Here is a 230686-nt window from a genome sequence, read left to right as displayed (position 1 = left end):
CGCCAAGCTTTATACTGTCTGGATTTACCTGGCCACTCAGCCAAATGCCGAAAGTGATTCAATACATTGCTGACATCATCCCGTTAACACATTTCCTTCCGGTATTTAGGATTCTGATCATTGAAAACGGCCCTGTACATTTAACGTATCACTATATCATTAATATGCTGATTATAGCTTCAATTTCTTTTATATTGGCATTCATTTTATTGCGGATAAAAGTGAATAAAATTAAGATGATCAATGAAACTGATAAATCCCACAACGTCCAAGATAGTTAAATTGTACTTTTTCCAATCCCCTTTTTTATATTTTCAGCGGCTAATACTCGAATAAGGGCAGCTCAAAATCAAGCTATACTTTGTATTCTTCTCAATCCAAGATCGATGTTGTGCCAGTGCAAGTTTCACTTTCTATGAGAAAAAATCCATTATTGCGTTAGACCATATCATATCCAGGATAAGTACCAATCCAAGTTCCGAATCCTTTTTCAATATTGGTCCATGCCTCCGAACGCGGTTGTGTTTTTTATGAAAGATGTCAGAGGATAAATTGTTTCCAATCTAAGAGATAGACAGTCTTGTCACCGGAAAGAGCTTCTCAAAATCAGTGGACAATATTTATTCGACATGTTCATTTGTGATGGATACACAGATATTCACATCACAATTGCCTAGCGCTATGACAAGGGGTATGTTTCCAAAGCTCTCGCTGATTTACTTTGGGGTAATGGCATTAAAATGGTAGCCAAATCAAAAAAGAAGATGAAAAATGTAAATCTAAGCCAGGATGAAAAATCATGCTTAGAAAAACAGCTATTATCGAGTGTATCAACGATGAATTTAAAAATATCTGCAAACTTCAGCATACCCGTCACCGGTCTGTAGCCAACTTCCTGCTAAATATCCTCGGCACTTTGGCCGCTTATTCATTCTTCCCTAAAAAGCCATCACTCAATATCGCTTTTGAAAATAATGACAATCAATTACTTTTAGCTGCTTAACCCGAACTAACGTTAATTATAAACCTCTTCCCTTTTTAATGCATTTAATTCTTTTTTCCGAGATTATTGTATCTTTATTTTCGTGATCAAACTCATCCCGCCTCAGGCTTTATGTCCGGATTGTCATAAACTATAGGCTCAATTGTATCTAAAACTGACAACAAGGTATCAAAGAATTTCCCGGACACTACTTAAGGAAACAACACAACACATTTGTCTCCTTTTTTTATGCCCATAAATATCTACAGAACAAACAGTTAAACACAGCTTTGTTTTAGTTCGATTTTCTGCAATAAAAAACTATTGTAATTATGTTCGTTTGATTAAAACAATAAAACAAAACCGTAATTACACTTTTTATGGTAAAGAAAGGCCACGCAATTATGAAGCCAACGGGGGCAAAAAATTTGATTATAATGATTTTAGATTGGCAGAGCTATTTTCCTAAGTGTAAGAAGAATATTCCTTGGATCGATCGGCAAATGAAAAATGCTAAAAATAAAATTGTGATTTGTGTGGAAAAGTTAAATTGGCATAGAAGAACAAGATTACACAGCGTTTAAGCAAAAAATAAAAATGGCACCAGAACCCATGAAGTTATAAAAAAAATAGAAATGAGCCTAAAGTGCTGGCTATTTTTTATCTTGATATTGAGTTGGTTAAAAAACACATTCCCAAAAAAAGATGAAGAGATTTAAGGAATGTGTTTTTAATTTCTATATTTGCTTCGTGGTTACAATATCGGGTCGCCGATAGATGCCAAAAGCATTAAATGCCTATTAAAAGAGTTCGATAAATGTAACTCTTGGGCTACCCTAGGGGAAAGCTTCTTTAAACAGAAGTTTTCCCCTTTTTTTATGCTTTGTAATTCCTTGTTAACCAGTAAGATAAAGTCGAGTGGCTCGTTGAAGTAAGCGGTTCGATGTCTGGTTCCGTCAAAACATAGATTTTCAGGATACATCGAACCAATCACCCTCCGTTGCTCGGAAACGTCGTTTTCCCTATAATGTCCACAGATGTCAGCATACTTCTCGATTACGATGTCCAAAAGATTTTCTATAGTCCTTAAACTTTCCGTTTTAGTCGGCATGTCATCCAGTTCCGCTTCCAATTGCTTGAGTTTTTGATTGCATTCAGCTTTGATGGCCTTGAAATCGTCGCTATCAATCTCGTCGTTCATCAGCTTTTTTCTCGCACTAGACAACATCGATTCCTGCAGTTCAATTTGGATGCTTATGGATTTTCGGTCATCCAGTTCGGCGTGTTTTGAACTTGCGTACAAATCGAGGACAACCATTTTAAATAGTTCACCTGCCCTCGGGTCAAGATTGTAGTCCATTAAATGATCTTCAAAATACCGATTGACCTTTTCCGCCTTAAACCTGCTGCCACATTTGCTATTGGAGCAATGATAATAATAGTACCTTTCATTTCTTCCCTTTGATGCACTTCCAGTAAGCATTCTGTGGCATTTTGGACACGATAAAAATCCCCTCAATGGAAACTGGTCGGAAGAAACGGCTTTTGTGGAAACAGGTCTCTTATTGCCGTTGAGTACATCTTGGACTTCATAGAACAGTTTTTCACTAATCAATGGTCGTGCTGTGCCTTTACGAACAACATTTCTTCTTCATCGTTTGGTGGAACGACCACAATTCCGCAATAAACGGGATTGCGCACGATTTTCCAAAAATTGTTCCTTTCACATTTTAAGCCCTTTAGGTTTGCCTGTTTTCTTACCTGCTCGATTGCGAGTATTCCCCTTGCGAGTTCCTCAAATGCCCATACCATAATATCCGCATCAGGGTATTTTGGCGAAATATATTTCTTTCCGTCTGGCCGCACTAGGTTTTGGTAGCCCTTTGGTGCCGCCCCCATCCAGCGCCCCTCTTTTCTCGCCCGTCTCATACCGCTTGATGTATTGAGTGCCCTTCTGCCGTTTTCCGCTTCGGGAATGGAAAGATAAACTGCTAGCATTACCGTACTTTCGGGGATGCTAAAATCAATTGGCTGGTCGATTGCCATTGCCTGAACATTGATGCCCCTTAACACACCTATCATCTGATAGGCATATTCGATATTCCTGCTGAACCTGTCCCATTTGATAAACAGGATGTTTATCGGCGTTTTGTTCTTTCTCTTCTTTACCGTTTCGAGCAGTTTTGTCCACTCTGGACGCTTGAAGTTCTTGGCAGAATAGTCCTCCCTAAAAATGCCCTTTACCTCGATATTGTTCTGCTCACAATGCCTTAGCAGTCTGTCTTCCTGTTCGGGCAAGGAATAGCCCTTTCTTTTCTGTTCGTCCGTACTCACACGGACATATAAATATGCCGCTGTCATCATCTTTATTTTTCCTCAAAGTATCTTTTCAGTGTTGATTTGGCCAAGATGTACAGGAAGTCAAGAATTACCTTTGCTTGCTGTTCGTCTACCTTGATGCCGTTTTTTTCAAGCAGTTTGATTGCCTGTTGTGGCGTTACGTTCCTTTTCTCCAATAACCGTGATTTCATAAATTGCTCCTTTTGGGAGCAATAATGAGACATCGCTCTTACTGATGTTGAACCACGCTGGTATAGACCAACGGTCAATTTCTAATTGACGTTAATCGACCAATGTCAGAAGTGCTTATTTAATCAATAATTTTAGGGTGTACCCTATACATGCAAATGTTTTCTTGATGCAATTTGCATTTAGTCAAATGCTTGATAGATAGTTAATTTAGCTATAAAATTAAATAAAATCAAGCGCGTTAACGATTTTATTTTTCTATATTTTACTGGTCATTAGGTAGATGAAATCTATTTGATTTCAACAAAAGACTACGCTTTATTGGCATCTTTGAAGGCAGATTTGTACGAATCAAATAGAATAAGATCACTTCGTCCCAAGTTACTGTAGAACAGATATTCTGGGACTATATTTGTGAATATTTGCTGATCTTTCCCTGATGTTGTTTTTATTATTTCGTCAAGCTCGTTGTAAACATCCCTCCTGTGATAGAATGACAATAGCTTTGTGTTTGTTTCGGCATGTAGGTTATTGATCTGTGACTGGTCCAAGTTTTGGCCTTTGGATTTGGAAAGAATATTAAAGGTTTCGGAAATTGAGGAAGTCCTGATAATGTGAGAAACAAAGGCGAGCCAGTTTTTATGGATGGGCTTGCTCGCGGCCATCTTTAAGTTATTTAACAGCCTGATGTATAGAATGGCTCCCGTATTAACATTTATTGGCAAATAGGTCGTTGTTACCGATAATGAGAGACAGCCAAAAAAAGCATTGGCAATCGTGTTTATCGTTCCGTATGTCGGAGCAGTATTACATGCGGAAAGGAAAATCAAAGGAGCATGAATTCGATGCCTTGCTATATCCTGTGGTGTCAACCTTTCATTGCCAACTATCAGGTATGAGTTCTTTGTGGCCATATCAACTGACCCGTGGCAATCGAAAATAAGTAGGTCTGGCTTGATCTCATCTACCGCCTTAACGACATCGCTGACGCTCAGGCACACCCTTGTTTGAAATCCTAAATCCTTCGAAAGATTATTTACGACAGGTTGCCAAAATTTGAAAGCGGTTTCTTCGCTTCCGAATATTACCAACGTTTTCTCGAGGATGTTTTCAGGGACCGAATATTGAAACCGTTCATTTTGGGCGAAGATTGCCATTAGCCCATTTAAAGCCGTTTCTGGAAGTCTGCACACATCATGGGTAAAGGAAAGGGGTACACCGGCTACGTCCAGCCATTCTATCGGCAGGTCTGTAATTGCCACAATTTGCCTGTTCTGCTCGATTAGCTTTTCCTTTAATCGGTCTGATATCGTACGAACTGTCAAGGCGTGGCCCAATTTTCTAATCGTTTTATTTATGTTTCTCCTGTTTCTGGGATGGCTAATAATCCCTGTTGCTTCAGTGCGAAAAAAAGATAGATTTCTGTACATTGAACTTCCTTGGTAAGGCAGTCGGACAATCGGAGAGAAATTAAACGAGGAATGTAAAAAGGCAACCGAATCAAGGTAGCTGGATTTCCACTTTGCAAAAGTGCCGAGCAATGGAATCAGTTTCTCATCTGGCATCTTATTTAGGGTGATGTAGTTCTGTGTTTGCTCAAGGCTTAGGACTTTTTTGAATTTATTTACCATTTCGGCCTCTGGTGTTGTAGCATCTCCTGTATTGATCAGGTCTTTTACGTCGGGATTCTGGAAAGGCGCCACAAGTACCAATGGTGAAAAAAATGAGTCAATTTCGTGAACCTGCTTAATTAGCTTTTCGTCATAGCATAACCAGGCGAAGTAGTCAACTTTTTTCATCTGTTCCATGATGACATCCAATCTGGTAAAAGAATCTTTATCCCTTTCAGCTGCCTCAAATTCCGAACGCACAATTCTATCGCTTTCCTCCTGCGAATAAGTTTGTTCCATATCCTCATTCTGGAAATTACCCACGATGGAATTTGTGATGCAATAGTTTGATTGGGCGGGCAAGAATTTAGGGTATTCAAAAAAATCTTTCCCCTGTAGAGAAACATAGGGAGCTATATCCTTCTTGGGGAAGCCCATTGCGGAAAGTATGGCATCGTGATTTCTGAACAGAAGGTCGGTGAATTCTCCCGGAGTATTTACAATATTCCCATTCGGCCATTCAAAAGTGCCCTCGATGTTGAAAAAGTGATAATATCTGAAATCCGAGTGGTTGTTTTTTAAAATCTTCAAAACTTTTGGCAGTTCTGACAACTTGCAATCGACAAATAAGAGCGATACTATTGTCTTTGGCAAATCTTTTAAATAGCTTTCAACGTTCTTAGGGTATATTGTTCCAAACCGATATGGATTATCAACCCCTGTACGTCGGCATAGTTCATAATAGGTTAATGCTTCGCCGACCTGAATGAGGTCTTTTGGGAGATGGCGTATAAAATTGATTATCCCTTGTTCGATTTCCCCTGGAGGGAGAAAAGGTACAAAATATTTGCTTTCGTCTGTCAACAAGAGATATTGTATTTCTGTCAGTTGACTATTTCTTGGTCTGATCATGAGGTCGTTTTAGTCCAAGATATAAATTATCATGTTAAATATCGCTAGGATGGTAGGGGTGTATATATCTTCCGTGATGATTTTTTTCGCGAATGACTTTTTGCCATTGGACACTTTTAATACTGGTAAATTCTATAATTTGCGGTATAAAACTCAAATGTATTTTTATGTACGACTACAACGCGCTTACAAACAATCTGGTGTCCAATGGAACAATTCCCCAAGCTGACATCTACGACTATTCAAACGATGAATTGGCTATAATTTTTGAACGCTATTTTCAATATTGTCAGAAAGCACTTAGTGAAAACAGCCAAGATTATGGAATACAGCCATCTACACTCTATTTCCGAAATGATTTTTCGGTAAATGCTGCCGCTGGAAAAATACAGGACCATTACATTGTCCGTGTTCACATGGGCCTTATTGTAACTTTGTACAATAAGTTTTATGCCGAAAATGATCTCTTTGACCAAGATGAATCAAAAGAAATTTATAAAGTTCTGGCTTCATCATTTGACGTGCCGATCGGTTATGTAATGTTTCAACTGGCTACCTATTTGACATTTTACCATGAACAGGCTCACCTAATACAACGGTCTCCATTGCTAACCTCATTTTTAACGGAATACAATGCGGCTCCAAACCCATCCAATTATTCTAGTCTAAAGCATTCTCTTGAGTTTGACGCAGATTTGCACGCATCGCATTGTTTGATTTTCGTTCTAAAGGCATTCTGGCAAAAACTGCCCAGCCAATATCATACAATTGAATACGCTAGTGAACTGCTAGCTCTTGCACTGGGAAGTGCATTTACGTATATGATGTATCTTGAAGAAGGATATTCAAATATCTACTACAAACAAGGAACCCACCCGCATCCAATAATAAGGATTACATACATGCTTGATGCTATGATGAGAATTGCAGAAATAAATTTTGACGGTATTAAATTGGACACAAACAAAATTCTCAGCCAAGGATTTAAGATCGCTTCGGCCTATTGTGAGATTGGTTTGCAACGTGATATGGTCGAAGCCTATGCCAGCATGCTCTCTTCAGAATATCCAAAAATCGAAAATTTTATCAACACCGTCTTAATACCTGAATCGGATTCCATTCCTTATCTAGTGAAAAATCGATAAAACTCATGAATAACATAGTAAGAGAATATCTCATACAAGCCGCAAGAGCTAAAGAAAAGTTTGTCTTTTATAGTGACGTAGTAAAAGACTGTGAATTGGATTTTGATTTAAGTAATGAATATGGGCAACATCAACTAAGTGTTGTACTGGGAGAAGTTTCTGAGTTTGAAAACAAACACAAAAGGCCACTCTTAAGTGCAATGGCGATTTATAAGGACGAAAAAAAAAATGATCATGGAGACGGTTTCTATAAGCTGGCGCAAAGTCTGGGAAAGGGTAAGATAAAGCAATTACGAGATGAGCTTTATGCGTTTGAAGAAGCTAACGCATGTCGAGAATTTTGGCAAAATGACAAAAACTATCAATTGTATTTCAAAATTGCCGAAACCACAGCCCCTGCAAATGAACCAGAATTCTTCACTTTGGAAGAAATCGATTTTTTTAAAAAGTGGCAGTATAAATCTTATGATCCAAAGCAAAGTGAGCATGTGAATGCAAAGAACAAACTCATGAATACAGTTTGGAACAAAAGCATTTATTTGGGCAAACAGATAGTAGATCGACTTTCTGGCTTTCATTCTGAGGGTAAAAAAATTTGGCACCAAAGAGGATGGACTAAAACTGACGGAATAAATGTCCAAGCGGCAATCTTTAAACCATACACTTGGATTAAGATTTATCGTAATACTGATAAGGGCAAGGATATTTTTTTTACGTTCGGCATTGATGTATATCCTGAGACAAACGCATTCGTTTACAAGATTGACCTCCAAAGGACACGCCATTCCAATTTGGATGATAAACAAATTCGGCTAGCGGATACACTTATACCTCACTCTGCAAAATGGAACACGATACCCTTTGATGAACTTTTGGACAGAGACTGGAAATCGCTCATTGATATGTGTGTTGAATTTATTCGAGAAAACCTAGAAAAATATGACGCCATTACCGATGCTCTTTGGGGTGCAGATATCCCTTCGGAATTATTCAAAAATAAACTGATTTTCCGTGACAAACCGCAATGTGGCAAAACTGAGCTTCCTATACCAAAAAATACTTTTGAACCAATTGAAATCGATTTTATAAAGAAAGCAAAAGAACAGAAGGATTTAGGAGATGCGGGCGAGGAATTAGTAAAAGAATATGAGATTGCCGAGCTTCACTCGAAGGGAAGATATGATCTCGCTAAACTGGTGGAAATTGTGAAAGATGGAATGGGCTATGATGTTATCTCTTTTGATGAATTTGGTGCTGAAAAATACATTGAAGTAAAAACAACGACAGGGAACGAATATTCACCTTTTTATCTTAGTAATAATGAAGTCGAATTTGCAAGATCTCGAATAGGTCTATATCAAATTTACAGGATATACAAGTATGATGCTGAAAGCAATTTCGGTGAGTTCTTTAAGATATCAGGCGAATTGGAGGATCAATTATTATTTAAGCCTGTGAGCTACCAAGTTTTTTTGAAGAAGGAATAATCAGTTCTCCTTCTTCAAAGGCTTTATTTACGAAACTACATATCGAATCTCAAATCAAGCTTTGGTATTTGATAGAGCTTTGACTTTTCAATGGGATTACTGTAGCCCAAAGCCCTGATTTCATTTACCGCATTGCTGTAGGCATCAGCATTTTCATCATCCATACGTGGGTCAGCCAGTATTTCCTCGAACAAATCGTTAATGTCAATAGGATATTCGTGAGCCTTTTTTGAGGTATCATACCATTCATGATGTCCAGCGAATATCAAACGCAATTCATTTTCATGACTAAACTCTGTCCGTTTTATTAATAAAGTTTGGATATTCCCCTTTCCAGAGTTATCTAAAAGAATTGATTTTAAAGTGGATGGGTCTTCAAAAAAAGCTTTGATGTCATTCTCGGGCTCGTAAATAATTCTTCCCAGATAAAATGAAATGATGGCCCATTTAAATTTTGGATCGTAAAAACTATCCCAAAGTTTCCTAATTGTCGTTTTTACCCTAAAACCATCTTTTCCAGGAGAATATATGCGCCACAAGGCATCAGTTTCATTCACAGAAAATGTCCAGCATTGCCCATAGTAATTTTCCCGTATGGTATCAAAACTAACTGTACGACCATCCTTCATACGAGCATCTGATTTAAGTATAAAATTCTCAAACGGATCATCCCACATAGCAGGTTTTACCAACGAATTTTGTTTTTTGGTTAGCGCTTCAATTAGCCATCTTTTGGAATATACCCGGTATATCGGTAGATCCAGATCCGCTTCGCTAATCCTTATTAAATTTCCAGACTTAAAATGTAAGTTTTCTTGCTCTTTGTCTATTGACATCTTATTTTGATTTGATGTTTACTAATATATATAATCTTGTCAATAATATTTTCCATTTATAGATCCAGCTTTCACTTGTTAATATTTGATTATTAGTTAATATGTTGAAAAATTGAATTATAGCTCGAATAATTTTTAGAGAATTCTGTGTTAACTTGCAGAATTAAAATGTGTTTAACCATCTATAAACTTTCTCATTGGCAATACCATTATCAGAATTCGTCAAATTTTACCCACTAAGGGCAAGTAGTTTGGCATGGCTCTTTGGCGCAGGGAGTTCGGTGTCTGCGGGAGTTCCCTCGGCCTACGATCTAACCTGGGATTTCAAAAGAAGAATATATTGTGCCGAACAATCATATCCTTTGCAACTATTTAGTAATCTAACAGACATAGGCATTAGAGAACAAATCCAGAACTATTTTGACACACAGGGAAATTGTCCTGCTTTTGATAGTTCTGAAGAATACTCTTACTATTTTGAACGGGCATTTTCATCGCCCAGAGATCGTAGTGACTATATTGCTAAACAGACTTCCGGTATGCAGCTTACGTACGGACACAAGGTCATGGGCGTATTGATGAAGAATAGCCACCTCAATTTAATATTCACGACAAATTTTGATAAAGCATTTGAGAATATTGCAAGTTCCAATTTTCAAAAACTGGAAAGCTGGTATGCAGCGGACTTAGACAGTGGAGATAACGGGATAAAGTTTTTCCAAACAGGAAAACGCCCACTAATCGTTAAACTACACGGAGACTATTTTTCAGACAAGATCAAAAATACCACAGAGGAACTCCAAAATCAAGACAAGAGATTGAGAGATATTTTATCCATTTCGCTAGATACCAACGGACTTTGCGTAATGGGATATAGTGGTCGTGATAAATCGATAATGGATGTCCTACATGAATCTGTAAAAAAAACCAGTTCGTTCTCAAATGGTCTTTTTTGGTTTATAAGGTCGGGAAGCCAACCACTACCAGAAGTTCAATCTCTGATAGATGAGGCGAAAATGAATGGAAAACAAGCTGAAATCATTGAAATAGAAACTTTTGATACCGCTTGGGCAGATATAATAAAAGGCTTTGACAATATTTCAAATGACGATTTTGATAGCCTTAACAAACATTACCATAGAATAAATAATCAACCACTACCAGATGTAGGCAAGAAATACCCCTTGCTCAGATTAAACGCAATACCTATTTTGGAGTATCCCGCGACAGCAAGATTATACAAGTGTAATGCTGGTAACACTAAGGATGTTAAAGAAAATATCACAAAAAGCGGCTCCAAAATATTAGCAATCAGAAAACAAACTGGCATTGTCGGTTTTGGACCAGATGACGATTTCAAAAACACATTTAAAGATTATGGAGAATATGATACTGGACTTTTCCAAGTGACCGAAAAAGACCTGATGTATGATGACTCTGCAATGAAGGGATTAATCACGACATGTCTGCAGAAGGCTCTTGTAGATGGAAAACCCCTCAGGTCATCAAAGCGTAGGGATCGCCATTTCATATTTCCCGATCCAAAAAAGCTTTCCGACCCCATCTTTAATCCTCTCAAATCGGTATTAACAACTATTTCTGGCATTGTACCAAGGTCAAAATTAACATGGGTTGTAGCACTTGAAATAAATATACAATATGTATTGTCGAAACCTTTATTGGTACTCACTCCAACGGTGATAGCATCCAAGGCATCCGAACGGTCCGAAAGTAAACTGGTTGCCCCATTTGTAAAAGAATTCACAGCAAGATGGTATAACCAAAAATATGACTCTCTCTTAAACAGTTGGCTGGACGTCTTTTTTGGATCAAATAAGGAAATAACGATTACTGCATATCAAAGACCAATTACAGGTATAAATGCTAGATTCACACTTTCACGAAGCACTGCGTTCACTAGAATAAACTAAAATGGAATTCCCAGCATATCAAGTTATACCAGAACCTAAACTTAGCTTTGAAGCTTTGTCAAATACGCAAGACATTCATCCCCTACGAGGCTTGAAATCTTTCAATCCATATTCAAGCAGATTAAATCCAATCAGAAAAATAAGAGTTGCTGCCATATATCCAGAAGGCTCTTATAATATACTTGAAAACCTTGTTCGCGAACTCCATTCCGTACAGGCACCAAAGGAAAGAGCGGCCTATTTGGAAGAATTCACCGGAGTAGAGGCTATATTTAAAACGAAAGTTGAACTGGTCCAAGAAAACCTTTCAATATCTTTAAGGACAGAGAATGTTTTTAAGGAGGGTGTCGAGCCATATATCACATTAAGCGAAGCAATTAGTGCAGCAATAAGAGAAATGGCTAAGCGGATTTTGGACTATGATGTCCTAATGATCTATTTGCCTGAATACTGGTCGGCAGGATTTGATGATTCAAAAACTGGATTTGACTTACATGATTTTATCAAAGCAACGACGGCAATGCAAAATGTAGCAAGTCAGGTTTTAAGAGAAAGTAGTGCAATAAAATACAAGTGTAGATGCAGCGTAATGTGGCGACTATCTATCGCATTGTATGTAAAGGCCGGCGGTATTCCTTGGAAATTATCGTCAATCGACCAAAACTCAGCTTTTATTGGCCTTAGTTATGCAACAAGGCTTAATCCAAACACCAATCAATTTGATTTTACAACATGTTGTAGTCAGGTTTTTGATGCTGATGGAACTGGATTGGAATTTGTAGCCTATGATGCCACTGAAATCGAAACAAGAGTAGGTGAAAATCCTTTCTTATCTAGGGCAGAAATGAGAAAGCTAATGTCAAGGAGCCTAGAGCTTTACCAACGAAAGCATGCGGGTAGAAGGCCAGAAAGATTAATTGTCCACAAGACGACTCATTTTACTAAAAGTGAGATCGATGGAGCTTTCGACGCTATTCCTGGTAATATTAATTTAGAGCTCTTGCAAATAGTTCAGGATACCAATTGGAGGGGAATTCACTACGTTGATAGATCAGGAGTTAAACGGGCCGACAATTTTCCGCTGAATAGAGGCACATACTTTCAGATAGGACCTCAAGAGGTACTGCTATGGACTCAAGGAAACGTTGTACTCAACAGCAAGAACTTTTTCAAGGAGGGCAAAAACATCCCATCACCAATATTGATTAGGCGGTTCGCTGGTGACGGAGGATGGGATAGAAATTGTCAGGCGATACTAGGGCTTACAAAAATGAACTGGAACCATGATGCATTGTATGATCGTTTACCTGTCACATTAGGGTATGCACAATCCTTAGCTACCACCATAAAAAGGATGAACAAGCTGATCAATAAACCATATGAGTTTAGATATTTTATGTAATGGTCTATAATTGTAAAAAATGTGGAAGTGGTAGATTAAAGATAGATCAAACATATCCCTATCATGATATTTACGAATGTCAAGGTTGTAATCATTCCACGCATACACGTATTGAAGATTGTTGTCGTAAACCGTTCCCTATTACGGCCATTATCAGGTATGACCATGATAGGTATGCTTTATATCACCAATGTCTAACTTGTGGCGGTGCCGAAAAAACTAAACCTCTAAAATCGAAAGATTATAGCGAGCGAATAAGAGGTGATTTTAATCAAGATCGATTTGAAGAATGGAAAGCTGAAAAGAGAGAAGAAAGTAATATGATTTATGAAAGTCTCAGGCATGCTAATTACAAAAATACTAACGCTTATAAATACCATGCCTATCTTCAGTCTGATGAGTGGAAAGCAAAAAGAACATTGGTACTAACCCGAGATAATAATCTGTGTCAACTTTGCAAAACTGAACCAGCCTTAGACATACACCATTTAAGATATGATAATCTTTATAACGAACCGCAATGCACACTTTGCCTTGTAATTGGCTATATTATTTTTTTCAATTTCTTCCTGCTCGACCTTTTTATTCTCTAGAAGTTCTGTTAATACCTCTTTTTCCTTTACCGAATCATAAAAGCACACTTCTTTCTTTTCTATATTGAACCGTAACTGGCCTATACTTATAAATTCAGAAACCCATTTTTCCTTAATGATGTCATGCTTTATTGAGAATCTCTTATAATAGCATCTCAGGACAAGCCTGTTTTCAATTCTTGATTTCTCCTGAGCATCGATATCGAACACGTATACATTAAATGAATTGTTGTAATAGACATCCTTTTGCGTAAATTGCTGCAAATGGCTCTCTATCGAAAAGTTTGGAAATATCCAAACTAAATAAACACCTCTATCTCTGTAGAATAACGTTCTGGCGACAATGACGGAAAGAAACGTGGTAGATAATTGGAGTTCAAACGCAATTTTTTTATTTCCTAGCTCAGCCATCACATCGGGCTTCTTCCATTCCTTTGATACAGCAATATCTTTGTAGACTTTTTCCGTCTGAACGGAAATGATATTGTCTTCCATTTCCAGATAATGAGCGATTTTATTTTTTAGCTGCTCGTGTAGGTCACTTTCTTTCTCTCCATTATACTTAATGCACCTGATTTGCTCTTCGGTGAGGTGATGTTTCGTCTTAATGATACAATCATCGCTTCTAAAAGTGTGGGTAAGGTAATAATCTTTCCTGTTGAGATGACCCCTAATTCCTATGGGCTGTTTGCAATATATGCACACATATGTAGCCTTGTCTTGTTGAACTTGTGCTTGGATTCTTGAGCGCAATTGAAATATCTCAGCCTCTCTTTCTAATGAGTTGCGAAATATTTCATTTACGTCCAGTATTTCACCTGTTTCTAGATTAAGTACGGTTTCAATAGTTCTCGTGATTTCCTTATCCATCTAGTTTAATTGCAAAACTGTAAATTACGAAATTTCGCTAAAACAAATTTATGATAATGACGAAGGTATCACTTTCCTAGTTAAAGCTGTCTACGAATTGCTGAGACTTCATTGATCAATCTCACAGCATCGTAAAAATAGCTTTGATCGCCTATGCTAGATTTCTTGATAAGTCGTCGGATGCGACGGTCCTTCAATTCGTTGACGACGGCTGTTGAACCTAATTGCTTTCTGTTTTTTATCAGATAGTAAAGGTTAAATACGATATCAGGAGCTGACAAAGCAATTTTGATACCAGACAGGATGTTGCCAGCTACAGGGATAAACCCTGCTCCATCCAACAGGAAAGAAGTACCATTTGTAGCTACTGTTTTCATACTGTTTTTTCTGTTCCCCCTGAGCACTTGATCTCTTGCAACTTCATCAAAAGCTTTGCTAAGCTGTTCTAGAATAGCAATCGGTTTCTCCATTGATGTAAATGACAAATCTTTCTCAGGTAGGCTTATAAGCTCCAAGGTGTTTTTGATAAGCTGGTCATAACCAAGAACAAATTCTGAAGTCAACAGTCGCTGCTTTATTTGGTGAATATCTGAGTAATGGAGATGGTCGAGCGTTTCGGTACTCACAGGCTTCATTTCCAGCAGGCAGAAAAGCCGCTCAAAAACAAGTTTAAGAAATACCTCCCTCTCAGTCAACATAATATTCTTCCCCGACAGCTTCTGAACGGAATAGTCAAGATACGATGTCACCGGAAGACTACATTCAAGATCTATTGAGTGCGCACCAATCCGATGGTATAGCAAATTGATATAGTTTTTGAATATTGCTTTGTTAAATGGAGACCATTTACTTACTGCTTTTTGGAGAATATAGCGATTTACTCGCTCCGAATCATTTATAGCCAATATCAATAGCTGGATACTTTGTTGATCAATGTTCTTGAAACTGGAGTTTAGGATGCTATTCGGGTTATTTAATGCGATTAGAAGGTTTGTTTTAAAACGATCCATAGTTTCAGTACTTTCCCAGCGTATTGTAGCGGGAATATATTGGTTAAAAAAGCTAATCATTTCCCGTTTTTTTTCGGAATCTATTTTAGTTTTACTTCCGACTTCGTAGTTTGTAAGAAACTCCATAGGATCCGTTACATTGCTTCTTTGAGCAGGTATTACAAGGGATTTCTCAAGAATGAAAGGATTTTTGGAAAGAAAGTCGAACATTTGCGGCGTATAAAGATGAGAGACGGGGCAAACGATATTGCTTTTCGACAATAACAATAATTTGAAAGTGCGTTCAATCTCAGATATATATACTTCTTTATTACGTTTTGAATTTAACAGCAAGTAATCAAAACCAGTGAAATATGCTTTTGAGCCTTGAACATCCGAAATCTGATATACTTTTGGCATGTTGAGAGAAATTAATAGTTGTCTTAATTGTGAATGTGAGCAAGCAAAATTTCCATTAAACTAATGGTTGCTTTTTACCTTACAAAAGGTATGGTCAATCCAATACAAGTTACTAAATTTCTATGGCCTTTCTATTATCAAAAACTTGAAAATGTGTTAGCCATTAAGATATATATGCTTTTTTGCTGTAATACTCTCAAAATCTTGCTAAAACTTATTTAATATATATAAAATCATTGTCGAAATTTCTTAGATTAGACTTAAATAATTAATCATGAAAAAAATTTTCGCTCTTTTAATTGTATTTTGGCCATACATTTGCTGGTCTCAGGTAACCCCGCCTTCTAATGTTTATTTTTCCATAAATGAAGTCAGTGGAAATGGAGATCCCAATACTACAGTGAAAATCGACAGAAATGTTGGGGGTTTGATGGGATTCCCAATCATTAGCATTGCAGTAAACATAAACGGATATTTTAAATATACATTTGAGAGTCCCTTGGCAATCAAGCCCGGATCACCTGCAGTACAACCAAAGATTTCAATTTGGGCAGAGAGTACCACTGGTATAGAATCTGTAAAAGTTGAATATACTGCGCTTGAATCTAGCGAAGCACTGCAGAAAATAATAAACGGGAACTTATTGCTTCCTTCAAATAAGGCTAAAACAGTTATCGTAAATCCTGACATAGATGGTGGGCAGCAACCCAGTACCACATTCAGATATAAAGTAAAAATGTTAAATACGAATTTCACAATCCCTTTGGCGAGATTTAATTTTGTAGGTGATCAATCAGGCTCAAAAAAGGGAGAAATACTATTGTTTAATTCAATTGGTGCAGGAATAGGGGTTAGTTGGGGTGAGATTGAGAAAACTTCGGATGCTAATGGATCTACAATCAACACAGATTTCACAAATACATTTGGGCTGCATCTTGGATTATTATTTTCTTCTGGCAAAGATGGCTCAGAACAAAAAAATATTTTTGCTCCGACATTTGCCGTTAGCGTACTAGACTTCCAATTTGGTTTAGGGTACGAACTTGGTACTACAGCTGCTTTTCAGAAAAAAGCATTTGTAACATTAGCGTATGCTATACCCTTATCAAAATTGATAAAAGGTAAGTACTACATCTTCACTGCTTCTAAAGGTTATAATTCTACGAATCCTCTATCTGGAAAAAGCCCATCTGAATCAAATAGAACCTCAAAAAATATATTCATCAATTAAATGCCTTATTTTATTTATAAGGTAACTAAAAAAGTGGGTGAGGTTATATGCTACTGGCTAAAAGGTTTATTCCAGAGTTAGACCGACAAAGCTAGACAACCTAGGTGTAGGTATTAAATTGTTTTTTAGATAAAAATTATCTACAAGAAAATCAAACATTTAACATATTGAGCGATATCCATCTCTTTACTTTTAGTACAATTACTTATATTTGCACCGTTGGATGACGCCACAAGCGAAAGTTATCGAATTATTTACCTGCTAAACGTCTCAGGTCTTTAATAAATTGGTTCGATATTTTTCCCTTTTGGGCTACGAAAACATCAATCACTAAACAAGGTTGATGTTTTTTTATGCAGAGAGCTATACTTTTCTCTACATTTTGAAATTTTGGTCCATTCGTCTAGGGGTGAGGACGCCAGATTTTCATTCTGGAAACAGGGGTTCGATTCCCCTATGGACTACCAAAATTTAACCAATAACTCTCTGGAATTATTGGTTTTTTCTTTTTATACCGCTACATCTTCTCACTACCCTAACCTAATTTTTATTTTTTTTAAATTTTATAAAACCTTTTTTGGTAAGGCTTGTTACCAATACATAAATCATTAAATAGTTTGTTTGGTTAAGCCCACGGATGGATGTCAGTGGGCTAATTTCTTTTTTGTAGGGTACCAATCACATTTAAACATTTATCCCATTGCTCAAACAATTAACCAATCCAAAGCGTTATAAGCCAGATTTATTTGAAATTTTACACCATTGGCAACAGCATCAAACCACAAGTCTCGCTCTACTTTAAAACTATCCAAGCTGTTATTAGTCTTCGGATTATCACTGTTGCTCGTCACTCAGGGCTACTTCGGCTATCGATTACATCAACTCTCGGAAAGGCAAGAGCAACTTAAGCACGATTATTCGGAGATGAACAACATTATGCTTGGCCTTTTCTCCGTAGATGAGTGGCAGGATCAAATAGCGCTGATCATCAAAAAACAAGTGAAGCGCCTTGACCTTAATCCGCAACAGAAAAAAGAACTACAGAAAGAGATTGAAGCTGTAATTGTAGCACTTATCGATAAGGCTGAGGCCATGGTTACTCAGCCTAAGAAAAAATCGCTACGGGGAAAACTGGTGAAATTTGCCGTGAAAAATTTTGTTAACGTAGACACCATCAAAAAGAAAGTGCCTGGAATTGCAAGAACTATTTTAAAAAAAGTGGACAATCCCAGCACTAAACGCAAGCTAGGCGCAATGGCACTGGAAAAACTTGACGAAGTAGATGAAATAGCTTCCATAGATAGCACACTTACGGCAAATGCGCAAAAAGTAAACACCATTTTTAAACACTACGCTGTAAAAACTCCTGAACAATTTAATGATAAAGTGGATGCTGAGTTATCTCAAATAAAAAAAGAAACTTACACTTATTGTATCGCAATGCTGGCCGGCATCGTGGTTTTCCTCCTGTCGTGGTGGTTTTGTAGAGGTAAAAGACATTTGTATGCGCCGTTATTTATATTATCCCTAGCGTTCGCTTTTATTTTACTAGCAGTTGGCTTAACAGCATCTATGATTGAAGTTGATGCCCGATTAAGCGCTATTAAGTTTGTATTGCTGGGCCAAGATATCGTATTTAAAGATCAAGTATTGTTCTTCCAAAGCAAAAGTATTTTGGATGTAGTGATGATTTTAATTAGTGGCACTGCCATAGATTCGATACTCGTGGGCATACTCATCCTCATCTTCAGTATTTTATTCCCGGTGATGAAACTTAGTTCGACAGGGATTCATTTATTAGGCAGAAAAAAATTAGCAGAAAACAAAGTAATCAAATACTTTGCTTTCCAATCGGGCAAGTGGAGCATGGCCGATGTGATTGTGATTGCCATACTCATGGCCTACATTGGCTTGAATGGTTTATTAGAAACACAACTTGCTAATCTAGATATTCCGGTGGATTCGCTCACGCTTATTTCAACTCACAATACTGCTTTACAACCCGGCTACATCATATTTATTGCCTTTGTCCTTTTTGGACTGATCCTTTCAACCATCCTGAAATTCATCAGTCCACACGACTCACACGAATAAAAAATTAAAACATCATCCTTAAAGCTTAAATCAAAATTGACAAATATGCAGCCCCATCAAAAACAAAAAAAGCACCTTATCCTACAAATTGTTCTAATTGTGGGCCTAACTGCTTTGCTAGCATTGGAAAGTTATTTTGGTTACCAGCTATATGAGCAATCTAAGCAGCAGGAACAAATAAAAGAAGATTACGCCATGATGAACAATATTACGTTCGGTGTATTTTCTTTGGATTTGTGGAGAGATAAAATATCGATTATCGTCACCCAAAAAATCAAGGGCTATAAAGTAAGCAAACAACAAAAAGCAGAAATGCGTGAAGAAGTGGAACAACAGCTTCACGCTATGATTGACGAGGTGGTAAACGAATTTGAAAAACCGCAAAAAGGTTTGGGCAATAAACTGAAAAAGTTTGCCTTCAAGCAGTTTGTAGATCCAAAAGAGCTTCATCAGCAAGTACCTTCTTTTGCCGCAACTATTATGCAGCGTATCAATAGCCCACGTACTATCAAAAAACTGAAAGGCATTGCCACAACGGAATTTAAGGAGCTTGCAGATCAAACTTATGACAGCACGATTAATGCTAAAATAAAAATGACCAGCCATCAGTTTAAGAAGTATTATGTAAGCAGTACGTCAGCATTCAACAAAAACCTCGAAACCAGACTAGAAAATATCCGTAAGGTTACTTATAACTATGCTTACGCAATGCTGGGATGTGTTGCGGCGGCGTTATGCCTATGGCTTCCACTACGTAAAAAAGTATATCTTCATACGCCACTCTTCATCATGTCGCTGCTATTTGCTTTGGCACTTTTAATCGTAGGCGTAACGGTTTCTATTATTGAGGTAGATGCCCGACTCAGTTCATTGGAATTTGTTTTAATGGGCGAAAAAGTTGCATTCCAAAATCAAGTATTATTTTTCCAAAGTAAAAGTATTTTGGGCATAGCCGAAGTTTTAATGCAACAACCTAAACCAGATGCAGTAACCGTTGGTATCCTAATCATCCTATTCGTTATCATACTTCCTATTTTAAGGATAGCCGCCGGAGGGATTCACTTACTTTGTAAACCACCAATTGCTGAGAACAAAGTGACCCGTTATTTAGCGTTTGAGTCGGGAAAATGGGACATGGCCGATGTAATGGTAGTAGGTATTTTGATGACTTACATTGGTTTAAATGGTATTTTGAAAAGTCAACTTACCGATTTAAATATCAAGAGCGAAATGCTCAACACTACCACCATCAACTATACGGCACTGCAACCTGGGTATATCATATTTGTGGGATATGTGGCTTTTGCTATAATACTCTCTATACTGCTAAAAAGAATTTATTGTTATAGACATCCAGAGGAGTTTAAACCGGAGGATTTATCTGCCAAAGCAACAGAAAATGCGTAACTTGCCGATATAAGCCTTTGTCTAAAGGCAGCCAATGATGTTGGCATAGTTATATTGCCGATTTGCCATGAACTTGGCATTCTAAAAAAATGGAACATGAAACATCAACACGAGCAGATACAAGCAGATACAGATTGTTGCAGCACATCGCACCGTAATCCTACCAATGTAAAGCATAACGAGCACCATCATAGCCACGACGACGACGACGGGCACAATCACGATCACGATGCCTCCAATAAGAGTAAGTTTCAACTATTTCTACCTGCAATAGTTTCTTTCTCGCTTTTGGTTGTGGGGCTTTTTTTGGATCACCTCATCCAGCCAAATTGGTTTCAAGGATGGATTCGTTTAGCATTGTATCTTGCGGCCTATCTTCCAGTAGGAATTCCTGTACTTAAAGATGCTTTGTATAGTATCAGCAAGGGAGATGTTTTTTCGGAGTTTTTTTTGATGGGCATTGCTACACTCGGCGCTTTCGCCATTAAAGAATATCCCGAAGGTGTTGCCGTAATGCTATTTTATGCCGTGGGCGAAATTTTCCAAACCTTGGCGGTAACTAAAGCAAAAGGGAACATCAAAGCTTTGCTTGATCAACGACCAGATGAAGTAACTGTATTGGTAAATGACGTACCGCAGTTGGCAAAAGCGAAAACGGTAGCCGTTGGCAGCATCATTCAGTTAAAACCCGGCGAAAAACTAGCTTTAGATGGCGAATTAATTTCGGAAAGCGCAGCTTTTAACACCGCTGCCTTAACCGGCGAAAGTAAACCAGACACCAAGAAAAAAGGGAACTTGGTTTTGGCAGGAATGATTAACCTCAACACGCCTAGTCAACTAAAAGTAACTGCCGCTTATGAAGATAGTAAGCTGAGCAAAATTTTGGAACTGGTACAAAATGCGACTACACAAAAATCTACCACAGAACTTTTTATTAGAAGGTTTGCCAAAGTGTACACGCCAATTGTGGTTTTTTTGGCGCTCGGCATATGTTTGCTTCCCTATTTTTTTGTAGCCAACTATGTTTTTGTAGATTGGCTTTATAAGGCGTTGATTTTCTTAGTGATTTCCTGTCCGTGTGCTTTGGTAATTTCCATCCCCTTGGGTTATTTTGGCGGAATTGGGGCGGCAAGCAGAAATGGCATCCTATTCAAAGGCGGCAATTTCATCGATATTTTAGCCAATATCAAACAAGTGGTAATGGATAAAACTGGCACCCTAACCGCTGGTGTGTTCAAAGTGCAACAGGCTACCATTTTAGATGGGTTTGACAGAAACGAATTATTGAAATGGGTGAACGCCCTAGAAAGCAATAGCACCCATCTAGTAGCTACCGCAATTAGGAATTTTGTTGGCGAGGTTGACCATACCGTAAGTTTACATGAGGTGGAAGAAATAGCTGGACACGGGCTAAAGGCCAGCATCAATGGCAAACTGTTTTTGGTTGGGAATTTTAGGTTGATGGATAAATTTAACATCAGTTATAGCAAAGCGCTGAGCGACGTAATTTATACCGTTATCGCCATTGCTTATGATGGGAAATTTGCTGGTTATTTAACCATTGCCGATAATATTAAACCTGATGCGCCCAGAGCTGTAAAGTTACTTCATCAGATGGGAATCAATATTACAATGCTTAGCGGCGATAAAACTAGCGTGGTAAACGATGTAGCAAAGCAGTTAGGCATCAAGCAAGCTTTTGGCGATTTATTGCCTGAAGATAAAGTAGAGAAGGTCAAGGAATTGCAAAATCATAGAGGCGTTGCGTTTGTTGGTGATGGGGTAAATGATGCACCAGTAGTAGCTTTAAGCGATGTGGGTATTGCAATGGGTGGCCTAGGCAGCGATGCCACAGTGGAAGCCGCTGATGTGGTTATTCAAGATGACATGCCAATTAGAATTCCAATAGCTATTCAGATTAGCAAGCAAACCAAAAGAATTGTATGGCAGAACATCATTTTGGCCTTTGGTGTGAAAGCCGTTGTGCTTGTTTTAGGTGCCGGTGGTTTAGCAACCATGTGGGAAGCTGTTTTTGCAGATGTTGGCGTAGCGCTAGCAGCTATTTTAAATGCCGTTAGGATACAGCGAATGGAATTTTAGCCTAGAGAAACAGCAATCCACCCTTATTTTAAAGCAAAAAATCCCGTCAGTTGCCTAACGGGATTGCCATCTCTTTTAAGATGTTTATTTTGTTTTCAAAGTGCCATCTTCGTTTTTATTCACCACTGGGCGTTTTGGGGCATTAGCCAATTCCCAAGCAGTAAAATAAACCAACTGCGCACGTTTAGCCAACATTGGGAAGTCAATTTTGCTTACCTCATCTCCTGGCTGGTGATAATCCTTGTGTACTCCATTGAAATAGAAGATTACTGGAATACCATGTTTTGCGAAATTGTAGTGGTCAGAACGATAGTAAAAACGGTTAGGATCAGTACGATTGTTGTACTTCTCATCTAAAACGATATTCACATAATCAGCATTTGCTTTTTTACCAATTTTATCCAAATCATCACTTAGCATATTTGATCCAATGATGTAAACGAAATTGTTATCTCCAGGACGGCTATCATCGCCGCGACCAATCATATCAATATTTAAGTTAGTGATGGTATTTGCCAAAGGAAATACCGGATGTTCCGAATACCACTCAGAGCCCCAAAGACCTTTCTCCTCACCACAAACTGTCATGAATAAAATACTACGTTTTGGTCCTTTACCTGCTTTTTTAGCTTTTGAAAAAGCTTCCGCCAACATTAAAACACCAGTAGTTCCTGAACCATCATCATCAGCTCCGTTGTTAACTTTGTCTGTTGCGTTGGCATCTTCAACTAAACCAATGTGATCATAGTGACCAGTTATTACCAAAACTTCATCTTTCAATTTAGGATCGGAACCTTCTAAAAATCCTAAAACATTATCTGCTTTAATATCCTCTTGCACTAACTTACCTGAGAAAGACACTGGAACATTAAGTACCGTAGTAGCAGGTTTTAAAGTTTCGGCGATTTTCTTCTTCACATCCGCCAAGTTAGTATTCGCTGTAGCTAATAGCTGGTTTGCTACTGCCGTACCGATGGTTATAACTGGTAAAGTATTTGTATTTTCATTCGCATCGGTGCGTTTCAAATCAGCACTGCCAGCGGTTAAAAATGCCTTAGTGGCATCGTTTAGGTTGTCAACTCTTTCGTTAATTACCAAAACGCCCGCTGCCTTATTGTCTACCAAATATTTAATTTTAGCTTGTTGGCTACCTACACTGCTTTGTGCCCTACGAGGAGCGCCTGGCTCTGGAGCTTTAGCTGTTGGGTCACCAGTAGCAAAAATCAATACTACTTTACCGGCAACATCAATACCTGCATACTCGTTAAAGTTATCTTTACTTAAACCATAACCTGCGAAAATTACCGAAGATGCTTTAACATCGAATCCTGTTGCTGGCGTAGTTTGCGCCAATACATAGTAGTCTTTAAGGTTCTCTTTAGTTTGCGAACCCACCACTAAAGATAAATCCACCAATTTTTTTGAAGAGATTCCCACCGGTTGTAGGTAAGGATCTTTGCTGCCTTTAACCGGACCAACTAATCCGAAGCTTTTGAACTGTTTTTTGATATAATCTGCTGCCATCCAAGCACCTTTTTTTCCAGTCTCACGACCTTCATACTCATCGGATGCCAGAACAGAAAGATGTTGGTACGCCCTGTCTTTGTTGACAGTTGTACTAAATTTGATGGCATTTTTGTCTTGCGCCATCGCACCAAAACATAGCGCTAAAGCTAGTGAGGTGATTGCAAACTTTTTATTCATTTTTATTAGTTAAGGTTTGTTGGATGATGTCTTTAACAGGAGATTTTATTAACCCTATTGGCATGTCGGCCGCCTTCGAATGGTGTCGCTAGGAAAGTTTCAACCATTTCCTTTGCTAAATCAGCCGATACAAAACGAGCCGGAATGCAAATAACGTTCGCATTATTATGCTGCCTAGAAAGCTTGGCAATTTCGGTTAACCAGCTCACCGCAGCTCTTATGCCTTGATGTTTGTTAGCTGTAATTGCCACACCTTGCGCACTGCCGCAAACCAATACTCCAAAATCAGCTTCACCTTTTTCCACTGAATTAGCTACGGGGTGAGCAAAGTCTGGGTAATCAACCGAATCAAGTGAATGTGTACCAAAATCTACGACTTCGTAGTTAGATAAAAAATCCTTTAAGATTTCCTTGTATTCAAAGCCGGCGTGATCAGCACCTATAGCTATTTTAAGTTGATTTGCTGTTGACATGATTCAAAATTATATAGAATTATAGAGATTATTGCGTAAATATTTTGTTGTTTTAGCAATTCAATCTGTGATTACTTTTTACCATAAAACGCCAATTCCGCTTTTTTCTTCTTCTTTTCGATATTAGCAGAAATCAAAATACTTAATTCATATAACAAGAATAGCGGGAAAGCCACAATAAGCATGGTATACGGATCGGCGGTTGGTGTTACCACAGCTGCAATTACTAAAATTAAAACTGCTGCATACCTACGTGTAGAGCGCATGAATTTTGGTGTCATGATACCCAATTTCGATAAGATGTAGATAATTACAGGCAACTGGAAAATGATGCCCGAACCTAAAGTTAACGTCAGTACGGTAGATAGGTAAGATGAGATAGTAAATGTATTTTCGATGCTGGCATCAACCGTGTAATTGATTAGAAAGTTAATAGACAACGGACAAATAACATAGTAACCGAACAATAAACCTAAAGCAAATAATGCTGATGCAAATGCTACAAAACCACTTGCCGATTTACGTTCGTTTTCCAACAAAGCAGGCTTAATGAAAAGCCAAAGTTCAAAAAGCAGATAAGGTACGCCCAAAATTACACCAGCCATTACGCAGGAATTCATTTGTAAGGTGAACTGCCCCGACATTTCGGTATTAATGATTTTAGCTTTGATACTGGTAATACAAAACTCATTCCCGATAGACGGAAACGCTTCTACCAGTTTACACATCATACGATAGGTCCAAAAATCAGCATTTTTGGGTGCCATAATTACATCATGCCAAATGAAATCGGTGAAGTAAAAAGCTACGCAGACTAAAACAACAATTACTGCTAAAGCTCTTAATAAATGTTTCCGTAATACATCTAAGTGGTCAAAGAAGGACATTTCAGCCTCTAAGCTTTTGCCTTTATTTTTTATTGAATCGATTAAATCTTTTGCCTTATTGTCGCTCATTTTTTTGATTTAAAAACAAAAATACCATTCTATTTGATTAGAATGGTATTTACTATTAATTTCTGATAAAAGATTTACCTACTCCACAAAAAAGCTTTTGCTCAGTGAGCCAATTTTCACTTTAAATTCCCCTGGTTCGATCACCGAACGGCCTTCCAAATTGGTAAAAGCATAATCGGCTTTGCTCAATTTAAAAGTTACCGTTTGCTTTTCGCCTGGCTTTAAATTGATCTTTTCGAAACCACGCAATCTTCTTGAATCTGGCGTCAGTGAAGCGTACAAATCGCTCAAATAAAGCTCCACCACTTCTTTGCCTTCCCTATTTCCTGTGTTGGTGATCTCCACTGATACTGTAATTTCTTGAGTGGCTTTAATTTTTTCAGCGCTAAGTTTAAGGTTATCGTATTTGAAACTAGTGTAGCTTAAACCAAATCCAAATTCATACTGAGGGTTGTACTCCGCATCGTAATTATAAACCCCTTCCATTACCGTTCTATTTTCAGATGGCTTATGGTTATAGCCTACCAACGAGTTAGGGAATTTAGGATAATTGTAAGGCAATTTCCCAGAAGGATTCACATCGCCAAATAAGATATCAGCGAGTGCATCGCCGCCAAAATTACCTGGCAAATACGTTTGCAGTATCCCCGCCATTTTAGGTTCAAATTTACTGATGAGTCTTGGACGACCTTCGTTAAGCACTAAAATAATAGGTTTCCCAGTAGCTGCAAGTTTTAAAGCTAGTTGGGTCTGTAAATCGGACATGTACAAATCGCTCAAATTGCCCGGACTTTCAGTGTAAGAGTTTTCTCCCAAGCAAAGTATAATTGCATCAGCATTTTGAGCAGCTTTTACCGCTTCTTCAGTTCCTTTATCAAACTCTTCGTAGTATTTACCATCCATTTTGTAGCTAACACCATCCACGAAAGTGATATTCTCTTTCCCAGCTTTATTACTCAAGGCCTCTAAAATGGTATTATATTTCGAAGCAAACTCTTCCACTTTTTCGCCTTGCCATGAATAAGTCCAACCGCCATTTAAAGTACGCATTGAATTAGCGTTTGGTCCAGTTACCAATAGTTTAACACCTTTTTTGAATGGCAGAATGTTATCGTTATTTTTCAACAAAGTGATTGACTCCGCTGCACTTTGATAAGCGGCCTGCTCAAATTCCTTGCTACCAAATTTTGGATACTGCTTGCTATCGTAAATCGGTTTTTCAAATAAACCTAGCTGATACTTCAATTTAAGAATGTGCGTCACAGCATCATCAATTCTAGTTTGCTTTACTTTCCCCTCTTTTACCAAAGCAATCAGGTTGTCGCAAAATCTTTCGTAATCATAGGCAATCATCGACATATCAATTCCGGCGTTGATGGCTAACATGATCGCTTCTTTGTGGTCTTTCGCCACACGATCTCTTGTGTAAAGGTTCTCGATATCTCCCCAGTCGGTTACGATTAGTCCTTTGAAACCTAACTCATTCCTTAGTAGTTTGGTAAGCAAATTGTAGTTCGCATGAACTGGCACCCCATTGATAATCCCCGAATTGATCATGATGCTATGTGCGCCAGCTTCAATTGCTGCTTTGAACGGTGGCAAATGCATATCTCTCAACACGTGATCAGGAATGTAGGCTGGTGTACGATCTTTTCCAGAAGAGGCAACTTGGTAACCCAAAAAGTGTTTCAAACAAGACGCCACTTTGTAGGGATCAGCAATGTTGTTGCCCTCCATCCCGTTTACCATTTGCAGGCCAAGCTCTTTGATCAAGTAAGGATCTTCACCAAAAGTTTCCCACTGACGAGGGAAGCGAGGATCAGGAGCCACATCCAATACCGGAGAAAAATTCCAAGGAATACCACTTGCACGAGTTTCGTAGGCAGTGATTTCGGCGCCTTTGTAAACCAAACTACGGTTACGTGTTGCCGCCTGTCCAATTTGCTGTGGGAACATGGTTGCTCCAGCAGTATAAGTTGTACCGTGTACCGCGTCAATTCCGTAAAGCACCGGAATGTTAAGACGACCTTTACCAGTTTCCTGTATTTTGTTGATGAGTTGATGCCAAACCTCAACGGTACGTGCCCTGTTGTTGGCGGTATTTAAGATGGAACCAACTTTGTATTTTACCAAAGCATGTTCCAACTGCTGTTGATTTAAGCTTACGGGCTCGTAGCTACTGAATCGATCTTTTCCATTAGTGACTACGTCAAGCGTAATTTGTGCCATTTGACCTACTTTTTCTTCCAAAGTCATTTTGGCTAGTAAAGCTTTCACCTTTTGGTCAATAGCAGGATCCGTTTTTTGTTGCGCTACCGAAAAAAGCGATAGCGTTAACATTGGTAGGGTTAAAAGAATTTTTCTCATTTTCCTATTCAGTTAATTCAATTAAGGTTTTAGTGTGTGCAGTTTTTGACTAGGCCTTATGTAGGCAAATAAACGAACGGCACCAAGGCCGTCCGTTTTCATTTTAAAGACGGTATGAAGATCTCAAAAAATGCTTTGTATAATTTTATTGGAATACCCGTACGTAATCCACAATGTATTTTTGAGGAAAAACCGTACTTGCATTAGGACTTCCCGGCCAGTTGCCTCCAACAGCGAGGTTAATTAATAAGAAAAATGGCTTCCTAAATTCATCGGTGGCGGCGGAACTAGAATCGAAGCTGTAATATTCTTGGTTGTCGATATACCACTTAAGCGAAGTTTCAGTCCAAACCAACGAAAACACGTGGAATTTGTCATAAAAATCGCCACTTGGCAAAGTATATGATTTCCCGATGTACTTGTGGCCACCGTCTTCATAGTGCACTGTACCATGCACCGTATTATCTTTTCCTGCGCCTCCGCCAACCATCTCCATGATATCAATTTCGCCACATAAAGGCCAGTTAACTGTTGTGATGTTAGCTCCCAAAGCCCAAAAAGCTGGCCAAATACCTTGTCCTTTAGGCAGCTTCGCTCTAAAATCAACACGACCATAAAGGAACGTTTTTTTGTCTTGAGTTTTGATCCGTGATGAGGTGTACTCACGGCCACTGAAGTTCTCTTTTCTAGCAGTAATGGTTAGATAGCCCCCACTTACTTTGGTATTTTCTTCTCTGTAAAACTGAAGTTCGTTATTGCCCCAACCATTAGCGCCGTTACCTTGCTCAAAGGTCCAATATCTGGTATCCAGTGCAGTTCCATTGAATTCATCTTGCCAAACTAAAGTCATTCCAGGATAAGTTTCAGGAGAAATGTAGCCCGTATTATCTATAGTATCGTTTTTATCAACGGTGATTTGCTTGCTCATCGTTATCGACTTGTCACTTGATGAATAGGCCGTCACTTTAACCGTATAAGTACCACCTTCTGCGTAAACAGTTGATGCTTTACCGTCGCTAGAGCGGATGCTTTCGTTACTGCCCTGCCCAAAGGTGAAGAAGTATCGATCGGCGTTATCTGCGGTAGCAACAAAATCAACCCTGCCAGAGCCATCAGTGCTCACGTTTGCGGTAAGTTGTAGATTGCTAGGTTCTACAGCACTAGCCTGTTTTTTACAGCTTAAATTAACTACAATTAGTGTCAGGGCTACTAAATAATTTTTGATCAAGAAGCTACTTTTCATATTGCTGAATTGAATTTAACGATTGTACTATTTTACAAAGAATGGAATGTTTGCCGTAGCAACTTTATTTTTTACATCCTGAACATATATAAATAAACGATAAGCTCCACTTTTAGCCGGAGAAACGATTTTAATTTTTCCCTCTGCCAAATCAGTATGTTGCAGCTTAAGCGTTTCAGGTTTATCTTCATGATCACCACCCTCACCTACTTTTGTAGCCTCTGGTAATAGTTCCCAACGGTATTTTAACGCTGTTCCATTAGGGCTCATCGCCGTCACTTCTGCTTCGTAATTGGTGTTAGGTTTTAAGTAAACGCTTTGTTGTGCCTGCTTCTTATCCAACACAAACCCATAAATATGAGGTGCTTTATGTTTTGGAAAAGCACCTGTCCACAGGTATTGCATGGCGTCAATCACTTCACTTTCTTCGCCTTTGGCAGTAAACAGACCATACCAAGTTGGTGTACGCTCTTGCTTTTGTCCCCACAAAAACACGTATGAGCCTAAACAACTCGCTTTATCACGTTCGATACCATAGTGGTATCTATTTTTATAAACCGCAGCTTTCTCGCTACTCGTTTCTTCTACGGGCGCATTCCAATCGGTTTGCAAGCCTTCCCAATGACCGGTTGGTCCCCATTCTGTAACTAAATATGCTCCATTCCATCCCGTTGCTTTTACTTTCTCCGGCAATGCGGCTAATTCGCCGTAGGTATTAATAGCAAGCAAATCAATAGCCGTTGTTTTTGCCTTGATATGCTCAATTTCTTTTTTGTTGATCCCTGCAAGCACAGTGGTTGCTAAATGGTTAGGATCTAATTCGTGAATCATTTGGGCGATATCATTTACCGCATCCCAAACTTTTGGATTTTTATAAGATAGGTTAAGCTCATTGCCAATGCCCCAACATAGCAACGCAGGATGATCTTTATACTTCAACACTTCCGCTTTTACCCGCTCAAATTGCTTTTTAACCGCTACTGAGTCATCGTAATTGAAGCCGTGTCTTTCAGGGGTAACGGGTAAACCCATCATTACCGTTAAGCCATTTTTTTGTGCAGAATCTAAGACATCTTTTGCACCATTAGTACTCCAGGTACGTACAGAGTTGCCTCCATATTGTGCCACTTTGTAATAGTAGGAAGTACCTCCAGCCCCTTTCACATAGTATGGTTTGCCACCGCGAAGCAGCTCATAGCCAGTTGCTGTTTTTTTAAGTTCTACTTTTATTGCTTGAGTGGGTTCTATTTTATGGCTTGAGGCTTTTATATTTCCACCAAAACCTAAACATAAAAATAAAACACTGTAGATTATTCGTTGCATGCGATCTGTATATGAGCTTAAAAGATCCTCTTCCTCCAAAAAATGGAAGAAGAGGATGAATGATTTGAAATTATGGGTTAGGCGTTAATTTTCTATTTCTCTCCATCTCAATTTGAGGGATTGGAAATAGGTTATAGCTTTCTTTGTATACTCTGTTTTCAAGCAGGGCACGTCTGTTATAAGTTAACGTTCCGTTAGCATTTTTGATGATGTTCATTCTATAGATTGGACCATTGAAGTAAGTCATACCCAACTTCCAACGACGAACATCATAAACGCGGTGCTCCTCAAAACAAAGCTCTACCCTACGTTCGTTACGGATTTTATCTCTTAATGTTGCTTGAGTAAATGTACGAGGTAAAACCGGTTGTCCCGCTCTTAACCTAACAGCATCTAAAGCATCATAAACCGTTCCATCAGGGCCGCTGAATTCATTTCTAGCTTCGGCATAATTTAACAGCACTTCAGCATAACGCATGTAAATCCAGTCGTTATCACCGCCTTGATAAACAGCATCACTTGTTAAATACTTGTCGTCGATAAATTTACGCAAGCCGTAACCGGTTTTGGTTCTATCCCCATTGGTACGCTCAGCTGCATTTCCATCAGGGAAAACCGATAAATCAGCACTTTGGAAAGTTTCAACGGTAAAGCCTTTGAACTGTGATCCGTTGAAAAGCATCGATCTGTCCAACCTGCTGTCTCTGTTAGCGTAAGGATTTTGCTCATCATAACCAGAACCTGGTTGATCAGGCAACAACCCGTTTTTCATTTCATAACTATCCACTAAGTTTTGTGTAGCGTGGAAAGCACCCCAAGCGCCCCAAGGATTTGGACGAATACTCATGTGCAGCATCCAAGCAGTTTGGTGCGTACGACCCGGACGAGCGAATTTCTTAGCGAAAATTACTTCTTTATTTCCATTTTTGGTCATAAACAACTGGTAGTAATCTGGATACAAAGTGTAAGTTGCCGGTGCTAGTGCCATTACTTGTTGCGCAGCTTTTGCAGCATCATCCCAACGACTTAAAGTGTTATTAGGATTGTTCAACGGACTTGCATAAAACAATAACGTACGAGCTTTCAATGCCAATGCGGCACCTTTAGTTGCTCTGCCTAAATCAGCAGCATCTGGATAGCTAGGAGCTAAAACCGCAGCTGCTTCATCACATTCCTTTACAATAAAGGCTACACATTCTGCATAAGTATTTCTAGGCACTTCTAAATCATCATTAACGCCTTGCTCCACCGTAATTAGAGGCACACCACCAAAAGCTTTTATCAATTCGGCATAAGCAAATGCTCTTAAAAACTTCGTTTCAGCTTTTAAACGAGCTTTAAGTGCGGTATTTGTAGTTGGAACCCCATCAATACGAGCAATTAAGGTGTTCGCTTTTCTTATTAAAGCGTAATTAGCAGCCCACATTTGGGTACCTTCAGAAAATTGAGAGTTCAAATCACCTGCCTGCACTTTATTCATTGGCAAATCATTATGGCCTTCAATGTCATCAGTCATCATATCCAATAACGAAAAACCAGATGCCCAACCTTCAGTCCAGCCAAAGTCACGACGCTCAAAACCACTCAACAGCGATCCATAAATATCGTTTACAAACTGATTGGTGAGCGTGATATCCTGAAAAACTGCTACGTCAGATACGAAATCTATCGGCTTAATATCTAGTAGATCTTTTTTACAAGAGAAAGTTGCTGTCGCAAGCATTAGTGCGCCAATCAACCATTTATGTTTTTTATTAATCATTTCTTTTCTATTTAATTGATTAAATCAAATCCTGTTAAAACTGAATGTTTACACCAAAAGTGTAGGTTTTTTGTTGTGGATAATACCTACCGATACCATTGGTGTTTTCAGGGTCGAGGTTAAGTAAATCAGTAATGGTAAATAAGTTTTGGCCTTGAGCGTAAATTCTCAAGTTTTTAGCTCCGATTTTTTCCAACACTTTATTCTTTAAAGTATAAGCAAACTCAACGTTTTTCAAACGGATATAGCTTGAATTTTGTAACCAGAAGCTGCTCACTAGATAGTTATTACCATTGGTATTTAAGGTTAAGCGTGGTAGCGGAGCATCCGGACGAGCAGGAGTCCAACGATCTAACCACTCTGCATTTACTCGGCCACCGTTATGGAAAGCCCATGCTGCATTTTGAGTTAACAATTGCTGCGATTGTGCTGCACCCTGTAACAAGAAATTCAACTCAAACCCTTTGAAGTTAACACCACCATTGATACCATATAGAATTTGTGGCAATGTACCGTTACCTAAATAAGTGATATCAAAATCATCGATCACGCCATCTGGAGTACCATTTGGACCACTGATATCTTGATATTTGATATCGCCGGGGCCAGTAGAATTTAGGAATGCAGTTGGCTTAGGTGAAGCTGCATAATCTGCGGCATCTCTGAAAATTCCAACAGCCTTGTAACCATAGTACCCCCCATTTGGACGACCAGTAATACGCTTCCCTTCTGGGATATTCGAAGCTTCTGCTGCTTCAATAATTTTATTTTTTGCGTAAGTGAAGTTACCGCCAATAAAGTAAGACCAGTTAGTTGATAACTGCTTGTTGTGGTTTAATACCAATTCCAAACCTTTGTTTTCTACAATACCGATGTTTTCGCTAGGTAGCGCTGCACCAAAGCTTAATGGTACCGACAGTGATCTGGTAGCTAAAATATCTTTACGGCGTTCCTTGAATAAAGTGAAATCAACACTTAACTGATTTTTGAACAATTTAGCTTCAACACCCGCATCCATTTTAATGGAAGTTTCCCAAGTTAAGTTTTCGTTAGCAATAGCACCTGGTGTTAAACCTGTATTTGGCACCCCTCCAAATGGGTAAGCATTTGGCACCAAGTTGTAGCGATTGTAGTAACCAAAACGGCTAGGAATACGATCACTACCTAAAGTACCATACGATGCTTTAAGTTTTAAGAAATCTACAAACTTTACGTTTTGCATGAAGCTTTCTCTAGTGATTAACCAACCGGCAGAAAATGCTGGAAAGTAACCTACTCTTTCTTTTGGAGCAAAGTTTTCTGACTCATCTCGTCTTAAACTTGCTTGGAATAGATATTTGCCGTCGAAATCGTAGTTTAAACGGAAGGCCGCACTTCTTAGCGCAGTTTTACTTTCACCATCACTTAAAACTTCATTTAAAGCTGGACCAAAATTCAAGATTTGTAATGCCGAACTTTCGTAGGAGTTTCTGGCACCGTAAATACCAGTACCTTGATTTTCTTTTTGTAATACTAACGCTAATGCAGAAATACCATGTTTACCAAAGCGTCTGTCGTAGTTGATGTGACCTTGCAACTCTAAACCCTGACCTTCGCCATAACCTTTAGATAAAGATGATTTAGATTGTGCGCTAACAGTGTAAGTACCATCAGCATTACGGATGTACAATGGCACCCATTGATTCCAGATTTTGTTATAGTTAAAGTTCCTGTCGAAAGCCAAAACACCTTTAATAGATAAACCCTCAACTCCCGGAATTTGCTGTACTACTTGAAAATTACTTAAGAAGAAATTAGAAGAATTTCTGTTGTAACCACTTTCTTCGCTAATTAAGGCTAGCGGGTTTGGATAAACACCTGGAGCGGCTAATAAACCATTTGAAAACCTTGCCGGGAAAATCGGCGGGTTACGCATGGTGTGCTCAAAAATGTTATCGATACTTGCTGGTGGAGATTGTTTGTTTTCCATCCTGGCAGATAAATCAATAGAAACCTTTGTAGTTGGCGTAGCTTGGATATCAACATTACTTCTCACATTATACCTGCGATAGTTCAACGAGCTATACAAACCATCTTCATCCAAATAGCCAAATGAGGTGAAGTATTTCGTTTTTTCTGTACCTCCAGATAAAGAAAGGTTATGTTGCATTCTTGGTGCAGTGCCACCTAATACTAAATCCATCCAATTGGTATTTGGATTTACATCAGGATCATTTCCGTTTCTAAACGACTCTAGCCTGTCCAAAGAAAACTCAGGTGTAGCGTTAGGGTTATCATTTAGTTTTGCTTCATTATATAAAACGGCATACTCATAAGAACCTAAAGCATCTGGCAATCTAGTTACTTGAGAAAAACCATAGTTAAATGAATAGTTGGCGCTCAACTGGCCAGCTTTACCTCTTTTTGTTGTTACTAAAACAACACCATTTGCACCTTTTACCCCGAAAATTGCAGCAGAAGAAGCATCTTTCAAGATACTCACACTTTCAATTTCGTTAGGATCCATTTGTCCAAAATCGCGGCCTGAACGAACGATTCCATCAATTACAAACAGAGGTTCCATGGTACCGCCACCAAAGGTAGAGTTACCGCGGATGAAGATTTGAGTTCCATCAGCACCCGGTTCGCCTGATGGCTGTTTAGTAATCACACCAGGTGTACGACCAGCTAAAGCGTTACTTAAATCGCCAACTGGTGTTTGCACCAACTGCTTACTGTTAACGGTAGCTACCGAACCAGTTACGTTGCTTCTTTTTTGGCTACCGAAACCTACAATTACCACATCGTTTAGCGAGTTCGCAGCTTCATCAAGCGTTACGTTAAGGGTTTCTGATTTAGTGATTAAAAATTCTTGAGTGGTCATCCCAATAAAAGAGAAAACCAAAGTAGTTCCCGCTTTAGGTACCGTGATAGCATACTTACCATCAGCAGTGGTAGAAACTCCGTTTGTAGTACCCTTAATTATTATGGATACCCCAGGAATTTCTTTTCCCAGTTTATCTTTTACCGTACCTGATACACTAATATTTTGTGCGAAAGCTTCAGGCAAGGCCAAAGAAAAAACCAGCAATACGATCAATAGTCGAAATCTTTTCATATTTATATTTGGCTTTAATTAATAAAAATGCGGCTACTTTTTAACGAATCTCATTTGGTGTACAACCTCATTTGATTTGCCTGAACGTAAAATCATTTCGTTGGCCGAAATAGAAATGATACGATAATTATTTGACGATACATCAGTTACGCCGATAAATCTATCTGGTGGATTGCCTGGAATAGTAATGGTAGCAATACCAGCACCTTGCACTGTAGTACTGAAAGTAAAAGCTACATCGTAAGATCTATCAGTGCCGCAGTTGTAGTTAGGCGCTACGTTACCGCCGTTAAAGGTTTGTCCATTTGCTTTGTAACTTAACTTGAAAGCATTGTTAGCAAAAGAGAAAGTGTAATCATCATCTATCTGACATCCAGCCAATGCACCACCACCGAAATATTCAGCAGGATTGTTTTCTGTACCTACGGTAATTGGCGCAGCGGAATTTGGATCTAATTTCCATGCGTGTGCCGTAAGTAATTGGTAAGTAGCATTGTTGAGCGTCGGCGTAAAATCGTCCTGATCAACAACAATTGGCTGCGTTGCAATATCGTAACCGCCTTCGCCATAAGCATACAACTTAACATTGTAAGTACCTTTTGAAATAAAATAAGCTTCTGTGGAAGCACCTGCTGATTTCGCACCATCGTTCAAACCGAAATCCCATTGGTAGCGGTAAGCGTTTTGAGAAGTGCTCTCTAACAAGTAAGTGTTTACTTTTCCCTGCACTTTGGTTACCTTGAAAGATGCCTTGGCAGGAGTTCCTAGTTTGCCGGCGTAGTCTTCGTCTTTACAGCCCCAGCTGAAAAAACAGAACAGTGCAACCAGCGTCAGACATTGATGTCTTACAAATGACTTCTTATTCATACAATTTAATTTTGGTTAATTGATACCCGAGTTTACTTCCGTTCGTATTATTGCTGACAAACGGTGCATTTTCCGGATATTCGTTTCACAAATATTGGATTAAAATAAAGTCACGGCCAAAAAAAGCACCTGCACAAAACCACAACAAACATTAAAAAAATTAAAGCATATTCTACACAAAATATTGAAAAACAACAGCATAACACCTCACTTAAGGGGTACTACAAAAATCGCTATCAAATAATTACTCAATTATTTTTGCGTGAAGTTTATTAAAAGATAAAATCTGTATAAATTAGTTGTATAAATAGCTCAAGAGTTGGTCAAGCTACGCCGATTATCTGCCGTGTATTTACTATACAGCCCCACGAAATCTAACAAATATTAAACCGATGAAATCATTTTTTGCAGTTATACTTGTTTTGTTACTGGCTGATGCGAAAGCACAGAACCCGATAGGTATTCCGCAAATTAATGTTTACACCAGCTTAGATTATAAAGGGGGTTCGCAAAATTGGGATATAGACCAAGACAAAAATGGGCTAATTTATTTTGCCAATAATGAAGGGCTTTTAGTGTTCGATGGCCGCAATTGGAAGTTGTATGCCCTGCCACACAAAACGGTAGTTAGGTCTATAAAGATTGCGAAGGACGGCAAAATTTACGTAGGTGCTCAAGATGAATTAGGTTACTTTTTTCCAGACAGCAAGGGCAAACTCATCTATCATTCCATTAGAAATTACTTGCCCAAAAGCGAGCGTAATCTATCGGATGTTTGGGACATTTCAGCCATAGGCGATGACATTTTTTTCCGCTCCACTGGTAAAATATTGCGCTGGTATAATGGCAAATTCACTATACATAAACCTAAATGGCTTTGGGAATTTATGGGTGATTGTGATGGAAAAATCTATGCTCAGGACATTGGAAGAGGCCTAATGGCTTTTGAGCAAAACCAATGGAAGTCAATAGCTTCTCCACAGCAACTACAAAACGACTTTGTTACTTCGGTAATTAAGTACAACGCCGATACCACCCTAATTACCACGTTGAGAAATGGTGCTTTGTTGTACAGTAAAGGGCAACTATCGAAATTCAACATCGAAAATGAACAGCAGCTAAAGCAAAGCAAAATGTATAAAGCAGTTGCCATCAACAACAATTGGCTGGCTGTGGCAACATCGTCAAATGGCTGCTACATTTTAGATAAAAATGGAAAACAAATCCAACATTTTTCTTCACAAGAAGGACTTTATAAAGACAACATCCGTAGCATTTTCATGGATAAAAATGGCAACTTTTGGCTTGGATTGGACGATGGAATCAACTTCATTGCTTTTAATAATGCTATTAAATATATCTATCCTGATAAAGAGAAGCAGACGAGCAGTTATGCTGCTTTGATACACCAAAACAAATTGTACGTAGGTAGTTCAAATGGGGTTTATGCTACACAGTTGCAACCAAATATCGCTGATTTAAGCTATACGAAAAACCGCTTTACCGAAGTTTCAAACACAAGCGGGCAGGTTTGGGATCTTTCCATCCAGAACAACAAAGTATTGGTAGCTCACGAAGATGGAGCCATGGTGGTAGACGGGACAAGCGCAAAAAGAATATATAATGCTTTAGGTACCTGGCTATTTATTAAGCCTTTAGCTAAAGATCCAACTATAATTGCTGGTACTTATTTTGGGCTACATCAAATAAATGAGCAAAACGGATTTTTTAGCGATGGAGGAGTTATTGATGGTATTAATGAATCGTTGAGATTTTTGGTGCCCTACAAAAATATGATTTGGGCATCTCACCCATATCGAGGCATTTTCCGCTTAAAACTATCTGCAGATAGACGAAAAATAGAAGAGACGAAGTTTTACACTGAAAAAAATGGACTGCCCTCTATACTTGGTAATGCTGTGGCAAAAATTAGGGGAAAAGTGGTTGTAGCTACAAAAACTGGAATTTTTGAGTACGATGAAAAAAATGATCGCTTTGTGCCATCGCCATTTTTAAAGCCCATCTTAAAAAACAATGTTTATCATTACTTAAAAGAAGATGCAAAAGGTAACATTTGGTTCATCAGCCATAAAAAGGTTGGTTTAGTTGATTTTCATGGAAAACCCAATGGAAATAACTATAATATTGTACATCTTCCCGAACTGAACTCTTTAGTGGTTGCCGGCTTTGAGCACATCAATCCTTACGACAATCAAAACGTATTTATAGGCGCAAAAAAAGGTCTTATCCATATCAATTACAGCGAGTATAGCAAAAATATTAAACCTGTTAATGTTCACTTGTCATTAGTTAAAACAATTAGTGAAAAGCCAAGCGTTATTTTCGGTGGCTATTTTTTAACCGATGGGAAAATATCAGCTAAACAAAATGAAGAAGAGGAAATTAAATTAGCTAAGAAAAATAATTCTCTACACTTTGAGTTCTCTTCGACACTTTATGAGCAACAAAACAACATTGAGTTCAGTTACCAACTGGAAGGTATTGATAAAGACTGGTCTCCATGGACCGCTAAAAATGAAAAAGACTACACCAATTTACCTTACGGAAACTACGTATTTAAAGTAAAAGCTCGTAATAACCTAGGTAGCGAATCGAGCGTAGCAACCTATGCGTTTTATATAAAACCAGCATGGTACGAAACCATTTGGGTGTATTTACTTTATTTAGTAGCCTTGGTTGCACTTATACGAGCTTTGATAGAGCGACAAAAGAAAATCCACAGGAAAGAGCAAGACAACCTTAAGCATTTACACCAGCTGGAAATTGACAGCAACGAGAAACAAATTGTTGAATTACAGAATGAAAAGCTCGAAACAGAGGTAAATTTCAAGAACAAAGAGCTAGCAGCCATGGGTATGAACTTGCTGCAAAAAAACAAGTTGATTTCGAAAATTAAGGATGAAATTGTAAACATTGGCAAAACTGCACCTAGTGACGGCGACTATAACAGTTATATCCGTAAGGTAACGAGGTTGCTCAATGAAGCCGAAAACGGTGATGCTGATTGGGAACAATTTGCCATGCACTTTGATCATGTGCACTCTAATTTCCTCACCAAGCTCAAACAACGTTTTCCTAACTTGGGTGCTAACGATCTTAAGTTATGTGCTTATTTAAAGATGAACCTATCATCCAAAGAAATTGCACAATTAATGGGCATCAGTGCCAGAGCTATTGAAGTAAGCCGGTATAGGTTAAGAAAGAAAATACAAGTGCCTACGGAGCAAAGCTTATTCGACTATTTAATTGAAGCTACTTCTTAGTTAATCTGCACCCAAAGGCAGCGTAAACCAGAAAGTTGCACCTTCTCCTAGGTTACTTTCCACACCAATTTGTCCGCCGTGAGCTCTGATAATCTCTGCACAAATGAACAAGCCTAATCCCAAACCACTGTAGTTGTGTCCAGAGTGATCTGCCCGCCAATACCTTTCAAAAAGATGTGGTTGCTGTTCCAAAGGAATGCCAGGGCCTGTATCTTTCACGCTAATCTTAGCGAAATCACCTTCAATTTCAGCTGAAAGATAAATTTCCCTGCCGCTTGACGCATATTTCACTGCATTATTAACAAAATTGGTGATAACCTGATCTACTCGGTTTTTATCTGCTAAAAGTTGAATATCTTCACCAGTAACTATCAAGTCATGTTTCCCGTCCATTTTCACGTTCGAACAACAATTCTCTAATAATTCGCGTAGCGATATCACACTCTTATCCAAACTCATTTGGCCTTGGGTAAGCCTGTTGATGTTCAGGAGATTGTCGATCATAGCGGTGAAACGCTCCATATTTTGCAGCGAAGTTTCAATTAACTTTTCTGCCATTGGACTAGCCAATTTTTCCTTAATGCGTCCAAGCATTTGCAGCGAAGCCCTTAAGGTAGTTACAGGGGTTTTCAATTCGTGACTGGCAATGCTCAAGAAATCATCTTTACGTTGATCAAATGCTTTTTGCTCGGTGATATTTGCAGTAAGTCCAATTAACTTGCTCGGCGTGCCATCCTCCTTGTAGCGCACATTTCCCGATGTTTCAATCCAGTGCCTTGAACCATCTGGCCATAATATTTGAAATTCAACTTGGTAAGGCTTCCCACTTTGAATAGAATTTTGCATCTGAGTATCTAGCAATTTCCTATCAGCAGGCGGTACCAAACGCAAAAATTCGTCTAAACTTAATTCCTCTGCGTTTTCAAGCGCTAAATCTTTACGGCAATTGGCATTACATCTTACTGTATCTGTGGCCAAATCCAATTCATAAGCGCCCAGCTTACTTACTTCCAAAGCAAAATTAAGTTGTTCAAAGGCTTCTTCAATTTGTTGATTAGCCTTCACTTGATCGGTTACTTCGTTGGCAACAACCAATATAGAATGCGTTTTTCCATCTTGGCCAACCAAAGGCTTGTAGGTAAAATTAAAATACAGTTCTAGCAATTCATCACCATGTTTAAGTACGGCTTTTACCCCTTTACCTAAATGACTTTGCCCCGAAGTAAACACATCATCAAGTAGTGCCAAAAATGGCTGTCCCTTCAACTCTGGAAGTGCTTCAGCTAAAGGCTTGCCAATAACTTCCGACGTTTTTCCCCACAGCCTTAAAATCTCTGGATTTGCCGTGTCAATGATCAAATCTCTACCAGCTAACAAAGCAATTGGTGCTGGTGAATCCTCAAACATGGCAAAAACCTTTTTTAAAGATTGGTTAAGCTCTACGTTTTTATTGGTGAGCAAAGTATTTGCCTCGGTGAGCAACTCTGTTAAAGCCTTAACCTCTTCGTTAGAGGCCTGCAATTCTTCGTTGGTTACCGCAAACTCCTCATTAAGTGCATTTAGCTCTTCGTTGGTAGCCTGATATTCTTCATTGGAAACTTCTAGCGCCTCTACCAGTTCCTGTAACTTTTGTTTGCCTTGTTCAAGCTCTTTCCTGATGTTAACAATGTCGGTAATTTCTACTACCGTTGCCATTACGGCTTCTATTTCTCCGTTTGCATTAAACAAAGGTTCATAAGCAAAGTTGACATAGATTTTTCTAGTAACACCATATATATCACTGATATCAACACCGATTTCAGAAATTTTAATAGGTTCCCCATCGTTAAGTACTTTAGTAAGCATATCGGGAAAAGGTTGACCTATTAATTCTGGAAAAACGTCGAGCAAGCGCATGCCCTCAACCTGCGCTCTGTTTCTTCCCCATATCCTTAACATGTGATTGTTAGGCATTTCAATAATGAAATCTTTGCCCCGCAGCAAAGTTAAGCCAACTGGAGACGACATGATCAGCTGCTTCATGCGATAATCACTTGCAGACAACAATCTATTGGCTTCTTCATACCGCTCATTTGCAATCACTTCTCTGTCGCGGTTCTCCTTAATTTCCTGTTGATGCGCTATTCTCTCGCTAACATCAGTGGCCGTATTTAAAATCCACTGAGTTTGTCCATGTTCATCAAGTATTGCTCTATAAGCGTAGTCGAAATATCGTGTAACTATTCCACCACTTGACGCAAGGTTGGCAGGCGCACTTTGAGCCTCGTAGGTTTTACCAGTTTTCCAAACTTGCTTTAATAAATGTTCAAATGGTTGACCTTCCAATTCAGGTATGGCTTTGGCAATGGGCTGCCCTATCACCTCGGGACCTTTGCCCCAAAAATTCAGCATTGCATCATTAGCAAAGCGGATAATAATATCATCTCCCTGATAAATTGCTGCTGCTTCATTAACATGCATTAGCACATTTAACAGCTCATTAGGCTCTGGCGCACTGATTCGTTTTTCGGTCATCTAAAAGACTTTGACTATCCAAATATACACAAAGAGGCTCTAGATAATTATTTTAATAAGATTTTAAGCTGAAATTCGGCCCAATTTATTTACAAAGTCGAAGATATCGAAGGGTTTAGCAATGAAATCATCTGCAGAACAAAGTGTGCTAATATCTGATAATGCTCTATTGGCAGACATCATCATGATGGGAACTCGACCTATTGCGGGATTTCTTCTAACAATGTTGCATAGTTCAACGCCATTGCCATCTGGCAACATAATATCTAGCACTAAAATATCTATATTTGGGTTGGGTTCGCCAATAGCGTCCAAAAAACTTTGGGCGTTTTCAAATAATCTAACTGAATAGCCCTCTTCGTGCAAAAGCAAACTAATAATTTCTCCAATCCCCAAGTCGTCTTCAACGACCCAAACTGTTTTTTTCATCAAAAATAAGCAATGAATAAGTAATACAAATTACCTCATTTTTTGTTTTTCGCAATATGCCATTATTTTTAAAATCTTAAAAATTTATGTACAAAAAAGGTAGTTTTATTGATATACGTAAAGGATGAAATTATGGCTTTTTAAAACGCCAACTGCCGTCATTTTTTTAATGGCAGAGTATTACTTTTGCAAAATGAATAGAAAAATCGGTCTACTACTGTTCGCTATACTCATTGGATTTATAGCATTAGCTCAACAACAATCTGATGTATTACAAAAGCAACCAAATTTTTTAAGGGCTCGATTAAAACATAATGATCCGCTATTTATCGAAGATGTAAAGGTGCTGAAGCAATTTGTTGAATTTGACAGCATAGATGTCGAAATTTTAAAGCCTCAATTGTTATATACCATCATTAGCGAAACTAAACCAGACACCCTTATTACGTATCATACGCTGATTGCCGCAATCAACTCCTTTAAGCAAGGCATAGGTTACGTAGAATTTAGGAAAGGAATTATACTTTATCGAGAAATGGCAAGTTTAAAAGTAAATCCCAAAAACTGGGAAAAAGACCAATTACTTTTTAGAAAATTGGGTTTCACTGAAGCAGATTTAGAAGATTTTCTTTTATTTATAGCTAAACCTGAAAATGCTAACCTAAATTATAAGCAAGCATATTTAGCCTACATGAAAGAAATTGACAGCCTATAACAAAAAAAGCTATTCATTCCGTAATAAATTGTTTGTAAATCTTCAAATTCTCATCACCGAATCAATAATTATATCAACATTAGGCCGTTAAATTTTAAAGCCCTACCCTATTTGCATATATTTGAAAACTTATGAGCGTTGCCGACGATTTTTTAGTTAAAGCCGATGAAAAGGCTTTTGATATTTCACATCGCAATACCATCAATTACAACATTGGGAAGTATAATGTTGCGGTGAATCGTGGGCTAGCGAAATTTGAAAATTTAGAGGCTTCAAAACGCAAAGCCCATGTGCTTAAATGGCGGGTAATGGAAAATTTGGACAAGCTTTTACCCGAGTTTGAATCTAATTTCCAAAAGCGAGGAGGCAAAGTAATTTGGGCCAATGATGCTGCTGAAGCACAAAAAGAAATCCTACAAATCATACAACGAGTTGGTGGCAAGAGCGTCATCAAATCTAAATCGATGACCACAGAGGAAATTCATTTGAACGAGTTTTTGGATGAACACGGTGTGCAGTCTCTTGAAAGTGATTTAGGAGAATACATTGTACAGTTGCTGGGGCAGGCACCTTATCACATCGTAACTCCTGCCATGCACCTCAGCAAGGAAGATATTGCTAAACTTTTCAACGAAAAATTTGGCACTCCAACTGACGCCACCCCTGAACAGCTTACGCAAAAGGCTAGAGAATTACTAAGAGACAAATACTTAACTGCGGATATTGGGATAACTGGTGGTAATTTTTTAATCGCCGACACTGGTAGCATTGCGTTAACCGAAAACGAAGGAAACGCTAGGTTAACAACTACATTTCCAAAAATACACATTGCCGTTGTAGGCATAGAAAAAATCATTCCTTCCATCGCTGATTTAGATTTATTTTGGCCTTTACTAGCTAGTCACGGCACAGGGCAAAACTTGACGGTTTACAATACGATTTTAAGCGGCCCACGCCAAGCGAATGAAACTGACGGACCGGAGGAAATGTATGTAATCCTGTTGGATAACGGACGTACTAACCTACTTGCTCAAAAAGATCAACGCCAAGCTCTATATTGCATCCGTTGTGGTGCGTGTTTAAATGCCTGTCCCGTTTACAAAAATATTGGAGGGCATACTTATAGCACTACTTATAGTGGGCCAATTGGTTCCATCATAACGCCACATTTTAAAGGCATGAAAGAGTTTAAGCACTTAAGTTACGCTTCTAGCCTATGCGGGAAATGCTCGGAAGTTTGCCCAGTTAAAATTGACATCCATAAGATGCTGCTGCTCAACCGCAGAGACGCTGTAACGGCTAATGAAAACACAGCGACCGAAAATTTAGGATGGAAGCTGTGGAAAAAAGGAATGAAAAAACGTTCATTTATGGATTTTTTTGGTGGTAAAGTGAAAAACTTCGTCCTCAAAACTTTCTTCAAAAAAGGTTGGGGAAAATATCGTAACATGCCCGAAATTGCTTCCAAATCATTTGCTAAACGCTGGGAAGAGCACCAGAACAAAAAAGACTTGGATTAGATTCGGATACCGTTTTACGACGCCACTTCCCGCTCCGATGGTCCAGAGGAGCAGGCTCTACTGACATCAGGTTAAACGCTTTCCATCATTCAAAATCAGGCGCTTTAAAGTCTTGAATAAATTCAATGATACGACTTGGAAAGTTTCACACGTCTATTCGAAATTTCATAACTACAAATTAGTTAAGCTTAAAAAAGCAGCGGTTTTCTTTGACCCTTTCGCGGTTAATTATAAATTCGTAAACTAATAAATATCAGGTATAAAATATTAACTTACCAAATGCAGTTTAACCGCCAACAAAAATCCGATTCAGAGCTATTAGCTATTTACAAGCGTTTACTTTTTCCAAGATTGGTAGAAGAGAAAATGTTGATCCTGCTAAGGCAAGGTCGGATTGGGAAGTGGTTTTCGGGAATTGGACAGGAAGCAATTGCAGTTGGCAGTACCCTAGCCATGCAAAGCGACGAGTACATTTTACCAATGCACAGAAACTTAGGTGTTTTTACCACAAGGGATATCCCGTTAAAGAAATTGATGGCGCAATGGCAAGGAAAAATTACTGGATTTACAAAAGGACGTGATCGTTCGTTTCACTTTGGAACGCAGGACTATAAAATTATCGGAATGATATCACACCTTGGTCCGCAAATGGCTCTTGCTGATGGTATTGCGCTAGCAGATTTGATTGCAGAAAAACAAAAAGCGACACTGGTTTTTACAGGTGAAGGAGCAACCAGCGAAGGGGATTTTCACGAAGCCATTAACGTTGCAGCGGTTTGGAATCTACCTGTCATCTTTTTAATTGAAAACAATGGTTATGGCCTTTCGACACCTACGAATGAACAATATAGATGCAAAAATTTAATTGACAGAGCCATTGGCTATGGCATCGAAGGAGTGCAACTGGATGGCAATAACGTACTGGAAGTTTACGATAAATTAAGCGCCCTAACTAAAGATATTCGCCGTAATCCACGGCCAGTTTTAGTTGAGTGCTTAACGTTTAGAATGCGTGGCCACGAGGAAGCGTCTGGAACTAAATATGTGCCGCCACATTTGTTCGAAGAATGGGCCGCAAAAGATCCATTAAAAAATTTCGAAAGTTTCTTATTACAAGAAGGGATTTTAAGCGAAAGCATTATTGGAGAACTAAAGAATACCTACAAAAAACAAATAGATCAAGAGGTAGAACTGGCTTTTAACGAACCAGAGCCAGCGGCAAATAGTGCCGTTGAACTTAACGATATGTTTTTTCCCTATCACGCTAAGCCGATTGAACCTTCTGAGCAAACTTCGGAAAAGCGCTACATAGATGCCATTAGTGATGGTTTGAAAGAGGGTATGCTGCGCCATCATAACTTGGTATTAATGGGACAAGATATTGCAGAATATGGAGGTGCCTTTAAAATTACGGATGGCTTTGTGGCTAAATTCGGGAAAGCACGTGTACGCAATACACCCATCTGCGAATCTGCTATTGTGGGGGCTGGCTTAGGCCTTTCAATTAATGGTTATAAAGCTGTAGTTGAAATGCAATTCGCGGATTTTGTAAGCGTTGGCTTCAATCAAATCGTTAATAATTTAGCTAAAACCCACTACCGTTGGGGTGAAAAAGCAGATGTAGTGGTTCGCATGCCAACAGGTGCGGGCACAGGTGCAGGCCCTTTCCACTCTCAAAGCAACGAAGCTTGGTTTACTAAAACTCCTGGCCTAAAAATCGTTTATCCAGCTTTCCCTTTTGATGCCAAAGGTTTGCTTTTGGCCGCAATTGATGACCCCAATCCGGTAATTTACTTTGAGCACAAATACCTTTACCGCAGTTTAAGCGGCCAGGTACCAGCAGGTTATTACACTATCGAAATAGGAAAGGCTAATGTTTTAAAACGTGGAAAACACCTCAGCATTATCACTTATGGTTTAGGCGTTCACTGGGCCTTAGAATACCTTAGCCAACGTCCAGAAATTGATGCTACTGTGGTTGACCTGGTAAGCTTGCAACCTTGGGATAAGGAAGCAGTAATGGATGCGGTAAAATATACTGGAAGGGTTCTTATTTTACATGAAGATACGTTAACCAACGGTTTCGGTGCCGAAATAGCTGCTTGGATCGGAGAACACTGTTTCAATTATCTGGATGCTCCTGTAATGCGTTGTGCTAGCTTAGATACTGCAATTCCGATGAGCAAAATTTTAGAGGATGACTTCCTTGCAAAAACTCGGTTATCCGAGGCCATCAATCATTTAATCCAATACTAATTAACTTAAAGTTTCAAGTACTTAGGCGAGCTTGAACTCGCCTATAGTGCCTGCAAGTTTCCTGTAAACTTAGAAACACATACAGTGAAAATTCATTATTTTGTATCGTTGATTTTAGGAATAGCCGATAGCTTTAAATTCCAGTTTATACAGCCAACAAAATATTTACCGTATGTACACGTTAAATATCTACACTAAGTAATGAAATTAAAAAATTAGCTGATGCTACTGGTAATAACAAGAGAGAGCGTTAAACCAGATGATGGGGCTAATTCGAGCGTTTCATTTTTAGATGACGGACGTTTTAATGTGTTGCCATAAAAATATTCATTTAACACATACAAGTGAAAAATGTGACGTTTTTGCACATTTTATCACTTACGGAAGTCGTATCTTTAGTTGATTTTACTTATTAGGTAACGCTTTTATGAATGTTGGTAAAATTTTAAAGTACTTGCGCAAGCAAAAGGGAGTAACTCAGTTCCAAATTTCCAATTTTTTGAATATGGACCGCACTGCCTATTCCAAATTAGAAAGAAATCAAACCATGTTGAAAATAGATACAGCTAAGCTAATTGCGGTTTACTATGGGTTTGAGCTACACTATCTTATCTTGTGCATAGAGTATGAACACTACCTGCACAACCCAACCACTATCAGATTGATTAAGGCGCAAAAATCGAAAGAAGAAAATTTCGGAAAGCAAGTGGCCTATTCGGCATAAACTTCTGCTAAAGGGTTAAATAAGTAAATTTTACCATTATCTAAGCACGTACATCGGTAACGCTTTCTAACTCTCTCCGCCTTCTGAAAACGACGACCGTCCTTTAACATAAAGATAGCCGATGTCGGCAACTGCTCCACATGAATAGTGGCCTCTTTTAAATCGTATTTTTTTAATGCCCTGGCCAAACGCAAATCGGTACAGCTTGATGCGGCAGGATTATTTAAATAAGTAGCTATGCTTTCACTTACGTCAGCAGGAAATACGTTCAAATCAAAAAAAGGCCTCATCATCCTTTTAAAATTCGCTTTCCACTCCGTACCGTGAGGTTTAACTTTATTTTTATGCTCATTCCACGTGAGCAAATGGGCAAACTCATGTACCGTAGTTACCAAAAAAGCGTAAGGATTTAAATCGTTATTAACCGAAATCTTGTGCCCGTCTCCTTTAAATGGATGCCGATAATCTCCCAGCTTTGTAGTTCTGTTCTTTGATATCTTAAATTCACACTGGAAATAATCTATCCATTTTGCAATTACCGGCGCAGCTGGGGCTGGCATGTATTGGGCTAAAACGGAAGCTTTATCAGTTGAAGACATAGCTAAAATTAAGCATTAAGATTTACAATTTGACCACTGGGCCTAACAGGACTATCTATTTTACTTCAAAAGTTGATAGGCAATTAGCGCTGCAACATAAGCCATTGTGGTCATATACACCAACTGAATAACTGGCCATTTCCACGATTTTGTTTCCCTGTAAACAATTGCAACCGTACTCATACATTGCATTGCAAATGCATAAAATAGCATCAACGACATTGCGGTAGCAAAAGTGAAGACAGGCAAGCCAGTTTGCGGATCTTTTGAAGCAGCAATCTTATCTCTTAATCGTAATTCGCCCTGCTCTCCATCGGCACTTTCTACGCTATAAATTGTAGCCATGGTACCAACAAAAGCTTCACGGGCAGCAAAAGAGGTAATTAGTGCGATGCCTATTTTCCAATCGTAACCTAAGGGTTTAATTGCTGGTTCTATAGATTTTCCTAAAATACCAGCGTAAGAATTTTCAAGTTTCTCCGCAGATTTATCCCGCTCTAAGGAAGCCAGCTGTACGCTATCTGTCGACTTCGCTTCAATTTCGGCATACTTCGTTTCTATTGCTTCAAATCGGTCGCTCGGACCATAAGTTGACATTACCCAAAGCACGATAGATATGGCAATAATTACCTTACCTGCCTCGAACACGAAAGTCTTAGACTTTTCGTACATGGTAAGCAATACGTTTTTCCAACGCGGCATGCGGTAAACCGGCAGTTCCATGATGAAGTAAGAACGCTCCTTAGCCTTAATGATAAACTTAAATACCAAGGCTACTAAAATAGCCGCTAAAATACTAATAAGGTACATCGCCATTAAAGCAAGTCCTTGCATATTGAAAATACCCCAAACGTTTTGGTTGGGCACTACCAAGGAAATCAAAAGCGCATACACTGGCAAGCGGGCTGAACAACTTACCAATGGCGTAACCATAATGGTGATGATGCGATCCTTCCAATTTTCAATGTTACGAGCACTCATGATAGAGGGCACCGCACACGCAATACCTCCAATAAGTGGCACCACAGATTTACCACTTAATCCAAAGCGGCGCATGATTTTATCCATTAGGAAAGTTACTCTGGCCATATAACCTGTATCTTCCAAAATGGATATTAGTGCGAAAAGAATGGCAATTTGAGGGATAAATATCACGATGCCACCCAAGCCAGCAACTACTCCGTCCAATAGCAAATCTGTTAGCACACCTGCGGGCAAATATTCGTGTCCCCAAGTGGTAAGCCATGCGAAACCGCCTTCAATTAAATCCATTGGCACTGATGACCAAGAGAAAATGGCGTTAAAAATAAAGAACAGAATAAAAAAGAAGATGATGAAGCCCCAAACTTTATGTGTTAAAATAGAATCTATTTTATCCGTTAGGGCAAATTTCTTTTCCGCTCCCAAATCAACCACTACCTCATTCAAAATTTTACTTAAATGGCGATATCTGGCTACTGTTTCTTCGCCTTGAAGTTTTACACTATCAAAGTCATTAGTAACTTCAATAGTTTCTATGTCCTCTTGCTGCTGTTTAGATAAAAAAGTAAGTGTTTCATGCTGGTGCAATACCTGCAAAGCATAATAATCACTCACATCACCTAGCTTTTCTTTAATGGCATCAACTGCAGCGGGAGCATAATTCCTAGCATTGATGGTTGTATTTTGAGTGGCAATTAGCGTAGTATGTGCCATTGCCTTCTTCAAGGTATCAATTCCTGAAAGCTTTCTGGCTGATATGGTAACTACCTGAACGCCTAAACGCTCTGCCAGCTTATTAACATTTACGCTAATCCCTTCCTTCTTTGCTAAATCGGCCATATTGAGCACCAAAAGCATTGGAATGCCCAAATCAGCTACCTGAGAGAACAGCAATAAATTACGACGTAGATTTGTAGCATCTGCTACTAGAATAATAATATCTGGGTGGCTGGGATTGGTTTTATCAGCAAGCACCTGAAAAACGATACTCTCATCTTTACTTTTTGGGTAAAGACTGTAGGTGCCTGGCAAGTCTATAATTTCGGCACTTACCCCTGAAGATAGCTTGCAAAAACCAGTTTTCTTATCAACGGTAATTCCCGGGAAGTTACCAACTTTTTGATTTAGCCCCGTTAAAAGGTTAAATAATGTAGATTTTCCAGTATTCGGATTCCCGACTAAAGCAACTTTTAAATTTGCCAAAATAACTATTCAATTATGATTACCGCAGCTTCTGCCTTCCGTAAGCAAAGCTGATATCCCGCCACACGTATAGCGATAGGATCGCCAAATGGGGCATATCTTTCTACCTCTACTACTTCGCCTGGCAAGCAGCCCATTTCCATCAATTTTACCGCCATTTGTGCATCAGTAAAAGAAACGATGGTTCCTTTTTGCCCCGGGTTTAACTGCGAAAGTTTTAAATCATCTACTAATTGAGCATTCATATATATCGCCCTTAAATTTGGCGCAAGTTAAGGCTTATTTAAATCAAATCCAAATAAGAAGTAGCTACAATTGTTGAAAAATGATAAAATTCAAAAAAGCGATAAGACGAGAAAAGGGCTGATTTTTCAGTGATACCTATTTTCCATTATTCAGAAAAATAGGCTACTTCAAATCAGCCCTTTTTATATCAAATACCTAGTGCTACATGCCTCCAGGTCGGCCCATTCTGAACCCGCCTTGTTGGCCTTGTCTTCCCTGTGTTTGCATACCTGCAATGGTACTTAACGAGTAGGTGAATGAGAACATAAAGTAACGCCTAAGTACATTAAAGTTTTGATCCGTAATTGCATTAGCATTTGCTGTACGGGTTATACCGATGCTTTCATTAAATAAATCGTACACCGAAAGTTTGAATGTTCCTTTATTTTTAAAGAATTGGCGACTGATATAACCGTTCACTTGAGTGAATGAAGTGTTATAGTCAGCTCCTCTTCCAGTAAATCTCGTATGCGTTACATCCGTTTGCAAGCGGATATTCCCTGGAAATAGATAACTAATATCTATGTTAGGTGCTAAAGTATAAAAATTAGTAGTTTGTCCTATAGTGTAAGTAGCATGATCCCATCGTCCAGAAACGCCAGCAATTAAATCCAATTTATCCATGTTGGACACTAATTTATAGCCGTTTCTAACGCCAATATTTTTACTTACATTTTCGATCCCATCTGACGTGATGTTGGTTCCCTTGCTAGTAGACAAGCCTCCGTCTATTTGTAAATTTAGTTTATTGCCTTTGATGATAGGTAAGCCTAAGCTACCGAAAACATTTGCATTGTAATTGCCGTCTACATTTACAACCTTATTTTCAATTTTACCTATATTTTCACCTGAAGTAATTTCTCGTTGTTGATTACCAAAATCATTAAAAGTTTGGGTAATTACCGCTCCTACAAATAATGTGCGATAGCTAGCAAAATCAAAGTTGTTATAAAATACCCTTAAGTTATTCGAAAACGACGGTTTTAAATCTGGATTACCAAGCGGTACGCTTATGTTATTTGTATTGTCAATAATCGGCTGAATCTGATCAATACTTGGCTGATTGGTACGTCCGTTATAATCTAACCTTAAGCGTTTAGTGTTGCTGAAATTATATCTGAACTGCGCTGTAGGCGTAATGTTAATGAAGTTCTGTTTAAATAAGGCATCAGTAGACAGGTTGTAATTTTTACGATTAGTTAACTGACCAGCTACACCAACATTCCAGTTGTATTTCTTTTCGTTTTTATTCAAACTGAATCCTAAAGCATTGGTCCACGTAGTATTTTCAAAATTATTGCTGAAACGTGTGTTAATCACATCATATTGCTGCGTTAAAACATTAAAATCATACACTCTCCTATCTCTATTATCGTAGATATAGCCATTTTGTAAATTGAACTCCATACTCAACGTTTTCGATAACGGCTCGGTATATACTAAACGGGCAGTATTGTTAAACGAGCTTACGTTATTGTCGTTAAGCTGATTTAAATTTTGGCTTTTAATAACCGCCCCACCTGGAGCTGTTAGCGTTTCTGGATTTTTATTATATGTGTCTGCATCGCTATCATTAATATTTGTAGCAACATTTAACGAAAGCGTACGACCACGACGAAGAAACTTCCTTCTTAATAATAAGTTGTTATTAACTGAAGGTGACGTTGAGCTGCTGATCAAACTTTGAGAACCTACTGCATTACCAGCCAAACCATTTCTAATATAGTTACTCATGCTGTTGCCACTATTATCTGTATAGCTGATGTTTGGCTGAATCCTGATCGATGTAGCGGAATCTAATTTGGTATCAACCATAAAATTTAAACGGTGATTTAAGCGGTCGGTAGTACTTTCCAAATCACTGCTACTATTAACTGTGTTATTGCTAATGAAGTTCTGTGTAACGCTATTATTTGTATTGAACAATGACGTTTTATTGAAGAAGTAACTAGCATTAAACTGTGTGCCATCATCATAAGTATCGGCGAAGTTTACACCAGCTGCATTTGTAGTAGTAATTCCAGCTTGAGGCTGTCCATTATTTCCACCGCCAAACATCATTCCACGGCCACCGCCACCGCCGCCAATACCGCCACCAAAGTTTTGCTTGTTAATGTTATTAAACTGTCCAATTAATGATAACTGCTGCGCCTTGTCAAATCGGTTAACGTTGATATTTACATCGTAACGATCATCAGTACCATAACCTACTGTATTATTACCAATGTAGCCTTTGTTTTTAACGCCATTTTTGGTAACGATATTTAATATTTTTTCGCGGTTACCGTCATCAACGCCTGAGAACTTTGATTGCTCAGACATATCGTCGATGATTTGAATTTTATCTACCATATCCGCTGGTAAATTTCTGGTTGCTAATAAAGGATCGTTACCCATAAAATCCTTGCCATCAACTTTCACTCGTTTGATGGTTTCGCCTTGTGTAGTTACCGTACCATCTTTGGAAACTTCAACGCCCGGAACCTTTTTTAACAGGTCTTCCACTACTGAGTTTTCCTTCACCTTTAATGTTGACGCGTTGATCTCAAGTGTATCTTTCTTAACAACCACAGGTGGTGTTTCGCCTTTAATTTCAACACCTTTAAGCGTAACACCTGTATCTTCCATTAAAAGTTCACCAAAATTGATACTTGGCTTCGCAGCAGTAAGTTCAAAATCTTTATTAATGGTTTTCAAGCCAAGAAATACAACGTATAAGCGATATTTTCCAGCTGCGATATTGGGTATTGAAAAATTGCCGCTGGCGCTAGTGGAAGTTGATCCCACAACTGCAGAGTCAGCCGTTAATCTCTTGATAGCAATGGATGCATAATCAACAGGCTGTTTATCTTTTTGATTAAGTACTTTACCGCTTACAGTGCCCTGCGCCTGCGCAAAAGCGAAGTTGGCCAACCACAGTAAACCAACAAAAATCAATTTTTGTAAATGTTTATTCATTTGTGTTTTTATGTTTTTTGAATTACCTATCAGACTTTTTATAGGCACAAAGGTTTGTTAAGAAATGTTAAAAGTCCAGTAACATTTTAAATACAACTAACTTTATCGTTACAATCAAAATAAATGGGAAAAAAACGAGTGTAAATCTAGCTTCTATTTAACTCATTTATAGCGAGAATGGGGTATTTTTGGACATTTACAGCTAGGTTTAAAGATGCTGCAAGATGACAGGAAAATACTTAGTAAAAAAAATACTACCAATTTAAACCTTAGCTTCTTCATAGTTAGAAAGATGTAACAGCACATAACTAAATACCCCCATAAAGCATCCAATCATATCACAAAAAAAATCCCACCATTCTGCAGATCTATAGGTGAATATTTTCCATTGCACCAATTCTATGCCGCCACCAATCACCGCTGAAATTAAGATGATCTTAAAGATGGTTAATGACCTGAAATGATAGCTGTGTTGGTATTTTATTTTTCCGTAAAATAGTAGGATAGTGAGAACGTAGAAGAAACCTAGATGCGCCAGCTTATCAAAACCTGTGAAGAAAAAATCACTTTTACTTCCAGCGTCAGATAAATCGAGATTACAAAGCACCAAAATAACAATGGTCCACAAGATAGCCCAACGCTGATATTTTAGTGCTTTAATCAATGACATCTTATGCGCCTACAAGAGCTTTGTACTCGTCGGAGCTTAATAAACCTTCTACCTCAGCGGCATCAGTTAATGATACTTTTACCATCCAACCTTCTCCGTAAGGGTCGCTGTTTACTAACTCAGGATTATCGTTCAAAGCTGCATTGAATTCAGTTACGGTACCTGTTACTGGCATAAATAAATCCGAAACAGTTTTAACGGCCTCCACTGTACCAAAAACCTCTTCTTTACTCACTTCTGAGCCAACTGTGTTGATATCAATATAAACGATATCACCTAACTCACGCTGAGCGAAATCGGTAATACCAATAGTAGCTTCATTTCCTGATACTGATACCCATTCGTGGTCTTTAGTGTACTTTAATTCTGATGGAAAGTTCATTTTTATATGATTAAGTTTTGTTATGTCGTTTAAAATTAATAGCGCAAAGTTAATAATTTTTGTGGTGGCTAAAAATGTTTAAACAGCAACAAGGCAATCTTTTAAATACAGCGCTTTAAAAGTTTCAGCAGTATTACTAACAACCTTAATTTAAAGTTGCTCTTAAACTGAATCCGAAGTTACTAAACGAGGTATTAAACGACTGTGAGGTGTACGGCTTCGTAATATTTGAATCGTAAAATAACCTCACGTTGAATCGTTGGTTCAAGATATAATCAACACTAGGGCGCAGGGTAATATTTTTTGCTCCTGATGATACTTCTGCCTCTGTAATATCAGCTCGGTAAATCACCGTTTTATTATCTCTTACCGATACATCCAATTTAAAATCCATGTTGTTATCTAACTTCAGTTGTTTAAATAACCCAAATGGGAATCTAAATTTAGTGGTGCGATAACCTAATCCAAACACGATATTATTTTCAGATAGGTGAGCCAACTGACTGTTAGCCAAACTTAAACCTAACAACCTGGTTTTGTTTACCTCAAAGTTAAGCGTCATGTTGTTTTTCAAACGGGTATCTATACCTACTAATGGCGCAAACTGCTCTGATATACTCACTTGTGCAAACTGGTAAAAAGGTAAAAAGTTACCATATACATCTCGACTGCTTACAGCGCCGTTGGTTTCCGCATATTTCAACAAACTATTAAAACCATTTACACTGTAGGTAGAACGATAGCCATGTCTCAAACTCATTTCTGAAAAACGGTCAGCAATGAAAGCATATTTAGTTAAACCAGAATAAGTAATACGCCAGTTAGGTAGTGGAATTTTAGGTAAGCTGTTTAAACTTACCGAACTGGCATCTTTGCCTGTGTATGCCGATAAAAACGACAATACTACCACATCTTGCGAACTCTTATCATAACCTTGCGCAAAACCATTAATTACACTTGTGGAATTTGGATTTAATGCGCCTAAACGACGAGAAATTACCGAACGGTTAGCCATGAAATCGTTAAATACGCTTGATAAGGTAGTGCCACTTTTATCTTTGAAAGCTGTACCAAGCGAAATAATTGAAACACTATAATCACCTGTAGTATTTGGACTTAAATTGGTAAATCCGCCACTAGGCGAATCGTATTTAAAATTACTAGAATAATTTAAGGTACGGTTTTTAGCGGCCGTTAATGTCACTTTCAAATCCCTTAAAGGTTCGATGGTACTGGTCAGCTGAAAATCTTCACGCAAAGTATTTACGTATAACTGTACTTGGTTAGGATCGGTGGTTATCCAACCATTATTTACGGCCATTAACCGAATATCTCTTTGGCTGCCAAACACAAAGCCTAAACCAGGCGCACCCGTTACATCATCTATCCCGAAAAATTTGGTTTTAGGTAAATAGCCCGGTAAAAAAGTGCCTCGGGTTTGGGTGAATGCCACGTTTACGTTTTTAACACTCGTTAAAAGCCCTACCATAAAGTTAGAGAACTTAAATACGGTATCTCTATTGTTAAGCTTCCTTCTAATCGCTCCAAACTTATTATAAAACGAAATGAAGTTTAGGGTAGGATTTACCTGTACTGTTCTAGAGTTTTGGATGGTATTACCTAAGTTAATAGATGGATCGTTAAGCGTTGATAAAGACTCAGTTTGCCAAGTGAATGTAGTGCCATAAGTGGTAGCTAAACTCACCCATTCTAAACCAGGTATTTTAGCAATTGGCCAATTGTATCGAACATTTAAACTATGATTATAATCGGTATTTCTACCCAAGCTTTTCAAATTACTCCATAAGGTATCACGCTTTAAACCTTCTATTTTACCATCGGGTTCATCAATTATCGAGTAATTTGTCGCATCGAAATCTAAACTTAGCGATTTCGTTAAATCCCATGCAATACCGTATACCCTAGTTACTAAAAAGTTCTTGTTAAAAGTGGTATTAATTGGTATGCTGTTATTAGGATCATTATTTCGCAACGTATTTTCTGCATAAAAGCGGTCAAAGTCAATCCTAAAATTGATAGAATTTGGAAGTAGCGAAAAGTTAAAATCCTTTAAAAGTTTTAAGGTATTTGATTTGATGAGTTTGCTAAATGGCGTGTAACTTTTGGAATTATAAGCGTAGTTATAGGCCAAAGAAGCCTTATAAGTATTTTGAATTGTCGCTTCGTTAATGAAATCACGGTGTGATAGCTTACTTTGAGCATACGAAATATTGAAATTTTCAATATCCCATAGTCTCACTTTGGCATCTTGACTTACCCTATTTTTTCTGACGTTGGTAAAAGCGAGACTACTACGGGTGGTATAATCTTGCGCAAAATTTAATATCGAATCTCTTTGAGCTTTATTGGAAACGTCTAACGCTTTAGAAAGTTCAATATCAGGTGTGCGAGGATCAAATTGAGGCGTAGCCACCTGTTTCGAGTAACCTAAGAACATTGGAATTACAACGCCGCTTTGCTTCGGCAAAAATTTACCTAACTCTACGTTCGAAGATATATCAAATGCAGTATTTTCCGATCTACTGCGTTCATTCACTTTACTATCTATTGATCCAAAGCCAACTGTAGACTTTGCTCCAGAGACATTTACATCGGCGAAATCAGCCAGTTTAAGGCTCACTCTCGCTGTAGCCGCCCAACCTCCACGCTGATCAAATTCAGTTAAACGCAGTTCGTTGAACCAAACCTGAGCATATTTGGCTAAACCATCATCGTTGGGAGATGCATCGGGCCCGGTACGTAGCGGATTTTTAATCCCAAGCATATAAACACGTACCTTGCTCATATCAGGCTGGCCTTTTACTATAATGGTATTTTTGCCGTCGGTATACCTAAATGGCCTATCAACAGGCCAAGGTCCGGCACCAAAACGAGCATTATTACGAGCTACTTTAGCTTTTTGTAGCAGCTCTAATTCAATTATCATTTTATTTTCGTCTGGCCAAATGGCATACGGATCCGAACTATTTGGTCTGGTTACTTTCAATGGCAGATTATATTCGTAATAGTTGTCGTCATTATCTGCGCCTATTCTTAGGAAAGCGCTCAGTTCGTTATCCTCTAAACTGTAACTTTCATCCCCCTCTAAGTGGATGTACATTTCGAGCTTTTTGTATGATCTAAAATCGTTATATGACGTCTTGAATGCAGCTCTACCATAACCATCTCGTAAATCTTTTACAATTAAGGATAGCGACTGTTCATTTTGACGGGTATCACCTCTGTAATTACTAAAGTCTCTCTCACGCTCAATGCCTGGAGGAACAACATATGGGATGGGTGATCTTCTTCCGTTCTCTTCAATGTTAACGGTACCTAATTCCAATATCGAATTGTCAGGCGACGGTGTTAACCCGAGCGCCGGATCTGCAATTACTTTGCCTATTTCGTTTTTTGCATTGTATTGTCTCCACTCCCCTCGTACAAATTGAATTTTAGCGAACCTAAGTACCGTAGTATCAGCAAAATCCGTCATAAACATACGTACGAAACGGATGGACTTGAAATCTTGAATGCCACCTACCGCACTTTCATATTGAGCTATTGGTACGCGAATTTGATACCAAGTAGCATTTTGCGTTTGTCCGTTGGCCAATTTCACAGACGATATTACTTTATCAGTTACAAACCCCTTGCCAACCTGCTGTAAGTCTGCAGGACGGATAGGAATTTTATACTGAAAATATTGGTCGGATTGGGTCATGTTGTTATCTCTGTTCACATCTTCGCCATCTGGCAAGAAAGTAGAAGCAGAGTTTTCCAAGCCTAATTCCTGTTGCGACTGCTGTGAGGTTTTTGAGTTACCCTCCAAGCCATTGAAATTCATGTAACGTTTTAATATACCGGCATTTTCCTGATCCAAAACACCTCCGCGGAAGTAGGCATAATCATCAGAGGCAGGGTCATTGTAAAAGGCTACGGCTACATCTGGATTTAGTTGTGCCCGTATTAAATCAATGTTGGACTTAAAAAAGGGATAATTTCTTTCTTCATCACTTGATAAACCATCTAAACCGACATCTTGTACTCTTCTGGCATTGGGATCATTGTCGAATACCTGAACTACTGGTTGCAGTCTGGCCACCCTTCCCCAAGTTCTCTCCTCATATTTTGTGGGATCTCCATTACCGGGAAGTGCATTCTCAAGTGATTTCCTTCCGTCTTTTAAAATATCTTCGGAAATATTCCCAATGTTGAAATACAAATCGCCGCCTTGCGAACCGGGCTTGTACATAAACGGATCCATTACCCAAAGTTCAATATACTCTATATTTTGCGCCTCAAAATCGTTCACATCCACCCTACGCATAATCCCTCCCCATCTGGAACGTGGGTTTTGCAGTGTCCCGTTTGGATTAAATCCAGTGGTAGTAAAGTTGTAGGGACCACGCAACATTGGATAGTAAGCTAAATCCAAAGTTTGCAATGTAATGGCTTGTCCAGTACTAATCTGTTTGAAAGGGAAAACTTCTGTTTCTAACACTTCCCTCACATAATGATTAGAAAGTTCGTTTTTATCGCTTCGTAAATTAGCAGGCACCTGCCCAGCTCCACCCCTACCGTAAAAAATTGGATCGATATTGTAGAAAGCAAGTTTAGCTCGATTATATCCGTAACGTAAATCTTCATTAAGCTGATATTCGGGGAATAATTGCGGTGTTCCGGAAATTTGCCAAGCTACGGCGGCCTTTAAATCAATCACAGAACGAGCAGCCTCAAAATCGTCCAAGAAACTTGTTCCACCTTTGCTTCCGCCCATGTTCAAAGCTTTTGGAGAACCCGGCACTAATTGTGCAAACTCACCATAAAAGCTCACATTTGATTTTTCCTTCGTGGAAATCAAAGGTAATTTATCTACCATTTTAGTTAAAAACCTCGATGGTGACGTATAGTTCACGTCCATGCCCCAAATTGAGTTGGAAATAGGCTCTTCGCCAAAATTAACTTTAGGAGTAATTGGACGCTCAGTGAGGTTCATGAAAGTACCTCCGATATTCAGTTTGTTATTTACACGATAATCACCTCTAACCCCAAACAAAGAGCGTTGTTGTAAACCAAATAGCTCGTTATTTTCCGTAGAGATGCGGATAGATTGCCCAGTACTTAGCAAAGCCGTATTTAAAATTTTCACACGACCACTCATGTAATCTACCGTATAATCATTTCCTTCCACCAAAGGCATACTTCCCATAAAAACTTTAACAGAACCTTCGGGTACGTTGATGGAATTTAAGCTGAACTCCGATGAAATTTCGGATTGGTATTGGCCTTTGATCAAGTATCTATCCTTACCAGGAAATAGTTGTTGTGCATCTACTTTGGTAGCGCTGTACAACGTCGGAAACGTATACTTATCGATAAGCGTCTGCTCGCTAGTTTGGTCAAACTGCGCTGCTAAATCTTTACCGAATGGTTCTATTACTGGAAAAATAATTCGACCGTTTTGCGGGTCGATAGTGATGTATCCACTATTTGAGTTGGTTAATGAGGTGGCGGAAGCTCCATTACCGAAATTAGGATTATTGGTGGTTCCTACATTATTTTGTGCAGCTGCAAAAGGATTATTCTGAGCTTCAAAATCAAAAACGCCATCTGGCTTACGTTCCTTCTGCGGATTTAAGCGATCTAAACCAACTGCCTGCAACCAGATTTTATTTTTAGTCTTGCTTCCTTCCGTAATTACTGCACGTTCCACGCCCGAAGTTTCATCGAGCCTAAATAAGTTTAACCTAAAGTTTTGACTGCTGATTTGGTAACCACCGATGTTATAGATGTTTTTCATCATCAAGTTCCAAATGGGCAGTTCAGGTTTGGTGGTTTCGTTTTTTAGAAGCTTGGCAAATAGCACATTTGGATTTGCCTGATCGAAGGGAACATCAGTTGCAAATTCACCCACTTGATACTCTACTCCTCGGTACGTATAACGGTAGGCCACCGCCAATAATTCATCTGTGTTAAGCTGAACATTTAAGGAGATGTAGCCCAGTTGCGGATGAATAGTAAACTCTCGGTCAGTTAACTTTCGACCGTATGTAATTTTACCGAAATTATCAGTTGAGCCAGAACTTTGAAAATATTGTAACAGCTCAGGACTATTTGATTGACGGGCTGCTGCTGGGATTTTGCTCAACAAATCGTTAGACTGTGTTGGAAATGTATTATTGTTAAATCCAGAAGGCAAGCTATCTGTACGGGTACGCAAAAAATTATTATTGTAAGGATCATATTCACCCAAATCCATGAAACCAATTACATCCCTTGAATCGGTTGTATTTCCTGTCTTATTCGTTACCCAAACTTCTATCTTTGTTATGTTGATTTCGCTGAGCACAGTTGGTGGCACACGCAATGCTCTATTATATTGATCTCTAAAATACTGCGCTAAAAAATAATGCTTGTTCGCTTCGTAATCACTTCCGCTAACACGAAAATCGCTTTGCTGCGCACCATTGCTAACCTCAATTTGTTTAGATTGCGATTTTTGTTGCGTAAATACCGTGGTTAATCCTAACTTACCAAACTGTAATTGTGTTTTGATACCAAATAACGCTTGCGTTCCGGTAATTAAAGAAGTATTTAACGGCAAACTCACATTACCGGCTTCAATGCGTTTAATGATATCATCAGGGCCGCCCGTATAATCTAACTTAATTTGGTTTTCAAAATCAAACTGAGCCTCGGTGTTGTAGTTCATTTTGATCTTCATTTTTGTACCAATGTTACCCACCACATCCATTTGGATCCGTTGGGTAAAATCAAAATTACTTTGTACCCTTTGACGCTCATTAAATAGCGGATTTTCATTTCGGTTTACCCTACCCAAAAAAGTAAGTTCCGCTTCGCCACTAGGTTGGATATCAATGGTAGTACCGCCAAAAATCTTCTCAAATACCCTACTATTGATTTTAACTTCCGGAATTATGCCAGTTTTACGAATATCATCTATTTCCTGATTTGAAAATAAACGCCAATTTTCCCGTTTAATTTCACTGTTCACCAACCGTAAATACTGTTCAACAGTTAAATACTGCGGCGGGGTGTATAGTTTATCGCCAATGCGTTCGGTAATGATGTAACGGTTGTTAACCGCATCATATTCTACTTCTTTCTTTACGTTTTCGGGCAGCTTAAAAAATGGATTAGCATAAGTGCGTAATCCCATCCACTGCTTTTCTCGTAAATTAAAACTATTTTTAGCTGTATCGGTTTTAAAACGGCCAGTTACTTGCGCAAACAAAGTTTGGCCTATGCACAGGCCTACCAATAAAACAAAATAGGTAAGTTTGTTTTTCAAGTTGGTTTATTTATAAATTCTTCAATGCTTGTTTGATCATCTGCTCCACTGTAAGCTCACCCTCAGCCTTTTTCAGCACATTATCAAGTGCTTTTTCAGCTGCTTGTTTGCTAAAGCCAAGCATAATCAATGCTGATAACGCTTCATCTTTAATTGTATTGTGGATAGGCACGGAAATTAATGACTCAATGCCTTCTTTCTTCAATTTATCTTGAAGTTCGAGCACAATGCGCTGCGCAGATTTGGCACCTATTCCTTTAATTTTTTGGATCAAGGCTACATCGGCGCTTACAATAGCTTGTTGTATTTCGTTTGGTGTTATAGAGGAGAGCATCATACGGCAAGTAGTTGGTCCAATACCCGATACAGATATCAAATGTAGGAACAATCTACGTTCCCCCTCATCGGCAAAGCCATAAAGTGTATGGGCATCTTCTTTTACATGCAGCCAAGTGTAAATCTTGCAGCGCTCGTTGTCGCCTAAAGCTGCATAAGTATTTAGAGAAATATTGATGTGATAGCCCACACCACCTGTTTCAACAACAATGTAGGTTGGCCCTTTAAAAGTAAGTTTCCCGTCAATATACTCGTACATAACGCTAAATTAATAAAACACTAAAGTAATATAAAGAATTAGCTTTTTAATTGCCCATGCTAAAAAACTTTGCTCAAATTTTAATTGGACTATAAATATATGCCGATAGGAGAACTTGCTGCTGCAAAGCCAATAAAAGTTGCGTTCAAAACAAAAGGCAGGATAATCATCCTGCCTTCTAAAATTATCTTAAAAGCTTATTTACTCTTTTTAAACAAGCCTTTCTTCTTACTTCCTGCCGCTTCTTCTTTCGCTTGTACATCAACCACTGCAATAGTTACCATGTTTACAATTTCTCTTACTGAGCTGCCCAATTGTACAATGTGTACCGGCTTTTTCAAGCCTAACAAAATTGGACCAACAGCCTCAGCACCTCCCAGTTCCTGTAAAAGTTTGTAAGCAATATTGCCTGATTCCAAGTTAGGGAAAACCAGTGTATTAGCCGGCGCTTCTGCCAAACTGCTGAATGGGAAATTATCCTTTAGCATGGCGTTATTGATAGCGAAGTTACCTTGCATTTCACCATCTACAATGATGTCTGGATATTTCTCATGCAATATTTTAACTGCCTTGCGTGTTTTTTCTGGAATGATGCCTTCGTTAGAACCAAAGTTGGAATACGATAAAAGCGCAATACGAGGCGTGATGTTAAATTTCCTCACCGATTTCTCCAATAGCAAAGTTAAATCCACTAATTCCTCTGCTGTTGGATCAACATTAACAGTAGTATCGCCAAAAAATACTGGTCCTTTTTCGGTCATCATCATGTACATACCTGCTACACGACCCACACCTTCTTCTGTACCAATAATTTGCAACGCTGGTTTAATGGTTGTTGCGTAGTTTTTAGTCAAACCAGATACCATTGCATCAGCTTCGCCAAACTCTACCATTGAAGAACCAAAATAGTTACGATCACGCATTAATTTTACTGCCTCAGTTAAAGTTACGCCACGTCTCTGTCTTTTTTCATACAAAGATTGAGCATATTTTTTTGTTCTTTCTGGCTCTAATGCTGGATCTATGATTTGCACGCCGTCTAATTCTAGTGCATTCTCTTCGATAATTGTCTCGATACGCTCTTTGTTACCTAATAAGATAGGAATAGCGATATTATCATCTCTAACGATTTGAGCTGCCTTTAAAATTTTATAATTATCAGCCTCTGCGAAAACTACACGCTTAGGATCAGATTTCGCTTTGTTAGTGATGGCACGCATAATGGCGTCATCAGTACCTAAACGCTTTCTCAATTCTTCAGCATAAGCATCCCAATTTGTAATTACTTTACGGGCAACACCACTTTCAATAGCAGCTTTTGCCACAGCCATTGATACATTGGTCATCAACCTAAAATCCATTGGTTTAGGAATGATGTAATCCTTGCCAAATTTCAAGTTTTTTGCATTGTAGGCCATGTTTACCGCTTCCGGAACTGGCTTCTTAGCCAATTCGGCAATTGCTTTAACGGCAGCAATTTTCATTTCTTCGTTGATTGCCGTTGCTCTAACGTCCAAAGCACCTCTAAAAATATAAGGGAAACCTAAAACGTTATTTACTTGGTTAGGATAATCAGAACGGCCAGTAGCCATAATGATATCCTTACGAGAATTAATCGCTAAATCGTACGCAATCTCCGGATTTGGGTTGGCCATTGCCATTACAATGGGGTTTTTCGCCATTGATTTCAGCATATCTACTGATACGCAATCAGCGGAAGAAAGTCCGATAAACACGTCCGAATCTTTCATAGCCTCTTCCAAGGTATTTAAATTACGGGTGGTTGCAAACTCAGCTTTGATAGGATCTAATTTTTCCCTATCAGCACGAATTACACCATTTCTATCGCACATTACAATGTTCTCTTTCTTTGCGCCAATAGCAACATAAAGTCTTGAACATGAGATAGCAGCAGCGCCAGCGCCATTTACTACGATTCTAATTTTATCTAGTTTCTTTTTCTGCAGTTCACAAGCGTTAATTAAAGCCGCAGCAGAAATGATTGCCGTTCCATGCTGATCATCATGCATTACCGGAATGTTCATTTCCTCTTTCAACCTACGCTCAATTTCAAAACACTCAGGTGCTTTAATATCTTCTAAGTTAACGCCACCAAAAGTTGGTTCTAGGGCTTTAACAATCTTTACAAATTCGTCTACGTTTTTAGTGTCCAATTCCAAATCGAACACATCGATGTCGGCAAAAATTTTAAATAATAAACCTTTACCTTCCATTACTGGTTTACCTGCTTCGGCACCAATATCGCCAAGGCCTAACACGGCGGTACCGTTGCTAATTACCGCAACTAAATTACCTTTGGCTGTGTATTTATATACGTCGTCTTTATTTTCTGCAATTTTTAAACAAGGCTCTGCAACGCCGGGCGAATAGGCCAATGTCAAATCGCGTTGAGAGGAGTACGGTTTGGTTGGGATTACTTCAATTTTACCTGGTCTACCCTGCGAGTGATAGTCCAAGGCATCTTGCTTTCTGTTAATCTTGCTCATTTTTATAATTTTTTGTAGCCGCCAAAGTTACAATCTTTTTTCAGGATACGATTTGTTTTTTGTCAATCCTATGTTGAGATTGAGCGTGTTGCCTATGCAATAAATAGTCTGCCGGACCAAGTTTAAGGACCGATAAAGATTTATAAAGTTATACGAATTAAATTTGAAAACGGGTGCGTGAACACGCTAAGTATACTATTGATTAGCTACTACGGTCTATTTGCTTTGTAGAAAGTGTCCACTACCAGCTTACCGCTAACGTATTTTTCTAAAGCAATGAATTCTGTTTTCTTTAGTTTTTTCAAGTTCCACCTTTGTCTTACATAAGCTGAATGATAAGATAAAGGAATTCCGTCGGCATATTGCAGCGTAATTGGCTTCATCTTATGCGTTTTTGATGTAATTGGATTGATCAGTAAAATGCTATCTGCACTGAAGTGTCTGCTTTTGTACTGATAATCTATTTCATTTGGAAACGAGATGACCACTAGTGAATCTGCAGCAGTTGGATTTTTAGATTTAAAATTGAAGTACACGGGTGAGCCCGGAACCAAGCATCCGCATAGCAAAATTGCCATTAGTAAAAAGAACAATACCTTCATCCTATTATCGATTATATTTTAGAAAGTTACATCACCTTCAACACCATTCCTTCAGTAATTTTTGCAGATTTTAAACCGTTAGCTTGTTTCAAACTTGCCACAGTAATGCCATCAAACTTTTCGGCGATGCTTGAAAGTGTATCACCCTGTTTAACTTTATAGTTCACAAAAACGGGCTTGGCCTTTGGTAATATTTTTTGCGGAACCGTATCTGGATAAATTTTAAGCTTTTGCCCTGGAATAATAGTAGCAGCTACTAATTTATTCCACACTTTCAAATCCTGCACTTCTACTTTGTATTGATTGGCAATTGCTGTAAGATTTTGCCCTGGCAACACTTTGTGTATAATCAACTTTGGCTGTGGTAATTCTTTTTTAGGCAATACTTTCTTTCGTAAATCCCGCACATCATCTGTTGACGCCAAAATTATTTCTCTATCTATATCAATGTCGTTATTTAAGATTTCAAATAACTGCGAATAATATTGATAATCAGTTCGTGGAATTACTAGACGCTTTGGCGAAACACTAGTTCCATTGATAATTTTCTTTTTATAACTAGGGTTTAAAGCACATAAAGTTTCTTCCTTGTGATTTATTGCCGTAGCTACATCAGCTAGCGATACAAAGTTACGTACTAAAACTGTATCCGTTTTGAAAGCAAAAGGCGCAGCCTTAGGAGCTATTTGATGAGCATTTGCATATTTCATCACATAAACTGCTGCAATAAACGCAGGCACATAATTGCTAGTTTCTCTCGGTAGAAATCTTCTGATGTCCCAAAAATTGCGTGAACCAGCTTTGTCAATAGCCCTCTGCACATTGCCCTTGCCACAATTATAAGCAGCAATGGCTAGTAGCCAGTCGCCAAGTTCTTCGTAAGCATCTCTAAAATAAGCTGCTGCGGCATAACTAGCCTGAATAGGATCTTTACGTTCATCTACGAAATTATCCATGTTTAGTCCATAAGCTTTAGCGGTACCAAACATGAACTGCCACAAACCCGTTGCGCCAACTCTCGAAACCGCATGTGGATTTAATGATGACTCAACGATAGACAAATACTTGATTTCCGTTGGGATATTGTAACTTTTTAGGGCTTTTTCAAATATGGGGAAGTAGTAGTTGGAGAGCCCTAGCATATCACCGTACATTGCTTTTCGTTTAGTGTAGATATCGATATAGCTCTGTACGTATTCGTTATAATCTAACGGAACGGTTTGTTTGATGGAATCTAAACGTAGTTTATACAACAAACTTTGTCCTAAAAGTAAGGGTTGCTCGATTTGAGGAACAGCTATAGTATCACTTAAAGGAGCATTAGTTAGTCTTTTAAGGATAGTATCATTCTGAATTTTTACGGGAATTTGAGCCGAAGCACTTAAGGCAATAACAAAAGTTAAAATGGTAAGTATCAATTTCCTCATAGGCTATTTTTTGACCACATAGCAACATTTGGTTTGGAATTACCGAGAACACATCCAAAACAGTTTTCAAATGTGAATTTAGCAACCCTATGTGCGTTTGCGTTTATATTCAAGCTTTTTCCAAAAAACTGTGCGACAAAGATAATAATGTTTCTTCATCAAAGTGTTTGGCCATCAATTGGATACTTAACGGTAAACCTTGCTGATTATTGCCCAATGGCAATGCTACCGCCGGAATGCCCGCCAGCGAGGCTAAAACAGTATAAATATCTGCCATATACATCACCAATGGATCCTGTACATTTTCGCCAATTTTAAATGCAGGTGTTGGCGCCACAGGACTTATCAAAACATCACAATCCTGTAATAGCGCAACTACTTTCTCTCTAATTAACCGACGCACTTTTTGTGCTTTCTGATAGTAAGCATCGTAATAACCCGCACTTAACACAAATGTGCCCAGCATAATGCGGCGTTTTACTTCCTCTCCAAATCCTTCAGCCCTTGAGCTTTTATACAGTTGGTTCAAGCTTTGAGCCTGCGTATTACGATATCCATAATGTACACCATCATAACGCGACAAATTAGATGAAGCTTCGGCAGTAGTTAAGATATAGTAAGTTGGGACTAGATAATCCAACAAGTCGAAAGAAACTTCAACTACATCATGTCCGTCTGCTTTGATTTTTTCAATTGCTTTAAGAATTTCGTTTTTGGTCTCCTGATCTAGTGCCTCGCTTTCGACAGTTTCCCTTAACACCGCTATTTTCTTTTTACCTGACGATGTAGTGAGCGATGTTGTATAACTAGGAACCGGAATCGAAGCCACTGTGCTATCATTTTCGTCAGCTCCTGCTAAAACTTCCAGCAATAAGGCAGCATCAGAAACTGAAGAAGTTAAAGTACCAACTTGGTCAAAAGAAGATGCGTAAGCAATAACGCCGTAGCGAGAAATACGGCCATAAGTTGGCTTAAACCCAATATTTCCACAAAATGCTGCGGGCTGGCGTACTGATCCGCCGGTGTCAGTCCCTAGCGCTGCCAAGCACATATCGGCCTGTACGGCTACTGCCGAACCGCCAGATGAACCTCCAGCAACACGTTCTTCATCGGCCGCATTTTTTACAGTTCCAAAATAGGAAGTTTCATTAGATCCTCCCATGGCAAACTCATCGCAGTTTAAGCGGCCAATGATAATGGCATCTTCGGCTAGCAGTCGCTTTACCACGGTTGAAGAGTAAGGAGCAACAAAACTTTCCAACATTTTAGAGGATGCGGTTACGATGTGATCTTGATAACAGATATTATCTTTGATACCAATGACCATTCCCGCAAGCTTACCTGCTTGTCCCCGATCTAGCTTAGCCTGTACAACTTCAGCTTGTTTACGGGCAGAACTAAAAAACACCTCATTGAAAGCATTGAGGTGTTGATGCTTATCTATCTGATCTAAATAGTAAGCCAGTAATTCGTTTAAAGTGAGTTGCTTTTGCGCAAGTTTTCCCTGTATCTCAGTTAACGAGGTATATTTTTTCAAAATTTAGACTTAAAATGTTGCAAAAGACTATTGCGGTCTGTTTGGAGTATCGTTAGTTGAATCAACTCCGTCTTTTCCTTCTTTGAATTCTTTAACACCTTTACCCAATCCTCTCATTAACTCTGGAATTTTCTTACCTCCAAAAAGTAATAAAAGAGCTATAATGATAAGGATGATCTCTGGAGTGCCTAGCGCAGCTAGCATTGTGGTTTGTAACATGGCTTTGTTTTATATGGTCAATTTCTTACTGGGAACTCTTAGGTTCCTTATTTTCTTCTCTACTATCTACGGAGTAAGTGTTAACTTGGTTTTCCTCAGCAGTAGTATTATTGTCTTCGTGGATAGAATGTGACTGATCTAGTGTTGGTTCGCGGTAAGTGTGGTTTTGATCAGCTTTTTTGTCTTCTTCATCCGTATCAAAAGAGTTGATGTTGCGATGTATTTCTCGTTTTACACCTTCCGAGGCATCTTTAAACTCACGGATTCCCTTACCTAAACCTCTTGCTAATTCGGGTAATTTTTTACCTCCAAATAACAAAAGTATGGCGATCATGATGATGATCATCTCGCCTCCCCCCATATTCAAAAACTCTAATAACGGCGTATAATACATTTTAAAACGATTTTATACAAATATAGCTTTTATTTAAGCAAAAACACAGCTTATCGGGCTAGCCAACTTTCTGGATTTTGAGGTACTCCTCCCCTAGAAACTTGAAATTCAAGTTCCGGTACGCCATCGCTTTCTCCAGCAACTCCAATGGTTTGCTTAGTGCTTACATTTTCTCCTTGAGAAACCGAAACGCTTTTTAAATTGGTGTAGATAGTGAAATATTCACCATGTCTGATAATTACCACCCATCTTCCCATGATATTAGTTACTCTAGTTACTTTACCGTTAAAAACCGATCTAACCGAAGCTCCCTCGGAAGTTTGAAAGGTCACGCCGTCATTTTTACCGGATGCTTGATCTACTTTATACGCACCGAACCTTGCGGTAATATAACCAGTTGAAACCGGCGACGGCAGGCTTCCACGATTTGCCTCAAAGGCATCCGAGAGTTTTGCCGCCTCTGGAGTTGACCTTAAAGCCTCGCTATTTGTCTTAGGTTTTGATGCAGCTACCGTTGGAGCTGGCCTATTTTCAGCTTTAGCCTTAGCAGCAGCAATCCTTTCACGCTCTCTTTCCTCCTCTTCAACTTTTTTCTTAGCCGCAGCTATTTCTCTCGCAATAACTGCTCTAATTTCTCTATCAATTGCCGCCTGTTGTTGCTTTTTCTTCTGGATATCTTGTTTGAACTGCTTTTCTTGCTTACTTAGTTTACTAAGCACCGCAGTTTGTTCATTTTTATTTTTATCCAGCTTGGTTTTTTCGTTTACTTCTTCCTTAAGTAAGCTGCCTTTGCTTTTTAAGTTTTTATCGAGAACCACAATTTGGTTGCTTAACTGCTGCTCGGTACCCTGTATATAGGCCGCCTGTTTTTTTCTGTACTGGCCAAACTGCTGAAGATATTTGATACGCTTGTAAGCCTGGTTAAAATCGCTCGCAGCGAAAATGAACATCATTTTATCGTAAGCATTACGGTTACGTTGCGCAAAGCGGATCATGCCAGCATATTCCTTTTTTAAATCGGCTAGCCTACCTTTCAGATTTTGTACTTTGTTTGTATTCTCATGAATTTGCTGATCCAAATTCTTCATTTCTGAATTGATGGTCGCAATTTTTTCCTGCCTCAAGCTAATCTGCGCTCTTATAGCGTTGATTTGACTAAGTGTTAATTTCTTTCCGCTTGTAGTTTTATTAAGATTTCTTTCTGCAAGTTCGATTTCTCGTTGCAAAGCTTCTTTTTTACGCTTTAATTCTTTGCTTGTTTGTGCAAAAGTAGCGGTGCAAAAAAGAATAGCAACAACTAAAAGTAAGGCTGTTTTTAACTTCATTAGCCAAAAGTATAAAAAATTAACGGATTACTTCAAACCCCTTAGGGATAGTAAACGGGAATTCAACACCCACATTTACATCAGTTTTAACAAACTCAACGGCAATGTTTATTTTTTTATTGCTAACCGATGAGTTTATTTTCAAATCCAAGGGGAACAGTCCGTTATTAATTGGCGTATATTTATCGTAATTCACTTTTAATGCCTGTGCCTCTGCTGCATCATTAAGGTTAAGTTCTGACGGCTTCAATAACGTGTTGAACAATACGCTGTAGGCTAAATTTTGTTCGGTACCATTAAGCATCCATACGCCGTTTTCCATCTTTAAAGATGATTTTTCGACCATGAACTCTTTAATGGTATTTCCTGTTAAAATAGATTGTAACCAACCGAAATTAACTTGTTTATTGGTGTAGTCATAAATGTAAGAAAATGGCTTTTTTAACACCGATCGTTGTTGCCTGTTCATTAAAAACAAGCTATCAGGTGTAATGATTCCACGAGCTACTTCAAATGCGCCTCCCAATGCCGTGATATTGAACCAAATTGTCTCGTCCTTTTTCATGCGGACATTTAGCGTTACACCGTTTTCCTGTCCGTCTACATTTAACTGTGCCTTGCCTTTTAATGATAGCGTGTTAAAGGCTAAATCCTTACTTTTTAAACTGGCTAAATTTTCCGACTTCTTATCGGCAACCGGTGCGTTTTCAGCAACCGAAGGTGCCTTTACAATTTCCTTTTTAGGTCTGCAACTGAACAAACTCATCACCGCTACAGCCAATACGATGCTATTTAATATATTTCTTTTCATTGATCTTTCTGTTTAATTTCTCCGATTGATTACCCGACATTTTAGCTTTTTGCCATTGTTCTACTGCTTTTTCTTTTTCTCCTTTCAGAAAAAGGATATCACCATAATGTTCTAGATAAACAGGATTGTTGGCTTCGTTGTTTTGAAGTGCTTTTTGGATGTACGTTAAAGCCTCATCGAGTTTATTTACCTTAGATAGCACGATAGCATAAGTATCTAATATTGATGAGTTTTGCGGCAAAGCCAATGCTGATTTAGCTGCCAATTTCTCTGCTTTTGCTAAATCTTGATTGCGTAGTGCCAAATAGTAAGCATAATTACTCATAGTTTGGTAATTATTTGGCGCTAGGGAAACCGCTTTATCAAAGCTGGCATCGGCTTCTTTCAGCTTACCTTGGTCAATCAGCACTTCTGCCTGTAGTGCTAAAATCATAGCTTTTAAATTCGTATCTTCTGGATCTAGCTGCAAAGCATTTGTTAATTCATAGCTAGCTTCAGCATTTTGATTATTTCGGTGTAAGGCGAAAGCCCTGTAATAATACAGGATTGCCTGATTGGGATAGACGGTGAGCGCCTCTTCACCTGTTTTGATTGCCTCGTCGTAGTTTCCCATTAAAGTTTGCACACCAAGCAATTTTTCCCAAGCAATATACAATTGTTCGGTTATTTTAATGGCTGCCATGTATTGTTCTTTAGCACCTTTTAAATCTCCCTGTTGGTATAAAATATCGCCATAGAGGATTAATACTTTCGAATCCGTTTTATAATCGTTCAATAAAATCGCCCCTAACTCCTTAGCTTGCTTTGCAACATCTGGCTTACCAAACCGTGTTAGCATCTGGCTTAAAATGTTCAATTTGCTGGGCAAAGGCATTTCAGTATTATCAAATGCTATTTTAAGCGCACTAAATGCCTCATCTGGCTTCTTCAATGCATTGTACACATCGGCCAAGGCTAAATTCACCTCATAATTATCTGCATCAATTGCCTTCGCCTTTAATAAAATGTTTAGCGCTTCTTCGTTTTGATTTTTTTCGAGCAGCACACCACTCAACTCTAAGTAGTTTTTAACATCGTTTGGACTATCGGTAATGGCTTTTTGTAATTCGTTGCCGTTGGTATCGCTGGTTTTAAACCTCTTTTTTGCCGCAGCGGAAGCTTTAGAAACTCCAAACTTTTGCTCCAAAAAATCATAGGCTTTCTTAGATTCATCAACTTTACCAGAAATAAAAAGGGCATTTGCACGATCGAAATAAAAACTTTCCGTGTCAGGATCCAGCGCTATGAGCTTGTCAAAAGTTTGCACCAGTGCATCCATATTGCCATTTCGCTTATAAATTTCGCTCAGCAATTTGAGATACCAAATGTTTTGCGGCTTGCCTACTAATGCTTTTTTTATGGACACCTCCGCATCCAATATTTTGTTTTGCCTTAATTGTAAGTTGGCCAGTTCGAAATGTGCGGCATCATTACTGGGATCGATAAGGAGAATTTTGGAAAAACTACTACTGGCGTTAGTGTAATTTTCGTTCATTTTTTCTTTCAAACCCGCAAAAAAAAGCTCCTTAATTGCATTGCTATCTTTTACCGCAACGGGCGATTGCTGTGCTTTACTTGCAGCGCACACCATCAATAGCATCGAAATAAAAAATAGCTTATTCGCTTTTTTCCACCACGAGGACATGAAGAACATAAAACAATTTTCGATTTTCATTTCTTAGCTAAGCTTAATAATAGCTACAAACTTACATTTTCATCTTTCAAGCCAGCTTATTTACCCGTATGACCATAACCACCCTCGCCTCTATCTGTTGCACTAAGCTCATTTGCTTGCTTCCAAGCTACAGTTTCGTGTTTGGCAACTACCATTTGGGCAATACGTTCGCCATCATTAACCACAAAATCAGTATCCGACAAATTAACCAACAATACTTTTAACTCACCCCTATAATCGGCATCAATAGTACCTGGCGAGTTTAATACCGTAACGCCATGTTTGTAAGCCAATCCGCTTCGCGGTCTAATTTGCGCTTCATAGCCAACCGGAAGCTCCATAAACAAACCCGTTGGAATTAGAAAACGCTGTAATGGTTTAATTATGATTTGTTCTGGAATAAAAGCCCTTAAATCCATGCCAGCTGCATGAGCCGTTTCGTAGGCTGGTAAAGCGTGATGGGATTTGTTAATGATTTTGATTTCCATTTTATCGCTTGAATGAGTGAATGAATTAATGATTGAATGACTGAATGACTAAATGAGTAAATTAGTGAATAAATTAACGTTTCAAAACTTTTCTTAATTCGTTTTTTTCAAAGTAAAATACAATTGCTATAAAACCTAATAACAGGGCATTGCCGATATATATATTTCTATTAAACAGGAAAAATGAACAAAACGCAATAACAGTTGAACCGATGAGGTAGGTACAAATCTTCTTTAAATTATAAGGAATTGGATAGTACTTTTGCCCTAAAACATAGGATAATACCATCATTACGGAGTAAGCGATCATACTTACCCAGGCCGAACCCATATAACTGTATTTCGGTATTAAAACAATGTTTAAGACAATGGTTATTATTGCCCCAGTTACCGAAATATATAAACCAAAACGAGTTTGATCTGACAGTCGATACCAAATGGAAAGATTCATGTAAATGCCCAAACAAACGTAACCCAACAGCAAATACGGAACTGCCGGCAAACCAACCCAATACTCTGCAACATGTGCCTTATCTCTACTGATAAAATGCTTTAAAATTTCGATGTTGGCTACTAATGCCACAAATAGAACTGCTAATGCAACCACAAAATACTTAAGAATATTAGCGTAGGTAGTTTTAGCATTTTCTTGCTTGGCATGACTGAAAAAGAAAGGCTCGGCACCTAATCTGAATGCCGTATTGAAGATGCTCATAAAAATAGCGATTTTACAAACCGCACCATAAATACCTACTTGTGTTTCTGTAGCATATTTGTCCAGCAGGATTTTATCCAGGTTCTCGTTAACGATAAACGACAAGTTTGCAACAAGGATAGGCCAGCTGTAGGAAAGCATTTTCATGAACATGTCCTTATCAAACTTCAATTGCAGTTTCAAAAACTCTGGAATGAGCAAGATAAACGTTAATACACTTGCCACTAAATTTGCAATAAATACGTAGCCCACCCATTTTTCTCTGAACCACCCTGAAAAGAAATCTGCCGCAGGCAAATCTTGTTTAATTATTATTGGAATGCCATAAATAAAGAAAAGGCACAAAGCTACATAGGTGAAGATATTTAAAAACTTGATGATGCTGTATTTAAATGGCTTTCCATCTGCACGGAGTTTGGCAAAGGGAATAACACAGATGGCGTCAGAAAAAAGCAACCATATAAAATATTGCACATATCGTCGTTGATCGTTAAAATTCGACGTATCGTTATTGACCAGCCAGCGTGTAATTGGATCGGTGAATACCAAGCCAGTAATTAAAAATAACGTCGAAATAAAAGCGATGACCAAAAAGGAGTTATTATACACCTGCTGCTTTCTGTCTTCAAACTTATTTAGATACCTGAAATAGGTGGTTTCCATGCCAAATGCCAAAACTGCATTGATAATGGATGCCCAACTATACATCTTAGTAAAAACACCATAAACCGCAGCGGCATAAGTACGTGTGAATATTGGTGTTAAAATGAAATTAAGCATTCTAGTTAAGATGGTACTGATACCATACACCATAGTTTGCCCTAAAAATTTCTTTGCTACAGACAAGTTAAATCTCTAATTATTTTGATTTTAGATTTACGATTTCCTAAAATCAATGTTGCTACTTTACACTTTTGAGACTGTAGCTGGCTAAATCGTAATTCGTCAATCTACAGTTTAAATTATATTACCAAAGTAAGTTCTTTTTGATAACGACAAAGTTAGTGTAATTCTGAATTTCTCCTTCTTCCACCAGCACTTGTTCTACATTTGCTTTCTCTGGTCCTTTTTGGCACCACTCTACAAACATATCCAAAGTGATTGGATCTGCCTCTGCTTCGATCAAAACAGAACCATCTTTTTCGTTTTTCACCTTTCCCTTCACGCCCATTTGATCAGCCACAGCTTTTGTGCTTGCTCTAAAAAATACACCCTGTACCTTTCCTATTACTTTAATGTTGATGTGCTTCATTTGATATAGTCCGAAAGTCAACTGACCGAGGTCGAAGATAATTTTGCTTGTGATTAAGCGGTAAAGATAAGACGGAACCGTTTAACAATGCAATAATTTAACAATGTGATTTTGGAAACAATGGTGACGGATTCTTTTAAAACACCTTAGAACATCTTAGATTGAAAATATAGCTATACCCAAGTAATCACATCTTAAGAAATCAGGCATTCTAAGGTGGTAAAACTTAAAACGCCAACGCACTCAACCTTTCCTTCTCCGCTAAAAATGCTGTCCATATTTCTTGAAGGATAATTGCAGCAGGTTTTATTTCACTAAGCATAGCCGATACCTGACCTATTTCTAGCTCCCCTTCTTCCATATTTCCCTCAAACATTCCCAATTTCGCTCGAGCTCTACCCAACAAAGCGGCTAATTCTTCGGTTGATGCGCCGTTTGCTTCGGCTTGTGCAACGGCATCAGCGAATTCATTTTTAAGCAAACGCACTGGCACCAATTTTTTCATCCGTAATTTGGTGTCGCCTTCTGTTGCTGCAATGATCTTCTCCTTGAAATTCTGATGTGCTGATGATTCCTCAGCAACGGCAAATGCAGAACCTATTTGTACCGCATCGGCACCTAAAGCAAAGGCAGCTAGCATGGCTTTACCAGTTGCGATACCGCCAGCAGCAATTACTGGAATGGTTAACGCCTGCTTAATCATCGGAACTAAACACAGGGTAGTGGTTTCCTCCCTACCGTTATGTCCGCCAGCTTCAAAGCCTTCTGCAACTACGGCATCTACACCGGCCTGCTGTGCTTTTAAAGCGAATTTAGTATTGGCAATTACATGCACCACTGTCATTCCGTTTTGCTTTAACAAACTAGTCCACGTTGCTGGATTACCCGCTGAAGTGAATACAATTTTAACATTTTCCTCTACTAGGATTTCCATCACTTGCTCCACATTGGGGTACAGTAATGGTACATTTACCGCAAATGGATTGGACGTAGCCTGCTTGCACTTCCGGATATGTTCACGTAGCACATCAGGATACATAGAGCCAGCGCCAATAATACCTAATCCGCCAGCGTTGGACACTGCCGCCGCTAAACGCCAACCGCTACACCAAACCATACCTGCTTGGATGATGGGGTATTGAATGTGAAATAAAGAAGTGATTCGGTTTTGCATTAAATCAATCGTTTTACGTTTTTTGACTTGATGATATGACCAGCCCCAAGCTCAACCAAGTTAATTCCTGGTGCTTTTCCAGGTTCGAAACTTCCATATTGCTGATCTATCCCTAAAAAACAAGCTCCGTTAATGGTTGCCCATTTTAGTAGCTCGTTAAAAGGAACTCGCTTTTGTTGCTGCAAAGTTTGCATTTCGGCCAATATCGATAACTGATGATTACTTGCCAAGCTATCTGTTCCTAAAGTAACTTTAATTTGTGGATCCAGAAATAACATCACCTCTGGTAAGTTATTTTCGATATATAGATTGGCATTGGGACATAAACACCAGTACAGCTCTTTGTGATGTGCACTGGCGAAATCAATATCGGCTTTGCTAGTAAAAGTATTATGTACCAAAAGCGTTCTATTTTTAGGCAATTGTGGCAAATGGTAATGAATGGCGTTACTCCCGGTTCCGTGTGCATCGGTTTTAGGAACGCCCATTCGTTGATACATAGCTTCAAAATCACCTGTTCCACGCTCAAAAAACTCGTTCTCTGCCAAAGTTTCCTGATTGTGTATGCTTAAAATATCAATAGGCCTAGTCTCTTTTTCAATGTATTTAAACAGCTCTTCAAACACCGAATACGGCGCATGTGGTACAATTGAAGCTTTTAATGGCCAATAACTATCCCGTATGCGAATCGCATCATCCATAATGGGGTGAGAAGGTTTGTTAAAGCCAAATACTTCCACAAAAGTGTGATAATATAAAGAGGAGTGCTGCTTAACTTCCTTTGAGATCAATTGATTTGAAATATCGCCAACAGCAACGATACCATTTTCATACATGGATTTATCCGCCGCTTTCATGGCTTCAATCACAATTTCATCTCTAGCTGTACGCTGAGCAACTATTTCTCTTACAAATGCGGGTAAACCAGTTTGTTCTGGAATTTTTCCGAATAAATGAGAAAGTTCCAAATGGCAATGCGTATTGATGAATCCTGGTACCAGTACGCCTTCAAAACGCTCAACATCGTTAATTTGCTGCTCCGCCGCTTCGCTTTCTGTATATAGTGCTAGGACTTCTCCGTTAGGCGAAACCTGCAATACTCCGTTAGCTATAGGTGCCGAAGTAACTGGAAAAATCCAATCTGCTGATAAATATCTGTGCATATTACAAATTAAGCTTAATGCCATCGAATATTAAAATATAATACTTTTTTGATGCCATTAGCTACAAGTTGTGGAGAAATGCAACACCTAGCAAGCTACTACAAAAATCACAAAAAACTGAAATACAACAACTTAAATTTTGGCACAGGCACTGGCATCATTATGTACTATTAGCTAAGTATAATTCACAAAAATTAAAAACTTAAAAATAGATATTATGAAAAAGTTATTTGTAGCAGCTATCGTAGCATTCGCAGGATTTACAGCAGTTGAAGCACAAGCTTCGGTAAATAAAGTTGAAGTTGTAAGCGTTCAAGACAGTGTGATTAGAACCCCAATTAAAGTAGAAGAATTACCAGAAGCAGTTAGAACTGTGCTTCAAACCGACCCATATAAAGACTGGACACCAACTGCGGCATTTACTGTGAAAGATGGTGACAAATCCTACTTCCAAGTAGATGTTAAAAAAGAAGAGCAAATGGCTTCATTAAAATTTGATGCTGAAGGTAAACCAGTAGAATTAGCTGGCACTTCTGTAGATATGGCTCAAGCTTCACTTAACGAAACCGTTTCGGTACAAGATAGTGTAGTTAGAACTCCAATCGAAGTATCAGCACTACCAGAAGCAATCAAAACAGTACTGTCAACAGATCCGTACAAAGCATGGACACCAACAGCAGCGTTCAGTGTGAAAGATGGCGATAAAAGCTACTTTCAAGTAGACGTTAAAAAAGAAGAAGAAATGGCTTCTTTAAAATTTGACGCTGAAGGTAAACCAGTAGAGTAGTAAAAATTCTATTCATTTAAAACTAAATACGCGAAAGCCAGTTATTAAACTGGCTTTTGTTATTTTTGTATATGGCATCAATTTTAATTATTGAAGACGACAGTACCTTTGCGCAAATTATTGAAGGTTTTTTAACCAAGCATCATTTTGAAGTTACTATTGTTGGTAATGTTGCTAAAGCACTAAAATTAATTGCCCAGCAGGATTTTCAGTTATTGCTTATAGATTACCGACTTCCTGATGGAACTGGCATAGATGTGCTTAACCACCGAAGGGAAACTTCCATAACGGCACCTGCCATCATTATGACCTCATTTAACGATGTGCGTACCGCGGTAAAATCCATTCAATTAGGCGCAAGTGACTACATTACAAAGCCAATTAATCCGGATGAGTTATTGATGGTGGTAAATACTGCACTGCAAAAAAAGAACACTCCAAAAAATACCAGCATCGACAATCGTTTTATTCGGGGAAATAGTCCCGCAGCGCAGCGATTATATCAACACATAGATTTGGTGGCCGCTACTGACATGTCGGTTATTATACAAGGGGAAAGTGGCACAGGAAAAGAATTTGCTGCTAGAACACTGCACCAACAAAGCAAACGAAAAAATCAGCCATTTATAGCCATTGATTGCGGTGCGCTATCTAAAGATTTAGCTGCCAGCGAACTTTTTGGGCACACCAAAGGTGCATTTACCGGAGCGCTGACCGACAAAAAAGGATCATTTGAAGCAGCTAACGGAGGAACCATTTTTTTAGATGAAATTGGTAATCTCAGCTACGAAGTTCAGGTTAAATTGTTGAGGGCTTTGCAGGAAAGAGTAATTCAACCTGTGGGCAGTAATAAACAAATTGCCGTTGATGTGCGAATTATTACGGCAACCAATGATGATTTAGCAAACAGCATGAAGACTGGTGAGTTTAGAGAAGATCTTTACCATAGACTTAACGAGTTTAAAATTCAGCTGCCGCCGTTAAGAGAAAGAGGTGAGGATTTAGAGCTGTTTATCGATTTATTCATTAAATTATCTAACGAAGAACTACATAGGGAAGTGAAAGAAGTTGACCGAGAAACACGCCAATTACTGCTCAAGTACGATTGGCCGGGCAACCTTAGGGAACTTAGAAATGTAATTAAACGAATGGTATTACTTACAGCTGGACAAGTGGCAACTGCCGATAGCTTGCCTGATGAAATGAAGACTGCCGTGACCGCTCCAAGTACATTAGCCAATCCTACCGATATCAAAGCAGTTAACGAAACTAATGAGAAAGCATTGATTACCGAAGCTTTGTTTAAATCGAAATACAACAAATCAAAAGCGGCGAAATTGCTTAATATCGACCGAAAAACTTTATATAGCAAAATGGAACGCTACGGCATTGATTAACTTAATTCCATCCGCAAAGCGATAAATAAAAATCAGCCGGTGAATTTTATTTCAACACTATTATATCACACCGAAGTGTTTTAATGCGTTCCAAATCCCATCGCTGTCAACATCATCAGTAATGTAATTGGCAATGGTCTTAACCTCTGGATTGGCATTTCCCATAGCAACCCCAATTTGAACATGCTTCAGCATTTCGATATCATTACCGCCGTCGCCAAAAGCCATGGTTTCAGTCAAGTTGATTCCAAAATGTTCACAGAAAATATCAATACCAACTTTTTTGCTTTGTCCTTTTGGATTTACATCTGCAAACAAAGGTGTCCATCTTGACGCTACCGAATTAGGCATCACGGCAGCCATGAATGCCTCTTCCTCTTCAGGACCCATAAAAATATTGGTTTGTAAAACTGAAGCAGTATCTACTTTTTCAGCATCAACTGGAGGCGGCACGGGCAAGTTCAGGTGTGCATACATGCCCGCAATTTCAGGCGTAACATCATGTATGGTAATCTCACTTTCCGACATGAAAGAGAAACTCAACGCATTTTGCTTGGCATAATTCAAAATTCCTTCAATATCCTTTGCATCAATACATTGTTTAAACAAAATTTCGCCGTCTTTAGCCACACAATAGCCCCCATTGAAGGTAATAAAACCATCAAAGTTCAAATACTTCACATGATCTATACTATTGATAGATCTTCCAGTAGATAAAATCACTTTAATGCCCTTGGCTTGTAAATCAGCAATGGCTTGCGCTGTAGAGGTAGAAACCTGATGAGTTTTGAAACTTAATAAAGTGCCATCTATATCAAAAAAAACAGCTTTTACGGATGTATGTTTCATAGCACAAAGTTAAGGCTATTAGCTGGTAAGTACTAAAAAGGAATTGACAAATGAGATAGCAATGTGAAATGTCTTGAATTGCTAAGTCAGGCTATCTATATACAAATCAACTTTGTGGATCAACTCGTTTAATTCCTCCAGCTTGACTGAAATGTCAACCTCGATTGCTGTATCTATCAAATCAGCGTTAGCGACATTTTGCTCCAAAACCCGGAATTTCATACCTAGATCCTTCGCTCCAATTTGCGATACCCTTCCAGCCAAACGATGTACCAATAAGCGAACCTCAGACTGATTGGCATCTTTTAAACTTTGTTGCAATAATTGTTCATCTTCCTTGCAATCAGCCTTAAAACTTTGCAGTATTTTTTTCATCAATTGCTGATCTCCCATGGTCATTTGCTGCAAGGGTTTTTCATCAAAAGTCAATGGCTCTTGAACTGTATTAGACAGGGCAAACAAGCTCAGCAGGTCTTCCGCCTTAAACGGCTTAATAATTACTCCTTCAAAACCTTCATCCAGCACAGCCTGTTGCTCATCGGGCAAAACTTGTGCGGTAATTGCATAATACTTGATATGATCCGGCAATTTTTGCTTTAACTGTCGATGTAATTCCAAACCAGTGATTCCTTCCAAACGCATGTCCACGAAAACGTAAGTCAAAGCGTCATCTATAGGCTGCTTCAACACTTCGGCAGCAGTACTAAATACCCTAAAAGGAATTCCATTTACACCAAATATCAGCTCGCACAACTGTAAAATCAACTTATCATCATCAATTACCCAAACCGCTTTAGTTCTATCCAATTGTTGTTTTACATTTAAGGTGTCTTTACTGATTGACACTTTGGCTTTTTTGTAAGGAAGATAAACCATAAACGTGCTGCCACTACCTAATTTACTTTTTACGTTGATTCTTCCGCTTTGCGCATCAACTAACGTTTTAACGATGGCCAAACCTAAGCCGGTACCATTTTGGTTCATCGCTTGTTGAGCAATGTCGCTAGCTTGTTCAAATTCCTTAAAAACTCTTTCTTGGTCGTCTTCAGAAAGTCCTAAACCTGTATCTTCCACAGCGAAATAGCAATGTACGGCATCATCTTTTTGCTTGCAATCCGCCAATAGTTTCACGTAACCATCATTGGTAAATTTAATAGCGTTGCCTATCAAATTATACAGTACTTGCTTCAACCTGAAAGCATCGCCGTTTACCCACTGTTGCTCTTCCAAATTAAAATCGCTCAACAATTGAATATGCTTTTTTTCGGCTAACGGCATCATCGCATCGATCACTTCGTTTAACAGGGTACGCAAGTTGAAATTATCCTGTTTAAAGGTAAATTCTCCAGAAGTAATACGGTTGTAATCGAGCACTTCATTAACAATTTGCAGTAAATGTACCGATGATCGGTGTATGGCATCTACGTGCTGCCGATCAGGCTGTTGCTGTTTAGAAATAAACTCCGCGTAGCCCAAAATTGCCTGCAAGGGTGTCCTTATTTCGTGGCTCATGTTCGAAAGAAAACGTTGTTTAGCCCTAGCGTGATATTCTGCCTCCTCTTTCGCTTTCTCCAATGCCAATCGGTAACGGTTATTTTTACTGATATCGATTAAAATGAGCGAGCCCAAAATCAAGGTTATTACAAAAAATACGATAATGATGATTTTGATTTGCTCCACCCCCTCACTGACCATCACTTTTGCCTGCTCCCCATCTTGATCAACTTGTAACAAAGCCTCATTTTCCACTTCTCGCAATACGTTCAGCATTTGTTTTGTTAAAGCATTGCTCGAACTTGCCAGCTCAGCCTCCCTTTTCAAAAAACGATTACTTTTTTGCTTCTGCTCTAGTTCTATCGTGTTTAACGCTGCTTCAACATTGCGCATCACGCTATCTTCCACAACCGGATTAAGGGTATCCTTTTTAACTTTATATTCTTCGTTAATGATTTTATAAACTTCCGCTTTCTTTTTACCAAACAACCTGCTTAAAAATCCTCTCGAACGTTGTTCTTCTTCCGGCGCTACTGTTGTGGTAGAGGTAGAAGTTTGAGTGGTAAACACGGCACTGTCCGCTTCCCTACTTCTTTGTGCCAGCAAATCATTAAGTTTTTTCACCTCGTCGGAAAACGACTGGGTATTCACCAAATTTTCCTTTACTTCTAGGTACGCTAAGAACTGTCGATCTCTGTCGGCCAATAGTTGTTTCAATCGTCTTAAACGTTTCAACTGATTCTCATCATTATTGTAAAGTCCGCTAAGGGTATCAATTGTTCTCGCTAGTTTTTGAGTAGCAGCAAAAAAGGTAACGTTATTTTTTGGCTCCCTTTGCACTTGATCTAAAGAAGCAATCTGGCTAGAGAGTTTATTTACCAATCTCAGTTTTGCATTGGGAGTAGATATCTTTTCCACCGTGCCTAATATCTCACCAAATACAAATCTACTTACACCCCAAGCCATTAATAGGGCAAACCCCGCGAACAGAAATCCGATCACAACCTTACCTTTGGTAGCGGTAAAAAAGCGTTTTTGAGGTTTGGCTAATGTATTTTTTGACATGACAATGCTGTGCTACAACAAAACACGCACCGAAACGATTTAGTTTGCGTATTTTTTTTGTAGCATTATCGTTCCTTTTATATTTGTTTTATGAATAGAATTGATCGGCTTTTTGGCATTTTAGTGCTCTTACAATCTAAAAAGTATGTCAGCGCTGATCACATTGCAGACAGATTTGAAATTAGCGTAAGAACAGTTTACAGGGATATCAAGGCGCTAGCAGAACAAGGTATACCGCTCAGTTTCGAAGCAAACAAAGGTTATTTTATTGTACAAGGCTATTTTTTACCTCCTGTTTCGTTTAATACGGATGAGGCAAGCGCACTGCTCATGATGGAGCGTTTTATTGAAGGTTTTGCAGATAAATCTATCCGACAACATTATCATACCGCCTTAGATAAAGTTAAAAACGTGCTAAAAAGCAGTCAAAAAGATACTTTGGAAAAGCTGAATGAAAACATCAGGTTGCAACTCCCCAAACGACTGCAAAGCGATGCCGAATATTTATCTGTTTTACAAAATGCTATCGCTGAAAAAGCAGTTATTTCAATTAAATACAAAAATTATAAGGAAGAAATAAGCGAAAGACAACTGGAACCTATTGGGCTGATATTTTACGCATTTTCATGGCACCTAATTGGTTATTGTCACCTACGCGGAGCTTATCGAGATTTTAAGGTGAATAATATATTGCACTTGCAGTGCTTGTCATCACCGTTCACTATTGCCACCCACATCAGCATTAATGAATATATGAAACAACTTCCTGTTGATTATTAAGCTTTAATAATTTTTTGAAACACCTAAGCCACCTAAGCACACTTAAGAAACAGAGGGAAAATCTAAAAACTTACATGTCCTTACGCGTTATAATCATTTTCTGAAAAACCTAAGCACACTAATAGGCAGAGGGAAAATCTAAAAACTTACATATTCTTATATGCCTTATATGGTTAAAAAAATAAAAAAATCATCACCAAAAAACGCACTGCCATAGGGTTGTCATTAGTCCATCCCAACTTTGTTGTATAAACAAATAAAATTATGGACATCATCAAATTACTTCAACACGAATTAACCCAAGAGGCAGTGACAACTCGCAAATTTTTAGCCTTAGTTCCTTTTGACAAACCCGATTACGCACCACATGAAAAAAGCATGAAAATGATGGACTTGGCCACACACATTGCAGATTTAATGAATTGGCCAAAACTGGGCGTCACCACAGATGAATTGGATTTCGCTACTGCTCCATATAACCCCGTTAAGGTTGAAAATAACGACGAGCTTATTGCTGTACTAGACAAAGGCTTGAGCGAAAGCTTAGCAAGTTTATCAGAAGTAGAAGAAGCGTTTCTAGAACAGCCGTGGATTTTGCGCACAGGCGACCACATCCATGCTGAAATGACCAAATACGGTATCATTAGAGTGGCACTAAGTCAAACCATCCATCACAGGGCGCAGCTAGGAGTTTATCTTCGCTTATTAAACATCCCAATTCCAGGATCTTACGGACCAAGCGCCGACGAACAAAAGTTTTAGTCGACAGCCCGCTGCGAAGTAATTTGTTACTTATCTATCCACTTCGTAAGCGGGTTTAATTTAGAATTGGTTAATTTGCAACAATTACCAATTCTCTTTATGGATTTTTCTACACGTTTAAATAAATATATCAGTGAAAGCGGCCTATGCTCAAGGCGAGCTGCCGACAAATACATTGAACTAGGTCAGGTATTTATCAACGGCAAGCGTGCTAAAGTGGGCGACAAAGTAGCTCCAGGCGATGTAGTAAGTGTAAACGGACAGAAAATAGAAGCACGTGAGGGCAATAGCACTGTAATTTTGGCTTACAACAAGCCTATAGGTGTTACCAGCACCACCGAGAGTGGCGTAAAAGACAACATTGTAGACCATGTAAATTACAGCGAACGTGTTTTTCCCATCGGTAGGCTAGATAAAGATTCGCAAGGCCTTATCTTCTTAACCAACAATGGCGATTTGGTGAATAAAATTTTACGAGCCGGAAATAACCATGAGAAAGAATATCTAGTGACTGTAGATAAGCCTGTTACTGACGAATTCATTACAGATATGGGAAAAGGCGTCCCCATTTTAGGTGTAATGACTAAGAAATGTAAAGTTAAAAAAGAAGGCAGTCATGTTTTTAGAATCACCTTGATACAAGGTTTGAACAGACAAATACGCCGCATGTGCGAACATTTTGGCTTTGAGGTAACTAAACTGGAAAGAGTGCGTATCATGCACATCAAGTTAAAAGGCCTTGCCGTAGGCGATTGGCGTGAACTAGAAGACGAGGAGCTCAGCAAACTTTATGAACTGCTTTCAAGCTCAAGCTCTGAAGTAGAATCTTCAAAAACATCCGCCATTAAAGCGGCGAAGGAATTTAGCAAACAAAGGGCGTTTAGTGCAAAAACAAATGCGGATAGAAGGAACAAAAACCATTCTAAAACAGCCGCAAAGCCAAGTTCTAAAAACAACAAAGGGAGTCATAAAGCTGCTCATAAAAATCATAAGCCTAAAGGCAGGGTGAGATAATCAAAACAACTAATTAGAGTACGATTATTGCGTTTTTGTTCAAAAAATCTACTTTTTTCGTTATATTAGCGAGATAAGTAACCGAACAAATCTATGGACGCACTACACAATCTCGAACCCTTACTAAGGGTATTTTGGTATTTGGCCCTACCCGTAAGCCTCATCTTTTTAATTCAAACTGTAATGACCTTTATTGGCAGCGATACTGGCGATGGAGTTCACGCTGATTTTGATGGTGATTTAGACGGAGTTGAGGCACCATTTCAATTATTCACTTTCAGAAACCTAATCAATTTTCTGCTAGGCTTTAGTTGGACGGGCATTTCTTTTTATGGCCTAATTGACAATCGACCAATTTTGGTCATATTATCTGTAGTGGTGGGAGTTTTGTTCATCCTCATCTTCTTTGCAGTAATCAAACAACTACAAAAGTTAGCCGAAGACAATTCATTTAAAATCCAGTCAGTACTGCATAAAACCGGTTCTGTTTACCTCCGCATTCCCGAAAACAGAAGTGGTACTGGAAAAATTCAAGTGAGTGTGAACGGTACTTTCCGCGAAATTGATGCCATCACCAATAATGAGCAAATAGCTAGCGGCTCAACCATAAAAATCATCAAAATTGAAAGTAACAACTTAGTATTAGTAGAAAAATTATAACATGGAAAACCTCTTACAATCGCCTATTACCGTAATTTTAATTGCAGTTATCGTCATTTTTGTGACCATATCTGCTTTGATAGCTCGTTATAAACGCTGTCCATCTGATAAAATTTTAGTAATCTACGGGAAAACTGGTGGCACATCTGCCAAATGTATACACGGCGGCGGTGCTTTTATTTGGCCAGTAATTCAAGATTTTGCTTATCTGGATTTAAAGCCAATCTCTATCGAAGCCAATTTAGTTAACGCATTAAGTAAGCAAAATATTAGGGTTGATGTACCTTGTAGATTTACGATTGCAGTTTCAACCGAACCAGAGAGCATGAATAATGCGGCAGAGCGTTTGCTAGGCTTAAATCCTTCCGATATCCAAGAGCTGTCAAAAGATATTTTGTTTGGTCAGTTGCGTTTGGTGATTGCCACTATGACTATCGAGGAAATCAACTCTGATCGCGATAAATTTTTAGATAACATTTCTAAAAACGTAGATACCGAGTTAAAGAAAATCGGTTTGAAACTGATCAACGTAAACGTAACCGATATCAAGGATGAATCCGGCTATATCGAAGCGCTAGGTAAAGAGGCAGCAGCAAAAGCTATTAACGAAGCCATCATCAGCGTTGCTGAACAAACTAAAATTGGTGAAACTGGTAAGGCCATCGCCGATAGGGAAAAAGATGTGCAGATTGCAGAAACGCAACGTGAGCGTGATGTGAAAATCGCCATTACCCAAAAAGATAGGGAAATTAGCATTGCATCGGCTTTTAAAGATGAAGCTATTGGTAAAGCGGAAGCAGAAAGAGATACCCGTATTAAAACCTCGGAAGCAAATGCAATTGCTGTAAAAGGAGAAAATGAAGCAAAAATCGAGATCGCAAGCTCTGATGCTTTACGTCGCGAGAAAGAAGCAGAAGCTTTAAAAATTGCTGTTGCTGCAGAAAAAGTTCAACAAGCAAAAGCTTTAGAGGCGTCTTATTTAGCCGAGCAGAAAGCAGAGGAAGCTCGTTCTGAAAGAGAAAGAGCAACACAAATCGCAAACATTGTTGTACCTGCAGAAATCGCTAAACAAAGAGCCATTATACAGGCTCAAGCTGATGCGGAAACCATTAGAGAGAACGCAAAAGGTGAAGCCGATGCGATTTATGCCAAAATGGAAGCGGAAGCAAAAGGTTTATTTGAAATTTTGACTAAACAAGCCGAAGGCTATCGTGAAGTTGTTGCCGCTGCTGGTGGCGACCCTACCAAGGCTTTCCAGCTATTGTTAATTGAGAAATTACCTGAGTTGGTTAAAACACAAGTAGAAGCGGTTAAAAACATCAAAATTGATAAAATTACCGTTTGGGATTCGGGTGCTGCTAACGGCGAAAATGGCAACGGATCTACTGCTAATTTTGTATCGGGAATGATGAAAACTGTGCCACCTTTAAATGATCTTTTTAATATGGCGGGTTTAAACTTACCTACTTATTTAAAAGGCGAAGATAAACCTGACGCTCCAACCATAGAAGCTAACGATCAAAACGTGAAAGCTTAAATCGAATTTCATAGTTAAAGTTTCATAGTAGAGGCTTCGGAATTAGGTTTTCGAAGCCTCAATCTTTTTAAGTAACTTTGTAGATTCAATTTTGTTATTCAATATCAAATCTTGAAAATGGAAACACTAGTAATGCACCCTGCCAACAAAGAACAACTAGCCGCCCTTAAAGCGATAGCTAAGGCTTTGAAAATTCCTTTTGAGAAAAAAGAAGATGAAAAATATGATCCTGCCTTCTTAAAGATGATTAAGGATGCTGAGAAAAGAGGGGAATTTAAAGAAGTAGACCCAAATAATGTATGGGAAAGTTTAGGGTTAAAATAGAGAAGTTAGCAGATGAGCATTTCCGAAAACACTTCAAATCGGGCGATACAGCTTCAATTAAGAAAATAAATCAAATAGTTGCCGAACTTTCGGAGCATTCGTACACAGGTACTGGCAAACCAGAACTTCTACGTAACGATCTTTCCGGATATTGGTCAAGAAGAATAAACAAGAAGGATAGATCAATTTATAGAGTTGAGGAGGATATTGTATTTGTCTATATCATCTCTGCAATGGGTCATTATAACGATAAATAATAATGCAAAGTACTAAAAAGATAGACATCCGTTCATTAAGCCTCGAACAGTTGGCCCAACATTTTGCAGCTATGGGCGAACCTGCATTTAGGGCTAAGCAAGTCTATCAGTGGCTTTGGGAAAAATCTGCCCGTAATTTTGACGAGATGAGCAATCTGTCAAAAGACCTTCGTAAAAAATTGACTGAAGGCTATACGATCAATACGGTGGAAATTAGCAATGCGCAATTTAGCAACGACCATACCATTAAAAATGCATTCCGATTGCATGATGGAAACATTGTAGAGGGTGTACTAATTCCAACGGAAGAGCGAATGACTGCTTGTGTAAGTTCGCAAGTGGGCTGCAGTTTAACGTGTAAGTTTTGCGCCACTGGCTACATGGATCGTGTGCGTAATTTAAACGCTGATGAAATTTACGACCAAGTAGTGTTGATTGACCAACAGGCGAAGAAGAATTACAACATTCCGCTAACCAATATCGTGTACATGGGTATGGGCGAGCCGTTGCTTAATTATGCCAACGTACTAAAATCTATTGAACGCATTACGGCTCCAGATGGCTTAAATATGTCGTATAAACGTATCACTGTTTCTACCGCTGGTATAGCGAAGATGATCAAAAAGCTGGGCGATGATGGTGTAAAATTCAACTTAGCACTGTCGCTACATGCAGCTAACGACCAAAAACGTCACGAAATTATGCCAATTACAGAGCATAATTCTTTAAAAGCATTGGCCGAAGCGCTAAAATATTATTTCCAAAAAACGAAAAATCCTGTCACTTACGAGTACATCGTTTTCAATAATTTTAATGACGAAATACAGGATGCCATGGAATTAGCCAAATTCTGTAAGCACGTTCCTTGTAAGGTAAACCTTATTGAGTATAACCCGATCCAATTTGCGGATTTTATTAATGCCGAAGGTGATAAAATTGATGCTTTTGCCAGTTACCTAAAAAAGCAAGGCATTACCACTAATATCCGTCGTAGCCGTGGTAAGGATATCGATGCGGCTTGCGGACAACTAGCGGTGAAAGAAAAGAACTAGTTTATATTCATAGGAATATAAACTATTAGAAACTGCTATTTCTTACTCAAATAATCCGCATAAGCAAGCTTCAAGCCTTCTTCCAGTTCAATCCGATGCTTCCAACCTAAATTATGTAGTTTGGAAACGTCCATCAACTTTCGTGGGGTTCCGTCTGGCTTAGAGGTATCAAATACCAATTGACCTTCAAATCCAACGGTTTTTTTAACGGCTAAAGCTATGTCTTTAATGGTAAGATCTTCGCCCGTACCGATATTGATCAAATTAGGTTCACTATAATTTTCCATCAGATAGTAGCAAGCATCGGCCAAGTCATCGGCATACAAAAACTCACGCATGGGCGATCCAGTCCCCCAAATTACTACCTCCTTGCTACCATTACTTTTTGCTTCATCAAACTTTCTAATTAACGAAGGCAATACATGCGAATTTTCAGGGTGATAATTATCATTTAATCCATACAAATTAGTTGGCATCACCGAAATGAAATTGCATCCGTATTGATCTCTATACGCATCGCACATCTTAATGCCAGCGATTTTGGCAATAGCATAGGGCTCATTAGTTGGTTCCAATAAACCCGTCAATAAATATTCTTCCTTTAAAGGTTGTGGAGCCATTTTAGGATAAATACAGCTTGAGCCTAAAAACATCAATTTTTTAACGCCATTAAGGTATGATTGATGGATCACATTGTTTTGGATAGCTAAATTTTCATACAAAAAATCGGCTCTATAAGTATTGTTAGCTACAATACCGCCCACTTTCGCAGCCGCTAAAAAAACATAATCAGGTTTTTCTGAAGCAAAAAAATCTGCAACCGCTTGTTGATTTCTTAAATCTAGTTCACTAGAAGTTTTGGTAATGATATTTGAGTAACCCTCTTTTTGAAGTTTACGATAAATAGCAGACCCCACCATTCCTCGATGGCCTGCCACAAAAATTTTAGAACTCTTTTCCAACTTTACCTGTTTAAAAGCTTTTTCCTTTACGGATGATTGAATAAGGCTAAGAAGCCATAATTTTAGTAGGTCTACTTACTGCCATTTTTTTTACCGCAGAAATAATTGCCGAAGTATCATAACCGCATAAAGCCCATAGCTCTGGCTGTTCGCCATGTTCTACTACCTCGTCTGGAATACCAAGCCTAATAACATTTGCTTTGTAATTATGGTCGGCCATAAATTCTAGCACCGCACTGCCCATTCCGCCTTGCAAACATCCATCTTCTACTGTAACTACGTTGCTAAAACGTGCAAATACCTCATGCAATAATGCTTCGTCTAGGGGTTTTACAAAACGTAAGTCATAATGCGCTGGAGTAATTCCATCGCTAGTTAGCTCTTTGCAAGCTTCAACGGCAAAGTTCCCTACATGACCTATCGTTAAAATAGCTACATCTTCACCATCGCAAACCTTACGCCCTTTACCTACTTCCAATGTCTTTAATGGTCGCTTCCAATCTGGCAGCACCCCATTTCCACGGGGATATCGAATAGTAAATGGTCCCATATTCTCTTGCTGGGCGGTATACATCATGTTACGAAGTTCCTCTTCATTCATTGGCGATGCCACCACCATGTTTGGAATACAACGCATAAAAGCGAGATCATAAGCTCCGTGGTGTGTGGCGCCATCTGCCCCTGCTAAGCCTGCCCTATCTAAGCAAAAAACTACGTTTAAGTTTTGTATCGCTACGTCATGTATTACCTGATCGTAGGCTCTTTGCATAAAGCTGGAATAAATATTACAAAAAGGAACTAGTCCTTGTGTAGCTAAACCTGCGGAAAATGTAACCGCATGCTGTTCTGCAATCCCTACATCAAACGCTCTCTCAGGCATGGCTTTCATCATGATATTCAATGAGCACCCAGAAGGCATGGCAGGCGTAATTCCTACTATTTTCTTGTTCGCTTCGGCCAGCTCCACCATCGTATGTCCAAATACATCCTGATATTTAGGAGGTTGTGGTTTGTCAATTACTGGTTTTTTAATCTCTCCGGTAATTTTATCGAAAAGACCTGGCGCATGCCACTTAGTTTGATCTTTTTCTGCCAAGGCAAATCCCTTTCCTTTAACTGTTACGCAGTGTAATAGTTTAGGACCAGGAATATCTTTTAAGTCTTTTATAATAGCGGCTAAACGTTTAACATCGTGTCCGTCAACCGGGCCAAAATACCTGAAATTTAAAGCTTCAAACAAATTACTTTGCTTCAAAAGTGTGCCTTTAATGCTCTTTTGAATTTTCTTTACATATTTCTGTGCGTTAGGGCCAAGTTCCGACAGCTTGGTCAACACATTAAACACATCATCCCTAAAACGATTGTATGATTTTGAAGTGGTGATGCTTGTTAAGTATTCCTTTAAAGCACCAACGTTAGGATCGATAGACATGCAATTGTCATTCAAGATCACTAAAACGTTAGATTTTTCGATACCTGCATGATTTAAGCCCTCAAAAGCTAATCCTGCAGTCATGGCTCCGTCACCTATAACAGCTACATGTTGCCGATCTTTTTCGCCTTTGTAGTGGGAAGCTACTGCCATTCCCAGGGCAGCCGAAATAGAAGTGGAAGAGTGACCAACGCCAAAAGTATCATATTCGCTTTCACTAATTTTAGGGAAACCGCTAATGCCATTGATAATCCTGTTCGTATGAAACTGGCCTCTTCTGCCGGTCAAAATTTTGTGCCCGTAAGCTTGGTGTCCTACGTCCCAAATCAATTTATCGTAAGGGGTATTTAGTGCATAATGTAAAGCTACAGTAAGCTCAACCACACCAAGACTAGCACCGAAATGGCCGCCGTTAACACTCACAACATCAATAATATATTGACGTAACTCCTGACAAATTTGCTCCAGCTCCTGCTCACTGTACTTCTTTAAATCAGCTGGGTAATTTATCGTAGATAATAATGGCCCTGTTTTTACTTCCATGTAATGTTATAAAAGCACAAATTACGGCATTTTGTTTAATAATTTTAGTAATAATTATTTCAAATTAACTGCCTTATTTTTTCAATGTTAATGAGAATGACTTAGTTATGCACAACTATTCATTGTAATACCTAATTATTTGAGTATTTTTACCGAAAATACATAATTCCAATAATGAACAGAGATACTTTAGTTTTCGATTTAATTGACAAAGAACTAGACAGACAAGAGCACGGACTGGAGCTTATTGCTTCAGAAAATTTTGTAAGCAAACAGGTAATGGAGGCGGCAGGTTCAGTGCTGACTAACAAATATGCCGAAGGCTTGCCAGGAAAACGTTACTATGGGGGTTGCCAAGTAGTAGATGAGATTGAGAACATCGCTATTGAAAGAGCAAAAAAACTTTTTGGTGCCGCTTGGGTGAACGTACAACCTCACTCTGGTGCACAGGCTAACGCAGCGGTAATGTTGGCTGTTATCCAACCTGGAGATAAAATTTTAGGCTTCGATTTGTCGCATGGTGGGCACTTAACCCACGGTTCTCCGGTAAATTTCTCTGGAAAATTGTATCAACCTTTGTTTTATGGCGTAAAAAAAGAAGATGGGTTAATTGATTACGCTAAATTGGAAGAAGTAGCATTAGCAGAAAAACCAAAATTGATCATTTGCGGGGCATCTGCTTACTCTAGAGAATGGGATTATGCTTTTATTCGTAAGGTAGCTGATCAAATTGGCGCTCTTGTTTTGGCAGATATTTCACATCCAGCTGGCTTTATTGCTAAAGGATTGTTGAACAACCCACTGCCACACTGCCACATAGTTACTACAACTACCCACAAAACGTTGAGAGGTCCACGTGGAGGTATGATTATGATGGGACAGGATTTTGAAAATCCATTTGGTTTAAAAACACCAAAAGGCGAAACAAGAATGATGTCGAACCTTCTAGATATGGCCGTTTTCCCTGGAACCCAAGGTGGCCCTTTAGAGCATATTATTGCTGCTAAAGCAATTGCTTTTGGCGAAGCTTTAACTGATGAATATGGAGATTACATTAAGCAAGTTGGTGCAAATGCGCAAGCAATGGCAAAGGCATTTGTAGCCAAAGGTTATGGCATTATCTCTGGTGGTACAGATAATCACCTGATGTTAATTGATCTTAGGAATAAAAACATCACTGGAAAATTAGCGGAAGAAGCCTTAGGCAAAGCCGATATAACCGTGAATAAAAACATGGTTCCTTTTGACGACAAATCGCCGTTTGTAACTTCTGGGTTCAGAGTTGGAACCGCTGCTATCACTTCAAGAGGTTTTAAAGAAAGTGAAATGGCAGAAATTGTTGATTTAATTGATGAAGTGGTGACGAATCCGGAGAACGATACTGTGCTAAACAATGTAAAAGAAAAAGTTCAATCGCTGGTAAGTCGTTTCCCTCTTTATAAATAGTTATATTAGGTAAAATAAATTACCTTTTAATTACTTTATCATGTTAAATACACCTTCTCTAAGTGCAGAAGCCGAGGAGCAGCGCATTCAGGCGCTCTACTCTTATGATGTACTCGGAGAAGGTTTAAATAATGAGCTGGACAATCTGGTTAAGCTCGCCGCTCAAATTGCGTCTACTAAAAAATCTTACATTTCATTTGTAGACCAAGACTACATCGTCTTCAAAGCTTCTCACGGCTTAATTACCAAGCAACGGATCTTCGCTAGATTGGGTAGCATTTGCCAGTATGCGATGTACAGTAGCGAACTTTATCAGGTGGCTAACATCCGATTAAGCAAGGATTTTGAAGGCAGCCCACTATTGCAAGCTCAAGACAATATCATTTTCTATGCTAGCGTGGCTTTAGTTGATACTGATGGATTTCCGCTCGGTTGTTTATGTGTGGTGGACGATGAGGAAAAACTCTTGAACCCGGCACAGGCCGAAGCACTTCAAACGCTTTCCCAACAGATCATCACCCATCTTTCGCTTAGACGAAAAAACCTTCAATTGGAAGCTCAAACAAAACGCTCTGAAGAGTTCATTAACGTTTTTGATGCATCCCCAGAAATCCACTGTATTTTAAATCGCAACGGCGACATTCTTTTTACGAATCAGGCTGCATATAATATGCTTGGCTACGAGATCACCGAAGTACTGGGCAAAAGCATGTGGAGCTTCTGTTATAGAGAAGATGTTCCTCGAATCATTAAATACATTGAAGATGGCCTTAAGAATGGACAAAAATTATTTTCTCTGGATTTTAGGGTCATAGACAAAAATAAAAATATAAAGTGGCTGAGCTGGAGCATGGCCTCCAAAGGCGATAGATGGTTTAGCCACGGCAGAGATATCACCGAAAAGAAGCGGATAGACACTGAACTACTCCATCTGTCATTGGTGGCTAGCAAGGTAAACAACGGCGTAGTAATTAGCGACGAGCATAACCGCGTAAGTTGGGCTAATGATGCATTTACATCCATAACAGGCTTCACACTAGAAGACATACAAGGGAAGCCTTTAGGAGATTTAATTAGAGGTCCTGAAACAGATTGGTCGGTTATAGAAAATGCCAGAAAATTAATTAAGGATAAAAAATCTTTTACAGTAGATATACTAGCTTATAGAAAAGATAGAAGTAAAATATGGCTATCCATTTATAGCACCATCGTTTTAAGCCCTCAAGGCGGTGTTGAAACCGAAATTGAGATTATTATTGACATCACCGACAAAAAAAATGCAGAGCAGGAACTGGAAGTACTTTCGACGGTAGCTAGCAAAACAAATACAGGTGTTTCCATTTGTAATCAGAATGGGGAAATAACTTGGGTTAATGAGGCACTGGAAAAGCTGATAGGCTATTCTGCAAAGGAACTTTATGGGAAGAAGTTGGGAGACGTACTATCCACCGCTGAAACCGATAGAAAGGTAGTATTAGATGCTAGGAATGCCTCCGAACGAAAAAAGTCTTTCTCTATAGAGGTTTTAGCACAAAAAAAGAACAACAATAAAATTTGGCTTTCTGTTGCTAACACGCCAATACTTAACGATAAAGGAATAGTAGAGCGCTACATTGAATTAATTGCAGATATCACTGAAAGAAAACAGGTAGAAAAGGACATTTTGTTAGCTAAAGAACAAGCATTGCAGCTTAGCGAGGCAAAGGAAATGTTTTTATCGGTAATGAGTCATGAAATAAGGACTCCTCTTAACGCTATCATCGGGATGACTCATCTTTTGCTAGAAAACAATCCTAAACCGTCGCAAATTGATGATTTAAATATACTTAAATTTTCGGGAGAGAATCTGTTAAACATCATTAATGATGTACTGGACTTTACTAAAATAGAAACTGGAAATCTCCACTTGGAATTTTCACCAGTTAACCTTCAAGTTTTATGTAATGATATCATTAGCTCTTTATATGTAAGCGCTAACAAACAGTTTAATCAATTACAATTCAACTTCGATAAAAACATACCCGAACTAATACTAGCAGATAAAACCCGACTATATCAGATTTTGATGAACTTGTTGGGTAATGCGATAAAGTTCACTGATCATGGCTTGGTAGAACTCACAGTTGGTGTTGTGAATGAAACTGCTAATCAAATCAGCGTTAAATTTGAAGTTAAGGATAATGGTATAGGCATTCCTTCGGATAAAAAGGAATATATTTTCGAGACTTTTACCCAGGCCAAATCAGATATTTCTAGAAAATATGGTGGTACTGGCCTGGGCCTAGCCATCACCAAGCGATTGTTAAACCTGCATCAATCAGAAATAATGGTGGAAAGTTCGGAAGGTAAAGGAACTACATTTTCTTTTACCATCAACTTTGAAAAAACTTTCGGAATACAGGAAACCGAGAAAGCCAAAAAAATACTTTTTGAAGGTAAGCGAGTATTGGTGGTTGACGACAATGAAATTAACATCTTGATCGCTAAGCGAATTTTAACTACCTGGGGCCTGCAAATTGATTTTGTATCGGACGGATATAAAGCGATCGAAGCTATCACTACCAAAAAATACGATTTAGTACTAATGGATATACAAATGCCCGGTATTAATGGTTTTGAAACCACTACAATTATTAGAGGGATGGACGATGAATATTACAAAAACTTACCCATCGTAGCACTTACGGCCTCTACCCTTGATAATGAAAAGAGCAAATTTAAAGAAAGTGGCATGAATGATCATGTACTTAAACCGTTTAATCCAAGCGAGATTAAAAAAGTGATCTCCAACTTTCTGGGGTAAAAGTAAAGGGCCGATATTCCGAGTGGAATGATCGACCCTTACCATCTAAATTAACGCTCTCGATATAATAAACGAGAAGCGTATCTAAAAAGTTTTCAGAAATATCAAAAAAATTATCTTTTTTCGTAACACCCTAATTCAGAGGGGAATATTCTTGCTACAGCCCTAATATCTTCCGTTAAATATCTGGTGAAATAGGGATGGCTTGTTAGATTGAGTCCTTTGTTAATCACTGGGCTGCCATCGTTTAACCTGTAGTTACCTTGACGTGGATTTTGAAACAGCGGATCGGTGTTAACGATGTTACCATTTCCACTGAAACTCGCTTGAGCTGTTTTAATCAGGTTATTTTTGATGTCTGTTGTAGTAACTGCATTAGTCTTCTTCTCTATCAAAAGTTCATCTTCCAAACTACCCCAAACGATGCTGTTGGTAAGCGTTACATTTAAGGCATTGTATTGCGTATTGCTTATAAAATCGGACAGAAAAACAGCCGAGGTACGCCTTGCAAAATTGAAGTTGAAAGCAGCAAAAGTGTTTTGGGCAAAATCGTACTTTCCTCCGCCAACGCCATAAATTAAGTATTGTCCGCAATTGTAAAATAAGTTATTGTAGGCTGCTAGATGCGTATGATATCCCAAAAAACCGACTACTTGCATATTTTTAACTATGGTGTTGGCAAGCACTAATTTTGGATTATTATTAGTAGATAATGAGTCGGCGGTGATTCCGGCAATGCCATTTTTAATAGTAGCATGGTTAATTACCGAATTTTTACTAGTGCTATAAAGATGTATACCATTCCATTGACCCGGCTCCTCCTCGTAAATACGTTCGGTTCTATCACTGGCGAATAAAATAGTGTCCGTTTTAGTGCCATTGGCTACAAGCGTTCCCTTAACATTTAGTGTGGATCCGCTGTGAAAAAGGATTTTACTACCAGCAGCTATGGTAAGCGTAGCATTTTCCGCAACCGTTAGGGAGTTATAAACGATATAAGGTAATTTACTATTCCAAGTGGTATTGTTAGTGATGATCGTATTGCGTAAGAAGATGGCGTTTTGTCCATAACATAAAAGTGGCATTTTTTCCCTCTTGCCATTGAAAAACATCAAAATGGAATCTTGTACTACGAAGGGCTGATTTTCTGCAGATGGATTAACATTTACCTTAACCAAAACGTTGATAGAATCTTTACCATTGATTTTGATATTTTTACCATCAACCATTTGCCGGCCATTTACATTAATGCTGAAAGGAGAATTTGCTCCACCGCCTACCTTAATCTCGTCAATATTGATAGCTTTATCATTATAATTGAAGATTTTAAACCTCCTTATAGTGGATCCAGTTGAAGTAAAAACGGTATCAAAAAGCACGCTGTCAGTAGAAAAGCTCAGCTTTGCATTTGGATCAAAAGTAATCTCTTCGTCCTTATTGCAAGCCGCAAAGAACAAGATAATTGAAGTTAATATGACAAGTAAATTTAAACTCTTCATTGTTCAGCGAAGGCTAATGCAGCAATACTTAATTTTCTAATCCCTTGAGCTAACAAAACATTTCCACACGCTTCAAGCGTAGCCCCGGTTGTGATTACATCATCAACCAGCAAAATGTGCTTGCCTGCTAACTCACTTATTTCAGTAACACCAAATACTTCTTGCATGTTTTCATATCTGTGATATCTGGCTTTTTTTGTTTGACTTTCGGTAGCTTTATTTCTATACAAACTTCTGACATCCATTGGCAAATCAAGCTCTTGGGCCAAACCTTTTGCAATATACTCACTTTGGTTGTATCCTCTTAATTTAAGTTTCTTTTGATGCAAAGGAACGGGGATAATCAGATCGATATCTTCATATACTTTATTGGTTTTCAATTTCGTTCCCATTAGTTGCCCCAGCTTAACTCCTACTTCCGTCTGGTTTTTATATTTTAGGCTGTGCATCAGCGTTTGAACTTTAGTACCTTTTTTAAAATACAGCATGGCCGTAGCAGCATATAAAGGCAAGCGTCCCCAAAATTGCTTAGCTACGGGGTTATCTTCGTAGAGATGAAAATCGGTTAGGGGTAAATCGAATAAGCAATGCGAACAGATGTATTGCTCTCCATGATAAAGTAGTTTTCCGCAACCATTGCATAAGGCTGGAAAAAGTAAATTAACTAAATCTTCGGTATAACGTTTTAAGGCAAACATTATACAAGATAAGCAAATTAATTTTTGTAGCGACAAGTCATAGCAAACCTATCAGCTCATCTACTTTTTATAAGCAACGTATGGGTTGTAAAAAGCCCGTTGGCCCTTAAAAATCGTAGTACAGATTTCTGAAACTAGTTCTTAAACCAAATGTCAACATTGCAGTATTGTTTTGAGCTAAGCTATTTTTTTCTTGCCTCAATAAGCCGCCCAACTCTAGTCTTAAATTGTATTTTGGATTAAGAAGGTAAGCAACTTTGCCTTGAAAGATTAACAAATCGGTAGAAATGCCCTGTCCTATGTGGCTACCGTACTCTACACTTTTAGAATTGTAGCTTTTGAAGATATCTTTACCAAAATTAGCTCCAGTAGGATCTAAACCATAATTGGCATACAGTGCTTGTCCTTGAAAATCGAAGCGTTTAAAACTATAATTTAGCAAACCAAGCATTTCTCTAAAATTGGCTCCAAAAGGGTGTGCTAAAGGCTGATTGAAAGCAGCGTAATTAGAAACGCGATCGAAATGTGCATACGTATAAGGACGAGCTGTATTAAACTCGGCCAAATAATTAAGATCTTTCACTTTAAATAAGTTTGAACCTCTTAGGCCAAGCTGCACTGCCCATTTATTTGCCCAATATCCGTTCCCAGCGAAAAATTCCTTTGCAGTAAACTCATCGAACATGAATTGTCCATAAAGCGCAGTACGCTCAAGCAACTCATACTTTACATTAAGGCCAAGTCGCATTTTATCGGGCGAAAAGAATTGCGAACTCTCCACTGGCCTAAGGAAAATAAATGGATGAACATAATTAAAATCAAAACCTCTTTTGCCCTCAGGTTCTGCATCTGCCCATGTTACCGCTTGAAAAAAACCGATAGAAAGCCTATTACTTACATTCCAGTCGAGATAATGCGCCGCCATCCACTTAGCCCTATCGCCCAAGCGCCTATCTATTGTAAGTTTAGGTGCGCCAGGATCCAGCATATAAGCATAAATGGTTTGATATTGGATACTGCCAAGCGTGGCTTTTAACCTAAAAAATGAATAATTAGAAGCTACATCAGACAACAACATGGACCGGTAACCGTCACCTATAAAATTTTTATCGTAGCCTAAAGCTAAATTCAGGTACTTATTGGGTGAGTATGATAACAATGCAGTTGCATAAGACCAATCCTTCGTATCTTTTTCAAGCTTGCCAAAACTTTGCCCAGGCACCACTTGGTTATTTACGATAAAATCATCCACGTATTTTGCAAACCGCCCTTGGTTTTCAAATCCATTTAAGTAAAATGAAAATTTGCTACCAATATTTCCTCCTACTTGAAAACCTCTGGTATTCAACCATGTACTGCGATCTCCTTTAAAATCTCTACCGAACTGTAAATCAGTTAAAAAGTCGACGTACACCTGGTAGTCGTCCGATTTAAATTGCAATAGATGTTCTTGAAATAACTTCCTGTGTACCCAACTACGTTTGTTCAACGTATCCGTGCCAAAGTTCATTAAGGAATCGTAAGCCGACTTCAGTTTATCGTCGTCTGCGTAAAATCCCCTAATTGAAGAGTGAAATTTTGATTTAGTATCATAAACAGACCCGTTCAGCTTCTGATATAACTGATAGTCATGCAAAATGTATTGATTTGCAGTGGACTGCGTTTGCTGGCTATTTGCCTTAAAAACAAAAAAGGCCACGAATATGGCCATAAAAATGTATAATTTCCTCATGTAAAATTAATCATTAATCACACCATCCAGCTCTTCAAACACCGAATTTTTGCTCTTAAATTCTACTACTAACTTCTTCATCGTTAAAACCACCTTCCTATCATCATTTAGATTGGCGTGGCCTATAAGCGTATAAATTTGTGCCTCAATTTCAGAAAAAACATATTCTCTAACCCTACCTATCATAATTTTTTCATGGTGGGTAGGCATTGTATTTTCATTATCATTAAGCAATTCCTCAAAAAGCTTTTCTCCAGGTCGCAAGCCTGAATACTGGATTTTAATATCTTGATTAGGAACTAAACCGGCTAGACGGATCATTTTCTTTGCCAACTCGACAATTTTTACTGATTTACCCATATCAAATACGTAAATCTCCCCTCCTTTGCCCATACAGCCCGCTTCCAATACCAACCTACATGCTTCAGGTATGGTCATAAAGTATCGCGTGATTTCTGGATGTGTTACAGTAACAGGACCACCTTTTTCTATTTGCTGTTTAAACCTCGGAATAACGGAACCGTTAGAACCCAACACATTACCAAATCGTGTTGTAATGAATTTGGTGATAGGTTTTACCTCCAAATCATTGATGTAGCTCAAACCGTTGCTAAAAATAAAATCGCTTTTTGCCAAAGAGTTATTAAGTGACTGCACATAGATCTCGGCAATGCGTTTAGAAGCTCCCATTACATTGGTAGGATTCACCGCCTTATCTGTGGATACCATAACAAACTTTTGCACACCATACTTCACAGACAAATCAGCGATCATTTTAGTCCCGAAAACGTTGTTTTTAATTGCTTCAGAAGGATTATCTTCCATCAACGGCACATGCTTATATGCTGCCGCATGATAAACGTAATGAGGCTTATACATCTCGAAAAGGTGAATCATCCGCTTTTCATCTGTCACATCGCCTATAAAAGCGTGGAAATTATTATTCTTGTGTGTCTCTTCTAGTTCTAGGTAAATATCGTGAAGTGCAGTTTCAGCTTGATCGCAAAGAATGATTAGGCCTACATCGAAATTAAGCAACTGTCTTACAATTTCACTACCGATAGAGCCTGCAGCACCGGTAATTAGTATCCGCTTGTCTTTCAATTGTTTCTGAAGCCCTTTAACATCTATCTCAATAGGCTTTCTGTTTAGCAAATCTTCGATATTAATGTTCTGAATTTGCGCTTTATTAAGCTTTCCTCCTTCCCATGCGTCCGCCGGGGGAATGTTCAATACAGCCACATCATTCTCCAAACAAACATCAACTATTTTATTCTTTTTTTCGGTCGGAATGGTGTAAGATGCAAAAATTACTTCGTCAACTTCATGTTCCTGTATTAGTTCTTCGAGCCGTTGTGCACTAAGAATTTTGATCCCATCAATGGCTTTGCCAACTTTCCTTTCGTCATCATCAACAAAAGCGATGATAGTTTTATTCACCTTACCATCATGATCGAAAGTACGCTTAGTGGCCAAACCTGCCTCTCCAGCACCGTAAACGATTACCTTACGCTTATCTAAATTTAAATTTTTGATATACATGAAGAAGTACTTAATCAGTACTCGATAAGTAATCAGGAGGAGGAATGAAGTAAGTAAATTTACAATTAATACCGATGTGGATATATACGGATGATAGCCTAATGCAGTAATAATGAAATTGATAAAAGAAAAAACTCCATTACTAATAATTACGACAAATAAAATTCTAAAAGTATCCTGGGCACTAGTGTACCGTATAATGCCAGCGTACGTTTTAATGTTAAAAAACACCACAACATTAATAACGGTAGTAATCAATATATTTCTACTAAACTCAACGAAATCTACGTTGGCAAGCACTAAATTAAGCTTTACGGCGTAGGCAATAGTTAAAGATAACAAGCAAATTCCCAGATCTATCAGAAAGATAATCCAGCGGGGTACGATATTGATTTTACCAAACAAAGCGGATAATTTTTTCTAAGGTACAACAATAATTAATTACCATCAACATAACTAACTTGCATTTGGCGTTAAAAGTTTTTTAAATCCTTCTAATTTAAACCGAATAAATAAGTAAAACGCTATGCACAAAGCTAATAAGCAACATGCGCTCAAAATATCAGTAACCGCAATTCTCAATAATAATATATTGATTAGCAATTGTGCCGATATATAAATACAAGATACCAAAATATGAGCGTATCCTAACTGATTAGAAAGATATTGATAAAAATGGCTACGGTGTGCTTCGAAAATATTTTCTCGTCTTATCTTTCTGAAAAGAACTGTAAAAGCGGTGTCGGTGCCATAAACTAGTAATAAGAGGATATACGAAAGATTTTGAGTAGTCAGTATTAACTCTCCAATGAAGAATACAATAATAAACGCGATGCTTACGCTACCTACATCACCAGCAAAACACTTTGCTTTTGTCCGGAAGTTAAAAAAGTTAAACACTAATAAAGCCAGGCCGACAACTAAAAGAAGTTCGCTAGAAGTAAAGCGAGTTACCTTTTCGTTAATGTAATACAACGTAATAATGGTTAATAAGCTATATCCGCCGGTAATGCCATTTATGCCATCCATAAAATTATAAGCGTTGATCGTAGCTATCACAAAAATCAAGGCGGCGAGTATCCAATACCAACTGATGCTGAACAAATCCCATTGAAAGAACAGCAATAATACTGATGTTAAATGTATGCCTAATCTAATTTTGTTATTCAGCGTTAAAATGTCGTCCAAGAAACTGATGGTAGAGATAGCCATTAAGCCAATAACGAAATAAACGTTTTCAAAACCATGTAGTATGGCATAGGCTAAAACTGACAAAGGAAAAATGACACCACCACCACGTATAGTAACCCTTGTGTGCGAACTCCGATGATTTGGTTTATCGATGATATTGAAACGATCTGCTATTTTGAAATAAACCAGCTCCAATACGATAAACAAAATAAAGTAAGAAATCAGTGAAGTATAAGACATGTATTTATAAAGTTTAAACCTGAGCAGCCGAATTAAAAGATTTAGCTGTATTAGTTAAGCCGTCAATAGCTGATAAAGGCAGCGGTACTTTCATTGCATCAACAACCTTTTTGTTGCTTACCTGATAACTTTCGGTAAGTTTTTGCAATCTTTCAGAATTAAGCGGAAGACGAAATAAATCGCCCAACTTGGCCATCGTCCTTACAATCTTTACTGGAATTTTCAAAAGTTTAGCTTTTTTGCTTGAGGCATTTGCCAACAATTCAACAACTTTATTAGTGGATAGCGACTCGTCATCCGCCACATGGAATACGCCTGACGCTATCGGATTATTAATCAACTGCTTTATTACAAAACAGAGATTTTCTACGCTGAGAAATGAACGCTTATTTTCGAAAGCCGCTAATGGATATGGAATTCCTTTTTGAACTACATTATAAAGCAAGTTTAAATTACCCTTATTTCCAGGCCCATGAATCATGCAAGGCCTCAATATGTAATAGCTTTTATCTTCGGGTAGTTTTTGAGCTTGAATATATTCTTCTGCCATCAACTTGGATTTCCCGTAGGCTGTTTGAGGATTGGGGACAGCATCTTCAGTTAATATGCCAACAACGCTATCAGCTACGGCCTTCACAGAACTGATGAATATGAATTTCTTCGCATCAGACTCTAAAAATGCATCATAGAGTTTTTTGGTGAGCTCGTAATTGACCTGATAGTATTCGTCTGTACAAGATGTTTTTTTAAGATCATGGGCTTTGCCTGCCAAATGAACAATGACGTAAGCACCGTTTAAATGCTCTGGCGTAACTCGTTGCAATTGCTTACGATTGATAGCAGCAATATCTGTAGCTTTTAAATACGCTAATAAATTTTGGCCTACAAAACCAGAGGAGCCGGTGACTTTTATACTCATTTGAATTGCGCTAAAGTCTCATCGTTAAAGCGTTTTCTTTCTTTATCGAAAAACCAACCCCATTTATTGAAATAGGTTATCATTGATTGTACAAAGATTTTAAATAGCTTAAAACTCTTATTAGCACCGCCTTCATATCCATGGGTCACCTTAGCTTCTGGAAAATAGACGGTTTTGTATTTTTGATGCATTCTTCTTGATAAATCAAAATCCTCAAAGTACATAAAAAAATTCTCGTCGTACATCCCAACCTCCTTTATTGCTTCAAGGCGTAATACGGTAAAGCAACCGGATAAAATTGGAACGTTATAGATTTGATTTTTAGGTACTGATCTTAATTCATATTTATCGATAAATTGACCGCCGAATGGATCAATTTTTTTAAGTTTTCTCCTAAAGATCCAAAAGGGATGGGGCAACAGTTTTGGCAAATTTTGAGTTGAGCCATCAGTATTTAAAATCTTCGGCATCATCATCCCCACCTCCGGATTAGCCTCCATAAAGTTAATCATTGGGGTAAAAACATCTTCGCTAATCTCAATATCTGGATTAATAATGAAATGATACTTCGCTCCAAGCTCTATTGCTTTTTTTATTGCGATGTTGTGTGCGGCACCGAAGCCTGGGTTGGACGGGTTGTGGATATAAACTACCCTTTCTTTTTCTGAAAAATATCTCAACACATCTGATACAGAGTTATCAATCAAATATAAAACAAACTCTCTATCCAAATTTAAGAAGCTACTGCTTGTTTTTGAAACAAGCTCATCATCATTATTAAATAGAACAATAGAAGCACTAAGATTTCTGTTTAACACTTTATTAAGGCTTTTAATAAATTAATTCTAAAAGAAATTTTTTGAAATACGCTGAATTTACTTTTCCCTATTGCAGATGCAGATGCATTTCCCTGATGTTTACGATGCAAAATTAATGCCTCGTTTACAAATGAAACTTTGAATTTCATTTCTGCGGTTAAGCCGAGATAAGAATCATGCATAGGGAGATAAGAAGGGAAGGGAAGACATTCTTCTAAGAGTTTTTTCGTAAAAGCCATACAACAACCCATATAGCTGTTTTTTATTATATTTTTCAAAATGCCTGGTCTTGATCCATTAAATTGAAAATATGACGGATGCACCAACTCTAGATTCTCATCTACAATCTTGCAATCAGATATAACTAAGTCTGCTCCTTTCTTCATTTCATTTATAAGCGTATATACTTTATGATCTTCCCATATATCATCTTGATCCGACAGGAAAATATAGTTTCCAGTAGCCTGCCTTAATGCATTCTCAAAATTAAATATTGGATTTGCAAATCTTTTTCCAGACGAAATAACAATCCGACTATCATTTAATGACTTAATCATTTCTAATGTATGATCCGTTGAACAATCATCGGATATAATCACTTCATCATCTTTGGATAATTGACTAAGAATAGATTTTAATTGTGGAAGAATATATTTCTCTCCATTATAAGTTGCCATACATACAGAAACCTTATATTCTAACTCTCTCATGTTTTATTAAGGAATACATTACTATTATTACAAGAATTCCGGTGGAACTAATTAATAAGGGATTAGTTCCAGCAATAAACAAATAACTTAGATATGCAACTAATGTGTATTTGTTTTTAGATGTTATCTTTTTATTCAACATCAGGATGATTAACGGATAGACTATCAAAAATAATAGTAATGAGAAAATAGGAATGCCAAATAATCTAATTAAATCAAAATAGGTTAACTCAGATTGACTTAAGTATTGTCCTGCTCCAGAAGAATAGAAAGAGCTACCCAATCCTTGTCCCCAAATAAGATATTGTGGCTTCTCTTCAAATAGTGTAACATATGAACTAAAATGTCCCGCTTTAACTTCAGCAGATTCTTCGCCCGTTGATACTGAGATTTGTAACAATAAGAACACTCCAAAAAATACAGATATTGCTAAAACAGATGACATGAAAATTCTCATCGTTTGAGATTTGATTCTATCATACATATGATATCCTAAAACAATTATAGCAGCAACTACGTTGGCCCTAGTTCCAGAAACAAAAAGGGTAAATGCAAATATCGCCGCTAGAATAAAAAAAAAGATACTTTTTTTGGACGCTAAAAATTTATCCCAATAATAAGAAAGAGGAAAGACGAGTAAAGGGGAAGTCTTATAGTACAACATCATAAACGTCTGTCCAAAATAACTTCTTAGTGAGAACATGGCAACTTTTTTTTCTACTGATAAATAATCGTATATTATAAAATATACTGATTGATCATACAATAATATTAGGTATGTAGGAATAATTATAAGAGGGATCAAAATTGTGACTTTAATCAATATTAAGTCCAATTTAATTTGCTGATCAAATACAATATAAAGTAGGATAATTAAAAAAAAAGATTTTAAAAACCCTGCCGCGATTTCCATGTCAACAAATGTCCCTTGTATTAAACTTACGGAAATACCCCACATGGGAATGGAGATAAAAGTGAAGATTATGAGAACGACATCTCTATTTAAGGATATTGTTTGTGTAAATTTAGTCGATAAAAAAACCAAAAGAATGACCAGAAACAAAGGCGTTTTCAAATGAAAAATTAGATCTGTAGGGTCTACTACTAAAACTAATACCAAAATCGTGATTAGGCCAATTAGAACTTCCCTAAGTTTCATCCTTCTTTTTTACAAATAAAATCGAAAAGAATATTGTATCTCTATATTTTATTGAGAGTTTAAACGCCCTAAGAAATAGCCAAAAAAACTGACAAATTTTACTATACAAACCTTTAGAACATCTATATCCTCCTAACACATAATGTTTAAATCTGAATTTTGCAGAATTTAAATCTGATTTTGTTGCATCCGAAAGTTCATGCTGACAAATAACATCTACTATATAAAACTCATCAATTTTTGTTTTTAACCTATTAACGAAATCAAAATCACTAAAGTATAATTTAATGTTCTCATCGTACCCCCCAATAGCTAAAAAAACGTCCTTTTCTACCAAAATACCACTATTCAAAAGGTTTTTACCACGTAATTTAAAAATTCCTGATCTTACATCATCCCAAATAAATCCTCTATCAAATAAATATTTACATGGTGAATATGGAACACCATTAGAAAGCAATATCGGCGAAAATAGCTTTTGAGCACTAAACTTTCTTGTAGCATCCATATACGTTTTTAATGCATTATTTGGGAATATAGTATCTTGATCGGTCAACAAAAGATATTTTTTATTGAGTAAAGAGGCAAGATTTGCGCCTGCATTGTAAGCTTTACTTACGCCGCCATTTGATATATCAGAAACATAGTGAATATGACTACCTTGTATGTTGATTTGCGGCTGGGGGCTATTATCATACACTAAAACTGCAACTTTGTTTTTCTCTATTTCATCCCTCAACGTTATAAAAGTTTTGGATTTCAGCATCTCTATCTTATATAGAACTAAAACGATTAGCAACTGCTCGTAGATATCATCTTTCATTTAGTAACAATTTAAAAATTAAGCACCTTTTTAATCGTTTCTATATATTGGCTTGCAAATTCTTTCGTCCTTAAATTAAGGTTCTCCCGTAAGCTATCTAAACTTTTCTGCTGAAAATCGGATTTTTTTTCTATTACTCTTACCAAAATATCTGTCAATTCAATTACATTGTCTGGATTAAAATAGATGCCAAACTCAGGTTTTTGTTCTAAATGAACATCAATATTTGATAACGCAATATGTTTACCTATTGTCTTAGCCTCTTCAACTGTTGAGCTCCAGCCTTCAAAATAAGAAGGATTAATAATCAAATCACTCATAACCAATAGATTAGACACATCCTCGTAAGGGATTAGCCCCAAAAACAAAATATTATTATTTAAATGATTTTTTGAAACGAAATTTATTAATTCTTGTATATGATCCCGCTTACTTCTGTAGTCACTCATCAGACCGGAAGTAACTAAAAGGGGGTCATAACCTTTTTGCTTAAGTGACAATACTGCTTCAAAAACTAATTTATGATTTTTATGTGCCCAAAATTGATTAGGTAGATAGAAGAAAGGACGATTTATCTCATATTTTTTAACTAACCTGTCTCTCTCTTCTGTATTCAAAACTATTTTAAGCTCCTTTGAAGGCTGACAAACAAAATGCAAAACCTTTACTTTTTTTGAAAATTTTGCATATCTAGATTCAAAATCTTTTAATGCGCCAAAACTACTCAAAAATATTGCATCTCCTTTTTCGATAATTCTTTGCATCACACGATTCACAGCATTAATTTCCTTTTGAGAATACAACTCAGGAAAATGAAAATGTTGAAAATCCATTATCCAATTAATAGTTTTTACTTTTTTAGACACAAAACTTGAGTGGCTAACTATGTCTATTTTATATTTCTGCATTAACTGATCCAAAAGGATATTAGCCCCGATTAACTTTTCAGAAACTTTGTCTAAATACCATAATGATGATTTTCTTTGTAGAGCTTTCGTCTTTATAATTTTCACAAAAGGAGAAAAGAGGTCTACATATTCTTGTGCTAGATTTGATGGAACAAATAATAAGATTTCCACCTCTTCACTGAAATGACCATTCACTGCATAGAATAAATTTCTAAAATAGTTTATTCCTCCTTTGTAACTAGTTGGATAATTTAGCAGAAATCCTATTCTAATCATTTATATAACTGTTTAAAATATCTAACATACATCTTAATACCTTCACTTAATGAAATTCTTGGCTTCCAGTCATAGTTTTTCGCCTTGCTCATATCCGACCAGAAATAAATAGGGTCTCCTTCTCTAACGCTTCCATCAAATTTTATTTGTACTGAAGATCCATATTCCTTTTTAACCATTTCAAGAATTTCAGCAATTTCTACTCTGATTGCAGTACCTCCATTTATAATATCAAAATTATCTACCTTTACTGCCATTTTATAGATAAGGGAAGCTGCATCTGTAACGTAAATCCAATCCCTTGTTTCTTTTCCAGTACCAAAGAAAATAACTTCTTTTTCTTTCGCAGAAAAAAAAATTTTCTTGCATGCGTCATACAATAACTGCTTTTGTAAACCCTCCCCGTAGATAGAAAAGAACCTAATGACTCCTACCTTCAATCCATAGTTAATTGTGTAAGATTTACATAATTCTTCTGCTATCTTTTTATGAAACCCATATGGTGAAATGGGATCAGCAATTACATCTTCTTTAATGGGCATATCTGGCAAATTTCCCTGAACGGATACACTGGAAGGGTATATAAGCTTACAACCCGGACATCTTAACCGGATATATTCTAAGATTGCTAATGTGCTTTGCACGCTTTTTTGGAAGTCTTCAAATGGATTAATTTTAGAGAATCCAACAGACCCGCTTCCTCCACAATGAACAATTACGTCAAAAATGTGGTTGCTGTTAATTAATGCTTCGAAGGTAATTGTTGATTCTATCCATTCATCGATTCCCCATTTAATAAACTCTTCTTGATACCATCTACCATGGCCTATCCCAATTACGTGACATCCTTGTAATTTAAATTCTCTAGCTGCATAACGTCCTAAAAACCCATACGCACCTGTTATCAAAACTTTCATTAATTATTAATTTAATTTCGTAGATATAAAAATCCTCTTTCTTTTCGACTTAGTACTATTGCAGGTCATACGACACACTATATATGTCCATATTTTGATGACGCGGAGTATAAATTAATTGGCGGTTTTTTTTGCAATTCATTAAGATAACTAAGGTAAATATCTTCGTCATCATATATAGAAGGCTGGAAATTAGCACCTTCTTCCCACGTGTCTTTTTGAAAATTGAAAGTTTTAATAATTTTGGCGGGATTTCCGACCACCATACTGAAAGGCGGAATATCTTTAGTTATTAATGTCTTTGCTCCAATTACACAGCCATGACCAATTGTAACGTTTCCTAATATACAAACATCATGTCCAAGCCAGCAATTTACACCAATCTTAATCGCCTTTTCGAAACTATTACCTGTTAAAGCGTAGGGCAACAGGGGCGTGTTAAAAATATGATCACTACATATAAATGAGCATTTGTTTCCAAAAATGCAATAGTCCCCTATTACGATTGATCTCCCAACTGAAAAAAAATTATCCCGGCCAATGTAAGTATAATATCCCAAGACTAACTGAATATTATTATTTTTGCGGTTGTTGACGGTTAGCAGAGTATTATCTCCTATAACGCAACCGTCATGAATTAGTATGTTATCCAACCCAAAAATTTGTACGTTTGATGATAGGTAAGCTTTTGAAGAAATATTCTTATGTAAAAAATATTTTAGCTTATTTCTCAACCTAAGAAACAACATTTTTAATTTTCTCATCTTCATTTTATGTGTCTTTCCTTATCCAAAGAGGAGATTTTTCATCCCAGTTAAATAATGCGTCGGAGGCTTCATGACACATTTCTTCACTATGGATACTTTCTGCAACTTTATTAGGGAATATGTACCTAAATATCTTTTCATCATTAAGTGACATAACTACGTTAGTCGCAAACAGATATCGTAAGCTAATTACACTTGAAGAAAAAATAGGGTAGATGATCGCTCTTTGAAAAAGTTTTTCCCAAAGCTCAATCGGTAAAAATTTAAACCTTTCGTCATCGACTAATAAAACAATAAAGTTTTTGCTTAATCTCTCTTTCAAAGACTGCATAATAATATTTGAACCTCGGGGATGATTCTTGAGAATAATTGTTTGCCCAGGTTTTGCCGTTTCAAAGATTACTTCCTCATATAAATCTACCTCATTTTTTATCGTACTGAAACCAGAATTATATAAATTACTTAGGAGGTACACATTTGGTTTCGCTTCGCTTGTGTAAAGCAAACTCTCACAAAAGATTTGTAAATCAGTAAATTGATTAGCTAAACGGGAAAATACACTTCTTACGAATTTCATTTCTGGGATAACTATATTTTTACCTTTCAAATATCTTCTATCCCAAATCAATGGAATACTAAGAATAGTCAGGTCAAAATTAAAACGTGAAGGAAATTGTAAATAAATAAGTTGCTTAATTATTGTTTTAGCAATCATCAATGGATTATTAAAGAAAACTGCCATTGTAATCTTCAATTCATCTTGATTACCTATCAATCCAAAGGAATCTCCATACTCAATCTTAACGGAAGATGGATAGGAATTGATAATTAATTGAGTTCCAAAACTTCCGAAGTCTCTCGCTATATATATATTATCAAAATTCGCTTCATCTAATTTTGTGACAAGTTTAGAAATGCATTTGGCATATATATTGGAAGAGATCTTTTTCATTTCTTCCGTACTTATAAAAACAATTTTATGCCACTCTTGTATTGATGCCATACTTAGAATTGAATTTTTAAACAAATCCTCATCTTCTGGCACACTCGTGTCGTAAACCAGCAATACGGCCTCGCTTTTTTCTTTCAGTATTTTTTCTTCATGCCAAAGAAACGCAATGTAAGCGGTTATAAATTGAGCAGTTCCTTGAACGGCAATAAGTGATTTCATGAGTTTTTACGCGGTTTTGTAAAAAAAGCTAGCAGAAAATTAAACTCACTTATTTTTAGACGATAAATCAAAAAAAGAAAAACAAAGCTTATAGCAGATATAATTAGTTTAAGGCATAATGTAAGGAAAGAAGTTGCCTTATGTCCAAAAATCAGTGTGATAACAATTGCAACAATAATAAATAGAAAAAAAGAAAGGAAATCTGATTTTATCACTGAACTTTTAAATTTCATTTTGGATAATACAATCACGTTCATCGAAATATAAGCTATAGAAGAAGCTAAGGCGGCTGCGGATGTTCCATACTGCGGAATAAATAAAAGATTAAATCCTATGCTTATGAAACCTCCAATTACAGTAGATAAACCACTTAGCTTAGTATTTTTTTCAGATATCACAATTGAAATTAAAATAGCATTTTGAGCGGTAGCGATTACGCCAATCACAATTAAGGGAATGAGTATATATCCTTGAATAAAATTTCCTTTAGTCATAACCTGAAGTACATCTTTAGCAAAAATAACCAGCATCAATGCTAGGAAGTACACTACGAACATATAAACTTTATGAATGTTCTCTACGAACTCATTAAAATCTGGGGAATCATATCTCCTGTAAATCTCTGGCTCAAAAGATCGATATCCACTTTGGATGACGATTGTTAAGCTATATGCTAAAGTGTAAGCCACTGAATAAATTCCAATATCTGATAAAGAAACGTATCTCTCAAGAATTATACGATCAGACATATTCATTAACAAATAACCTATAGCACCTGGAATTAAAGGTAAAGAAAAGACTAAACTCTTACGAATAGCTGTGAAATCTATGTTGATTATCGAGTTTTTAAAAATAATATATAGATAAATAAGAACAAAAAATGCATTAACAAAAAGTCTTCCATAAAAATTACCTAATATGCCCAAATCTAGATGTATGATGAAAGCATAAGTGAATGCAAATATTAATATTGCTCTTAAAATACTAATTATTACATATGCTAACGCATTCTCATGAACACGATATACCACCAATGGAACAATAGAAAGTGCTTCGCAGAAATTATTAAGTAGTAAAAGAGAGAAAAAAGGATAAAAAGGAATTTGTAAATGAGTGTACTTGATTATTGTTGGACCAAATAAATACCCTAATATCAGTATGATTACATTAATTGCGAGTATCGTGAAAAAAACACTCCCAATTAGCCTTTTCTGTTCAGCTTCAGTTTTGCATTCAAAAAATTCCCTCAACAAATATGTATTTAATGCCAACGCAGAAAATACAAATAAAAAAAACATCACCGAATTCGTATAACTAATAATTCCATAATCTGCTTCCGATAAATAGGATGTAAATATTGGCAATAAAAGAAAGCTAACCAGTTTAGGGAAAATTTCACCTATAGAATAAATAATGGTGTTTTTTAAAAGGATACTTTTTGACATATTAACTCTGTGAGAGCGTAGATTAAATCAATTAAGTTCAACTAATGAAGGTAAGGAGTGTAAGCAGAATTTTCAATGCTATCGCAATCTTGAAACTACTAGATTCTAAAGATGACTAAAAGCGCTAATGAAACATATTATCCAATTCGACCAAACTTGAATAGAATTCGCTCCACAATTATTCTTACAAAATCAAATTAATGGGATTTGGTGTTTAAGCACCCACTTTCCATCAACTTTAGACCAAAGATGATCTGATCTCCAACTGTCAACTACTTCCCAAAAATATTCTTCGGTAATGTCGCAATACTCTAAAAATGTTTTGAAATATTTTGCTGGGAATTCACCATCAAATTTATTAACCAGTGCCACACCTTCTTCTCTAGTAATATGTCCATCTCTAATTTCGTGTGCAGTATCAGAAGTACATCTACCTAATCCAAATTTAACATAAGCTAAATAATAATGAAATCCATCTATTTGATCATCTAAAGATGCATATTTGGAGTAAGTTCCCTCACTTCTTACCGGATTGGCTTTAAAGCCTGTATTTTCAACGCAATAGTAGTAGTTTTCTTGCGGAACCCATTTCTTATAATAGCCATAAAAATGTATTTCTGCGCCCATTGCATCCAAAGATTCATTGGATGGCGCCATATAAGGAACGAGATCCTTTTCGCTAACGCCATATTTTGTCAAGTCTTCTGGTCCTAAGCCTGAAAAGTAATGCTTCTTATGATCGCTTTTGTAATCTCTTTTAGGATTAAATGCATTTTTCATGTCTCCACCATATTCTACTTCCCCATTTTCTCCATACATAATTAATGGGACTTGATGTTGCACCGCTACTTGAAGCGGAAAATTAGTTTGTCCATAAATAAATGGTTGAAATGGATCGCCCAATATCTCAAATGATAGTTTAGTCAATTTTTTGTGCGTTTGTCCAGCAGGTGTACCCAATACATTTGCTAAATTGCCTTCCCTTATCATGTTATGCAAATTCTGAAAGCCGATATCGGTGTATAGATGCGGTGCCCATGTTACGGTAAGAGGATTCATTCCGTATTTATGTTTAAGCTCGTGCGCTATGTAAGCTGCGTCCTTGCCTCCACTGCATGGTACAATTACATCATATTTACCATCATTTCTTCTAAATTTATCTAAAAGTGTTACCAGTTCGTGCTCTCTCTCCGTCCAATTAATTTTATTTTGCTTAAATTCTGCAAAGTTACAGGCCGAACAAACACCATTTTCATCGAAGCTGATGCGTGGTCTTTGATTTGAAATTGTACATTTTACGCAATACTTTACTTCTGTAGGAAGATTGTAACGCTGTTGGGTATTTTTATGTTCCATATTAATTAAATGCTTAAAAAGTTTTTATAAATAGTCAATCCGGCTTCACCACTTTTTTCCGGGTGAAACTGAAATCCAAAAATGTTATTTTTTTGTACAGAAGAACAGTACTTAAAATCCTGATAATATGTATAAGTGAGTACACTTAATAACTCTGCCGGTTCTGCATAATAGGAATGTACAAAGTACATAAAGTCTGTCTCAGCAACTTCTGATAATGGAGTTTTCTCCCATTCGACGTTACTTTTAAATAGTTTATTCCATCCAATATGGGGTATCTTAAGTTTATTTTGATTGTATTCTTGAGGAAATCTTTTCACGGCTCCCGGGATTATTCCCAAGCCTGCGTGTTCACCAAATTCTTGGCTTTGTTCAAATAAAAGCTGCATACCTAAGCAAACTCCCATGAGTGGTTTTCCTGTATTAGCAAATTCTACTATAGTATTTGTCAAATTCATTTCATTCAGATGGTCCATTGCCACTTTAAAGGCACCAACACCCGGTAAAATAACTGAATCTGAATTAATAATCTCTTCGCGATCTGATGTAATAACAGGGGTACTTCCTACATGCGCACATGCTTGTGCTATGCTATATAAATTGCCTAATCCGTAGTCAATAATAACTGTTTTCTTTTTCATCTTATTCTATCTACAATATATGTCTTTCAAATGAAGGTATTCCTTTAAATCCTTTAAATTAAATGTCGAAAAATTCCCAAATAGTCGTCCACTTTTAAGAAAATCAAAATTTCCTTCTACTTGGTCATTTGTATTTGCTTCTAAATATTTTATGGTATCGTAATGCAAAACAGATGCGATTGCTACGGCATCAACTATTCCATCATCAAGCAATGACTCTACGTCACTTTTTTGACCTGCGCCACCATGAGCAATTACCGGAATAGATACTACTGAAGCAATAGAGCTTATCAAATCAACATTAAAACCTTTTCCGGTTCCTTCATTATCCACAGAAGTTACAACTAATTCTCCACAGCCTAGGTCTTCTACCCTCTTAGCCCATTCTACCACCTCAACTCCAGTATGTTCACGCCCGTTGTCTGTAAAAGCATAATATTTTCCGTCGATATTTTTAATTGCCTCAATAGCTATTACAATAGTTGAAGAACCAAATTCTTCCGATGCCTTCTTAATAAAAGAGGGGTCGTTAATAGCCGCTGTATTAATAGAAACTTTATCTGCTCCTGCTCGAAGCATATTAGTAATGTCACTAAGTGTTCTAATCCCTCCTCCAACAGTAATTGGAATAAAAATACTTTTAGCTGTTTCTGAAACTATTTCTTGAAGACTATTTCTGCCGTAAAGTGATGCAACGACATCCATAAACATTAATTCATCAGCACCTTGTTCATAATAATATTTTGCAAAGTCTGCGGGCTTTCCTAAAACCCTTAATCCTTCTAAATGTATACCTTTTACCAAATTAGGCCCTTTAATATCTAATCTTGGTATTATTCTTACTGTTTTCATATAATTATATAACCTTGTCTAATTATAGTTTCACAAATTGCCCAATCTAATGGTGTATCAATATCAACTGAATAAACATCGGTCATGCAATACTTAACAATTTTATTAAAGCTGTGTATCGATTTTTGTTTTAATGAATCAATATTAATTAAATAAACAGAGCCATTATAGTAAAATACTTTTGGAGCTTGTTGCCTTGTCTGATAATAACCATCTTTTGATTTTTTAAGGAAACCTTCATCAGTTTCTTCAAATAAAGTGAAATAAGGGCTTTGATGAGATTCTGCTACAGATACCACCATATCAATATTAGGATTGTACATTCCTAATATATCTCGTAATTGCTCTTCTTTTCTGAAAGGAGAAGTTGGCTGTAATAAAATTAGGTTATCATAGCTTAACCCTTGCTGTTTGTAATAATCTAGCGCATGCATTAGCACCTCATTCATTCCCGCGTTATCGTCCGACAAATTCTCAGGCCTCTTAAAATGCACTTTCAAGCCGTAACTTTCCACAACTGAAATTATCTCATCATCGTCAGTTGATACGCATATATCAGTATCATTTAATATTTTCCTCGCTACATCAATAGAATAACATATTAAAGGTTTACCATTTAAAGGCTTTATATTTTTGCCTGGCACTCCTTTTGACCCTCCTCGAGCTGGGATTACACAAAGTGTTTTCATCTATGACTTACAGTTTTATATGTTTAATATCCTCTTGCGCTTTTTTAAAATCTTCATGCTTTCCGATATCTAACCAATAGCCATTGATTGGATAAGTAATAAGCTTTAAATTCATTTCTAACACCCTGTCCATCAAATCAGTAATATCGAAAAATGTATCTTTCGGAATCATGTTCAGTAACCGAGTTTTTATAATGTATATCCCGGCATTTGAATAGTAAGTGTATCTGGGCTTTTCTTTTAATGACTTGACATTTGTTCCATCATCTACTTCCAGCACCGCATAGGGGACATCTACATGATAACTTGTTGCTGCTACTGCCATATCTGCGTCAGATTCTTGATAGCTTTTAAAGAAGTCTGCAAAATCAATATTAGTTAGCAAATCGCTGTTCATTACGATAATATCATCATGATTAAAACTCTCTACAAGTAAAATAGAACCGATAGTGCCTAAAGGTTCTGTCTCTCGAACATACTCTATTTGAATCCCTTTAGATTGCCCATTACCAAAATACGACTCAATTTGCTCTCCTAGATAATTGATACTTAATGAAATTTTTTTAATACCATAATTAACCAATCTGTCTATATTGTATTCAACAATAGGCTTTTCTCCAACTTTCAAAAGTGGTTTAGGCGTATTCTCTGTTAACGGTCTTAATCTTTTCCCTTCGCCTCCCGCCATAAGTACAGCATCCGCAGGTATCAGTGTCTTTTGTAAACTAAATACCAATATATCAACTATTACATTTAAGCTGTTTACGATAGGGAGTACTTTAAAATCATTATTTCTATATTCTTCTATCTTTTTTAAATCAACGGCATTCTCTTTTAAACAGGCCGGTGTGGGTTGTACAAAGTCTAATAAATGATTAGAAAAATCAAGACCTTTAATAAAACCCCTTCGTAAATCGCCGTCGGTTAGTGATCCTAGCAGCTTTTTATCTCCATCAGTAACAAATAGGATTGAATCTGGTGCAATTTCATCTAACCTAATTAATGCTTCTCTAACAGATTGGGTATGATCAATGGTATGTCTTGTTACTATTTCTTTCATAATTTATCGTAAAAAGCTTTAGCTTCAAATCTTTGGTTTAGTTTTTCTTTTAATAAGCAATAGATCTTTTCAGCTGTATTTCCACTACCATAAGGGTTTGTTAAAGATACATTCTCTTTTTTATACTGCTTAACTTGATCAAATGCCTGAATTATTGCCGACGAGCTAGATTCGCAATTGACTACACTTGATGCTTGTACCCTACCTTTTTGTCGGTCGCCAATATTAATAGTTTGAATACCTAATGATGGTGCTTCAATTATGCCACTAGAGCTATTGCCAACAATAGCGTCACAACATTTTAGAAGAGAAAGAAATTTAACCGAACCTAACGAAGCAAACGCGATAGCATGATCGGGGTTATTTTTCACGTATTCATCTATCATAAAGTTTATAATTCTTCCATCCGAATCGGCATTAGCTTTAGTAAAAATAAACAGGCTGTCTTTTTGCTGCTTTATAGCCGTCAAAAGTTCTTCAAATTGCTCTTTGGAGCTTTTTTCAGCCAGTGTTTCAGGATGAAATGTAATCTGATAATTATATTTTTTAAAAGTTACTCCCAGATCCCTTTCTAAGTCCTGCTTGCTTAAAACCTGTTGATTAATAATGTTATCTAATCCTATTGCGCCAACATTAAAAACTCTATCGGGATCTTCACCCATTTGTATTACTCTATTTCTATATTCTTCTGTCGAAGTAAAATGCAGCTGGCTTAATTTGGTAATGGCATGTCTGATGGCATCATCATATGCCCCTTCAGTTTTTTCTCCTCCATGTAGATGAATAATGGGAATTTTAAATATACTTGCCGCAGCTGCAACCGCTAACATCTCATATCTGTCACCTAGTATAATAATAGCATTTGGTTTTAACAGCGTGAAAGCATCGGCATAGCCTATCATGCCTAGCCCCATTGACTTTACTATGCCTGGATCAGTATCTGCCGACAATAGCATTTCAATTTTACTATCTATCGTAAAACCATCATCTTCAATATGTTTGTATGTCAATCCAAACTCTGGGGAAAGGTGTGCTCCTGTAGCCAAGATTTGAAGCGTAAAGTCTCTTTCAATTTTTATTTTACTCATTAAAGGTTTCAACAAACCATACTCTGCACGAGTTGCTGTTACAACGCAAATTCTTTTCATTTAAGCTTAATTACGTCGTCTGCCAAAAAATCAAATGAAGACTTTTTACCAATAATTTCATCCCAAAGCATTGGCGATATGCCATCTCCTGGCCTTTTAATTGTAAGATTGTCTTCTGTGAACAGCTCTCCTTTTTTAATGTTTCTACTGGCCACTATACTTTTTCGTGCTATAGCGATATTTTTTATCTCAGATTTACTTGGCTCTTTTATACCAGAACCTGACATCGCAGCTTCTATGTTTCTTATGGCTTTAACCATGGCGGACAACTCTTCAGGTTCTAACGATGCAGCGTGGTCAGGGCCTTGCATTGATTTATCAAGGGTAAAATGTTTCTCTACAATGGTCGCTCCTAAGGCAACTGATGCAATAGGCACCTCAATCCCAAGTGTGTGATCCGAATAGCCGATTTTGGTACCAAAAGCACGCCCAATAGCTAGCATCGCATTTAAGTTCACATCATCCATTGGTGTAGGATATTCGGTATTGCAATGTAAAATGGTTATCTTGTCTTTATCAATTCCATTTTCCGTAAATATGGCTAAAGCGGCTTGTATTTCGGCCATGGTGGCCATACCAGTTGACAAGATAATCTCGTCAAACAACTTAGCTGCTTTCCGCAGGTAAGGTAAGTTTGTAATTTCGCCTGAAGGTACCTTCATCAATTTTAGACCGAGATGCTTTAAGTATTCAAGTGAGCCGAGATCGAATGCTGTAGAAAAAAATTTGATTTTTTTAGTTTCACAATACTTTATAAGTGCTTCATGATCATCAGATGAAAGTTCTAGTTTTTTCAGCATTTGTAGCTGCGTGTCGTTAGCATCTCTTGTATTTTGAACTTGATAATCTGCCTTCTTCGCGGTTTTAGAAACTAGCGCCTCAGCATTGAATGTTTGAAATTTGATGTAATCCACTCCCGCATCAACAGCAGCATCGATTAGTTTCAACGCATTTTCAAATGAACCATTATGATTTACGCCCGCTTCAGCAATTATAATAGTATGTTTTTTCATCCCTTATTTATTAAGCTTTCCAGTAAAAATACCTGCAGTAGTAATATTCCTTATCACAGTTACACCAGCGCCTACCACCACGTTATCCTTAATGGTTATATGATTGGCCACGGCTGCATTACTTCCTATAAAAACGTCATTACCAATATTACAATTTCCATTTAATACCGCAGCTGTAGAAATATGACAGTGGTGGCCAACTATTGTGTCATGCTCTATAAGGGCTTTTGTATTAACTATACAGTTATTCCCTATGGTTGACTCAGAATTTACGATAGCGTGATGCATTATAATCGTACCAGCTCCAATTTTAGCATGTTTTGAAACGTGAGCATTTGGCGATATAACGGTAGCTATCGACAAACTATTGTCTAACAAATTTTTATATATCTTCTTCCTAGTTAAATTACTTTTGATTTGACCAACCGTTATCAAAAAATGGCTTGCTTTAAACTTAAGTAAATCATCGTCTGTACCTATTACTTCATATCCTAGTACATGACTGCCAATCAGTTCTCGTTGATCTAAGATTCCAATAATATTGAATTCATTGGTATGTTCAATTACATCTATACAAGACTTGCAATGCCCGCCTCCGCCAATTAAAACAAGATCCTTCTTCATTGTGTTAAGGGCGGTAACTACTTGGAATATTAATCACTCTATCAGCCAACCAAACACTATTTTTTAGCCCATCGTGTTGGCAGTTTTGAAACATTGGAAGCTTGTTCATTAGCCGCCAAATGGGACGCGACATTACTCCGTTAGCATTGGCGTATGTTAAAAACTCTTCTCTTTCTTCCTTATCTTTCGCCACAATTGCATTTAGCCAGTAGTTAGATGTTGTATGTTCGTTTTCACTGATAAATTGTATGTTATGTGTTGCACAAAAATGCTGATATGCTAAACTTAACTCTCTTTTATTTGAGACGAACATATTTAGCTGCTCCAACTGAGCGCAGGCTAAAGCTGCATTCAAATTAGGCATACGGTAGTTGTAGCCAATAGCATCATGAACAAACTCCCACTTGTGCGGCACTTTTGCCTGTGTGCTTAAGTGTTTCCCTCGTTTCGCCAACTCTTCGCAGTCAGTTACCAACGCCCCGCCACCACCACAGGTTACCGTTTTATTCCCGTTGAAGCTAAATGTGCCTATTTTTCCAAATGTTCCAGTATGCTTGCCCTTATAATAGCTGCCTAAAGACTCGGCAGCGTCTTCAATCAGGAATATATTCCATTCTCTACAAATTGCTAACAATTCGTCCATTTGACAAGGTAGACCGAAAGTATGCATGGGTACGCAAGCAGCAATTTTTTTTCCTGTAGTTTTATTGTAGGTAAACCCATCGGGCTTCATTTCTGCCTGTACTTCCAAAAACTTTTGTAACGCCGTTGGAGACATACCAAGTGTATCTCTATCTACATCAATAAATACTGGATTAGCCCCTATATAGCTTATTGCATTGGCAGTGGCTATAAACGTCAAACTTTGAGAAAGCACTTCATCACCAATCTCAACACCACCAAGTATTAATGCTAAATGTAGAGCATTTGTTCCATTTACGGTAGCAATAGCAAACTTCGCCCCCGTAATACTAGCCATCATTTCCTCAAAACGGTTTACATACTGGCCAATCGATGAAACAAAAGTAGATTCTATTGCATCAGCAACATACTTCTGTTCATTGCCTAAAAAAAAAGGCGCATGTAAGGGTATAAAATCCTGATTAGGAAATTGTTGTTTAATGAATGAGATTAACTCCACATACTTATTGTCCATAATCAAACTACATTTTAGCGTCTAGATACTTACCTGTTTCTTTATGTCCAAAGCTAGGAATCATTTCACGGAATAAATCTACAATTTCTTCTTTTTCCCATTTTCTAGCGTTTTTCATCAGCTCTACACTCTTTTCAAAGTATAGTAGTTTGTCTAGGTCAAAAATAGCCTCATTTTTGATAATCCCTAAATTGGTAAACTTAGCTAAATCTAACGTTTCGCTAGAAGTAAAAAACTCTTCAAAGTCCTTTTCCCCAGTGGTATCACTTTTGGCAAACAGACATGGCCACTTTCCAATTTTAATCATCTCCTCAACTTTTGATCTAGCTTCTTCTTCAGTACTACACAAGTATGAGTCATAGCCAGCTTGCTTCAAATACTTTACAGCGATTTCAGCAAAAGTAATTAGGTGTAATTCCTCACTTAGCTTCGGAAAAAAAATGTCTCTGTTTTCTCCAAAGATGCATGACATTAAACAAAGTTCCCCAGATTCCTTTGGAATGACAAAATAACGCTTGATATCATTTGGAGCGACAATTGGCTGACGCTTTTGCATACGTTGATTAAACCCATGCAATAATGATCCATCTGAAAAAGCGACATTGGCAAACCTAGCAGTAGAAATATTTATTTGCTGCGATTTTCGCATTAAAAACATCTCCATGATTCGTTTTGACGCCCCCATCATATTTACAGGATTTGCTGCTTTATCTGTAGACACACAAAAATATTTTTTTACTCCTTTAACTATAGATTGATTAATGGTTTTTTCTGTATTAAAGATGTTTACATCAATCATACGCATCAAAGTATAAGGGTCTTTCTCAGACCTTACATGCTTAAGTGCTGATAAATTTAACACGTAGTCATACTGTCCATCTGCTTCAATAAAAGCATCATATTCTAAAGATCCGATATCGAGAGCAAAAGTTTGAAAATCACCAGCAATGTACCCAAATGAACTCCTAATATCTCGAACTAATTCAACTAAATTGTTTTCGGAGATATCAACCACATGCAGCTTTCGGGGATTTCGTTTAAAAATTTCTTTAACCGTCGCTTGTCCTATTGAACCTGCACCACCTAAAACTAAAAATCTTGAGCTATTAACAGCTGATGACAATAGCGTTTCGTTCTCCGTTATATCCTGGGCAAATAACTCGCTTGATCTACCAATCAGTTCTAGTGTATCCATTAACTATTCATAATATTTTTGTACAACCGTCTAATTATAAGTGTTAGTAACGTCAACAACCCTGCCACTACCCCACCGACCAAAATCCCCTTAGCTTTTCCGAACCTTTCTTTATTAAGAGGATAAGTTGGTCCATCCACAATTTGAAGCAGTGGTGTTTCTTTCATTAAAGACATTTTAGACATCTCTAAGTTTTGAATTAACGAACTTAAAATAGCCTTATTAGTCTCTGCTGATGCTTGTGCTTTTTGAATCGGAGCTACACGCATTACCTGCCTAGTTGGATTCATATTCGGTGTTGCATCGGAAACTGCGGCAGCATTATAAATCGCACCATTCATCACAGCACGTACCGAGTCCGTTTTACGCTGAAGAATCGCTACGTTAGTCAATGATTTTCCAGTTTTAGTTTGTACATAAAAATCGTTGACGTTTTTTACCAGTTCTTCATTAAATCTCTTAGCAAACATTTCATCTGTAGATTTAACATCTACTTGGATTTTACTTAGTTTTTTATCTGGTCTATCAACAGAAAGATAAAATTTATTGATTGAGTTGACTATGCTGCCTATCACGCTATCACGCAAACGATCTCTTTTAACTAATTCATAATCACCTACATTAAATCTTAAGCTTTTTAACTTTGTATTTTTACTCCAGCCCTCTCTTAAATTATTTATCTCTATATATTTTTCTATCAAAGGCTGCTTACTCGTACTATCAACTGGATTAAATAACGTTTTCTCAATCATTTTTCTAGACTTGTAAAAATCTAGGATATTATCCCCTTGAAACATGTCATTGCCCCCGCTCCCCAAATCAATTCCCATCATTGAGGCAACCCCTGCGTAAGCTCCTAAGCCACCACCTTTATCACCACTTTCCAACACAAATGTTGTCGTAGCGATATAAATAGGCTTTTTCATAAATGAGTAGCCAATTCCAAGTAAAGCTCCAAGAACACCTGCCGCAATAATAATCCACTTCTTACTCCAAAAATAGCACCACCATTCTCTAATCTTTAATATCAATTCTTTTAATGAGATTTCATCATTTGTATCTTTTTTTTCTAGCTCGTTTGTCATTTACTTCAACTAAATAATTTGCGACATAGTTTTGTTTTAAATTTCCGAAACTTTATCTCGTTTTTGATAAATCTTTTCTATAACTTCTACCACTTGAATACCTTCATTCAATGATACATCTTGCTCTTCCGAGCCATTGATTGTTTTTATCACGTTATCAATTACAAGATGGTGGTTCGAAGCGGAACCACTGTAGCTACCGTAATCGTTAAAAAATTCTTCTTTGTTCAGCTTAGGGTTCTCGGTTCCATCAACATGACAATATTCTATGGAGTTCATATATTGTCCTCCTATTTTCACTGTACCTTTTTCAGCAATAACTGTGATACTGCTTTCAAAGTTACTTTGATATACCGACGTTGAGTAGCTAATTGAGCCTGCCCCTTCAGTAGCGAGATCAAATGTAATTATGCCCGAATCTTCAAATTCAGTGATGTGATCATGATTAAAATTGAAAAACTTGGCTTCTATGTTTCTGATATCACCAAATACCCAAAGCAACACATCTATAAAGTGCGAAAATTGGGTAAATAAAGGTCCACCATCCCACTCCAATGTTCCTCTCCAGCCATCCTTTTTGTAATACCGATCATCTCTATTCCAAAAGCAGTTTAGCTGAACCATATAAATCTGCCCTAACTGTTGGTTTGAAATCAACTCTTTTAGCCACTTTATTGCAGATGAGTATCTATTTTGTACCACTGGAAAAACAAGCTTTTTATTTTTTTCAGCTGCGTTCGAAATCATTCTCGCATCTGCTAAATGTATGGCTATCGGCTTTTCTATCACCACATGCATTCCGCTATCCAAACATTCAACAGCCTGACTAGCATGCAATCCATTCGGGGTACAGATATTTACCACATCTGCTGCTATACCTGAGGATATAAAATCAACTAGACTGTTGAAATGTGGAACAGCAAAATTGCCTATTTGCAAGGTTTCGATATTTAAAGAATCTATCGTGGCTACCAATTGCGCATCTGGATGCTTAACAATTAAATCGGCATGTCTTTTACCAATATGTCCACATCCTAAAACTGCAAATTTTACCGTTGCCGACATTACTTCAAGCTTATCAAATTGTTGTCTATAACTTGATACTGTTGCCCACTCTCGGCGCAAGTTGCTATGTTCTCTTTTTTAAAATCGAGCACGCACCCAGCCTTACTTACCCAACCCTTTTGATGGGCAGGATTACCAACCATTAAAGCATATGCCTTCACATTTTTTGTAATCACCGAACCAGCGCCAATCATTGCATAACTTCCAATGGATACACCACAAACAATGGTAGTATTAGCACCAATTGTAGCACCCAGTTTAATTTGTGTTTTTAAAAACTGATCCTTACGTTCTATAAAGCTTCTAGGAGTCTTCACGTTAGTAAACACAACTGATGGCCCAATGAAAACATCATCTTCTATTTCAACACCAGTATAAATAGATACATTGTTTTGAACCTTAACACCGTTTCCTAAAACAACATTATTAGCGACCATTACATTTTGCCCTAAAATACAATTTTTCCCTATCAGTGAGCCGCTCATCACGTGAGAAAAGTGCCAAATTTTTGTACCCTCGCCAATTTTTGCACCTTCGTCAATAACAGCTGTTTCATGAGCGAAGTAATTATCCATTTTGGAGAAACCTTTTAATTTGCTCAATAATGTAATCCTGATGTTCGAAAGTAAGTGATGGAGACACCGGCAAAGCCAAAACTTTATTGCAGAGTTGCTCAGCCACTGGAAAATCACCCGCTTTATAACCAAATGATCCAAAAGCTTCCTGCAAATGGTTAGGTTGTGAATAATAAATCATGGTAGATATCCCTTGATCCATTAGATATTTTTTTAAGTCGTCTCTTTGCTGAAAATCAGATAGCTGAATACAGTATTGATTATAACTGTGCTTAATTCCAGCAGTTTCTTCAGGTAGCAAAATCGTAAGATCACACAGCCCATTAGCGTAACGTTTGGCTAATGTTCTTCTATGTTCTATGTCTTGGTCTAGGGTATTAAGTTGGCATAGTAAAACTGCTGCCTGCAATGTATCCAGCCTCGAATTGACGCCTATATATTTGTGCACATATTTTTGTTGTTGTCCATGATTAGCCAACATTTTAACTTTATGAGCCAGTTTTTCATTGTTGGTGAAAACAGCGCCACCATCACCAAAACAAGCTAAATTTTTAGTTGGAAAAAACGAAGTACAGGCAATGGTACCAAAAGTGCCCAGCTTTTTTTCTCCGTATTCACTACCTAATGACTGAGCTACATCTTCAATTACTGGAATTTGGTGTTGATTTGCAACTCTTATAATATCGTCCATTGACGCTGCACCACCGAAAAGATGTACTACGATGATTGCTTTGGTTTTGGATGTGATTTTTTCTTCAATGCTTTTCGCACAGATGTTGAAGTGATGTGAATCTACATCGGCAAATACAGGTACAAGACCCAAAAAAGCGATTGCCTCCGCAGCAGCAATAAAATTAAAGGCGGGAACAATCACCTCATCATTCCTTTTTAAGTCCATACCCATAAGGGCTAAACAAAGTGCATCAGTTCCATTGGCACAAGGTACAACATGGTCTACGTTTAGGTAATTTGCTAAGCTGTCAGCAAAAAGGCCAACTTCGGGCCCATTGATATATGAACCACTTTCCAAAACCTTTTTAACCGCTTCGTCAATCTGCAACCTATTTGAGATATAATTCGCAGAAGCATCAAAAAATGGAACTTTTATCTTACAATCGGGCATCGATAACATTTCTATCTAAAAATGCTTTAGTATCAAAAACAACGGACGTATTCCCTTTCTTAAGCCGCTGAATATCCAGTTCAGAAAATGATGAATGTGATACGGCTAGTATTATAGCGTCAAATGTTTCATCAATTGATTCTAGTAAGTCGATATTATATTGTTTAGATACTTCTTGCTTACTGGCATAGGGATCGTAGACACCTACATCAATCCCAAACTGCTTTAACTCAGCGTGAATGTCGATCACTCGAGAGTTCCTGATATCCGGGCAATCCTCCTTAAAGGTGATACCAAGTATAAGTGCTTTGGCGCCTTTTACGGCATTTCCTTTATTAATGAGCAACTTGACAACTTTGTTGGCTACAAACATACCCATGTTGTCATTTACTTTCCTACCAGATAAAATAACTTCTGGATGGTAGCCGAGCATTTGTGCTTTATGTGCTAAATAATATGGATCGACTCCGATACAATGCCCCCCAACAAGGCCAGGTTTAAACTTTAAAAAATTCCACTTGGTAGCTGCAGCATCAATTACGTCATTTGTATCGATCCCTATTCTGTCGAAAATAAGCGCTAATTCATTAACAAACGAAATATTAATGTCCCTCTGAGCATTCTCTATTGCTTTTGAAGCCTCTGCAACCTTTATGGATGGCGCTTTATGGGTTCCCGCATTAATTACGCTAGCATACAGCTCATCAACAAAGCATGCCACTTCTGGTGTAGAACCTGATGTTACTTTTTTAATGTTGGTTAGGGTATTTACTTTGTCTCCTGGATTAACCCTTTCAGGAGAGTAACCGCAGAAGAAATCATTATTGTAAACTAAGCCTGAATGTTTTTCAAGCACTGGCACACAATCTTCTTCTGTGCACCCTGGATAGACTGTGGATTCATAAACCACGATATCCCCTTTTTTAAGATATTTACCTACTGTTTTACTGGCTTCGAATAAAAATCCCAAATTAGGTTTTTTAAATTCATCTACCGGTGTTGGCACAGTGACAATAAAAACATTACAAGAGCTCAAAGATGCAGCTTGATGAGTGATTTCCAAGCCTGAGCTACTATTGCTGTCTGAAAACGATTCGGCCAACTCTTGAGCTGTTATTTCGCTAGTGGAATCGAAACCATTTTTCAACTCAGAAATTCGAACAGCATTAGAATCGAATCCTACGACAGCATATTTTTTAGCGAAAGTAACCGCTAGTGGTAGGCCAACATAACCCAGCCCAATAATGCCAATTTTTATATTGATAGATTTTTGCAAACTATCTTAACAAACTAACAACAATTGCAGCTAATGAAGCTATACCTGTTCCAATACCTATCCAAGCTTGCGGGGTGATTTTTTCTCTTTCAGCTTTGACCGGAACTAGTATTTCTGCTCCAGGTTTAACTTTCGGATAGTTATTGAAAAATAAAAACTTTTTAGCGGCTTCTGCAGAGCCATTGGCATACTTGATGTAAGCCCTGTTTTTCCATGCGGTACTTGTAAATCCGCCGGCTCCATTGATGTATTGCTTGAAGCTTTTACCTGGAATGTACAAAATACTATTAGGATTCAATACCTCTCCGGTAACTTTAACTGTCTGCAATTGCTTAGGCACCCTTACAATATCTCCTTCTTCTAAGATCAAATCTTGACGAGATAATGGCTTTTCTAAAATTCTATCTAAATTGATTCCCACTAAATCAGATTGAACCAATTTTTCGTCTACTTTTTTAACGTTTTCAGTCTCTTTACCGCTCTTTTCCTGCACACGCTCCAAGTTCAGAAACTTTTTTTGCTCCTCTTCTTGGTTATTAATAGCATTCTTGTCGTTTGGATTAACTTTTTCGGCACCTGGTCTTTTTAACGAAGCACCCTCGGCATAAGCAAACGGCGTTAGTCCGCCAGCTCGTTTGATCAAATCAGAAATTCGATAATCTTTGCTAGTGATGGTATACGGTCCCGGATATAGTACTTCTCCCTCTATTTTAACTTGTTTCTGAATCGAATATCCTTCTGAATTTCTAACGGTAATGATGTCAAAAGGTTTAATTTCAAATTTATCACCTACTACCTTTAAATTCTCGTCGACATTTAAAATGAATAAATCCGCTGTTTTTGAGGAGATGGAATTGGGATCAGTGTTTTTTATTCTTCTGGAAACTTCAATTCTATTTGGTGTAGCTCCTTCTCTTAATCCGCCAGCCATCTGAATAATGTCTTCCAACTTTAGATTAGTAGCATACTCAAAAGTTCCTGGCGCCCTAACCTCTCCTTGGATAGTAACTGTATATTCTTCACGTAGATCAAATATTGAACTGATGGTCACCTTGTCTTCACGCAAAAGAGGAATATCTGTTTCTTCACCAGATAGAATTTTTGCTACATCGAATGAGATAAAATACTGGGTTTTATCTGGATTTAATCGATTGATGTAACCTCTATTCAAAAATGCATCTTCAGTAATTCCGTCAGCTTTTTTGATTAAACCGCGTAAAGTTAAGCCCTTATCTAGAGCGTACATCCCTGGTCTGAAAACTGCGCCAATAATTTCTACTCTATTTTCAAAACGCTCCAAGATGGCCTCAACAACGAACTTATCTCCATTTTTGGGCTGATAAGTACCATACTGTGAAGAAGGGATATCCCTCATTCTACGTTCCTTACTGGTGTTTTGAAAAGTTTTTATTTTGGCAGTATAAGCTTCCGCTGTAAATCCTTTGGCAAAGTTGATTACATCTTGCAGTGTTTCGTTTGGTTTAACCTCAAAAATTGCAGCATCTTTAACCTCTCCAGAAATTTCAACTCGGGCATTATATGCAGGAATATTTATCACATCCTGATCTTGCAAGCGCACATTTCCTGTCTGTATTCCGCGTAATAGGAAATCGTAAACATCAATAGTTGCAATTACTTTGTTATTTCTGATTACCTGTATATTCCTAAAAGTACCATTTTGAGATGGCCCACCTGAAACGTATAGCGCTCGATACACATTGGCTAACGATGGGAGTGTATAGCTACCAGCTCTTACAACTTGTCCTGTCACCGTTACTTGTATGCTTCTAATGTTTCCTAAGTTAATAGCAACAGACGTACGTCCGGTACGTAAAGCGGGATACGTTTTAGACATTGCTGTTCTAATTTTAGCACTTGCTTGTTCAATGGTTAAACCGCCAACTGAAATTCTACCAACATATTCTAAGTTAATAATACCCTCTGGACTAACTTGCAAATTATAGGTGCGCTCATTGTCACCAGTTAAGTCGATAACCAACCTGTCATCTGGCCCGATGATATAGCTTTTTGGCGTCGCTATCCTTAAGTTAGGCTCAAAAGTGATGGGACCTCCTTTAAACAAATCTGCACCAAATATTTTACTTTGAACCGCTACTTCATCTTCCTTTTTATCGTTAGAAACCGACCCACCATCAGTAGTTTCACTATATTCTCGTCCCGTTCCGGCCGTGGGCTTATCCGAAGTTTGCACGCCAGCACCTTGCTTTTTTAACTTCTCTACCCTAGCTCTAAACTTAGTGATTTCATCCTGTCTTACTCCCCTCGAAATTGCTACCTGCTCTATTTGCGCTTCAGAGGTGTAGCCCATCGATTCTGCCTGCTTAACGAGCTGCAAGATCTGAGCATCGGAAAGTTCATCGACTTTTACATTGGTTCCTACTTGAGCGAAAGTTAAGGTCGCAACTAAGACCAGTACTAAAGTTAAAAATATTTTTTTCATGTGCCGTGGCTGGATATTACTTATCAAACGCTGATTATTCGAAATAATTCAATGTTTCGTAATTCCCTTGTTTTAGATATTCATCTTTCTTCATTAATTTCAAATCGGCCTTCATCATATCCTCAACTAAGGCAGGCAGATCATATTTCGGCTCCCAACCTAATTTAGTTTTAGCCTTTGTAGGGTCACCCAATAATAGATCAACTTCTGTTGGCCGAAAATACTTTGGATCAACCTTCACTACAGTTTCGCCGAGTTTCAACGCATCTAAGCTCAAACCTAATTGGGCTGCTTTATTATTATCGATATCGATAATCACTCCTTTTTCCTGATCATCTTTTCCAGAAAACTCCACAGTAATGCCAAGTTCTGCAAAAGCCATACGCACAAAATCCCTTACCGTTGTAGTTATACCTGTCGCAATTACATAATCCTCAGGTTTTTCTTGCTGAAGGATTAACCACATTGCCTCGATATAATCTTTGGCATGCCCCCAATCACGTTGTGCAGAAAGGTTCCCTAAGTATAAACAGCTCTGTAACCCAAGGCCAATTTTTGATGCAGCTCTTGTAATTTTACGAGTTACAAAGGTTTCTCCCCTCAAAGGGCTCTCGTGATTAAACAAAATACCATTACAAGCGAACATATTATAAGCTTCACGATAATTTTTAGTAATCCAGAAACCGTAAATTTTTGCAACGCCATAGGGCGAACGAGGGTAAAATGGAGAATCTTCGTCGTAAAATCCAGCTGCATTCTTATTCTCGGGCAAACCGCCATACAGCTCTGACGTGGAAGCCTGATAAATTCTTGTTTTCTTTTCTAATCCCAAGATACGGACTGCTTCAAGAATTCTCAAAGTTCCTATTCCGTCAACATTAGCCACGTATTCAGGCGAATCGAATGAAACTTTAACATGTGACATTGCACCTAAGTTATAAATTTCATCAGGTTGTGTTTCCTGTATTATACGAATAAGATTAGTTGAATCTGTTAAATCGCCATAATGCAATTTGAACCTTACATCGTTCTCATGTTGATCTTGGTACAAGTGGTCAATCCTGTCCGTATTGAACAAAGATGTTCTTCTTTTAATCCCATGAACGAAGTAACCTTTCTTCAACAAAAACTCTGTTAAATAGGCACCATCCTGGCCGGTCACTCCCGTAATCAGTGCAACTTTCATTTATATTTTTTGTAAGATTTTATGCGTGCAAACATACACAATTAATTCATTTGTAATAAAAAAGTTGAACAAACAACTACATTCTCAAAAGTAGTATTTTTTCTTTAAAACCTATAAACTAAGGCTTTACAAATGAATATGTCGGTCGCTAATAATTTTAACAACCTAGACTACCGCCAGTGAGCAATAATCAGGCCTTTTTAAATAAAAAATCGCCTTTTTGGGAAAAAAATAGTTAAGCCAGCTTTTGCAAAACTTGTTGCCAGTTGTCAACACGTTCGTAATCAGTAATTAATAAATTATGTGGAGAGGTAAAAAGTAGCGCCCTACCGTCGAAATTTTGAAAATTTTTAATTCGATCATCAATCATGATGTCAACGTCGACTATTTTTTCGCCACAAAATATAATCTGCTTCCAACTAATGAATGGAAAATGCTCCGCTAGCCATTCTAGTTTATCTTCCAATGAATTTTTAAACTCCATAGCAGCAGAAACAATATAAACTTCGTATTTCTGCTGCAAAGCTTTAACTGCATCAACGGCGCCGTCTATTACGGGCAGATCTCTAAAGAAACCTTTTTCATTAATGTAGTTGAACCATTGATCGCTTACTTCTGCAGGGACATTTTGAAAAATCTCAGTACCAGGCGCAATTACCAAATCGAGCGGCACTTGGTGGTCTCGATTATATAAGTGTATAAATTTATGAATTGGATCGGCTAACACCTCATCCATGTCTATCGCTATTCTCATTAATGTAATTATAATGATTTTACATCAAAAAATCGCGATAAATTTCTTCATGCTACTTTATGGTTTAATAGCGCTAAACAAGAATTGCATTAGTTTTTTTGCAGCAACGTTAATTAATAAACCTGATTGAAGTGGAAATACTTTTTGTTGGCTTAATCAGCAGTGCACTCGAGAAATGTCGACGGCGATTGTGGAGCAAGCAAGTCGCAATTATGAATAACGAAACCAACAAAAAGATTGCAACGAAAAGCAGGACATCAATCGCCATAAAATGATAACGTTGATTTTCAAAGATTTATAAGCATTCAATTTTACAATCTTTTTGCTAATTACCAACATATTGCTTACTTTTGCAGCCCCGCAACACGAAGTTCCGGGAACTATGTTGAATACATAAACAAAAAAAAGAATGGCAACTAAAATCAGATTGCAAAGATTCGGTAAAAAAGGAAAACCTTTTTACCACGTGGTAGTAGCGGATTCGCGTGCTCCAAGAGATGGAAAATTCATCGAGCGTTTAGGTTCTTACAACCCTAATACCAACCCGGCAACTATTGAGTTAAACTTCGATAGCGCTGTGAAGTGGGTATTAAGTGGTGCTGAACCAACTGACACTGCTCGTGCTATCCTATCTTACAAAGGTGTACTTTACAAAAAACACTTAGAAGGCGGTATCAGAAAAGGTGCTTTAACTCAAGAACAAGCAGATGCAAAATTTTCAACTTGGTTAGATGCTAAAGCTGGTAAAATTGCTGGTAAAACTGAAGGTTTAGCTAGCAACAAAGCTGAAGCACGTAAAGCAGCCTTAGCAGCAGAAGCTAAGAAAAATGAAGACAGAGCAGCAGCAATTGCAGCTAAAAACGCTCCAGTAGCGGAAGAAGTTGTAGAAGAGGCTACTGAAGAGGCTCCAGCGGTAGAAGCTGAAGCAGCTACTGAAGCTCCAGCTGAGGAAACTCAAGCTGAAGACAAAGCTGAATAGTTTTACTTCACTTCAAAAGAAATAGCGTTTTGATTAAAATCGGAACGCTATTTTTATACCCAGTCACCTGTCATTCCCAAGTACGAGGAATCTGTTTCTATCTTATATTCAAACTTACAGATTCTTCACCAACATTTAGGGCGACATAAAAATAAATACATGACCAAAGAAGAATCATTTTACATCGGCTATATCACCAAGACAAAAGGTTTGAAAGGTGAAGTTCAACTTTTTTTTGAATTCGAGGAATATGAAGATCTTGATCTTGATGTACTATTTTTGGAGCTAAATGGCAAGATGGTGCCGTTTTTTGTGTCAAGTTACAAACTGTACGAAAACAAAACTGGGCTATTTTATTTCGATGATGTAGACCATGTGGACAAAGCTCAACCACTGGTAAAGAAAAAAGCTTATCTACCACTAAGCAAAAAGCCTGAACGTGAAGACGATGAGTTTTATTACACTGATTTAAAAGGCTTTATTGCCGTTGATGAAACGCTTGGTGAGTTGGGGGAGATTATTGAAGTAAATGAATACCCACAACAGTTTGTAGCTACAGTAAGCTATCAAAATAAAGAGATCCTTTTTCCATTAAATGAAGATTTCATTGTGGAAATTGATGATGAGGATCAGATCATCACTTTAGACTTGCCAGAGGGATTGCTGGACATCTATCTTAATCCTTAATTCAGCAAACAAAATACTAGTCTAACGGTTTAACTAGCATGAAATACTTTTGTTGGTTTTGGCTTGGCATAATTGGCATCATAACTATTGGTTGTAACCAAACCAACAAGCAAAGTCAACCTGTAGTTAAAGATACTTTGGCCGTTGATACAAAAATTGACACCACTGCAGCGGAAAAAGAAATATTAACTACCATAGGCACTGAGATTTTAATTGCCTTGAAAGCAAAAGATTACAGGGCATTTGCAGTTTATTTTCATCCCAAAAAAGGAGTAATCTTTTCACCTTATGGATTTATAAACAAATCGAATATCAACCAATTAAGCAAAGCTAACTTCCTAAAAATTATTGAAGAACACGGTTCAGTTAATTGGGGAGAATATGATGGCTCTGGCGATCCGATCAAACTCACAGCTCAGAAGTATTTAGAAAAATTTGTTTATAACGCTGATTATCTGCATGCGCAGCAAACATCTTTTAACCAAATAATAGGCAAGGGAAATGCCAAGAGCAACCTACTGGAAGTTTTCCCAAACTCTCCTTTTTTAGAGTATTATTTCAAAGGCTTTGATGAAAAATATGACGGAATGGACTGGACCAGCCTGCGCTTAGTGTTTGAAAAGTACCAAAATGGTTACTTCTTAATTGCCGTTATCCACGATCAGTGGACTATATAATAAAAAAATAGAGGAGACTGATGCGTGCCTCCTCCTTAAAATTATTTTTTAACTATTTTGAGCGGAATTTCTTCAGCAATTTTTATGGTATAAAATCCTTTTGGCAATTTCCTAACATCAACTACAGCATCAGCTGATTGAAGTTGCCCTCGCATGACTTTCTGTCCAATACTGTTATAAATTACGTATGCCACGCTTTTTGAGGCAAAAGGCAACTGGACTTTAAGTTCTTCTGCAACAGGATTTGGATATATGCTCACACTTGTGCTGGCTAAAGCAAAAGCTACGTTTCTTTCTTTGCTATAATCGAAATCACCGTTAGTATCCACTTGTTGCAATTTATAATAGTTACTACCTACTATCGGCTTTAGGTGTTTATAGCTGTAGCTGTTGTTAACTTTACCTTTCGCACTAACCCTATCTACACTAGTCCAGTCTACACCGTTTGTACTATGCATAATATTAAAATGACTGGTATTAATTTCGTTAGCGGTCTCCCAGCGTAGTTCAACAGCATTATTGGCTTTAGTAGCACTAAATGATATGAAATCCAAAGGTAATACGTTGCTTGGATTGATAGATGACACCGCAAAGGCTCCTTGGCCAGTAACCGATGTTTTATTTGCACGGACACGATAATAGTAAGTTGTGTTGGCTGTTAAGCCTGTGATTTCCTTGCTTAACAAGTTGCCTACATCTAATCCATCGAATCCGCTAACCTTATTATTGAAAAGATTATCGGTTGCTACATCAATTATGTAGCTATTTGTAGTACCAACATTTGAGCTTTGCCAATTGGCGGTGAAAGATGTTGACGAAACATTTGTTGGAGCCTGCAATTGCGGCATTGCCATCGCATAACTTTCAACCCAATTAGGTGTTGCCATTGGCGCCACGGCATCATTTTCCCAAACTCCTATGTTACCATTTAAAAGATTAGATGTGGCATCGGGAAGAATGCCAGTTGCAGCAGTATTAAACTTATAGTAAGCTAACAAGCCTGTGCTTGTAGGCAATACAGTGTTGCCCATGTTTGTTTTAATTTCGGTAGCAGAGCGCTCTACGTTCCATACCCTTACTTCGTCCACTGCGCCAACAAACCCGTCGCTATCCCACGACCAGCCAATTCCAATTTTAAAAGGGGTTCCGGTAGTGCTAGTGTTAACTGTTGAGGTTGATGTGCCTATCGAGTTGCCGTTAACATAAATGGTGACATTACCAGCTGGATTAAATACAGCGGCAATATGATACCAATGTCCACGTTCAAATTTATAAATTAGCCAACTACTTCCGGTACCGTGCACGCCAATACTTCCATAGTCTTTACCAATAGTAATTCCCCAACGGGTTCCCCACCATTGTATCATCGAAAAAATATAAGGATCATCAGTTGGGTTGTTAAAATCTGGCCTAATCCAACCTTCCACTGTACCCGTGGAAAAATCAAATGGCCCGGGCTGACCATTTGCATGTGGGTTATCAATCAGTGCTTGAACGCTCCCCTTACCGGCCACCGCTCCGGTGAAGTAGTAAGCTTGTCCAGGCTCCTGTGCTCCCGCACTATAGCGCACTAGAAATAGGAATGTAAAAAGAATTAATTTGAGTGTAGAGGTGTTATTCATACTTACGCTTATTAAGTTAATATTTGGTTGATTTTCGATTTTAATTAATACCAAAATTTAGCATAGGTAGAGATAGAGCCTGTCGTTTTAGGAGTTGACCACTTCGACAGGCTCCAAAGAAAATAAAGGCGTTAATTCTATTTTAAATTTGAGTTGCTATAATTCAGTTACTGTTAGCACTGCTTTTGTATTTCCTTGCGAGAGATCCACTACAAATCGATAGCTTTTGCCGTCAGTAAAAGTTTTACCGGCTTTTAAACCTAAGTTCCCTGGATCTCGACCGCTAGTTCCGCCACTACCTACAAATACAATATCGCTTGTAGTTGATAGGGTTGTATTGGTAAACTCGCCACCCCAACCTTTTTGGTGGAAAAACTTAAAATTAATGGCATCCTTTTTAATGGTTTTACCTCCCTCTACGGTAATTTGATATCTCTTATTTCCGATTGGGGCTAAACAAAGTGCCTTATCTGTATTCCAACCTACTTCGTTTGCTGCTAAACTTGGCTTACCAATATCAGTACCTATAATCCAAAGGGCACCTGTGCCGTCTGTTTTAAGCGATGCTAAATTGTTGCCGTCCATTGCTTCTACCACGAAATACTTGTTGCTAAAGTTTGCGGTAATCCGGTATTTTCCGCTAGCAGCATTAAAGAAAAACTTGCTTCCACTTTTAGTGAAGAAATCTGGATCTATCCACCATTGGGCTAGGTCCTGAATACCATCAAAGGTAACCTCGCCATCTTTAGCTACAGTAATATCTGCTCTGTAATTATTGTCATCAACACGATTTAACACTGTTCCGTTAATGGCATACGCAATGATAAATGGTGATGCTTGATAGTTCAATGTGTTGAAGGAGATGGTGTAGGTGCCCGACGAGGAATTTGAAAATGGAATTGATGAGGTAGAACCCAATTCCACTGTGTTATTTTGCCAACCAAATTGCATTACATTGCCCTGCGTACCAAACTTTGGAGCTTCGATATAACCTTTAACTTGGTAAGGCAAATTTGCTGTTAGTGCATATTGGTTCCTGCCTACCTTGTTCATTCTGTACGTTTGCGTTTCTGTTACTAACGAAATATATTCGTAATCTGGACGGGCAAGATTAATATCAATTGATTGCTCAGTGGTTTTTTTACTTACGTTTTGTAGTATAAATTTAAGCGTTGCCTTACCATCAGGAACATCTTTGTAAAACGGTACAAATATTTTACCCGAATACTCTCCATTCTGCTTAGTTCTAAGGCTTACTTCCGAAACTTTGGTATCGGTATAATAAAGTTGTGCTTTTAAGTTTGACAGTGCAATGCTTGCATCAGCTGCCTGCACTGTAAAAACCAAACTATCGCCAAAATTGGCTGCCGTTGGGGCATTTTTTAAGCTGATAGTTGGATTGCCCTCAAAGTAGGCATATTCTTTTTCCTCCTTTTTGCATGCTGCAAATAGGAGAAAAACTATCGATAGGCTATAAATAACTTTCTTCATAACTGTTTTTTTATTTGGTCCAACGATATGATACTACAGCTTTGGCTGGAACATTATAGCTGTAATGGTTTTTTCCGTCGCTGATAGTGATATTTCTAGCTTCGCCAGCATCATTTAACAGAACGATAGCAAAAGAGTTATCAGGATTTTGAAACGCTAAATACTGCAAGCCATCAGCTGTATAGCCACTTGCATCAATACGTTTAGCACCAGGTTTTACCACGGCCGACATATGAGCTACCGCATAGAAATGCGAATTGCGTGTAATAGCGCTGTAATTTGATTTCTGAATGTCGACACTTCCATAGCAAGTTTGGCAGCCGCCAGGTCTATTTGGTCCTTTATCGCTATCCAACATCAAATTCCAAACAATAACCGCTTTACTCCAGTTGCGCACTGTGCCTAATGCAATTTCAGACACATCTGCCGTTAACCTATTTGCAAGGTTTCTACCATCATTCCACTCACCAATTGAGGTTTCAGTAAAGATAATTTCCTTATCAGGCCTGCTAGCTCTGATACTAAGTAATTCATCTTTATTTCCTCCATAGTTATGCCAAGCCGATCCTGTGATAAAAGCAGCTGCGGTAGCATCGTTATAAATGTTGATAGGATATTTAGCCTGATCTGTTAAGTTGTCGTAACTATAATTATGATCAAACACATAAATTTTTGTACCTAATCCAGCTTGCTGTAGCTGCGGTCCAAGCGCTTGTTTGATAAATGCCAACTGATCTTGCCAAGGCATATATAAAGATGCCGAATTGCCTTTGTTTAAAGGTTCGTTTTGCGGAGTGATCGCTCCTACAATAACCCCTTCTGCCTTAAAAGCTTGTAGCCATTTTACAAAATACCATGCATAGTCATTATAGTAAGCAGGATTTAATTGCCCGCCAGTCCATGAATTGTACGCCTGTAAATTGGTAAGGTTATTTACTTTCATCCAACGCGGAGGTGTCCATGGCGAGCCTAGTATCTTTAGCTTTGGATTAATTGCTAAAATTTCTTTTAGCACTGGTATAATATATTGCTTCTCTTCGCTCTGAAGACTAAAATTTTCCCTACCTGGGGTATCCCAACAGGTGTATTCTTTTAACGAAAAGTCTGAGCAGCCTATAGCTATCCTCACATAACTCATTCCTGCGCCGCTAGTTTCCGAAAAGGTTTCCGTTAAAAACTTAGTCCTGTTCTCTTGGGTCATTTTTAACAAGTTGTAGCAACTAGATCCTGTAATTGCTACGCCAAAACCATCCATAGTTTGGTACTGTGTTGCTGGATTTACAGTAATGGTATTGGGTGACATGTTGAACTTAGTGCTGAAATCAACATAAGTTTTCTGAAAATCATAAGAGCGGTTGTTTGTAGTTATGTACAGCGCTACGTCGCCACTTTTCTTTACGTCTTCTTCTGTCGAAGGTGTATAGCTATCTTGTCGACAACTAGTTAAAGCAAGGCACGATAGCAAAAAAGTGTATATCATATTTGTTCTATTTACTTTCATTATCTTTTTCGTTTAATAACCTGGATTCTGGATTAGATTAGGATTTTGGTCAATAGCAGATTGCGGAATAGGTAGCCTGTAGGAAGTGGATGTAAAAGGGTAAACTCTTGATTTTCTACCGACATCATTTCCATAAACAGCGTTCATTACCTGTTCAACTTTATTTAAACGCACTAAATCAAACCAACGTTGTCCTTCAAAAGCTAACTCTAAACGTCGTTCCTTGAGTACAGCTTCTTCCATGGCTGTTTGGTTGCTGCGTACATTAAATGGCAAGGCAGCCAGTCCCGCTCTATTTCTAACCTTATCAATAATTTGAGCAGCAGCTTCTAAATTTTTGTTAGGGCCCATTACTAAAGCTTCCGCCTTAAGTAGCAAAATATCTGCATATCTAATTTTAATGATACTATTAAAAGCAGAACGAAATTTATACATGAAAGGGTAGTTGGTTGAAGGATAGTAATTGCTCCAAGTAGTGGTGTAATAAACGATGGACTCGCTATAACGCTTAGTGTCCCCTTCATTTTGGAAAGCCTTAATTAAATCTCTGGAAGGCGTAACCCATTTTGCCCATGTAAAGTTGTTGTTGTAGTTAGACAAGTCTCTGCCGAACATCCAAGTGGCCCAATTACCAGCACCTGGCGAAAATTGCGCTTCCAATATAGATTCCTTAGTGTTACGCAGGGCGATATCGGTATTGCTAGCGTTCATTTTAAATAAATCCGCATAATCAGTTACCAAATCAAATCCGTCAGCTGCTAAAGCGTCGGCATATTGGGCCACCTTAGTATAGTCGCGGATTGGTTTCTCGGCATAAATTTTTGCTAATAAAGCTTTTGCCACCGATTTTGAAAAAACAGTTTTATTGCTCGCTACATTATCAGGCGCATTTTGCAGAGCGAAAAGACAATCTGCTTCTATCTGTCTGTAAGCATCAATTTCAGGGGCTTGCTTAGGAAAATACTGACTGTAAACTTTCTCTACATTTTCAGCGGTGATATCTGGAGCGACGGTATTGATTACTGGAATTGAACCATAGATACGCACCATATCAAAGGTAACTAACGCCCTAAACAGCCTACCCTGCGCCTTAAAATTGTTGATCTCCGATGAATTTAGAGAGTTATCGGCTACGCTATCCACATAAACGATTAACCGGTTGGCACGGCCAATATCTTCTAGGTATCTTCTCCAATCTCTATTTACTACCGAATTTGATCCTTCGATTGAGTTAGTTTCGAATGGCACCACCTCAGCACCAGTGGTACCCGCATAGGCGTTATCAGCGTGTGACTCGGCAATAAGTAGCAAATCCAAATACCAGTGTTCCTGTCTGTCTCGCATTTGCTGGTATAAAAAGGTAAGGTAGTTTTGTACGGTGGCTTTGTCTTTAAATACCACTTCCTTTCCATCGGCGGTACGGCCTTCGGTTACATCAGAATAAGTATCTACCGGATTAGTTACCAGCGAACAGGATGCCACTGTTAACCCAAGCAATGTTGTTAATCCAAATAATATTTTTTGGTTTTTCATCTTTCTAATTATTAAAATTCAAGATTTAATCCTACTACAAATGAACGGCTGTGTGGGTAAGTACCCCAATCTATCCCTTGTACTGCGCCGCTATTACCCCATTGGTTTACCTCCGGATCCATACCGGTATATTTGGTTAGGGTAAATAAATTACTAACCGATAGGTAAGGCTGCAACTTGCCAATACCTATTTTCTTTAATTTATTACTTAGGAAATTATAGCTTAACGATACATTCTTTAATCTTAAATAACTGCCATCCTCAATAAAGTAAGTAGAGTTTTTAATGATGAAGTTTGCTTTTGGCACATCGGTAATTTGACCTGGAACTTGCCATCTGTTTAAAACCTTTGTAGTTTGATTTTTACCATCGTACATACCTTCGGTTTCTATGCGGCTAGCATTGAAAATATCATTACCATAAGTACCTTGGATGAATACACTTAAGCTAAAATTTTTGTAGTTAAAGCTGTTGGTCATCCCGTAGGTAAACTTCGGGTTCGGATCGCCGATATAGGTTTTATCGGATGCTGATGTTTTGCCGTCGCCGTTCAAATCTCTGTAAATCAACTCACCTGTCTCTGGATTTACACCGTCACTAATATAGCCGTAGAAACCACCTAATGGTCTTCCTGGTTCGTTGCGCACTACATCTTCACCCACCACTTCACTGGTAGTGGCAGTAGTATAAATTTTTTGAGTAGCTAATTTGTCCAATCGATTTCTATTGAAAGAGATATTGAATTCTGTATTCCATGTAAGATTGTTACCGGTTAGGTTCTTAGAAGCAATAGCTACTTCAAACCCTTTATTGGTCATCTCTCCTTCATTTCTGGCCATACTAGTAATTGAATTAGCACCTTCAGGAAGTGTAATGTACATTAACATGTTGGTTGTTTTTTTATGATAATAATCAACCGTTAACGATAGCCTATTATTAAACATCGAAGCGTCTAAACCAATATTAGCCTGCGATGTTGTTTCCCAGGTTAAATCTTTGGTACGCAAGTTAGCTGGTGTAATAGAAGGCACGGCCTGTTCTTTTCCTGTTTCGAACCAAGGCTGGCGTATAATGTTGTAGCGTTGCAGGTAGGCATAATCACCGATACCAGATTGGTTACCTGTTTGTCCCCAACCGCCACGAATCTTCAAATCGTCTACATGTCTTTTCAAGCCATCAAAGAAAGGCTCAGAAGAGATACGCCAAGCTGCTGAAACCGAAGGGAAATATCCCCAACGCACATCAGGGTGTAATTTTGAAGAACCATCCGCCCTTAAATTGGCAGTTAGCAAATACTTACTGTCAAAATTATACATCGCCCTAGCGAAATAGGACATGATTACCCAATCAGAACCACCGCTTCCAGTACCATTCCAAGAAATTTTGTTGGCAGCATTTAGCGTTTGTATTTGATCGTTGCGATAGTTAGATCCGTTGATATAACTATTGGTATACTTGGAATCTGTCCAAGAGCTACCAGCCATACCTTCGATACTGTGTTTATTGATTTTCGTGTTATAGGTAAGTACGTTGTCCCAAGTTAATACGGTATTCATATTCCGATTATCGGATCCTTCGCCTCGCTGGTTACGTCCCCATGAAGTGGATATGGGATCTAAAAAGGTGGTGCTAATTGCATTTCTGCGATCTAACGTGAACATCGATTTGAAGTTCAAACTAGGTAAAAACGTTACTAAAGCACTTCCTGATGCCAATAACCTATTTTCTCGCCCTACATTATTTTTGCTACGAGCCATATTTTCCAATGGATTGGTGATATTACTGATACCATAAAAGTTATTGTAATACTGATTTTCATTGAAAGGGTCCCATATTGGTGCATAAGTTGGCGTATTTACCGTAGAAAGTACCACACCACCCCGATTAGCACCTGTTCCTGTTATAATCCCGTTGCTTGCATAATCTGCATAGTTGAGGTTGGCGTTTAATTTAAGCCACTTACGTATTTGGTTATCTACGTTTGCTCTAAAATTATAGCGCTTGAAAAAGGCTGCGTCTAATGTTCCTTTTTCTTTCATGTAACCTCCGGAAATAAAGTATTTCAATTTCTCGGTGCCATCAGTTATAGATAGCTGATAGCTTTCTATTCTTCCAGTTCTAAAGGCCTCGTTAAACCAATCCGTTTGGTCTTTCAATCCCACTGGCAAACTGATCATGCCTATCTCGTTTTGTAGGTCGCGGTACTGCGCTGTGTTCAACACTTTGAAGGCATTATCTACTACATTGTGTGTAATTTGTGTGTTAAGGCTGATTTTAGCCTGACCAGTGTTACCTGCTTTGGTGGTAATTAATACTACGCCATTAGCTGCTCTTGAGCCGTAAATTGCTGCCGAAGAAGCGTCTTTTAAAATCTGTAAGCTAGCAATGTCATTAGGCGATAGAAATCTGATATTATCCACAGGCACCCCATCTACTACATACAAAGGGTCATTACTTCCGTTGTAAGACGTTGTTCCACGCACCCTGATGGCCATTTCGGCTCCTGGTGCTCCGTTAGGTTGCACTACAGCAACACCCGCTGCCCTGCCTTGGATGGCTTGGGCTACATTAACAATAGGGCGCTTGTCTAAATCTTCCGTTGATACTGTAGAAATAGCTGTGGTTACATCCTTACGTTTAACCGACCCGTAACCGATTACAACCACACTGTTTAATTGACTAACAACAGGCTCCAATGTTACTTCCATTTGATCTGTTGCCGCAACTTCTTTGGTGTTGTAGCCTATTAGCTTTACCAACAAAGTCGCATTTTTTGCCGCTGCGATGGTAAATTCACCTTGAGCATTGGTAGAAGTTCCTCCTGTACTCCCCTTCACACTAACAAAAACACCAACAAGAGTTTCTTTTGTTTGTGCATCAACAACACGACCGCGAATCTGTGCTGTTTGTTGCGCAGATAAGGTAGTAGAAATTGTGATACAAAGGAATAAAACCAGGTAATGTAAAAGTACTTTACGTTTCATTTCGAAAACTGATTTTTTGATTTGGTTTATAAATGGTTCATTAGCAAAACACCCAAATAAGGCGGGTGGCTATTGCTTTGTACAAACATCGAAAAAGCAGCTTACAAATAAGCTCAAATCAGACAACGATGTAATAAAAAGTACTTGAATTAAAATCTCAAAATACTGAAAATGAGATATTTAAATACAAAAGAAACGTAAAAAAAGTACTAGAAAATTGACTTTACAACTACTAATTTTCAGTAAAACATCTAATTTAAAAAGTCATTTTGGGGATTCGGAAGAAATTAAAAAGGCTACCTTTCTAATACTGCGATTTGTTTAACCATATCTTCAAAATCAGCACGAGATACCGCAGCTTTGTTACGCACTTTTGTTCTATAGTTATACACAGTACGAAGCGAATAGCGTAAAAAGCTAGCAATTTTAATGCTGTCGTCTATACCCAATCGTATCAAGGCAAATATGCGCAGTTCTGTATTTAGCAGCTCTCCTTTTTTAGGCAGTATTTTTTCCTCATCCTTAAGGAGAGCATTAAACTCCTCTACAAAGGAAGGATATAAATTCAAAAATATCTGATCAAAATTATAGTACAATTCTTCGACCTCCTTTTCAACCATCTGAGTTGATTTCAATTGTTCAATCAAAGACTTGGTTTGATTGGTAGTTGCCTTTTTCAAGAGGTGTTTTCTAATACTGTCCATCTTTTCAATGTACGATGAACACATGTCAAAAAACTGTGCAATGTATTCTTCCTTAATGTGATTGGCCTCAGAAAGTTGCGTATTAGTTTCGCTTACCTGCGTATTGAGTTCTTGTAGCTGTATGTTTGTTCTAGACAACTCACTTTTGATTCTATTCAGCCTTTTCACCTGACGGTAGATTACAATAATGCCAACAATCAATACTAATGATAAAATACTGATCAATATGAGGTTGAACATCAATTTTTTATTTTGACTGTCGATCTTCTTCTGATAAGCGGCGTTAATAATTGGATAAAAGCTAGTTCCTTCTATAATGCGATACCTGGTATTACATGCAATGGCATCCTTTATCGCTTTTTCTATCAATTTAAAAGCCCTATCGAAGTCGCCAGATTCATAGTAAGTTAGCGCCAAGTCTTGTAAAGAAGCGTTATCCCGAGTGGCACTTTCAATATCATTACATGCCGACAAGGTGTAATAATAACGTTGCTGCTCCGTATCACTTTCATGTTTCGCCACTAGGCCCAGCAGATAGGCCACGGTAGCTAGCTGATCTTTCGAAGTTTCTGGATCGTTCAGCAACTGTGAAAGTTGATCTTTAGCTTCCTTGCGTTTGCCGGCAAACAACACCTTAGTTGCATAAGTAATACGATACTTTGTTGACTGTGGGTTTAAAACTGCCAATAGAGAATCTCGATAAAGCTCACTTTTGTTATAATACGCAGTGTAGTTATTACTTTGCCCGTAATGACTGTAAAAGCCAGAATAGGTATCGTAATATTTTGCTAGTAAGCCCTTAGGTAATGACTGTCTGTTGATTTGCGAAAGTAAGTTTTCCGCTTCTACGTACCTTCCTACGGTAGAATAAATCCACACTACATCCAAATCGATGGTGATTTTAACCGAATCCGGTAAATTTACCGCTAAACGCTTACAATTTAGCGCATAGCGCAGTGCAGAATCAGTTTGAAATTTCCTATAAGCTCCGCACAATTGATAGCTTTTATCAAATTGATCGCTCGCAAAACGTAAGCTATTTTTTAGTTTCTCTATATCATCTTGCTTCTTTTTTACAAACAGATCTTGGTTTTGCAATACATCGTCCAGTCGACGTTCTAAATCGCCAAATGTTTTCTTAGCTTGGCTATATCCACTACTGCTTACAAAGCAAAGCAACAAAATTGCGCACACGATTCTCATACAGGTTTGGAAAAATAAAGAATCACTAAGATGCAAAAAATTTTCAAAGCATAGCACGGTTTATAAGTGCAAGTAGGCATGGATTCTAAATTCATTTGCCTTAGCAAACCCAATTTTACCAAGTTTAGTGCTACTATTTTTTAAGCAATAACTATTTAGCCAAACGTATCACCACCTTGCAGTAAAAAAAGCCGACAAACAACTTATACTACTGAAAATCAAAGGTCTACTATTCGAACACGACATTTAACAAAGCGTATCACTCAGGCCAAAACATGCTGCAAACCAGCTACTTATTAAGTAAAGCCGCTAGCAACGCAGTAGCTATCAAACTAACTTTACCCTACCACTTATAAATTTTAATTATTTAAAGTATGAACAAACTTTTACTTTGCATGGCTTTTTTATTGCTTTGTGTTAAAGCTAAAACACAAACATTAACAGCCTCTTATTACTTAGACTTTGGACTTGATGGAAGCGCTAACAATGGTAGGCTCACTACCAGTCCAGATGCCAATAACAATCATTGGAACAACATTACCGAAAATGGGGTTAATGCAGCAGCGGTGGTGCTAAAAAATAGCACTGGTGTTTCCTCCACAATTAATCTAACCATTACCACTGCATTTTTAAAAAATGGGATAGCGCAGGGCGGATTAACAGCGCCCTCGGCAAGCTTGTTAGGAGATTTTGCGATACCTACGGCCACCGAAGATTTCTTTTATGTTGAAAATACAGGAAAGGGGGTGCTACGTTTGAGCGGCTTAAACACAGCTAAAGTTTATGTTTTCAAAATATTTGGTACACGCAATAGTACCGATGTTAGAATTTCGCAGTATAAAATTACGGGAAACAATACCAGCATAAAAACCCTGCAAACAAGCGGAACTGGCATTGGCGCAAATAACTATAACGGGAACAATAATAATATCGCAGTTTCCGACAACATCGTTCCCACTTCTAACGGAACCATAGATATTGAGTTGAACAAAACCGCAGGTAATTTTGGCTATATCGGCATTATTAAAATTGAAGAATACACGCCTGCCCCTACTGCACCTACAGAAACAGATGAAAATTGGACGAAACTTTACATAGACCTTGGCCCTAATGATGTCACAAATGGAAATGCGACCATAAACCCCGACGCAAATGGAAATAAATGGAACAATTTAACGAATGGAACAGCCGGATCGGGCACACTTCAGCTAACCGATTTTTCGGGTAAAAATACGGGAGTTCTTGTCGATGTAACTAAATCATTCTTTACCAATGGCATCAACCATGGCGGTTTATTGAGCTCTTCTTCCGCTTTGTTAGGTGAATTTGCTGTCAACACAGCTACACAGGATTACTTCTTCGTGGACAATAATAGCGGTATACTCAAATTTAGCGGACTACGTAAAGACAAAAAATATATATTTCACTTTTTCGGAAGTAGGGCAACCACCGAAACCCGCATTGCGGAGTACAGCCTTAGCGGCGCAAACACCAACGTAAAAACTTTACTAACCTCTGGCACTGGAATTGGCAACGGAGGATATAATGGAAACAACAGCACTATTGTATCATCAGATACCGTTTTCGCAGACATCAACGGCAGCATTGCGCTGGAAGTAAAAAGAAATACCGGAAGCTACGGCCATTTGAACATCGTCAAAATAGAAGCGTTCGATAACCCTGGAACAAAATATGCGATAGATAACCAAGGCTTTGAGTTAGGCGATTTCCGTTATTGGACGATAAATAGCACGGCTTTGCCCGCTGCAATTGAAGTAAATTCTGTAACGGTGCATAGCGGCACTTATGCAGCAAAGTTAACTGGCAGCGCCGCTACACTTCACCAACAGATACGCTTTCCAGGAAGTAACGCCTACTACAAAGCGAGTGGTTATTTTTATGCTTCCAACACCCTACAAAGTGGACAAGCAGCATCCTTAACCTTATCTTATTTTGACGAGAATAACCAACTCTTATCCAACTCACAATCGGAAGCTTTCAATAGTACATCAACTTTAAATAATTGGAAAAAACTATCCACTATTTTAGAAGTACCTGCTGGAACAAAGTATATCAAAGCAACCGTCAACTGGACAAATCCCAATAACTTACCTGGCGTTATTTACTTTGACGACTTGCTGCTAGAGCCCTATGTCCCAGTAAATCCGTTAAAAATAGTTTACTTCGGCTCTTCTGTGCCTTATGGACAAGGCGCAACGAATAAGAAAGGTTACACCTCAATGTATACAGATGTGTTGACCAACAGGACAGCTAATGGCGGAACGCAGTGGCAAACTGCAAACATTAGCGTGCCCGGAGATAACACTGTAAAGGTGTTAAATCGTTACGATAGCGACTTAATACCTCAAAAAGCAAAATACGTGGTATTTGCCTTAGCGTTGGGTAATGAAGGTATTCACGAAAACGGCCTAAGTGCATTCAACCAATTTGAAACTAACATCAAAAATTTAATTACGAAAGCACGCGAAGATGGATTAATCCCAGTCATCACCAATAGTTATACCCGTAATGATTATAACGCTACAGATTACGATTTTGTTAAAAAGATGAACCTTCTTATACACCAATGGGAGATTCCTAGCGTAAACTTGTTAGGTGCAGTAGACGATTTAACTGGGAAATGGACAGATGGTTATTGGGATGATACACTTCATCCAAACGATGCTGGCCATACCGAGCTAGCTTATACCATGGTGCCTTCATTATTCGATGCATTGGATGCGCAAAAACCAATACCACAAAAGGTAATTGGCTCGGCTGTAACTTTTGTAAAAACGCCTCAGCATATCAAAAACATTAGTTTCGCCCCAGAAGGCGGAATACATCCATTTACCGTTGCTTTTAGCTTTAAAGCAAATGGCACAGGCACTATTGCCCAATTAACAGATGCATCAAATGCTATTGGCACCATATCCATCAACAACGGCGTTCTTAATTACAATTCGGCAAAAGGTGGAAATATTATAGGAAATACAAACATAAACGATGGACAGTGGTATAAAGTGATACTTACTCATTATTACGCAAAGGGAGTTACTTTTTTATATTGCGATAGTGTTGCACAAGGGCAATTACAGGAGAAATTGACCACCAATAATATTAAAATTGGAGGGGCAGATATTCCTTCAAAAGTGGAGTATAAGAATTTGCTTTTCTACCGATCAGCAATGAACGAGGAGGAAATAAAATACATCGCCAGAGATATTTTATTAAAATCAAGCTTAGAAATTTACGCTCCACTAGATGGCAAAAACGTATCACTTGCGGATTCATTGGCCAATTTAGCGCAAAGCACAAATTTCCTAAGCGCAAACACCACCAATTTGACTACTTTACCTTTATCATTTTTGTCTTTCAATGTAAGTTTAACTGGCTTGCAGAAAAAGCAGGCCATTTTAAAATGGACAACTGAACAAGAGGTGAATGTAAATGTGTTTATGTTAGAAAGATCGGACAATGGCAAAAATTTTACTGTAATAGGTGAAGTACCCGCCAAAAATACAGCAGGCACTAACAATTACACTTTTACAGATAACAACCCTCTGCCCGGCACGGCATACTACAGGATTAAAGAGACAGATAAAAACGGAACTTTTAATTATTCAAAGATCATCACCATGAAAAATATTGACGGTGTGTTTCTGTTTCCAAATCCCGCTAGCAATTATTTGGAATTAGATGTACCAATTTATTTACGAGGGGGAAAGATAAATATCTTCGACGCTAGCGGTAAAATGATATATACTAAAGTTGCAGATATCTCTCAACGAATAAACCTGTCTCATTTCAGTAATGGAACCTATTTCGTAAAAATAGCAAGTGGCAATAACGTGCAAACGCTAAAGTTTGCCAAGCAATAGGCCAATTACAATATCAACGTGCTTACTTAGTTGATAAGCACTAAAATAAATTTACTTCACTGAGCAACCTTGGGCATTGATCAACGCTCAAGGTTGCTTTTTTTTAAGCTTGTCGTCAACGAGAATTAATTTGCTCCAACCTTCATTTCCAACGCTAATTAGATCTTTCTCCCTATGATTCATTAATGTTTTGATTTTTGCACCAAATTGCCAACAGGTATTCTGCCTAATTTGCAATATTTCCGAAAGCCGATGCGACGAAATTTTCCCCTTAGTGGAATAAACCAGAAAAACCATATAAAATGCCTTATCAATTGGGATGCGTGTGTTTTCGAATATAGTACCAATCATAACCGATTCGCTGTAGCTACAGCTTAAACACCGTCTACTAAATGGTGCCGCTCCCTTCACCCAATCCTTTTCCCCACATTTTTTGCACTCGTATCCTTTATTCCACTTCAGCTCCGCTAAAAACTTGAAACAACTCTCCTTATCGGGATATATTTTGTTAAATTCCGAAAACTCTACTTCTGCCGACATTACCCTGTCTCTTGTGATCCGCTCTACTACTTGTTTTAGTTCAGCGTTGTCCACTTCAAGCAAGTTGTTGATTCTAGAAATTTCGTCCGACTGCTGCAAAAGCAATTCGTTCATTTCCCTTAGCTGGCTATTTTGCTGAGTGATAATAGTTGACTGTTCTACTATTTCGCGACTACGCTCTAAAACCTTCAATTCAAGCTTTTTGTTAAGGTTGTCTTTTAACTGTTCATTAATACGTAGTTGCTTTATAATTTTCAGTTGTGCATCTTCTTTCTTCCTTTTCAAAAGGCGCAAGCTATCTCCTATGGAAAGTGAGAGAAAAAACATCTCTACGATAAAACAAAAGCTCAAACTGTAATAGCTTACTATGCCCCAGTGATTTAGCTTGACTAATCCTAGCATCACCATAAATTTGAGCAAAAACCCCATAAACACCACCGCATAGCCAATTACAAAATATCTGGCAGGCCGATATCCTTTAACATAAATGTATAAGCCAGTTGAAAAAGCTAAAATTAAAGGGATGGCTTCGATAAATTTATACCTCAAAAAAGATGGCCAAAAGAGATAAAAGCAAACAAATGCAATCAATCTTAACAAGATGATGATATTGATTATTAAGTTCAGTTTTGGCGCTTTAACTTTTACATGCAATAGCTTTTGGGTAAATAGCAGTGCAAACACACTTATGCAACAAAGCGCCAAAGCGTAGGCATTTTGGTTAAATTCAGGGCTATTTGGCCAAAGATATTGGTAAGCAATACCGTCTACGCACATTTCATACCAGCCAATACTTAAGATGTATAGCACATAATAAAAATACTGCAATCGGCGCAAATAGATGAACATCACTAGATTGTAGAAACTGAAAATCAGTATCATACCATAAAATATCCCAAATGTGAAATATTCGGTAAGTGCATATTCAAAAAACCAGTTTACCGATCGCAACACAATAATCACATTGGCATTTTGCGTAGAGTGTATGCGGAAATAAAAAAAACCTGTCGCATCAGGCTCGCCGTTTAATAAAATCTCAAAGTTTTTATGCTTTAATTCACGAGATCCAAAATTGTACTTATCTCCCAACTGCACCACGCGATAACCCTTACCTTCCGGAATGTAAGCAGTGATATCATCAATAGTTTGATCAAAAAATTCAAGTAAAAATTTATTATCCGATAATTTTGCTGCGTGTGCTATTTTTATCCTGAACCAGCCTACAGCGTTTGCCTTTACCAGCGGTGTACTGACCGCAGACACTTTGAATTTTTTGCTAAAGTTTGAAGATGATACTTGTTCGAAAGTTAAATTGCCGGCAGGGTCAACTAACGATTCTATCTCAGCATGGGAAAATATATGCTGTTTAAAAGATGGGCTGATGCTGACTATGTCCTGACTATACAATAAGCCAGGACAAGCCATACAACATAGTAAAATAAAAATATGCTTCAAGTTCGGTCGCAAAAAGCTAACTACGAACTTGCTAAAAGCAATAACATATTGGCAGCCATACCAATTAACCATTGGTCTGATGTTAAGCGATATTCGTTTCCCTATCCAATGATGAATGTACTGATAGAATGCGCTTTGCTCGTAGTTTTTGCCGCATTTCCTTTTAACCAAAGTTGATACGGCAAATCATTATCAGAAGTATTCATCACTATAATTACTAGTTTTCCATCAGGATTGATAAAACCTGTAGTTTGTAACACATCTCTAGACGAAGAAGTAATAATCCTTTTGGCTCCGGGCTGAATAAATTTGGAGAAATGCCCTAAATAGTAGTAAGCGTTGGTGTAAATAAGCTTATTCGATTTTGTATCTGCATGTATTGGTGCAAAGCATAAGTTAGCCACGTGATTTGGCCCTCCTGTTTCGTCCAACAAAATGTTCCAGTCAGTCCACGCAGCTGTTCCAGCATTAAAATCGTTGATCATTGAATGGCCATAACGTTCTCCCAACGACCAGTTATTGATACTATCTAAGTCGAATTTCTCTTTGCAGCCTTCCGTAAAAATCAATTGCTTGTCAGGAAAGGCATCTTTTACATTTTTTAAGTTATAAAATTGCATGTCGCTTTTAGTCCATGTTTCATACCAATGAAAACCGATACCCCACACATATTTGGCAGCCTCCTTATCGCTCAAAATCGTACTCGCTCGTTGATAAATTAAATCACGGTTGTGGTCCCAAGCAATTAATTTCTTATTTGCCATACCCGCTTTTTGTAAGGTTGGACCTAGGTATTGTTTGATGAAATCACGTTCTTCTTCAGCCGTGTAAACACAAGACTCCCATTTTTGCACTGCCATTGGTTCATTTTGCACTGTTAATCCCCAAACTGGCAGGCCTCTCTTTTCTAATTCATTAATGTACTTAACGTAGTAATTTGCCCAAACTTGACGATATTTTGGCAGCAACTTACCTCCTTTTAACATGCTATTATTGTCTTTCATCCAAGCTGGCGGCGACCAAGGACTAACGTAAAGTGGTAACTTTCCACCCGCCATTGCTGTGGCTGCCTTGATTAAAGGAATTCTATATCTTTCGTCTGGAGCAATGTTAAACGTTTTAAGTGCTTCGTCGTTGTCCTTAACGTAAGTATATGATGATGAAGAAAAATCGCAGCTATTGATATGCGTTCTGGCCAAATTGTAGCCAATACCTTCTGTCTTGCTGTAGTAGGCTTTCAAAAACTCTTGCTGTAATGCTTTCGGCAATTTTGCGTAAGTCTCTGCCGCAGCATCAGTAATAGCACCTCCAATTCCCACTATGGTTTGGAATGATTTATCAGCATCAATAAAAACAGTTGGCTCGGTTTCCATGGGCTGCTTGTTAACTGCAAACGTCAAGGTTCCGTCTTCGGCAATACGTAAGTTGGTATTTTTTTGTGTCGTAAAAATTTGCACTTTTTTCGAAATAGACTGAGCAAAAGAAATCTGGGCCGCCATCGAAAAAGCAATCACTAAGGAAAAACGCATTCTCATATTATCTTTGGTTTAATACGCAAACAAACGAAACACAATCTAAAAAAAACACCCCCACAAATTTTAAGTACTGATTTGGTCAAATTTAACGGGCATATCTTAAGCAAAAAAGTTGTCATTTAACACCACATTTAGCACTTCAAACAGCTCTTAAACGCATATTATTTATATTCAGGCAAGGATGATTTAGATTGAATTGACACCTTGAAAAAAGTAAACTTTTAATCAACTTTTCCAATCGGAATTTGGCAGATTTATGCGATTTCACTTCAACTTTTTGGTGGGTGATACTTTAATTTGATAGTGTTACTATAGTTAAAGCTGATACATTTTAAATGTGTAGCCGCTTTACAACATCATGGTTATTGAAACAATTGCTACCTTTGCACCATGCGTTTTGACATTATCACTGTACTTCCAGATTTACTGGCTAGCCCATTTGCTCACTCTATTTTACAAAGAGCACAGAAAAAAGGAATAGCTGAAATTGTAGTACATAATTTGAGAGATTATGCCACCAATAAGCAAAAAAGCGTTGACGATTACCCTTACGGCGGAGGAGGCGGAATGGTGATGAGCATTGAGCCTTTTGCTGCATGTATTGAAGCACTGCAAGCGCAACGAAGCTATGATGAAATTATTTTCATGAGTCCAGATGGAAATACGCTGAACCAAACCATTGCCAACGAGCTATCAACCAAAGGCAACATCATGATTTTGTGTGGCCATTATAAAGGTATCGATCAGCGCATCAGAGACCTCTATGTAACCAGGGAAATTTCCATTGGAGATTATGTATTATCGGGAGGTGAACTACCGGCGGCAGTTTTAGTGGATGCCATAACTCGTTTAATCCCCGGTGTACTTAACGATGAGACTTCTGCCTTATCTGATAGTTTTCAGGGCGAATTACTTGATGCACCTATTTACACTAGACCAGCAGATTGGCGTGGACACAAAGTACCTGATGTTCTGTTAAGCGGGCATGAAGCCAAAATTGCAGAATGGAGATACGAGGAGGCATTAAAACGTACAGAACAACGACGACCAGATTTATTGAAATAGGCCGTTAGCCAGATGATTTGATAATGAGTTAATTCGCCAAGAAATAAATCATCAAATATTTTTAAATTTCGTTTTTATTTTAAAAATAAATTCCCTAATATTGCAGTCCGATTTTAAACAATACAAAAATCGGCTTAATAGCTTAAAATCATGGATTTAGTAAAATTTGTAGAAGAACAGGTAAGCACTAAAAAAGAATTTCCTTCTTTCAAATCAGGAGATACAGTAAGTGTTCATTATAAAATTCGCGAGGGTAACAAAGAACGTGTTCAAATTTACCAAGGTGTTGTTATTCAACGTAACAGCGCTGGCGCTAACGAAACTTTTACTGTTCGTAAAATTAGTAACGGTGTTGGTGTAGAGCGTATCTTCCCTTTCAGTTCTCCAAATATTGAGAAAGTAGAAGTTAACAGCTATGGTAAAGTACGTAGAGCTAAATTGTTCTATTTACGTAGCTTAACTGGTAAAGCAGCTCGTATCAAATCATTAAGAAAGTAATTTCTTTTTAATGCAAAAAATATAACCTCGACTAACGTCGGGGTTTTTTTGTTTTTTATCTTTGCGCAACCAAATATAATCTGATAATGAAACAGCTAGGTCGTCTCTAAGATGTCGCTAGTAACTCGTTATTTATAAAAATGAACACCAAATGAAAGAACTTTTAAAAAAGTACGAAGAGAAACAACCAGAAATTGTTTTTGAGTGGAAAGACAAAGAGTCAGAAGCAGAGGGATGGGTTGTAATCAACTCCCTACGTGGCGGGGCTGCCGGAGGCGGAACCAGAATGCGCAAGGGGTTGGACAAACACGAAGTTGAATCTCTTGCAAAAACAATGGAGGTTAAATTTACCGTTTCGGGCCCTCCTATTGGCGGCGCTAAGTCAGGAATCAACTTTGATCCTGCTGACCCACGCAAAAAGGAAGTTTTAGAGCGTTGGTACAAAGCGGTAATGCCATTACTAAAAAGCTACTACGGTACCGGAGGCGATTTAAATATCGACGAGATTCACGAAGTAATTCCAATTACCGAAGGCTATGGATTATGGCATCCGCAGGAAGGCGTAATTAATGGTCACTACCAAGCAAGAGAAAACGAACGCATTCACCAAATAGGCCAATTGCGTTACGGCGTTTCAAAAGTATTGGAAGATTTAACCTACACTCCCGACATCAAAAGGAAATATAAAGTAGCAGACATGATTACTGGCTATGGTGTTTCCGAATCTATCAAACACTTCTACGAAATTTGGGGCGGCGAAATCAAAGGCAAAAGAGCGATTATTCAAGGTTGGGGCAATGTAGCGGCTGCAGCTGGATATTACCTAGCTCAGCAAGGTGTTAAAGTAGTAGGCATCATTGACCGTGTTGGCGGTTTAATTAAGCCCGAAGGCTTTACAGAAAGCGAAGTAGCAGCACTGTTTAACAATAGAGTCAACAATACTTTAGTGGCTGATGGGCTGTTATCTTTTGAAGAAGCGAATGAACGCATTTGGAGCATGGGTGCTGAAATTTTTGTGCCGGCGGCTGCTTCTAGATTGGTAAAACAAGATGAAGTAGACCAGATGATTGCTGCCGGAATGGAAGTAATAGCCTGCGGAGCTAACGTACCTTTTGCTGATAAAGAAATCTTCTTCGGAAGCATTATGGAACATGCGGATAATCATTTGGCTGTAATCCCTGATTTTATTGCTAATTGCGGTATGGCTAGGGTATTTGCTTACTTAATGCAACGTAACGTTGAAATGAGCGACGATGCCATCTTCACTGATGCGTCAAACATCATCAAAGAGGCACTTAAAGCGGTGCACCATACCTCTACTAAGAAAACAAATCTCTCAAGCACCGCCTTTGAAATTGCATTAAAACAGTTGGTATAATATTATGGAAGTTAACTTTTTCGATCAAATTTTTTGGGGCAACTCGCTTAAACAATATGCCTTCTTTATTGGAATTATTCTTATTGGGCTAATTTTCAAAAGAATCGTATCCAGAATTTTTAGCCAGTTAATTTTCAGACTATTCAAGAAATTTGCCGATCAGGTTAACTCCGATACTTTCATAGCACTATTATTAAAACCTATCGAGTTTTTCCTGTCGTTAGCAACAATCTACATTGCGATCAATCAATTAAAGCATCCACTAAACGTCACCTTTTTCCATTATAAAAAAACAATCGACAAAGTCAAAGTTGATGAAGTTTTTACCATAGGAGAATTTATCGACAAAGTATTCTTATTCCTAATTTTACTTTCAGTTTTCTGGATTGCCTTGCGGATAGTTGATTTCATCACCCACGTATTGTTGGTGCGTGCTGCAAAAACAAAAAACAAGGCTGACGATCAATTGGTGCCGTTCATTAAAGAGCTGCTTAAATTCCTAATTGCTTTTATTGGGTTCTTCGTATTGCTAGGCTACGTTTTTGAAGTAAACGCAGTGAGTTTAATTACCGGTTTAGGTATAGGAGGTATTGCTATTGCCATGGCAGCTAAAGAGAGTTTGGAAAACCTGCTAGGCTCCTTTCTCATCTTCTTAGATAAGCCCTTCACCGTTGGAGATGTAGTGAAAGTTGATGGAATTGAAGGAACCATTGAGCGTGTGGGCTTTAGAAGCACGGTGTTACGCAGTGCGGATAAGACTACTTACATTATCCCTAACCGCTCGATGATTGATGGTGTGCTAGAGAATTTGACGCTGAGAAATGCTCGCCGAGTAAAATTCGATATTGGGCTAACGTATGAGACCAGCAATGAAGTGATCAGAAAAATTATAGCAGATATTACTGCTTACTTAACTGAAAATCCAACAACAACTGACGCAGTAGTAGCATTTGATTCCTTTGGCGACTCAGCGCTGAACATACAGGTGGTATATTTAGTTCCCATGAAAAAGGAATTTGATCTGGCCAAAGTGAAAGAAGAAGTCAATTTCAACATTATTGATATTGTAAAACGAAATGGATCTGAATTCGCCTATCCAACACAGCGTAGCATCGGCGACAGCACTCCTGCAAAAGAATAAGAACAGTATCCAAGAAAAATAAACGCAAAAGCCCGATTAAATGTTAGTCGGGCTTTTTTGGCTTCGGAATTGCGAGGTACGAAACAATCTTAAAGCGTAGAAAGATTGCTTCGTGCCTCGCAATGACGCTCTAGTAGACGTAAGTAATCTTTTTGTCGGCTCCCTGTCATCCCATGTTTCGAGGGATCTGATTAGGATTAAGGCAATCAACAGATCATAGCGACGCTAAGGATGGAAAGTAAGCAAAAAGTATTACTGCTTCAATGCCGCTTATTTAATGCCGCTAAGTGTTAGCCAAAACCAACGGCTTCCCCGCATGATATAAAAAAAGCTTTGCAAGATGACCTGCAAAGCTTTATAAATTGTTTAAATTTCTTTTAAACTTTTTACTTGTCAGTCTGAGCTTGTCGAAGACTACTTGCTAAAGAATGTTTCGACAAGCTCAACATGACACCTGTATGTTAATCAACAGAAAGTTAAACAGTTTCTTATACTTTTCACTTTTAACTTTACTAAGCTAGCTCACCTAACACAGTGATGCCACCTTTAACTACTTGATTAAGTTCTAAATTCACCTTAGTGCCAATTGGCAGAAAAATATCTACTCTCGAGCCAAATTTGATAAAGCCAAACTGCTCGTTTTGAATTACTACATCGCCTTCCTTTACGTACCAAACAATACGACGAGCTAACGCTCCAGCAATTTGGCGGAATAACACTGGCGTTCCATTTTTATGTTCAACTACAACAGTGGTACGTTCATTTTCAGTACTCGATTTCGGATTCCAAGCTGCCAAGTATTTACCTGGGTGATATTTGAAAAACTTAACTACACCAGAAATTGGGTTTCTGTTGATGTGCACATTTACTGGCGACATGAATATGGAAACTTGCAAACGCTTATCTTTAAAGTACTCTCCCTCTTCGGTTTCCTCAATCACCACCACTTTACCATCAGCCGGACAAATAATCAAGTTATCACCATTGGTGAAGCTACGTTTAGGATTTCTGAAGAATTGTAAAACGGTTACAAATAATGCGAACGACAAGATATACACGAACCATCTTAACACAAATAAATCAGCAAAGCGATATTCTACTACCGCGTTGATGATGAATATAAAAAGAACGGTTAAGGCAATGGAGGTATATCCTTCTTTATGTATGGTCATTAGTTTTAAGTATTACTATTTTTAGATTTATATTTCTGCAAAACTCGTAAAAAATTATCACTTTTTGGTAAGTCTTTTTAGCTACAAGCACCGCATTTTGTTATTTAAACCTGATTGCACGGAAAGCCCGCAATGCCGGGGCAAAGCTTTGGAGCGGACTTGGAGTAAAAGCAGGGCTGCATTAGCAAAAGAACTGCTGCAACTGCTTTTCGAAAAAATAAAATTCGCTTTAACAAATTAAACGGCCCGATAGATATGGTTTAAATTTCTGCCAAGCCCGTCGTAGTCTAATCCGTATCCTACCACAAACTCGTTAGGGATCTCAAATCCTACATAAGTTAACTCTGGAATTTGCACTTTTAATGCGTCGGGTTTAAATAAAAGGGTACAAATGTTAACTGAAGCAGGTTCTTGTTTATAAATTTCAGACAAAATATACTGCATAGTCAGTCCAGTATCGATAATGTCTTCAACAATGATAACATCTCTGTTCTTGATATTTGCAGGCATGCCCAATGCATCCTTAACTGATCCTGTGCTACTGGTACCGTGATAAGAGGCCACTTTAATGAATTCGGTTTCACAGGGCAAGTTGATTTCTTTCATCAAATCGGCCATGAAAAGAAAACTTCCATTAAGCACGGCAATAAAGAGCGGATTTTTATTTTCGTAATCTACATTAAGTTGTATAGCCATTAAACGAATGCGCTTTGCGATGGCGTCTTCATCCAATAACAGCTCAAATTCTTTATCGTGAACTTGTACGTTAGTTTCCATTGTTCTCCTCTTCTTTTTTCCTTCTACGCTCCTCACGGCGTTCTTGTCTTATTTGTTTACGGGTTTTTACCGTATCGGTAGCCGTTTGAACTTTGGTAGTATCTTTTTTTGCGTTACCGCCAAATAGGCGATCAAACAAGCTCTTTGATTTGTCCTGCATTCCCTCCGGCGTCATCATATCATCCTCCCCAATTTCAACTGCATTAGTGTCAATGGTGGTGGAGTCAGGCAGCAAATATTTCCTTAAACCCTCACGTAGGCGCACATCATAAAAGCCGTAACCCGTGCTATCTGGTGTAGCTAATCCCCTGCGGGCCATAATATTTCCAATGTATCTGAAATAAGGCAAAAGGTAAGATTTCAAACTACCATTGCTCATAAACTTATAGAGTGCCGCTTTTGGTTTAGGTACAATATTAGCCAAGAAAATGCCTTCACCCAACGTCAGATCTGCTGGGCTTTTACCAAAATAATGTCTGGACGCTTCGCCAATTCCGTAAACATTATTTCCCATTTCAATGATGTTAAAGTAAACTTCGAGCATACGTGGTTTGCTCACCAAATGGTTATTTTCAATGAGCCAAACAATTAATATTTCTTCGGCTTTACGCACCAAAGTTTTTTTACGGCTTAAAAACACATTTTTAACCAATTGCATGGAAATGGTACTGCCGCCGCGTTTAAATTTCTTTTCCTTAAAGTTTACAGCAATTGACTTACGGATAGACTCCTCCACAAAGCCATTGTGCCTGAAAAAAGATGGGTCCTCGGCTGTAAGTAGCGCATTTTTGAAATTTGGAGAAATATTTTCGAGTCGCGTAAAATTAGGGTTTGACGGACCGATAACAATATCCCTCATGGGTTTGCCATATTCATATGGAGTATATATAAAATCTGAATTGATTTTGGTCAAATCCGTTTTACCAAATTGCAGCACCTTAAAGTTTGTTGGCGTTAAGGTAGAACTAAATTTCACACTATCAGGCAATGCGGTGTCAAGATAAAAATCAAGATTATACTTCAGCTTGCCCTGCACTTTTATCCCATCCAAGGATTCAAAAAGCCCAACCGGAAATGAATTGAATATGGCCTGCGCATCTTGCTCAGGGGCGTTCAATTTCATCTCGTAAATTTTATTAGGCGATAAGGTATATTTTAAGTAAGGATGGATGGAAGCGTCACGCAAGAAAACAGTAGAAGTACTATCCAGACAAACAAAGTTTTCACCTATCAGCATGTCGGCATCAATACGGGCATCAGGCACTACGATATCTTCAGCAGAAATACGCGGCTGGTTAATTAAAAGATTTTTGATAGCCCAAGATCCCGAGATTTTGTAATCGCCTCCACTAAATTTAGCGTCTTTCATTTGGGTTTTAACCGTATCAAAGTTAATTTTAGTATGCAGCTTATTTTCGAGGTAAGGTAATTCCACCTTCTTTCCATCGGCAAAAAGCATTACATCTAGTTGCTTATCGCTAGGATCTAATTCTCCATTCAAGTGCCAAACCGCAGCGGTATCATTTACCTTAATGGTTGATTTTAATTCGCCTCCATCAATAGTTGCAGTGGTGGTTAAAAACTTCACCGATGCTGTATCGTTATCATTTAACTGCATCAAGAAGTTCTTAATTTGCATATCATCAGGTATTTTGTAAAACACCTGGTTAAGTAAGTTGCTAGCCAACTCACTCAAATCAACTTTACTCTTGGTGGTTGTACTGTCCTTCTTCTTTCTCTTAAGGATAAAATCAATGTTAGTTAAAGTATCACGCATCACCACATTCAACTTGCCATCGTTAAGTGTCACTTCGGATAATTTTACATCGCCAAATAACAAAGGAAAAATTTTAACCCCAACAGTAATATCTTTAATGGTAGTAAGCGTATCTCTATCTTTTGGCACTACAGAGATGTTATTCATGTGTACGCTGCTCAGTCCGTCGAATCCATAATTGGCTATTTTCACGTCTAAACCGTAGTCCTTTTGCGCTTTTGCGATAGCTTTGGCAACCATCTTATTTAGCAATGCTTCACGCTTTGTGTATGCTACGGCACCCCCAGCAATTGATAAAATAGCTAGCACGCCCAAAATCCAAGCGCCAATTTTTAAGTATTTCTTTGGTATTTTAATCTTCGGTAGCTGCATAAACCATTTCTAAATTACTGATACAACGCTCCTAAACGCTAGTTAACAAACGCAAAAAGCATTTGTTTATTCCGTGTTAAAATTACAACAAAAAGCCATATACAAAATTATTTATAGCTAATGTTTTACTAATTTTGGCGCTATGATGATTACTGAAGAAAAAGTTTTAGCTGCCCTTAGTAATGTTGAAGATCCTGATTTAAAAAAGGATTTGGTGACATTGAAAATGATCAAGGACGTTAAAATTCAAGATAAAAAAGTTTATTTCACACTTGAATTAACTACGCCGGCCTGTCCGTTAAAGGATATGTTAAAAAATGCTTGTACCAATGCGGTAAAACATTTTGTTGATGCGACGGCAGAAGTAGAAATCAACGTAACATCAAGAGTGACCAAACCTATGGACACAAGTCAGCTGAAGGCAATTAAGAATATCATTTTAGTGTCTTCGGGTAAAGGTGGCGTAGGAAAATCTACCGTAGCAAGCAACTTAGCCGTAACCTTAGCTGCTGATGGCGCAAAAGTAGGCTTAATTGACGCCGACATTTACGGCCCTTCGGTTCCCATTATGTTTGATTTGGTTGGCGCTAAACCAAGTGCTAAAGAAACTGCTGAAGGCAAAACACTCATTCTGCCTATTGAAAAATATGGCATTAAGTTGCTTTCCTTGGGATTTTTCTCAGAGCCTGATCAACCAGTGCCGTGGCGTGGCCCTATGGCTTCAAATGCTATCAAACAGTTATTTAATGATGCGGATTGGGGCGAACTCGACTACCTTTTAGTGGATTTACCTCCAGGTACGGGTGATATTCACATCACGATTAGCCAGAGTTTTCCTATTGCCGGAGCTGTAATTGTTACCACACCGCAGCAGGTAGCTTTAGCCGATACCAGAAAAGGATTAGCCATGTTTAACATGCAGGGAATTAACATTCCAGTTTTGGGTGTAGTTGAAAATATGGCGTACTTTACTCCCGAAGAATTGCCAGCCAACAAGTACTACATATTTGGCAAAGATGGTGGTAAAGAATTAGCGCAACGCTTTGAAGTTCCATTTTTAGGTGAGATTCCGTTGGTACAAGGAATTACCGAAGCGGGAGACAAAGGCGCACCGATTTCCTTACAAAGTGATCACCCACAAGCAATTGCATTTAAGGAAATTGCAGGTAAAATTGCTCAGCAAATCTCCATACACAACGTACAAACAATGGCGAATTGCTAAATTTTTACTACTTTTATATTTTAAAATTAAAGATATGGATTTAACAGCACGAGTTGATGCAGCTTTGGAAACTATCAGGCCTTATCTGATAGCTGATGGAGGAAACGTAGCTATTGAAGAAATTACTCCAGAAAACATTGTTAAAGTGAAATTATTGGGCAATTGCGGCTCTTGTAAAATGAGTTTTATGACCATGAAAGCAGGAATTGAGCAAGCGATCATTAAGGCGGTACCTGAAATTAAAGGTGTTGAAGCTGTTGATTTAGCTACCCAAGCGTAACACTTTTAACACATTTTAACCAAATAGAAACTCTGCGCCTCCAACATTTGTTTTATTATTGTATTACAGATGAGATATAGTTTAATTATCATATTGTTTTTTATTGTGAACGCTGTTTTTGCTCAGGACAAAACACAGGCAAATAAGCTCGTTCAGTTTTCGGGAATCGTTACTGATGCCGACAGCAATATGGTTGTGCCCTATGTTACCATTACTAACATCAGTAATAAAGGGCAAAAGTACGCTGCTAATTACCAAGGATTTTTCTCATTTGTAGTTAATCCAGGAGATACGGTGATGTTTTCAGCTGTAGGTTTTACAAGCAAAACTCTGGTACTGCCTAAAACAATAGCAGATAACAAATACACGGCAATGGTACAAATCAAGTCGGAAATTATGTACTTGAAGACTGTGCGTGTTAACCCTTGGGCAACAGTGGAAGAGTTTAACAAAGATTTCCTGTCGCTCAAAATAGCAGATGACGATATGGCCATTGCTAAAAAAAACCTATCTAGACAAAGCATTAATGGTATGAAGTTGACCCTACCTAGAGACGGCCAAGAGGTTGCCAACTCTAATTATAGGTATAACTTTGACAGGATGATGAATGTAAATATGCGCCAAACCAACCCATTGTTAAATCCATTTGCCTGGGGTAGGTTAATGCAAGAAATCTTTAACGGCGATAAGGCCAGAAACGCAGAACAATAAATTATGAACAAGCAACGCTCCATCTCTCTAGCTTTACTTTTTATTATTTCTATTTTAAGCTTCTACTCTTGCAAGAAAGAAGATACCGTTGAAAAAAAATTATTCGGCACTTGGGAATTACAAAAGATAACTTTTTTAGAATCTAATGTTTCTTATCCATTAGATTCGTTTAGGAATGCTTTTAACGTATCCCTAAAACTGAATGAAGATTTCTCTTTCAGTGAAACAGAAAATATTGGCAGAATTATTCTTGGGCCGCTAAACAGCCCCGTTATCGAGGATTTTGCAACTCCCCGAAATGCGAAGGCAAGATACCTTATAGATAATAGCAATACCGCTTTTAGCACAGCTCACAACCCTTCTAAGTTTGCCATCTCAAACGATTCTTTATCCTTCTATTTTAAGTATAGCGATTTGAATTCAGTTACGGAAAGAAAAATAAACCGTAAATTCATACTAAAAAGCGATCAAGAACTTGATATTGAGCGCTACGACATACTGGTTTATAACAAACTCGATTCTTTTTCTGCATACTACAGAATGAAATTTACTTATCGTAAGAAATAGCTACAACGCGTTTTAAGATTTCCAAAAAAATATTTTTCCTTTTTGTGCAACAAAACTTAACCTTTGCCGACTATCATATAGTTAGCAGAAAAGTCTGCGCTTTTAACTTAAAAAATTAGCGAGCTTTTCAGAAATTAGTAGAATAAGTTTAAACCTTGCATCTGAGTATTACCATAAACGAACAAGAACTGGTACAGCAATGTATAGCCGGCAATGAAAAAGGCTACACAACGCTGTATAATAAATATGCAAAACGTATTTATCACGCCGTTTATCGGGTTGTGGGCAATAGCGTTGAAGCTGAAGACATTGTGCAGGAGGCATTTTGTATCGCATTTGAGCGCATAGATGGATTAAAAAACCAAGGAAACTTTGAAGGTTGGGTTAAACGCATTGCAATTAATCAGGCTATATCGGCTTTACGTAAAAGAAGAATGGTTTTTACCGACGATGGCCAACTAGATGTAGTTGCTGATGAAGAAGTAGATATAGATGAAGAATTTATCTTCCAATGCCAAGTGGATGACGTAAAAAAAGCAATAGCGGATTTGCCAGACGGTTATCGAACTATTGTGTCGTTACACTTATTTGAAGATATGGGGCAAGAAGAAATTGGTAAAATGCTCGGAATTAACCATGCTACCGTACGTAGCCAATATCACCGGGCAAAGAAAAAGATTTTTATAGCATTAAAAGATAAAGCATATTATGGAACGTGATTTTTTTAAGCAATTTGTTCAAGAGCACAAAGATGCTTTCGAGAGCGAAGCTTTGCCACCAAACATGCTAGGCAATATTTTAGAAAAGCTAAAAGAGCGAGAAAAACAGGCTGAGCATGAAGCGTCTAAAGTTAAAAAACTAAGAATAAATTATACCTGGTTAGCTATTGCTTGTACTTTGCTAATTGTTGGAGGCAGCTATCTATTTGTATCTCAAGAAACTGCTGAATTTAAAAAGCAGGACAAATTGATTGCCCTTGCCCCTACAACAACAGCAAAAACACCTGAAAACAGCGAAAACACTGAAATACAAGTTATTTCAACAACTAAAACGTCGCAAGTTTTTGAGAAACAATTAGCTAAAAATCAAGCAACAACGATTGATGCTAACCAAGCAATATTCAAGGGCTTAGGCGACAGTACTTCGGTAGCGGCAAGGCTTGATGCAATCCTTAAAGCTGGATCTCTAACAGCACTGAAGCAACCCTTGAAAGCGCAATTATGTAAAACCTTTAACGAGGATAACAATGATAATGTAAGGCTTGCCGCTTTAGAAGTATTAGCAAAAATAGCCGACGATAAATACGTACATGAACAATTAATGGCCGGCTTGAGCAAGCAAAAAGATCCGGTAGTACAATTGGAATTGATTAAAATAATGGGCAACAACAGCAGCCCTGAAGCTACCGATAAGCTGATTGCAATGGCCAACAATCCGCTTACGTTAGACGCTGTTAAAGAGCAGGTATATTATGCTTTGCTAACCAATCAATAATTAAAAAAGAGAACAAACAATTAAAAGAATCATCTAATATTAATCAAGGTGATTTCATTAGCACTAAAAAACACAGACAAATGAAAAAAATAACTGTTATAGCTTTTGGACTACTTCTATTGGTAGGCCATGCTTTTGCCCAAAAAGAGTTTAAACTTGCTAAAAGCACTGGGAAACTAACTATTAACAATATCTCCAACTTAACCGTTGAGGGCTATGATGGCAAAGAAATTATATTTAACGCTACTGGGAAGTCTGAAAAAATTGATGATCCTAGAGCAGCTGGCTTAAGTGCACTCAGCAATTCTGGATTTGACAACACTGGCATAGGAATTAGCATTACCGAACGTGAAAACGCAGTTATAGTTGCACCTATTAAAAATGGAGTAGCACTTAAAGTAAAGCTGCCACAAGGAATGGCATTATCAATAAAAACTTCGGGCCTAGCAAACCAAGACTCAGTAATTATGCTGAGTAACATTAAAAGCGAATTAGATGCATCAACACAGTACGAAAGTTTTAAATTGGTGAATGTCACAGGGCCGATAAGTCTAAAAACGCTTTATGGAAACATTGAGGGAAAATTAACGAATACTTTCAAAGGCCCTATTTCACTTGTTTCTGTATACGGATTTGTAGATGTTAGCGTTCCTGAAAATGCTAAAGCAGATTTATCAATTAGCACTCAGTATGAGACTTTATATGCTTCAAAAGATTTAAAGTTAGTTTTGGAAGAAGCGCCAGCAATAAAAGATATTTACAACCTAAATAGCGTGGTAGCGCTGGCAGAGCAGCCTTTAGGACAGAATTTGGAAGTCCTTACTGTGGACGGCGTAAAAGTTTCTTCCACACCCATTAAAGTGAAAGGATCTGGAACGGTAATTACCACTGTCGAGTCTTCTAGTAAAAGTACAAGTTCATCAAGCGCTCTAACCACTGAAAAGGCAGCACCAGCTACCAAACCCGTTACATCAAGAGCGTTTACTTATACAACGAATTCGCCTGCAGTTTTAACTTATGGCCGCGGCTTTGGAAGTACCGTAAATGGAAAATTGAACGGAGGCGGAGAAAAGGTAATTCTTAAATCAACTTACGGCAAAATTTATTTACGTAAATAAGAACTAAACTTATAGCTGAAAAGCTAGCTTGATATCAAGCTAGCTTTTTTTGTATCACAATATGCGACAATTTGCGGTTTTATTTATATTTTTATATTAAAACCTAACCAAAACCGCAAATGAAAAGACTTTTACTATTTTTTGCTCTATCATTATTGCAAATTTCCGCATTCTCGCAAAACCCCAAACGGGAGTTGCGTGCTGCTTGGATTTCGACTGTGTATGGCATAGATTGGCCAAATTCGGCAGATGCGCCTGCAACGCAGCGCACCAAACTTACCACCATGTTAGACCAGTTAAAGGCGTCGGGCATTAACACGGTGTATTTTCAAGTTCGTACCACGGGCGACGCCCTTTACAGTAGTACCTTAGTGCCGTGGTCACATTGGCTAACGGGGAATTATGGACAAAATCCAGGTTGGGACCCACTTGCTTTTGCAGTTACCGAAGCGCATAACAGAGGTATTGAAATTCATGCCTGGCTAAATCCCTACAGAGCGGCTATAGCCACCAACTTTGCAACCACTTATGCCAGTACACACATGGCTCGTGTGCATCCCGAATGGCTTATTACAAGCGGAACAACCAGATACTTTAATCCCGGCATTGCTGAAGTAAGAAGCCACATTGTATCAGTGGTGGAAGAAATAGTAAATAATTATGATATCGACGGCATACACTTCGACGACTATTTTTATCTTTCTGGCTTAACTAATACGGATGATGACGCCCAATTCACTGCAGATCCCAGAGGTTTCACTAACAGATCAAATTGGAGAAGAGATAACGTTACGCTAATGGTACAAGGCGTAAGTACTAAAATAAGAAGTTTAAAACCTTGGGTAAAATTTGGCATCTCTCCCTCTGGAATATATCGCAATTTTACTGTACCTGGTTCATCGCCATCCGTTAGTACAACTGGCTCAGAGCATTATAGCGTTCAATATGCAGATACGCAAAAATGGATGAATGATGGCACCATCGACTATCTTATCCCGCAGGTGTATTGGGCTTTTAGTCAAACTACGGCTAATGCAAAATTTAACTATGTTACCGATTATTGGAACCGACAGAATTTCACTAGACATGTATATATCGGCTTGGCTACTTATAGGGTAGATCCCGCAGATGGATCCGCTTGGTCATCAACTATTGCAGGTGAAGAAATCAAAAATCAGATCGCTTACTTGAGAAACAGCACGCCGAATTTAAAAGGTGCTTCTCATTTTACAACGCATGATTTGCTATCAACCAAAACTGGTGTTAAGGAGGCAATGGATCTGGTAAAAGTTCAATACAGCACGCCAGCTTTAGTACCCGCAATGGATTACATGGACAATATAGCTCCTGATCAGCCTACAAACTTAATATCAGGTTTAGTATCAGGGAAAACGCAGCTAAATTGGACAGCCCCAAGCGCAACAACTGATGAATTACAAAAAGTAGTAAGATATGCTATCTACAGATCGACAAACCAAACCATCGACTTTAACAACGCTTCAAATTTAATAGCGATAATAAGCAGCAATAATACTACTTACACAGATAACAGCGTAACTCCTGGAACGGGCACTTCCTATTATTATGCGGTAACAGCGCTAGACAGGATCAGCAATGAAAGTGCGTCAAGCAATGTAGTACCTGATGCGGTAACGCTTCCAGTAAAACTCACTAATTTTGTGGCCAAAAAAGACAATAACAGAATAAAAATTGAGTGGTCCACCGCAAATGAAATCAACAGCGATTATTTTTTAATAGAAAAAGCTGGAGCTGATGGGATATTCAGTTATTTAGATAAACAAAATTCCAATCCAGAAAACACTAACACTGCTAAAAGGTACATTAGCTTTGACACCAATCCGTTAAATGGAACAAATTATTATCGCTTAACTCAATTTGATAAAAACGGCGAAAAATCTAACCCCGAATTCACTTCCGTTAATTTTAACGAGCTAATTGTTGTAAATGCAAGGGCTTTTCCAAATCCTACACAAAAAGACATCAATTTTAGTATAGAAAATTTTGAAGGAAAATCTATCAAAACGAAGCTGATCAATCTGTATGGTCAAATAGTTCATGAAGAAGATTTTGACACACAAAGCGGTCGCAACCAATACACGCTTGGCATTAAAAACGACTTACCTAAAGGTCAATATATTTTAACCTTGTCACATGACAGCTTCAAGAAAAACATTAAGCTCATTGTTTTATAGGCATTAAACTTACAAAGTTTCGTAAGTCTCTTATCAACTATTCAAAAAAAAAGCTCCGATTAACTCGGAGCTTTTTTTATCTTCTTTTATGTTGCCTAGGAAACTTCATCTTATAGTCGGGGTGAACTTCTCCCTTGGTAATTTTATCTAATTTGCCCTTAATCAGCTGTTTGCGAAGCATATTGATTTTTTCAGTGAATAGCTTTCCTTCGATGTGATCGTATTCATGTTGGATCACACGTGCGGCAAAGCCACTTACTTGATCTTCATGTTGCTCCCAATTTTCATCGTAGTAACTGATTAGTACATTTGGTTTTCGGAAAACTTCCTCACGGATTTCAGGAATACTTAAACATCCTTCGGTGAAGCCCCAAGGCTCTCCGGTCTCCTCTAAAATTTGTGCGTTGATAAACACTTTTTTATAACGAGGTTCGTCATCGTTTTCACCAGTATCAACAACAAATAATCGTATTGGCAAGCCTACTTGCGGTGCAGCCAAACCAACCCCACTTGCATTGTACATGGTTTCCCACATATTTGCAATTAGCTCTTTTAAATCAGGATAATCCTTATCAATTGAGGTACAAACTTTCTTTAAAACTGGATCGCCGTAAGCAACTATCGGTAATTTCATCGGGTATTTCTATCTATTCTATTGATGATACATGAACGTTTTGAGTTTCTCTATGAAAAAGCAATACATCATGATTAACGGCACAAAGGTACAAAAAGCACGTTTAAATCTCCCCAAAGAGACTGCTTTTTATAACAAGCGGCGGAATAGCCAAATAATTAACTAGCCCTCGGTAGGATTAAATAGTAAACTAGTCCACTGGCCATCAAAAACATCGTTAATAATTGCATTCATATCGGCCACGCTAACTTGACGTATTTTTCGAAACACCGTCTCCAAGCTGTCTATCTGATTGTAATCAAGCAAACTTTTCGCCATAGCGATGATCAAGCCTATCCTATTTTCTTCGCCTAGCGCAATTTGACCTATGAACTTATTTTGTGCTTTATGTAACTGAACAGCGGTTAACGGCTTTTGCTTGAGTTTATTCATTTCCTTTTGGATCAAGCGCATTGCTTTATCGGCTTTTTCACTATCTGTACCGAAGTAAATGGCGAAAATCCCTGTGTCGGAAAGTGGACTATACGCAGATTCGATAGTGTAGGCGATGCCGTACTTTTCTCGCAACTGCAGGTTAAGAATTGAACTCATTCCGTTACCGCCAAACAAATTGTTCAACAGCAGTAATCCGGTTTTATACGGATGATGTAGCGAATAAGTTTGCGTGCCCAGCATGCAATGGCTTTGCGCTATCTGCTTATCAACCACATGATGCGTTGAAGGGTTAACTTGGGGTGCCAGCCTTGTAGTAGCACTACTGTTTTCCTGCACATCAGCAAAATATTTCTCTGCTATTTTAGTTAGTTTATTTAACGAGTAATTCCCTAATACTGCCACTATAATTTGATCAGTACGGTAATTGGTTTTAATGAAAGATTTGATATCCTTCCTAGATAAATTAGTTACCGTTTCTGGTGTTCCTAAAATATTTCTACCGAAAGAATGTCCCTTGAACAAAATATCTTCAAAATCATCATTAATAGCTTCTTCGGGCTGATCTTGATAAGAGGCGATCTCATCCAACACCACGCCCTTTTCCTTTTCCATTTCGTCCTCTGGGAAGGTTGAATGGAAAACGATATCATTAAAAAGCTCTAAAGTTCTATCCAAATAAGGATGCAGAAATGAAGCATGTATGCAAGTGTATTCTTTAGTGGTGTAGGCGTTCAAATCTGCCCCAACGCTCTCTAACCTATTAAGGATTTGAGTAGTGTTTCGCTTCTCAGTACGCTTGAAAATTAGATGTTCGATGAAATGCGCCAAACCCATTTGCGCATCTTCTTCATCGCGGGAACCTGCATTAATTAAAATACAAGCATGTGAAATTGCCGACGCAGTGGGCACATGTAAAATCCGGATGCCGTTTTTAAGTGTATGTACGTTGTACTCCATTAATCGGCAAAGATAGGGATTGTTTTGTAGTTAAAACGTTGAATTAATGTAAGGTTGTACAGTTTTATTAAACACAAAGACACGAAGAAACCAAGTTAGTTTCAAGTTCTCTCGAGGCGATTTAGAACATTTTCTTAGCGTTGCTTTGCGAATACTTTGAAAACTTTGCGTTAAAATTAACCGCAAAGAAAAGGAAAGGTTCGCAAAGGTATCCATCAAATTGTCCTTGTAATTTGCAATATATATGTGCGATCGCATGATTTTATAGCACAGTTTTGAGTTAATTAAACCCGATTGGAGCGAGCACGTAAGGGCAAACCTATGTGTTTGTCCTGGAGTAAAGCGGAAAGCGGGACTAGCGAAACCGAAGAATTACGGCATTTGCTTTTCAAATCATTCTAAAACTTTACCCCCTTTATACAGCGTAAACCAAAACCACCTGCCACTTTGACCTAAATTTTATTTTGGAACACCACTTGATAAACAAGGGCATAAGCAAAATTAATTTTAAGATATGACAACAGAAAAAGGAAGTATTTCCATACACACAGAAAACATTTTCCCAATCATCAAGAAATTCCTGTATTCGGACAATGAGATCTTTTTAAGGGAACTAGTTTCTAATGCGGTTGATGCGGTGCAAAAGATTAAACGCTTAGGCGCTCTGGGACAATTTAACGGTGAAGTTGGCGAACCTTTAGTAGAGGTAAAGCTTGATGAAAAAGCTAAAACTATTACCATTAGCGACAATGGTTTGGGTATGACTGCCGAAGAAATTAAAAAATACATTAATCAGGTAGCTTTTTCGGGTGCGAGTGAGTTTGTAGAGAAATTTAAGGATGCGAAAGATGCCAACGAGATTATTGGCAAGTTCGGCTTAGGTTTTTACTCGGCTTTTATGGTGGCTGATTTGGTTGAAATCAACACCTTGTCGTATCAAGATGGCGCCGAACCAGCAAAATGGACTTGCGACGGTAGCACTACTTTTGAAATTTCTGAAGGATCAAGGACCACTCGCGGTACCGATATCATTTTACATATAAATGCTGAAAGCGAAGAGTTTTTAAGCGAATATAAACTACAGGAAATTTTAGACAAATATGCTAAGTTTTTGCCTGTACCAATTAAGTTTGGCACTAAAACAAATAGTGTTGAAGATGGCGTTGACGAAGAGGGAAAAACTAAATATAAATCAGAAGAGGTTGACAACATTGTAAATACTACCAACCCTATTTGGACTAAAGCACCTGCAGATTTGTCAGATGCTGATTACTTGGATTTTTACAAGCAATTGTATCCTTTTTCGGAAGAACCGCTGTTTTGGATTCACCTGAACGTGGATTATCCTTTTAATTTAACGGGAGTATTGTATTTCCCTAAGTTGAAGGAAGATTTTGATATGCAGCGCAATAAAATCAAGTTATTCTCTCGCCAAGTATTTATTACTGATGAGGTAAAAGATATTGTGCCTGAGTTCTTGATGTTGTTGCATGGTGTAATTGATAGTCCGGATATTCCTTTGAACGTTTCTAGAAGTTTCTTACAGGCTGATGGGAATGTGAAAAAAATCAACAACTATATCACCAAAAAAGTCGCTGACAAGTTAAGCGAATTGTTTAAAGCAGACCGCAAAGCTTTTGAGGAAAAATGGAGTGATATTGGTTTGTTTGTGAAGTATGGTATGATTAGCGAAGAGAAATTTTATGACAAAGGAAAAGAATTCGCTCTGCTAACCAACACTAAAAAAGAGCATTTTACTTTGGAAGAATATAAAGAAAAGGTAAGTGCACTGCAAACAGATAAAAACGGAAATGTGGTTTATTTATACACTACAGATCCTGATAAACAAGATGGCTTTATCCAAGCAGCGAACAAAAAAGATTATGATGTGCTGGTAATGAATTCGCCAATTGATGGCCATTTCGTAAGCAGCTTAGAGCAGAAATTAGAAAAAACGTTGATGAAACGTGTTGATGCTTCGGTAGCCAATCAGCTGATAGAAAAAGACGAGCAATTGGCGTCGGTGTTGAGCGAGGAGCAATCTGCAACAGTAAAAGGCATTTTTGAGAAGGCGATTACCAAGCCGGGCTATACCGTTGAAGTGGTTGGATTAAACCCTGATGATGCTCCTGTTACCATTACTATGGACGAGTTTATGCGCAGAATGAAAGACATGGCAAAAATGGGCGGCGGAATGAGTTTTTACGGAAATATGCCGGATAGCTACAAAGTGGCTATTAACGGAAACCACAAATTGGTTAGTAAAATTTTAGCTGCTGGTGAAGAAGAGCAGAACAAATTTGCTAAACAGGCTGTTGATTTGGCATTATTATCTCAAGGCATGCTAACTGGCGCAGAGTTAACTGCTTTTGTTAGCCGCAGTGTTGAGTTGATATAGAAAACTCTATTTGGCTCAGCTCCTTTTTGGAGATAAGGGCTTCAATATATCGTCATTGCGAGGCACGAAGCAATCTTACAACTTTAGCTATTCGCTTTAGGAGTGCTTCATGACTAGCAATGACGATTTTTTATTTATAAAAACATGAGAAGAAAAATTCCATTCGTACCAATTTTAATATTTGCATTGTTGTTTTTGACGATGAATGGCTATGCATTAAATGCACTTGGCGTTTTAATTCCAGCTACTGCATTATCATGGTTATGGGTGCTTCCAGCAGGACTTCTACTTACATTTTCATGGAGCATGTTAAGGTTAAGCGTAGATGGACAAACAACTTTATTTAAAATTAGCGCACACACCTTGCTCGTGTACTTTGTTACGCTACTCGTTTTTATTGCAACTAACGTATTGTCAGAAGTCTATCGACTGATTAGAGGAATTATCAACTACGTTTCGAAAGGAAATTTTATCTATCCAGAAAGACCAATCACAGCTGTTTATTTAGGAATTCTATTATCTTCGATTATCATCATAGTTTTTATCTATGGAATTTTCAAAGGAAAATATGCTTATCGTGTAATTAAGCATACACTATATTTCGACGGCTTGCCCGAGGCTTTTGACGGCTTCAAATTGACACAAATTTCGGATGTGCATGCTGGTAGTTTAAACAATCCAAAAGCAGTACAAAAGGGCATTGACATGATCAATAGTCAGGGAGCAGATTTGTTTGTTTTTACCGGGGATTTAGTGAACAACAAAGCTGAAGAAGTAAAACCGTATATTGGTCACTTCAGCCAAATTAAGGCCCCTTACGGGCAATTCTCTGTGTTGGGCAACCATGATTATGGTGATTATGTCAAATGGGAAAATGATGCGGTTAAAAGAGAGAATCTACAACAACTAAAAAAATACCATGCGGAAATTGGCTTCAGGTTATTGTTGGATGAACATGTGACTATCGAAAAAAATGGGCAGCAAATTCAGCTTGCTGGGGTAGAAAATTGGGGCTTGGGGTTTGGAGAACGTGGCGACTTGCAAAAAGCATTGCAAGGGACTTCCACAAACGATTTCAAAATACTACTGTCCCACGATCCTAGCCACTGGGAAGCTCAAGTAAAAAAACATCCTTCAAAAGTACACCTAACTTTAGCAGGTCATACGCATGGCATGCAGTTTGGCATTGAAGCGTTAGGAATAAAATGGAGCCCAGTTCAGTTTAGGTACAAGCATTGGGCTGGCGTTAAGGAAGAAAACGGAAGATACTTAAATGTAAACAGGGGTTTTGGTTTTATTGGGTTTTCCGGAAGAGTGGGAATATGGCCAGAAATTACGGTGATAGAACTGAAAAGAAGCAAAGATATTTAAATCAGCAGCCTACAAGCTTTTGTTGCGACACCAAAACTATATTAAGAATCAAAAAATATTCCATGCTCTGTAGCGTTTATTACTTACGCTTCGTATAGCTAAGTGAGTTAATGGCAATTGCCGTATTATTTAACCTATTATAATTATCATGAAATTTTTAATCAAGCGTAAAACCATCTTAACAGCAATAACCCTCTCTCTAGTTTGTTTAGGCCTGGCATCGTGTTCCAAAATGGATAACGACTATCAGCCTATCGAAGTATCTGGATTAAACATTATTCAAGCTTCGCCCACGCTTGAGCTTTTGGATGTATATGTTGATAACCAAAGAGCCAACAGCAATGAATTTGAATTTGGCAGCAAAATTGGCTATTTAAGTGCTTATTCCGGTAGCCGTGCTTTCAATGTAACTAAACGAAACACACTAACTTCATTAAAAAACCTACAATATACTTTAAAACCAAAACTTGGCTACTCTTTATTTTTGGTAAACACTTTTGCGAACATTGATTTTCTAATGTTAGAAGATAATTTGGAAAAACCTGCCGCAGGAAAAGCGAAGGTACGCTTTGTTAACTTAAGCCCCGACGGTGGAGCATTAAGCTTAAACTTAAATGGAGCCGCAACTGATATCGTTACCAACAAAGCTTTTAAAGAGTATAGCGATTTTATAGTGATTGATGCGGCAGAAAGTGTTAACTTCAACGTTAAAAATGCTACTAATAATAACGTAGAAACTACACTTAGCAACGTTAAAGTAGAGGATGGAAAAATATACACCATCTACGCAAAAGGGTTGAAAGCCAATAATGATGACACCCGATTCTCAGCAAAACTGTTTGTACATTAACAGCTAGCTCAGCTAAAAAATATTTCATCGCCATTGCGATTTTTGAGGAAGCTCAACTGTCTAAGCAACAGGTTTCTTCAATCGCAATGGCGATTTTTTTTGCAAAATTATGTCTATCTTGATTAGAAAATGAATTCAGCAATAAAATGTACAAATACTTTACACTTCTACTTTTTACTTTGAATATTTACAACTGCTTTGCTAAAACAGATACTACGTCAATAAGCTTACACCTGCAAAAAATTACTAAAACCGCAGCGTACAGAAACTACCAAAACCTAACGCAACTAAATGCCGTTGCCTCGTATATCAAATCATATTTTTCAAAATATAGCGATAGCGTGGCTTATCAGGAGTACGAAGTAGATGGGAAGATATACAAAAACGTAATTTGCTCCTTTGGAACCGAAAACACCCAACGCATTATTGTTGGAGCACACTACGATGTTTGCGGAAATCAAGAAGGAGCCGATGACAATGCTAGTGGAGTTGTTGGTTTATTGGAATTAGCTTATCAGCTAAAGGGACAAAAATTGAATAAAAGATTAGATTTAGTTGCTTACACTTTAGAAGAACCTCCATATTTCAGAACAGAGTTTATGGGAAGTGCCGTACACGCAAAGCACCTCTCAGACAACAATATTGATGTTTTTGGGATGCTATCGATAGAAATGACAGGTTACTTTAAGGATGAGAAGAACACTCAAAATTACCCTCTAGGAATTTTATCATTGCGTTACGGGAACAGAGGCAACTACATTACGCTGGTAAATCAATTCAACAAAGGAAAGTTTGCCAAGCAGTTTAGTAGGTGCTTCAAGGATAGCAAAACCATAATTACTAAAAGTTTTACGGGACCTAAAACATTACCTGGGATAGATTTTTCGGATCATTTAAACTACTGGAACCATGGCTATAGCGCACTGATGATCACTGATACTTCTTTTTATAGAAACAAGAACTACCACCAGAAAACTGACACCATGGAAACTTTAGATATTGGGCGAATGGCCAAAGTTATTGATGGCATTTATTTAGCTTTGTTAAAGTTGGCAGCAAAAACTAATTAGTTGAAAGTAGATGGACCAACAGATTTATACCAATTTAGTCATGGCAAATAAAAACCTCAAAAAATACATCTCCAATGGAGTTTTCATTTTAGTGATAGCGGTCTTGTTATTTGTGCCATCGGCAAAAGCATTGCTCATTCAAGGCCTAATGGAAGTTGGCCTTTTCAATCCTAGCATTGAAAAGGAAAAACCATTAAACAACCCTACCCTTCAATTGAGCTTCAAAGACCAAGCAGGAAAAACAATTACCCTGAACGAACTTAAAGGAAAAGTAGTTTTCATCAACTTTTGGGCCACTTGGTGTCCGCCATGCTTAGCCGAAATGCCGTCTATCAATAAGTTATACGAAAAATACAAAAGCAATAGCGATGTAGTTTTTCTGTTGATTGATGCAGACAGTAATTTCGAAAAATCATTAGCCTATATGAAAGCTAGAAGTTACGCCTTACCTGTGTACCAGATGAATAGCAGCGTGCCCGAGCAGCTTTTTGCTGGATCACTTCCAACTACAATTGTATTTGATAAGCAAGGCCGACTTTCATTTAAACATGAAGGAGCAGCAAATTATAACAGTAAAAAATTCGTAGAATTTATAGGCCAATTAAGGGATAGCACTAACTAATTTGAATATTGTTTATTGGTTATTTAAAAACCCCATATACGTTTTTCTGTCGATCATTTCCGCCCCTAAACTAAGCAGATGTTCATTTGGCAACTGGCAATCTATTAGTTTAAAATTTGTTTCTTGGCAAAGGAAAATCAAGGCAACTTTGGATGCATTGCTCACCGAACTAAACATGCTCTCTCCACAGAAAACTTCTCCAACTGCAACGCCATACAAACCACCCACGAGCTCGTTCTCTTTCCAAACCTCAAAACTATGCGCCCAACCTAATTGGTGTAAATTAATGTAAGCCTGTTGCATTTCGCCGGTAATCCAAGTACCCGCTTGATCTCTACGGGGTAAGTTTGCACATTTAGCGATCACCTGAGCAAAAGCTTTATCTACAGTAACCTTAAACCCTCCATTTTTGAGCACTTGTTTCATACTTTTACTCACTTTGATGCGCTCCGGATAAATTACACAGCGCTCATGTGGCGAGTACCAACAAATAGGATCATCATCGCTAAACCAAGGGAAAATACCATGATGATACGCCAAGATCAAACGTTCTGGACTTAGATCTCCACCAATAGCTAACAAACCATCATCGTCGGCTAAATCAGGATTAGGAAAAACGATTTCATCTTCAGGTAAACTAAAAACCATATTCAAAAATACGGAACAGATCTTTAGACTACTTCAAATTACTGCGTTTTAAAACGTAAAATTTAAGAATAGTATCATCGCGATAAGTCACCGCATAAGCAGTTAACAGTTCATAACCAAATTCGGTCATCTTGTTTATAAAGTCAAGTGCAGAATTGAACTCCATGTTCTTCCCATTTTCGTCCTTTACAAGAGACGCTTGTCTATCATTGACTACTTTTTGGCCGTACTCTAGTTGCACTAGTACTTTACTTCCAAATTCTTGTTTAAAGGCACGAAGCTCCAAAAATGGTTCTTTTAACTCAGATAACTTAACTCCATTGATGGTTTGCGCACTAACTCGAGGGCACGCAAAAAATGCGATAATCGCAATAGTAAAAAGGATTGTTTTCATTAATTAAAGTTTTATTTGTGTGTAAAAAACTCTAACATTAACAATGCCAATTATTAAAAGTTAACCAATTAAGTTGTTAAAGCTGGTTAAATATCATCAACAGCGTTTCATTTTGGTACAGATATAGCTTGCCACCCGACACTTTTCCTGCCGTTACCTTCTCCAAATCTGCATAATATTTATTCTCTGCATCCGCCACAGCATCGCAATACATTTTAGTGCCAAAAATCTTGCTGAAGCGTATGGCATTTCCATTAATCACGGCGTTGCCCCCGTAGGTATTACAAAAAGATTTTCCTCCAATTTTACTTGCACCGGTAATATTCAATGTGGCCTTTGCCTTATTAGGCAAGGTTTTGCCGGGCCACTCGCTTAGTTCCCATTTGGTATCTTGTTGCTTAATTAACCGTAAATCCTTTGTACAAGCTTGCATTGCAATCGTCGCAAACAGTATTATTATCAAATTTTTCATGTTTGTTTAGTTTAAATTTCAATGTTAGTTGATCAATCCAATCTGTTTCGAATGAGCAATTGCGTCTTCACTATGCACAAAAAAGCAAGTGCTAATGTTCATCTGCTCTAATTTATTCAATATTTTTTTAGTTTCTAAATATTTAGATTTTCTGACCTCTCTAATGTAAACAGCTTGTACATTCTTTCCGTATTTCTGGCAAATTTTCAAATAAATCTCTGGATCTTTTTGTGAGTTATCTCCTAAAAAAACAAACTTCTGATTCGGGAATGCGTCAATAATCCTCATAATTCTTAGCAATTTCCCTTCATGTCCAGTTTTGCCAGTTTTCAACAAATCTTTCCAGGTTTTTAATTGATTAAGTAAAAAAGATCCTTCGGGAAATCCATTAAAACTAAAGGTTTCTAGCAAGTAATCGTATAAATTCCACTCGCTACTAGAAACATAGAAAAAAGGATTGGGCTGCTGCTCGCTGGTATGCGCCAAAGCAAGCTGTTCGTAATGATATCTTGTTGATTGAAAAGTTTTTCTGGTACGAGGATTACGCAACAACAGTTCTCTCAAACGCTTAGCTATGGTTTTAGAGTGCGACACCATTACCGTATCATCTATGTCCGATACAAAAGCATATTGCGTAATATGTGGCACGTACAACTCTCCATTGCTACGGGCCATTTCATTTCCAGTTTCGTCCAAAGCCAACACCTCTACTTGATGCCAACCCGCCGCTACGTTATCATTTGCTTCCCACTCTAACTTAAAAAATCCATCGGCGGCTGTTTTCGATTTCACCCGCTGCCCGTAAAAGTTTAGCTCAACAGTAACGTATGGATAAGGCTTAAGTACAAACAGTTTAATTACGTGCTTTAAATTAGTCCAAAAACTTTTACTAAACCGCTGCTCGGTTTTAGCCTTGTACCTAAACACATGGCCATAAATAACCAAATTATGTGTATGACCATAGCCGCGATAAACTTTTATTTGAGCTGTAATTTTCGACATATTTATTTAAAACAGACTTAAGGTATTGTTGTTTTATATGATATTAATAATATGACCTATAAAAACAGCAAACTCCGCCTTTTATTCATTGTGAATCAGGGCTCTGGAAATAAGGACAACAGCCTTAGCGAACAGATTATCAACCACTTTAGTCAAAGCGAAATTGGCATCGAAATTTTTGAACTGCCTCGCAGCTGCAAAACTGACGACGTGAAGAAAGCGATTGAAAAATCTAATGCAGATCGTGTAATAGCAGTTGGCGGAGATGGCACCTTAAAATTAGTAGCAGAGTGCCTACTTGATAGTGACACACCAATAGGAATTATTCCGGCGGGGTCGGCTAACGGAATGGCGAAAGAACTGGGCATACCAGTTGATATTGAAGAAGCATTGGATATTGCCGCCAGTGGCATTACAAAAAAAATTCACGCAACTTTGGTTAACGGCCAACTTTGTGTGCACCTATCCGACATCGGGTTTAACGCTTATTTAGTTAAAAAATTTGATGAATTGCCTAGTCGAGGAATGTGGACTTATGCCAAATCAGCATGGCATGCCTTTTGGAACCACAAAAAAATGATGGTTCAATTTAAGGTGGATAACAGACAGATCAAAACTGAAGCGGCAATGGTAGTGATTGCAAATGCTACTAAATATGGCACTGGCTTCCAGATTAATCCAAATGGTAGGTTGGACGACGATGTTTTCGAAATTATACTCATTAAGGAATATGCCGTAATGGAAATCCTAAAAATTTGGCTTAGCAAAGCGCCATGGAACCCCAAAAAGATTGAAAGTTTCCAGGTTACAGACGTAACCATTAGCACCAAGCAAAAGGCGCATTTTCAAGTAGATGGCGAATACTTAGGAAAAATCAATAAAATAGAAGCAAAGATATTGCCTAGCTGTTTAACGGTCGTGGTTCCTGAATCAAATAGTGCGCCCTAATGGTAAGGTACAACCGCATAAACTCACCAACGTAACAAACCTTCAGCAAAATAGGAAACCACTTATCATCGTAATTTCCAAGCGCTTCTGGCAATAAGGTAATAAAGCCTAAGCTAAGTACCCAAAGATATAGCCTAAATGGGAACTGGATATAGTAACTAATAAAACCGTATTTCTTCGCCAACGACAAGCCTAAAGCGCCTATAATTACCAGCCCAAAAACTGGAAACATCAAAATGGCTTGTATTTTTTCAGACCGCACCGTAAACTTATCGAAGTTATTGCTAATATCCCACAACTGCATAGTCATGAAAATGATGGTTAGCACGTCTAAAAAGGCAAAAACACGGAGAAGAATACGCATATTTTATTTACAATATTTGGCAAGCAGTTTGTCCGCTTTTGTTGAGCCCATATATTTTACAAACTTAAAATCTTCGCATGCACTTTGCAAATCGCCCTGACTAATCTTTCGCTCACCCACTCTAATTCTTCTATTCAGGTAATCATCATCAATTCCGAGTTCGTTTTTTAATGTAATGACTTTATCTTCTGTAATGAAATTTTCAATCCCCTTTTCTATATTCCTATAAAAATTGGCAATCTTACTTATCGAAGCCATCTCATCCGCATAATTCTTAATTGCCAAGCCCATACTCGCTGGGTTCATCACTTCACAACCATAATCCTTCAAAGTAAATTTCATTGGCGAGCGAACAAGAAAAGTGGTATCATAATTAGTCGGCACAATCCATTTGCCGCTAGTCAGTTTAATTAAACGCAAAGCTTCGGCATCTAAATCTGCTCCAACTCCCCTAGCAACGGTAGCGTACGTCACTTTGCCTTCTTTATTGATTTTGAAAGCCACTTCGATTGTTCCCTGAATACAGTTATCCAGTGCATACAAAGGATAAATGGTATTTGCTGAAACGAAATTTTCCAACCCATTTTTTATTGTTGGCCGCTGCTGCGCTTGCAACTGCAAACCGCACATTATTAACAAAATAAAAATCCACCTGCTCATGATTAAATTTAATAAATAATCACTGAAAACCGAAGCTTGTACCGTCAATATTACCTTACAAGTATTTTTTCGAAAAGCAGTTCCGGTAATTCTTTTGCTAGTGAGGCCCCGTTTTACGCTTTACTTCGTGTTCGCTTCAACCGGGTTTATTTAACAAAAAACATTGCTGCTATTTGCGATAATAAAGCAAGATTGACAATGCTGAACACCACCTACCCTTTAAAAACGTAGCTGTAGTTGTAAATGAAATGAGATAGGGCACCGAGATTCACGAATACGTGCCAAAGCTCGTGGCTATGCAAATATTTATGCAGAGGTTTATCTTTAGCATAGTAATACGTACCTCCAATATAAAAAACGCCTCCCAGTAAAAGCCAAGCTAAACCCGCCAAAGGTACTTGCTCCACCATTTTCGCCATAAATGGAATAATTAGACATCCCATAGCGATATACAATCCAGTAGAAAGATTTCCTTTCTTAAGTCTATTGAAAATTTTAAGTAGACATCCTAATATCGCAATAAGCCACACCAAGCCAAATAGCAACCAACGCACCCAACCATCAAAAATGAGCAGCGCAGTTGGCGTAAATGACCCAGCAATCATCAAATAAATGCAACAATGATCAAATTTTTGCCAAAACCTAATGCCGTATTCGGTTTTAGGAACGCTATGATAGATGGCACTAACGCTAAATAATACAAAAATGCCTAGGCCATAAACTATTGCGGCTGTTTTTTCAAATGATGTAAAAGATCTTTGAAGCAGAAAATACGTTGCCGGTAAGGACAATAATGCAGGTAAAACATGCGTAGCAAAATTTCCAGGTTCACGGATATACTTATTCATTTCTTATTTAAAAAGCACAACTGATACTTTTACCTTATTCAAAATGTTTAAAAAGTGTTTTAGTCTTCCGTTTCTGCGCTATCGCTATCTTTCCGCTCCTTAGCTATTTTGTCAAAAATTTGGTCCATACGCTCCACATATTCGTTGGTATCATCAACGAAAAAAGTCAACGTCGGCACTACCCTAGCCTGATGTCGAATACGCGAACCCAATTTATATCTAATTTCGCCAGCGTGCGAATTAACTGTAGCTACCGATAAACCAGTGTTATTTGTATTAAAAAAACTAAGGTACACCTTTGCCACCGCCAAATCAGGCGATACACGAACCTTAGTAATTGTTACCAATGTATTTGGCAAGTAAGCAGCGCCCTCACGCTGAAAAATTGCTGCCAATTCTTCCTGTAATAATCCTGCAAACTTCTTTTGTCTGTTACTTTCCATATCTTAAAAATTACCAAATTTCAATATTCAATGACCAATTGCACTCTAATCACAATATTCAATCATCAAGTGCTATCAACCTTACTTCAAAAAGCTATTAAAGCTATCAAGCATTAAATTCAAAACGTAAAAGTAGTTATATTTAGTTAATGACCAATAATTCAAACTTCGACTTAGAACAGAGGACTTTTATTTTTGCAAAAGCTGTTAGAAGCTACTGTAAAAAGGTTTCCCCGAATATCGCAAATATTCAAGACATCAAACAAGTCACGCGGTCTTCTGGTTCTGTTGCTGCAAATTATATCGAAGCTAACGAAAGCTTAAGCAAGGCAGATTTTGTATTCAGAATAAAAATTTGCCGAAAAGAAGCAAAAGAAACTAAACTTTGGCTAAATCTTATTGACATTCAGGACAAGCCTGAGCTAAACGAAACAAAAAACAAACTAATTGACGAAGCTCAACAACTTACATTAATATTCAATTCAATAGTCAAAAAATCAAGCTAAATAATAATACGTTCATGTCTGGCCCCATTGATTATTAGTACAGACTAACTATTGAATATTGGCTCTTGATTATTAGTAATTGGTTATTGATTATTGGTTATTGATTATTGGTCATTGATTATTGGTCATTGTTTTATTAATATCAATAAAGCAGCTTGTCATAAGGATATCGTGTAGTATGAATTTCCTTCACTTTATCGTATAACAAGTTTCTAAACTCTTCTAAGTTTTCCTTTTGTGTAGCCGAAATAAAAATTGCCGGAGCATTATTGTGCGCCATCCAAGTCTTTTGAAAATCTGCTAATGTGAGCGGCTCCTGCTGTTCTTCAACATCCACTAAGTTATCCTGCTCTGGAGCTACGTAAGCATCTATTTTATTAAAAACCATGATGGTTTCTTTATCTCTAGCACCCAAATCCTTTAAGGTTTCATTTACGGTATGTATCTGATCTTCAAAATTAGGATGCGAAATGTCTACTACATGCACCAATATATCAGCTTCACGCACCTCATCTAATGTTGATTTAAAACACTCTACCAAATGGTGAGGCAATTTGCGAATAAAACCCACAGTATCCGAAAGTAAGAACGGTAAATTTTCAATCACCACTTTCCTCACCGTAGTATCCAGCGTGGCAAACAACTTGTTCTCTGCAAAAACCTCCGATTTAGAAAGCATGTTCATGATGGTTGATTTACCCACATTGGTATACCCTACCAAAGCTACACGAATGAGTTGACCACGATTTTTTCGCTGTGTTTCGTTCTGTCTATCGATTAATTTCAAGCGTTCCTTAAGCAAGGTAATTTTTTCCAAAATCATCCTTCTATCACTTTCAATCTGGCTTTCACCAGGTCCACGCATACCAATACCACCTTTCTGACGCTCCAAGTGGGTCCACATACGGGTTAAGCGAGGCAGCAAATATTGTAATTGCGCTAACTCTACCTGCGTTTTGGCTTGTGCCGTTTGCGCTCTACCTGCAAAAATATCAAGTATCAGGTTACTTCTGTCTAAAATTTTAACTTTTAGCTCCTTTTCGATATTACGCAATTGCGATGGCGAAAGTTCATCATCGAACACCACCAAATCAATTTCTTCTGCTTTGATATACGTCTGTATTTCCTCTAACTTTCCTGTACCCACAAACGTAGCACGATCTGGCTTCTGCATGCGTTGCGTGAAAGTTTTTTCCACTACACCGCCCGCTGTATTTACCAAAAATGCTAACTCGTCCAAATACTCCTTGGTTTGCTCAGCTTTTTCGCCTGGCAAAGCCACCCCTACTAAAACCGCCCTCTCTTGTTTGGGCGCTGTATCATAAAATTTCTGTTTTCCCATTAATTACTACAAAGATACAAACCGATTTACGAAATACGGTTTTTAGATTTATGATTTGATTGATAAATATATAACACGGCAAAATGGAGTATGTTTTATTGATGTTTTGCCACAGATGCACAGATTTTTATTATGAATTGGGGAATGTGCATCTGTGGCTGATTAACATTGGCAAAGACAAATTATAGAGCTACTTGCCGGGGAAATACGACGTTGCCAATAACCACCAAACTTTCGACAATAAACCTTATTGCAGCGGAAATACTTTTTGTTTGTGTCATCCTGAGCTTGTCGAAGGATTTTATGTTAGTCAGCAGATATTTCGACAAGCTCAGGATGACAACTATGAATAGCAGTGCCAACAAAAAGATTGCAGCGAAAAAAAGGGCTGAAGTTGTGAAGATATTGAAGCTTTGTTTTCCAAATCAATTTAATTAGGCTATTTTTAGCCTCCTTAAAAATTTGGTTATGCACAATCATCTGCAACATATTGCTACTACACTAAACATCAATAGCAAACAAGTTAATGCCACACTAACACTATTAGAGGAAGGTGCAACAGTGCCTTTTATTTCGAGGTATAGAAAAGAAATTACTGGCAGTTTAGACGAGGTGCAAATTACGGCAATTAGAGATTTGGCGCAGCAGTTAAAAGAACTGGACAAGCGTAAGGAAGCTGTTTTAAAATCGATATTGGAGCAGGGCAAGCTGACTCCAGAACTAGAAAAGAAAATTCAACTAGCGGAAACACTTACGATTTTAGAAGATATTTACCTTCCGTACAAACAGAAACGTAAAACGAGGGCATCGGTAGCTAGAGAAAAAGGATTGGAACCTTTGGCTTTACGAATTTTGGCACAAAGCATAATTGATGTGGAGGATGAAGCCGCTGCGTATATTGACAATGAGAAGGGTGTAAAAGATATACAGGATGCCTTAGCTGGCGCCAGAGATATTGTTGCTGAAATTATCAACGAAGATGCCGAAGCAAGGGCTAAAATGCGCCGATATTTTGAGCAAAAAGCTACTTACAAGAGTGTAGTTGCAAAAGGTAAAGAAACGGAAGCGATCAAATATAAAGACTATTTTGAATGGGAAGAAAGCGCTAAAAATGCGCCTTCGCACCGTATTTTGGCCATGTTACGTGGCGAAGAAGAAGGTTTGTTAAAATTAGATGTGCTGCCGCCGGATGAGGAGGCCATTCAATTATTGGAAAAGCAGTTTGTTACCGGCAACAATAGTGCAAGCAAGCAGGTGGAACTGGCCATTTACGATAGTTATAAGCGTTTGCTACGTCCATCAATGGAAACCGAATTGCGAGCTACCATTAAACAAAAAGCGGACGAAGAGGCGATTAGGGTATTTGCCGCTAACGCCCGCCAGTTATTAATGGCCGCACCTTTGGGACAAAAAAATGTAATGGCCGTTGACCCAGGTTTTAGGACAGGCTGCAAAACGGTTTGCTTGGATAGACAGGGCAATTTGCTGGAAAATACTACCATTTACCCACACACAGGACAAGGCAATGTGAAGGATGCCGAATGGAAAATTACCCAGCTTTGCGAAAAACACGATATTGAAGCCATTGCTATTGGCAACGGAACAGCCGGCAGAGAAACTGAAACCTTTATTAGAGGGTTAAAACTTGCTGATGTAACTATTGTGATGGTGAACGAAAGCGGTGCTTCAATTTATTCGGCATCACCTTTGGCACGGGAAGAATTTCCAGACCATGATGTTACGGTGCGTGGGGCAGTTTCTATTGGTAGGAGATTAATGGATCCATTGGCAGAACTTGTAAAAATTGATCCGAAATCCATTGGGGTTGGTCAGTACCAACATGATGTTGATCAGAGCAAACTACAACAAAGCTTAGATGATACGGTGATGAGTTGCGTAAATGCTGTTGGCGTTGAACTAAATACGGCTTCTAAGCAATTATTGGCTTATGTATCTGGCTTGGGCGATAGCTTAGCGCAAAACATTGTAAACTACCGCAGCAAAAATGGTGCATTTAAAAACAGGGAAAGTTTAAAGAAAGTGCCACGCTTAGGCGATAAGGCTTTTGAACAGGCAGCTGGTTTTTTGAGGATACGCAATGCCGAACAACCTTTGGACAGCAGCGGCGTACACCCTGAACGCTATCAATTGGTGAATAAAATGGCTAAAGATTTGGGTGTTTCAGTAGCTGAACTTATTAAAAATACGGAACTACAAAAGCGAATTAACCTACAGAACTACGTAAGTGCAGAAGTGGGTTTGCCTACCTTGCAGGATATTTTAAAAGAATTGGCAAAACCTGGCCGCGACCCTCGTGAGCAATTCGAAGCTTTTAGTTTTGCCGACGGAGTAAATAGTATCGAAGACCTTAAAAAAGGCATGAAATTGAAGGGGATTGTAACCAATATCACAAATTTTGGCGCCTTTGTGGATATTGGTGTGCATCAGGATGGTTTAGTACATACCAGTCAGCTGGCCAACCGTTTTGTAGCCAATCCAAATGAGGTGGTGAAGGTGAGCCAAGTGGTTCAAGTTACCGTTACCGATGTTGATGTGGAACGTAAGCGCATTTCTTTATCGATGAAGGAAGATAGTCCGAAAGAGGGGAAGCCGGGAAATCAGAAAGGCAATTGGAATAAGACTGAAGGGCAGAAACGCAATGAGCAACCTCGGAAATCGTTCAATCAGCAGCAACCCAAAAAACAAAAGGAAGCGGATGGTGATTTACAGGAAAAGTTGGCGAAGCTGAAAGGGATGTTTAAGTAAGGTGAGCTAAGTTGGCGTCTTTGCGAGACCACTTTTCCTGCTTCGATAGTTTGGAAAGCAATCCTACAACTTATTGCCGGGAACAATTTAAACGCTTTAAGATTGCTTCGTACCTGGCAATGACGGCCATTTTTCAATCAATGCAACAATTATAAACTAATTATCTTCTATAATCCACGTTTAGTAGTGAACCCGCTGTAGTCTACGAGGCTAACCTTTTATTTATTCTTTCCTATCAACTTTCTATATCTTCTCGACCAATTTTGAGCGGTACGTTTGCCCAAAATCCAATTGGCTAACTTTCCTAAAGTTGTGTAGTTATGATCAATCCACGAGCCGGCAAAATGATGTATGCAGTAGGTATTTGGCGTAATGTTCATCTTCAACGTTTTCCAGCTTTTAGGATAGAAATATTCGCTAGGGTAAATGGTGCAGTAGCCCGCTATTTTTTGAAAAGTGTTATTGGGAAGCACCTCTTTTTCTTCGCCTAAATGTGCTGTCATCAACTCGGTAATTGGATTGATGTCTAAACTTCCATCAGCTTTGTAAAAACTTTTGTCATCGTAAAAGGCTAATAAATTACTAATCCACTCGCCGTTTTTTACACTGCCAATTACACCTGCCGAAACTAATTGATCTTCAAATGCAGTAAACGCAATGTCGTTCAAAAACTCATCAGGCATGGTTTTAATAAACTCTACATCGGTGTCTAAATAAAGTCCACCCATTTTTTTAAGCACGTACAACCTACAAACATCGGCTACAAAAGCATACTTCTTTTCTTTGTAGGCATCTAAAGCATACTGATAACTACTAATATCAAAATTATCTTCGTTCCACAACATGAGCTCATAATCAGGAAGGTATTTTTTCCAAGAAGCAACGCACCGTTGAACCAGCTCGGGCATCTCGCCCCTACCAAACCAGCAGTAGTGAATAATTTTAGGTATCATGAGCTTTAATTAATGTCTTTTATAGATGATGTTCTTAAAATGATTTCTTGTTACGATACTTCTGCGACAAAGCATTCGCAATTCTTTTACCTAGCAAAAAATTGGCCAACCTGCCTAATACACTTTGCTTTTTATGCAACCAAGAGCCAGCAAAATGATGTATACAGTAAGTGTTTGGTGTTTGTTTAATTTTTAATGTCTTCCAACTTTTTGGACAGAAATAATCGCTTGGAAAAATGGTGCAATAACCCTCCAACTCCTGAAAGGTGTTATTGATTTGTACATTCTTCCGGTTTTTCATGAACTCCGTGATGATTTCTGTATTCGGGTTTACGTCATGACTTCCGTCCTTCAAATAAAAACTTCGGTTATCATAGTATGGTAGTAAATCGTTGATCCATTTGCCATCTTTTTCGCTTCCCATAATTGCAGATGAAAGCAAAAGGTTATCTTCAAAACCTGTAAAAGCATTTTGTTGTAGCACTTTTTCATCTAAAGGTTTCAAAAATTCCACATCGGTATCCAAATAAATACCGCCCATATTTTTAAGTGCGTACAATCTACAAACATCTGCCACAAAAGCATATTTTTTTTCTTTGTAAGCTTCCGAAGCAAAGCGATACATGTTGACATCAAAATTATTTTCATTCCAAACCATGATTTCATAATCTGGAAGATACTTTCTCCAAGACTCTAAACATTTAAGTGCCAACTCGGGCATCTCTCCGTTTCCAAACCAACAATAATGTAAAATCTTAGGGATCATATTTTAATTTTTTGTCTTACTTTTTGAATGATATTGCTTCTGGTGCTGCTGTCGAAATTCATGAAGAATGTAACTATCAGTAATAAAGTTCCTATTAGCATACAGTTGAGTAAGAATAGCAACCAGTTAGTGACTTCAAACAAATGCAACTGTTTCCATCCATAACACAGGGCAATCAGTAACGAAAAGCCCGCCAATCCCCTCACAATTTTTTTAAAGAAATACCATCTATTTTCCTGCAAGCAATAAGCAGCATATAACGGCGTAAAAGTGAGATGACTAAACACGCCACTTACTAAAGCCCCAACCGGAATAGAGTACACACCAAGCGAACTGTATTTGCAAAATATGATGACTAGCACGAAGTTGAATATGGAAATAAAAATGCCCCAAAATGAAGCAACCCTAAGCTTGTTAGTGATCACAAATACATGGTATACCGTTTCAACTGTGCCATGCACAATAAATGGCACCAAGGTAATTACCGATAAAAGATGTAGCGCATGTGCATCTTGCGTTGGTAGCCAAAGCTTAAAAAAAACTTCGCCATATACAAAAAAAACGGATAGAGGAACCAGTACCACGAGAAAGATTGCCTTGAATGACAAATCCAAGGTTTTTTTTAACTTACCCATGTCGTTGTTAGCGTAGGCCTTTAACATTTCGGGCAAAAATATAGGTACAATAATCCCTAAAAGGATGTAAATGGCATTGGGGATAAACTTTGTTAAAGAGAGAAAGCCCATGCCAGAAGCACCAAAAAAGTGGTTAGCAATTAGCAAATCTAGCTGTGTATTCACCACGTTTGCCATGGCCATTACGGAGTTCCAAATTCCTGAGCCAACAATAACGTAAAGCGCACTTTTGGAGAAAAAAGACCAATCAATTTGCACTTCGGGCAGTAATTTTTTTGTGAGCCGATAATTGGCAATGAACATGTAAAATGCCGTAGCTGCAGTGGTTACACCCAAAAAGTATATCCTTGGCGTAAAGAAATAGAAAAGCAAAATGATAGCGCCTAACTTTAATACATTGGATATGATATTAATGAAAGCTAACCTATCAAAGCGATTGAGCGCAAAAGCGGTTACCTGAAAAACAGCCGAAGAAACATTGATCACCAAACTAATGAAAATGAAGATAAACAACAATCTCACATCGTGGATTAAGTTAACAGGGATATCTAAAATTTTGTCGATAAATGCACAAAAAATACCGCTTACCACTAAAAACCCCAATGAAATGAGGATATTACCAAAAAGTACTGAGTTGAAATAAGTGTTAACTTCTTTGATATCCTTTTTTTCCAAGCTGATAGTGATGTACCTGCTCGACATGGAGTTGAGCGCCGTAGTAACGATTCCCGCATACATCACAAAGTTGTTGGAAAGCGGAAAGAATCCATAAGCTTCTTTACCCAGGTGCTCAACAATGTAAGGGGTTAAAAAAAATGAGATTCCAACTCCAGATATTGCACTAAAGAAGTTAGAAACCAAATTAACTACAAAACGTCTCTTATCCATAAAATTGAACACTAAAGTAAATGTTTTATTCGATTTATGTTTAAAACTTAATCCGATTCTTACATTTTATACCTAATTTGGTGATAAGATATTAGGATCAAAATACGACAAATTGAACCCACTAGTTACCATTATTACGCCTTGCTACAACTCCGCTGATTTTGTACCATTTACCATTAATTCGGTACTTGAACAAAGCTACACCAACTGGGAGTTAATTGTTATTGATGATAAATCCAGCGACGATACCTGCGCAGTAATTGACGCATATACCCAACAGCACAATAATATCAAACTGATTAAACTTGAAAAAAATGGTGGTGTTGCCAATGCCAGAAACGTTGGTTTAGCCGAAGCTAAGGGCAAATACATTGCATTTTTAGATAGCGACGATATTTGGCTGAAAGATAAGTTGGCCAAACAGGTTGCTTACATGGAGCAACGAAACCTGCCTATGACCTTTTGCGCCTACCACAGAATTGATGAAGCTGGTGCCGTTATTTCCGGAAAAATAGAGGTTCCAAATAGCGTAAACTATAAAAAACTTTTATCTCACAATGTGATTATATTTTCCACTTCACTTACCTTAAAAAGTGCTATAGGAAATACTAGGTTTAAGAAAGCAGGTCATGAAGATTGGATTTTTTGGCTCGATATTTTTAAAAAACCATTTAACGGATATGGCGTTAACGAAGTGTTGGTTGAATATCGGATCAGGAAAGGCTCCGTATCGTCCAATAAATTAAAAGTAATTGGCTTTACCTGGAAGATATTGAGAGAAAGTGAAAAACTAGGCTTTTTTGAATCGGCATATCATTTTGCTAAATATGCATTTGCTACAGTTTGGAAGCGATTAAAGTAAGTTTTTCAACTGGTTTATAAATTATTTATTACTTTTGATAGTATCATTTGATAGTATCAAAAAATGAACCCGCCATACGAAATCACTTCGAAGATATTGAAACTAGTAGCCAGTATTTCCCAGAAAGCTGGAGAGGTAAATGCTAAATACTTAGTTCAGCAAAATCCTAAGCTTCGAAAACAGAATCAAATTAAAACCATCCACTCCTCTTTAAGTATTGAAGGTAATACTTTATCAGAGCAGCAGGTTACCGCTATTATTGAAAACAAAAGAGTTGCGGGACCTGAAAAAGACATTAAAGAAGTGCTAAATGCACTCGAAGTGTATAAGTCGTTAAATAATTTCAATTACACCTCCGAAAAGGATTTTCTCAAAGCTCATCAACTATTGATGAATGGGCTAGTTGTTAAAGCAGGCATTTACCGAAAAGAAGGTGTTGGGATAGTTAAAGGAGCTAAATTGGAACATATAGCTCCTCCCTACGAGAACGTACCTTTTCTAATGAAAGACTTATTCGTTTATTTGAAAGATAAAACTGGGCTTACCCTGATAAAAAGTTGCGTTTTTCACTATGAGATGGAATTTATACACCCCTTTACGGATGGCAACGGACGTATGGGAAGATTATGGCAGACAGCCATCTTAATGAGTGAATACCCCTTGTTCGAATTTCTACCTTTTGAAACGCTGATTTCCAAAAATCAACACCAATACTACAATGCGCTTTCTACTTCGGATAAAGAGGGGAAATCAACCACATTTATTGAGTTTATGCTCGGTATCATCGACCTTTCACTAAACGATCTCCTTGAAACTTCATTCCGAAAACTTACTGAAACACAAAGAATCGAGTTTTTTATAGAAAAGCATACAGGTTCTTTTACTAGAAAACAGTATATGCAAAATTATCAGGATATTTCTACCGCTACTGCTAGCAGGGATTTAAAAAACGGAGTGGAAAAAGGTTTGATTGAAAAAGTTGGCGATAAAAAAAATACTGTCTATAAAAAACGCTAGTTCAGCTTTCTAAAGCTAAATTACCTTATTTCATACCCCAAATCCTTACTATTTTTATTGTGGGTATAGTTCCACCACAAGCCTTTCAATGTCCATTTTGCCAACTTACTTTCTCCTGCTAACAAATATTTTACCACCGCTTTGGGGCAGGCAACCAATGTAAAATACAAACTGAAAAATAAGGTGTTTAACCAGCCTGTGTTTTTACGAATAAACAACATCCGGTTACGGGTATTGAAATAAATTTTAAGAGGACTTGCCTTGCCTACGCTAATAGATTCCTTGTGATAAACATGGGTTTTTCCGGTGAACCAAATTTCTTTGCCTATTCTTTTGAACTTCTCGCACCAATCTAATTCTTCGTAGTACAGGAAATAAGTTTCGTCCATTAAACCTGCGTTTTGCAAATCGGCTTTCCTGCAAATTACCGCCGCACCATGGCAAAAGCCAGTTTCATAGCTTTTACCATCAAACTGGCCAACGTTTTTTTCGAACTGGCTAATATAGGCGTTTCTGGCTACCAAATAATTCATTGGCGTAAAACCTGCATACTGCACCAAATCAGGTTGGTCGAAATAAAGCAACAAAGGAGATAGCAAACCGATTTGAGCATTAGCCTCCAGCTCTGCAATGAGTGTTTGTATGCAACCTGCTGGTATCTCCGTATCGTTGTTTAACAAAAAAATATATTCGCCCTTAGCTTTTTGGATGCCCAAATTATTGCCGCCAGCAAATCCTAAATTTTCTTTGGATTGAATGTATTTGATATTTTCAAAATGGGGCTGAAAGATTAACTCCATGTTTTTATTGGCACCATTATCAACAATGACTACTTCAACCTCATTAGGGGAATAGGACTTTGCGATTGACTTCAATAAATCAATGGTGACAGCTGCTTGGTGAAAATTAACGGTGATAATTGAAGTTAATGCCATTTTGTGTTAAATAAGCTACAGATGTTATTGCATTTATAGCTGGTTAAGTTTGCTTTACGCTCTTGATCGCTTTGTAAATCTCTTCTACATTTTTCTCCCAAGTATGCGTTTTGGCAAAATCAATGCGCTTTTGCTCCAACCCTGGGTTATTCTCTGTGAGCGCTTTTTCAGCAAGTTTTACGTAATTCTCCTTAGTCTCGGCAATGTAAACGTAGTCTTCAAACACACTCATAGCTTCAGTTTTAGTGGCTAAAGTTGGTCTTCCCATAGCTAAATACTCATCAATTTTACGCGGATAATTACCAATAGTAAGCGGATTTAACGCTTGCGGGTTCAAACAAATATCAAATCCTTTAATGTATGATGGCAAACTCTCCGGTTTTTGTGGGCCTAAAAAATGTACGTTTGGCATTTGATGAAGCTTACTTGCCTTAAAATCATCATCTTCGGGACCAACCAGCACCACGCTCCATTCTGGTTTTTGTTCGGCCAAATGAACCAATATTTGCTCATCTAAACGGATAGAAAGCAAAGCACCAACATAACCCAAAATTGGCTTCGGAATTACTGTTAAAGTTTCAGGCACTTTTACACTTTCATCATTCTTAAAAAGCGTAAAATCGCATCCTTGCCCTACATAAAACGAATTTGGATTGTATTGCTTGCAGTAATTGGCCAAGTAAACAGAGTTGGCCACACATAAGTCGCTTTTTTTGATTAACTCAGGCTCCAAATGTTTACCATGTTTCCCCCAATAAGGCGTTGCCAACAAGTTATCTCTCGAATAATAAATACTTAACGCTGGGTTCAGCAGTTCCTTTAAATGATAGCTTCTGAACATATCGCTATCATTAAATAGCATAAAATCCTTAAAATTTAATTGCTTTAATGCTTTTAGTATGGATTTAGCAAAACGCTTGTTATTGATTTTATTGAAGATGCGAAAAATAGAAGTTGGTTTGATCCAGTTGATAGATTCGTTGATTACATCGGGATAATATACCCAGAAATTAGGTGCAATTTGCTCCAATCCATTTTCTTCGCCTTTAATTACACGCACTCGCTTTTGTACGCCTTCGGTTGCCGCTTGCTGAAATTTAGTACGACGATCAAGCGGTGCATTAATGTACAACACACGGTTATGTTTGCTGAATTCAATGGCGATATCCTTGCAATTACTTCCAATTGGAGTATCCCAAGGTTGTTGACCAACTACAATAATGTCTCTATTTTCAATAATCGCCATATTTATGATTTATCTTGAACTCGCTTATATGCACTCACTCCCCTTACAAAACCAAGGATCCCAAAAATTACAGCAGGAAAGATCAGCAATTCTAAAGGCATAATTATCTATTTTCTTTATTCATTGGCTTAGCGCTATGAGGCGTAGCCATAAACGACTTTTTAGCTTTTCCTATACTTGCCAAGGCAATCATCATCCCAAACATTGCCCTAGGAATTTGCAATAAAGCAACGTATAATCTCTTATCAGCGTAAAAACGCTTTGGTATGGAAATAATTAAAGTAATGCACAAACTGGCAAATAAACTAATCCAAAAGACATTTGACGGTCCAAACGGATTAAAAAACGATTGTACTGCCAATACAAAAAGTAAAGCCAACAGCAACATTCTAGGCACTAAAAAAGTTTGTAAGGTTTTGTTAAAGAACTCGATATTGCCTTTAAATAACTGAACAAACCCCTCAAAAGCATATTTTTTGAGGAACTCAACCTGTGAAGCAATCCATCTGGTACGCTGCTTGGTAAAAACCTTTGCATTCTCTATCTTTTCATCGTATACATAAACATCGTTGAGATAAGCAATATGAACATTGTCCTTTGCAATCATAAAATCAAGCTGCTTATCTTCACCAACCGTTTCTCCAATATTGTTCAGCAAACTGAGGAAATAATTAAACTCAAAGGCCATCCCCGATCCAATTAACGCCGGCGACAAGCCCAGAATAGCATGGCTTTTTCTAAATAGATGATTGTTTACTTCTTCATTACAGGCGTCTAAAAACGCAAAACTACTATCCATATTTTTGGCTACCCGATGTGCTTGCACTACTTTATTTCCACCGTCAAAAGCGGCATTGAGATAAGTGAGACAATTATCGCTCATGATGTTATCTACATCCATTACCAACGCCATTTCAAAACCTTCATTTTTTAATTGGTTCATTGCAAATTGCATGGCTTTACCTTTGGTGCTTTTCTCAAAAAACACCTCAATTACTTTTGCACCCAAGCTCCGTAAAGTGTCCAACGTTTCGGGCAGCAAACCATCAGCGATCACCACCACCTCAAAAGTACCTTGATAGGCATGCGCAAGAGCAGATTTTACGCTATCAATAATCACCACATTTTCTTGGTAGGTAGGAAAAAGCACCGCTATTTTTCTAAAATGTTGCGTTTCCTTTTTTGATTTCGACATCGGCAGCAAGCCTACAACACCAAAAAAAGCCAGATAAGCACAATTGAGCAGCAGGTATATGCCCAACACCCAAAACAATAAATCAATTATGCTATAAAGTATATCCATCTGCTTCAATTTCTTTTTTAGGAGTATCTAACCAAGGTGCAATAAATACGAAAGACCATGACATAAACATGATTACTGAAGAAGGAATGGCGTTCATTACCTCGTTTCCGTAGCTACATATGAAACAGCCAACCGTCCCCGAGGTTAAAGCAATCATTTTTGTCTTCAGCTTTGGGTCTTGCAACTGCCACACAATACCGCTACATTTTCCAATGATATAACAATTAATTCCAAACCAAATGAACAAGCCAACTACGCCATACATCACCCAAACTTTAACCCAATAACTGTCAGGTTGTATGTTGGCAATGGGTTTATCGGCATTGTAAGTAGTACCGTTCATGCCGCTCATACCTAATCCCGCACCAAAAGGCTCATCACGTAGTAAATAGGCTAGTTTTTTTTGGTTCATCATCCTTACATTAAACGATGCATCTTTGGGATCAAGCGCACTACGCAATCGCATGACTTGAAAGCTATCATTACCAATAGTGGTATATTTTAAAATTCCTAAACCGCTTAAGGCAAAAGCACTTCCTATAATGAGTACCTTGAAATTCTTGCTTAAAAATAAGGCAAAAGCAATACCCGAAACCAATGCAAATAATGCGCCCCTGGTGCCAGAAATAGCCATTCCGTACAACATCACCAAAGCTATTGCGCCAAAAGCAAGTCTCTTGATTAATGAAAAAGGGCCCATGGCTAACACCAGTGCCATTACCGCCATAATAGCTTGCGAAGCGCCAAACTGGCCTGCATCCGAATAAATGGAGAAAACCCTAAGCGTGCCACCCAAAATATGTGTTACACTGTTTCCCGCATCAAGCCATTGCTGCTCGCCATTAGTTAAACCAATATAAAACTGCTTTACGCCGTACAAAGTGGCGAAGCAAGAAAAAAAGAAGATGAAAATAAAGAATCTATTTAAATCAGCTTTTTGATTGAAAAGTAGAAATACAATTGGTGCAATAAGCAACCAACTTAGGGCAGTAAACCGAAGCTCATTGAACCATCCTGTAAAACTTCCACCATAAGGATTTAGCACTTGAAGCACACTTATGCCAAACCATATAGCTGATAATAATACGTGCTCGTTCTTTAGCGCCTTCCAATTAAAACGATTGAGGTTAACCAAAATGCTGGCCCATGTAAGTAGCAAAATGGCATCCATAGCCAAACCTACCGGGATATTGAGAAAAGTTTTAACAACAAAGCCTAAGACGAAACAATAGCCAAAGTACACTACAAAGGCTACCCGGGGATTGTTAAAAGTAGCATATAAAAACGCTCCTGCTGCTGCCAAAGCCAAAACAGCAATTGGCCCCAAAAATCCGTATCGCACTACCGAGCCGGCAACACATAGAGAAAGGCTCATTGCTATTAAAAAAAATAGCCAAGCCTTTTTATTGTCGGCAATATGTACGTACAAATTTTTAAGCATAACGCTTATTTTCTTTTAACGCCGTTGATTAACCAGCCGATAAATTTTTCATCGCTGTTTAAGTGTCTGATTGCTTCTCTGTCTCTCTCACTTAATGAATTTCCAGCCATGAAAGTTGCTAAATACTTCTCCGTAAAAAGTATCCATTCACGTAAATCCGATTCACCGTTTACCGCATCTAGGTAAACAATAATGTAATCAAATTCATTTTTTAGGCCTCTAAAGATTTGAGCAATACTCAGATCATCCTTATTTTCTAATAACGATAGGCCTTCTAAATCTTTATTTAAGAAAGTAATGAGGTTATTTTTTTCTAAAGTGAAAGTCTTTAGTACAGTTTTTAAAGTTTGGTGGGTCGGGATATTCCATTTCTGGATCTCATTTGCCATTTCTGCATCTCCAATAAGTAGAATCTGCTTGTCTAATCTGGCAAAAGCATAGGCTAAACTTACCGCTGAAAATATGGTGAAATTTTCGGGATGAAGTCTAGTTAAACCCAACACCTTGTGATCTTTTTGGGCCAGGGACTGATTAATTTCGAATCTGGCTTCCCGTAACAAATTTTTATAAGTTGAAAACTGCTTATCATTTGCTGCGTTTTTCCAAATCTCGTCAATGTCACGGTTCTCCTTTCTAATGAAATTTAACTCGCCAATAACACGACCTTTAGTAGCAATTTCAAGCTGTTTTCTGTTGTTGATGGAATGATCCAGCACATGAATTACGAACAGCAAACCGAAACAGATAGCTATGCTGGCAATGCCGCTCAAAGCCATGTAAATCACTTTTCTTGAAGGCTCTGCAACGGTTGGTACGCCCTCTTGCTCTAATTGCAAGCGCAAACCAATGTTTTTATCTAAGTTAGTTTGATTGTAGCGGTTCAGTAGGTCTAAGTATTCTTTGGTAGCTACATCAGCATCACGCTCGTATTTTTGAACACCTGCATCAAACGGCACCATTGTCGAAAATTTAGCATTTAGTTTTGCCAACTCCCTATCGATATCTTGGATACTTGCCCTGGTTTTTTCTAAATCGATGCCTATCTCAATGCGGCGTTGTACCAAAGTTTGCTTCGCAATTACCGGATCAGCAACATACTGGTCATTAGATTTAGTTAATTGAATATCAAGTAACTGCTGTAAAGAATCAACTTTCTTCTTATCCACAGCTTTAAAACCACCGTCAATATAATCGTTGTTAGCCGCTTGCACCTTATTGCGTAACACGATTACAGTTTGGTTATCTCGTGAAACACCAGCGCCTAAATACTTATCTAAACCTCTATTATCCAGATTATTATTTACATTATTTAACGCCGACTGCAACGACTGCAAATCAATTAATGCTTGTGATTTCTTATTCTCGTAATCAATAATTTGCTGATATACAATTTGAGATTGCTTATCCAAATTCAGCACACGATTTTTGATTTTATACTCTTTCAGCTCTTGATTTTTTTGGTTCATCACCGCTTCTTTTTTCTGCAAAAGCGAATCAAGCACTAATATGGATTTGTTTTTATTACTAATCAGATCTTCACTGTAGTTGTTTACGAAATCGCTAGACAAGGTATTTACCACGAAAACTGATAGAAAAGTATTCTCAGAAGTGTACTCTACTGTTACAAAATCACTATTATCTTCGTGGGTAATGGATAGTTTTCTGCTGATAGCTTCAGCATCATATCCCATCGACTTTACCAAGTTATAAAGCTTAATATCGTAGTTATCGAAAGGCGTAAGTACTTGTTTTTTAATTAATCTTTCTTCAAAAAGCCTAATTGCCTCCTGCCTTTGCGCCGCCGTTAATGCATTGATATCATCGCTTTGCGGTTTAAAAGGTTTTTGAGGATTTCTCAAATCGTGTAATATCAAGCGGTAAGATAAAATGCTCATATTTTTGGGCATTACCATGATATCCATGATATTAGTGAATTGCTGATTGATCTTGATCAGCACATCGGGACCTGAGTAGGAAGGTACTTCTGGCGCTACCTGCCTCGATGGATCCAGTAAACCCGTAGACAGTTTAGCTTGAGATTTATATTGTTTTGGTAGATTTTTAACAAAAAGGTAGGTTACTAAAAGCGTAATAATAGGAATGGCTATAATTAACCACCTATATTTAGAAATGAGCCTTAAGAAATCCTTTAAATTCATAGCCGCTTATTTCACGTCCTCCAATTTTTGGCCAATTAGCGCCTCCAAATTATCTTTTGCCCTCAACATATTCAATTCCGACTGTAATTTTTCGGAACTTGAAATAGAAGTTAAGGATTTAGCTTTACTGTAAACATCTAATGAAACCTCGCCTTTTTCAAATTTATACCTCAGTGCATCGCTAGCTGTTTTGTTATCAATGTACGCCTGATTCTTCACCTTAAGATCATTTAACCATTGTAAATACTCAAAATATCTTTGTCGCACTTCAGAAGTTAACAGGATATCGTATTCTTTGGTTTGATAGGCGGCAGAATTATATTCCTCCCTTGCTTGTTTAACCAGAGATGGTGTGCGGGCAAACAATCCTAAGTTAAGGTACACTCCAAATTGGAAACCATTAATGGAATATGGATTGGTGGCATCAATGATAGAAGCATTATCTGGTCTGTAAAAATATGACACATTTAAAGACTCCAAATAGCCTGCCTTAGCCACACCAACCTTAGCCTTTGCACTTAGCTCACTAGCTTTATACATTTTCCTTTTCGGATAATATTCCTTAGCTAAATCAATATATTTTTGCAGCAGTGGTGTATTAATTTGGCTCGTGATATCATTCTGAGCCTTTATCTGCACACTAACTGCCATTACAAGCAATATAATAAAAAACCTTTTTACTGACATAATTTAGGTTTTATACCTTCTCTTTTTGGAAAAGCACAGGTACGGTCATTAATATTATCTTCAAGTCTAACCATACTGAGAACTTTTTGTTGTAAAAGTTATCTAGTTTTTTGCGTTCACGATCAGACATGTCGCTTTTTCCTCTTTTAATAATTTGCCATAAGCCAGTAATTCCGGCGGGTCCTAAAAACCGCATCGACCATTCATTTGTGGTTAGTAGCTCTGCTTCATATAAAGGTAGTGGCCGGTTACCAACAATGGACATATCACCTTTTACCACATTAAACAATTGTGGTAGCTCATCGATACTAGAATTCCTTAAAAAATTACCTAGTTTGGTTACACGTGGATCATTTTTCATTTTAAAGAAAGCTGAATCACCATATTGGTTTGCAGACGTTGCAATCAAATTCTCTACTTCTTTGTCCGCATTTACACGCATCGACCTGAACTTATAAAAGTCGAAAATTTTATAGCCGGTACCCACACGCTTACTAGTGTAAAATACAGGCCCTTTCGAATCAAGTTTAATGAGGATAGCGATAATGATAAAGAAAGGACTTAAAAGCACCAATGCCAGTATAGAAATTGTCAAGTCCAAAAGGCGTTTCATTACTGGAATTTTATATTGCTGAAGGGGCGCTTCCGGCAAATCTTTAAGCTGTTCGTTAAGAATTTTGTAGGCAGATAAGTATTGCAACCTCAACTTCACATCGGCAAAAGGAATTGTTGGCGAATAACAATCTGCTACACGAGCGGCAAAAGCTTGCGCTGTAACAGCTGGATCGTTTTCAGTGAGCAGAAATACCACTACTAAATTTCTACTTAGCCAGTTTTTCTTCAGTGTTTCTACCAATCCCATGGCATCGGCTACTTCGGCTGGATTTACTTCAAGCAATATATTTACGTCTAGTTCGTAAACAGAGAGCTTTCCTACCATCTCGGCTAGTTGAGCAAAGCTATCGGCTTTTCTAACGGTACCTCCGTCAGAAAAAGTTGCGTTAATATCGTTGTCGTATCGCTCAGCACAGTAAATGATATTAACCCTAGATTGAGGCATGCCAAAGGAACTATTTGCTTGCATTGATTGAGTCTAGTTTTAATAGATGCTGTATACTTTCTTTCAATTTATTAGGGTTGAACGGCTTCGGCATCAAAAGGTTAAAGTGGTATGGAAGCTTTTCAACTAAATCCTCCAAGGAATAGGCTGCAGATAATAAAATAATTGGGATATCTCTATAGTATCCGCTGGTTTTCAAACTTCTCACGAAATCTAAGCCATCTACATACGGCATCTCCAAGTCCGATATAATTAGGTCAGGCATGTGGCCTTCGTCCATCCAACTGATAGCTTCCAAACCATTGTTATGGATTACCAATTCATAATCTTTTTTAAGGATAAACTCCAAAAGTTTCAGCACGGTAATCTCATCATCCACCAGTAAAATCAACTTTTTATTTGAACCTGCTTTCATACTTGAAGATGGCATCGTATTCACAAATTTTTAGAACGAACTAAGCTATCAATAAAAACTTAAATTCTACTCCTTTTTGTGATATTTTCCGAAGATGCCCTTAAATTAACTCAATTTGTCTTTTGATACTCTCTTCTAATGAAATAAGCGTTTCAGTACGTTGTATACCTTTTACTGCTTGAATTTCCTCGTTTAACACGTGGCGTAAATGGTCTGTGTCCCTACAAGTGATTTTTGCGAACATACTATAAGCACCGGTGGTATAGTGCAACTCTACCACTTCTTTAATCCTGCTCAATTGCTCTACAGCATCTTTGTACAACGAGCCCTTCTCTAAATAAATCCCTAAAAATGCTGTAATATCGTAGCCAGCTTTCCTAGGATCAATGATAAGATGCGATCCTCTGATGATTCCCATATCGGCCAATTTCTTCATACGCACATGGACAGTACCGCCCGAAACGATAAGCTCTTTTGCAATTTCAGTATAAGGCTTAGTGGCATCCTGCATTAGCTGAGTAAGAATTTGAATATCTAGGTTATCAATTTCTAAATTTTGAGTTTCCTTTTTGAGCATAAATTATATTTTTGTTAATGATTTATAAAAATAAATGAAAATATAATAAAAATAAAATTAATTCATTAAAAAATTTGCAACATATTTATTAAACGTCCTATATTTGTTTCAAGCAAATGCCAGTAGGCGGCTTATAGTTTTCAATAAATAGCTCATAGTTAATTGCATATTGAAAACTGAAAAATTGAAATACTAAAATGTAGGGTGGTGAAATTGGCAGACACACCTCCTTGTCTCGGTGGTAGAGGATAATGGGAAAGCCGGAAACGGAACAACCACTCTATGAAGGTTCGACTCCTTCCCCTACAGCAGTAAACAGTTCGCGGTAATCAGTTTGCAGTTTTTACAACTGCTAATTGGAAGCTGAAAACTGTAAAACTAACAACAATGTTGGGTGGTGAAATTGGCAGACACACCTCCTTGTCTCGGTGGTGGGGATTATGGGATAAACGCAGTTTATGGGTTGACCACAAATTAATTTTGAACTGTAGCTAACTACCCCTTGAAGGTTCGACTCCTTCCCCAACAGCCATTTTTATAAATAATAAGTTAGTTAAGGAAGCGGTTCTGGATTGGATCGCTTTTTTTTATTTCTATTATTCTTTCAAAGATCAAACTTTGCGTTTACACTGGATCGTCATTGCGAGGAGGAACGACGAAGCAATCTTACAACGTCAAAAAAAATACGATAGCTTTAAGATTGCTTCGTACCTCGCAATGACGTGGTGCCAATGAAATGCAGCATCAAAGATACAAATTAATAATTTAGATATTCTTTTCAGGAATTATCTAAAAATATTTCAATACTTTTTATGTATTAGAATCAATTTAATAAAAATTGATCTTATTCGTATTTGCTAACCTGCATTAAATCGAGTTTTTTGAGACGTAGCGGGAACGCCAACTTTGGAAACGAGCGTATCATAGGAATATGTTAAAGACAACGCTGATTGTTGGCGCCCTCCCTAATGCTCAATAAAAAAGTCCTCCCAGTTAGCATAAACCAACAAGGAGGACTTTAATCAATGGATATTTATTACTTTATTCCGTACTTATCACTGAATTTTTTGTCCAACTGCTTGTGCAAATTATCCAAATTGATATCTCTTCCTTGAATAAAAGCCTTTTCGATTTTGTTGGTTCTCATGTCCAACGCATCTCCAGTTGAAATAAATAACGTAGCATCTTTACCAACCTCTAAGCTTCCGGCAGTTTTATCAATACCTAAAATTTTAGCGGTATTTAAGGTAATGGTTTGCAATGCCTTTTCCTTATCCAAACCCCAAGTGGCTACTGTACCGGCCATAAAAGGCAAGTTGCGTTGCTGCCAAAAGTTTTCGATACTAATAGCAACGGTAACCCCAGCATTGTACAAAATTGCTGCGTTTTTGTAAGGCATATTCACATCGTCATCAATGTTAGTTGGCAACGAGTGTGGCTGATTTACAATCACCGCTACATTATTCTGTTTCAGAAAATCGGTGATCAGATAGGCCTCACTACCGCCAATAATTACTGGCGCTATGTTAAATTTCTTAGCAAAATTAACCGCAGCTACGATATCTTTTTGTGTATTAGCAGAGATGTACAATTTTTGTTCGCCTTTAAACAACTTAGCCATTGCAGCCATACGTGTGTTGGTTTCGGCAGGTTTAGGTCCTTCATTATAGGCTTTCGCTTCTTCAAAAAACGATGTTAATTCTGCAATTGCAGCTTGCGTACGTTCAGCAAATGACTCTGCAGAAAAACCTGGGCGACCACCAAAACCTCTGAAACGAGGAGTAGCAGGCCAGTTTACATGCATTCCATCGTCCGTTTTAACAGCTGCATCTTCCCAATTCCAAGCATCTAACTGCACCACTGAAGAGCTTCCAGAAATTGAACCACCGCTAGGTCTAATTTGCGCCATCAACACACCGTTACTGCGTAGCGTTGCTGGTATTTTAGAATCCGTATTATAGGCTACTAAAGAGCGGATATGCGGATTTAAGTTACCAATTTCCTGAAAATCCAAAGTAGCTTTAACCGACTCGAACTCCACTAAGCCCACCGTATTTACTGGAGCTATAAAACCCGGATACACATGTTTGCCACTTATGCTAATCAACTCGGCGTCATTTGTAGCAAACTTCACTGTTGTAGCATCGCCAACACCCGTGATTTTTCCTTTTTCAAATACCACATAACCGTTGTTAATTACAGTGCCGTTACCCGTGTGAACCACGCCACCCAACAAAATCACTTTTTTAGTTTGGGATTTGGCAGGTGAAATATTAGCTTGCGCAAAAGCGGACACACTTGCCGCTAAGGCAACAAATAAGGTTAAAATTTTCTTATTCATGGTGATGTCCTCCTTCTGCATTAATTGCTTCGAAACCGTTTGAATAATCACTTGCAGTTTCGCAGTTGTATAACGTTGAGGTAGTGCCCATTGGACGTTGGGTTCTGCCTCCTTTGTTTTTGCTATCAATCATTTTTTGTACTAGCCTTGCCCTTTCAGCCTGTTGCTGTTTCAATTTTTGAGCATCTTTCTCGATGTCCCAATACAACACGCCATCTACAAAAGTTTTTTCCGCTTTAGCGTAAATAGAAAGTGGATTATCAGACCAAATTACCACGTCGGCATCCTTGCCTACTTTTAAACTTCCCACCTTATCATCAATGTGCAACATCTTAGCTGGGTTTAACGATACAAATTTGAACGCTTCCTCTTCTGGAACACCTCCGTACAATACCGCTTTACCCGCCTCTTGGTTTAAGCGACGAGCCATCTCCGCATCATCAGAGTTGAATGCAGTGGTAATGCCCACGTTGTGCATGATTTTTCCATTGTAAGGAATTGCTTCGGCCACCTCAAATTTATAAGCCCACCAATCAGAGAAAGTTGAGGCAGCAATACCGTGAGCTTTCATTTTATCAGCCACTTTATAACCTTCCAAAATGTGTGTGAAAGTATTGATTTTAAAACCTAAACTATCAGCCACATGCATCAACATGTTAATTTCTGACTGTACATAAGAGTGACAAGTGATGAAACGTTTGTTATTTAAAATCTCCACCAAAGCATCCAATTCTAAATCTCTACGCACATTATTTCCTTTAACTTTTAGTGCAGCTTCGTAATCTTTAGCACGGGTAAAAGCATCCACAAATGTTTGCTCAACGCCCATACGGGTTACAGGAAAACGTTGCCCGCTACCGAAATTACTTTGTTTTACGTTTTCACCTAGGGCGAATTTGATAAAACCATCTGCACCAGCAAATTTTAATTCCTCTGGCAATTTGCCCCAACGCAATTTGATTAACTGCGACTGGCCACCGATTGGATTTGCCGAACCATGCAGGATTTGAGAAGTGGTAACGCCACCAGCCAACTGACGGTAAATATTAACATCTTCCGAATTGATGATATCACCAATGCGAACCTCTGAAGAAACTGACTGAGCACCTTCGTTGATACCACCTGAGCCAGCAATATGCGAATGTTCATCAATGATACCTGGTGTGATATGTTTGCCAGTAGCATCAATCACTTTTGCAGCACCTGCCGCTAAGTTTTTGCCTACTGCTTTGATTTTTCCATTCTCCAAAAGCACATCTGCATTTTGCAAAATACCGTCTTTCTCGTTAGTCCATACGGTTGCATTTTTCAATAACACGCTTTCTGCTTTTGGTAAGGCTTCGTTTCCAAACGACTGGAAAGGATAAATTAGTGGGCCGTTAGCTAGAGTAGGTTTTGGCTCTTCTTTTTTAGGCATTTCTTTTCCAGCTTCTTTAAAAGTGGCTGTCCACTTGCCCTCGCTTCCATCACTTAAAGCAGCCTCACCTTTCATAGCAATTGGTGATTCCGAAGAGATATAGCCAGTTAAGCGGACATCGCCTTTTGGATTTTTCTTCAAGTTGAAGCTCAAGGTTACCCAATCGCCGTTTCTGCCTAAGGTAGCTGTAGTTTTAACACTGTCAGCGCCTGTACGCTCAATCGACGCAGCAGTTGGGCCGGTTATTTTTAAAGTTAAAGCACCAACACCATCAACGTTCAAATTATAAACGCCTTTTAAGTCGCTTACATCCATTTTGTTTACGATGTAGCGTTTGCCTTGCACCCAATTTTCGTGGATGATATTGTTGCTTTTGAATAAATTATCAGAAGTGATCAAGAAATTGGCCAATTTACCTTTTTCAATAGATCCCACTTTATCACCGATGCCTAACATTTTCGCAGGCACCTCGGTAACCGCAAGTAAAGCTTGTTTTTCCGTTAAACCGTTTTCTATCGCAGTGCGGATATTTGCCCAAAATTCGCGGCTATTATCCAACCCAAATGCAGTTAATGCGAAATTGATCCCTGCTTTTTCCAACACACCAGGATTGCTTGCAGCCATTTCCCAAGCTTTCATTTGTGCCAAGGTTACGTTTCTCGCTTCTGCGGGATCTTCCACATCGTAAGCTTTTGGATAAGCGATAGGCACAATTAAGCTTGCACCAGTTGCCTTAACAGCATCAATGCGCTGATACTCATCGCCACCAGCTTTAATGATGTATTGCTTGCCAAACTCCTTCGCTATTTTATCAGCACGTAGGATATTTGCCCATCCATCAGCTTCAAAAATCTGAGGTAAACCTTGTTGCTTGTTAAATTCATCTAGGGAGATATTGTACTCCTCTTTTTGGTTTTTATACCAAGTGGCATCCAAATAAGTTTGACGTAACAAAGCGATAGATCCCATTAACGAAGTTGGGTAGTCATTAGTTGAACTGCCTTTGCTGAATGAATAGTTGGCAGCTGTTTGATCTTTCAATATCACTTTGTGCTCAAACTCATCATTTAGTGTTACCGCAGCCGAGGTACCACGAGCGATACCATCTCTATTGATCACATTTACACTACCGAAACCTGCCTTACGAAGTTCGTCAGCCTTTTTGTTGTCGATAGAAAAGATGGTTCTCACTTCAGTTTCTGGCCTGATGGCAGCATTCCAGTTGTAAGCACCTTTTTTCTGCGTAGTGAAAATGGATTGACGCTGACCGCCGAAGCCGCCACGACCCGAAGATGCACTGGCATCAACTGGAACGCCATAGCTAGTAAACGCATCAATTAATGAGGGATAGATGTACTTTCCTTTAAGGTCGATTACTACATATCCTTTAGGGATGGTAGTGCCGGCGCCCACAGATTGGATCACCTGGTTTTTAATTAGCAAAGTACCATTGCTAATGGTTTGGTTAGCATTTACTACAATGGTTGCATTAGTAAAGGCATATTGCCCACTTCGCACGTCAAACGAACCATTCACAGGAAAGGTTTGTTGCGCAAATGCAATCACAGTAGAAAATACCAACGCAAGCGCTAGTAAAATTTTCTTCATGTTAGTTAATGTTTAGAATTATGGCTTAAAGCTATTTATAATTCTAATGTATTTAAATAACTAACACATTTTTTACTTAAATTTCAATATACTTTTTTCGAAATAAAACTTTTCCTGCTACAACTTTGCTATCTATTTAATAAAAACCAACTGTTCCGCCTGATGTCGAAACAAAATAGGCCTGACGGGGCGTGAATTTAATGTCAGTGAATTTATATAAGTGTACGTTGTGAGGAAACGATAAAATTGCATACAACTTCAATTTTATCTAAGTTTGGAAAAAATAAAAAACAAAACATGGAATCATTATACCCAATATTGAAAAGTGCGCACTCAGGCTGGCGTTACATCGTTTTAATTCTTTTAGTAGTTGCAATTCTACAAGCATTAAGTGGCTGGTTTGGCAAAAAGGCTTATACTGAAGGTAACCGAAAACTAAACGTATTTACTTTAATTAGTGCACACATCCAATTCCTAATGGGCATTGGACTATATGTTTTAAGTCCGCTAACCAAAGGTCCAACTAGCGAAGCTTTATATCGTTACTGGAAAATGGAGCATATTGCTATCATGATTGCTGCTGTTGTTTTGATTACCATTGGAAATACAAGATCAAAAAAAGTGGCAGATGCCGTGGCTAAACATAAGTCAGTTGCCATTTTCTTCGGCATTGCGCTAATTTTAATTATCGCTTCTATCGCTATGATGGTAAAAAATGATCCATCTAGATCGTTTTTTGGAGTTTCATAGTTGATATTTGCCACCGATAAACAGCTATTTCTTTTATTGATATCATAAAATTATCTGTGTATCGGCGACTAAAACAATAAAATTTTTCAAAATATTTTGATTATTTAACATTTTGTATAAATTTGCTTTACAATGATTAACAAAATAAACACTTGGCACTGGCGTACTAACTCGAAAGAAAGTTTCGTCAATGACTTGTGCAAAATATAGTTTATCAACCTAAACCTAAACTTAAACCACATTCAAAACCCGACGGAACCACACGTCGGGTTTTTTTATTTGGATTTTTCTGTGAAGCGAGCAACAGGGAAGTCAAAAAAATGATTAAAGTATAAAACAGATTGCTTCGTCAACTTCTCGCAACGACGAAAAAACACAGAAATGAATAACTTCAAGATAAGTACCTACAGCAAAAAAAGGCTAGCCGATACTACTACACCCGTAAGCATTTATTTGCGATTAAGAGATGTGTTTACTAACACCATTCTTTTAGAAAGTTCTGATTACCATAGCCGCGAAAATGCCACAAGTTATGTTTGCGCTGAGCCAGTAGCGGGAATCATTTTAAAAAATGGAGAACTGAGCATTAGCTATCCCGACGGCAAAACCGAAATCACAACCGACTTCAACCTTTCTGAAGAAATTACTGCTTTTAAAAATAAGTTCCAGCCTATTTCTAACTTGGAATCAAAGCATATTTCAAGCGGTTTATTTGGTTACTTCACTTGGAACACCGTTCAGTATTTTGAAGATATTAAGTTTTCATCAGCTACGCCAGAGGAAGACAAAATTCCTGAAATGCAGTATCACATTTACAGGCATATCATTGCCATAGACCACTTCAAAAACGAAATCACTTTGTTCAAAAATGCTTTTAATGATGATGAAAGCGAAGATTTGAGCAAAATGGAATACATCATCCAAAATAAAAACTTTCCAGAATATGGTTTCAGTACGGATGGTGAAGAAAACTCCAATTTAACCGACCAAGGCTTTATGGACATGGTGGAGAAATTGAAGAAGCACATTTATAGAGGTGATGTTTTTCAAATTGTTCCATCTAGAGCCTTTAGTCAAGGTTTTTTAGGAGATGAATTTAACGTTTACCGCTGCCTTCGTTCTATTAACCCATCGCCTTATTTATTTTATTTCGATTATGGTAGTTTCAAACTTTTTGGCTCATCGCCAGAAGCGCAAATTACCATCAAAAATGAAACTGCCAATATTTTCCCAATTGCTGGTACGTTTAAAAGAAGTGGCAATGATGAAGAAGACGCAAAAATTGCAAAGGCATTAGAAAACGATCCGAAGGAAAGCGCCGAACATGTAATGCTGGTTGATTTGGCCAGAAACGATTTGAGCAGACATTGCAAGCAAGTGGAAGTAAAATCATTCAAAGAGGTGCAGTACTATTCTCATTTGATCCACTTGGTTTCTAAAGTGAGCGGCCAATTACAACAACAAGGAAGCGCTTTCAAAGTGGTAGCAGATACTTACCCAGCGGGAACCTTGAGCGGCGCACCGAAATACCGAGCCATGCAACTGATTGACGAAAATGAGAACTTGGGCCGTAACTTTTATGCCGGTGCTATTGGTTACATGGGCTTTAACGATGATTTCAATCATGCCATTATGATTAGAACCTTCATGAGCAAAAACAACAAATTGCATTATAGAGCTGGTGCCGGCATTGTGGCTGATTCAGTAGCTGCAACAGAGCTTAACGAAGTAAATAACAAAATTGCCGCTTTGCGTAGAGCAATTGAAATGGCAACTGAAATTTAGATTTTTGATTTACGAATTACGATTTAGAAATGAGCGATAATAAAAATGTAGTGCTAGTGATAGACAACTACGATAGTTTTACCTATAATTTAGTGCACTTAATTAACGAGATAGGTTACGATACCGAAGTTTGGAGAAACGATAAGTTTGAACTGGCAGATGTTGATCAATACGATAAAATTCTGCTTTCTCCAGGGCCAGGTATTCCTGAAGAAGCTGGATTACTATTAGACGTGATTAAAACTTATGCCCCAACCAAAAGTATTATGGGTGTTTGCTTAGGTCAGCAGGCCATTGCCGAAGCATTTGGCGGTAGTTTATTGAATCTGGGACGACCAATGCATGGGATCAGCACGCCAGTAAACAAAACCGTTGAAGACGAACTGTTATTTGAAAACATATCGGCTCCATTTGAAGTGGGTAGGTATCACAGTTGGGTAGTTGATCCAGCAAATTTACCCGACAGCCTAATTGTAACGGCTGTAGATGAAGATGGGCAGATCATGTCGCTTAGACACAAAGAACTTGACGTTTGTGGCGTACAATTTCACCCTGAAAGTGTATTAACTCCCGAGGGAAAACAGATGATGAAAAATTGGCTGGAAGGGAAGTCAAAATTAATAAGTTAAGCGTATAAAGTTAAATTTAGAAAATCCTACCATAACCCTAACGTCATTGCGAGGAACGAAGCAATCTTAAAGCGAAAGTTTGAATCAACAGATTGCTTCGTTCCTCGCAATGACGACCAAGATAAATACATGAGCCAAAATATTTTAGACAAAATCGTTTTACGTAAAAAAGAAGAAGTAGCCTTAGCTAAACAACAGCTAAGCGTTAAGGAGCTAGAAAGCAACCCCACGTTTGCTAGAACCCCATACCGTTTTAAGGATTTCCTTTTAGCTGACGACCGGACTGGAATTATTGCAGAGTTTAAAAAGCAATCGCCCTCCAAAGGCATAATTAATGGCAATGCCGATGTAAAAAGCATTACACAAGCGTATAATGCTGCTGGAGCTTCTGCACTGTCAGTTTTAACGGATACCGATTTTTTCGGTGGCAAAAAAGAGGATCTGTTACAAGCCCGCAGCGTAAATGAAATTCCTATTTTGAGGAAAGACTTTATGATTGACGAGTACCAAATTTTGGAAGCAAAGGCATGGGGAGCTGATATCATTTTGCTAATTGCGGCCATATTAACCCCACAGCAAATTGCTGATTATGGGAAACTAGCACAGAGCTTAGGTTTAAATGTGCTATTGGAGGTTCATGATTTAGCCGAGCTAGAAAGAAGTATTTGTCCGCATTTGGATGCCATTGGTGTAAACAATCGCAACTTAGGTAATTTTACCGTTAACATTCAGACTTCTTTTGATTTAGTGGATAAAATTCCTACTGACTTTTTAAAGATTTCCGAAAGTGCCATTAGCAACCCGCAAACCATTAAGGATTTAAAACAGGTTGGCTTTCAAGGGTTTTTGATTGGTGAAAATTTCATGAAAACGGAGAACCCTGGACTGGCGATTGAAAGTTTTGTGAATGAGTTGTAGCGATGAAAACAGAAACATCATTGTCACTTTAGTGTAGCTAAAGCTTTGCAAGAAAGAAATCTTTGGACTTATCAAACACGTTCAAAGATTTCTCAATTTTATTTTGTTCACTCGAAATGACCGCAAGGTATTCTAAACAATTAAAACAACTACTAACTGTAAGTTTGCTTCTCCGATCTACCGGCGCAAACAGTGCCTAGCAAGAACGGAAGAATAACTGTCCCTGACCCCTAATCAAACTTAATACACTCTTTCAATTCTTTTTTAGTGTAGGCCAAATTGTATTGCTTTAACACTTCATCAGGTACGCCGTTCCATTGGTTAGGCGTATTGCCTTTGTAGCCTAAATCTTCAACGCCAATTTCTGAAGTGTAAAAACCAGAAGCCACCAAATTTCTCAATCTATTAAAAAAAGAAACACCCTGACTGAGTTCCTTTGGTGACTTATTTGGATAAGCAATTAAATCTACCAGTTCAATTTGCTGCTTTTCGGCACATTCCCTAAACGGCTTACCGAAACGCTTCAAGCATTGCATATCAACCCAACGCAAACCGCCTCGCATAGGAACCTGGTGTTGTGGCATATCACGCACAATAAAGTCGATAAAATCTGGCACTTTAGCATCTGATGCACTACCACTTACCTCATCTTTTGGAATAATGATATCCGCTAGGATGGTGATCGTAGCCATTTCTTCCTTTGTGAAAAAATTCCCTTGGGCAATCAGTTGCTTTTCCCTTGCCAATTCCTCTTTAGCCCTATCGTAATTAAATACTGGATCTTCCTGTTCTTTTTGCACCGGTACCTGAGCTTTGCTGCTGCCAACTAAAGCAGTTCCCGAAATTGCGCCTACGCCCAGTAATTTTAAGGTTTCTCTCCTGTTCATTGCCTACAAGTTTTGTTTTTTCATTTCCGACATGATGTACTCACTAGCCCTCATCGAAAGAGCTAAGATAGTCCACGTAATATTTTTATCTGCTTGTGAAGTAAATGCGGCACCATCCACCACAAATAAATTCTTACAATCGTGTGCTTGGTTGTATTTGTTCAGCACCGAAGTTTTAGGATCACTTCCCATTCTAGCAGTACCTGCTTCATGGATAATTTTACCCGGCGACTCCAGACCGTAGTTATTGGCTTTGCTATAATCACCTCCCCAAGTTACAATTGCTCCCATGTTGTGCATCATTTCATCGAAGGTTTCCTTCATGTGCTTTGCTTGCAATATCTCATGCTCACTCCATTTCACATTAAATTTTAGCACCGGAATACCGTACTTATCCACTACATTAGGGTCTATTTCGCACCTGTTATCATACAAAGGAATCGCTTCGCCTCTTCCAGCCATGCCCACGCTTGCGCCATAAAAATAACGGTAATCTTCTTTTAAAGATTTACCATAACCGCCAGCCTCTTTTTGCGTGCCTCTAACCGCAAACTTACCATTTAAGCTTTCGATACCACCGCCAAAACCGTAAGCGGGTTGACTCATACCACCCCAATACTCAATGTGATAACCACGAGGGAAATCTAATTTTTTATTATCTAGCCACCAAGGCGAATAAATGTGCATCCCGCCTACTCCATCTTCGTTGTAACGTTTCCTATCAAACAGTTGCGGTAACACCCCGCCCATTGAGGCACCGGTTGAATCGTGTAAATAACGGCCAACCACATCGCTGCTATTTGCCAAACCATTTGGATGACGCTTTGATTTTGAATTAAGCAACAAACGTGATGATTCGCAAGCACTTGCAGCCAAAATTACCGTACGCCCGGTCACCTGATATTCCATCATGTCATCTTTGTTGATGTAAGAAACACCGGTAGCCAAACCTTCCTCATTGGTAAGCACTTCCCTAGCCATCGCATTTGGAATAATATCGATATTTCCTGTAGCCAAAGCTGGATAAATCAACACATTGGTTGAAGAAAAATCGGCCTTTGCCATGCTACAGTTCCTGTTACACTGTCCACAGAAAAAGCACACGCCTCTATCATCGTTTATTTTCTTGGTAAGGATAGATAACCTTGAAGGGATTACTTTAACTCCCGAAATGGCAGCTCCTTTTTTAATGAACAGCTCATGCAATCGAGGTTTGGGTGGTGGTAAAAAGAACCCGTCCGGATGATCTTCCAGCCCTTCGTTAGTACCAAAAATACCAATCAATTTGTCAACTCGATCGTAAAAGGGCTTGATATCCTCGTAGCCAATCGGCCAATTCTCTCCAAGACCATCTATATCTTTTCTTTTAAAATCCTTAGGGCCAAAACGCAATGAAATACGCCCCCAGTGGTTAGTTCGGCCTCCAAGCATCCTCGCTCGCCACCAGTCCCATTCGGTACCGGGGGCCTTGGTGTAGGGTTCGCCCTCTACGTCCCAACCGTAATAACAGGCATCAAAATCTCCAAAAGGACGAAATTTTGTGCTAGCTCCTCTACGTGGAGACTCCCAAGGGTTTTTTAACTGAGTGATATTTTGTTGGGGATCGTACATGGCTCCGGCTTCCAGTATACACACTTTTAATCCAGCTTTGGCCAAAGTATAGGCCGCCATTCCACCGCCAGCACCCGAACCTACTATTACGGCATCGTAATGTTTAGTTTGTTTTTTGATTTGCATTTAGGCTTATAAATAAGTTAGATAAGCTCAAGTTATAAGATTTTAGTGGCTTAAACAAATTTAAACAGGTACAATTAATGCAAAATGATGCGAGTGTATGGTAATAAAATGCTCACAAATCGGGATATTTATTCTCGAAGTCTTAACTTCACTTTTAAATCACAAATGATGAAGAATTTTCTATTAATTGCAATGCTGTTATCCGCTACAGCAGTAAATGCGCAACAAGAAATTAACTATGAAGTAAGTTTCCCTAATGTAGTACATCATGAAGCGGAAATAAGCATGGTTATCCCAAACGTACCGGCTAACGCCCCTCTGAAAATAAGATTCTCCAGATCATCTCCTGGACGTTATGCCACCCACGAATTTGGCAAGAACATATACAACTTTAAAGCTTTTGATGCCAATGGTAAAGCGATTGCATTAAAACAGCCCGCTGGAGATGTGTATGAAATCGCACAACCTAAAGGCAAAATTAAAATTACCTACACCATATTTGGCAACTGGATTGACGGCACCTATGCTGGATTTGACGAAGCTCATGCACATCTCAACATCCCGGCAGTTTTTGCATTTCCAGTGGGATTAGATGCCCGACCACGAACGGTAAAGCTGAGCTTCAACAACCAAAAAGATTGGAAGGTAGCGACACAATTGAAACCGCTGGGAAATGGCATTTACTATGCCAAAAACTTGCAATATTTTATGGATAGCCCCATTGAAATAGCAGCAATTAAGTCGGCAAGTTGGGAGGTGAAAAGTGCTGATGGAAAAGTGCAAACCGTTCATTTGATGGCGCATAGCGACGATGATGAAATGACTGTTTTTAACTACGCCAATATGCTGAAGAAGGTAGTGGCAGAGCAGCAAGCAATTTGGGGTGAGCTCCCTACTTTTGACTACGGACATTACTATTTCTTGCATTGCGTACACCCAAGCTACGCCGGCGATGGAATGGAGCATCGCAACTCTACTGTAATTGTACAACGTACTCCTAAAATAGCTGGCAACGAAAGCAACCTGTTAGGGACTTTTTCGCATGAGTTCTTTCACTCTTGGAATGTAGAACGTTTACGTCCAAAAACCTTGGAGCCATTTAATTTTACGCAGTCCAATATCAGTGACGAATTGTGGTTGGCTGAAGGTTTCACGCAGTATTATGGCAACTTAGTTTTAAAACGGGCGGGATTTCGCACTTTAGAAAATATTAGCAGAACTTTTAACGGTTTAGTCAATGCAGTAAGCAACTCTCCGGGCGCTAAAAATTTCTCACCTGTTCAAGCTAGCAGATATGCCGTTTTTGCAGATGCAGGAGTAGCGGTAGACGAAACGAATCAGCAAAACATCTTTACTTCATATTATACTTATGGCGCAGCGGTAGCACTAGCTTTGGATTTGCGTTTACGAAGTGACTATAATTTAACTTTAGATGATTACATGCGTGCTTTGTGGAAAGCTCATGGTAAAACGGAGATTCCTTACACCATCCCTGACTTACAAAAAGTATTAGCTACACTAACTAAAAATCCAACTTTTGCAGCTGACTTCTTCAAAAACTACGTGTATTCTACCAAAAAAGAAGACTATACAGCATTACTGTTAAAAGCAGGATTAGTATTACGTAAAGAAGCTGCTGGCAAAGCATATAGCGGCATTCGATTGCGAGACAGGGACGGAAAAGCTGTTTCCAGCGCTACGATGATTGGAACACCAGCTTACAATGCAGGTATTGATAGTGAAGACGTGATCTTGAAAGCTGATGGAACCACCATTGCTTCGGCTAAAGATTTCGAAGCTGTGACGGCAAAGCATCAACCAGGTGAAACAATTGAGCTTGTGATTAGTCGAAAGGGAGTAGAAAAGACAACTAAACTCACTTTTATTGAAAACCCTCAACTGGAACTGATTCCAGTAGAAAACACTGGCGGTACACTTACAGCCGACATGAAAGCGTTCAGAGATAAATGGTTAGAAAGCGCTATAAAGTATTAAGGAATAAGTGGACAGGAATCAGTTTAAATCTGCAAAAAAATATAAACTAAATACTAAAATCTAATTACTAGATCCTAATATTATAAAAATGAAAAAAACAATATTCGCAATGGGATTAGCAGTTGCTTCGCTAACGGCAAATGCACAAAACATTGACAAGATCATTACAAAAGATTATGTAGATCATTTGATTAAAACGCTAAGCGCCGACGATATGCAAGGGCGTAGGACATTTACTCCGGGCATTGATAAAGCGGCATCATTCATCGAAAAGGAGTTTGCCGAAATTGGCTTAAAACCATTAGATGGCCAAACGGGCTATCGCCAGACTTTTTACAAGTACCAACTTAAACCAGCCTCTACCAAAGTAACTATTGATGGCCAAGCCATTGCTAGTGAAAACATCATTGTTTATGGTAATAAATCGGAGAAGTTATCTTTCGATCAAAGCAATAGCGATGGCTGGATTAAACTTGATGAGAATAAGGATTTTATCAGTCAGTTTAGAGCATTAGCTCGCAGTGGGAAAAAGCAATTAGTATTGGTTGATGTAAAATTCGTTGATGCATTTAAACGTGTGAAAGGAATGTTGGGAAGTGAAACCGTACTAGACGAGCAGGATATCAAAAGCCCAAAAAATTCAGCAATGGTTTTTGTGCTGGATAAAGAAACCGTAAGTAATGGCTTTACAGTAGAACTGAATAACACAGTAACCAAAATGCCTTTATTTAACGTTGCAGGTGTAATTCCGGGTAAATCAAAAGCAAAAGAACTGGTGGTTTTTTCCGGACACTACGATCACCTTGGTCTGGTAAAGCCAGTTGAAGGCGACAGCATCATGAACGGTGCCGATGATGATGCTTCGGGAACTTCGGCCGTGATTGCGCTAGCCAAATACTACAAAAAATTAAATAAAAACGAACGCACCTTGATTTTCGTAGCTTTCACTGGTGAAGAAATGGGCATGTTTGGGTCTAAATACTTCTCAGAAAAATTAAATCCCGATGAAGTTGTAGCCATGTTCAACATCGAAATGATCGGAAAGGACAGCAAATTTGGTAAAAATACCGCTTTCATTACCGGCTATGATAAATCTGATTTAGGAAAAATTTTACAGAAAAACTTAGCCGGAACAGAGTTTACCTTCCACCCCGACCCATATAAGGAACAGAACTTATTCTACAGAAGCGATAACGCAACTTTAGCGGCATTAGGCGTTCCGGCCCACACTATCAGTACCGATCAAATTGATAGCGACAAATTTTACCATACCGTTAAAGATGAATACAGTTCATTAGACGTAGAAAACATCTTATCAACCATTAAAGCCATTGCTAAAAGTGCGGTGAGTATTGTTAGCGGCGCTGATACTCCTAGCCGAATCCCTAAATTGAAGTAATCATTAACGTAAATAGAAAAAGGCGTTTTCCTCCATTTGGAAAACGCCTTTTTTATTGCTGATCAATTAATTTGCGTAACTCTTGATTAAGATCTTTCATATTCATTTTGAATTCCTTCTCAAATACTTCATTAAGGGAAGTGTAAGCCATCAATCTTTTTAAACCCTTCATGCCATCTCTTTTAAAAATTGCGTTACAAATGATCCCTTGTATTGCACTCCCTGGATTGGTATAATTATCCATGTAATAGAAATCATCAAGCTTAGAAAGATCGATCTCAGGGTGCGCTTTTAAGTAACTATTTAGCCTAGCGGCATGCCAAGAAAGTGGCTTACCCAATGTGCCTCCATAAAAAACTGCCAAACCCTCGTTAAGTGGAGATTTTGGATGTAACGGATTAAGATAAATATGTACTACTTCATGAAAGTAATCTTCCCCCTTTCCAGCACAACACACTATGTTATCATCCTGATTGGAAATGCCCATAGGTTTATCTGCGTTACCCATTCCAATGGTGAAATCGAAGCCCCTAATTAACTGGATTTCGTCATAAGTATCAGCAAAGAAGTAGGTAATCTTTTTCGGAGTCAGCTGCCATTTTTGTTCCAAATCTCTAATTTGCGTCAACAAGCTTTGTGCCTTCTTCTCATCAAATTTATGATACTTAGGAAAATGATAGGTAATTGGTCCAAATGTTCTCACACTCCAACTATTTTTATAAATAGCTATTGGCTGAATGAAATACATCTTATTATTAGGCTCAACTTTAATAAACTGATTAGTGATGTACATGATGGAATTACTCTTTGTACTATCAGTCCATGAACCCAACATCTTGATATTGAATATGCCATCCTTAAGTGGTTTTAAATAATGGATGGTTTTCCTTTCCGCCATTAAATACGTTGGATAATCTCCACCTATCCCGTATACCGAAGGATCTGGATTTTTATACTTTTTACAGTCGTCTTCTCCCCAATATTCCTTATAGTCCGGAAGTTGCTTTTTACTTTTAAAAGCTGATATATAATTACTATAAAAAGCAATCACTTTTTTGTTAATTAAGGATGTGGTATCAACCCCCGGATTAATGTCAAGCTGGGCCTTTGCCGACAAAGAAAAGATCAGCAACGAAACAAGATTAAGCGTAATTTTTTTCATTCCCGTCATAATTAAATTTCTTTCTCCATCACATAATCATCCATATAAAAGCCATTGCCGATATCTAATACGGTACTGTACTTAATGTAAAACCCGGCTTTCTCGTAAAAATCCTTTGCCTTGTTAGCTTTATTCACATTCAGCTGTAAAAATTTTCCGTTTTCGGCTTTTACTTTATCAAAAACTTCGTTAATTAAGATTTTGCCAACTCCTTTACCATGCATTTTAGGCAAAACATAAAGCTTATGTAGCTTAAAAATTCGCTGCTCCAAGTCGATTATTGAAAACCCTGCAAAACCTACATCCTCATGCGCATCCGATGCAATAAAAAAAGTATGTCCTTCACGTAATTGCGCAAGTAACTCGCCTTGGTTGTACATTTTTTCCAACATGAACTCAATCTGCCCCTGCGAAATGATATCGCTGTAAGCTGCTGGCCATATCTGTTCAGCCAAGTTTCTTATGATCGATAAATCCTCTTCTTTCGCTCTCCTTAAGTAAATCATTTTTTTAGTGGTAAGTAATTAATAACCAGTTAAGTTAAAAGTAGAAAGGAAAAGTAAAACGTTTATGAAAGCCATGGATACAGTTTAAAAGTGTTTATTCTTTCTCTGCACAATTGCTGTCTAAATACTAAAATCTAACTACTAAATACTATCTATAGTAACTCTCCAACAAACAAATAAGGCGCTTGAAAGCGGAATGCAACTAACCCATCTTCTACCACTACGAATTCTCCGCTTTCCGTCTGCATCAAATTATCAGCTTCAAAATAAGCAATAATGTCTATTAAGAATACTGTGCCCGCAGGTTTCCATACGCTAAAGCCACTCTTAACTGGATAATGCTTACTGCGTTCTGTGAAAAGTACCAGATTAATATCCGGTAGGTAACATGTTAAGTCATCGAAACTATTTATTTCGCTAATTACGTTTACTGCTGGATATTTTTCTTTCACCAAAAACTCCATTGCGTCTTCAATACCTTTTCTTTGCTGAGGGATAATCCTAATATTTTCTTGCAACGGCGTTCCAGCTTCTAAGTTACCCACAATAACATCTACTTTGATACCTAACGAAACTACCTTTTCGTACTCCCCAGCGGCCACAATTACAGTTGGACTCCATTCCAGCAACTGCCCCAGGAATTCTTCATTAAAATCTCCCAGTTGATGTATATATAAAGCGGGCTCTTGTTTTTCTTTTACAATATGATGTGACGACATGGTTTCGAAGTTAAAAGTAAAAAGGTAAAAGTAAAAAGTTTCAGCTGGCAGTTTATAATCTTCAGTAAGAATTTCAACATTTAATCAAAACATTTCAACTTTGCAACATAAATACTATCTTAGGTTAATGAGCAAGAGCAAATTAGATATCTCGAAAGAAGGCGGTCCACACTTAAGGCTGCTAAGTTTAGTAGGCAACTGGGATGGCCGTACGCGTACTTGGTTTGAAAAAGATGTATTAGCCGATGAATCACCAACAAGCAGTAAAATTATTGCCCTGCTTAACAAGCGGTTTATTCGTTACGAATATCGAGGCATCATCAACGGAAAAACCCATGAAGGCCTAATGGTTTGGGGCTTCGACTTAGCCAACAATAAATGTGTTTGCAGCTGGATAGACAGCTTTCACATGGGTACTGGTATTATGTTTTCAGAAGGTGTAGAAACTCGCAATGGCTTTTCGGTTACTGGCCAATACAGCAGCGCTGAAATGCCTGAACCTTGGGGTTGGCGCACTGAATTAGAAATACTTAACTCTGATCAGTTCATCTTACGTGCTTACAATATTTCACCTAATGGGGAGGAAGCTAAAGCGGTAGAGACGATCAATTTAAGGATAGATTTGTAGCCAGTTAGCAGTTCTCAGTTTTCAGTTAACGATTACGAGTAAACTAATTTAAACACCTTAGACACCTTAGTTCATTAAGACGATTAAAAAAATAAATTAACCACTTAAACACCATCAACTTCCGTAAGGGGATTACATGTTAAAACTAAGATGTTCTTAGGTGTCTTAGGCGGTAGAATACATATTCTTGCTCAATCATTTATACAACATCGATTCAAAATTAAACCCCTTAGACATCTTCATTAAGAAGAATAAAATTTAAATTAACCACTTAAACCACCACCAGCTCCCTAAGAGGATCATATGTCAAAACTAAGATGTCCTTAGGTGCCTTAGGTGGTAGAAAACAGCAACTATTTATTTATTACTTTTTATCAGAGGCAGCTTTTTGTCCCATTTGCATGGCCATCATCTGCTTCATGGTATTGTTCATGCCATCGGTACTGCCATCAAGGAAAATCACATTGCCTTCGCTGTATTCTGCAAACTGCTTAATGGCTTCAGTCCACATGGTGAATAAAATTACCGAAGTATCTAGGTTTGCCTGTTGCATTTCATGAGCGGCGTTGGTCATACCTTTAGCTACTTCCTCCCTAAACAATGCAATACCTTGTCCGCGGAGTTGTGCTGCTTCACGTTCAGCGGTAGCAGCAATTTTAATCGCATTACCATCAGCTTCTGCTGCTTTAGTTTTAGTAATCAATAACGCCTGACCTTCATTTTCTGCTGCTGCCTTTAAATTGTGCGATGCCACTACCCTACTCATAGAGCGCATAATTTCGTCATCAAAGGTAATGTCGTTCAACTGCAAATCTTGTAAATGGTAGCCCCAGCTCTCCAACACCTGATCGATCTGATGCTTTACATGCTCCACAATTTCGTTACGCTGCGCCAATACATTTGCTTGTTTTTGCGTAGCCACATAAGCACGAATGGAACCTTCGATGGTACGGATTAAAGCCTGCATCAAATTATTCGTATCCACGAACTTAAACGCTACATTTTTAATGGTTTCTTCTTCGTGGTTTAATACGGAGTAAAGCAGCATGGCCTTGAAATAAACATTGGCCTGATCTTGTGTTACCGCTTGGAAAGAAAGTTCAACAGAACGATTTTGAATAGATATTCTAGAATGAATTACTTCGATTAATGGAATTTTAAAATTTAAACCAGGACGTAACAACCGCTGATATTTACCGAAAATAGTAACTACCGCAATTGTACCTTGTTTAACAGTTACGAAAGAACTGAACAGAACGATGAGCGCAAATACAAAAACGCCATAACCGAAATAAGCCATATGATTTGATTTTGATGAATCAATATTACTAAAAATAAGCAGTAACTAATAATAAACAGCCATTTATTGCATCACTTATAAGAATGCCTCTTAAACAAAAAAACGGCAGCAATGTTATTAGTTAACTTTATTGAAATTGGTATGAACGTAAAACGAACTTTTGGCACCATTTTAACCATTTTAGGTATTATGGGCTTAGTATATTGTGGCTGGGGATTTGTAAATCACAGCGTAGGTAACCGCGAACTCATTGTTGTAGGAGTAATTGGCCTCATTTTCTTCTTATCAGGGATTGGCTTGGTAAAAAACACCAAGGACGAATCTTAGTTTAATGGCCGCAAGTGAAGTGGCTGCTAAACTATAGTCAGACTAATCATTTACTGAAATCCGCTTGTTTTCAAATTTTAAGTTGTGACCTTTAAAATCGATATCGGTTAACGATTTAATTTTCTCAAAAGCAGCGTTGGATTGATCTAAGGTTAAACGATTGATTTTATCCTGTTTTACCGAAACGACATCGGCATAAAGAAAATCTCCCTTGGAATTTAATTTGATTTGCAACAGCGGCGCAATACCATTCGGTCCTTTCAGGCTGAACATGCCGTAAGTACAAAAATTACCTAAACTGTAAGCGATGAATTTGTTCTTGTACACTTCCACAGCTCTGGTAACATGAGGCCCATGTCCTAGCACCACATCTGCGCCAGCATCAATTACTGCGTGGGCAAAAGCGTAAACATTACCCCTATTTTCTTTATAAAATACTTCTGTCTGGCGAGTAACATGTTCAAATTTGGCACCCTCTCCACCACCATGAAAAGATACAATTACAATATCCGCTTGTGCTTTTAAGGAAGCTACAAGTGCTTTCGCTTCGTCAATTTTTCTGATGTCAACGGTATTTTCATTCGGTGCAAAAGCTGCAAAGGCGTATTTAACACTATCCACTGTAAAAAACGCAGCAGGCTTTTGTACCTGTCCAGCATAATTGATTTCTAGTGAATCTAGAATCTTCGCCGTATTTTTTCTGCCCCTGTTATCGAAATCTCCAACATGATTGTTAGCTACACTTAGCACATTGAAGCCAGCTTTTTTAAAGATTCTGGCATATCGGTCGGGCATCCGGAAAGCATAACAGTTATTGGGGTTGATGCCATTGCATTTAGAAGAACTTCCCGAGTTTAGGAAACAACCTTCCAAATTCCCGAACACCACGTTTCCTTTCAAAAAAGTATCAACTTCTTTAAAACTGTTAACGGCATCGTCAGGTGGTAAATTTAATTTGCTAGGGAAAGCAGAACCCAACATGATATCGCCAACGGCAACAATGCTAATGGTATCTGCAATTTTTCTTTCTAACTGTATTTTCTTAGCGGTATCCGCCGTTTCCACTTGTTGGCTTTGTCGGCCTTGACAGCTAGAAACCGAATAAATTGCAATTACAATGGTAAAAAAACCAAAAATTCTTTTCATCATAGCCAAAAAAAATCCTCCCCAAAATGGGAAGGACAATCTAATATCGTAAAACTAAAATTGTAATTCAGCTTATTCTACAACGCTACCTTCACCAGGTTCTATAATTCTTCCACCTTTGTAAAAATACCTGCTGTAATAAGGGTCATTCAGATTGCTAATTACCACACCTCTCGAGCTTGATGCATGTGCAAATCTGTTTTCACCCAAATAAACTCCTACGTGAGAAATGCTTCTGCTCTTAATCTTGAAGAAAACTAAATCACCTTCTTTCAATTCATCTTTAGAAAGTGGATTTACCATGCTAAAAATATCACGAGAGTTACGTAAAATGCTAGTATTAAAAACTTTGTCGTAAATAGCTTTGGTAAACGCAGAACAATCGATACCTTTTTTAGTGTTACCACCAAAACGGTAAGGGGTACCAATCCACTCGTAAATGAACTTATATAATTTAAGGTTTGAGGTAGCGTCAACAGCCACACCCATTACTTGCGAAAAATATTGTGAAGCTAAGTTATCTGGATCTTCTACTTTTGCTGCTTCTTTGGTTTTGCTTTGAGCAAACGTTGCCGAAAAAGAGGCGAGAACGATTAACGTAGAAAACAAAAACTTTTTAATCATGTTATACTATTAAGTTTGGGTAAACAACACTTACACTTAACGTACACCACACGGGCTTATTGTTAGCGGCTCAAAATTAGGAACATCCTTTCTTTTATCCAAATATAAAAATGTTAAAACTTCAAGTTATTAACATTTCATAGGTGAATCCGTATTAAATCTAGCTTAAATAAACTAGCTAAATTTTATTTTCAGGCGCCATTTACTGTTCTTTTACACCATTAGCAAACAATGATGGTCCCAAACAATTAATTTTTTAGAAACTGTTTCGAAATTTCTGTTGACTAACATACAGGTGTCATGTTAAGCTTGTCGAAACATTCTTTAACAAGTAGTCTTCGGCAAGCTCAGACTGACAAGTAAAAAGTTTACTGAAATTTAAACAGTTCCTTAAAGTATTTAACCTTTTAAGTGATGTAAAATTAAAAATTAGGCTAAAGTGCATCTCAGCCAAATAAAATTTCTGTTTTTAAAGGGCTTTTACTTTTCCAAAATTACCGCTAAACAAATTTGTAAAATTTACCATTTTGCAATTCGGTTTAAAAAGCAGTGCAACAGCATATTTATCAATCAGTTTATGATGTTTTTACGGCAGAGCATATACAAAAATCCAAGAAAATAAATTAGATTTGCTCTCGCAATTAAAAAAATTATCATCAAAACATGAGTGCAGTAGAAATAAATAAAGACACCTATTTGAAGTGGTTTGAATCGATGTTGCTGATGCGCAAGTTCGAAGAAAAAACTGGACAACTTTATGGTCAGCAAAAAATCAGAGGTTTTTGCCATTTATACATTGGTCAGGAAGCCGTAGTTGCAGGAGCAATCTCTGCAATGCAAAAAGGCGACTCAATGATTACTTCATATAGAGATCACGCTCATGGTTTAGCTTTAGGAATGAGTGCCAACAGCATTATGGCCGAAATGTACGGTAAAGCTACAGGCTGTTCTAAAGGTAAAGGTGGATCAATGCACATTTTCAGTAAAGAGCATCATTTTTATGGTGGCCACGGTATTGTAGGCGGTCAAATGCCTTTAGGTGCGGGTATTGCTTTCGCTGAAAAATATAAAGGAACAAACAATGTAAACATTTGCTACATGGGCGATGGTGCGGTGCGTCAAGGTGCATTGAACGAATCATTCAACATGGCGATGTTATGGAAACTTCCAGTAATTTTCGTGTGTGAGAATAATGGTTATGCGATGGGTACTTCGGTACAACGTACTACCAATATGATGGACATCTACAAAATCGGTTTAGGTTTTGATATGCCATGTGCACCAGTTGATGGTATGGATCCAGTAGCGGTACACAACGCTATGGACGAGGCGATCCAACGTGCTCGTGCTGGCGAAGGACCAACTTTCTTAGAAATGAGAACTTACCGTTACAGAGGTCACTCGATGTCAGATCCTGCAAAATATCGTACCAAGGAAGAGTTGGAAGAGTACAAAGCAAAAGATCCAATTGAGCAAGTAAAAGAGGTAATCCTTAAAGAAAAATATGCTGATGAAGCTTGGATTACTGAAATCGAAGAGAAAGTAAAAAGCATCGTTGACGAATCGGTAAAATTTGCTGAAGAATCTCCTTGGCCTCAACCAGAAGAATTGTTCACCGATATTTATGTAGAGCAAAACTACCCTTTCCAACAAATTTAATTTTAAAGACAAGCAATCAAATAAAGATAGATCAATGGCTGAAGTAATTAAAATGCCTAAAATGAGCGACACCATGACCGAAGGGGTTTTGGCTAAGTGGCACAAAAAAGTAGGTGATAAAATAAAAAGCGGTGATGTTTTAGCTGAAGTTGAAACTGACAAAGCTACTATGGACATGGAGTCTTACTGGGATGGCACTTTACTATACGTTGGTGTAGAAGAAGGCCAAGCTGTTCCTGTTGATGCTTTAATGGCAATAGTTGGAAAAGAAGGCGAAGACTATAAAGCTTTGCTTGAAGCTGAATCTGGAGCCCAAAAATCAGAAAGCCCTAAAGAGGAAGCTCCTAAGGCAGAAGATAAAAAAGAAGAAGCTCCTGCACAAGGCGGCGGCTTAAGCGAAGAAGAATTAGCAGCAAAAGGAATTACGGTAATTCGTATGCCTTTGCTAAGCGATACCATGACTGAAGGCGTAATTGCTGAATGGCATAAAAAAGTTGGTGATAAAGTAAAAGATGATGACGTACTTGCTGACGTAGAAACCGATAAGGCTACAATGGAAGTAATGGGTTATGCTACTGGAACTTTATTACACATTGGTGTACAAAAAGGCGAAGCGGCCAAAGTAAACGGCATTATTGCGATAGTGGGTCCAGAAGGCACTGACGTAAGTGGCATCTTAGCTGGCGGTTCGGCTCCTGCGGCTCCTAAGGCGGAAAGTAAAGAGACAGAAAGTGCTAAGTCAGAGAAGTCCGAAAGTCCGAAAGAAGAGGCTGCTCCTGCTGCAGTTGCCAATTCAAACGGTGGTCGTATCATTGCATCGCCTTTGGCTAAAAAAATTGCAAAAGAAAAAGGTATTGATTTAGCTCAAGTTGCTGGTAGCGCTGAGGGAGGTCGTATCATTAAAAAAGACGTAGAGAACTTTACCCCTGCTGCGAAGTCAGAAAGCGCTAAGGCCGAAAGTCCGAAAGAAACTGCTGCTTCAGCTCCAGTGATCCCAACTTATGTTGGCGAAGAAAAATATACAGAGAAACCAGTTTCGCAAATGCGTAAAGTAATTGCAAAACGTTTGGGCGAAAGTTTGTTTACAGCGCCACATTTCTACTTAACCATTAGTATTGATATGGACAATGCTATGGCGGCTCGTACACAAATCAACACGGTGGCTCCGGTAAAAGTTTCTTTCAATGATATCGTGATTAAAGCAGTTGCTGTAGCCTTGAAAAAACACCCAGCGGTTAACTCATCATGGGGTGGCGATAAAATCCGTTTCAACGAGCATACCAACATTGGTGTAGCTATGGCGGTTGAAGATGGTTTATTGGTTCCTGTAGTGCGTTTTGCTGATGGCAAATCTTTATCTCACATTTCTGCTGAGGTTAAAGAGTACGGTGCTAAAGCAAAAGCTAAGAAATTACAACCGTCAGATTGGGAAGGTTCAACATTTACCGTATCTAACTTAGGTATGTTCGGTATTGATGAGTTTACTTCGATCATCAACTCTCCAGACGGAGCTATTTTATCTGTAGGTGCTATCCAAGCAGTTCCTGTGGTTAAAAATGGCGCTGTAGTTCCTGGAAACGTAATGAAGTTAACTTTAGGTTGCGATCACCGTGTAGTAGATGGCGCAACTGGTGCAGCTTTCTTACAAACCTTAAAACAGTTGTTAGAAGCTCCAGTAACGTTATTGGCATAAACTCAAGGCGTGTCATCCTGAGCTTGTCGAAGGATAAAACATATAAAGGCTTCCAATTTGGGAGCCTTTTTTGTTTGGAAAAGGTACTTAGTTCTACTATTTTCTTTAGTCCCGCTTTCGCTCATAGTCCTCGTCTTCGTTGCACTACGCCTGTGGGCTAATCCGCTCAATCGGGTTTAGAAGGCAAAATCTGTAACGTTGTCGTCATTGCGAGGCACGAAGCAATCTTACAAAATCAGTAAACCGACCGCATTAGGATTGCTTCGTGCCTCGCAATGACGTACAAAACGTATCAACTTTCAACCTAATTAATTACTTTTGCGGCTATGTCAGTAACCAAGCCAAGTTTACCAAAAGGTACAAGAGATTTTTCGCCAGTAGAAATGGTGAAACGCAACTACATTTACGATACCATTAAAACTGTTTTCAAAAAATATGGCTATGCAGAAATACAAACGCCTAGTATGGAAAATCTGCAAACCTTAACTGGTAAATATGGTGATGAAGGCGACAAACTGATCTTTAAAATCCTTAATTCCGGAGATTATCTAGCTAAGGTTGACGAGCAGCTACTAGCAGCTAAAAATTCTAACGCTACTATTTCGAAAATCTCTGAAAAAGCATTACGTTACGATTTAACCGTACCTTTTGCTCGTTACGTGGTAATGCACCAAAACGACATTGCGTTTCCGTTTAAACGTTTCCAGGTGCAGCCGGTTTGGCGTGCAGATAGGCCACAAAAAGGCCGCTACCGCGAATTTTATCAATGCGATGCGGATGTTGTAGGTTCTACTTCCTTATTGAATGAAGCTGAATTTATACTCATCTACCACGAAGCATTAAGCAAACTTGGCCTGAAAGATTTCAGCATAAAAATCAATAACCGCAAAATTTTAAGTGGCATTGCCGAAATTATTGGTAAGCCTGAGCTGATTGTGGATATGACCGTAGCCATCGACAAATTAGATAAAATTGGTTTGGACGGCGTAAGCAAAGAATTGCTGGAACGAGGATTTACCGAAGCAGATATTGAGAAACTGAAGCCAGTGATTTTGTTGGAAGGATCTAATGTTGAAAAGCTGGAAAGCTTGAAAAATGTTCTGCAAACATCAGAAATCGGTTTAAAAGGTATTGAAGAGATTGAAAAAGTGTTCGAATATGTAAATCATCTCACATCTCACATCTCACATCTCACATCTCATATAGAACTTGACATCACCTTGGCCCGTGGTTTAAACTACTACACTGGTTGCATCTTCGAGGTTAAAACTAACGAAGTAGCAATGGGCAGCATTGGCGGCGGCGGCCGTTACGATGATTTAACTGGAATGTTTGGCCTGAAAGATTTAACTGGCGTAGGTATTTCATTTGGTGCTGATCGTATTTACGATGTGTTAGAAGAATTAAACTTATTTCCTGATTCAGCCCAACAAGGCACCAAAGTACTCATCAGCAATTTTGACGAAAATGCCGAGTTATATGCACTGCCTTTATTACAACAGTTAAGGGATAGCCAAATTGCAGCTGAACTATATCCAACTTCGGCGAAGCTAAAAAAGCAAATGAGCTATGCTGATGCAAAAAACATTCCTTACGTAGTGCTGATTGGGGATGAAGAAATGCAAAGTGGCCTACTTACCTTAAAAGATATGGCAAGTGGAGCACAAGAGAAGTTAACTACTGGACAAATTATAGAAAAACTGAAGTAGGCGTCCTTTCGGTCACTTACACCGTAATGGAAAGTTGAAACTTCTTGAAGTAAAATCTTTATAAATTGTCATTGCGACAGTAACCCGAACTTATACATAGGCAGCAAAGAAACTATTTAGAACACCTCAACTAAATCCCTTCACAAAGCAAGCACAAACTTCCCTAAATC

Annotated in this window: 185 protein-coding genes and 3 tRNA genes (1 of these 188 running past the window's edge); 67 read left to right on the top strand and 121 right to left on the bottom strand. The window is 38.1% G+C overall.

The features are described from left to right. Together ACY2A0_RS10600 and ACY2A0_RS10595 are read left to right on the top strand one after the other, a co-directional pair. A protein-coding gene (locus ACY2A0_RS10600) for an ABC transporter permease (RefSeq protein WP_461791453.1) crosses the window boundary here: on the top strand, window positions 1–281 show its 3' end. Its footprint begins 910 nt before the window's first position; 281 of the gene's 1191 nt are visible here — the last part of the coding sequence; the start codon falls outside the window, past its left edge; its stop codon occupies window positions 279–281. Window positions 282–740: 459 nt separating this feature from the next. Next, window positions 741–887 carry a hypothetical protein gene (locus ACY2A0_RS10595; protein ID WP_461791452.1) on the top strand — a complete coding sequence of 49 codons (147 nt, stop codon included), beginning with the start codon at window positions 741–743 and terminating at the stop codon, window positions 885–887. 849 nt (window positions 888–1736) lie between these two features. Here the strand turns inward: ACY2A0_RS10595 and ACY2A0_RS10590 are convergent. The 4 genes from ACY2A0_RS10590 to ACY2A0_RS10575 form a co-directional block, all read right to left on the bottom strand. Beyond that, window positions 1737–2465 (bottom strand): hypothetical protein, encoded by a 729-nt coding sequence (locus tag ACY2A0_RS10590; RefSeq protein WP_461791451.1) that lies wholly within the window; start codon window positions 2463–2465, stop codon window positions 1737–1739. A gap of 128 nt (window positions 2466–2593) precedes the next feature. After that, window positions 2594–3346, bottom strand: a complete 753-nt coding sequence (locus ACY2A0_RS10585; protein WP_461791450.1) for a recombinase family protein — start codon at window positions 3344–3346, stop codon at window positions 2594–2596. Between the two features lie 2 nt (window positions 3347–3348). After that, window positions 3349–3513, bottom strand: coding sequence for a hypothetical protein (locus ACY2A0_RS10580; RefSeq protein WP_461791449.1), 165 nt, complete (start codon window positions 3511–3513; stop codon window positions 3349–3351). Between the two features lie 309 nt (window positions 3514–3822). Beyond that, window positions 3823–6033, bottom strand: a complete 2211-nt coding sequence (locus ACY2A0_RS10575) for a hypothetical protein (RefSeq protein ID WP_461791448.1) — start codon at window positions 6031–6033, stop codon at window positions 3823–3825. 167 nt (window positions 6034–6200) lie between these two features. On the opposite strand from ACY2A0_RS10575, the gene ACY2A0_RS10570 reads away from it, so the two are divergent. After that, window positions 6201–7178 (top strand): hypothetical protein, encoded by a 978-nt coding sequence (locus tag ACY2A0_RS10570; RefSeq protein ID WP_461791447.1) that lies wholly within the window; start codon window positions 6201–6203, stop codon window positions 7176–7178. Between the two features lie 5 nt (window positions 7179–7183). After that, on the top strand, window positions 7184–8665 hold the full coding sequence (locus ACY2A0_RS10565; protein ID WP_461791446.1) for a protein NO VEIN domain-containing protein: 1482 nt from the start codon (window positions 7184–7186) through the stop codon (window positions 8663–8665). Between the two features lie 35 nt (window positions 8666–8700). On the opposite strand, the gene ACY2A0_RS10560 is transcribed toward ACY2A0_RS10565, so the two are convergent. Then, window positions 8701–9501 (bottom strand): DUF2971 domain-containing protein, encoded by an 801-nt coding sequence (locus ACY2A0_RS10560; RefSeq protein ID WP_461791445.1) that lies wholly within the window; start codon window positions 9499–9501, stop codon window positions 8701–8703. Between the two features lie 197 nt (window positions 9502–9698). On the opposite strand from ACY2A0_RS10560, the gene ACY2A0_RS10555 reads away from it, so the two are divergent. Continuing rightward, a complete protein-coding gene (locus ACY2A0_RS10555; protein ID WP_461791444.1) occupies window positions 9699–11432 on the top strand; it encodes an SIR2 family protein in 1734 nt (577 codons plus the stop codon). A gap of 1 nt (window position 11433) precedes the next feature. Next, window positions 11434–12834, top strand: a complete 1401-nt coding sequence (locus tag ACY2A0_RS10550; RefSeq protein WP_461791443.1) for an argonaute/piwi family protein — start codon at window positions 11434–11436, stop codon at window positions 12832–12834. Between the two features lie 488 nt (window positions 12835–13322). Here ACY2A0_RS10550 and ACY2A0_RS10545 read toward each other — a convergent pair whose 3' ends face one another. Next, on the bottom strand, window positions 13323–14297 hold the full coding sequence (locus ACY2A0_RS10545; protein ID WP_461791442.1) for a DUF6035 family protein: 975 nt from the start codon (window positions 14295–14297) through the stop codon (window positions 13323–13325). Window positions 14298–14377: 80 nt separating this feature from the next. Next, window positions 14378–15706, bottom strand: coding sequence for a hypothetical protein (locus tag ACY2A0_RS10540; protein ID WP_461791441.1), 1329 nt, complete (start codon window positions 15704–15706; stop codon window positions 14378–14380). Between the two features lie 274 nt (window positions 15707–15980). On the opposite strand from ACY2A0_RS10540, the gene ACY2A0_RS10535 reads away from it, so the two are divergent. The 5 genes from ACY2A0_RS10535 (at window position 15981) to ACY2A0_RS10515 (ending at window position 22538) form a co-directional block, all read left to right on the top strand. After that, window positions 15981–16937: a hypothetical protein gene (locus tag ACY2A0_RS10535; protein ID WP_461789414.1), complete on the top strand. Its 957-nt coding sequence runs from the start codon at window positions 15981–15983 to the stop codon at window positions 16935–16937. A 392-nt stretch (window positions 16938–17329) separates the two neighbouring features. Continuing rightward, window positions 17330–17404: transfer RNA gene (locus tag ACY2A0_RS10530), tRNA-Glu, on the top strand. Between the two features lie 295 nt (window positions 17405–17699). Continuing rightward, window positions 17700–19031 (top strand): paraquat-inducible protein A, encoded by a 1332-nt coding sequence (locus ACY2A0_RS10525; RefSeq protein ID WP_461789413.1) that lies wholly within the window; start codon window positions 17700–17702, stop codon window positions 19029–19031. 45 nt (window positions 19032–19076) lie between these two features. After that, window positions 19077–20438 (top strand): paraquat-inducible protein A, encoded by a 1362-nt coding sequence (locus tag ACY2A0_RS10520; protein ID WP_461789412.1) that lies wholly within the window; start codon window positions 19077–19079, stop codon window positions 20436–20438. A 96-nt stretch (window positions 20439–20534) separates the two neighbouring features. Further along, a complete protein-coding gene (locus tag ACY2A0_RS10515) occupies window positions 20535–22538 on the top strand; it encodes a heavy metal translocating P-type ATPase (RefSeq protein WP_461789411.1) in 2004 nt (667 codons plus the stop codon). An 84-nt stretch (window positions 22539–22622) separates the two neighbouring features. On the opposite strand, the gene ACY2A0_RS10510 is transcribed toward ACY2A0_RS10515, so the two are convergent. From ACY2A0_RS10510 to ACY2A0_RS10470, 9 genes are all read right to left on the bottom strand, one after another. Beyond that, the gene (locus ACY2A0_RS10510; RefSeq protein WP_461789410.1) at window positions 22623–24242 is read right to left on the bottom strand and encodes a M28 family peptidase; all 1620 of its coding nucleotides are present in this window, start codon (window positions 24240–24242) and stop codon (window positions 22623–22625) included. Between the two features lie 32 nt (window positions 24243–24274). Then, the gene (gene rpiB, locus ACY2A0_RS10505; RefSeq protein WP_461789409.1) at window positions 24275–24715 is read right to left on the bottom strand and encodes a ribose 5-phosphate isomerase B; all 441 of its coding nucleotides are present in this window, start codon (window positions 24713–24715) and stop codon (window positions 24275–24277) included. Window positions 24716–24786: 71 nt separating this feature from the next. Beyond that, a complete protein-coding gene (gene tatC / locus ACY2A0_RS10500) occupies window positions 24787–25671 on the bottom strand; it encodes a twin-arginine translocase subunit TatC (protein ID WP_461789408.1) in 885 nt (294 codons plus the stop codon). A 78-nt stretch (window positions 25672–25749) separates the two neighbouring features. Beyond that, window positions 25750–28038: a glycoside hydrolase family 3 N-terminal domain-containing protein gene (locus ACY2A0_RS10495; RefSeq protein WP_461789407.1), complete on the bottom strand. Its 2289-nt coding sequence runs from the start codon at window positions 28036–28038 to the stop codon at window positions 25750–25752. Between the two features lie 145 nt (window positions 28039–28183). Continuing rightward, window positions 28184–29281, bottom strand: coding sequence for a family 16 glycosylhydrolase (locus ACY2A0_RS10490; protein WP_461789406.1), 1098 nt, complete (start codon window positions 29279–29281; stop codon window positions 28184–28186). A 27-nt stretch (window positions 29282–29308) separates the two neighbouring features. Further along, window positions 29309–30604 carry a glycoside hydrolase family 2 TIM barrel-domain containing protein gene (locus tag ACY2A0_RS10485; RefSeq protein ID WP_461789405.1) on the bottom strand — a complete coding sequence of 432 codons (1296 nt, stop codon included), beginning with the start codon at window positions 30602–30604 and terminating at the stop codon, window positions 29309–29311. Window positions 30605–30674: 70 nt separating this feature from the next. Continuing rightward, the gene (locus ACY2A0_RS10480) at window positions 30675–32366 is read right to left on the bottom strand and encodes a RagB/SusD family nutrient uptake outer membrane protein (protein ID WP_461789404.1); all 1692 of its coding nucleotides are present in this window, start codon (window positions 32364–32366) and stop codon (window positions 30675–30677) included. 34 nt (window positions 32367–32400) lie between these two features. Continuing rightward, window positions 32401–35463, bottom strand: coding sequence for a SusC/RagA family TonB-linked outer membrane protein (locus ACY2A0_RS10475; RefSeq protein WP_461789403.1), 3063 nt, complete (start codon window positions 35461–35463; stop codon window positions 32401–32403). Window positions 35464–35496: 33 nt separating this feature from the next. Beyond that, window positions 35497–36330 (bottom strand): PKD domain-containing protein, encoded by an 834-nt coding sequence (locus ACY2A0_RS10470; RefSeq protein WP_461789402.1) that lies wholly within the window; start codon window positions 36328–36330, stop codon window positions 35497–35499. A 392-nt stretch (window positions 36331–36722) separates the two neighbouring features. Here ACY2A0_RS10470 and ACY2A0_RS10465 point away from each other — a divergent pair, with 392 nt between their 5' ends. Then, window positions 36723–39614: a ligand-binding sensor domain-containing protein gene (locus ACY2A0_RS10465; protein ID WP_461789401.1), complete on the top strand. Its 2892-nt coding sequence runs from the start codon at window positions 36723–36725 to the stop codon at window positions 39612–39614. On the opposite strand, the gene ACY2A0_RS10460 is transcribed toward ACY2A0_RS10465, so the two are convergent. Further along, window positions 39615–42128, bottom strand: coding sequence for a PAS domain-containing protein (locus tag ACY2A0_RS10460; RefSeq protein WP_461789400.1), 2514 nt, complete (start codon window positions 42126–42128; stop codon window positions 39615–39617). Window positions 42129–42191: 63 nt separating this feature from the next. Continuing rightward, window positions 42192–42557, bottom strand: a complete 366-nt coding sequence (locus ACY2A0_RS10455) for a response regulator transcription factor (protein WP_461789399.1) — start codon at window positions 42555–42557, stop codon at window positions 42192–42194. A gap of 193 nt (window positions 42558–42750) precedes the next feature. Between ACY2A0_RS10455 and ACY2A0_RS10450 the strand changes: the two genes are divergently transcribed. The 4 genes from ACY2A0_RS10450 to ACY2A0_RS10435 all read left to right on the top strand — a co-directional run bounded on the left by ACY2A0_RS10450 (window position 42751) and on the right by ACY2A0_RS10435 (window position 47772). Beyond that, the gene (locus ACY2A0_RS10450; RefSeq protein WP_461789398.1) at window positions 42751–43272 is read left to right on the top strand and encodes a hypothetical protein; all 522 of its coding nucleotides are present in this window, start codon (window positions 42751–42753) and stop codon (window positions 43270–43272) included. Window positions 43273–43403: 131 nt separating this feature from the next. Then, window positions 43404–44792 carry a LutB/LldF family L-lactate oxidation iron-sulfur protein gene (locus ACY2A0_RS10445; protein WP_461789397.1) on the top strand — a complete coding sequence of 463 codons (1389 nt, stop codon included), beginning with the start codon at window positions 43404–43406 and terminating at the stop codon, window positions 44790–44792. Window positions 44793–45071: 279 nt separating this feature from the next. Then, window positions 45072–47048, top strand: coding sequence for an alpha-ketoacid dehydrogenase subunit alpha/beta (locus tag ACY2A0_RS10440; RefSeq protein WP_461789396.1), 1977 nt, complete (start codon window positions 45072–45074; stop codon window positions 47046–47048). Between the two features lie 427 nt (window positions 47049–47475). Beyond that, window positions 47476–47772: a helix-turn-helix domain-containing protein gene (locus ACY2A0_RS10435; protein WP_461789395.1), complete on the top strand. Its 297-nt coding sequence runs from the start codon at window positions 47476–47478 to the stop codon at window positions 47770–47772. On the opposite strand, the gene ACY2A0_RS10430 is transcribed toward ACY2A0_RS10435, so the two are convergent. The 22 genes from ACY2A0_RS10430 to ACY2A0_RS10325 all read right to left on the bottom strand — a co-directional run bounded on the left by ACY2A0_RS10430 (window position 47760) and on the right by ACY2A0_RS10325 (window position 78088). After that, window positions 47760–48371 (bottom strand): SprT-like domain-containing protein, encoded by a 612-nt coding sequence (locus tag ACY2A0_RS10430; protein ID WP_461789394.1) that lies wholly within the window; start codon window positions 48369–48371, stop codon window positions 47760–47762. The two genes, ACY2A0_RS10435 and ACY2A0_RS10430, sit on opposite strands and share 13 nt — an antisense overlap. Before the next feature lie 60 nt (window positions 48372–48431). Next, window positions 48432–50558, bottom strand: coding sequence for a ferrous iron transport protein B (feoB, locus tag ACY2A0_RS10425; RefSeq protein ID WP_461791054.1), 2127 nt, complete (start codon window positions 50556–50558; stop codon window positions 48432–48434). 2 nt (window positions 50559–50560) lie between these two features. Next, window positions 50561–50800 carry a FeoA family protein gene (locus ACY2A0_RS10420; RefSeq protein ID WP_113637579.1) on the bottom strand — a complete coding sequence of 80 codons (240 nt, stop codon included), beginning with the start codon at window positions 50798–50800 and terminating at the stop codon, window positions 50561–50563. Window positions 50801–51002: 202 nt separating this feature from the next. Beyond that, window positions 51003–53798: an outer membrane beta-barrel family protein gene (locus tag ACY2A0_RS10415; RefSeq protein WP_461789393.1), complete on the bottom strand. Its 2796-nt coding sequence runs from the start codon at window positions 53796–53798 to the stop codon at window positions 51003–51005. Between the two features lie 262 nt (window positions 53799–54060). Continuing rightward, complete coding sequence (locus ACY2A0_RS10410; protein WP_461789392.1) at window positions 54061–54468, bottom strand: VanZ family protein; 408 nt, start codon at window positions 54466–54468, stop codon at window positions 54061–54063. A 1-nt stretch (window position 54469) separates the two neighbouring features. Continuing rightward, the gene (gene gcvH, locus ACY2A0_RS10405) at window positions 54470–54850 is read right to left on the bottom strand and encodes a glycine cleavage system protein GcvH (RefSeq protein WP_461789391.1); all 381 of its coding nucleotides are present in this window, start codon (window positions 54848–54850) and stop codon (window positions 54470–54472) included. 145 nt (window positions 54851–54995) lie between these two features. Continuing rightward, the gene (gene sov, locus ACY2A0_RS10400) at window positions 54996–62165 is read right to left on the bottom strand and encodes a T9SS outer membrane translocon Sov/SprA (protein WP_461789390.1); all 7170 of its coding nucleotides are present in this window, start codon (window positions 62163–62165) and stop codon (window positions 54996–54998) included. Between the two features lie 10 nt (window positions 62166–62175). Further along, entirely contained in the window at window positions 62176–62760 is a 585-nt protein-coding gene (gene ruvA / locus ACY2A0_RS10395; protein WP_461789389.1) for a Holliday junction branch migration protein RuvA, read from the bottom strand. A 197-nt stretch (window positions 62761–62957) separates the two neighbouring features. After that, a complete protein-coding gene (locus tag ACY2A0_RS10390; RefSeq protein WP_461789388.1) occupies window positions 62958–65267 on the bottom strand; it encodes an NADP-dependent malic enzyme in 2310 nt (769 codons plus the stop codon). Between the two features lie 209 nt (window positions 65268–65476). Further along, window positions 65477–65845 carry a hypothetical protein gene (locus tag ACY2A0_RS10385; RefSeq protein ID WP_461791440.1) on the bottom strand — a complete coding sequence of 123 codons (369 nt, stop codon included), beginning with the start codon at window positions 65843–65845 and terminating at the stop codon, window positions 65477–65479. 50 nt (window positions 65846–65895) lie between these two features. Continuing rightward, window positions 65896–67296 carry a lytic transglycosylase domain-containing protein gene (locus tag ACY2A0_RS10380; protein WP_461789386.1) on the bottom strand — a complete coding sequence of 467 codons (1401 nt, stop codon included), beginning with the start codon at window positions 67294–67296 and terminating at the stop codon, window positions 65896–65898. A 109-nt stretch (window positions 67297–67405) separates the two neighbouring features. Further along, complete coding sequence (gene gatA / locus ACY2A0_RS10375) at window positions 67406–68833, bottom strand: Asp-tRNA(Asn)/Glu-tRNA(Gln) amidotransferase subunit GatA (RefSeq protein ID WP_461789385.1); 1428 nt, start codon at window positions 68831–68833, stop codon at window positions 67406–67408. Between the two features lie 27 nt (window positions 68834–68860). Then, on the bottom strand, window positions 68861–69052 hold the full coding sequence (locus ACY2A0_RS10370; protein WP_461789384.1) for a Sec-independent protein translocase subunit TatA/TatB: 192 nt from the start codon (window positions 69050–69052) through the stop codon (window positions 68861–68863). A gap of 25 nt (window positions 69053–69077) precedes the next feature. Next, the gene (locus tag ACY2A0_RS10365) at window positions 69078–69446 is read right to left on the bottom strand and encodes a Sec-independent protein translocase subunit TatA/TatB (RefSeq protein ID WP_461789383.1); all 369 of its coding nucleotides are present in this window, start codon (window positions 69444–69446) and stop codon (window positions 69078–69080) included. 50 nt (window positions 69447–69496) lie between these two features. After that, window positions 69497–70771: a murein hydrolase activator EnvC family protein gene (locus ACY2A0_RS10360; protein WP_461789382.1), complete on the bottom strand. Its 1275-nt coding sequence runs from the start codon at window positions 70769–70771 to the stop codon at window positions 69497–69499. A 19-nt stretch (window positions 70772–70790) separates the two neighbouring features. Then, a complete protein-coding gene (locus tag ACY2A0_RS10355; protein WP_461789381.1) occupies window positions 70791–71582 on the bottom strand; it encodes a DUF4292 domain-containing protein in 792 nt (263 codons plus the stop codon). Next, the gene (locus tag ACY2A0_RS10350; protein ID WP_461789380.1) at window positions 71560–73296 is read right to left on the bottom strand and encodes a tetratricopeptide repeat protein; all 1737 of its coding nucleotides are present in this window, start codon (window positions 73294–73296) and stop codon (window positions 71560–71562) included. The genes ACY2A0_RS10355 and ACY2A0_RS10350 overlap by 23 nt, the downstream gene beginning before the upstream one ends. Before the next feature lie 56 nt (window positions 73297–73352). After that, complete coding sequence (gene dut, locus ACY2A0_RS10345; protein ID WP_461789379.1) at window positions 73353–73784, bottom strand: dUTP diphosphatase; 432 nt, start codon at window positions 73782–73784, stop codon at window positions 73353–73355. A gap of 73 nt (window positions 73785–73857) precedes the next feature. Continuing rightward, the gene (locus ACY2A0_RS10340; RefSeq protein WP_461789378.1) at window positions 73858–75345 is read right to left on the bottom strand and encodes a lipopolysaccharide biosynthesis protein; all 1488 of its coding nucleotides are present in this window, start codon (window positions 75343–75345) and stop codon (window positions 73858–73860) included. 121 nt (window positions 75346–75466) lie between these two features. Next, window positions 75467–75751, bottom strand: a complete 285-nt coding sequence (locus ACY2A0_RS10335) for an acylphosphatase (RefSeq protein ID WP_461789377.1) — start codon at window positions 75749–75751, stop codon at window positions 75467–75469. Between the two features lie 226 nt (window positions 75752–75977). After that, window positions 75978–76925, bottom strand: a complete 948-nt coding sequence (locus ACY2A0_RS10330; RefSeq protein WP_461789376.1) for an NAD(P)H-dependent flavin oxidoreductase — start codon at window positions 76923–76925, stop codon at window positions 75978–75980. Beyond that, window positions 76925–78088 (bottom strand): amidohydrolase family protein, encoded by a 1164-nt coding sequence (locus tag ACY2A0_RS10325; RefSeq protein WP_461789375.1) that lies wholly within the window; start codon window positions 78086–78088, stop codon window positions 76925–76927. Before ACY2A0_RS10325 ends, ACY2A0_RS10330 begins: the two co-directional genes overlap by 1 nt. A gap of 217 nt (window positions 78089–78305) precedes the next feature. Here ACY2A0_RS10325 and ACY2A0_RS10320 point away from each other — a divergent pair, with 217 nt between their 5' ends. Next, window positions 78306–78875 (top strand): hypothetical protein, encoded by a 570-nt coding sequence (locus tag ACY2A0_RS10320; protein ID WP_461789374.1) that lies wholly within the window; start codon window positions 78306–78308, stop codon window positions 78873–78875. A 71-nt stretch (window positions 78876–78946) separates the two neighbouring features. Further along, a complete protein-coding gene (locus ACY2A0_RS10315; protein ID WP_461789373.1) occupies window positions 78947–80272 on the top strand; it encodes a sigma-54-dependent transcriptional regulator in 1326 nt (441 codons plus the stop codon). 60 nt (window positions 80273–80332) lie between these two features. Here ACY2A0_RS10315 and ACY2A0_RS10310 read toward each other — a convergent pair whose 3' ends face one another. Next, window positions 80333–81121 (bottom strand): Cof-type HAD-IIB family hydrolase, encoded by a 789-nt coding sequence (locus ACY2A0_RS10310; protein WP_461789372.1) that lies wholly within the window; start codon window positions 81119–81121, stop codon window positions 80333–80335. A gap of 81 nt (window positions 81122–81202) precedes the next feature. Then, window positions 81203–83680 (bottom strand): hybrid sensor histidine kinase/response regulator, encoded by a 2478-nt coding sequence (locus tag ACY2A0_RS10305; protein WP_461789371.1) that lies wholly within the window; start codon window positions 83678–83680, stop codon window positions 81203–81205. Window positions 83681–83770: 90 nt separating this feature from the next. On the opposite strand from ACY2A0_RS10305, the gene ACY2A0_RS10300 reads away from it, so the two are divergent. The 8 genes from ACY2A0_RS10300 (at window position 83771) to rlmN (ending at window position 90066) form a co-directional block, all read left to right on the top strand. Beyond that, entirely contained in the window at window positions 83771–84460 is a 690-nt protein-coding gene (locus ACY2A0_RS10300; RefSeq protein ID WP_461789370.1) for a helix-turn-helix transcriptional regulator, read from the top strand. Between the two features lie 264 nt (window positions 84461–84724). Then, on the top strand, window positions 84725–85222 hold the full coding sequence (locus ACY2A0_RS10295) for a DinB family protein (RefSeq protein WP_461789369.1): 498 nt from the start codon (window positions 84725–84727) through the stop codon (window positions 85220–85222). A gap of 99 nt (window positions 85223–85321) precedes the next feature. Then, window positions 85322–86236: a 23S rRNA pseudouridine(2604) synthase RluF gene (gene rluF / locus ACY2A0_RS10290; RefSeq protein WP_461789368.1), complete on the top strand. Its 915-nt coding sequence runs from the start codon at window positions 85322–85324 to the stop codon at window positions 86234–86236. Between the two features lie 93 nt (window positions 86237–86329). Next, window positions 86330–86896, top strand: a complete 567-nt coding sequence (locus ACY2A0_RS10285; protein ID WP_461789367.1) for a hypothetical protein — start codon at window positions 86330–86332, stop codon at window positions 86894–86896. 1 nt (window position 86897) lies between these two features. Beyond that, entirely contained in the window at window positions 86898–88433 is a 1536-nt protein-coding gene (locus tag ACY2A0_RS10280) for a flotillin family protein (protein ID WP_461789366.1), read from the top strand. Window positions 88434–88550: 117 nt separating this feature from the next. Continuing rightward, window positions 88551–88757 carry a DUF2683 family protein gene (locus tag ACY2A0_RS10275; RefSeq protein ID WP_461789365.1) on the top strand — a complete coding sequence of 69 codons (207 nt, stop codon included), beginning with the start codon at window positions 88551–88553 and terminating at the stop codon, window positions 88755–88757. Next, a complete protein-coding gene (locus ACY2A0_RS10270) occupies window positions 88733–89014 on the top strand; it encodes a Txe/YoeB family addiction module toxin (protein WP_461789364.1) in 282 nt (93 codons plus the stop codon). Before ACY2A0_RS10275 ends, ACY2A0_RS10270 begins: the two co-directional genes overlap by 25 nt. Window positions 89015–89016: 2 nt before the next feature. Further along, the gene (rlmN, locus tag ACY2A0_RS10265) at window positions 89017–90066 is read left to right on the top strand and encodes a dual-specificity RNA methyltransferase RlmN (RefSeq protein ID WP_461789363.1); all 1050 of its coding nucleotides are present in this window, start codon (window positions 89017–89019) and stop codon (window positions 90064–90066) included. A gap of 35 nt (window positions 90067–90101) precedes the next feature. Here rlmN and fcl read toward each other — a convergent pair whose 3' ends face one another. Together fcl and dxs are read right to left on the bottom strand one after the other, a co-directional pair. Continuing rightward, a complete protein-coding gene (gene fcl, locus ACY2A0_RS10260; protein WP_461789362.1) occupies window positions 90102–91028 on the bottom strand; it encodes a GDP-L-fucose synthase in 927 nt (308 codons plus the stop codon). A 46-nt stretch (window positions 91029–91074) separates the two neighbouring features. Then, the gene (gene dxs / locus ACY2A0_RS10255) at window positions 91075–93003 is read right to left on the bottom strand and encodes a 1-deoxy-D-xylulose-5-phosphate synthase (RefSeq protein WP_461789361.1); all 1929 of its coding nucleotides are present in this window, start codon (window positions 93001–93003) and stop codon (window positions 91075–91077) included. A 174-nt stretch (window positions 93004–93177) separates the two neighbouring features. On the opposite strand from dxs, the gene glyA reads away from it, so the two are divergent. Both glyA and ACY2A0_RS10245 read left to right on the top strand, forming a co-directional pair. Beyond that, on the top strand, window positions 93178–94449 hold the full coding sequence (gene glyA / locus ACY2A0_RS10250) for a serine hydroxymethyltransferase (protein ID WP_461789360.1): 1272 nt from the start codon (window positions 93178–93180) through the stop codon (window positions 94447–94449). A 40-nt stretch (window positions 94450–94489) separates the two neighbouring features. Continuing rightward, window positions 94490–97252 (top strand): PAS domain S-box protein, encoded by a 2763-nt coding sequence (locus tag ACY2A0_RS10245; protein ID WP_461791439.1) that lies wholly within the window; start codon window positions 94490–94492, stop codon window positions 97250–97252. Window positions 97253–97365: 113 nt separating this feature from the next. On the opposite strand, the gene ACY2A0_RS10240 is transcribed toward ACY2A0_RS10245, so the two are convergent. The 33 genes from ACY2A0_RS10240 to ACY2A0_RS10080 all read right to left on the bottom strand — a co-directional run bounded on the left by ACY2A0_RS10240 (window position 97366) and on the right by ACY2A0_RS10080 (window position 133326). After that, window positions 97366–98751 (bottom strand): hypothetical protein, encoded by a 1386-nt coding sequence (locus ACY2A0_RS10240; RefSeq protein ID WP_461789358.1) that lies wholly within the window; start codon window positions 98749–98751, stop codon window positions 97366–97368. Then, window positions 98748–99449, bottom strand: coding sequence for a ComF family protein (locus ACY2A0_RS10235; RefSeq protein WP_461789357.1), 702 nt, complete (start codon window positions 99447–99449; stop codon window positions 98748–98750). Before ACY2A0_RS10235 ends, ACY2A0_RS10240 begins: the two co-directional genes overlap by 4 nt. A 106-nt stretch (window positions 99450–99555) precedes the next feature. Continuing rightward, window positions 99556–101181: a gliding motility protein RemB gene (locus ACY2A0_RS10230; RefSeq protein ID WP_461789356.1), complete on the bottom strand. Its 1626-nt coding sequence runs from the start codon at window positions 101179–101181 to the stop codon at window positions 99556–99558. 6 nt (window positions 101182–101187) lie between these two features. Beyond that, entirely contained in the window at window positions 101188–103128 is a 1941-nt protein-coding gene (locus ACY2A0_RS10225) for a polysaccharide biosynthesis protein (RefSeq protein ID WP_461791438.1), read from the bottom strand. A 51-nt stretch (window positions 103129–103179) separates the two neighbouring features. Next, complete coding sequence (locus ACY2A0_RS10220; protein ID WP_461789354.1) at window positions 103180–104154, bottom strand: MraY family glycosyltransferase; 975 nt, start codon at window positions 104152–104154, stop codon at window positions 103180–103182. A gap of 13 nt (window positions 104155–104167) precedes the next feature. Then, a complete protein-coding gene (locus tag ACY2A0_RS10215; protein ID WP_461791437.1) occupies window positions 104168–105073 on the bottom strand; it encodes an NAD-dependent epimerase/dehydratase family protein in 906 nt (301 codons plus the stop codon). Next, window positions 105070–105891 carry a glycosyltransferase family 2 protein gene (locus ACY2A0_RS10210; protein ID WP_461789352.1) on the bottom strand — a complete coding sequence of 274 codons (822 nt, stop codon included), beginning with the start codon at window positions 105889–105891 and terminating at the stop codon, window positions 105070–105072. Before ACY2A0_RS10210 ends, ACY2A0_RS10215 begins: the two co-directional genes overlap by 4 nt. Next, on the bottom strand, window positions 105885–106601 hold the full coding sequence (locus ACY2A0_RS10205) for a glycosyltransferase family 2 protein (protein ID WP_461789351.1): 717 nt from the start codon (window positions 106599–106601) through the stop codon (window positions 105885–105887). Before ACY2A0_RS10205 ends, ACY2A0_RS10210 begins: the two co-directional genes overlap by 7 nt. After that, window positions 106582–107760 carry a hypothetical protein gene (locus ACY2A0_RS10200; protein ID WP_461789350.1) on the bottom strand — a complete coding sequence of 393 codons (1179 nt, stop codon included), beginning with the start codon at window positions 107758–107760 and terminating at the stop codon, window positions 106582–106584. Before ACY2A0_RS10200 ends, ACY2A0_RS10205 begins: the two co-directional genes overlap by 20 nt. Further along, complete coding sequence (locus ACY2A0_RS10195) at window positions 107750–108583, bottom strand: glycosyltransferase family 2 protein (RefSeq protein ID WP_461789349.1); 834 nt, start codon at window positions 108581–108583, stop codon at window positions 107750–107752. Before ACY2A0_RS10195 ends, ACY2A0_RS10200 begins: the two co-directional genes overlap by 11 nt. Window positions 108584–108594: 11 nt before the next feature. Continuing rightward, entirely contained in the window at window positions 108595–109767 is a 1173-nt protein-coding gene (locus ACY2A0_RS10190; RefSeq protein WP_461789348.1) for a glycosyltransferase family 4 protein, read from the bottom strand. Beyond that, window positions 109764–110684, bottom strand: coding sequence for an NAD-dependent epimerase/dehydratase family protein (locus ACY2A0_RS10185; RefSeq protein ID WP_461789347.1), 921 nt, complete (start codon window positions 110682–110684; stop codon window positions 109764–109766). Before ACY2A0_RS10185 ends, ACY2A0_RS10190 begins: the two co-directional genes overlap by 4 nt. Before the next feature lie 77 nt (window positions 110685–110761). Further along, a complete protein-coding gene (locus ACY2A0_RS10180) occupies window positions 110762–111448 on the bottom strand; it encodes an acyltransferase (protein ID WP_461789346.1) in 687 nt (228 codons plus the stop codon). A gap of 7 nt (window positions 111449–111455) precedes the next feature. Then, the gene (locus ACY2A0_RS10175; RefSeq protein WP_461789345.1) at window positions 111456–112622 is read right to left on the bottom strand and encodes a hypothetical protein; all 1167 of its coding nucleotides are present in this window, start codon (window positions 112620–112622) and stop codon (window positions 111456–111458) included. Then, window positions 112619–114067 carry an oligosaccharide flippase family protein gene (locus ACY2A0_RS10170; protein ID WP_461789344.1) on the bottom strand — a complete coding sequence of 483 codons (1449 nt, stop codon included), beginning with the start codon at window positions 114065–114067 and terminating at the stop codon, window positions 112619–112621. The genes ACY2A0_RS10175 and ACY2A0_RS10170 overlap by 4 nt, the downstream gene beginning before the upstream one ends. A 192-nt stretch (window positions 114068–114259) precedes the next feature. Next, window positions 114260–115423 carry an N-acetyl sugar amidotransferase gene (locus ACY2A0_RS10165; RefSeq protein ID WP_461789343.1) on the bottom strand — a complete coding sequence of 388 codons (1164 nt, stop codon included), beginning with the start codon at window positions 115421–115423 and terminating at the stop codon, window positions 114260–114262. A 5-nt stretch (window positions 115424–115428) separates the two neighbouring features. Next, window positions 115429–116064, bottom strand: a complete 636-nt coding sequence (gene hisH / locus ACY2A0_RS10160) for an imidazole glycerol phosphate synthase subunit HisH (RefSeq protein WP_461791436.1) — start codon at window positions 116062–116064, stop codon at window positions 115429–115431. 6 nt (window positions 116065–116070) lie between these two features. Continuing rightward, on the bottom strand, window positions 116071–116916 hold the full coding sequence (gene hisF / locus ACY2A0_RS10155) for an imidazole glycerol phosphate synthase subunit HisF (RefSeq protein ID WP_461789341.1): 846 nt from the start codon (window positions 116914–116916) through the stop codon (window positions 116071–116073). After that, entirely contained in the window at window positions 116913–117605 is a 693-nt protein-coding gene (locus ACY2A0_RS10150; RefSeq protein WP_461789340.1) for an acylneuraminate cytidylyltransferase family protein, read from the bottom strand. The genes hisF and ACY2A0_RS10150 overlap by 4 nt, the downstream gene beginning before the upstream one ends. A gap of 7 nt (window positions 117606–117612) precedes the next feature. Continuing rightward, window positions 117613–118665: a nucleotidyltransferase family protein gene (locus tag ACY2A0_RS10145; protein ID WP_461789339.1), complete on the bottom strand. Its 1053-nt coding sequence runs from the start codon at window positions 118663–118665 to the stop codon at window positions 117613–117615. Beyond that, window positions 118662–119813 carry a UDP-N-acetylglucosamine 2-epimerase gene (gene neuC, locus ACY2A0_RS10140; protein ID WP_461789338.1) on the bottom strand — a complete coding sequence of 384 codons (1152 nt, stop codon included), beginning with the start codon at window positions 119811–119813 and terminating at the stop codon, window positions 118662–118664. The genes ACY2A0_RS10145 and neuC overlap by 4 nt, the downstream gene beginning before the upstream one ends. After that, window positions 119810–120826 carry an N-acetylneuraminate synthase gene (neuB, locus tag ACY2A0_RS10135; protein WP_461789337.1) on the bottom strand — a complete coding sequence of 339 codons (1017 nt, stop codon included), beginning with the start codon at window positions 120824–120826 and terminating at the stop codon, window positions 119810–119812. Before neuB ends, neuC begins: the two co-directional genes overlap by 4 nt. Window positions 120827–120829: 3 nt before the next feature. Continuing rightward, the gene (locus ACY2A0_RS10130) at window positions 120830–121450 is read right to left on the bottom strand and encodes an acetyltransferase (protein ID WP_461789336.1); all 621 of its coding nucleotides are present in this window, start codon (window positions 121448–121450) and stop codon (window positions 120830–120832) included. A 4-nt stretch (window positions 121451–121454) separates the two neighbouring features. Then, window positions 121455–122606 carry a LegC family aminotransferase gene (locus tag ACY2A0_RS10125; protein ID WP_461789335.1) on the bottom strand — a complete coding sequence of 384 codons (1152 nt, stop codon included), beginning with the start codon at window positions 122604–122606 and terminating at the stop codon, window positions 121455–121457. Window positions 122607–122613: 7 nt separating this feature from the next. Next, on the bottom strand, window positions 122614–123801 hold the full coding sequence (locus tag ACY2A0_RS10120; RefSeq protein ID WP_461789334.1) for a UDP-N-acetylglucosamine 4,6-dehydratase: 1188 nt from the start codon (window positions 123799–123801) through the stop codon (window positions 122614–122616). After that, window positions 123801–124886, bottom strand: a complete 1086-nt coding sequence (locus tag ACY2A0_RS10115) for a Wzz/FepE/Etk N-terminal domain-containing protein (RefSeq protein WP_461789333.1) — start codon at window positions 124884–124886, stop codon at window positions 123801–123803. Before ACY2A0_RS10115 ends, ACY2A0_RS10120 begins: the two co-directional genes overlap by 1 nt. 36 nt (window positions 124887–124922) lie before the next feature. Next, window positions 124923–125951: a Gfo/Idh/MocA family protein gene (locus tag ACY2A0_RS10110; RefSeq protein ID WP_461789332.1), complete on the bottom strand. Its 1029-nt coding sequence runs from the start codon at window positions 125949–125951 to the stop codon at window positions 124923–124925. Continuing rightward, window positions 125951–126526: an acyltransferase gene (locus ACY2A0_RS10105; protein WP_461789331.1), complete on the bottom strand. Its 576-nt coding sequence runs from the start codon at window positions 126524–126526 to the stop codon at window positions 125951–125953. The genes ACY2A0_RS10110 and ACY2A0_RS10105 overlap by 1 nt, the downstream gene beginning before the upstream one ends. Then, window positions 126519–127649, bottom strand: coding sequence for a DegT/DnrJ/EryC1/StrS family aminotransferase (locus tag ACY2A0_RS10100; RefSeq protein ID WP_461791435.1), 1131 nt, complete (start codon window positions 127647–127649; stop codon window positions 126519–126521). Before ACY2A0_RS10100 ends, ACY2A0_RS10105 begins: the two co-directional genes overlap by 8 nt. After that, window positions 127636–128925, bottom strand: a complete 1290-nt coding sequence (locus ACY2A0_RS10095) for a nucleotide sugar dehydrogenase (protein ID WP_461789329.1) — start codon at window positions 128923–128925, stop codon at window positions 127636–127638. The genes ACY2A0_RS10100 and ACY2A0_RS10095 overlap by 14 nt, the downstream gene beginning before the upstream one ends. Before the next feature lies 1 nt (window position 128926). Continuing rightward, a complete protein-coding gene (locus tag ACY2A0_RS10090) occupies window positions 128927–131386 on the bottom strand; it encodes an SLBB domain-containing protein (RefSeq protein WP_461789328.1) in 2460 nt (819 codons plus the stop codon). 34 nt (window positions 131387–131420) lie between these two features. After that, a complete protein-coding gene (gmd, locus tag ACY2A0_RS10085; RefSeq protein ID WP_461789327.1) occupies window positions 131421–132572 on the bottom strand; it encodes a GDP-mannose 4,6-dehydratase in 1152 nt (383 codons plus the stop codon). A gap of 235 nt (window positions 132573–132807) precedes the next feature. Beyond that, window positions 132808–133326 (bottom strand): 5' nucleotidase, NT5C type, encoded by a 519-nt coding sequence (locus ACY2A0_RS10080; protein WP_461789326.1) that lies wholly within the window; start codon window positions 133324–133326, stop codon window positions 132808–132810. A gap of 409 nt (window positions 133327–133735) precedes the next feature. Here ACY2A0_RS10080 and ACY2A0_RS10075 point away from each other — a divergent pair, with 409 nt between their 5' ends. The 3 genes from ACY2A0_RS10075 (at window position 133736) to ACY2A0_RS10065 (ending at window position 135669) form a co-directional block, all read left to right on the top strand. Next, the gene (locus tag ACY2A0_RS10075) at window positions 133736–134305 is read left to right on the top strand and encodes a 30S ribosomal protein S16 (RefSeq protein ID WP_461789325.1); all 570 of its coding nucleotides are present in this window, start codon (window positions 133736–133738) and stop codon (window positions 134303–134305) included. Between the two features lie 159 nt (window positions 134306–134464). Continuing rightward, window positions 134465–134992 (top strand): ribosome maturation factor RimM, encoded by a 528-nt coding sequence (gene rimM, locus ACY2A0_RS10070; protein ID WP_461789324.1) that lies wholly within the window; start codon window positions 134465–134467, stop codon window positions 134990–134992. Window positions 134993–135030: 38 nt separating this feature from the next. Further along, complete coding sequence (locus tag ACY2A0_RS10065) at window positions 135031–135669, top strand: hypothetical protein (RefSeq protein ID WP_461789323.1); 639 nt, start codon at window positions 135031–135033, stop codon at window positions 135667–135669. Window positions 135670–135710: 41 nt separating this feature from the next. On the opposite strand, the gene ACY2A0_RS10060 is transcribed toward ACY2A0_RS10065, so the two are convergent. The 6 genes from ACY2A0_RS10060 to ACY2A0_RS10035 all read right to left on the bottom strand — a co-directional run bounded on the left by ACY2A0_RS10060 (window position 135711) and on the right by ACY2A0_RS10035 (window position 146707). Then, the gene (locus ACY2A0_RS10060; protein ID WP_461789322.1) at window positions 135711–137291 is read right to left on the bottom strand and encodes a LamG-like jellyroll fold domain-containing protein; all 1581 of its coding nucleotides are present in this window, start codon (window positions 137289–137291) and stop codon (window positions 135711–135713) included. Window positions 137292–137447: 156 nt separating this feature from the next. Then, a complete protein-coding gene (locus ACY2A0_RS10055) occupies window positions 137448–138782 on the bottom strand; it encodes a DUF5125 domain-containing protein (RefSeq protein WP_461789321.1) in 1335 nt (444 codons plus the stop codon). A gap of 10 nt (window positions 138783–138792) precedes the next feature. After that, window positions 138793–140283, bottom strand: coding sequence for a glycoside hydrolase family 30 protein (locus tag ACY2A0_RS10050; RefSeq protein ID WP_461789320.1), 1491 nt, complete (start codon window positions 140281–140283; stop codon window positions 138793–138795). 12 nt (window positions 140284–140295) lie between these two features. Further along, window positions 140296–141816 carry a RagB/SusD family nutrient uptake outer membrane protein gene (locus ACY2A0_RS10045; protein WP_461789319.1) on the bottom strand — a complete coding sequence of 507 codons (1521 nt, stop codon included), beginning with the start codon at window positions 141814–141816 and terminating at the stop codon, window positions 140296–140298. Between the two features lie 11 nt (window positions 141817–141827). Further along, window positions 141828–144800, bottom strand: coding sequence for a SusC/RagA family TonB-linked outer membrane protein (locus ACY2A0_RS10040; RefSeq protein WP_461789318.1), 2973 nt, complete (start codon window positions 144798–144800; stop codon window positions 141828–141830). A 296-nt stretch (window positions 144801–145096) separates the two neighbouring features. Beyond that, on the bottom strand, window positions 145097–146707 hold the full coding sequence (locus tag ACY2A0_RS10035; protein ID WP_461789317.1) for a DUF6377 domain-containing protein: 1611 nt from the start codon (window positions 146705–146707) through the stop codon (window positions 145097–145099). Window positions 146708–147081: 374 nt separating this feature from the next. Between ACY2A0_RS10035 and ACY2A0_RS10030 the strand changes: the two genes are divergently transcribed. Further along, complete coding sequence (locus ACY2A0_RS10030) at window positions 147082–150588, top strand: T9SS type A sorting domain-containing protein (protein ID WP_461789316.1); 3507 nt, start codon at window positions 147082–147084, stop codon at window positions 150586–150588. Window positions 150589–150675: 87 nt separating this feature from the next. Here the strand turns inward: ACY2A0_RS10030 and ACY2A0_RS10025 are convergent, their stop codons facing one another. Together ACY2A0_RS10025 and ACY2A0_RS10020 are read right to left on the bottom strand one after the other, a co-directional pair. Continuing rightward, complete coding sequence (locus ACY2A0_RS10025) at window positions 150676–152655, bottom strand: 7TM diverse intracellular signaling domain-containing protein (protein WP_461789315.1); 1980 nt, start codon at window positions 152653–152655, stop codon at window positions 150676–150678. Window positions 152656–152684: 29 nt separating this feature from the next. Continuing rightward, a complete protein-coding gene (locus ACY2A0_RS10020; RefSeq protein ID WP_461789314.1) occupies window positions 152685–154118 on the bottom strand; it encodes a glycoside hydrolase family 30 protein in 1434 nt (477 codons plus the stop codon). A gap of 390 nt (window positions 154119–154508) precedes the next feature. Here ACY2A0_RS10020 and trmD point away from each other — a divergent pair, with 390 nt between their 5' ends. The 4 genes from trmD (at window position 154509) to ACY2A0_RS10000 (ending at window position 158200) form a co-directional block, all read left to right on the top strand. Beyond that, window positions 154509–155183, top strand: coding sequence for a tRNA (guanosine(37)-N1)-methyltransferase TrmD (trmD, locus tag ACY2A0_RS10015; protein WP_461789313.1), 675 nt, complete (start codon window positions 154509–154511; stop codon window positions 155181–155183). A 150-nt stretch (window positions 155184–155333) separates the two neighbouring features. Further along, the gene (gene rplS, locus ACY2A0_RS10010) at window positions 155334–155681 is read left to right on the top strand and encodes a 50S ribosomal protein L19 (RefSeq protein WP_113637086.1); all 348 of its coding nucleotides are present in this window, start codon (window positions 155334–155336) and stop codon (window positions 155679–155681) included. A gap of 151 nt (window positions 155682–155832) precedes the next feature. Then, entirely contained in the window at window positions 155833–157059 is a 1227-nt protein-coding gene (locus tag ACY2A0_RS10005) for a Glu/Leu/Phe/Val dehydrogenase dimerization domain-containing protein (protein WP_461789312.1), read from the top strand. 4 nt (window positions 157060–157063) lie between these two features. Next, window positions 157064–158200 (top strand): mechanosensitive ion channel family protein, encoded by a 1137-nt coding sequence (locus tag ACY2A0_RS10000; protein ID WP_461789311.1) that lies wholly within the window; start codon window positions 157064–157066, stop codon window positions 158198–158200. 512 nt (window positions 158201–158712) lie between these two features. On the opposite strand, the gene ACY2A0_RS09995 is transcribed toward ACY2A0_RS10000, so the two are convergent. The 3 genes from ACY2A0_RS09995 to ACY2A0_RS09985 form a co-directional block, all read right to left on the bottom strand. After that, the gene (locus ACY2A0_RS09995) at window positions 158713–159372 is read right to left on the bottom strand and encodes a phosphatidylserine decarboxylase family protein (RefSeq protein ID WP_461789310.1); all 660 of its coding nucleotides are present in this window, start codon (window positions 159370–159372) and stop codon (window positions 158713–158715) included. A gap of 237 nt (window positions 159373–159609) precedes the next feature. Then, a complete protein-coding gene (gene hpt / locus ACY2A0_RS09990) occupies window positions 159610–160149 on the bottom strand; it encodes a hypoxanthine phosphoribosyltransferase (RefSeq protein ID WP_461789309.1) in 540 nt (179 codons plus the stop codon). After that, complete coding sequence (locus tag ACY2A0_RS09985; RefSeq protein ID WP_461789308.1) at window positions 160139–162298, bottom strand: transglycosylase domain-containing protein; 2160 nt, start codon at window positions 162296–162298, stop codon at window positions 160139–160141. The genes hpt and ACY2A0_RS09985 overlap by 11 nt, the downstream gene beginning before the upstream one ends. A gap of 145 nt (window positions 162299–162443) precedes the next feature. Between ACY2A0_RS09985 and ACY2A0_RS09980 the strand changes: the two genes are divergently transcribed. The 8 genes from ACY2A0_RS09980 (at window position 162444) to ACY2A0_RS09945 (ending at window position 169903) form a co-directional block, all read left to right on the top strand. After that, the gene (locus tag ACY2A0_RS09980; RefSeq protein ID WP_461791052.1) at window positions 162444–163520 is read left to right on the top strand and encodes an Mrp/NBP35 family ATP-binding protein; all 1077 of its coding nucleotides are present in this window, start codon (window positions 162444–162446) and stop codon (window positions 163518–163520) included. A 34-nt stretch (window positions 163521–163554) separates the two neighbouring features. After that, window positions 163555–163800, top strand: a complete 246-nt coding sequence (locus ACY2A0_RS09975; protein WP_113637080.1) for a NifU family protein — start codon at window positions 163555–163557, stop codon at window positions 163798–163800. Between the two features lie 69 nt (window positions 163801–163869). Then, the gene (locus tag ACY2A0_RS09970; protein WP_461789307.1) at window positions 163870–164511 is read left to right on the top strand and encodes a peptidase associated/transthyretin-like domain-containing protein; all 642 of its coding nucleotides are present in this window, start codon (window positions 163870–163872) and stop codon (window positions 164509–164511) included. 3 nt (window positions 164512–164514) lie between these two features. Further along, complete coding sequence (locus tag ACY2A0_RS09965) at window positions 164515–165078, top strand: hypothetical protein (protein WP_461789306.1); 564 nt, start codon at window positions 164515–164517, stop codon at window positions 165076–165078. 155 nt (window positions 165079–165233) lie between these two features. Then, a complete protein-coding gene (locus ACY2A0_RS09960) occupies window positions 165234–165797 on the top strand; it encodes an RNA polymerase sigma factor (protein WP_461789305.1) in 564 nt (187 codons plus the stop codon). Continuing rightward, on the top strand, window positions 165787–166572 hold the full coding sequence (locus tag ACY2A0_RS09955; RefSeq protein ID WP_461789304.1) for a HEAT repeat domain-containing protein: 786 nt from the start codon (window positions 165787–165789) through the stop codon (window positions 166570–166572). The genes ACY2A0_RS09960 and ACY2A0_RS09955 overlap by 11 nt, the downstream gene beginning before the upstream one ends. 80 nt (window positions 166573–166652) lie before the next feature. Further along, a complete protein-coding gene (locus ACY2A0_RS09950; protein WP_461789303.1) occupies window positions 166653–167690 on the top strand; it encodes a hypothetical protein in 1038 nt (345 codons plus the stop codon). Between the two features lie 119 nt (window positions 167691–167809). Continuing rightward, complete coding sequence (locus ACY2A0_RS09945; RefSeq protein ID WP_461789302.1) at window positions 167810–169903, top strand: family 10 glycosylhydrolase; 2094 nt, start codon at window positions 167810–167812, stop codon at window positions 169901–169903. Between the two features lie 76 nt (window positions 169904–169979). Here the strand turns inward: ACY2A0_RS09945 and def are convergent, their stop codons facing one another. Then, window positions 169980–170537, bottom strand: a complete 558-nt coding sequence (gene def / locus ACY2A0_RS09940; RefSeq protein ID WP_461789301.1) for a peptide deformylase — start codon at window positions 170535–170537, stop codon at window positions 169980–169982. A 162-nt stretch (window positions 170538–170699) separates the two neighbouring features. After that, window positions 170700–171929, bottom strand: a complete 1230-nt coding sequence (locus tag ACY2A0_RS09935; RefSeq protein ID WP_461789300.1) for a M16 family metallopeptidase — start codon at window positions 171927–171929, stop codon at window positions 170700–170702. A gap of 514 nt (window positions 171930–172443) precedes the next feature. Here ACY2A0_RS09935 and htpG point away from each other — a divergent pair. The 5 genes from htpG (at window position 172444) to ACY2A0_RS09910 (ending at window position 178240) form a co-directional block, all read left to right on the top strand. Continuing rightward, window positions 172444–174327: a molecular chaperone HtpG gene (gene htpG / locus ACY2A0_RS09930; RefSeq protein WP_461789299.1), complete on the top strand. Its 1884-nt coding sequence runs from the start codon at window positions 172444–172446 to the stop codon at window positions 174325–174327. A 144-nt stretch (window positions 174328–174471) separates the two neighbouring features. After that, a complete protein-coding gene (locus tag ACY2A0_RS09925) occupies window positions 174472–175698 on the top strand; it encodes a metallophosphoesterase (protein ID WP_461789298.1) in 1227 nt (408 codons plus the stop codon). A 148-nt stretch (window positions 175699–175846) separates the two neighbouring features. Continuing rightward, window positions 175847–176548 (top strand): DUF4397 domain-containing protein, encoded by a 702-nt coding sequence (locus tag ACY2A0_RS09920; protein ID WP_461789297.1) that lies wholly within the window; start codon window positions 175847–175849, stop codon window positions 176546–176548. A 146-nt stretch (window positions 176549–176694) separates the two neighbouring features. Beyond that, window positions 176695–177618: a M28 family peptidase gene (locus tag ACY2A0_RS09915; protein ID WP_461789296.1), complete on the top strand. Its 924-nt coding sequence runs from the start codon at window positions 176695–176697 to the stop codon at window positions 177616–177618. Between the two features lie 10 nt (window positions 177619–177628). Continuing rightward, window positions 177629–178240 carry a TlpA family protein disulfide reductase gene (locus ACY2A0_RS09910; RefSeq protein WP_461791434.1) on the top strand — a complete coding sequence of 204 codons (612 nt, stop codon included), beginning with the start codon at window positions 177629–177631 and terminating at the stop codon, window positions 178238–178240. 12 nt (window positions 178241–178252) lie between these two features. On the opposite strand, the gene aat is transcribed toward ACY2A0_RS09910, so the two are convergent. From aat to ACY2A0_RS09890, 4 genes are all read right to left on the bottom strand, one after another. Continuing rightward, on the bottom strand, window positions 178253–178888 hold the full coding sequence (gene aat / locus ACY2A0_RS09905; RefSeq protein ID WP_461789294.1) for a leucyl/phenylalanyl-tRNA--protein transferase: 636 nt from the start codon (window positions 178886–178888) through the stop codon (window positions 178253–178255). 28 nt (window positions 178889–178916) lie between these two features. Further along, the gene (locus ACY2A0_RS09900) at window positions 178917–179282 is read right to left on the bottom strand and encodes a hypothetical protein (RefSeq protein WP_461789293.1); all 366 of its coding nucleotides are present in this window, start codon (window positions 179280–179282) and stop codon (window positions 178917–178919) included. Window positions 179283–179358: 76 nt separating this feature from the next. Next, window positions 179359–179754 (bottom strand): META domain-containing protein, encoded by a 396-nt coding sequence (locus tag ACY2A0_RS09895; protein ID WP_461789292.1) that lies wholly within the window; start codon window positions 179752–179754, stop codon window positions 179359–179361. Between the two features lie 24 nt (window positions 179755–179778). After that, window positions 179779–180756, bottom strand: a complete 978-nt coding sequence (locus ACY2A0_RS09890) for an App1 family protein (RefSeq protein ID WP_461789291.1) — start codon at window positions 180754–180756, stop codon at window positions 179779–179781. Between the two features lie 51 nt (window positions 180757–180807). Between ACY2A0_RS09890 and ACY2A0_RS09885 the strand changes: the two genes are divergently transcribed. Then, complete coding sequence (locus ACY2A0_RS09885) at window positions 180808–181704, top strand: diacylglycerol/lipid kinase family protein (RefSeq protein WP_461789290.1); 897 nt, start codon at window positions 180808–180810, stop codon at window positions 181702–181704. Here ACY2A0_RS09885 and ACY2A0_RS09880 read toward each other — a convergent pair. The 4 genes from ACY2A0_RS09880 to rbfA all read right to left on the bottom strand — a co-directional run bounded on the left by ACY2A0_RS09880 (window position 181658) and on the right by rbfA (window position 184019). Beyond that, window positions 181658–182068 (bottom strand): hypothetical protein, encoded by a 411-nt coding sequence (locus ACY2A0_RS09880; RefSeq protein ID WP_461789289.1) that lies wholly within the window; start codon window positions 182066–182068, stop codon window positions 181658–181660. The genes ACY2A0_RS09885 and ACY2A0_RS09880 overlap by 47 nt on opposite strands. A gap of 3 nt (window positions 182069–182071) precedes the next feature. Next, window positions 182072–182728 carry an energy transducer TonB family protein gene (locus ACY2A0_RS09875; RefSeq protein ID WP_461789288.1) on the bottom strand — a complete coding sequence of 219 codons (657 nt, stop codon included), beginning with the start codon at window positions 182726–182728 and terminating at the stop codon, window positions 182072–182074. 212 nt (window positions 182729–182940) lie between these two features. Beyond that, window positions 182941–183576, bottom strand: coding sequence for a PAQR family membrane homeostasis protein TrhA (trhA, locus tag ACY2A0_RS09870; RefSeq protein ID WP_461789287.1), 636 nt, complete (start codon window positions 183574–183576; stop codon window positions 182941–182943). A 59-nt stretch (window positions 183577–183635) separates the two neighbouring features. Continuing rightward, window positions 183636–184019: a 30S ribosome-binding factor RbfA gene (gene rbfA / locus ACY2A0_RS09865; protein ID WP_461789286.1), complete on the bottom strand. Its 384-nt coding sequence runs from the start codon at window positions 184017–184019 to the stop codon at window positions 183636–183638. Window positions 184020–184168: 149 nt separating this feature from the next. Between rbfA and ACY2A0_RS09860 the strand changes: the two genes are divergently transcribed. Next, window positions 184169–184525 (top strand): four helix bundle protein, encoded by a 357-nt coding sequence (locus tag ACY2A0_RS09860; protein WP_113639381.1) that lies wholly within the window; start codon window positions 184169–184171, stop codon window positions 184523–184525. Between the two features lie 142 nt (window positions 184526–184667). On the opposite strand, the gene hflX is transcribed toward ACY2A0_RS09860, so the two are convergent. Further along, complete coding sequence (gene hflX, locus ACY2A0_RS09855; RefSeq protein WP_461789285.1) at window positions 184668–185867, bottom strand: GTPase HflX; 1200 nt, start codon at window positions 185865–185867, stop codon at window positions 184668–184670. A 468-nt stretch (window positions 185868–186335) separates the two neighbouring features. On the opposite strand from hflX, the gene ACY2A0_RS09850 reads away from it, so the two are divergent. Then, window positions 186336–188633, top strand: a complete 2298-nt coding sequence (locus ACY2A0_RS09850) for a Tex family protein (RefSeq protein WP_461789284.1) — start codon at window positions 186336–186338, stop codon at window positions 188631–188633. A 218-nt stretch (window positions 188634–188851) separates the two neighbouring features. On the opposite strand, the gene ACY2A0_RS09845 is transcribed toward ACY2A0_RS09850, so the two are convergent. The 3 genes from ACY2A0_RS09845 to ACY2A0_RS09835 are packed head-to-tail and all read right to left on the bottom strand — an operon-like array spanning window position 188852 to window position 191875. Then, window positions 188852–189586 carry a glycosyltransferase family 32 protein gene (locus ACY2A0_RS09845; RefSeq protein WP_461789283.1) on the bottom strand — a complete coding sequence of 245 codons (735 nt, stop codon included), beginning with the start codon at window positions 189584–189586 and terminating at the stop codon, window positions 188852–188854. 34 nt (window positions 189587–189620) lie between these two features. After that, complete coding sequence (locus tag ACY2A0_RS09840) at window positions 189621–190352, bottom strand: glycosyltransferase family 32 protein (protein ID WP_461789282.1); 732 nt, start codon at window positions 190350–190352, stop codon at window positions 189621–189623. Beyond that, window positions 190349–191875, bottom strand: coding sequence for a lipopolysaccharide biosynthesis protein (locus ACY2A0_RS09835; RefSeq protein ID WP_461789281.1), 1527 nt, complete (start codon window positions 191873–191875; stop codon window positions 190349–190351). Before ACY2A0_RS09835 ends, ACY2A0_RS09840 begins: the two co-directional genes overlap by 4 nt. A gap of 112 nt (window positions 191876–191987) precedes the next feature. Here ACY2A0_RS09835 and ACY2A0_RS09830 point away from each other — a divergent pair, with 112 nt between their 5' ends. Next, on the top strand, window positions 191988–192737 hold the full coding sequence (locus ACY2A0_RS09830) for a glycosyltransferase family 2 protein (RefSeq protein ID WP_461789280.1): 750 nt from the start codon (window positions 191988–191990) through the stop codon (window positions 192735–192737). 63 nt (window positions 192738–192800) lie between these two features. Then, complete coding sequence (locus ACY2A0_RS09825; RefSeq protein ID WP_461791433.1) at window positions 192801–193754, top strand: Fic family protein; 954 nt, start codon at window positions 192801–192803, stop codon at window positions 193752–193754. Window positions 193755–193774: 20 nt separating this feature from the next. Here the strand turns inward: ACY2A0_RS09825 and ACY2A0_RS09820 are convergent, their stop codons facing one another. The 9 genes from ACY2A0_RS09820 to ACY2A0_RS09780 form a co-directional block, all read right to left on the bottom strand. Continuing rightward, on the bottom strand, window positions 193775–194689 hold the full coding sequence (locus tag ACY2A0_RS09820) for a glycosyltransferase family 2 protein (protein WP_461789278.1): 915 nt from the start codon (window positions 194687–194689) through the stop codon (window positions 193775–193777). A 43-nt stretch (window positions 194690–194732) separates the two neighbouring features. After that, window positions 194733–195935, bottom strand: coding sequence for a glycosyltransferase (locus tag ACY2A0_RS09815; protein ID WP_461789277.1), 1203 nt, complete (start codon window positions 195933–195935; stop codon window positions 194733–194735). Between the two features lie 103 nt (window positions 195936–196038). Further along, window positions 196039–197238, bottom strand: coding sequence for a glycosyltransferase family 2 protein (locus ACY2A0_RS09810; RefSeq protein ID WP_461789276.1), 1200 nt, complete (start codon window positions 197236–197238; stop codon window positions 196039–196041). Beyond that, window positions 197222–198679, bottom strand: coding sequence for an O-antigen ligase family protein (locus tag ACY2A0_RS09805; protein WP_461789275.1), 1458 nt, complete (start codon window positions 198677–198679; stop codon window positions 197222–197224). Before ACY2A0_RS09805 ends, ACY2A0_RS09810 begins: the two co-directional genes overlap by 17 nt. Window positions 198680–198684: 5 nt before the next feature. Then, a complete protein-coding gene (locus ACY2A0_RS09800; protein WP_461789274.1) occupies window positions 198685–200838 on the bottom strand; it encodes an exopolysaccharide transport family protein in 2154 nt (717 codons plus the stop codon). A 6-nt stretch (window positions 200839–200844) separates the two neighbouring features. After that, window positions 200845–201525: a TolC family protein gene (locus ACY2A0_RS09795; protein ID WP_461789273.1), complete on the bottom strand. Its 681-nt coding sequence runs from the start codon at window positions 201523–201525 to the stop codon at window positions 200845–200847. Window positions 201526–201535: 10 nt separating this feature from the next. After that, window positions 201536–202609 (bottom strand): sugar transferase, encoded by a 1074-nt coding sequence (locus ACY2A0_RS09790; RefSeq protein WP_461789272.1) that lies wholly within the window; start codon window positions 202607–202609, stop codon window positions 201536–201538. Then, window positions 202596–203015 carry a response regulator gene (locus tag ACY2A0_RS09785; protein WP_461789271.1) on the bottom strand — a complete coding sequence of 140 codons (420 nt, stop codon included), beginning with the start codon at window positions 203013–203015 and terminating at the stop codon, window positions 202596–202598. Before ACY2A0_RS09785 ends, ACY2A0_RS09790 begins: the two co-directional genes overlap by 14 nt. Before the next feature lie 85 nt (window positions 203016–203100). Further along, on the bottom strand, window positions 203101–203577 hold the full coding sequence (locus ACY2A0_RS09780) for an Lrp/AsnC ligand binding domain-containing protein (RefSeq protein ID WP_113639362.1): 477 nt from the start codon (window positions 203575–203577) through the stop codon (window positions 203101–203103). A gap of 198 nt (window positions 203578–203775) precedes the next feature. On the opposite strand from ACY2A0_RS09780, the gene ACY2A0_RS09775 reads away from it, so the two are divergent. Both ACY2A0_RS09775 and ACY2A0_RS09770 read left to right on the top strand, forming a co-directional pair. Then, window positions 203776–203886 (top strand) — tRNA-Asp (locus ACY2A0_RS09775). 79 nt (window positions 203887–203965) lie between these two features. Then, a tRNA-Asp gene (locus ACY2A0_RS09770) sits at window positions 203966–204109 on the top strand. Window positions 204110–204613: 504 nt separating this feature from the next. Here ACY2A0_RS09770 and ACY2A0_RS09765 read toward each other — a convergent pair. Next, window positions 204614–205939, bottom strand: coding sequence for an amidohydrolase family protein (locus ACY2A0_RS09765; protein ID WP_461791432.1), 1326 nt, complete (start codon window positions 205937–205939; stop codon window positions 204614–204616). Further along, the gene (locus tag ACY2A0_RS09760) at window positions 205911–208943 is read right to left on the bottom strand and encodes an amidohydrolase family protein (protein ID WP_461789269.1); all 3033 of its coding nucleotides are present in this window, start codon (window positions 208941–208943) and stop codon (window positions 205911–205913) included. Before ACY2A0_RS09760 ends, ACY2A0_RS09765 begins: the two co-directional genes overlap by 29 nt. Window positions 208944–209240: 297 nt before the next feature. On the opposite strand from ACY2A0_RS09760, the gene ACY2A0_RS09755 reads away from it, so the two are divergent. From ACY2A0_RS09755 to trpC, 4 genes are all read left to right on the top strand, one after another. Next, window positions 209241–209693 (top strand): cytochrome B, encoded by a 453-nt coding sequence (locus tag ACY2A0_RS09755; protein WP_461789268.1) that lies wholly within the window; start codon window positions 209241–209243, stop codon window positions 209691–209693. 381 nt (window positions 209694–210074) lie between these two features. Beyond that, window positions 210075–211478 carry an anthranilate synthase component I family protein gene (locus ACY2A0_RS09750; RefSeq protein ID WP_461789267.1) on the top strand — a complete coding sequence of 468 codons (1404 nt, stop codon included), beginning with the start codon at window positions 210075–210077 and terminating at the stop codon, window positions 211476–211478. Window positions 211479–211507: 29 nt separating this feature from the next. After that, entirely contained in the window at window positions 211508–212107 is a 600-nt protein-coding gene (locus tag ACY2A0_RS09745; RefSeq protein WP_461789266.1) for an anthranilate synthase component II, read from the top strand. Between the two features lie 129 nt (window positions 212108–212236). Then, window positions 212237–213025 carry an indole-3-glycerol phosphate synthase TrpC gene (gene trpC, locus ACY2A0_RS09740; protein ID WP_461789265.1) on the top strand — a complete coding sequence of 263 codons (789 nt, stop codon included), beginning with the start codon at window positions 212237–212239 and terminating at the stop codon, window positions 213023–213025. Window positions 213026–213255: 230 nt separating this feature from the next. Here the strand turns inward: trpC and ACY2A0_RS09735 are convergent, their stop codons facing one another. Next, a complete protein-coding gene (locus ACY2A0_RS09735) occupies window positions 213256–213912 on the bottom strand; it encodes a gluconate 2-dehydrogenase subunit 3 family protein (protein WP_461789264.1) in 657 nt (218 codons plus the stop codon). A 3-nt stretch (window positions 213913–213915) separates the two neighbouring features. Beyond that, window positions 213916–215649, bottom strand: a complete 1734-nt coding sequence (locus tag ACY2A0_RS09730; protein WP_461789263.1) for a GMC oxidoreductase — start codon at window positions 215647–215649, stop codon at window positions 213916–213918. A gap of 165 nt (window positions 215650–215814) precedes the next feature. Between ACY2A0_RS09730 and ACY2A0_RS09725 the strand changes: the two genes are divergently transcribed. Then, complete coding sequence (locus ACY2A0_RS09725) at window positions 215815–217644, top strand: M61 family metallopeptidase (RefSeq protein WP_461789262.1); 1830 nt, start codon at window positions 215815–215817, stop codon at window positions 217642–217644. 88 nt (window positions 217645–217732) lie between these two features. Continuing rightward, the gene (locus ACY2A0_RS09720; RefSeq protein ID WP_461789261.1) at window positions 217733–219043 is read left to right on the top strand and encodes a M20/M25/M40 family metallo-hydrolase; all 1311 of its coding nucleotides are present in this window, start codon (window positions 217733–217735) and stop codon (window positions 219041–219043) included. Window positions 219044–219095: 52 nt separating this feature from the next. Here ACY2A0_RS09720 and ACY2A0_RS09715 read toward each other — a convergent pair whose 3' ends face one another. From ACY2A0_RS09715 to ACY2A0_RS09705, 3 genes are all read right to left on the bottom strand, one after another. Then, window positions 219096–220205, bottom strand: coding sequence for a hypothetical protein (locus ACY2A0_RS09715; RefSeq protein ID WP_461789260.1), 1110 nt, complete (start codon window positions 220203–220205; stop codon window positions 219096–219098). An 11-nt stretch (window positions 220206–220216) separates the two neighbouring features. Then, a complete protein-coding gene (locus ACY2A0_RS09710) occupies window positions 220217–220711 on the bottom strand; it encodes a GNAT family N-acetyltransferase (protein ID WP_461789259.1) in 495 nt (164 codons plus the stop codon). A gap of 152 nt (window positions 220712–220863) precedes the next feature. Continuing rightward, the gene (locus ACY2A0_RS09705) at window positions 220864–221430 is read right to left on the bottom strand and encodes a thiamine pyrophosphokinase (protein WP_461789258.1); all 567 of its coding nucleotides are present in this window, start codon (window positions 221428–221430) and stop codon (window positions 220864–220866) included. A 127-nt stretch (window positions 221431–221557) separates the two neighbouring features. Here ACY2A0_RS09705 and ACY2A0_RS09700 point away from each other — a divergent pair, with 127 nt between their 5' ends. After that, window positions 221558–222058 (top strand): DUF1579 family protein, encoded by a 501-nt coding sequence (locus tag ACY2A0_RS09700; RefSeq protein ID WP_461789257.1) that lies wholly within the window; start codon window positions 221558–221560, stop codon window positions 222056–222058. Window positions 222059–222422: 364 nt separating this feature from the next. On the opposite strand, the gene ACY2A0_RS09695 is transcribed toward ACY2A0_RS09700, so the two are convergent. Further along, entirely contained in the window at window positions 222423–223358 is a 936-nt protein-coding gene (locus ACY2A0_RS09695; protein ID WP_461789256.1) for an SPFH domain-containing protein, read from the bottom strand. Window positions 223359–223469: 111 nt separating this feature from the next. Between ACY2A0_RS09695 and ACY2A0_RS09690 the strand changes: the two genes are divergently transcribed. Then, complete coding sequence (locus ACY2A0_RS09690; RefSeq protein ID WP_461789255.1) at window positions 223470–223685, top strand: hypothetical protein; 216 nt, start codon at window positions 223470–223472, stop codon at window positions 223683–223685. A gap of 42 nt (window positions 223686–223727) precedes the next feature. On the opposite strand, the gene ACY2A0_RS09685 is transcribed toward ACY2A0_RS09690, so the two are convergent. Together ACY2A0_RS09685 and ACY2A0_RS09680 are read right to left on the bottom strand one after the other, a co-directional pair. After that, entirely contained in the window at window positions 223728–224834 is a 1107-nt protein-coding gene (locus ACY2A0_RS09685; RefSeq protein WP_461789254.1) for a CapA family protein, read from the bottom strand. 69 nt (window positions 224835–224903) lie between these two features. Beyond that, window positions 224904–225455 carry a C40 family peptidase gene (locus ACY2A0_RS09680; RefSeq protein WP_461789253.1) on the bottom strand — a complete coding sequence of 184 codons (552 nt, stop codon included), beginning with the start codon at window positions 225453–225455 and terminating at the stop codon, window positions 224904–224906. A 663-nt stretch (window positions 225456–226118) separates the two neighbouring features. On the opposite strand from ACY2A0_RS09680, the gene pdhA reads away from it, so the two are divergent. The 3 genes from pdhA (at window position 226119) to hisS (ending at window position 230516) form a co-directional block, all read left to right on the top strand. After that, a complete protein-coding gene (gene pdhA, locus ACY2A0_RS09675; RefSeq protein WP_113639339.1) occupies window positions 226119–227114 on the top strand; it encodes a pyruvate dehydrogenase (acetyl-transferring) E1 component subunit alpha in 996 nt (331 codons plus the stop codon). 34 nt (window positions 227115–227148) lie between these two features. Then, a complete protein-coding gene (locus ACY2A0_RS09670; protein WP_461789252.1) occupies window positions 227149–228807 on the top strand; it encodes a 2-oxo acid dehydrogenase subunit E2 in 1659 nt (552 codons plus the stop codon). Window positions 228808–229133: 326 nt separating this feature from the next. Continuing rightward, complete coding sequence (gene hisS, locus ACY2A0_RS09665) at window positions 229134–230516, top strand: histidine--tRNA ligase (protein ID WP_461789251.1); 1383 nt, start codon at window positions 229134–229136, stop codon at window positions 230514–230516. The last annotated feature ends 170 nt before the right edge of the window (window positions 230517–230686 follow it).

The organism is Pedobacter sp. (assembly GCF_965249885.1).
Taxonomy (GTDB): Bacteria; Bacteroidota; Bacteroidia; order Sphingobacteriales; family Sphingobacteriaceae; genus Pedobacter.
The sequence above is the reverse complement of the archived record's forward strand: the minus strand, read 5'-3'. Positions and strand labels throughout refer to the sequence as shown.

Excerpts from the sequence above, each read along its gene's own strand:
- ACY2A0_RS10595 (WP_461791452.1), top strand. The coding sequence starts at position 741 with ATGGTAGCCAAATCAAAAAAGAAGATGAAAAATGTAAATCTAAGCCAG.
- ACY2A0_RS10590 (WP_461791451.1), bottom strand. The coding sequence starts at position 2,465 with ATGCTTACTGGAAGTGCATCAAAGGGAAGAAATGAAAGGTACTATTAT.
- ACY2A0_RS10585 (WP_461791450.1), bottom strand. The coding sequence starts at position 3,346 with ATGATGACAGCGGCATATTTATATGTCCGTGTGAGTACGGACGAACAG.
- ACY2A0_RS10580 (WP_461791449.1), bottom strand. The coding sequence starts at position 3,513 with ATGAAATCACGGTTATTGGAGAAAAGGAACGTAACGCCACAACAGGCA.
- ACY2A0_RS10575 (WP_461791448.1), bottom strand. The coding sequence starts at position 6,033 with ATGATCAGACCAAGAAATAGTCAACTGACAGAAATACAATATCTCTTG.
- ACY2A0_RS10570 (WP_461791447.1), top strand. The coding sequence starts at position 6,201 with ATGTACGACTACAACGCGCTTACAAACAATCTGGTGTCCAATGGAACA.
- ACY2A0_RS10565 (WP_461791446.1), top strand. The coding sequence starts at position 7,184 with ATGAATAACATAGTAAGAGAATATCTCATACAAGCCGCAAGAGCTAAA.
- ACY2A0_RS10560 (WP_461791445.1), bottom strand. The coding sequence starts at position 9,501 with ATGTCAATAGACAAAGAGCAAGAAAACTTACATTTTAAGTCTGGAAAT.
- ACY2A0_RS10550 (WP_461791443.1), top strand. The coding sequence starts at position 11,434 with ATGGAATTCCCAGCATATCAAGTTATACCAGAACCTAAACTTAGCTTT.
- ACY2A0_RS10545 (WP_461791442.1), bottom strand. The coding sequence starts at position 14,297 with ATGGATAAGGAAATCACGAGAACTATTGAAACCGTACTTAATCTAGAA.
- ACY2A0_RS10540 (WP_461791441.1), bottom strand. The coding sequence starts at position 15,706 with ATGCCAAAAGTATATCAGATTTCGGATGTTCAAGGCTCAAAAGCATAT.
- ACY2A0_RS10535 (WP_461789414.1), top strand. The coding sequence starts at position 15,981 with ATGAAAAAAATTTTCGCTCTTTTAATTGTATTTTGGCCATACATTTGC.
- ACY2A0_RS10520 (WP_461789412.1), top strand. The coding sequence starts at position 19,077 with ATGCAGCCCCATCAAAAACAAAAAAAGCACCTTATCCTACAAATTGTT.
- ACY2A0_RS10515 (WP_461789411.1), top strand. The coding sequence starts at position 20,535 with ATGAAACATCAACACGAGCAGATACAAGCAGATACAGATTGTTGCAGC.
- ACY2A0_RS10510 (WP_461789410.1), bottom strand. The coding sequence starts at position 24,242 with ATGAATAAAAAGTTTGCAATCACCTCACTAGCTTTAGCGCTATGTTTT.
- rpiB (WP_461789409.1), bottom strand. The coding sequence starts at position 24,715 with ATGTCAACAGCAAATCAACTTAAAATAGCTATAGGTGCTGATCACGCC.
- tatC (WP_461789408.1), bottom strand. The coding sequence starts at position 25,671 with ATGAGCGACAATAAGGCAAAAGATTTAATCGATTCAATAAAAAATAAA.
- ACY2A0_RS10495 (WP_461789407.1), bottom strand. The coding sequence starts at position 28,038 with ATGAGAAAAATTCTTTTAACCCTACCAATGTTAACGCTATCGCTTTTT.
- ACY2A0_RS10490 (WP_461789406.1), bottom strand. The coding sequence starts at position 29,281 with ATGAAAAGTAGCTTCTTGATCAAAAATTATTTAGTAGCCCTGACACTA.
- ACY2A0_RS10485 (WP_461789405.1), bottom strand. The coding sequence starts at position 30,604 with ATGCAACGAATAATCTACAGTGTTTTATTTTTATGTTTAGGTTTTGGT.
- ACY2A0_RS10480 (WP_461789404.1), bottom strand. The coding sequence starts at position 32,366 with ATGATTAATAAAAAACATAAATGGTTGATTGGCGCACTAATGCTTGCG.
- ACY2A0_RS10475 (WP_461789403.1), bottom strand. The coding sequence starts at position 35,463 with ATGAAAAGATTTCGACTATTGATCGTATTGCTGGTTTTTTCTTTGGCC.
- ACY2A0_RS10470 (WP_461789402.1), bottom strand. The coding sequence starts at position 36,330 with ATGAATAAGAAGTCATTTGTAAGACATCAATGTCTGACGCTGGTTGCA.
- ACY2A0_RS10465 (WP_461789401.1), top strand. The coding sequence starts at position 36,723 with ATGAAATCATTTTTTGCAGTTATACTTGTTTTGTTACTGGCTGATGCG.
- ACY2A0_RS10460 (WP_461789400.1), bottom strand. The coding sequence starts at position 42,128 with ATGACCGAAAAACGAATCAGTGCGCCAGAGCCTAATGAGCTGTTAAAT.
- ACY2A0_RS10455 (WP_461789399.1), bottom strand. The coding sequence starts at position 42,557 with ATGAAAAAAACAGTTTGGGTCGTTGAAGACGACTTGGGGATTGGAGAA.
- ACY2A0_RS10450 (WP_461789398.1), top strand. The coding sequence starts at position 42,751 with ATGAATAGAAAAATCGGTCTACTACTGTTCGCTATACTCATTGGATTT.
- ACY2A0_RS10445 (WP_461789397.1), top strand. The coding sequence starts at position 43,404 with ATGAGCGTTGCCGACGATTTTTTAGTTAAAGCCGATGAAAAGGCTTTT.
- ACY2A0_RS10440 (WP_461789396.1), top strand. The coding sequence starts at position 45,072 with ATGCAGTTTAACCGCCAACAAAAATCCGATTCAGAGCTATTAGCTATT.
- ACY2A0_RS10435 (WP_461789395.1), top strand. The coding sequence starts at position 47,476 with ATGAATGTTGGTAAAATTTTAAAGTACTTGCGCAAGCAAAAGGGAGTA.
- ACY2A0_RS10430 (WP_461789394.1), bottom strand. The coding sequence starts at position 48,371 with ATGTCTTCAACTGATAAAGCTTCCGTTTTAGCCCAATACATGCCAGCC.
- ACY2A0_RS10420 (WP_113637579.1), bottom strand. The coding sequence starts at position 50,800 with ATGAATGCTCAATTAGTAGATGATTTAAAACTTTCGCAGTTAAACCCG.
- ACY2A0_RS10415 (WP_461789393.1), bottom strand. The coding sequence starts at position 53,798 with ATGAATAAACATTTACAAAAATTGATTTTTGTTGGTTTACTGTGGTTG.
- ACY2A0_RS10410 (WP_461789392.1), bottom strand. The coding sequence starts at position 54,468 with ATGTCATTGATTAAAGCACTAAAATATCAGCGTTGGGCTATCTTGTGG.
- gcvH (WP_461789391.1), bottom strand. The coding sequence starts at position 54,850 with ATGAACTTTCCATCAGAATTAAAGTACACTAAAGACCACGAATGGGTA.
- ruvA (WP_461789389.1), bottom strand. The coding sequence starts at position 62,760 with ATGTACGAGTATATTGACGGGAAACTTACTTTTAAAGGGCCAACCTAC.
- ACY2A0_RS10390 (WP_461789388.1), bottom strand. The coding sequence starts at position 65,267 with ATGAGCAAGATTAACAGAAAGCAAGATGCCTTGGACTATCACTCGCAG.
- ACY2A0_RS10385 (WP_461791440.1), bottom strand. The coding sequence starts at position 65,845 with ATGGCAATTTTGCTATGCGGATGCTTGGTTCCGGGCTCACCCGTGTAC.
- ACY2A0_RS10380 (WP_461789386.1), bottom strand. The coding sequence starts at position 67,296 with ATGAGGAAATTGATACTTACCATTTTAACTTTTGTTATTGCCTTAAGT.
- ACY2A0_RS10370 (WP_461789384.1), bottom strand. The coding sequence starts at position 69,052 with ATGTTACAAACCACAATGCTAGCTGCGCTAGGCACTCCAGAGATCATC.
- ACY2A0_RS10365 (WP_461789383.1), bottom strand. The coding sequence starts at position 69,446 with ATGTATTATACGCCGTTATTAGAGTTTTTGAATATGGGGGGAGGCGAG.
- ACY2A0_RS10360 (WP_461789382.1), bottom strand. The coding sequence starts at position 70,771 with ATGAAGTTAAAAACAGCCTTACTTTTAGTTGTTGCTATTCTTTTTTGC.
- ACY2A0_RS10355 (WP_461789381.1), bottom strand. The coding sequence starts at position 71,582 with ATGAAAAGAAATATATTAAATAGCATCGTATTGGCTGTAGCGGTGATG.
- ACY2A0_RS10350 (WP_461789380.1), bottom strand. The coding sequence starts at position 73,296 with ATGAAAATCGAAAATTGTTTTATGTTCTTCATGTCCTCGTGGTGGAAA.
- dut (WP_461789379.1), bottom strand. The coding sequence starts at position 73,784 with ATGGAAATCAAAATCATTAACAAATCCCATCACGCTTTACCAGCCTAC.
- ACY2A0_RS10335 (WP_461789377.1), bottom strand. The coding sequence starts at position 75,751 with ATGAAGCACATCAACATTAAAGTAATAGGAAAGGTACAGGGTGTATTT.
- ACY2A0_RS10330 (WP_461789376.1), bottom strand. The coding sequence starts at position 76,925 with ATGCAAAACCGAATCACTTCTTTATTTCACATTCAATACCCCATCATC.
- ACY2A0_RS10325 (WP_461789375.1), bottom strand. The coding sequence starts at position 78,088 with ATGCACAGATATTTATCAGCAGATTGGATTTTTCCAGTTACTTCGGCA.
- ACY2A0_RS10320 (WP_461789374.1), top strand. The coding sequence starts at position 78,306 with ATGAAAAAGTTATTTGTAGCAGCTATCGTAGCATTCGCAGGATTTACA.
- ACY2A0_RS10315 (WP_461789373.1), top strand. The coding sequence starts at position 78,947 with ATGGCATCAATTTTAATTATTGAAGACGACAGTACCTTTGCGCAAATT.
- ACY2A0_RS10310 (WP_461789372.1), bottom strand. The coding sequence starts at position 81,121 with ATGAAACATACATCCGTAAAAGCTGTTTTTTTTGATATAGATGGCACT.
- ACY2A0_RS10305 (WP_461789371.1), bottom strand. The coding sequence starts at position 83,680 with ATGTCAAAAAATACATTAGCCAAACCTCAAAAACGCTTTTTTACCGCT.
- ACY2A0_RS10300 (WP_461789370.1), top strand. The coding sequence starts at position 83,771 with ATGAATAGAATTGATCGGCTTTTTGGCATTTTAGTGCTCTTACAATCT.
- ACY2A0_RS10295 (WP_461789369.1), top strand. The coding sequence starts at position 84,725 with ATGGACATCATCAAATTACTTCAACACGAATTAACCCAAGAGGCAGTG.
- rluF (WP_461789368.1), top strand. The coding sequence starts at position 85,322 with ATGGATTTTTCTACACGTTTAAATAAATATATCAGTGAAAGCGGCCTA.
- ACY2A0_RS10285 (WP_461789367.1), top strand. The coding sequence starts at position 86,330 with ATGGACGCACTACACAATCTCGAACCCTTACTAAGGGTATTTTGGTAT.
- ACY2A0_RS10280 (WP_461789366.1), top strand. The coding sequence starts at position 86,898 with ATGGAAAACCTCTTACAATCGCCTATTACCGTAATTTTAATTGCAGTT.
- ACY2A0_RS10275 (WP_461789365.1), top strand. The coding sequence starts at position 88,551 with ATGGAAACACTAGTAATGCACCCTGCCAACAAAGAACAACTAGCCGCC.
- ACY2A0_RS10270 (WP_461789364.1), top strand. The coding sequence starts at position 88,733 with ATGGGAAAGTTTAGGGTTAAAATAGAGAAGTTAGCAGATGAGCATTTC.
- rlmN (WP_461789363.1), top strand. The coding sequence starts at position 89,017 with ATGCAAAGTACTAAAAAGATAGACATCCGTTCATTAAGCCTCGAACAG.
- dxs (WP_461789361.1), bottom strand. The coding sequence starts at position 93,003 with ATGGAAGTAAAAACAGGGCCATTATTATCTACGATAAATTACCCAGCT.
- glyA (WP_461789360.1), top strand. The coding sequence starts at position 93,178 with ATGAACAGAGATACTTTAGTTTTCGATTTAATTGACAAAGAACTAGAC.
- ACY2A0_RS10245 (WP_461791439.1), top strand. The coding sequence starts at position 94,490 with ATGTTAAATACACCTTCTCTAAGTGCAGAAGCCGAGGAGCAGCGCATT.
- ACY2A0_RS10240 (WP_461789358.1), bottom strand. The coding sequence starts at position 98,751 with ATGAAGAGTTTAAATTTACTTGTCATATTAACTTCAATTATCTTGTTC.
- ACY2A0_RS10235 (WP_461789357.1), bottom strand. The coding sequence starts at position 99,449 with ATGTTTGCCTTAAAACGTTATACCGAAGATTTAGTTAATTTACTTTTT.
- ACY2A0_RS10230 (WP_461789356.1), bottom strand. The coding sequence starts at position 101,181 with ATGAGGAAATTATACATTTTTATGGCCATATTCGTGGCCTTTTTTGTT.
- ACY2A0_RS10220 (WP_461789354.1), bottom strand. The coding sequence starts at position 104,154 with ATGTCTTATACTTCACTGATTTCTTACTTTATTTTGTTTATCGTATTG.
- ACY2A0_RS10215 (WP_461791437.1), bottom strand. The coding sequence starts at position 105,073 with ATGAGTATAAAAGTCACCGGCTCCTCTGGTTTTGTAGGCCAAAATTTA.
- ACY2A0_RS10205 (WP_461789351.1), bottom strand. The coding sequence starts at position 106,601 with ATGAGAGAGTTAGAATATAAGGTTTCTGTATGTATGGCAACTTATAAT.
- ACY2A0_RS10200 (WP_461789350.1), bottom strand. The coding sequence starts at position 107,760 with ATGAAACTTAGGGAAGTTCTAATTGGCCTAATCACGATTTTGGTATTA.
- ACY2A0_RS10195 (WP_461789349.1), bottom strand. The coding sequence starts at position 108,583 with ATGAAAGATGATATCTACGAGCAGTTGCTAATCGTTTTAGTTCTATAT.
- ACY2A0_RS10190 (WP_461789348.1), bottom strand. The coding sequence starts at position 109,767 with ATGATTAGAATAGGATTTCTGCTAAATTATCCAACTAGTTACAAAGGA.
- ACY2A0_RS10185 (WP_461789347.1), bottom strand. The coding sequence starts at position 110,684 with ATGAAAGTTTTGATAACAGGTGCGTATGGGTTTTTAGGACGTTATGCA.
- ACY2A0_RS10180 (WP_461789346.1), bottom strand. The coding sequence starts at position 111,448 with ATGAGAAAATTAAAAATGTTGTTTCTTAGGTTGAGAAATAAGCTAAAA.
- ACY2A0_RS10175 (WP_461789345.1), bottom strand. The coding sequence starts at position 112,622 with ATGAAATCACTTATTGCCGTTCAAGGAACTGCTCAATTTATAACCGCT.
- ACY2A0_RS10170 (WP_461789344.1), bottom strand. The coding sequence starts at position 114,067 with ATGTCAAAAAGTATCCTTTTAAAAAACACCATTATTTATTCTATAGGT.
- ACY2A0_RS10165 (WP_461789343.1), bottom strand. The coding sequence starts at position 115,423 with ATGGAACATAAAAATACCCAACAGCGTTACAATCTTCCTACAGAAGTA.
- hisH (WP_461791436.1), bottom strand. The coding sequence starts at position 116,064 with ATGAAAAAGAAAACAGTTATTATTGACTACGGATTAGGCAATTTATAT.
- hisF (WP_461789341.1), bottom strand. The coding sequence starts at position 116,916 with ATGAAAACAGTAAGAATAATACCAAGATTAGATATTAAAGGGCCTAAT.
- ACY2A0_RS10150 (WP_461789340.1), bottom strand. The coding sequence starts at position 117,605 with ATGAAAACACTTTGTGTAATCCCAGCTCGAGGAGGGTCAAAAGGAGTG.
- ACY2A0_RS10145 (WP_461789339.1), bottom strand. The coding sequence starts at position 118,665 with ATGAAAGAAATAGTAACAAGACATACCATTGATCATACCCAATCTGTT.
- neuC (WP_461789338.1), bottom strand. The coding sequence starts at position 119,813 with ATGAAAAGAATTTGCGTTGTAACAGCAACTCGTGCAGAGTATGGTTTG.
- neuB (WP_461789337.1), bottom strand. The coding sequence starts at position 120,826 with ATGAAAAAACATACTATTATAATTGCTGAAGCGGGCGTAAATCATAAT.
- ACY2A0_RS10130 (WP_461789336.1), bottom strand. The coding sequence starts at position 121,450 with ATGAAGAAGGATCTTGTTTTAATTGGCGGAGGCGGGCATTGCAAGTCT.
- ACY2A0_RS10125 (WP_461789335.1), bottom strand. The coding sequence starts at position 122,606 with ATGGACAATAAGTATGTGGAGTTAATCTCATTCATTAAACAACAATTT.
- ACY2A0_RS10120 (WP_461789334.1), bottom strand. The coding sequence starts at position 123,801 with ATGGATACACTAGAACTGATTGGTAGATCAAGCGAGTTATTTGCCCAG.
- ACY2A0_RS10115 (WP_461789333.1), bottom strand. The coding sequence starts at position 124,886 with ATGACAAACGAGCTAGAAAAAAAAGATACAAATGATGAAATCTCATTA.
- ACY2A0_RS10110 (WP_461789332.1), bottom strand. The coding sequence starts at position 125,951 with ATGTCGGCAACGGTAAAATTTGCAGTTTTAGGATGTGGACATATTGGT.
- ACY2A0_RS10105 (WP_461789331.1), bottom strand. The coding sequence starts at position 126,526 with ATGGATAATTACTTCGCTCATGAAACAGCTGTTATTGACGAAGGTGCA.
- ACY2A0_RS10100 (WP_461791435.1), bottom strand. The coding sequence starts at position 127,649 with ATGCCCGATTGTAAGATAAAAGTTCCATTTTTTGATGCTTCTGCGAAT.
- ACY2A0_RS10090 (WP_461789328.1), bottom strand. The coding sequence starts at position 131,386 with ATGAAAAAAATATTTTTAACTTTAGTACTGGTCTTAGTTGCGACCTTA.
- gmd (WP_461789327.1), bottom strand. The coding sequence starts at position 132,572 with ATGAAAGTTGCACTGATTACGGGAGTGACCGGCCAGGATGGTGCCTAT.
- ACY2A0_RS10080 (WP_461789326.1), bottom strand. The coding sequence starts at position 133,326 with ATGAGAATAGCGATAGACATGGATGAGGTGTTAGCCGATCCAATTCAT.
- ACY2A0_RS10075 (WP_461789325.1), top strand. The coding sequence starts at position 133,736 with ATGGCAACTAAAATCAGATTGCAAAGATTCGGTAAAAAAGGAAAACCT.
- rimM (WP_461789324.1), top strand. The coding sequence starts at position 134,465 with ATGACCAAAGAAGAATCATTTTACATCGGCTATATCACCAAGACAAAA.
- ACY2A0_RS10065 (WP_461789323.1), top strand. The coding sequence starts at position 135,031 with ATGAAATACTTTTGTTGGTTTTGGCTTGGCATAATTGGCATCATAACT.
- ACY2A0_RS10060 (WP_461789322.1), bottom strand. The coding sequence starts at position 137,291 with ATGAATAACACCTCTACACTCAAATTAATTCTTTTTACATTCCTATTT.
- ACY2A0_RS10055 (WP_461789321.1), bottom strand. The coding sequence starts at position 138,782 with ATGAAGAAAGTTATTTATAGCCTATCGATAGTTTTTCTCCTATTTGCA.
- ACY2A0_RS10050 (WP_461789320.1), bottom strand. The coding sequence starts at position 140,283 with ATGAAAGTAAATAGAACAAATATGATATACACTTTTTTGCTATCGTGC.
- ACY2A0_RS10045 (WP_461789319.1), bottom strand. The coding sequence starts at position 141,816 with ATGAAAAACCAAAAAATATTATTTGGATTAACAACATTGCTTGGGTTA.
- ACY2A0_RS10040 (WP_461789318.1), bottom strand. The coding sequence starts at position 144,800 with ATGAAACGTAAAGTACTTTTACATTACCTGGTTTTATTCCTTTGTATC.
- ACY2A0_RS10035 (WP_461789317.1), bottom strand. The coding sequence starts at position 146,707 with ATGAGAATCGTGTGCGCAATTTTGTTGCTTTGCTTTGTAAGCAGTAGT.
- ACY2A0_RS10030 (WP_461789316.1), top strand. The coding sequence starts at position 147,082 with ATGAACAAACTTTTACTTTGCATGGCTTTTTTATTGCTTTGTGTTAAA.
- ACY2A0_RS10025 (WP_461789315.1), bottom strand. The coding sequence starts at position 152,655 with ATGGTTAATTGGTATGGCTGCCAATATGTTATTGCTTTTAGCAAGTTC.
- ACY2A0_RS10020 (WP_461789314.1), bottom strand. The coding sequence starts at position 154,118 with ATGAGAATGCGTTTTTCCTTAGTGATTGCTTTTTCGATGGCGGCCCAG.
- trmD (WP_461789313.1), top strand. The coding sequence starts at position 154,509 with ATGCGTTTTGACATTATCACTGTACTTCCAGATTTACTGGCTAGCCCA.
- rplS (WP_113637086.1), top strand. The coding sequence starts at position 155,334 with ATGGATTTAGTAAAATTTGTAGAAGAACAGGTAAGCACTAAAAAAGAA.
- ACY2A0_RS10005 (WP_461789312.1), top strand. The coding sequence starts at position 155,833 with ATGAAAGAACTTTTAAAAAAGTACGAAGAGAAACAACCAGAAATTGTT.
- ACY2A0_RS10000 (WP_461789311.1), top strand. The coding sequence starts at position 157,064 with ATGGAAGTTAACTTTTTCGATCAAATTTTTTGGGGCAACTCGCTTAAA.
- ACY2A0_RS09995 (WP_461789310.1), bottom strand. The coding sequence starts at position 159,372 with ATGACCATACATAAAGAAGGATATACCTCCATTGCCTTAACCGTTCTT.
- hpt (WP_461789309.1), bottom strand. The coding sequence starts at position 160,149 with ATGGAAACTAACGTACAAGTTCACGATAAAGAATTTGAGCTGTTATTG.
- ACY2A0_RS09985 (WP_461789308.1), bottom strand. The coding sequence starts at position 162,298 with ATGCAGCTACCGAAGATTAAAATACCAAAGAAATACTTAAAAATTGGC.
- ACY2A0_RS09980 (WP_461791052.1), top strand. The coding sequence starts at position 162,444 with ATGATTACTGAAGAAAAAGTTTTAGCTGCCCTTAGTAATGTTGAAGAT.
- ACY2A0_RS09975 (WP_113637080.1), top strand. The coding sequence starts at position 163,555 with ATGGATTTAACAGCACGAGTTGATGCAGCTTTGGAAACTATCAGGCCT.
- ACY2A0_RS09970 (WP_461789307.1), top strand. The coding sequence starts at position 163,870 with ATGAGATATAGTTTAATTATCATATTGTTTTTTATTGTGAACGCTGTT.
- ACY2A0_RS09965 (WP_461789306.1), top strand. The coding sequence starts at position 164,515 with ATGAACAAGCAACGCTCCATCTCTCTAGCTTTACTTTTTATTATTTCT.
- ACY2A0_RS09955 (WP_461789304.1), top strand. The coding sequence starts at position 165,787 with ATGGAACGTGATTTTTTTAAGCAATTTGTTCAAGAGCACAAAGATGCT.
- ACY2A0_RS09950 (WP_461789303.1), top strand. The coding sequence starts at position 166,653 with ATGAAAAAAATAACTGTTATAGCTTTTGGACTACTTCTATTGGTAGGC.
- ACY2A0_RS09945 (WP_461789302.1), top strand. The coding sequence starts at position 167,810 with ATGAAAAGACTTTTACTATTTTTTGCTCTATCATTATTGCAAATTTCC.
- def (WP_461789301.1), bottom strand. The coding sequence starts at position 170,537 with ATGAAATTACCGATAGTTGCTTACGGCGATCCAGTTTTAAAGAAAGTT.
- ACY2A0_RS09935 (WP_461789300.1), bottom strand. The coding sequence starts at position 171,929 with ATGGAGTACAACGTACATACACTTAAAAACGGCATCCGGATTTTACAT.
- htpG (WP_461789299.1), top strand. The coding sequence starts at position 172,444 with ATGACAACAGAAAAAGGAAGTATTTCCATACACACAGAAAACATTTTC.
- ACY2A0_RS09925 (WP_461789298.1), top strand. The coding sequence starts at position 174,472 with ATGAGAAGAAAAATTCCATTCGTACCAATTTTAATATTTGCATTGTTG.
- ACY2A0_RS09920 (WP_461789297.1), top strand. The coding sequence starts at position 175,847 with ATGAAATTTTTAATCAAGCGTAAAACCATCTTAACAGCAATAACCCTC.
- ACY2A0_RS09915 (WP_461789296.1), top strand. The coding sequence starts at position 176,695 with ATGTACAAATACTTTACACTTCTACTTTTTACTTTGAATATTTACAAC.
- ACY2A0_RS09910 (WP_461791434.1), top strand. The coding sequence starts at position 177,629 with ATGGACCAACAGATTTATACCAATTTAGTCATGGCAAATAAAAACCTC.
- aat (WP_461789294.1), bottom strand. The coding sequence starts at position 178,888 with ATGGTTTTTAGTTTACCTGAAGATGAAATCGTTTTTCCTAATCCTGAT.
- ACY2A0_RS09900 (WP_461789293.1), bottom strand. The coding sequence starts at position 179,282 with ATGAAAACAATCCTTTTTACTATTGCGATTATCGCATTTTTTGCGTGC.
- ACY2A0_RS09895 (WP_461789292.1), bottom strand. The coding sequence starts at position 179,754 with ATGAAAAATTTGATAATAATACTGTTTGCGACGATTGCAATGCAAGCT.
- ACY2A0_RS09890 (WP_461789291.1), bottom strand. The coding sequence starts at position 180,756 with ATGTCGAAAATTACAGCTCAAATAAAAGTTTATCGCGGCTATGGTCAT.
- ACY2A0_RS09885 (WP_461789290.1), top strand. The coding sequence starts at position 180,808 with ATGACCTATAAAAACAGCAAACTCCGCCTTTTATTCATTGTGAATCAG.
- ACY2A0_RS09880 (WP_461789289.1), bottom strand. The coding sequence starts at position 182,068 with ATGCGTATTCTTCTCCGTGTTTTTGCCTTTTTAGACGTGCTAACCATC.
- ACY2A0_RS09875 (WP_461789288.1), bottom strand. The coding sequence starts at position 182,728 with ATGAGCAGGTGGATTTTTATTTTGTTAATAATGTGCGGTTTGCAGTTG.
- trhA (WP_461789287.1), bottom strand. The coding sequence starts at position 183,576 with ATGAATAAGTATATCCGTGAACCTGGAAATTTTGCTACGCATGTTTTA.
- rbfA (WP_461789286.1), bottom strand. The coding sequence starts at position 184,019 with ATGGAAAGTAACAGACAAAAGAAGTTTGCAGGATTATTACAGGAAGAA.
- ACY2A0_RS09860 (WP_113639381.1), top strand. The coding sequence starts at position 184,169 with ATGACCAATAATTCAAACTTCGACTTAGAACAGAGGACTTTTATTTTT.
- hflX (WP_461789285.1), bottom strand. The coding sequence starts at position 185,867 with ATGGGAAAACAGAAATTTTATGATACAGCGCCCAAACAAGAGAGGGCG.
- ACY2A0_RS09850 (WP_461789284.1), top strand. The coding sequence starts at position 186,336 with ATGCACAATCATCTGCAACATATTGCTACTACACTAAACATCAATAGC.
- ACY2A0_RS09845 (WP_461789283.1), bottom strand. The coding sequence starts at position 189,586 with ATGATACCTAAAATTATTCACTACTGCTGGTTTGGTAGGGGCGAGATG.
- ACY2A0_RS09840 (WP_461789282.1), bottom strand. The coding sequence starts at position 190,352 with ATGATCCCTAAGATTTTACATTATTGTTGGTTTGGAAACGGAGAGATG.
- ACY2A0_RS09835 (WP_461789281.1), bottom strand. The coding sequence starts at position 191,875 with ATGGATAAGAGACGTTTTGTAGTTAATTTGGTTTCTAACTTCTTTAGT.
- ACY2A0_RS09825 (WP_461791433.1), top strand. The coding sequence starts at position 192,801 with ATGAACCCGCCATACGAAATCACTTCGAAGATATTGAAACTAGTAGCC.
- ACY2A0_RS09820 (WP_461789278.1), bottom strand. The coding sequence starts at position 194,689 with ATGGCATTAACTTCAATTATCACCGTTAATTTTCACCAAGCAGCTGTC.
- ACY2A0_RS09815 (WP_461789277.1), bottom strand. The coding sequence starts at position 195,935 with ATGGCGATTATTGAAAATAGAGACATTATTGTAGTTGGTCAACAACCT.
- ACY2A0_RS09810 (WP_461789276.1), bottom strand. The coding sequence starts at position 197,238 with ATGGATATACTTTATAGCATAATTGATTTATTGTTTTGGGTGTTGGGC.
- ACY2A0_RS09805 (WP_461789275.1), bottom strand. The coding sequence starts at position 198,679 with ATGCTTAAAAATTTGTACGTACATATTGCCGACAATAAAAAGGCTTGG.
- ACY2A0_RS09800 (WP_461789274.1), bottom strand. The coding sequence starts at position 200,838 with ATGAATTTAAAGGATTTCTTAAGGCTCATTTCTAAATATAGGTGGTTA.
- ACY2A0_RS09795 (WP_461789273.1), bottom strand. The coding sequence starts at position 201,525 with ATGTCAGTAAAAAGGTTTTTTATTATATTGCTTGTAATGGCAGTTAGT.
- ACY2A0_RS09790 (WP_461789272.1), bottom strand. The coding sequence starts at position 202,609 with ATGCAAGCAAATAGTTCCTTTGGCATGCCTCAATCTAGGGTTAATATC.
- ACY2A0_RS09785 (WP_461789271.1), bottom strand. The coding sequence starts at position 203,015 with ATGCCATCTTCAAGTATGAAAGCAGGTTCAAATAAAAAGTTGATTTTA.
- ACY2A0_RS09780 (WP_113639362.1), bottom strand. The coding sequence starts at position 203,577 with ATGCTCAAAAAGGAAACTCAAAATTTAGAAATTGATAACCTAGATATT.
- ACY2A0_RS09765 (WP_461791432.1), bottom strand. The coding sequence starts at position 205,939 with ATGCAGAAGGAGGACATCACCATGAATAAGAAAATTTTAACCTTATTT.
- ACY2A0_RS09760 (WP_461789269.1), bottom strand. The coding sequence starts at position 208,943 with ATGAAGAAAATTTTACTAGCGCTTGCGTTGGTATTTTCTACTGTGATT.
- ACY2A0_RS09755 (WP_461789268.1), top strand. The coding sequence starts at position 209,241 with ATGGAATCATTATACCCAATATTGAAAAGTGCGCACTCAGGCTGGCGT.
- ACY2A0_RS09750 (WP_461789267.1), top strand. The coding sequence starts at position 210,075 with ATGAATAACTTCAAGATAAGTACCTACAGCAAAAAAAGGCTAGCCGAT.
- ACY2A0_RS09745 (WP_461789266.1), top strand. The coding sequence starts at position 211,508 with ATGAGCGATAATAAAAATGTAGTGCTAGTGATAGACAACTACGATAGT.
- trpC (WP_461789265.1), top strand. The coding sequence starts at position 212,237 with ATGAGCCAAAATATTTTAGACAAAATCGTTTTACGTAAAAAAGAAGAA.
- ACY2A0_RS09735 (WP_461789264.1), bottom strand. The coding sequence starts at position 213,912 with ATGAACAGGAGAGAAACCTTAAAATTACTGGGCGTAGGCGCAATTTCG.
- ACY2A0_RS09730 (WP_461789263.1), bottom strand. The coding sequence starts at position 215,649 with ATGCAAATCAAAAAACAAACTAAACATTACGATGCCGTAATAGTAGGT.
- ACY2A0_RS09725 (WP_461789262.1), top strand. The coding sequence starts at position 215,815 with ATGATGAAGAATTTTCTATTAATTGCAATGCTGTTATCCGCTACAGCA.
- ACY2A0_RS09720 (WP_461789261.1), top strand. The coding sequence starts at position 217,733 with ATGAAAAAAACAATATTCGCAATGGGATTAGCAGTTGCTTCGCTAACG.
- ACY2A0_RS09715 (WP_461789260.1), bottom strand. The coding sequence starts at position 220,205 with ATGAAAAAAATTACGCTTAATCTTGTTTCGTTGCTGATCTTTTCTTTG.
- ACY2A0_RS09710 (WP_461789259.1), bottom strand. The coding sequence starts at position 220,711 with ATGATTTACTTAAGGAGAGCGAAAGAAGAGGATTTATCGATCATAAGA.
- ACY2A0_RS09705 (WP_461789258.1), bottom strand. The coding sequence starts at position 221,430 with ATGTCGTCACATCATATTGTAAAAGAAAAACAAGAGCCCGCTTTATAT.
- ACY2A0_RS09700 (WP_461789257.1), top strand. The coding sequence starts at position 221,558 with ATGAGCAAGAGCAAATTAGATATCTCGAAAGAAGGCGGTCCACACTTA.
- ACY2A0_RS09695 (WP_461789256.1), bottom strand. The coding sequence starts at position 223,358 with ATGGCTTATTTCGGTTATGGCGTTTTTGTATTTGCGCTCATCGTTCTG.
- ACY2A0_RS09690 (WP_461789255.1), top strand. The coding sequence starts at position 223,470 with ATGTTATTAGTTAACTTTATTGAAATTGGTATGAACGTAAAACGAACT.
- ACY2A0_RS09685 (WP_461789254.1), bottom strand. The coding sequence starts at position 224,834 with ATGATGAAAAGAATTTTTGGTTTTTTTACCATTGTAATTGCAATTTAT.
- ACY2A0_RS09680 (WP_461789253.1), bottom strand. The coding sequence starts at position 225,455 with ATGATTAAAAAGTTTTTGTTTTCTACGTTAATCGTTCTCGCCTCTTTT.
- pdhA (WP_113639339.1), top strand. The coding sequence starts at position 226,119 with ATGAGTGCAGTAGAAATAAATAAAGACACCTATTTGAAGTGGTTTGAA.
- ACY2A0_RS09670 (WP_461789252.1), top strand. The coding sequence starts at position 227,149 with ATGGCTGAAGTAATTAAAATGCCTAAAATGAGCGACACCATGACCGAA.
- hisS (WP_461789251.1), top strand. The coding sequence starts at position 229,134 with ATGTCAGTAACCAAGCCAAGTTTACCAAAAGGTACAAGAGATTTTTCG.